Source organism: Modicisalibacter sp. 'Wilcox' (genome assembly GCF_010993675.1).
Classification (GTDB): domain Bacteria; phylum Pseudomonadota; class Gammaproteobacteria; order Pseudomonadales; family Halomonadaceae; genus Modicisalibacter; species Modicisalibacter tunisiensis.
Genome location: NZ_WNXF01000002.1, coordinates 1 through 227,738, shown reverse-complemented (window position 1 = coordinate 227,738; position 227,738 = coordinate 1). Strand labels below are relative to the sequence as shown.

Here is a 227,738-nt window from a genome sequence, read left to right as displayed (position 1 = left end):
GCGAGCGACCTTCTGTTCCTGACCGGCGACGGCCTGGCGTGGCTGATCGTCGCCCGAGTGGTGTCCGGCGTCTCGGCGGGCATCTTCACCGGCACGGCCACGGTGGCGGTGATCGAGCTGGCGCCCGAGGCGCGCAAGCGCCAGGCGACCCTCCTCGCCACCGCCGTGAACATGGGCGGCCTGGGGCTGGGGCCGGTGTGTGCCGGGCTGCTCGGCGAATATGCGCCGGGGCCGCTGCTGCTGCCCTACGGTGCGCACCTGGGGCTGCTGCTGCTGGGCGCGCTGGCGGTGCTGCGCGCTCCCGAGACCGTGACCCGCGCGGCGCATCCCGACCTGAGCTGGCAGCGGCCGAGCGTGCCGCCGGCAGTGCGCGGCTTGTTCCTGCCGGCGGCGACGGCGGGCTTCGCCGGCTTTGCGGTGCTGGGCTTCTTCACCGCCACGGCGCCGGCCTTCATGAAAGGCGTGCTGGGCCAGGACAACCTGGCGCTGATCGGGCTGGTCGCCGGGGTGGTGTTCTTCGCCTCGACGCTGGGGCAGTGGCTGCAGGAGCGCCTGCCGCAGGCGCGTCGCCTGCCGCTGGGCTGCGCGGTGGTGGTGCTCGGCGCCCTGCTGGTCGGCACCGGCATCGCCCGGGCCTCGCTGGCGACGTTTCTGGCCGGGGCACTGATCGCCGGTTTCGGCCAGGGCGTCGGCTTTCGCGCCGGGCTCGGCGCGGTCGCCACGGCCAGCCCGGCCGACCGGCGCGGCGCGGTGACCTCGACCTTCTTCGTCGTCGCCTACGTGGCGCTGTCGATCCCCGTGGTGGGCATCGGCCTGGTGTCGCGCCTGGTCGGCCTGGCGCCCACCGGCGTGGGCTTTTCGGTGCTGGTGGCGCTGCTCTCGGCGGCGGCGCTAGGGCTGCTGCGCCGTCCCATCATGCAGGAGGGCTGATTGGTAGAGGCGGCTTAGCGAAACCGCAGTAGCTCCTGGTGATATGTCGATCCCCGCGGGTGCGGGGAAGCCGGTCGGCCTGGCGGGGGCGGGCGCGCTTGAGGGGTCGATCCCCGCGGGTGCGGGGAAGCCAAGATATGCCATCAACACCCAGCGCTACCGATGGGTCGATCCCCGCGGGTGCGGGGAAGCCGCGCTATACCGCAAGGGCGACGCGCTAGAGACGGGTCGATCCCCGCGGGTGCGGGGAAGCCCTTCGCGAGGCGCGCAAGCAGGCCAAGACACCGGGTCGATCCCCGCGGGTGCGGGGAAGTCGCGAGATCCATGACGGGCACCTCCGGTGGCGGGGGTCGATCCCCGCGGGTGCGGGGAAGCCGGCGCTGGAGAACGGGACAGACTGGAGGGGAAAGGTCGATCCCCGCGGGTGCGGGGAAGCCCGCTTCTGCCGGATACGGCTGCCAATGGTCTGGGGTCGATCCCCGCGGGTGCGGGGAAGCCAAGTACGTCAGCAAGAACGTCAACGGCCAGCAGGGTCGATCCCCGCGGGTGCGGGGAAGCCTCGCAAAGTAGGGAGAGGATATGGAACTGGCAAGGTCGATCCCCGCGGGTGCGGGGAAGCCCCGATTCCAACGGCAGAGATGCGCAAAGCCATGGGTCGATCCCCGCGGGTGCGGGGAAGCCTAGATGCTGCCGGCGGCGCGGCGGTCGTCCTGGGGTCGATCCCCGCGGGTGCGGGGAAGCCTCCCAGGTCTTGTCCCAGCCATCGCGCTGCCAGGGTCGATCCCCGCGGGTGCGGGGAAGCCATCAGTAGAGCCTCCCGGCTATTGCGAGCCGCGGGTCGATCCCCGCGGGTGCGGGGAAGCCGCATCGACGTGGGAATTTGCCAGCGATGCAGCGGGTCGATCCCCGCGGGTGCGGGGAAGCCTCGCTGAAGTCGATGATCGCCGCCTCGCGCTCGGGTCGATCCCCGCGGGTGCGGGGAAGCCGGGTGCTGCAGGCCGGCACGCGCACCTACACCGGGTCGATCCCCGCGGGTGCGGGGAAGCCCGCAGGCCCAGGTCGTAGTGCATGATGCCCTGGGGTCGATCCCCGCGGGTGCGGGGAAGCCCTCAACGAGCTGGTCGAGGCCCGCTACGCGCTGGGTCGATCCCCGCGGGTGCGGGGAAGCCTCGTGCCACTCGCGGTATACGTCACCTCGGCCGGGTCGATCCCCGCGGGTGCGGGGAAGCCCGGCGGGCGATACCATCCAGTACGATCTCTCCGGGTCGATCCCCGCGGGTGCGGGGAAGCCGAGGCTCCCGGCCTTGGTCTGGTTGGGTGTGAGGGTCGATCCCCGCGGGTGCGGGGAAGCCCAGGGCGAGAAGGAGCTGTCGCTAATCGAGCAGGGTCGATCCCCGCGGGTGCGGGGAAGCCTCGGGGTTGTTGCCGAGCGCTGCCGCCAGCTCGGGTCGATCCCCGCGGGTGCGGGGAAGCCCTATCGCTGATCGACGGGCAAGTGGACCTCGTGGGTCGATCCCCGCGGGTGCGGGGAAGCCTCCGCACCCGGTTTGGTAGTGCCACCGTCACCGGGTCGATCCCCGCGGGTGCGGGGAAGCCTCCGCACCCGGTTTGGTAGCGCCACCGTCACCGGGTCGATCCCCGCGGGTGCGGGGAAGCCAATGCCGGCTGCCGGTCACGCAGGGCCCGCTCGGGTCGATCCCCGCGGGTGCGGGGAAGCCTCGACCTCGGCGATGGTGCCCAGGCGGATCAGGGGTCGATCCCCGCGGGTGCGGGGAAGCCGCCAGCGTGTCACCGATGCTCGCCATGGGCGAGGGTCGATCCCCGCGGGTGCGGGGAAGCCGTCTGCTTGGCCAGCTCCTGGAGTCGGTCCGAGGGTCGATCCCCGCGGGTGCGGGGAAGCCGTCAGTGCGGTGTTGGGGCTACTGACTTGCTCGGGTCGATCCCCGCGGGTGCGGGGAAGCCGCCGAGCAAGACGAGCGCTTGGCTGCCTACCTGGGTCGATCCCCGCGGGTGCGGGGAAGCCCTCGTCGACACCGATGGCCCGGTCCCTGATGCGGGTCGATCCCCGCGGGTGCGGGGAAGCCGACAGCAGGGATACAGCCAGGATGCGCTGGGCGGGTCGATCCCCGCGGGTGCGGGGAAGCCATCTACGACGAGGAGACGGTCGGGGCTGATCGGGGTCGATCCCCGCGGGTGCGGGGAAGCCGAGGCGCTGCTGGAAGATTGCGAGGACGACGAGGGTCGATCCCCGCGGGTGCGGGGAAGCCGCGTCCAGCCCACAGCCTTGAGAGTCGTTTTAGGGTCGATCCCCGCGGGTGCGGGGAAGCCGAGCGCATCGAGCAGCGGATAGATGACATGGCGGGTCGATCCCCGCGGGTGCGGGGAAGCCCCAATCTGATACTTAGCCATAACTACTCCTGGGGGTCGATCCCCGCGGGTGCGGGGAAGCCTCATCCAGACCGAAGCAACTAGCGGGCTATTTGGGTCGATCCCCGCGGGTGCGGGGAAGCCGATTCGACGAGGTCACGCAGCCCGGCCACGCTGGGTCGATCCCCGCGGGTGCGGGGAAGCCGCGCTGGCTGGCGACGGCCATCTCCCGGTTGAGGGTCGATCCCCGCGGGTGCGGGGAAGCCTCAAGGGTCGCAAGGGCCGCATGGAGGGCGGGGGGTCGATCCCCGCGGGTGCGGGGAAGCCGCGCGGAGCGATACAGCGGGTGAATGAGACAGGGGTCGATCCCCGCGGGTGCGGGGAAGCCGATCAGGCGATCAGCGAGAAGAACCTGAATGAGGGTCGATCCCCGCGGGTGCGGGGAAGCCATCGGCAGCGCCGCCGGGGTCTGCTCGGCGTAGGGTCGATCCCCGCGGGTGCGGGGAAGCCGCGCTGAAGTTCCACCTCACCAACATCGCCAAGGGTCGATCCCCGCGGGTGCGGGGAAGCCACCCTCATGCCTTCCTGCTTCTCTTTCCAGTAGGGTCGATCCCCGCGGGTGCGGGGAAGCCTTCTGGACTGATTCCATGCGCTCCCGTTTCCAGGGTCGATCCCCGCGGGTGCGGGGAAGCCATTCACCGCCGGGAAATCGTACTCGGCATGGAGGGTCGATCCCCGCGGGTGCGGGGAAGCCTACTGCCGCTGCTCGGGGGGCATATCCAACGTGGGTCGATCCCCGCGGGTGCGGGGAAGCCGCATCGACCCGCGTATTCACCGCCGGGAAATCGGGTCGATCCCCGCGGGTGCGGGGAAGCCCGACATCCTCCGAGAGGGGACGCCAGTATGAAGGGTCGATCCCCGCGGGTGCGGGGAAGCCCCCGTGGCGGCGGTCGCCGCCCTGATGCTGGAGGGTCGATCCCCGCGGGTGCGGGGAAGCCCATTACTAAGGGGCCTTGTTTACCGACATTCGGGGTCGATCCCCGCGGGTGCGGGGAAGCCGCAGTTGGTCACGCTTGGCGGCCAATTCTTCGGGTCGATCCCCGCGGGTGCGGGGAAGCCCAGATTCAGATCGACGACGGCTCGCCGACCGCGGGTCGATCCCCGCGGGTGCGGGGAAGCCCCGCCCAGCAGTACCACGGAATTGTCGATGCCGGGTCGATCCCCGCGGGTGCGGGGAAGCCGTCGGCGGGGCGCTGCTGGACACCATCAACAAGGGTCGATCCCCGCGGGTGCGGGGAAGCCTCGGGCCGGGTGGACCTGCCCACCTTCGAGTGGGGTCGATCCCCGCGGGTGCGGGGAAGCCTCACTCACTCTCCGTCTTGCGAGGACGCCCTCGGGTCGATCCCCGCGGGTGCGGGGAAGCCGACATGCTGTGGGACCGGCTGGTGTCCCGCTGGGGTCGATCCCCGCGGGTGCGGGGAAGCCAGGTCTTCAACCTGCGCGCCTACCGACAACTCGGGTCGATCCCCGCGGGTGCGGGGAAGCCCCGGTAGAGGAAAAGGATCGTGTCGGCGTCCTGGGTCGATCCCCGCGGGTGCGGGGAAGCCGCAGCAGTCGATTGGGACAGCGTCCCTGTCCAGGGTCGATCCCCGCGGGTGCGGGGAAGCCGAGCCAACATTCCGCGCATCCACCATCGCCGAGGGTCGATCCCCGCGGGTGCGGGGAAGCCTCGCCGGTGTCATCGGCACGCGTTCGGACAAGGGGTCGATCCCCGCGGGTGCGGGGAAGCCAGGTGTGACAGCATGGCTATTTCCTTCTGCTGGGGTCGATCCCCGCGGGTGCGGGGAAGCCCCGGCGGCGGCACCTACTGGGGCGACATGCTGGGGTCGATCCCCGCGGGTGCGGGGAAGCCGGCTTCGCGCACGGCTTCGTGACTCCAGGCATGGGTCGATCCCCGCGGGTGCGGGGAAGCCCGCCAGCCAGCCGTATCCCAGCGCCGCCACGAGGGTCGATCCCCGCGGGTGCGGGGAAGCCGTAATACTCGAACGCGGTGTCCTTGCGGTTTGGGGTCGATCCCCGCGGGTGCGGGGAAGCCAAGGCGATCACGCGCATCGCGGGTGGCAGCCTGGGTCGATCCCCGCGGGTGCGGGGAAGCCATGACGTCCATCTGGTCGATCTCGACCAGACGCGGTCGATCCCCGCGGGTGCGGGGAAGCCGACATGAGTTCGGCGTCGATGGAGGAGGCCGAGGGTCGATCCCCGCGGGTGCGGGGAAGCCCCAGTCGGCGGCGAGAACGGCTACCCGCCGGAGGGTCGATCCCCGCGGGTGCGGGGAAGCCTCGGCGAGGATGGCGGCAGCCTCCGGCTCGGGGGGTCGATCCCCGCGGGTGCGGGGAAGCCGAATACCAGCGGGCAAAAGTGCAGCGCGGGAAGGGTCGATCCCCGCGGGTGCGGGGAAGCCCGCTCGGCATCGCGGATCTCGATATCTCCAGTGGGTCGATCCCCGCGGGTGCGGGGAAGCCCCGCACCCCGAGCCGCGACCACCTGCTGGACGGGGTCGATCCCCGCGGGTGCGGGGAAGCCCGGATCCGCATACCCGAGCCTGATCCGGACGAGGGTCGATCCCCGCGGGTGCGGGGAAGCCCGCCTCGCACAGGGCTTCGGCGTGGCTCTCGTGGGTCGATCCCCGCGGGTGCGGGGAAGCCTGGGCCGACTCCGAGCACGACACGATCAACGCGGGTCGATCCCCGCGGGTGCGGGGAAGCCGCCTTCATCGACGGCGGCCAGATCAAGAGCGGGGGTCGATCCCCGCGGGTGCGGGGAAGCCGACCTGGTCGCCGACAGCATGCGTCTGTGCGAGGGTCGATCCCCGCGGGTGCGGGGAAGCCTCGGTGGTCATCTTGCGCAGCTGCTCGTTGAACGGTCGATCCCCGCGGGTGCGGGGAAGCCGCACTCCCCAAGAAGCTCAAGGACCTCAACCTGGGTCGATCCCCGCGGGTGCGGGGAAGCCTCGACCGCCGCCCCTACGTCACGATCTGTCCTGGGTCGATCCCCGCGGGTGCGGGGAAGCCGCGTCTTCGAGGTCCTGCGGGGTCGGCGCCTCGGGTCGATCCCCGCGGGTGCGGGGAAGCCACAGCAGGTTTGATGGGTGGCGGCTATGGCCAGGGTCGATCCCCGCGGGTGCGGGGAAGCCGTGCTGCCGACCATCGAGTGGCTGCGCGATCGCGGTCGATCCCCGCGGGTGCGGGGAAGCCCCTTCGGCAATGTCACCTATATCGACAGCCAGGGGTCGATCCCCGCGGGTGCGGGGAAGCCTGGTCGAGGATGGCACTACCTACAACTTCACCGGGTCGATCCCCGCGGGTGCGGGGAAGCCGACGCCCTGGCCGACGGCGAGACGCTGGTGTGGGGTCGATCCCCGCGGGTGCGGGGAAGCCCGTCGAAACAAGGCCGGCGCATCGTGCCGCAGGGGTCGATCCCCGCGGGTGCGGGGAAGCCGGTGGCACGCTGCGCTACCTGCACGTCTCCGAGGGTCGATCCCCGCGGGTGCGGGGAAGCCCAGTGGGTTGGTGCGAACCCCGACGACGTGGTGGGTCGATCCCCGCGGGTGCGGGGAAGCCTTCACGCTGGGCGATGGCACCAATAGCTACAAGGGTCGATCCCCGCGGGTGCGGGGAAGCCGAAGGGGCGGCACCCTTTCGGCTCCCCGCGTAGGGTCGATCCCCGCGGGTGCGGGGAAGCCGCCACGCCAAGCCGGACCTTGCCGAGCGGAGAGGGTCGATCCCCGCGGGTGCGGGGAAGCCCTGGGCGGCGTAGCGGTAGATCAGCGCGATCAGGGTCGATCCCCGCGGGTGCGGGGAAGCCAACGCCTCGCGCAACGAAGTTGCGCATGAGTGGGGTCGATCCCCGCGGGTGCGGGGAAGCCTACAACCTAGGTGTTGACAGGAAACAACCGGAGGGTCGATCCCCGCGGGTGCGGGGAAGCCATCCAGCGGAGCGACAACCACCCGGACATGGAGGGTCGATCCCCGCGGGTGCGGGGAAGCCGGGGCGAGCATCGATCTGACGCTGGGAGACACGGGTCGATCCCCGCGGGTGCGGGGAAGCCAGGTACAGGGCGCCCAGGCCGGCACCGGACCCGGGTCGATCCCCGCGGGTGCGGGGAAGCCGCGGTCCAGTCCGTCTCGGCGAGGTCCCAGCTGGGTCGATCCCCGCGGGTGCGGGGAAGCCGACGACTACCACACCGGCTGGACGACCAACCTGGGTCGATCCCCGCGGGTGCGGGGAAGCCCTGCTCGCGCAGTTGGAGGTTCTCGTCGCAAAGGGTCGATCCCCGCGGGTGCGGGGAAGCCGTACGCCTGCCGGATTCGCTCGACCCGGATCCGGGTCGATCCCCGCGGGTGCGGGGAAGCCGCCCAGCAGATGGCCGACCTCAGCAACCTGGAGGGTCGATCCCCGCGGGTGCGGGGAAGCCGGCCAGCGTGAAATAGTCGGCGTGGGTGCGCAGGGTCGATCCCCGCGGGTGCGGGGAAGCCTCTATAGGAAAAGTATTTGATTTTGCTGAGTTGTTAAAGAGCCGGAGTCCTCAGTCCTGCTCTGGTGGTGAGGAAAGGTGGCGCCGAACCAGCAGGATACTTTCGTGTTCGACAATATCTTTTGGGGGTTCGCCAAGCGTTTTCAGGCCCATGGCGCCTGGCGCATTGGCATCGGCCCAGCACATGGTGATGGAGCCCCGGCCCAGTTGTTGGTGCCAGTCGCTCAGCACGTTCCAGATCCGTTCCCTGACGCCTTTGGTCATGCGCGGATTGGCATAGACGCCAGGCGAGAGTTCCAGCATTGCCGACCCCAGAAAGCCGCGATAGCGGGCTTCGACATCGCGTGTGACGATGACGCAAAGTGGCATGTCAGGAGGTCTGCTTCACGGGTGAGTCCTGAGTGTCTTCCGGGGCATCGTTGTCGGTCAGTACCGTCTTGATGGCGTCGATCATCGAGGGAATGACCGCCTGGCGGCGGAATATCTCGGCGGCACGACGGCGCACCAGGCGATCAATGGTGTCCGGGCGCTGCTCGGCGTCCTTGGCGGCACCGAAGGCGATATCCAGTACCAGGTCATGGCGCCGTAGGTCGGCGATGTCGAGAACGAAGCTCTGGCCGGAGTCCTCGTGGATGAAACCCAATTGAGGGATCGTGCCTGTCACAGCAACGGCGATGGCGGCGGCTGCCTGCATGGTGACGGCCGCGTGATTCAGCGCCTGATTGGGTAGGTCGGTTGCGTTGGGGTTGGCGCGATCATAGCGCCTGCCGCGCCAGGCGATACCGTAGCGCTCGGCGGCCAGGGCATAGGCTTTCTTGATGCGCGTGCCTTCCATGCCGCGCAGCACCTCGATATCGCGCGTTCGCACGATGGTGTCGAAGCGCAGGGCGTACATGCGACGGGCGACTGCCAGCCGCTTGCCCTTGGCCGCCCAGAGTTCGGTCTGGCGGCGGGCGAGTGCCGAGGTGTCCGGGCCCAGCGGGGGCATGGTGTACAAGCGCACCCCTTCGACGCCAACCGCACACAGCACGCAGCCGTGACGCCCCAGCAAGCGCAGCGCGTCGTGGGAGACCGATGAGCCAGGGCCGAGCAGCACCGCGGAGATGGTTTGATGGGGGAGCTGATAGTCTCCGGCAGGCAGCGTGCCGCCTGCGGTCACGAAGCGTAGGCAGCCATCCTCGACTTCCAGCCGGCCACGGTCCAGCCAGGCCAGCCCATGGCGGTCGGCGTGCGGGATACGCGCAGTGTCGAGTCCAAGGCGGCCGACCAGCATCGCTGTTCAGTCTCCTGTCGCGGCTTTTGGCGGGCTCAACAGGAGCATGCCGTAGCCGTAGGCGCGGTGACGACCGATCCCTCGGGTGAGCAGATCGGCAAAGCGTTGCGTATCGGTAATGGAGAGCGTGCCGTGCATGACGATATCGCAGGCTTCCCGTGCTTTGCCGCCACGTGCCGCCATGACCCGCTGAGCACTGACCAGTCGTGCTTCTTCGAGGTCAGCGGCGTCTCCCAGACGCTTGGCCAGCCAGACCCGATAGACCGCCTCGCGACTACGGCCCTGGTGCATCATCGTGTCCCGCTGTGGATGTCTCAGGGCCTCTGCCAAGAAGGCATCGATTTCTGCTCCCTTGGGGAAGCCGTGATGACGGTTGCCGGTTCGATCGGACGGTGCCTCGATGGCGGAAGAGAGCCTGACGGTGGGGCGCAGGCGGACGTCGAAACCGATACGTTGGCCGGCTCGCCAGGCATTCGGCATGGTCTTGGTTTCGAGTGCCTGGAGCGACAGGGCGGTCATCACTTCCGGCGTGGCGGCGATGGTGGCGGTTTCCACGAGTTCTGCGCTGTCATGCCGGGTATAGGCGTAAAGCCGGCCCTGGCGCTGCCGCGGGGCTACCCGCAGGCGAAAGGGCTGCAGGACGCCAGCACCAAAGGTTTCTCCGAGCAGGTGGTGTAACGCAGCCCCTTCGTCGAAGTGTTGCCGCCGCCCGCCCGTCCAGCCGCGTTCTCCCGCAATGCGTGCCAGCTCGGCAAGATCGACCGGCAATCGTATGAGTTGCAGCGTCACGAGACCCCCTGTTTCAGTCGCCCTTCGTGAACGGTGCGCGACCCACCGTGCAGGCCGGTACGCCAGTGGCGCATATCGGCGACTTCATGACTGCGCACGCCCACTGGGCCTTCTCCCTCGGGCCAGAAGGCACGCGCTGCTTTGCCACCGGCCACCTGTTCGAGTGCCGCGTGGGCGGTCGCCGCCTCGATGAAATCGTGCTCGGTTGCCGTCACCAGCGGTCTTGAGGGCAGGCAGGCCTTGCGGCCGAGAAAGAGGGGCCTTGCCGGGCGCAGCAGGGCGTCCCGAAGCGTGTCGAGTGACGGTTCCTGTGCGGCTGGCGTGAGCGTCAGTACCGCAACCAGTTCGGCATCCGCGAGGAAGTCACGCTGTCTGCGATGTGGCGCACTGTATGAGTTACCACCTCGGCCTTCGGGCGCTCCTCGGGTCGTCCACCCTTGGTCGCTCTTGCTCAACTGGGCATTCTGGGTGTCGGTGAGTATATCCCCGTCGCGCAGCAGGGCGGCAGCGCAGATCAGACGGTCCTGGAGCGCCTGATGGGCGGCGCGTTCGGACCAGTCCAGCCCCAGCGCGTTGGCCAGCAGGCCGGTGAGCATCGAACGGCCGGGCCAGCGCCAGGTGGGGCCGACCTGGTCCACGGCCACCGCGCCGAAGGCCATGAGCGGTGCGGCGAGTTCGAGCCTGAGCCAGCGCCGGCTCATGACAACCGCCCGGGCAGCGTGCCGGCCCATTCGGCCAGCTCCTTCAGGGTGCTACGCTGGGCACCGTCGACCGGTGTATCGTGCAGCGAGAGGAAGCGACGTTCTTCGCCGGTGGCGTAAGCCGCGTCGATGGCTGCCAGATGCTTGACGAGAGCGCTGCTGGCGCTAGCAGGGTCGGACGCCACCGGGCGTTGGAAGGCCTCGGCCAACGAGCGTGGCTGGCGGTCGCCGGCCTCGGCCAGCATGAAGGAGGCGCGGCTATAGGGGGCGGTGGAGCCGAGCTTGGCACCGGGTGAAACTTCGGCGATCAGATGGATCAGGTTATGCAGTACCGGGCCTGCCAGGTCGTCGGCGGCCAGTCCCAGATTGCGCTTCAAACCGTCCAGATCGACGACGACATAGCCATAGTAGAGACCCGAGGTCAGCTCGGTCTCCTGAATGGTGTCGGCACCGGGCGCGTCCTCGGCCAGGTCGTCGACGGCGGTAAAGTAGTCGCTTTCGCTCTCTTCGCCATGGACCGTGAAGGCGTGGGCTACGTGCACCGGTGCGGTGATGTTGGCTTCGGGGTCGGAGGTGACCATGCGCCCGAACAGCGCGCCGGTCAGGCCGCCGGGTAGGCTCGTCGCTTCCCGCATCACCTTGATGTTTTTCTGGAAATCTTTCTTCCAGCCGGCGGCCAGCGTAGCGGCTTGCGCGGCATCGCCGTTGGCTTCCTGTGCCAGCCGCCGGGCTTCGGCGGAAAGCCAGGCAAGCTCACGCTCTCCCAGCAGTAGTGTCTGGCGCGCACTCTTCGCGGTGCCCTTGTCGCCATAGACGGCTTTCTGGAACTCGGGCTCGAGCTTGTCGATAACGGCCTCGGGGGCCTCCAGGTCGCCGAAGACTTTGCGGCTGACCAGCTCCCGCGAGCGAAACGCCAGACTGGCACCATCGATGGCGCTGAGTGCATGAGGGTCTTCGGCGATGCGCCAGTGGCGTTTCAGACACTGCGAGCTGATGCGGGTGCGGATCACCCCGCCGTAAGGCAGGCGCTTGGCCAGGCCGCTGTCATCGCGATTGAGCAGTGCTGCCGGGTAAGTGGTGAGGGTGTGGATCTGCAGAAAGCGCGGATTATTCATCGCCGGGTCCCTTCTCGATGGGCGTGTTGCCTGACAGGCGCTCGGCACGGTCAAGACGTTGGTAATAGGGGGCCGCAAGGCGCTGCGGATCGGCATCCACGAAGCGCCAGGCAAGATCGCCGACATCGACACCCTGCCCGGGCTCGCGACTGGCGGCGAGCATGCGCACGGCGCGCAGCAGGAGTACCTGGCGCTGCTGGCCGCGTGCGGCCAGCAGCCGAGCAAACCGCGGCTCACTGAGAAGCGGACGCGCGTCGCCTTCGGTGGGCCACGACGCCTGACCGCCGTCGCAGAGTGCCGTGCCCAGCTTTCGCTCGGGGTCGTGAAGTTCGCCGCGCTCTTCCGGCGGCCCTTTCGGTGTCAGTAGGGCGAGCGCTTGAACGATGGGCGACCAGCTATCGCGGCGCTGCTCCAGCACCGGGTGACGCGCGGCCAGGCGCCAGTAAGCGGGCACGACGGCTGCGGAATCCAGGCGGCGCAGTGCGCTCATTTCGCCGCTGCCAAAGGTTTTCATCATGCCGGCAATAGCGAGCGCGACGCTGTGCGGGGCGTCTTCCGCGAGCGCGGCTGGCTGTTGGGTGGGTGTCTCCATACTGACGCTCCGGTTAGATGAGTTCGCCCTGGCGCAGTTTGCCGTTCAGGCAGCGCTCGGCGCGTACGCGGGCGCGGGCGCTCCACACGCTGGCGCAGGGGATGGCTTCAAAGGCGCGGGCCAACTCACAGCGTGATGTTTCCACCAGCTGGGCACGAAATGCTTGGCAAGCGGTGTCCTCGGTCTCCGGGTCAGCACGATCCCAGAGATAGTCGAAGAAGAGGGTATCGGCGGCGGCATCCAGGCGGTGCCGGGCAGCGCTGGCTCGGCGACGTTCATCGCGGCCGACCGCGTCGGGGTCGCCATCGGCGGCATACAGTGCCACGGCCTCGCGCAGTGCCGCGTCGGCAGTAGCGATTTCGCTCATCTGACGCTCGGCTGCCGCACTGAGACTGTGGCTTTGCTGGCCGAACAAGCCTCTTGCAACCGCTTTTTGGGGCAACGGCAAGAGCCGTGAGCGAAGGCCATAGGTCGCTGAATTGCCTCTGGCGAGCGCTTCGGTCAGTAGCAGCATTCGATCCGCCGATTCCTTGGGCTGCAGACGGGCGGCCAATGGCAAGACCCAGTTGCCTGAGAGCAGAAGATCGACAAGGCGGCGATAGTCGAAACGACCTTCGCTGATGGTCAGTGCCTTGGGCGCTTTGGTGTCGACGGAGACCGGCGCCCAGGGGTCGCCGAGCACGCCCCTGAAGGCGCTGGCATCGACGCGCGCGCTTCGCGAACCGGCACGCTCTGCCCGCAGTGTGCCATTGGCGGTCCGCAGGAGCCGGATACGACGGCAGACCTCGATCGCCAATGTATCCAGCTCGGTGGCGGCGAGTGACTGGTTCTCCGGCCAGGGGTGACACCAGAGCAGCGCCGCCTTGCCGGGCGTCATCGGCCCGGGGGCGTCGCGATGGGCAAGGCAGAGCGACACATCCCGTCGCCACCAGGCAGCGGGATCCGGTGTATTGTCTTCCTTGGCCGGTATCAGACCCATGAAGGCGCGGCTGGAGGAGCCGCCGTTCATGCGTGCAATGCCGTAATTGGCGCTGCCACCATAGCCTTCCATGGTTTGCAGACTGATCAGCGCGAAAACCCAGTCCTCGGCATCGGCGGATAGCGCGATCTCTCGTTTGAGGTCGTGGTTCTTCGAGGTGATGAGAAGGTCGAGTGCATCCGGGGTGGCCACCGGCGACCACTTCAGTCCGCCGGGGTCGGGTGGCTGAAGAAAAGCAGGCACGTTGCGGTCTTCTGCCACCAGTTGCCAGGGGGCATCGCCCTCGATGCCGGTATCGGCATGGGAAAGCCCGCGCAGCAGTGTGGTCCAGTCGGCAGCGCTTCCCGGTAGTTCCTGGCGTCCGCCGCGGTCGAGCGCCAGTGCCGCCAGCTGTACGCTGAACATGTGCCAGGCCGTGCGTTGATGGGCGCGCAGGCGTGCAAGACACGTGACCCTGCCTTCGGCCAGCCCGGCGAAAAGCTCGGGCAGCGAGAGCTTTCGGCCGTCATCGACGCTGAACAGCGGGTCGGTCAATAGGTTGGTCTGGAGCGTGGTATCGCCTTGTGCGTCGGTCATCTTGCCCACACCCTCCCTCCGCAATGCCTAGCTCTGAAGCACGTTGCGTGTTGTCTAATGTTTCTTAGGTTACCTTCTTTAACACTGCCAGCGTGAAACGGTCAACCCGAGTCATCCTTATGGGCGAGTGTGTTCATATCGGTCAGGCATCAGCTTTTAATGCTCCCTTATTGGCGGTTTTAGTCCGGCACGGTCATAAGTGAAGTGCCGTTCGCCGACGTTGATGGTTAGGCCGTTATTCGTGGTCGTGACGCTGATCATCTCTTCCCCGCTCAGGCCTTTGCACCAGTGGGCCGGCGGCGCCAGACGGCTCACCGGCAGGCCGAATGCCCCGAGCGTGTCAGGTGGCAGTTCCCAGAGCGGGCCGAGCGCGCCCAGTCGCGTCTGTACCGTCTCGTCCGCGTCGGGAAAGCGTTCCGGAAAGGGTGCCGTGCGTTGTAGCACCAGCATGCGGGCGTGCTGATCTTCAGCGAGCGTCGTCGCGACGACCGCCTGGGTATACGTTTGCCAGCCCATCTCGACATCGATCGCGTCCAGCGCTTCGGGGTGGGTGGCCAGTTCCACGAGTTCGCGATTATGTTCTGGGATGCACCAGCATTCGCGGGTTTCCGCCAGCCGCCTTGTGGCCTCGATGATACGCAGATCCATATAGATCCCGCACAGTACGCCCTGGCTCTGCCAGGCGCCTAGACCGTTCTCGAAGTGCTGATTGCGAGCCAGCGCATCCAGGCCACTCTCCGGGCAGAGAATATGCACCACGGGTTGCTCGAATCCCGCAGGCCGGGGTCGCTCATGGCGATGAAGGCGGCCAATGCGCTGGAGCAGAACATCCATCGGGCAGAGGTCGGTCATCAGGATGTCCGCGTCGATATCCAATGACTGTTCGAGCGTTTGAGTTCCCACCGCGATGACTGGCCGCGCCGGCGCGCCTTTGCCGAAGGCTCGCTCCACGGCGGCATCGAGGCGGCGTCGATCCTCTGCCGCGAAGCGGCTGTGGTGTAGCGCCGGCTGACCTTCTACCTGGAGACAGAGTTGCGGCGCGACGTCGCAGATGGCCTGCCAGGTGGCGACAGCCTGATCCACGGTGTTGCGAATCACCAGCACGCGGGCGCCACTGTGTGCCGCCTCGAGTGCGAGGCGGGCGCAGCGTGACGGGTCCATGGTCGGCTCGAGTCGTGGTCTCACCGTTTTTACACCGGCACTGTTGGCGCCCTCGGCTTGCAGTGGCTCGTCACTGCCCGAGTGCCAGAGCGCCGGATAGGCACTGTGTCTTGCCTGTTCCAGCCCAGGCAGCGATTGGCTGAGCCATTCAGCGCGCTCCACCGACCCCAGGGTCGCCGACATCAGCAGTGCCTGGCCGCCCAGCGCCATGTGGTCGCGGACGAGGGTGCGCGCGATGCGGTTCATGTAGGTATCCGAGGCATGGACCTCGTCGATGACCAGCAGGCTGCGTGACAGTGCCGCCCCGCGTAGATGGGCGTGTTTGGCCTGAAGGCCGGCGATCAGCACCTGGTCGATGGTACCCACCGCCACCGGCGCGGCGAGAAAGCGGGTGGCGTGTTCCGCTGCCCAGTGCTCCCGTCCGTCGTCCCAGCGAACCTCGAAGCCGGGCAGTCGCACGCCTTCGGCTTCACCCGCCTGAAGCTGGCCGGGCACGGCGAGAATCGTTTCAGGGCCGCCGATCCGTCGCATGATGCACTCGACGCGCTTGAACAGCTGCCAGGCGGCGGCTCGAGTCGGCACCGCGAAATAGAGCGCATCGACGCTACCGGCTGAGCGTAACCGGGCAAAGTGCCAGAGCGCGGCCTCGGTTTTTCCCGACCCGGTTTCGGCCTCCAGAATGGCCAGCGCGGTGGTCGTGGGCAGTTCTCCGATCAGCGCTTGTACGCCGTGGGGCCGGTGGAAGCCGGTCAAGGCTTCAAAATCCGGGGGCGTATCCGGCCAGGCGGTATCGGTCATGCCTACCCGGCGCAGGGCAGTTATCGCCCGTTTCCGGGCGCGCGCGGCGTAGCCGTCGATATCGAGCGTCAACTCATGCGAGAAGGCGCGTTCGTCCGAGCCGATCCAGTCGGCCAGTGCCAGCAAGCCGGCGAAAAGGTGGATGAGCGGTGGCCGGGTCAGGGCCTCGGGATCCCCCCAGGCGGCATCGCCAAACCAGGCGTGTAGCGCTTCGCCCATATGATTCTCTTCGGCGCACCAGTCGTAACCCGCTACCGATGGCCAATTGGCCGAGTTTTCCAGTTGGGTCGGACGACCGTGATGGGCAAATAGCGCGCGAAACCACGCCAGCCCATCTTCCAGAGGAATCAGGGGTTGCAGCAGTTCATGGGCAGCCCCGTCCATGGCCTCGCCGCGCTTGTGCAGGCCATCCAGCCAGCGCCAACCCTCGGCAAGGTGGCTGCGCAGATCACGCCGACGGTTCTGGGGCCACGCTTTCGCCTGAAAGCGTGGCGAGAGCTTGCCAATGTCGTGCAGAAAGGCGAAGGCCGCCAGCCATTGGCACTCGGCCTGGGTCAGTGCTCGGCCGGCGGCACGCGCCAGGCGTACGGCGATGACCGGATGCTGAACGAGCTGCTCCAGCACGGCAGCCACATCCATGCTGTGATGGGCCAAGTGGTGAGAGGGTAGGCCATCAGCGTTTGTTTTCCCCCAAGCGGGATCATTCGCGGAAGTCATGACTCGAGATGCCTTTTCGAGACCATTGAGTGAGATGCCTCTGGTCATGCAGTTGATGAGTAGGTGAGAACCAATAGGTACGAGCATGCGATACCCGACACTTTATCCACGAAAATGTTTATTGACAGGTATAGCGTTTGGACCGGTTGCTGCACCGTCTTGCCCTACCGGTGTACCGAGCACCGCCGGGCTTACGACTCTTGGCTCTGATAAGATACGAGCCCCTTCGCTCACGCCTGCCAGGAGTTTCCGATGACCGCATCCCCCTCCACCCTGCGCATCCGCCGCCCCGACGACTGGCACCTGCACCTGCGTGACGGCGACCTGATGGCCGCGGTGCTGCCCCACACCAGCGCCGTCTACGCCCGGGCCATCGTCATGCCCAACCTGGCGCCGCCGGTGACCACCCTGGAGGCGGCCGAGGCCTATCGCCGGCGCATCCTCGACGCCCTGCCGGCCGGCCATGACTTCACCCCGCTGATGACCTGCTATCTCAACGAGAGCGTCACCGCGCAGACGCTGGAGGAGGGCCATGCCCGGGGACTGTTGACCGCCGCCAAGCTCTACCCGGCCAACGCCACCACCAACTCGGCTCACGGGGTGCGCGACGTCAAGGCGATCTACCCGCTGTTCGAGACCATGCAGCGCATCGGCATGCCGCTGCTGATCCACGGCGAGGTGACCGACGCCGCGGTGGACATCTTCGACCGCGAGAAGGTGTTCATCGATACGGTGATGGAGGACATCCGCCGCCAGTTCCCCGCCCTCAAGGTGGTTTTCGAGCACATCACCACCGCCGAGGCCGCCCAGTACGTGCTCGAGGGCAGCGAAACCCTGGCGGCGACGGTCACCCCCCAGCATCTGGCCCACAACCGCAACGACATGCTGGTCGGCGGCATCCGCCCGCACCTCTACTGCCTGCCGATCCTCAAGCGCGGCAGCCACCAGCAGGCGCTGCGCGACGCCGTGGCCAGCGGCCATCCGCGCTTCTTCCTGGGCACCGACTCGGCCCCGCACCTGGCCCACACCAAGGAGACCGCCTGCGGCTGCGCCGGGGTGTTCAACGTGCCCCATGCGCTGGAGGTCTACGCCACGGTGTTCGAGGCGATCGGCGCGCTCGCGCACTTCGAGGCCTTCTGCGCGGAGAACGGGCCGCGCTTCTACGGCCTGCCGCTCAACGAGGGCACGCTCGAGCTCGAGCGCCGGCCATGCGACGTGCCGGAGACGATCGCCTGCGGCGAGGAGCACCTGGTGCCGTTCCGGGCCGGCGAGACGCTGCCCTGGCGGCTGCGGCGGGACTGAGGCGGCGACCATCGGCCACCCCGGCATCCTCGACGCTCGGGGTGGCCGGGGGCATGGCAAGGCACTATGATAGTTCGTTAGCTATTCATGTGTCTGGGGAACAATTTGCCATGCCCACTACCCGTAGCTCATCCCGCGAACGCTTCGGCGCCCAGCTCGGCCAGGTGGCCCGGCTGTGGCGTGCCGAGATCGACCGGCGCCTGGCGCCCTACGGCCTGACCGAGTCGCGCTGGCGCATCCTCTGGCAGCTGTCCCGCGCCCGCGAGCCGCTGACCCAGAAGGCGCTGGCCGCGGCGGTCAACGTCCAGGGGCCGACCCTGGTGCGTTCCCTGGACACCCTGGAGAGCGAGGGCCTGATCGAGCGCCGGACGGTGCCCGGCGATCGGCGCATCAAGGTGGTCGAACTGACCGTGCGCGCGACGCCGATCCTCGAGCGCATCCAGACGGTGGTGACCGGCGTGCGCGCCGAGCTCTTCGACGATATCGACCCGGCGGCCCTGGATACCTGCCTCGACGTGCTCGAGCGTCTCGCCGTGCGCCTGGGGGCCGACGAACCGGCCTCGGCGGAGCGCGGGGCGTGAGCGCCAAAGCGCCTCCCGAGACGCCCCGGCCGGTGCGGCGACCCTGGCGCCTGGCCGTCATCGTGGCGCTGGTGCTGGGCGTGGCGGGGGCGGGCGGCGGCTGGCTCTATCGGCAGCTGACCCACGTCAACGTCATCGATGCCCGGGTCGCCGCCGACATGGTGGTGCTGGGCAGCCAGGTGGCCGGGCGGGTGACCGGCGTCAGGGTGATCGCCGGCGACACGGCCGGCCAGGGGCAGGTGCTGGTGACGCTCGACGAGCGCCGCAACCGGCTGCGTGTCGAGGAGCTCGACGCCCGCCTCCAGGCGCTGGTCGCCGAGCGTGACGAGACTCGCGCGCGGCTCACCATGGTCGACCATCAGACCGGCAGCGCCATCGAGGCCCGGCAGGCCGAAATCGATGCCGCCCGCTCGGCGCTGAGCTCGGCACAGGCGCAGCGCGATCTGGCGCGCCTCGACGACCGGCGCGCCGCCAGGCTGGTCGGGCAGGGCGCGGTCAACCAGGCCCGGGCCGACAAGACGCGCACGGCGCTGGCGACCGCCCGGGAGGCGGTGAAGAGCGCCCGGGCCCGGTTGCACAACGCCGAGGCGGCCCTCGCCGAGGCGCGTGCCGATCGCGAGCAGCTCGGCGTGCTCAGGCGCCGGCTGGCGGGCCTCGAGGCCCAGGCCCATGCCCTGCGCGCGCAGCGCGACCAGGCGCGACTGGATCTCGACGACCGCACCCTGAGCATGCCCTTCGACGGCGTCGTCGACCGGGTCTTCGTCGATCCCGGCGAGTACGTCAGCGTCGGCCAGCGGCTGGCGATGGTGCACGACCCGCAGGCGGTGCGGGTCGAGGCCAACGTCAAGGAGACCGCCATCCGCCACTTCGCGCCGGGCCAGGCGGTGACGGTGCACGTGGATGCGCTGCCCGAGCGGACCTTCACCGGGACCGTCGAGCGGGTGGGGCAGGCCGCGACCAGCGAGTTCGCCCTGCTGCCCAGCCCCAACCCCAGCGGCAACTTCACCAAGATCACCCAGCGCCTGCCGCTGCGGGTCAGCGTGGCCCAGCGCGACGGGCTGCTCAAGCCGGGGATGATGGCCGAGCTGGAGGCCCGCCCCGGTGGCTGAGGCGGCGCGTCCCGACAGCATCGACGCTCTGTTCGCGCGCTACGGCCCGGCCTACCGCTACTGGGTGACCCTGACGGCGATGATGGGCACCATCTCCACGGTGCTCACCGCCACCATCATCAACGTCGCGCTGCCCGACATCATGGGCGCCTTCGGCATGGGCCAGGACACCGCGCAGCTGCTGTCCACCGGCTTCCTGGCGGCGATGACCGGCACCATGCTGCTCAACGCCTGGCTGGTGGACGCGGTGGGCCAGCGCGCCACCTACCTGATCGCCATGGGCGTGTTCAGTGCCGCCTCGATCCTCGGCGGGCTGGCCACCAGCGAGACCCTGCTGATCACCGCGCGGCTGTTGCAGGGGGCGGCGGCGGGCATCCTGCAGCCGCTGGCGATGCAGGTGATCTTCCAGGTCTTCCCGCCCGAGCGGCGTGGTTCGGCCATGGGGGTCTACGGCATCGGCGTGGTGCTGGCACCGGCGCTTGGGCCGACCCTGGGCGGCATCCTGGTCGACAGCTTCAGCTGGCGCTACGTGTTCTTCATCGCCCTGCCGTTCAGCCTGCTGGGGCCCTTTCTGGGCCTGCTGTTCATGCCGGGGCGCGCCCATGACGGCCCGGTCCGGCGCTTCGACTGGCTCGGCTTCGCGCTGCTCACGGTATTTCTGGTGACCCTGCTCGACGGCTTGTCCAGCGGCCAGCGCGAGGGCTGGCGCTCGGACGCCATCCTCGTCGAGTTCAGCGTGGCCATCGTGACCTTCATCGCCTTCGTGGCCTGGGAACTGAAGACCGCGACCCCGCTGCTCAACCTCGGCCTGTTCTCGCGCCGGGTGTTCTCGAGCGCGGCGGTGGTGGCGTTCATCTTCGGCGCCGGCATCTACGGATCCACCTACCTCATTCCGCTGTTCGTGCAGACCATCCAGGGCTACACGCCGACCCGCTCGGGGCTGCTGCTGATGCCGGCCGGCTTCGTGCTGGCGCTGGTCTTCCCGCTCGCCGGGCGCGCCACCGACCGCACGCCGCCGCCGCTGACCATGAGCCTGGGGCTGGCCATCTTCGCGCTGTCGTGTTTCCTGATGACCGCCGCCGACACCGACACGCCGTTCTGGACCTTCGCCGGCTGGATCGTGGTCGGGCGCATCGGCCTGGGGCTGGTGCTGCCCAGCCTCAACGCCGGCGCCCTGGCGGCCCTGCCGCCGGTCCTGCTGGGGCAGGGCAGCGGGGCGATCAACTTCGTGCGCCAGCTGGGCGGCGCGTTCGGCGTCAACGGGCTGTCGCTGCTGCTGAGTCACAGTACCCAGCGCTACGCCCAGGCCTTCACCGCCGCCCAGGACGGCACCCACACCGCCACGACGGCCTTCCTGCAGGCGAGCACGTCGCTGCTGGCCCAGAGCGGGCTGGCCGAGCCGGAACGCCAGGCCGTCGCCGGGCGCTATCTCGACCAGGTGATCGCCCTGCAGAGCCAGATGATGGGCTTTCGCGAGAGCTTCTTGAGCGTGGCGCTGCTGTTCCTGGCGGCGCTGCTACCGACGCTGCTGATGGCGCGCATCTCCCGGTGAGGCCGCCGTCCCGACTCGATGACGTCCGGATCTTATACGTAAGTCGCATTTCTGGAACAATGGCGCGCTTGTCAGCGCCGGGCCGCCATCGGCCCGCCGCACACCGCACCATCGCACAGGGAGAGTCCTCATGACGCAGGCCGCCATTGCGCCGGTCACCCGCCCGCGCCTCGCTGAGTTCGCCCTGGCGCTGGGCGGATTCGGCATCGGTACCGGAGAGTTCGTGATCATGGGACTGGTGAGCCGGGTGGCGAATGACCTGCAGGTGCCGGTACCCGATGTCGGCTACGCCATCAGCAGCTATGCGCTGGGCGTGGTGGTCGGGGCACCGCTGATCTCCGCGCTGGCGGCGCGGCTGCCGCGGCGGGCCCTGCTGATCGCGCTGATGCTGGTGTTCGCCATCGGCAACATCGCCAGCGCCTTCGCGCCCGGCTTCGGGGCCTTCGTGCTGCTGCGCTTTCTCGCCGGGCTGCCCCACGGCGCCTATTTCGGCGTCGCCGCGCTGGTCGCGGCGGCGGCGGTGCCCATCGATGAACGGGCCCGGGCGGTGAGCCGGGTGATGCTGGGGCTGACCACGGCGATCCTGGTCGGTGCGCCGCTGGGCACCTGGGCGGGCAATCTGCTCGGCTGGCAGGTCGCCTTCGCCGGCGTGGGCGGTATCGCCCTGCTCACCGCGCTGCTGATCCGGCTGTGGGTCCCGGCGTCGCCGGCCGACCCGCAGGCCAGTCCGAAACGCGAGCTCGGCGCGCTGCTCAAGCAGCGTGTGCTGTTCACGCTGGGCATCGCCGGCATCGGCTTCGGCGGCATGTTCGCGGTGTTCAGCTACGTCATGCCGACCCTGACCCGGCAGGCCGGCATGAGCGAGGCGCTGGGGCCGCTGGTGCTGGTGGTGTTCGGCGTCGGCACCATCCTCGGCAACCTGGTCGGTGCGCGTGCCGCCGACCGCAACCTGATGCGGGCGATTCCCGGCATCCTGCTCTGGTGCCTGGCCGTGCAGGGGCTGTTCTACGTGGCCGCCAACAGCGTGGCCTGGGGGCTGCTGTTCGTCGGCCTGGTGGGCACCAGCATGGCGCTGGGGCCGACCCTGCAGACGCGGCTGATGGATGTCGCCGAGGATGCCCAGACCATGGCCGCCTCGCTCAACCATGCCGCCTTCAACGGCGCCAACGCGCTGGGTGCCTGGCTGGCCGGCGTGACCGTCAAGCAGGGCTTCGCCTGGTCCTCGACCGGGCTGGTCGGGGCCGCGCTGGCTGCGGGCGGGCTCCTGATCTTCGCCCTGGGGCTGTGGGCGGAGCGGAGAGTGGCCGGCAATGCGTCACCGGGCCGCACCTGAGGGAAAGGGGCCTGGCGTATAATCCGTCCCGACCGGAGGGACGCCTCCGCCTTCGCCGACATCAAGAGTTCGGGAGACATCCATGCAGAATCTGATCGTGTCGTGCCTCGTCATGGTGGTCTCGGCGATTCTGGTCGCGGGCAGCTACCTGCTGTCGGAAGACCGGCTCGACGAGCGCGTCGCCGGGCATATCGCCGACACCCTGGGTACCGACCAGACCGTCGCGGTGACCATCGACAAGAAGGTCAACAACGATTACGGCGTCTGCGGGCGCTACACGCTGCCGTCTGGAGAGGGCCGCGCCTTCTTCTACAACGAGGTCAACGGCCACATGGCCCTGAAGAAGGACACCGAGCGCTACCGGATCAACTGCCTCGATACCTGAAGACAGCCGGCCTAGCCGGGCTCCAGTGACAGGCCTCACGCCGGCTGGCGGGCGGCCTCCTTCAGCGGCTGCCAGGCCAGCAGCCAGCCCAGGGTCACCATGGCCGCCATCAGCGCCAGGATGGTGACGAACGCCACGCCGGCGTCCAGCAGTACCCCGAAGAAGGCCGGGGCCAGGCCGGAGGCGAACACCATGCCGGCCGAGAACACCGAACGCAGCTTCGCCAGGTTGTCGCTGCCCCAGAGCTGGATGAGCAGGCTGGTGACGGTGGGCTCCTGCATGCCGGTGACCAGCCCGGAGAGCAGCATGTAGGCGAGGATGCCGTAGCCGTTCTCCAGGGCGATGGCGACGAGCAGCCCGGCGACGAGCGGCAGCAGGTAGACCCGCCCCATGAGCGAGGCCCCGAGCCGGTCGACGAGACGCCCGGCGATCAGCGAGCCGATGACGCGCCCGGAGGCCGCCAGCGCGAAGCCGAGCGCAAAGACCGCGGGACTGGCGCCGAACTCGGCGGTCAATTCGCTCTGGAAGACGAAGATGCCCGTGTTGACGATGGCGATCGACAGCATCATCAGGCTCAGCCGCCAGAAGCGGGTGTCCATCAGGGGGCGGGGCGAGTGGGCGCTCGCTCGCGGCGCGTCGCGGGGCGTTGCGGGGGCCGTCGCGGGCCCGACAGGCGCCCGGGCGAGCAGGGGCAGCCAGACCACCAGCAGGATGCCGAGCAGCGTCCAGAGCAGTTCCCGCCAGCTGATCAGCTGCAGGGCGCCGGTGGTGATCGACGGCAGCACGGCCTCGCCGACAGGCATGGCCAGCGTCACCAGGGCCAGGGCGCTGCCGCGTGCCTCGGGCACCTGCTTGGCGACGGTCGTCGTGCCGAGGTGCGTGAACAGCCCCTGACCGCAGAAGCGGATCAGCCCCAGCCCCGCCAGGGCCGCGCCCAGCCAGGGTGACAGGGTCAACAGCAGGATGCCGAGGCTCATGCCCAGCACCACGAAGACGGCAAAGCGGCGCGGCGCAATCCAGTCGAGCATGGGGCCGATGAAGAAGATCAGAAACCCCGAGGTCAGCGTGAGCAGCGAATAGGCGATGCCGAACTCCCCGCTGCTCAGGGAAAAGGCCTCGGCAATCGCGGGCTGAAAATAGCCGACCAGGAAGGTCTGGCCCAGGTTGCCCGAGAAGATCGCGATGAAGCCGAAGGCCAGTATTGCCGGGTACTGCCGAATCACGTCCCTGTAGTTCATGCGGCGGATGCATCCTCCTGTCGGCGCCCCTGGCGGAGATGCCGGGCGTTGTCGTGGCGGGTACAGGAGGCCAGATTAGCATTTCCCGGAATGGCCCGAAGGGGCGCTCAGTTCCGATCGCTTTTCCGGAATGCATCGCGTGAAAACGCTCCCCGAGCGGGTGAAACAGGGGAGATCAGTCCTTCTTGACCGGACCGGCGAGGTAGACGTCGTCCGTGACGGGCTCCATCCACTCGACCGGAGAGCCATTCTGGGCTTCCTGGATGGCGACGTGCTGCATCGCCGTCTTGTCGGTCGCACCGTGCCAGTGGCGGCGCCCACAGTTGCACCAGATCAGGTCGCCGGGACGGATCTCGGTCTTCGGGCCGCCCTCGCACTGGGTCCAGCCCACGCCGTCGGTGACCAGCAGGATCTGGCCAACCGGATGCGTGTGCCAGTTGGTGCGCCCACCCGGTTCGAAATTGACGACGGCAACGCCCACTCGCGACGGCTCCGGGGCATTGAAGACCCGGTCGATGCGAACATTGCCGGTGAAATAGTCGCTGGGCCCCTGGATGGCGTCGGTGGAACCGGCGCGCTGGACCCGCATGTCCTCTGACGGTGTGTGGGTCTCGCTCATGGCAACCTCCTGTGAGGGTTCCGTTTCATGACTTCAGTGAAACGGTAGCAGACGGCGATTGAGTGCAGTATATGTAAAATCCTGAATGCAGAATGAAGTGAGGCTTCACAATGACAGGGCCCCGGCTGGACGATCTCGCGGTCTTCGTGACGGTGGGGCGCGAGGGCAACTTCACCCGCGCCGCCGCGCATCTCGGTGTCTCGCCCTCGGCGGTGAGCCAGACGCTGCGCGGGCTGGAGGAGCGCCTCGGGGTCAGGCTGCTCACGCGCACCACGCGTCGCGTCACACGCACCGAGGCGGGCGAGAAACTGCTGCGGGAGTTGGCCCCGCTGCTGGATGCCATCGAGGCGCAGGTGGCGGCCGTGAGCGAGCTGCGGGAACGACCGGCGGGCACGGTGCGCATCACGGCGGACGAGTACGCGGCCCGCCATGTCCTGTGGCCGAAACTCCGGCCGTTGCTGGCCGCCTACCCCGAGCTCACCATCGAACTGACCACCGACTACGGGCTGACGGACATCGTCGCCGAACGCTTCGATGCCGGCGTGCGCCTGGGCGGCACCATCGCCGCCGACATGATCGCCGTGCCGATCGGGCCTCGCATGCGCCTGGTCACCGTGGCCGCCCCCGACTACCTGGCACGGCACGGTGCCCCCCGGACCCCGGCGGCGTTGACCGCGCATCGCTGCATCAACCTGCGCCTGCCGACCCATGGCGGGCTCTATGCCTGGGAGTTCGGCAGCGGCGAGCAGGAGTTCCGGGTCCGCGTCAGCGGGCCGCTGATCATGAACAGTGTCCTGCAGATCCTCGAGGCGTGTCTCGATGGCGCGGGGCTGGCGCAGCTGCCCGACGGGCTGGTGCAGACACACCTGGATGACGGCACGTTGCGGGAGGTCCTGGCCGAGTGGTCCGAGCCCTTCGCGGGCTATCACCTCTACTACCCCAACCGCCGCCAGCAGACCGCGGCCTTCCGGGTCGTGCTGGAGACGCTGCGCTCGCCCGGCGAGTGACCGGAGCCGGTTCGAGGGCAACGGTCGACGGGAGACATTGACGCGGATCAAGGCCTTGCGACAGCGATCGGGCAGCATGGACGGGAACGGGGCGCGGTCCGGCGGCGTGGTGACACGGGAACCCTGAATCGGCGAGCGACCCCCGTCCCTCTATCATCAGCAGGAGAGAGATCGCATGCGCATGCAGGGGAAGAGCGTCATCGTCACTGGCGGGGCCAGCGGCATCGGACTGGCGAGCGTGGAACGCTGCCTCGAGGAGGGGGCCAGCGTGGTCATCGCCGATATCGCGGGCAGCGATGGCGAGGCCCGGGCGGCGGCGCTGGATGACAAGCACGCCGGGCGCTGCCTGTTCAAGGCGTGTGACGTCACGGACTCCGCTCAGGTCGACCGGCTGTTCGAGGACACGGTGGCCGAGCTCGGCAGCGTGGATGCCGTGTTCAACAACGCCGGCATCGGCGGCATCTGCCCGACCGATGAACTGAGCGACGAGGAATACCTGCGGATCATCGACATCAACCTCAACGGTGTCTTCCGGGTGGCCCGGGCCGCATTGCGCGTGATGTATCGCCAGGGCAGCGGAAGCATCGTCAACTGCGCTTCCATCCTCGGCGTGTTCGGCCAGTCCCAGACCGCGGCCTACACCGCCGCCAAGGGCGGCGTGGTCAACCTGACCCGCACCCTGGCGCTCGAGGCCGCGCCGAAGGGCGTGCGGGTCAACGCCATCGGCCCGGGCTATATCGACACGCCGCTGCTCGCGGACCTGGATGACGAGCTGCTCCAGGGGTTGATCCGCCTGCATCCCCTCGGCCGCCTGGGACGCCCGCAGGAGGTCGCCAACGCCTTCCTGTTCCTGGCCGGCGACGAGGCCAGCTTCACCACCGGCACCACCCTGATGGTCGACGGGGGCTTCACCGCCGGCAAGTCGTGACGCGTCCCGCGGATACGCGAAAGCCGGCCAGGGCATGTCGGGTGCCCTGGCCGGCTTCCCGTTATTCAGAAAACATGTCGAAGACCAGGCTTCTCAGCCAGCGGGTTCCCGGGTCCTGATGAAAGCGGCGATGCCAGAAGAGATTGATGGGGATTTCCTCGAAAAGTAGAGGGTGTTCGCGTAGTTCCAGTCCGAGCCGATCCCGGGTCGCCCTGGCCAGCTTGTCCGTCACGGTCACCACCAGGTCGCTCTCGCTGATGATGTACGGGACGGCCGCGAAGTGGGGGAGCTTCAATCTCACGGGGCGCTCGATGCCGGCCCGGGCCAGCTGCTCTTCCACGATGCCGTGCCCGGTGTCCTTGGCGACGACCACCGCGTGCCGGGCGGCCATGAACGCCTCGACCCCGAAGTGCCCCCGGGCGAGGGGATGGCCACGACGCAGCAGGCAGACATAGCGCTGCGTGAATATCTCTGCTGATAGAAGCCGGCGCCCAGCTGAGGAATCAGCCCGATCGCCAGGTCGACATGGCCGTCCTCCATCTCCCGCTTCAGGTCGTCACTGTGACTGCGCACCGTGCTCAAGGCGACGCCGGGGGCTTCTCGGGAGAGGCGCTCGAGCAGGCGGGGCAGGAAGATGATCTCGCCGATATCGGTCATGGCGATCGTGAACGTGCGCCGGCTCGACTGCGGTGCGAAGTCGTCCGGACGGTTGAGGGTTTCCTGGAGAAGCGCCAGGGCCTCGGCAATGGAGGGGTGCAGGTCGGAGGCCAGGGGCGTGGGCATCAGCCCCCTGGAGGTGCGCTCGAAGAGTTCATCGCCGAATACTGTCCGCAGCCGCTTGAGCGCGTGGCTGATCGCGGGCTGAGTAATGCCCAGGCGCCGGGCGACGCGCTGGGTGTTCTGCTCCTGATAGAGAAGATCGAACACGACCAGCAGGTTCATGTCGATTTCCGAAAGCTTGATCATGGGGTTCCCGTCTTCCTGAGGCGCTTGCCCCCTTGTCGGCATGGGACAAAGGTCGCGTATCGAGGCGCGGGGTGATAGGCAAGCCTTTGATTCCCTTGTTTATCAACGCCATTTATAGCGTGTATTCCGGGCGCTGTGTGGTGGCAGCCGGGTCTGGTTTATAACGTCAGGGGCATCGCAACCCCTGACAGGTAGCTCGACATGTCACACGAAGCCTCACGCAAGCGTCTTTCCATCGGTATCGTCGGTGGTGGCATCGGCGGCGTGGCCCTTGCCGTGGCCCTCTCGCGGGACCCGGGTCTCGACGTCTCGCTCTTCGAAGCGGCACCGCAGTTCTCCGAGATCGGTGCCGGGGTGTCCTTCGGGCCCAACGCGGTGCAGGCCATCCGGCTCCTCGGACTCGAAGACCCCTACCGCCGTATTGCCGACTCTTCCCCGGCTCCCTTCGAGGATGTCTGGTTCGAGTGGCGTCGCGGCCGCGATGATGCCTATCTTACCGCTAGCCTGGCGCCGGGATGTGGCCAGTCCTCGGTTCATCGGGCCGACTTCCTGGACGCGATCGTGGCCAACCTGCCCGGCGGGATCGCGCAGTTCGGGAAACGCTGCATCGACGTGCAGCAGGACGAACGGGGGGCGACGGCGCACTTCGACGACGGCACCCGCTTCACCGGGGATATCCTGATCGGCTTCGACGGGATCAAGTCCGCGGTGCGCAAGCATGTGCTGCCCCCGGCTCACTACGGGGAGCTCGAGCCTTTCTGGAGCGGTACCTATGCCTATCGCGGCATGATACCCGTCCGGCAGCTGGAAGCGGCCATGGAGGACCGGGGCGTCAACCCGCGCCTCGCCGTGGTGCCGCAGATGTACCTGGGCTATGACCGCCACATCCTGACGTTCCCGGTCAAGCAGTCCGAGCTGATCAATGTGGTGGCCTTCCTGACCGATCGCGCCACGCCGACCCCCAGGCTGGCCGAGGGGGAGGCCTGGGTAAACGCCGTGACCCAGGCGGAACTGCTGGCTGTCTTCGACGGCTGGGGCGCGGCTTCCCGGGCGATCCTTGCCTGCATTCCCGAGCCGACGCGGTGGGCACTGCATGAGCTGCCGGCATTGCCCCGCTATCACCGCGATCGGGTGCTGATCGTGGGCGATGCGGCGCACGCCATGCTGCCTCACCAGGGCGCGGGCGCGGGTCAGGCCCTGGAAGACGCCTACGTGCTCGCCAGCCTGCTCACCGATGACGCCTGTACCCGGCATAGCGCGCCACAGGTGCTGGCGGCCTTCGCGGCGGTCCGTCATGCGCGAACCTGTCAGGTGCAGCGCACCTCCCATGAGGCCGGCGATCTCTACGAATACCGCATGCCCGGCATCGGCGATGACGGGGCGCGTCTCGCCGCCGAGCTGGAAACCCGTTTCGACTGGCTCTGGAACCATGACCCGCACGACGACGTCGCCGCGGCCAGGACCCACCTGGGCTGGGAACCCGTCTCGAACCCTGCCTTGGCCTGATGGCTGCCGGGAGGCAGGGCCGGGTCGGGGCGAGGCGGTTCAGCGGACCCCGGCCCGGTAGCTGTCGGGAAGAGGGCGAGGCCAGGCAGGCAGCGGTGAACCACCCCGACTTTCTCGGAGACCCGCTGGTTTGGGTCAGGCCGCCTTCTTGGCCTGACCTTGCTGCTGTACTGCCGACGTTTCTGGCTCATGATCAGGGCCTTCTGGTCGGTCTGATCAGAGCTTAGGCACTGTCTGAAAAGTCGACGAGCGAAGGTCAGACAAGGCAAAAATCAGCGAATAAGCGGAGTTTACGGGGTGTAAATGAGCATTTTGATCGGACTCGCGCCCGAGCTTATTTTTAACGCAGTATGGCCGAGCGCAGACAGTTTTCAGACAATGCCTAGGCGCCTGGTCCGAATTTCGGGGACCACTTCAGCCTCGTCTCACTCGGCACAATCGATACATTTCAGTACGGTCGGATCCCATTCCAGACGCTTGGCCGCGATCCACTCACCGCATACCAGGCATTCCCCGAAAGCCCCCCGGTCAAGGCGTTCCAGTGCAGCCTCGATTCTGAGAAGCGTCTGCTGCCTGCGGCCTTCTTCGGCCTTGGCCATGGCCTGCCCCTGCAAGGCGTCCATGCGGGAAAGCCGGCCGACCGCGGTCTGATCGAGTTCCACCGTTGTGCGAGAACTCTTGCTTTCCTCGCTCTGCTCCACCATTTCGGAACGCCGGCGTTTGAGTTGCTCCCTGATAGTGTCAGGGTCGATTTCGGGATGGTTCAAAATGCCACCTCACTGTTGTCGCACGCTATTTTTCAGGCAGCCCGGCCCACAGGATGGAGTCTAGGATAATGTGGCGTATCCGGGTGGCATCATGTCGTTTCCATGACCAGATGATGGCGAAGATAGCGGAACTCATCGGTGACACGAGCGACGATCGGGGTCGAAAGATAGTGAGCCACCCGGTCGGCGACATGCGAGATCAGCGCTGGATCGCTCAGTGACGTCGACCAGTCCTCACCACACGCCAGCGCGTCGCGCTCGCGACGATGCAAATTCCACCACTTGGCGCACCAGGTGATCGACCACAGCCACATGGCTCGGCGGGTAGCCAGCAGGGCCGCATCATCGGTCAACGGGTTGTCCGCCCCGAGCCGGGACTGCCATTGGCGATAGAAACGGACCACGGTCTCGGGGTCGAGCACCGCGTGGCTCGCCGGGTCCCAGGTGGTGGATGTGTACAGTGTGGCGTGGGCCAGGTCGAAGCCGGGATGACTGTAGCGGCATTTTTCCAGGTCCACCAGGACGGCCTTGCCTCGGGGCGTGATCAAGAAATTGCCGGGATGCGCGTCGAAGCTGATCAGGCAACGATGGGCGTCGATGCTTGCGGCCGGAACACTGTCGCCGTCCAGCGAGGCGAGCGTCGCATCGATGTGGCGCCGGGCCTCGGCGTCAAGCAGCTCGGGGGGTAGCGCATCGAGGTAGCCTGCCTGCGCCAGGACTTCCTCACGCATGGCCTGCCAGGGCGAGGGCGCACTGGCCAGCGGCGGGCGCGCCGTGGAGGCGGGCAGGGGCAGCCGGTGAATGGCGGCCAGTGCCTTGGCAATGCCGGGCAGATCCTCGGGGAGTCGCGCGGTACGTCCCGGGATGGCGGTGACCAGCAGGCCGCCGCGGGGCAGTGTCGCGTCGATGGGCAGTCGCCCGTGAAGCGCTGGGGTGTGGCCACTGGTGCTGGCGCGTCGATAGCAGGTCGCCTGGAAGTCCAGGTTGGCCTCGACGTCGAGTTGCATCTGGCTCTGCTTGGGCAGGCGTGCCACCCAGTCCATACCATTGCGGCGCGTGATCCAGATGTGTCCGTGGGCGAGCCCGGTATCGGGCATTGGCTGCAGGTCGACGATGTTCTCGTCGAGGCCGGCGAGATGCACGCGCAGTGCGTCGAGCTGCATGGCGAGGGGGGTGTCGGTCGTCGTCATGGGGCGGGTCCGGTTGAGCAACGGCGGCGCTTCAACAGAGGCGGCCCCGCTGGCTCGCCCGCCGGAAGCCGCTGTCGGGAAGCACATGTTCAGCGTTGCGTGGCGTCCTCGGCGATGCGTGCGAAGATGGCATCGAGTTCACGCGCCTTGTCGGCGAGCGCGGCGGCTCGCTCGTCGTTATCGAGATCGGCGACATAGGGCGCGAAGATCGCACTGGGCGTCTTCCACGACAATGTCGCCGTGGCGTCGTCGTTTTCGGTGACGTAAAAGCGGATCGGCGCCTCGATCATCGCCGGCACGCTCAGCCGCAGTATCTCGACGGCAAGATCGTTGCGGAAAACGCCGACGACCCGGTTACCGGGAATTTTCACGCCGCGCTGGGCGGCAACCTGGGTGGGCCCGACGTCGGTCACGATGCCCATGTCGTTGTCGGTAACCGCGCGCTTCAGCCGGTTCAGCAATGTGGTGTAGCTCTGCTGCGTGGGGATGACCTGCCAGCCGTCCGCCGGCCATCGCGTCTGCGCCATGCCGGTCGACGCCACCATCATGAGCATCAGGCCAAGGGCCCAGGGAAGGATTCTGTCAGGGATGGCTTTCATGACGGCACCTCTTGTGGTTGGCGTGGCGGGAATGCGCGTTGCCAGTGACGTAACGTCGAAGGGTGGACGCCGAACGTGTTCGCCACCTCGACATCTTGAGTGTCGGCAAGTAGCGCGATGATTGCCATGTGATGGATGGCGTGACTGGTCAGGAAGGCCAGTTCGCGCTCGAGACTGGAAGGCAGCAGCGAACGCTGCCCGCCGACATGATAGGCGAAGTGGACGCGTCGCGTCGCTGTCGGCTGCCCGCCGAGTCGAGAGAGTCTGTTTGCCAGGTTCTGTAACTGTTCAAGGGCGCACTCGGGGCGCTGTTCCACATCGGGATCGCGCTGGCGGCGCTCGTAGTCGACGGTAGGCGCTGGCGCTACTCCCTCCTGAGCCAGCAGGGCTTCATAGTGATCGAGGATATGGCGAACATGCTTGCCAATGGTGTGCCGGGCATCGGCGCCATGGAGCGCGGTGTATTGGGCGGACGTGAGACGGCTCACGAAGCCTGTCAGCTGATCCAGTGTGTCGCATGCCTCGTCGATTAATGCGGCCAGCACGGGCTTGATCATGGCAAGACTCTCCTGATGGGAAATGTGGACAGGGCCGGCGCGTGGAAGGAAGGCCCTCCACGCGCCTTGCTCAAGCGGCTTCAGCTTCAGGAGCTTTCTCCACTCTCGGCTTCTCCCTCACCTTCTCCTTCTCCTTCGGCTTCCGCCTCGCCCTCGGCGCTGGCCATTAACGGAGCGGCGCTCTGGGCGATTGTGTAACTCGCGACATCGGTCGTGTTGTCTGCCATCGCCTGGGCGGCGAAGGGACCGGACAGCAGGAGCAGCATGGGGGTCGTGTAGATGACCCGGCGGCTCAGGCGTCCCATCAGGCAGTGACGCTTGTGTTCATGGGATGTCATGATTGCACTCCTTTCCAACGGTGAATGACGGTGCTGAACACCGTCGACGAGAGGCCGTGACGACATGTCAATTGGCCTCGGGACTGGCTTCGGCCTCGGGACTGGCTTCGGCCTCGGGACTGGCTTCGGCCTCGGGACTGGCTTCGGCCCCGGGACTGGCTTCGGCCTCGGGACTGGCTTCGGCCGACGCGAACATGTAATACCCCGAGGGTGTGGCAACGTCGGAATAGATCGCGTACAAGGCCGACGCGCCGACCACGACGGCAAGCGCCGGGACGCTGTAGGCGATGCCTCGTGACAGGGTATCGAGCAAGGTTCGGTGCGAATTCTGGGTCATGGGTAAACCTCCGTGGCGAGCCGCAGACGCGGTAGCTTGCGAGATCAGGTGTGATTGCCCCTGGCCATCAGATACAAGGCGATCAGCGTGAGCGTGACCTGGAACATCATGCCGCCGAGCGGATGACTGGCCGTGGCCATGAAGTGCCACTGGCCCCAGTGTTCCATGACGATCGCGCCCAGCAGGATCGGTATTGCAAACAGCGCGCCGAGTCGCGTCGCGGCGTCTCCCATGCGGCCGGCCAGGAGGCCGCCGAGCAGAATCAGCATGCCGGTGGCTATCTCGCCCAGTGCCACGACCAGGGCAATAAGCCATGGCAGATCCATGATCCGGGCGAAGCCCTGGATGCCGCTGCCCGCAAACTTGTCGGCCCCGGTGTACAAGAAGACGCTCGCCATGGCCGCGCGCAGCAGCCAATGCGCCCAGGGCGCCTGCGGGAGGGACCGCGGGGACGTCAGTGCCGATTTCATCATGGGTCGGTTCTCCTTGTGGTGATGACGTGGCGCCGTTCACGAAGCGCCGGCATGAAGGGAGTCAATTCCCGCTCGGCAAGGCATGATGCGTACCGTTTTCCAGGCGCGCTCTCGCCGGTTCGGGAGAGTCGCCGGGCAATGAGAATCTCGGCAGTGCCGTGAGCCATTCGAGCAGGACGGCAACGTCGTGGCCGTCGGGAGGCGATGTATCGGCATGCCGAGCGGCCGGCAGCAATGCCGCGAGGAGCGCCAACGGGGTTGGCCGCGCGGTGTCGTCGTCCCATGTCGCGACCCCGGTGATGCGCAGGTCGCACGACGGGTAGGCCGAGGGCGTGATGAGCCGCCCGCCGGGCAGGGTCAAGGGGAGCGCCAGCACGCTGGCCTGGCTGGGCCCCTGGCGGTGCCAGGCGATGCCTCGTATCAGGCAATAGCCGAGCGGTTCGGCCATGGCGAGCAGTGGTTGCCAGTCATCGCCGGCCACGGGCACGAGAATGGCCGCCTCGGGCGCGTCACGGTGGACCAGAAGCGCGGCGTCAATCATCAGCTGGCCCTCGGCGAGCGCGCGTCGTCCGAGTTCGTCGATCAGGCGCGGGCCGAGCTCGGCGAGGCCGAGGTGAGAGGCCACCAGGTCCGCGTCGATCATCAGGCGGTAGCCGCCGGTCTCCTGGATCAGTTCGAGTTGCGGCAATGTCGCGACCTGGCCGGGCTCCCACGCGGTGAGGGCGCCGACCAGCCGCTCTCGTGCCGGCAAGCTCCGGGTATGCAGGGCCCAACTGCGTCCTGCGATGGAAAGGCCGATCGGTGCCGGGGGCGGCGTGTGAGTCCGCGTTGGGTGGTCACGCTCGGGTGACGCGAGAGGCGCGCTGTCGTGTGTCGGCGCCTGGCGCAGCAGACCCTGGCGGCACCACGCTTCCAGGCACTGCCAGACGTGGCGCTCCAGTGCGTTCCGGTCGGGCGCTGGCTGATCGACCTGGCTGGCCTGATGCAGATGAGCGACGATGCCGCTCGGTGTCTCGCCCTCGCCGGCCAGCAGCCAGATCAGAGCGGCACTGTCATTGAGCGAGAGCAGGCCGCCGCGATGGGGGGCGTAGAGTGCCAGGCGGTCGTTGTCGATCAACTCGGTGACATCGCCGCGCTGCAGGTAAGGCTCGGCCGGTACTTGCGCATCGAACGTGCTGGCCAGTCGCCAATCCAGCAGGCCGGGCAGGGTGAAGAACGCCAGGTGGTCGGCAGGCGCGCTACCAGGATAGAGGCACAGGAAGTCCCCGGCCCGTGACAGCTCGCGCTGGGCGTCGTCGCGCAGGGCCTGGGGCGAATCGTCGCTGGCCCCCGGGGTCTCCCGGCCATCGATGTCCACCAGCGCGACCAGGTCCTCGACCAGGCGCCGCTTGATGGCTTCCTCCGCCGGGCCGCCGCTGTCCGGACCGGCGCAGACCCCCAGCGAGGGACTCAGGTTGCACTCGAGGATCCAGGGTTTGAGATTGGCGTCGATCAGGCAATCGATACCCAGCAGCTCGTAGCCGCCGCGGCTATCGATACCGTCGTCGGCGCAGCGCTGGCGAAAGCTATCCAGGGCCGCGATCACGGTGAGCGTCAGCCGGTCGTGGAGACGCTCGAACAGGGCCTCGTCATCGTGTCCCTGTTCGCGCAGCCACGCGCGATAGCGATCCAGGTCGATGAACTCGACGGGCACCTCGGCGTCCGTGTTGCGGGCGTTGATATCGGGGTTGGTGAGGTGGCTGTAGGGGTTGGCCTTGTCGTCCCGGTCATAAAGGCCGGAAGCGAGCTTGGCGAATCCCTGGCGATACACGTAAAGACGCAGGGGGGCGAGAGAGGCCAGCAGGACATAAAGCCGCAAGACATACTTGTGTCCGCGAATGGTGTGTGGGTCGTCGAGATACTCCTGGACCAGCCAGTTCGATTGGCGGGGCGCGTCGGCGGCATCCTCAAGCAGGCGAATGCCCTTGCCCTTGGAGGCATTGGCGGGCTTGAGAATCCAGCACTGGCCGGGGTCGGCCAGTGCCGCATCCTGCAGGGCATGGTAATCATCGGGCATGAGATAGGCTCGCGGGAAGAAGTCGAGCCGTGCTACCTGTGAGGACTGGGAGCCGAAGCGCTCTTCCATCCGGTCGCGCAGCGTCGCCAGCGATTGATAAAGGCGGCTTTTCAGCGTCAGTGCATTGTTGCCGGGGAGATGATTGAGCTTGCAGGTCGGCGAGAGCTTGCGGAATTGCTCCGGGTCGGGCATGCCCGTGAACCAGCCGGCCTGCCAGTGCTCGGCGTCGCCGGCGACCCAGCCCCGTGCCTCGAGAGCCTCTCGGAAGAATCGGTCCTGCTCGTCGGCGCGCTTGCCACCCAGCCAGTAACGAGGCGCCCGAGACGATGGCATGGTCATGTTCTTACCCCTGCTCGGCGTTGTGAGATGTTGTGATATGCCTTTGAGTCGGGGGGGGGCGGGGATCCTTACACGCCGTTGAAAAAGCTTCGCTGGCCGGCGGGGTAGCGGGGTGTTGCGGATGAATCCCGGGTGGTGACTGGCCATGTAAGGAATACTGGCCAGCGACGACCAACGGATAGTCGATCAGGGAGAGTGGCATGAATTATTCGCGAGGTTTGCTGGTAGCGGCACTGGTGCTGTTGCCAACGGCGGGCCAGGCCTATGAGCTGTCCGACTGGACGTCCGTGACCGAGGCCGCCCGGGGGCAGACCGTCTACTGGAACGCCTGGGGTGGCGACCCGCGTACCAATACCTATATCGATTGGGTGGCCGAGCAGGTCGGCGAGCGATATGCCATCGATCTCGTGCATGTCAAGGTCAGCGATACCGCCGAGGCGGTGACCCGTGTGGTGGCCGAGAAGGCGGCCGGAAATAAGGACCACGGCGCGGTCGATCTGATCTGGCTCAACGGCGAGAACTTCGCCGCCATGAAGAACAATGATCTGCTCTATGGCCCCTGGGCCGAGCAGCTGCCCAATTTTTCACTGACCGCGCCCGAGCAGAATCCCGAAGTGCGCGAGGATTTCACCCTGCCGGTCGAGGGCTATGAAGCGCCCTGGGGCCGCGCGCAGATCACCTTCTATTACGACAGTGCGCGTGTCGACGAGCCGCCGCGCAGCATTCCCGCGCTGCTCGACTGGGCCCAGGCGCATCCCGGACGCTTCACCTACCCCCAGCCGCCGGCCTTTCTGGGCACGACTTTCCTCAAGCAGGCGCTGCTGGCGTTGACCGACCAGCCCGAGGCGCTCTACGCGCCGGTCGACGAGGCCGATTTCGACGCCGTCACTGCGCCGCTCTGGCGATACCTGGACCGCTTGCATCCCGCCTTGTGGCGCGAGGGCAAGCGCTTTCCCACCGGCGGTCCCCAGATGCGCCAACTCATGGGCGATGGGGCGTTGAGTCTGGCGTTCACCTTCACGCCCTCGGCGCCTGCCGCCGCGGTGCTCGATTATCAGCTGCCGCCGACCACGCGCAGTTATATTCTCGACGACGGCACGCTGGGCAACGTGCATTTCGTCGCCATCCCCTTCAATGCCCAGCACAAGGCCGGCGCGTTGACGGTCGCCAACTTCCTGCTATCGCCCGAGGCCCAGGCCCGCAAGCAGGATCTCTCGTTGTGGGGCGATGCCACGGTGCTGGACATGTCGCGCCTGAGCCCCGAGCAGCGTGAGGCGTTCGTACGCGATGGCCGGGCCGCCGAGAGTCTGCCGCCGCCCTCCCTGGGCGAGACGCTGCGCGAACCTCATCCCACCTGGATCGAGCCGCTCGAGAAGGCCTGGCGGCAGCGTTACGGCGCGCAATGAGCACGGCCGTTGCCTATCGGCTCGTCGTCGGTGTCCTGCCCTGGCTGACCATTGCCTTGCTCAGCGTGCCGGTGGTCGCCGGCGTGCTGGGCGCGCTGGCGCCGGCCTTCGGCTGGCTGCCGGTACTCGGTGGAGAACGCCTGACCCTGGTGCCCTGGCGGCAGCTCTTCGCGGTGCCGGGCCTCGTCGACATGGCACGACTCAGCCTGGTGACGGGGTTGGCCAGTGCGGCGCTGTCGCTGGGTCTGGTGGTGCTGTTTCTGGGCAGTTTCCTGCACACGCCGCTGTATCGTCGCGTTCAGCGCTGGTTGTCGCCGCTGCTGGCGGTACCCCACGCGGCGGCGGCGATCGGCCTGGCGTTCCTGCTGGCCCCGTCGGGGTGGGTGGCACGAGGCCTGTCCCCATGGGTGACCGGTTGGCAATATCCTCCGGATTTTGCGTTTCCCGGTGACGCCTGGGGGCTGTCGCTCATTTTGGGCCTGGTCATCAAGGAAGTGCCCTTCCTGCTGCTGATGAGCCTGGCGGCCCTGGTGCAGTGCCAGGCTCGCGAGCGCCTGACCGTGGCGCGAACCCTGGGGTATCGTCCGCTGACGGCCTTTCTCAAGGGTGTCATGCCCGGGCTCTACCCCTTGTTGCGGTTGCCCCTCTACGCGGTGGTCGCCTTTGCCACCTCGACGGTGGACGTGGCCATGATCCTGGGGCCCACGACACCGCCACCGCTTGCGGTGTCGGTGGTCGGCTGGCTCAACGATCCCGCTCTGTCGATGCGCTTCATGGCTTCGGCGGGGGCGATGCTGCAACTGCTGCTGACGCTGACGGCGTTGTTGATCTGGTGGACGCTGGAACGGTTGGTGGCGCGCGTCAGCCGGGGCTGGTGCCGGGACGGGCGGCGCCAATGCGGCGACCGCTGGCTGGCCGGCATCGCCTGGCTGGCCATGCGCACCGTGCTGGGCCTGATGATGGCCGCTTTGGCCGGGCTGGCGCTGTGGTCGGTGGCCGGGTATTGGCCGTTCCCGGCGTTCCTGCCGTGGCCGCCGACCGCGCACAACTGGTTGAACGCGGCCGATGATCTGGTCGCCCCGGTGTGGCAAACGCTCGGCGTCGCGCTCGCCGCGACTCTGGTGTCCGTGGTGCTGGTACTGGGCGCGTTGGAGGCGGAGACCCAGCGCCGCCGGCCGATGCGGCCCTGGGCGCAACTGATTCTTTACCTCCCGCTGCTGGTGCCCTCGGTGGCGTTTCTGTTCGGGCTGGTCATGATGCAGGCGCAAGTCGGTGTTCGGCCCGGTCTGGGCGCGGTCATCATCGGGCATGCGGTGTTCGTGCTGCCTTACGTTTTCTTGTCGCTGGCGGAAAGCCATCGACGCCTGGACCCGCGCTGGAGCCAGCAGGCACGTAGCCTCGGCGCCGGTCCCTGGCGGGTCTTCTGGCATGTGCGCCTGCCGTTGTTGCTGACGCCAGTGCTGACCGCGGCGGCGGTGGGCTTCGCGGTGAGCGTTGGCCAGTACCTGCCCACCATTCTGCTGGGCGCCGGGCGCGTGGTCACGGTGACCACCGAGGCGGTGAGCCTGGCGAGCGGGGGAGACCGTCGGCTGACGGCCATTTACGCCCTGCTGCAACTGTTGCTGCCGGCGATTGGTTTCATGCTGGCGATGCTGGTGCCGCGTTATGTGTTTCGACGGCGGCGCGATCTGCTGCCAGGCACCGACTGATGAAAGGATGCATGCCATGGCGTCATTGAGGCTCGACGACATCGTCATTCACCAGGGCCAGCACCGCCTGCTGAGCCTGGACACCACGGTCGCCCCCGGTGAGGTGCTCACCGTCATGGGGCCCTCCGGCGTCGGCAAGTCCACCTTGCTGGCGTTCATTGCGGGTTTTTTGAGCCCGACTTTCCAGGCGCAAGGGCGCGTGCTGCTCGATGAGACGCGTATCGATACGCTGCCCGCCGAGCAACGTCATGTGGGGCTTCTCTTTCAGGATCCGCTGTTGTTTCCGCATCTCGACGTGGCCGGCAACCTAGCCTTCGGCATGGTGCGTGAAGGCACGCGTCGGCAACGCCGTGAGCGCATTCATGAGGCCCTAGCGTCGGTGGGGCTGGAGGCATTCGCGGGACGCGATCCGGCGACGCTCTCCGGCGGTCAGAAGGCGCGGGTCGCCCTGCTGCGGGTGCTGTTGTCGCAGCCGCGCGCGATCCTGCTCGACGAGCCGTTCTCCAAGCTGGATGCCGAGCGGCGCGGTGAGATCCGCCATTGGGTCTTCGAGCGCGTGCGCGAACACCGCCTGCCCACGCTGATGGTGACCCACGACGAGGCCGACGCCCAGGCGGCGGGAGGACGCATCATCACCCTCGATGCCGAGCAGTGAAGCTACAATTGAAAAAGAAATCGCCCAGCGAATGAAGCGCCGGGCGAGGATGCAGATTTCTTCTCAGTATTTTGGAATTACTTAACCTTCAGTCTTGGAGATGCACATCGATCCGGTTGTAGAACGTCTTCGAAAGATGCGTCCGCGTGAAAAATGTCTGCGGTGGTTCAGGCATCGGGAAAGGCAGCCCGGTCAACAGTAATGATGTCGGTATACCGTCGGGATCTGTACGCAATGCCTCGAGACGCGCGAAATCGATCAAAAAGCGGGGCGGTTGTGTCACCGTGTCGTGGAGCCGTTTCAAGGCATGGGAACGGCTGGGAATATCGACAGACTCCTCACCACCATGCTTGACAGGGTACAACTGAGCAAAAAGCGTCCCTGCCGCATCCCGGCCGAATTTAACTGGCTCGTCGATGATGCGCACCTGAGTGCCGTTAGGCACGCGTGTGGCAAGGTACTCTATATCTCTTGGCAGCATACGAATACAACCGTGAGAGACACGCATCCCGACGCCTCGTGGCTGATTGGTGCCATGAATCAGATAACCGGGGATATCGAGCATCATGGCGTATTCACCCAAGGGATTGTCAGGGCCGGGTGGCACGACACGCGGTAGCTTCTTACCGTCTTCAGCACGCTCTTTGATGATGCTTTCCGGTGGATACCAGGCGGGGTTCTTGATCGTCATGGTGACGGTCGTCTTGCCCAGCGGGGTTTGCCATCCCTGACGGCCAATCCCGATGGGAAAGGTCTCGACACGGGGTATTTCGCCCTCTTCCACGGGTGGATAGTAATACAGCCGTAACTCGGCAAGATTGATCACGATCCCCTTATGAGGCCCCGGGGGGAGAATGAAACGAGTGGGAACCCTCACCTCGGTGCCTTTACCGGGCACCCAGGCATCGACATTGGGGTTGGCCCGTTGCATGGCTTCGAAGCCGACGCCGTGGCGCAATCCGATATCGATCAACGTATCCTTGGCAGCGGCTTCGACGATCTTGACGCGGCCGATGATATCGCTCGATGCGGGGAGCCGATAAAGTCCCTGCGACCGACTACCAGACGTTTCCTGAGCCTGTGCCCAGCCGGGCAGTGCCAACACCATCAGTATTAGCATCATCCGCCCTACTCGCGGTCTCATTCGCATCGATATTATCTCCATGGGGTACACAACGTATTGAACGATTACCGGGAAACACAATTCAAGTTAGCGGGCTCATAAAAATTCAGATTGGCTTTAATATATCATTCAAAACTTTTCATTCCACCGCTTGCGAAGCCAGATCCATAGCAACCTCAACAAGATCGGCAGCAGCGTAATACTACTGATCAAAGCTATCGCAACCATCCCTCCTCTAGAGCCTGTGGTGATCAAGACTTCTCCGAACATGGTGATTAAATATGCCGTTGGTACCACACCAGCCAAGGTGGCCAACAGAAAGCGCCAGAACGCAAGCGGCGTAAGCCCTGCTGCGTAGCTGATGGCGTCAAATGAAAGAAACGGTATCAAACGCGATGCAAAAACGATGAACATCAATCCAGCTTGGGAGCGCTCCTTTCCCAACCAGCTCATTAGAGGGCGTATACGCGGCCAGCCTTGAAGCACCTCATACCCCAGTTGACGTGCAACACAAAAAGCAATCAAGGCACCAAGCTCGGCACCGATGACGATATAAATTGTCCCCCAGATAGAGCCGTAAGTTGCGCCAGCCACCATGGCAATAGGACCACTGGGGATCGGGCTCATGACAATAGCGACCATCATCAAGCCAATAATGATGATGGGCCCCCAGTGGCCCAGTTGAACAACCCACTCACGCAACGCCTGCTTATTGGTTATGATGGACAGTATTCCGAACTCCATCAGCAACAAATAAATTACGATCAGGCCGCTCAGAATAGCAATGCCCCGTATCAATCTGAACGTCATATCAGGCTTGCTTGCCATATTCGTCTCATGTCGTATATCGAGGCCTCGGTCAGTCAATGAGAGTGGTGCTTCACACATCTCCATTTTTTATTGTACCGATGTGCATGTCTCACTGCATTCTGCTAGGCAAGGCGCATCATTAGAGTAACGAGCCAAGGTCCAAGCTGACCGTTGGATAGGCGGGCACCATGGCCTTCAGACTACAGACTAGCTGCCTTCAGGCCCAGCTTGATCGCCCGCCCGAACATGTTAATCAACTCAGCGTATTCGGAAACGAGCATATGGGCACCCAATATCTCATTAGATTGATTGTCGATGAGGATCTTGACCGCTGCACAGTACTTGCCAACACGCAGGTTGTAATACCAGCCGCCGGTATCGGTGTAATTGACACGCACGTCATAGCCTGCCGCCTTGGCCTCCAATTCGAGCATTCCCACCCGAGCAAGTGGCGCATAGGTTCGACCGTTACAGGTTAACGGCCCACACCCGCCACCGCATCGAAGAATATTGTCGGCCGCTGCCAGAGCGAGTTGACGAAAATCGCGGTTACGCTGGTGGCCATGGCGACCATCGCCCAGACAGGATAGATCAGGCCAGTAGCGGCCAGCGGGATGCCGATGCCATTGAATAAAAATGCGAGTCCCACGTTCTGCAGCATTTTGCGATAGCCCCAACGGCTGATGTCTATTGCCGTCACCACGGCGTCCACCCGGCTGTTGAGAATGATAATGTCGGCGGCGTCAATGGCAATGTCGGTGCCGCCACCCATGGCAATACCCACGTCCGCCTGCATCAGGGCGGGGGCATCGTTGATGCCGTCGCCGACCATGGCGACCCGCTGGCTTCGCTGCATCGTACGCAGTCGGTCCGCCTTCTGTTCGGGCAACACGCCGGCATGTACTTCATCGATACCGGCCTGTTGGGCGATATGGTGGGCGGTGCGCTCGTTATCGCCAGTCAACAGGGCGGTGCGGATACCCATCGACTGTAACCTGGCCACCGTGTCGGCGGCGTCGGGGCGCAGGGCGTCACCGAGTGCGATGGTGCCCAACAAAGATCCGTCGCGGGCCACAACAATCACCGTATGGCCCTGGGCTTCGTCCGATTCCACGGCATCGCCAACGGATGTCATTTCCACGCCGGCCGCTTCAGCAAAACGGGGGCTGCCCACCAGTACCTGTTTGCCATCCACCTGCGCGGTGACACCACGGCCGGATTCGGCCTGAAAATCGGCGATCTCGGGGAAGTCTATATTCCGTTCAAGTGCCGTTTCAACAACGGCCCGCCCCAATGGGTGCTCGGAGGCCACTTCGACGGCTGCAGCCAGCGCCAGCAGCGCATCGTCGTTGCCATCCACGCTGTACAGAGAGCGTACAGCGGGGCGCCCCTCGGTAAGGGTGCCGGTCTTGTCGAATACCACCTTGTTCACTTTGCGCAGGGCCTGAAACGCCTCGCCGGTGCGCATCAGTACGCCCTGGTCCGCGGCTTCCCCGGCACCACGCACGATGGACAGAGGTGCGGAGATGCCTACCGCGCAGGGGTAACCCATGACCAGCACGGTCAAGGCGGCGAACACGGCCCGCTCCAGTGCCGGCTCGCCTCCGATCAGGAGCGGGCCGACAGACCAGAAGCCAAAGGCGAGGGCCGATATGATCAACACGGCCGGCGTGTAGATCCGCAACACACGATCTACCAGGTGCAGCAACCCCGGCTTGAGTGCGCGTGCGTCCTCGATGCTGCTGATCACTTGCTGGAGAAAGCTTTCGTTGCCGATTGCCGTTACGCGTACAAGAAGGGTGCCGGAGCCATTGATGGCGCCACCCACGAAGGTATCCCCGGTCGCCTTCTCCACCGGCAACGGCTCGCCCGTGATCAGGGATTCATCCACGGCCGAGCCGCCTTCGACCACCTCGCCGTCCAGGGGGATGCGTTCTCCGGGCCGAATCCGTACCCGCATGCCAACCTCAACCTGGTCCGCAAGCATGTCGCGCTCACCGTCCTCGGTAACGACACGCGCCGTCTCCGGCTGCAAGTCAAGCAAACGCTTGACCGACTGCGAACTGCGAGTCTTGACGATCAGCGATAACCATTCAGAGAACAGGTGATAGGTCAGCACCATGACCGAGACGGCGAAAAACGCCGCAGTGGGGTAGCTTTCGGGAGATGCGATCAGACCGATGGCACCGCCGGTCAGCCCGGCGAAGGCGCCGATTTCCACCAGTACGTGCTGGTTGAGGATACCACGGCGCAATGCCTGGAAGGCCATGTTCAGCATTTGCCGTGCCACACCAAACACCATAATCAGCGCCAGTGCGCCAACCACCAGTGGTTCATAGCCAGCCAGCACGTCGCCGGTGCGCAGTGCGAGAAACCCCAAGCCACCCGCCGCCAATAAGCCACTGCTAGTGAGCGCGGCGGTCATGCCCTGGCCGCGCAGCACCGCAAAGCCAAACAGGACCAGGCTGACGTAAACCAGCGCGGAAAGCCCCAGGGTCCAGGCAGAGGTAAAATCGACAATCAATCCGACCGCTGCCAGGCTCATGGCCAGGGCGACAACAAACCGATTGCGCTCGACAGCCAGCGCCCGTTCCTGGCGCTCGAACGGTTCCACCTTGCGCGGGTCGCTCAGGGTATAGCCAACCTGCTGCAAGGTACCCATCAGGGCCTCGGCGCTGTTCTCCCGGGCGTCGAACTCCACCAGTGCCTGTTCGTGGGTCAGGCTCACCGCGACCCGACGCACGCCGGATTTCTTGCCCAGCGCGCTTTCAATCGTGCCCGTACACAGCGAGCAGTGCAGTCCACCGATATGAGCCTTGACCCGCTGAATGTCGGGGTCCCCCGTGGATTCCAGACTCCAGGGCCGGGTGTCTTCGTCGGCTGTCGTGGCTGCCGTATTCATGACGCATCCCCTTGATAAAATGAGGTCATGTTTCAAGGGTAGGCCCCGTACCAAGATACGGAGTCAAGTGGCCGAGAAATATCAAACGGATCACGTCGGGAAGGGCGCTAAATCAGGGAGGACGTACCTCGTCTTTGGGCCTAAGCCAGCGCCAGCCAGAAGGTCCAGAGGCCCAGCACGACCATTATGGCGCCGGTCAAGCGGGGCATCCGCCCCGCGAGCCGCGTGAGGTGTTCCAGCCAGCGATGGCCGCGGGCGGTAAAAACAATGAACAACAGAGGTGCGGAAAATGCCAGCCCGAACACCATCAGGGTCGACGCGCCAAAGATAACTGCACCATCCGTTGCACCCCGGGCAGCGGCGTCGCCGAGCAGCACCGCAAGCAGAGGAGCGGCACAGGCGGGAACATTCAAGCCAAACACCACGCCTAAACCGGGACCACCGGGAATGCGGTTGATGCGTGGCAGAAAACGGTTCACCAGTTCAATAAACCAGGAGGTGCCACCCCCCAGGTAAAGCACCCCAACCACCACATAAATACTCCCGAGCAGAACCCAGAGGCTTTGCTGCAACCCGGTGAAGGCGGCGCCAACGAAGACGGCAACCACGCCAAGCACGGCCATTAAAGAGGCCCGCATCAGGGCAAAAAGCAGTGTGTGAGCAACCTTCATCCGCTGTGACAAGTCTTCGAGGTAGCGGATGAACAACAAGTGACTGCCCACGGAACAGGGCTCAATGAAGGCCAGTAACCCAAGGCCGGCGGCCAGAGGCAAGGCAACTGAAAATTCCAAGGTTTACTCTGTTGTCTTCACGATGTTTGCAGAATAGCCCGCACCGCGCACGGCCAATGCAAGTTGCTCGTCCGAAATCCGTGATTCGTCAACCGCCACCCTCGCTTCACCGCTTTCATGGGAGACGGAACACCCCTTGACCCCTGTTTGCTGCTCGAGAACATGACGGACAATTTCCTCGCACCCATTGCAGTGCATACCACCGATTGAAAGCCTGACTGTCTGCATGCTTATCTCCTCACTCATTGTCGGTCTGCTGGCAGGCCCTGCGTTCTGCTCCAGCGCATCAAATATGGAACAGCACTGCAACGGACCCTGCCCGGGACAACGGTCCACAAGTGCCGCGAGGCCCTGGCGGATTCGCCGTAACTGGTCAATTTTCTGGTCTACATCGTGCAGTTTTGTCATCGCCCGTTGCCGTACATCACCTGCACCAGCCTGGTCGCTGCCGGCATCACGCAGCGCAAGCAGCTCAGCGATCTCACGCAGGGAAAAACCCAACTCTTGTGCGCGGCGAATAAAGTGCAGCCGCCGCACCGTCGCCCCTGAGTAAATGCGGTAACCACCTTCCCCGGGGCGTGGTGGCTGTTCAATGAGTTTGCGCCGTTCGTAAAACCGAATCGTCTCAACCCCGACGCCCACCACGTCAGCCACTTTACCAATCGTCATGTCAGTCATGGCGGCACCTTCGCGATTCCTGAGCTCAGATTAACTCCCGTACTGTGGTACGGGGTCAAGGTTCTCCCCATGCGTTTCTCAACCTGCGCAGCAGGACAATTGTCTTACATCCTTGGTAAAGGTCTGTGCACAAAGCTTGAGGCCTTCGACCATGGTCAGGTAAGGAAACAACTCGTCGCCGATGTCCTGCACTGTCATGCCTGCCCGTAGCGCCATCACCGCTGTTTGAATCAGCTCACCGGCCTCACCTGCCACGGCCTGTACGCCCAGCAACCGTCCCGTCTCGCGTTCGGCCACTATTTTGATAAAGCCATGGGTGTCGAAATTGACCAGCGCACGCGGCACGTTCTCAAGTTCCAGCACACGGGTATCCACGTTGAAACCTTGCTCAAGCGCCTCGGCTTCCGTCAGGCCAGCGGTGGCAACCTGTGGGTCAGTAAACATCACCCCCGGCATGGCACTGAGATCCAGGGTGGCCTCGCCTCCTGTCATGTTCACGGCCGCCCGACTGCCCCCGGCAGCGGCGACATAGACAAATTGCGGCTGATCGGTACAGTCACCGGCGGCATAGACACCGGGAACCGTGGTTTGCAGATGCTCATCCACCTGGACTGCGCCACGGGAGGTTTCCACGCCGATGCCCGCCAGGTTCAGAGCTTCGGTATTGGGTGTCCGGCCGGTGGCCACCAGCAGTTGATCCGCTCGCAATGAGCCCGAATTGGTGTCGACGGTGAACTCATTGTCGCTATAGTCCACGCGGCTAGCCTGGGTCTGCCTGAGAACCTTGATACCCTCTCGCTTGAACGCTGCCTCTATGGCGTCACCGATGGCGGGGTCCTCACTGGAAAGCATCCGGCTGCGGGCCAGCACGGTGACCTCGCTACCCAGCCTGGCGAAGGCCTGGGCTAACTCTAGGGCAACGAAACCGGCACCGATCACAATCAGCCGTTCGGGTACTGTATCCAGTACTAATGCACTGGTGGAGGTCCGGTACGGCGTATCGGCCAGCCCCGGTATCGGCGGCTCTGCTGGGCGGGCGCCAGTGCCAATAAAGGCGCGGTCGAAGTGAACAGTCTGCTCACCGCCGTCGTTCAGCCTGACCGTCAGATTATGACCATCGACAAACCGGGCCTCACCTTTCAGGACGGTGATGGCTGTGTGGTCGCGCAGTATGCTTTCGTACTTGTTGTCGCGCAGTTCCTCGACACGTGCCTGCTGTTGCTGAACCAGTTTCGCCCGGTCCACCTTTGGAGCCTGCTGCGCGCTTACCCCCTCGTCAAAGGGACTTTCCTTGCGCAGATGCGCGATATGGGCAGCGCGGATCATGATCTTCGAAGGGACACAGCCGGTGTTAACGCAGGTGCCGCCGATAGTGCCGCGTTCGATCAGGGTAATGCGGGCGCCGCGCTCGACCGCTTTCAGGGCGGCCGCCATGGCTGCGCCGCCGCTGCCAATGACGGCGATATGCAGGTTGTTGTCATTACTCATTCGGAGAACTCCTTGAATCTGTAGAGGCTTTCTCACAGTAAGCGTCGTATTGCTTTTTGCGCCATACGGCATAGGCGGTCAGACCAATGAATAAGGCCAGGGCTGGAAGCAGCACGTAGTCGAGATAACCGGTCAGGGCTGCCAGACCCACAGTGCTCAGCAGAATCACCAGGATCGGCGTGAAGCAGCACAACGCCACCAGGACGGTGCCGATCATGCTTACGCGTAGCAGAGCTTTGGGATTTTTCATTGTTACGTACCGTTCGTGTCCGAGAATGCGGGTTTGGGGCAACATCAGTGTCGGTGATGGTCTGGATCAATGCGTCCATGATCCTTTCTGAGCTAAGCTTAGTTCCGTAGTCAGCTACGGAGTCAAGACAGATGAAGGATGAATCACATTCACTGACCATCGGTAAGTTGGCTAAAGCGGCCAATGTGCATATCGAGACCATCCGCTATTATCAACGGCGCGGCTTGCTACCGGAGCCTCAGCGTCCCCCGGGTAGTATCCGGCGGTATGGCAATGCCGATATCGACCGGTTGACGTTCGTGAAAACGGCGCAGCAGTTGGGCTTTAGTCTCGACGAAATCGGCGACCTTCTGCGACTGGATGATGGCGCTCACTGTCAGGAAGCCAGCACGCTCGCAGAACACAAGTTGCGTGACGTGCGTGAAAAGATCGACGGGCTGGCACGAATCGAGAAGGTACTGAACGACTTGGTCACTCGCTGTCATGCCCATCAAGGGGACATCTGCTGTCCGCTCATCGCCTCATTGCATGAGGGATTCGAGTCAAACGATTCGCAATGAATGCCTTTCATGACGCTTCTAAAAGCATCTCGCTTCCCCAATTGATAACCTTGGGGCCATCGCTGGCGGTAAATTATTTATCTTGCTGTAAGTTTTCTTGTCCGAGAAACGACCTAGCCACAAAAGCTCTCACAACATTGTCTACACCCACAGTCGCCGCGATAGTTATCGGTATTTTTCGCGACGCAATTTAAGGTGGCCGTAGTCTCAGTCTGCTCCGGATGAGATTTTTATTGCTTGCTATGCCGCGTCGCCCGCCGGAGGTGAGTCGATGAACAGCCTGCTATATGGATTGGGACGCTTGTTGGCGGCTTACCTCAATCAACCTATACATAGGCATTATTCTCAGCCGCCGGCTGATGTCACGGTGTTGGGCGAGCTGCTAAAGCCCGCCGATATCTTATTGGTGGACGGCGATCGTCGTATCAGCACGGCGATCAAGTATCTGACGCAATCGACCTGGTCGCATGCCGCGATATACATCGGCCGCCTGCCGTTGACGGGAGGAGGCTTCGATCAGCCTGCGTTCGTCGAAGCAGATGTCGAAAATGGTGTTCACGTCGTGGGGCTCGATAGCTTCGCAGGCTTGCAGTTGCGTCTATGCCGGCCCATAGGTCTGACCGAAGAAGACGCCACGCGGGTGGTGGATCACGTTTGCGCACGTATCGGCAACCGCTATGACCTCAAGAATATCTTCGATCTCGTCCGTTACCTGCTTCCCACCCCGCCGGTGCCCACCGCATGGCGGCGACGCATGCTGGCGCTCGGCAGCGGCGATCCTACTCGCGCGATTTGTTCCTCGTTGATCGCGGAAGCTTTCCAATCCGTGCGCTTTCCGATTTTGCCGGTGATCGAATTGCTGCCGGGCCTTTCCCGCGATTGTGTCGGCTGCGTCCGAGAGCAATGGCACATTCGTCACCATAGCCTGTTCGCACCACGGGACTTCGATGTCTCTCCCTACTTCGCCATCATAAAACCCAACATGTTCAATAGCTTCGACTATCGCAACCTGCCATGGGACTCCATGGGGGCAGTGAAAACATCGTCTCCTCGAAACTCTGAAAGCCTCCAATGAGGTTGTTAATACCTCCCAAGGCCATTGAAAAATTCTTGGGGATATCCCGATGTGATAGTCAAAAATAGCTAGATGGTAATAAAAAGAGAGTAAGTAATCACGTCGTATGGCGACAAATAGATGAGACCACAAAGACACCTCATCAGGAGGGCATTGCCATGAGATCCTTACTATCAAAGTCCATCGCTATCGCGGCCATCTCACTGGCCTCGTTTCCGTCACTCGCCATGGACAGTGTGGCAGTAGAGCGGTTCCAATCACAAAATCAAACGCCCTTGAGTTTAGGCCACGAAGACGCTAGTGGTACTGGTCTGAAAAAAGTGGCAGAAGCAAGCAGCGAAAGTCATAAAGAAGGTCTACGTAAAGTCGAGACGAGACATAACGACAGCTTGCCTCGAAACGTAGGTAATCAGAGCGGTGCCACCGATAAATAATATCGGTATTAATGGATAGTGTTTTTTATGTTGGCTTTAGAGAGCGGAGATCGTCCGCTCTTTTTTTAGACTTCTATGTTGATCGATAATTTTTCCCGTGACTGCCAGGCAGGCGGTATACCTCATCACAGAGGCCAACAAGAGGGAAGTATGTATACAACGACAGCCAGGTATACTTCATCCGTCGGCGCTATACATGGGGGCATTGTTAACCAGGACGAAGCGGAAGTGGTCTCTCCGGGCTTAACGAATGTCTTTATGGTTGCTTTGATAATTATCGGTTCATATCGTGCTAGATACGGTTTGACGCTTGATTCTCAGGTTTTGGAAAAACCGCGAAAATCTTGTAAGGTTTGTCAGCAATAACCGACAAAACTGACGAGGCATAGTCGATCAACGATTCGCGCATGTTTTTTGTATAACAACGTTGTTACAGGAGTCCTGGTTAATGAAGGAATTTCGGAGTGGTTTGCTGATGATGCGTTTAAGTGTATTCACGGTACTATTGATGTGGACGCTCGACAAATTTTTGAATCCTACTCATGGCAGCAATGTTTTAGACAAATTTTTCGGTGTTTCCGGCGTCGAAACTGTTTTTGTGGTTTCAATCGGGGTGCTGGAGATGGCGGTTATTCTACTATTTGTTAGTGGTGTTTTTAAGCGCTTCAGTTATGGAGTGGTTTTTCTGATCCATGGTGTTTCTACTATAGCCACTTTGCCAGCTCTGATAATTGAGCCATTTGGAAATTTATTGTTTTTTGCAGGGTTGCCGATGCTGGCAGCTTGTTACACTCTCTATCGATTACGTGCTTACGATACATTGCTGGTATTGGGTAAGCACTCGGCGTAATCTCGCGCCTAAAGCTTGTGTAAAGAGCCGCATGGGCAGGTCATATCAGCATAGCGCAGACGTTCCGAGTTTTCCAATATGCCTTAATTGGTGCCATCGAGGCCCGAATTCAAAGAGGGAGAGATGCAGCTTATGACTAAATATTATAGTCATATTTCAAAAAAGAATGATTCGTTTTAGGTCAGCCACGACTCTTATTGATGACCACTAGCTGGGCGGGGCCCAACGAGTGGATATTATGAATCTCAACGCCATATAGAAGGTAATACCATGAAAAAGCTCAGCAGAAACTGGATGGCCGCCTCTTTCATCGCTACGGCGATCTCCTTGGGAGGAGTCGGTACGGCTATGGCGGAAACGACAAGTCACTTTGTGAAAATTCAGTCGCAACAATCGTTTGGCAAAACCGTCGATGCTTTGAAATCCTCGATCAAAGATAATCAAATGATGGTGATGGGCACTAGCAATCAGGCCAAAGTTCTTTCTATGACAGGGCTTGACCTCAAGGGAGGCCAGAGCTTCCTGGTCGGTAATCCCCAGGTTGGTAAGAAAGCATTTTCCATGAATCCGGCTGTCGGGGTTGAGTTGCCTATCCGCATCTACGTCTGGGGCACGAATGATGGTTCCTATATGGGATATTATCAACCATCATCGCAATTGATTGCTATCTCCCCAAAACTTGAAAAAATGGGAAAAAAGCTCGACAAGAAATTGGCCAACATTACCGACCAGGCGGCCAACTGAATATTTTTGTAGTGCTAACATGGTCATTGCAATGATTGTTGATATTCGACTTACTTTAATGGCCAAGTTTTCACCATGAAAGCTCGAAAAACAAGCTTGCCAACCATCCTGGTGCGATGAACAAGCTTATATATGGCTCGCCATTGACTTATGGTTAATCGGCGAGCCATGAAGAGCTCATCACCAGTTAGCGCTTAATTTAAAAATACTTCGTCTTTCTCCCTGGGTGACTCCATGTTAAAAATGCTTGAAATGACGTTTGGGGAAGCGGTTGCGGTTTTTTTAGCAATAATGTCGGCAAGCGTTTCACCATTAGCCTTTACGATATCAACTGGAACCAATTATTCGCTTAATTTTTTAGCCTTATATGCAGTGCTTCCTTCGGTTGTTCTTTTCTTTCTACTTATTCCGATAAGCCTGTCTTTTAACTGGAAGTGGCTAAGCTCTGCTCTGCTCTGGAGCATTGTTGCAGGTGTGGCGGGTACACTGGTTATGGAGGTCGTTCGTGCGACAGGATTTAGGATTTTTGGCGGCATGCCGGGGTCATTGCCTATGCTAATGGGAGTGCTGATGACGGATCGCATCATGCATGGTCCCAATATTATATCGAATATGATTGGTTGGGGAGATCACTTCTTCAATGGCATCGGATTCGCTGCTCTGTATTTGATTTTGCTGGGGCGCGTTCGTTGGTGGTGGGGTGTGCTATATGCACTGGTTATCGCTACCGTATTCATGCTTAGCCCGGTCATGAATATTATTGGTGCTGGATATTTTGGACAGGACTTTGCACCTGTGCGCTTCCCACTGACGGTTTACATGGCTCACTTGGTATATGGCATTGCAGTGGGGGTGGTGGCCTGGCGTGCTCCCGGCATTCCTGCAGGTATAGTACCTATGTTATACCAAAAGGTGGCCATGCTGAAAGACAGACACACTGGCTAATAATATGGCTGTCGGTCGTGAAGAGCCTCATTGCTTTTCAGGATGAAATCCGTCGAATCGGCGACTGGCGTACAGCGCCACCTCATTTGTAAGGATGTTGGGTAAGGTGCGACCAAGGTGGAAATACTCCGGTTGTCAAAAACGGATATGTTCATCGAGGACCCAACCATGATAAGCGATTCGACTTTGCTGGAAAGAGCCCGGCGAGGGGACGAGCAAGCTATTCATCAAATTATGACAATCTACCGTACTGACGTCCGTCGCATGGCTTTCTCTGAGTGTGATAATCCTTCTGATGCGGAAGATGCCGCACAGGAGTCATTGCTCGTGATGCATCGACGGATAGGAACATTGCGTACACTACAGGCATTTCCTAGCTGGATTTTCATCATCATTCGGCATGAGTGCCGTCGCTTGATGCGAAGACAGCGGCGTTGGGGAGAGCAGGATGAAGTCTCCGAGTCGGGCGAAGTCGCGGTGCATGACTCGTCTGCCATGAACCTGGATGTTGCCTCTGCCATTGCCGACCTCAATGCACTGGATCGACAGCTGGTCATTCATTGTCATATCGAAAGGTGCCGGGTTGATGAGTCCGCCATTAAGCTTGGACTCTCTACCGCAGCCGCCAAGAGTCGTCTACAGCGCGCCCGGCAAGTACTGCGGCGTTACCTCCATGATTATTCGAGCTAAGCTGTACAATGATCATCTATAGGTTAACCAGCAACGGATACGGTTGATGAATAAAGTGAGTGTGTCCATGAAGCGAGCGCAGCTAAGCACTCTTAGAGTGGTGATCACCACAGGCCTGCTCATCGGCGCGCAGAACACCTGGGCCGCCGAGATCGCGTTTTCCGCTCAGGAAATGGCCGCCTGGGGGACGCGTGCCTTCGAGGGACAGACACGTTACACGGTGGTTCGTGACAATGGCGTCGAGGTGCTCGAGGCGAACGCGCGGGGTCAGGCGTCCGCCAAGTACCTGGAGCGCGAGGTCGACCTGAGCGAGACCCCTTACCTGCACTGGTGCTGGAAGGTGAATACGCGTTATGCGGGACTCGAGGAACGCACCCAGGCCGGCGACGACTATCCCGCCCGACTCTACGTGGCGCGCAAGACGGGCCTGCTGCCGTGGCAGGTGCAATCGGTGAACTACGTATGGTCCTCCAATCAGGCCGTCGGGGCACGCTGGCCGAATGCCTTCACCGACCGGGCGATGCTGCTGGCCCTTCAGGGGGAGCAGTCAGCGGTCGGCGAATGGCGGGCGGAAGTGCGCGACGTGAGCGCCGATTACCAGGCGCTGTTCGGCGAGGCCGCCAGCGAGATCGACGGCGTGGCGCTGATGAGCGATGGCGACAACGCGGGCGGCGACGCCACCGCCTGGTATTACGGCGTCGGCTTCTCCGACTCGCCGACGCCCCCGAATTGCCCAGGGTGAACCAGAGGAGAGAGCAGCATGCTGACAATGATACGGCGGTTGTTGGGGGATAAAGACATGCCTGAGCGGTCTCCACAAGCCCAGGAAGAGGCCGATCGCGAAGCACGCAAGCTGGCCCTCTACCATTTCGAGGGATGCCCTTTCTGCTGGAAGGTCAGGCGTGCCCTGACCACATTGCGTATCGACATCACGATGCATGACATCCAAAAGGATCCCGCTGCCAGAGCGCAATTGGTGGCCGGCGGTGGCAAACAGACCGTGCCGTGCCTGCGGATCGACGAAGGCGGGACGACCACCTGGCTTTATGAGTCCAGCGATATCGTCGAGCATTTGAAGAATCGATTTGCCGTGTCACCGTCCGCATGAGCGAGGTCATGGCACAAGAAAGCCCGGCAACGCCATGGTTGAGCGTGGTCGTGCCGGTGTTGAATGAAGCCGAGACGATCCAGGCCTGCCTGACCGCCTTGTTGCCGTTGTGGGTCTGCGGTGTCGAAATCGTGGTCGTCGACGGCGGCAGCGACGACGACACCGTCGCCCTGGCGCGTCCTCTGGCGAATCGGGTATTGGTCAGTGAACGCGGCCGGGCCCGGCAGATGAATCACGGCGGTCGGGAGAGTCGTGGCGACTGCCTGGTCTTCGTGCATGCCGATACGCGCCTGCCGCGTCGCGCCGATCTGCTGATCGACTGGGCACTGAAGGGCCCGGCGTGTTGGGGGCGCTTCGACGTCGAGATCGAGCGCGGATTCGCGCTGGCGGGGTTGGTGGGCTGGAGCATGAATCGGCGCTCGCGTCTCTCCGGCATCGCCACGGGCGACCAGGCGATCTTCATGACCCGCGAAGCGTTCGGGATCGTCGGCGGTTTCCCCGACCAGCCGCTGATGGAAGACATCGAAATCAGTCGGCGCCTGCGTCGTCTGTCCGCGCCGGCTTGCCTCGCCCCGCGGGTGACCACGTCCGCGCGGCGCTGGCAGCAGCAGGGCCCGTTACGCACCATCGTCACGATGTGGTGGCTGCGCCTGCGCTACTGGTGCGGTGTATCGCCCTGGGCCCTGGCGGGGGAGTACACCGATGTCCGCTGACGCGATGATCTCCGGCGCTGAGGTGACGCTGCTGGTGTTCGCCAAGGCGCCGATCCCCGGCAAGGTCAAGACCCGGCTGATGCCGGCACTCGATGCCGAGCAGGCGCGCGATGTGCATGTCGCACTGCTCGAACGCACGCTCAAGGTGGCCTGCCAGGCCTTTCCGGCCACACGGGTACAGCTATGGGCGGGGCTGGCGCCGAGCCATCCGCTGCTCGAAGCGCTGGCGGCGGGACACGGCATCGCGCTCCACGCCCAGTCGTCGGGGGATCTTGGACAGCGGATGCACAACGCCTTGTCCGCCCAGCGCGGCCCGGCGCTGCTGATCGGCAGCGACTGTCCCGTGCTGACGCCGGCGCTATTGGCGCGCTGTGCCCGGGCGTTGGACGCCCACGATCTGGTGATGCTGCCCGCCGAGGACGGCGGTTATGCATTGATCGGGGGCTATCGGCTCTCCGCCCGGCTGTTCACGGACATGGCCTGGGGCGGCAGCGAGGTGGCGGCACAGACGCTCGCAAGGGCACGAGAACTGGGCCTTCGCGTGGCCTGCCCCGGTACGGTGTGGGACCTCGACACCCCGCGCGATCTCGAGCGCTGGCGCAAGTTGGACGCTGCGACATGAATGTTGGCCTGGGCAGGTGGCCGATAACGTGTTTTATTGCCATGATGAGTGATTTCCATCGAAGAGGAAAGGCATCATGGCAGCAAGGTCTGATTCATCGTGCAACAAGGGACCTCCCACTGAGCGTCAGCATCGTCTGGCGGCGATACGGCCGCGGCTACTTGCTTTCGCGCGTATGCAATTGCGTGATGCCTCCGAGGCGGACGATGTCGTGCAGGAAGCCTTGATCACCGCCGTCGAGAAGGATGCACACTTTGCAGGCAGATCCGGTTACGAAACCTGGGTCTTCGGCATTCTGAAAAATAAGATCCTCGATGCACTGCGGGCCCAGAAGCGTCGCGGAAAATGGCAGCCTTGGGAAGATGACGGCGTCGAGGCGGCCGCAGAAAATCAGTTTCAGGCAACGGGGAGATGGCAGGAGTTGGCGCGCCCCAGTTCCTGGGGCGATCCCGAGAGCACGCTTGCCAGCGAGCGGTTCTGGCAGGTATTCGATAGTTGCATGATCGCGTTGCCCGAGAATATCGCCCGAATCTTCACTATGCGCGAGCTCATGGGGCTTTCCACGCGTCAGATCTGCGAGGAGGCCGGTATCAAGGAAAACAACTGCTGGGTCATCCTGCATCGCGGTCGCCTGTTGTTGCGCGCGTGTCTGGAAAAGGGCTGGCTGTCGGAGGCCGACTCATGAAAATGCTGATGTGCCGTGAGGCCACACGCCTCATGTCGAAACGTCTGGATGTGCCGTTGGGCATTCAGGAAAAAATGACGCTGAAATTTCACCTGGCCATGTGCGGGGCCTGCAAGCAATGCAATAAGCAGTTTCAACTGATGCACGACGCGGGACGCGTCCTGGAACATCAGACCACGGCGATGCCCTTCGATGTGGGTGGCGATTCGCGATGACACACCGCGAAACACGAGAAGACGTTGCCCAGGATCCCCTGACTGCACTCCTGAAACCCATCTTCATGGGGAGTGATTTTTACCATGTCGCCAAGCAATGCGGCGATTGGCTGCTGTCGCATGAACATGCCGTCGCCCCGAGCTTTCATCTGGTGACCGAGGGGCAGTGTCGTCTTACCTGGCATGACGGAGGCGAGGAGCATCTGCAGGCTGATGATCTGGCGTTTTTTCCCGGTGATGCACCACACCAACTGACACCCCAGGGCGTGTCTACCGACACGCCGACGCAGGTGTTACCGCTACGCAGTTCACGACCCGGCGTAGGGTTGATCTGCGGCCATTTTCGCTTCGTGCACGATGTTCCTCCGGCCTGGTTCGGTGCGTTGCCGCGTATCGTGCGTATTCCCCGACAGGCGCGTGGGCAAACGTTTCAACATGCGGTCGAGGCCTTTGCCGAGGAGTTGTCTAACGGCGATGCACCCGGACACGCCCCGGTGACGAATGCCTTGGCCAATGCCCTGTTGATCTTGATGCTGCGCCACTGTCTGGAGACGCGGCTGCTCGATCAGCGTCATTTGATGGCGTTTCTGGACACACCGGTTAGCCGGGCACTCAAGCTGTTGCATGAAGACCCGCGACGCAACTGGACGCTGCACGAACTGGCCCTTGCCGTGGGGCTTTCCCGTTCGAGTTTCAGTGAACGTTTCCATCGCGTCGTGGGGATGACTGTGGTGCGCTATCAAGGACGTCTGCGCATGATATTGGCGGACCAGGCCCTCGCCAACGGCGAGAGCATCGTGGGAGCTATGCTGGCCAGCGGCTATCGCTCGGAATCCACCTTTCGCAAGGCCTACAAGCGGATCAGAGGCGTGCCGCCCTCACGTCTCAAAACGCACGCTACGGAGTGACCACCTCGCTGACCTGCAACACCGGTTCCACATTGGTGAAGCTAGGAACATCGGCCATGAGTGTTTGGCCAACGGCATCAAAAGCCGACTCGAAAGCCTCCGCCGAATCAAATCCCAGATGAGCAATTAAGTGGTAGGGAGACGTGGCATCGGTACCACGATGAATCCTCGCATAACGCAGGCCGTGTTCCCCTAGACGGTTTTCCACCATGGGGACATGGTTTTCCAGATAATAACGATCATCGAAGGTAAGGTCATTCTGGTTCGGGTAGGCAACCATGACATCGATCATTGTGGTCTCCAGATAGTTAACTGATGAAAGAAGTGAAAGAGGAAGGAATAAGAGACATCCTGTGAGGCGCTTTTTTGGGCTATGCCCGCTGCGAAGTACTGGCCAGTTTCTTGAACGTTACGCCAAGTACGATGCCCCAGATCCAATGCAATATCAGCGTCATGACTGGCGCCATCGGACCTATGTGGATGCCAAAGAGGCCGGCCCCCGACATGGGCATGGGGATTAGCATCATCAATAACCATGCGCCGGTTGCAAAAATGATGCCCTTTGCAACAAAAGACTTCGCAGGAATGAAAGATACCAATAGGCTAAATAGCCCACCCCACAATACAGTGCCAATAACGAAGTGCATGATCCAGCCCAGTATGGGAGTTGCAGGTAGTCCTAATCGAGAGTGCATCATCTGCACCAGCATATGGATTGGATCCAGGTTCGGCATCAATCCCATGCTGGCTTTCATTACCATGATGGCCGACAAGACGACGGTTGCAACGAAACCGGCTACCAACCCATGTTTCAAACCACTCATGACAAAATTCCTTCATTTTTTGCTGATGTCATCATGCCGAAGCATGAAAGCTGTCAAGAATGCATTTTGCATTCATAGGCTTGGTCGTCGAGCGACACGAAACCTTACACGCTGCTATTCGACGAGCCCGGTGACGTATCAGCCATCAGTTGCTGGCTCAGCACCGTGAGTGAGTCGGCGTGCCAGTCGGGCTCGAAGAGTTGTGTGTCGATCACTTTTCCGGGGCGAGCGATGAACCCGGTCCTATATCCCGCGCTGGCGGCGCCGATAAGGTCCCAGCCATGAGCCGCGATCATGGCCAACTCACGCGGTGATACTTGCCAGTGATCGGCAACATATTGGTACGCGTTTGGGCTTGGCTTGTAGGTCTCTACGGAATCGACGCTTAGCACGACGTCGAAAAGGTCTCGCAATCCGGCGTTTTCCAACTGACACTGCACGGCGTCGAGGGTGCCGTTGGTCAGAGCGGTCAATTGATAGCCTGCAGCGCGAAGCTTGGTGAGAGCAGGCGCCGCATCGGGATGTGGCGGCAAGGTGATCAGCATATCAGTAAGCTGACGCTGATGGTCGTCGCTAATGTCGACACCATGACGCAAACCGGTTTGTCGCAAGGCACTTTTCGCGAGCAGCCCGAAGGGAAGGTAGCGACCGGCAAGGGTGGTCGTCATCCATGCCTCTTCCAGGGTCAGGAACCACTCGCCGCGCACGGCCGCATTGCCAAATATCTTCTCGAAAAGCGGCGTCAATGCTGCGGTATCGAGCAGCGTCTCATTGATATCGAATACCAGGATCATGTGTATTTTCCGCTGTCAGGTAAAGGACCCCATCACTCAAGCATGCATGGCCGTGATTCGCAGCGATTGCGGCTTGATGATGTACGCTGCGACATGAATTGGAGACGTGGCGTAGCATTCTTTGTGCCCGAGGGGGACTACCCTAGTGGCTGACATACATCATCACGAGGATGAGCTACATGACGGACTTCACACTGCATACGGTCGACAGTGCACCCCAAGAAGCCAAGGATCGCCTGGAAAGCACGCAAAAACAGATGGGGTTTTTGCCCAACCTGTTCGCCAAGATGGCGGAGGCTCCGGCACTTCTGGAGGCCTATCAGACACTGGATGGCATCTACTCACGGACCAGTCTGACGGCGGCTCAGCAGCAGGTTGCGCTACTCGCCATCAGCTCCGTCAACGGTTGCAGTTTCTGCGTGGCCGCCCATACCGGCGGCGCAAAAGCCGCCAAGGTGCCGGAGAGCGACATCGAGAAGCTGCGCGACCTGCAAAACCCCGATGACCCGAAACTCAACGCCGTGTCGCGCTTCGCCAAGCATCTCGTCGAGGCACGGGGCTGGGCCGAGGACGCCGAGGTGAAGGCGTTTCTGGAGGCCGGATTCGAAAAACAGCAGGTACTCGAACTGGTCCTCGCCGTCAGTCTCAAGACGCTGTCCAACTACACCAATCATATCGCAGGCACACCGCTTAACGACGAGTTGAAGTCGCTGGAATGGCAGGATCCGCGTACCTGAGGGATGTGAACGTGAACGCACGATGTTAGCGGTTGTGTAAGAAAAAGCGGGCGATATACCGGAACCGGTATATCGCCTTTTTCATGGCGATCATGGCAACCACGTGTAAGGATCAGGGGGCGGGCACGACTCAATCCCTGAACGCGTCGCCACGCTGGGCCACTGCATGGAGCTGGCGAGCCGGCGCGCGGGTATCGTGTCACCGGTAACGTCGATACCTGCCGATCACCGTAGAAACAAGGGGGATGGATTGAAACATTATCGCGTGGTAATTCTGGGCGTAGTCCTGGTGGCAATCATTGCCTTCTTCGCGGGGGGCTTCGACGATTACCTGACGCTCGAGTCCATCAAGTCGCTACAAGGTCGGTTCGATCAATGGTTCGCCGAGTCTCCCTGGCTGGTCGCCGGTGGCTTCTTTCTCGTCTACGTGCTGATCGCCGCGCTCTCGCTGCCCGGTGCTACGCTGCTGACGCTGCTGGGTGGGGCATTGTTCGGCCTGGGCTGGGGGTTCTTGATCATCTCCTTCGCCAGCACGATCGGCGCCACTCTGGCGTTTCTAGTCTCCCGTACGCTGTTCAGGGAAACCGTGGAGCGTCGCTTTTCTCGATATCTGGACACGATCAATAAAGGTATCGAGCGTGATGGCGCGCTGTATCTATTCAGCCTGCGACTGGTGCCGGTTTTCCCGTTTTTCGTCATCAATCTGGTGATGGGTCTGACCCGACTGCGTACCTCGGTGTTCTATGTCGCCAGCCAGATCGGCATGATTCCGGGCACGCTGGTCTACGTGAACGCCGGCCAGCAACTCGGCGAGCTGCAATCGCTGGGTGGCGTCGTGTCGCCGTCGCTGCTGTTCTCCTTCGCCCTGCTGGGCGTCTTCCCGCTGATCGCACGTTGGGTCGTCGACGGGCTGCAACGCCGCAAGCGCTATCGGGGGTATACCAAGCCGCGGCACTTCGATGTCGACATCCTGGTGATCGGCGGCGGCTCGGCGGGACTCGTGACCAGCTACATCGCCAGTGCGGTGCGGGCCAAGGTCGCGCTCGTCGAACGCGACGCCATGGGGGGCGACTGTCTCAATACCGGCTGCGTGCCCTCCAAGGCGCTGATTCGCGCCGCGCGGGCCGCCCAGAACGTGCGTGACGCCGAGCAGCTGGGTGTGCACGCAGGGGCGCCGCGTATCGACTTCGGCGAGGTCATGGGCCATGTGCGGCGTGTCATCGAGGAAGTGGCACCCCATGACAGCGAGGAACGCTATACCGGACTGGGCGTCGAGGTGAAACGCGGCACGGCGCGACTGCTGTCACCGTGGACGGTGGATGTCGACGGCCAGCCGCTGACGGCTCGGCATATCGTCATCGCCACCGGGGCCACGCCCAAGGTGCCGCCGATTCCGGGCATCGAGCAGGTTGACGTACTGACTTCCGAGAACCTGTGGACGCTGACCGAGCAGCCGCGCCGCCTGGTGGTGCTGGGCGGTGGCGCAATCGGCTGCGAGCTCGGCCAGAGCTTCGCCCGCCTGGGTAGCCAGGTCACGCTGGTCGAGGGCGCCGAGCAGCTGCTGGGGCGCGAGGATGACGACGTCGGCGAACTCGTCGCCGGCCTGCTCGCCGAGGAAGGCCTCGAGGTCATGACCGGCACCCGGGCGCTGTCGGTGACGGTCGAGAATGGCGAGAGCCAGCTCCTCGTCGAGGCGGCCGACGGTCGTCAGACGCGCATCCCCTTCGACCGCCTGCTGGTCAGCGTCGGTCGTCAGGCCAACGTCGAAGGGCTCGGACTGGAAGCGCTGGGAATCGCCACCCGCGACAACGGGACCCTGGAGGTCAACGAGCAGCTACAGACCAAACTGCCCAATATCTGGGCCTGCGGCGACGTCGCCGGCCCTTACCAGTTGACCCACGCCGCCGCACACCAAGCCTGGCACGTCGCCGTCAACGCCTTGTTCGGCGAGTTCAAGCACTTCAAGGTCGACTACCGCATCATGCCTGCGGTGACGTATCTGCAACCCGAAGTGGCCCGCGTGGGGCTCAACGAGCGCGAGGCCAGGGGCCAGGGCATCGCCTACGAGGTCACCCGCTACGAGATGGCCGAGAGCGACCGGGCCATCGCCGAGCGCGCCACCACCGGCTTCGTCAAGATCCTCACCGTGCCCGGCAAGGACCGCATCCTCGGTGCCACCCTGGTCGGCGAAAACGCCGGTGAGTGGCTGGCGGAATTGACGCAGGCCATGAAGCACAACATCGGGCTCAACAAGTTGCTCGGCACGATTCATCCCTATCCGACCCTGTCGGAAGCCGTCAAGGGCACCGCCGGCGTGTGGAAGAACGCCCACAAGCCCGAGCGGGTGCTTGGTTGGCTAGCATGTTATTTCCGGTGGCGACGTGGAGGGCGTGATTGACGTTGTCATCGCACTCATTCATTGAGGCCGCCATGTGATTCCTTGGATACTGGTGGACATCACTCGATGTTTTGGATCTGCTCGCGCATCTGCTCGATCAGCACCTTCAGCTCCACCGCACAGCGGGTGCTCTCGGCGACCACGGCCTTGGAGGAGAGGGTGTTGGCCTCGCGGTTGAGTTCCTGCATCAGGAAATCCAGGCGCCGGCCGATCGGGCCCTTCTGGCCGAGCTGGCGCTCGACCTCGGTGACGTGGGTCTCGAGGCGGTCGAGTTCCTCGTCGACGTCGGCCTTCTGGGCGAGCAGGGCGACCTCGGCCTCGAGCCGCTGGGGGTCGAGCTCGGCCTCGAGGGCGTCCAGGCGTTCGGTGAGCTGGGTGCGCTGGCGCTCGAGGATCGAGGGCATCAGGCGGCGCACCTCGGCGACCTGCACGCGCACGGCGTCGAGCCGCTGCTGGATGAGCTCGGCCAGCCGGGCGCCTTCGCGGGCGCGGCCGTCGATCAGGTCGTCGAGGGCAGTGTCGAACAGCGCCCGGGCGGCCTGCTTGACGGTGTCCAGGTCGATGCCGCGGGCATCGACCACGCCGGGGTGGTCGAGCAGGGCGAGGGCATCGGGCAGCGGGGCGTCGGGCAGTTCGGCGCGTACCTCGTGCAGGGCGCGGGCGAGCTCGGCCAGGCGCTCGCGATTGACGCTCAGCGTCTCGCCGCCGGTGGCCGGGTCGAAGCGCAGGCTGCACTCCACCTTGCCGCGGGCCAGTCGCCGGCGCAGCGCCTCGCGGAAGGCGGGCTCCAGGTCGCGCAGGGTGTCCGGCAGGCGGAAGTGCGGCTCCAGGTAGCGCTGGTTCACCGAACGCAGTTCCAGTTGCAGGCTGCCCCAGTCGGCGTCCCGGGTCTGCCGGGAAAAGGCGGTCATGCTGTACGCCATGCAAGCTCCTTGGCTGTTCGTCGCGAGAAAGGCCTGCGGCCAGTGTAACGAATCCGCGCCGGGGTGACGCGAACGTGTAGAATGTCGCCCCATCCGGGGCCACCCGGCAAGACTTCGATTCCAGCGATCCTGACGAGAGGTGATATGCACTCAGGTCCTATCCGTCCCAGTGGGCGCCAGCCCGAACAGACCCGCGAGATTCAGCTGATCCGTGACTATACCCGGCATGCCGAAGGGTCGGTGCTGGTGGCCTTCGGCGACACCCAGGTGCTGTGCAACGCCAGCGTCGAGGCCGGTGTGCCGCGCTGGCTGCGTGGCAAGGGCCAGGGCTGGGTGACGGCCGAATACGGCATGCTGCCGCGGGCCACCCATACGCGTGGCGCGCGCGAGGCGGCGCGCGGCAAGCAGGGCGGGCGCACCCTGGAGATCCAGCGGCTGATCGGCCGAGCGCTGCGTGCCTCGGTCAATCTCAAGAAACTCGGCGAGTTCACCATCACCGTCGACTGCGACGTCATCCAGGCCGATGGCGGCACCCGCACCGCCTCGATCACCGGCGGCTGCGTGGCGCTGGTGGATGCCATCCGCCACCTGCAGCGCGAGAAGCTGATCAAGGGCGACCCGTTCAAGCAACTGGTCAGCTCGGTGTCGGTAGGGGTCTACAAGGGCACGCCGGTGGTCGATCTCGACTATCCGGAAGACAGCGCCGCGGACACCGACATGAACGTGGTGATGACCGAAGGCGGCGGGCTGATCGAGGTGCAGGGCACCGCCGAGGCGGCGGCGTTCTCGCGGGCCGAGCTCGATACCATGCTCGACCTGGCCGAGGGCGCCGGTGCCGAGCTGTTCGCCCGTCAGCGCGAGGCGCTGGGCATCCGTGCCTGAGGCCGGAGCCTGAAGCAGCGACGCCGGCCCGAGGGCCGGCGTCAGTCAGGCGCGACGAAGGGCAAGGGCTTACAGCTTGAGGTCGTACTCCACGATCAGCGGGGCGTACTCCGAGAAGGTGGCGTCGCGGTCGATCCAGGCGTCGACCACGTGGCGGCGAAACTCGGGGCCGACCACCTGATAGTCGATGCGCCAGCCTTCCTGGCGGGTGCGCGGCACGTCCTGGTCGAGCCTGGGCCACCAGGTGTACTCGCCGGCGTTGCGGTTGACCTCGCGGAAGGTGTCGATGAAGCCGGTGGGCCCGAACACCTGGTCCATCCAGGCGCGCTCTTCCGGCTTGAAGCCGGGCGTGGTCTGGTTGTCCGCCCAGTTGGCGAGGTCGACGGTCTTGTGGGCGATGTGCCAGGTGCCGCAGATGATGTACTCGCGGCGCTTGCGGGCCATCTTGGCCAGATATTCCTGGTACTGGGCCATGAACGACTGCTTGGCGGCGTAGTCGCTGCCGTCGGGCATCAGGAAGCTGGCGATGCTGAAGCGGTCGTAGTCGGCCTGCAGGAAGCGCGCCTCGTTGTCGCACTCCGGGAAGCCCAGGCCGTACATGATCGCCTTGGGGATCTTGCGGCAGTACAGCCCGACGCCCGAGAAGCCGTCCTGCTCGGCATCGAGGAAGTACCCTTCATACCCTTCCGGGTAGAGGATGCGGTCGTCGAGTTCGAAGCTCTTGGTCTTCAGGTTCTGCACGCAGACGACGTCGGCATCCTGGTTCTCCAGCCAGTCGAGGAAGCCTCGCTCGACGGCGGCCTGAATTCCGTTGACGTTGATGCTGGCGATTTTCATACATGGTCCCTTTTTCGTCGCGCGTGTATGATACCTGAGCTTTCGACGTTTGGGTAAATGACTCGAGCCAATCATTCGGATAAGGGGAGCATCACGCCGTGGCCGCCCAGTTGCAGGATTATCAGCGCGACTTCATCGCCTTCGCCATCGAGCAGGGCGTGCTCAAGTTCGGTGAGTTCACCCTCAAGTCCGGCCGTGTCAGCCCCTACTTCTTCAATGCCGGCCTGTTCAGAAGCGGGGCCGCGCTGGCGCGCCTGGGACGCTGCTACGCCCAGGCCATCGCCGACAGCGGCATCACCGCCGATGTGCTCTTCGGCCCCGCCTACAAGGGCATCCCGCTGGGCGCCACCACCGCCGTGGCGCTGGCCGACCATCACGACCGTGACCTGCCCTTCGCCTTCAACCGCAAGGAGGCCAAGGACCACGGCGAGGGTGGCCTGATCGTCGGTGCCGAGCTCGTCGGGCGCATCCTGATCATCGACGACGTGATCACCGCCGGCACCGCGATCGGCGAGGTGATGCAGCTGATCGATGCCGCCGGCGCCGAGCCCGCCGGCGTGGTGATCGCGCTGGACCGCCAGGAGCGGGGGCAAGGCGAGAAGAGCGCCATCCAGGAGGTCGAGGCCCGCTACGGCATGCCGGTGGTCAGCATCGTCACCCTCGATGACGTGCTGGCCTATCTCGAGAGCCACGCCGGTGACGCGCTCAAGCCCCATGCCGAGGCGATCCGCGCCTACCGGGAACGCTACGGGGTCGTCGCGGACTGAGCCAACGGAAACGCCGTTTGATAATCGCTAATGTTATGCCATAGTGAAGGCGTTGTCAGGCCGTTACGCGAGGCTTTGCCCATGAAACCGTTGTTCGTTGCCAGCCTGGCCACCGCCGGCCTGGCGCTCAGTCAGTCGGCGCTGGCGCTCAGCATTTCCGCCAATGCCGGTCCCGACGCCGCCGGTGTCGAGGCCAGCCAGACGATCTTCCCCACCCTGCGGGCCGGCGTCGGCTATCTCAGGTCGGACGACAGCGGTGCCGATGCCGACATCTACTCCGGCTCGCTGATGTTCACGCCCTTCGTGCCGGGGATCGACGTTTCCGTGGGCGCCCGCTACCAGTACCAGAACACGGCCTTCGGCGATGGCGGCGGCCTGGGGCTGGGCGGTTCGCTGTTCGTGCCCACGCCGATCCCGTTGACCTCGGTCGGCGGCTACGGCTTCTACACGCCGGACGGCCTCACCCACGGCGACATCGACCGCAGCTACGAGTACGGGGCCCAGGCGCGGGTCGAGCTCGTCTCGCACACCTACGCCTATGGCGGGTACCGCTACTACCGCACCGATTTCGACGACGGCGGCGACCATACCCTGGACAGCGGGCCGGTGATCGGCGTCAGTGTAGGGTTCTAGCCGCCCCGTCCTTTCCGTTCGACGAATCGGCGTCTCTTTCGGGGCGCCGATTGCGTATCATGGCGCGGTCGCCGTCACCCAGGTTTCTGTTCCGCGCATGCTCGATATCGTCCTCTACGAACCCGAGATTCCGCCCAATACCGGCAACCTGATCCGGTTGTGCGCCAATACCGGCTTTCGCCTGCACCTGATCGAGCCGCTGGGCTTCACGCTCGACGACAAGCGCTTGCGTCGCGCCGGGCTCGATTACCACGAGTGGGCAAGGGTGCGGGTGCATGCCGACTGGCCGACGTTCCTGCGCGAGGTGGCGCCCGAGCGGGTGTTCGCCGTTTCCACGCGCGGTCGCACCGGCTACCATGAGCCGGCCTATCGGCCAGGCGATGCCTTGGTGTTCGGCCCGGAGACCCGCGGCCTGCCGCAGGCAATGCTCGATGATCTGCCGCCGGCGCAGCGGCTGCGCATCCCCATGTTGCCCGATAGTCGCAGCCTCAATCTGTCCAACGCCGCGGCGGTACTGGTCTACGAAGCCTGGCGCCAGTTGGGATTCGGTGGCGCCGGGCTGCCGGGGGCCGGCCTGCCGGACGCCACGGAATCCGCAACGTCCGCCGAGATTTCCCGTTCCGTCAACGAGCCCATGGCCGGCGATGCCGGCGACGAGTGATTCATGTCGATCCAACAGCGACTCGCCAAGCTCAACCCGCGTCAGCAGGACGCGGTGCGCTATATCGACGGCCCCTGCCTGGTGCTGGCCGGCGCCGGCTCGGGCAAGACCAGCGTAATCACCACCAAGATCGCCTACCTGGTCCAGGAGTGCGGCATGAGCGCGCGCAAGATCGCCGCGGTGACCTTCACCAACAAGGCCGCCCGCGAGATGAAGGAGCGCGTCGGCCAGTTGCTCCAAGGCCGCGAGGGCCACGGCCTGACGGTGTCGACCTTCCACACCCTGGGGCTCAACATCATCCGCGGCGAGCTCAAGACGCTGGGTTACAAGCCGGGTTTCTCGCTGTTCGACCCCGAGGACGCCAAGGCGCTGCTGCGCGACCTGATGCAGAAGGACGCCCAGATCGACGCCGAGCAGATCAACCGCGTGCAGCAGCAGATCTCCACCTGGAAGAACGACCTGGTGCTGCCCGGTCAGGCCATGTCCCACGCCGCCGATGACGACGAGCAGTTTGCCGCCCGGGTCTACGAGGCCTACAACCGCCACCTCAAGGCCTACAATGCGGTCGACTTCGACGACCTGATCCTGTTGCCGGTGGTGCTGCTCTCGAGCGACACCGAGGCCCTGGCCCGCTGGCGGCGCAAGATTCACTACATGCTGGTCGACGAGTACCAGGACACCAACATCAGCCAGTATCAGCTGGTGCGGCTGCTGATGGCCGAGCGTGCCACCTTCACCGTGGTCGGCGACGACGACCAGTCGATCTACGCCTGGCGCGGGGCGCGCCCCGAGAACCTGGTGACCCTGGGCGAGGACTTCCCGCGCCTGAAGGTGATCAAGCTTGAGCAGAACTACCGTTCCACCGGGATCATCCTGCGGGCCGCCAACACGCTGATCAGTAACAACCCGCACGTCTACGAGAAGGCCCTGTGGTCGGACAAGGGCATCGGCGCGCCGGTCCGCATCGTCGTCAATCGCCACGAGGAGGCCGAGGCCGAGCGGGTGGCCAGCGAGATCCTCACCCGGCGCATCAAGGAATCGGCCGCCTGGCGCGACTTCGCGGTGCTCTACCGCGGCAACTTCCAGGCCCGGCTGCTCGAGCTCAAGCTGCAGCACTACCAGGTGCCCTACAAGCTCTCCGGGGGCACGTCCTTCTTCTCGCGCAACGAGATCAAGGACGCCATGGCCTACCTGCGGCTGCTGATCAACCCGGGCGACGACAACGCCTTCCTGCGCATCGTCAACGTGCCGCGCCGCGAGATCGGCCCCGGCACGCTGGAGAAGCTCGCCAACTATGCTAACGACCAGGCCACCGGACGCGGCATCTCGCTGTTCGCCGCCTGCCACGAGCTGGGCCTCGAGCAGGTACTGCCGACCCGCGCCGTCGAGCGACTGGGGCGTTTCACCCACTTCATCGACGGCGTGCGCCGGCGCATGGACCAGGGCGACGCCATCAGCGCGCTGCGCGAGATGTTCCGCGACATGGACTACGAGGCCTGGCTGCATCAGAACGCCAGCGCGCCGACCGTCGCCGAGCGGCGCATGGCCAACGTCTGGACGCTGCTCGACCAGCTCGAGAAATCCATGGAACGCGAGGAGGGCGAGGAGACCGACGACGTCGAGTCGGCGATCTCGCGGCTGGTGCTGCGCGACATCCTCGAGCAGCAGGCCGAGGAGGACGATTCCGACCGTGTCCAGCTGCTCACCCTGCATGCCGCCAAGGGCCTCGAGTTTCCCCACGTCTACGTGATGGGCCTCGAGGAGGAGCTGCTGCCCCACCGCAACGCCATCGAGGCCGGCACCATCGAGGAGGAGCGCCGCCTGGCCTACGTCGGCATCACCCGCGCCCGCCAGACCCTGACCCTGACGCTGGCGCGCCAGCGCAAGGCCTACGGCGAACTGATGGACTGCACGCCGAGCCGCTTCCTCGACGAGCTGCCCGAGGCCGACCTCGACTGGGAGGGCCGCGCCGACAAGGAAGACCCCGAGAAGAAGCAGGCCCGCGGCAAGGATGCCATCGCCGGGCTGCGTTCGCTGCTGGGGTGAGCGTCAGGCCGGGGCGCGAGGGGGCTTGTCAGGCAGCCAGCTGCGCCTCGGCGAAGTCGACCAGATTCTGGTAATCGCGCCGGCGAATGATGGTCTCGACGATCTCGGCATCCAGGTTCAGATAGTCGTGGACCAGAGCATTGCGCAGGCCGATGACCTTGTTCCAGGGGATGCCGCTGTCGTCATGGCCCAGGCTCTTCAGCTTGGAGAAGGTCTGGCGGGCGTCGCTGGGTACCACGACGCCCAGCGACTTCAAGCGTTGCTTGGCAATGCCGATGCAGGCTTCGGTCAGCAGCTGCAGGTTGCGCTCCGCCGCCCGATAGAGCAGGGCGTTCAGGCCGTCGGGAGCCGTGGCGGCCTGATGCAGCAGCGCCAGTTCCTCGGCCAGGGTCGCCAGGTGTTCCCGCATGGCATTGATGTATTCGGTTTCCACGTGATGGGTGCTCGTTGCCTCAGGCGTAGTGCTGCTGATGATACTGGTGATCGATTTCCCACATCGAGGTGATGCGTTGTTCTTCCCGAATCAGCCTCAGCTTGTCGCTGGCGAGCAGTACCCGGCCGGTGCGGATGATCGCATGCGCCAGCGGAAGCGGTGCCAGGTTGATATCCACGATGGAGAGCTGGTCTTCCGCAAGGCCCAGTTCGTCCTGCCAGGTCTGGGCCAGCAGCTGGGGGCGGAGACGGCGTTCCAGAGCGTCCTTCTCGAAGTGGTGAAAGGCCACGGCGAGGTCGTAGTCGCTGTCGGCGCCGGCGGTCCCCTTGGCGCGTGAGCCATAGAGCCAGAGTACGGCGATGTCGTCGTCCCGGGTCGCCAGTTCGGCGAGGCGCTGCAGGATATCTGTCGGATCGGCCATCGTTGCTCCTCTGGCAGGTCGGTGCCGGTATCTGGCGATAGTCTAGCAAGTCAGCCCCCGTCTCGATTCCCTTTTCTCCGGGCCAGCGGCGCCATCGTCTGTCGCGATCTGCCCGTTGCGCGAGGACTGCCTCACTCGTAACGGGTGTCGGAAAGGTCCGCGTAGCGGCCGGTGAAGGGCTTGGGCCGCGGAAAGGCCAGGTCGCCGTGCTTGCTGGTCTGCAGCCCCAGGCCGACCAGTGCCTCGGCCAGCTTGACCGCGGCGGTGACGCCCTCGATCACCGGCAGGCCCACAGCGTCGCTGATGCGTGCGGTGAGGTCGGCCATGCCGCCACAGCCCAGCACGATGGCGCCGATGTTGTCGGCGTCGCGGGCGCGGCGGCACTCGGCGACGATCCGCTCGAAGGCGGCGTCGCCGTTGTCCTCCAGGTCGAGCACCGGGATCTCCGCGGCGCGCACTCGCCGGCAGTGCCCAGCGAAGCCGTAGCTGGCCAGCAGGTGCTCGGCGATGATGCCGGTGCGCCCCAGGGTAGTGACGATCGAGAAGCGCGTGCTGACCAGGGTCGCCATGTGAAAGGCGGCCTCGGCAATGCCGATCACCGGGGCCCGGGTCAGTTCGCGGGCGGCCAGCAGCCCCGGGTCGCCGAAGCAGGCGATGATGTAGGCATCGGCGCCTTCGGCCTCGCCGCGACGGATCTCCTCGGTGACGCCCACGGCACTGATCGCCTCGTCGAAGTGGCTTTCGATGGACACCGGGCCGCTGTCGGGATTGACCGCGGTAATGCGGGTGCCGGGCGCGGCGATGCGCTCGGCGGCCTCGCCGATGGTGGCCGTCATGCCGGCGGTGGTGTTGGGGTTGATGACACGCAGATCCATCGGCTCGCCTCGCAGTGGTGGCTGTCTTTCCGGGTCAAGATAAACAACTCGCCGGGGCACAGGAACAACATGTCTTGATTTTTTGTATACAAAAAGTGATGATCCAGTGTCATGTCGCTATTGTCGCCGTGCCGCGATGGTGCATGGCCAAGGCGGCGCCTGCGACATTCGAGGGGGTTGCGCGATCAGTGCGGACAACCTAGCTTTTAATTGTATACATTGGTGAGCCGTGTCAGGCTGGCGAAGCTGTGCTCTCCGGCCGTGCGGCCATCGCGAACAACAATCGCGAACAACAAAAGGACCCCGGGAATGATGACACCACGCGACTCCGACTACCCTCGTGACCTGATCGGCTACGGCCGCACGCCGCCGCAGGCCGACTGGCCCGGCCGGGCGCGCATCGCCGTGCAGTTCGTGCTCAATTACGAGGAGGGCGGCGAGAACTGCGTGCTGCACGGGGACGAGGGGTCCGAGCAGTTTCTCTCCGAGATCATCGGCGCCGAGTCCTACCCGGATCGCCACCTGAGCATGGAGTCGATCTACGAGTACGGTTCCCGGGCCGGTGTCTGGCGCATCCTGCGCGAGTTCGAGCGCCGCGGCCTGCCGTTGACGGTGTTCGGCGTGGCGATGGCGCTCGAACGCAACCCCGAGGTGGCGCACGCCTTCAAGGAACTGGGCCACGAGATCGCCTGCCACGGCTACCGCTGGATCCACTACCAGAACGTGCCGGAGCGCATCGAGCGCGAGCACATGAAGCGCGCCATCGAGATCTTCCAGTCGCTCTACGGCGAGAAGCCGCTGGGCTGGTATACCGGCCGCGACAGCCCCAACACCCGGCGACTGGTGCTCGACGAGGGCTCGTTCCTCTACGACAGCGACTACTACGGCGACGACCTGCCGTTCTGGACCCGTGAGGCCGACAGCCAGGGCAAGCTCCACGACCACCTGATCGTGCCCTATACCCTCGACAGCAACGACATGCGCTTCGCCGCGCCGCAGGGCTTCAACACCGCGGAGCACTTCTTCACCTACCTGCGCGACGCCTTCGACGTGCTATATGCCGAGGGCGAGGACACGCCGAAGATGCTCTCGGTGGGCATGCACTGCCGGCTGCTGGGGCGCCCCGGCCGCTTCCGTGCCCTGCAGCGCTTCCTCGACCACATCGAGGCCCATGATCGGGTCTGGGTGACCCGCCGCGTGGATATCGCCCGCCACTGGGCCGAGCATCATCCGGCTCCGGCGCGCTAAGCCCGGGCTTATTGCAGGATGCCGTATCTAGCGAGGCTGATCCGTCGACAGCCTGTCTCCGGCGCCTCTCGCTTGAGAGGATCCCAACACTTTCAGGACACACCATGCACCAACGTTCCTACTACTCGCCCAAGGGCGGGCTGCCGCCCCAGACCCAGCTGCTCTCGGACCGCGCGGTATTCACCGAAGCCTATGCGGTGATCCCCAAGGGCGTGCTGCGCGACATCGTTGCCAGCTACCTGCCGTTCTGGGACAACACCCGGCTTTGGGTGCTGTCGCGCCCGCTGTCCGGCTTCGCCGAGACCTTCTCCCAGTACATCATGGAGGTCGGCCCTGGCGGCGGCAGCGATCGGCCGGAGCTCGACCCGGGCGCCGAGGGCGTGCTGTTCGTGGTCGAGGGCGAGCTGACCCTTACCCTGGCCGGCGAACGCCACATCCTGACGCCGGGCGGCTACGCCTTCATCCCGCCGGGCTGCGACTGGCAGGTGCGCAATGCGGCCGACAGCGAGGTGCGCTTCCACTGGATCCGCAAGGCCTACGAGTTCGTCGAGGGGCTTGGCGTGCCGGAGCCCTTCGTGGTCAACGAGGTCGACGTCGAGCCGACGCCGATGCCTGACACCGACGGCAAGTGGACGACCACGCGCTTCGTCGACCCGGCCGACCTGCGCCACGACATGCACGTCAACATCGTCAACTTCCAGCCCGGCGGGGTGATCCCCTTCGACGAGACCCACGTCATGGAACACGGCCTGTACGTGCTCGAGGGCAAGGCCGTCTACCACCTCAACCAGGACTGGGTCGAGGTCGAGGCCGGCGACTACATGTGGCTGCGCGCCTTCTGCCCGCAGTCCTGCTACGCCGGCGGCCCGGGGCCGTTCCGATATCTGTTGTACAAGGACGTCAATCGCCACCCGAAGCTGCGTCTGGACAGCCGCTGATAGAGCGCCAGCCTGAGGGGCGCCGGGGGCAGGCGGGGAAGGAGGTCCGATGCCACGGATGGCATCGGTAGCGCCCAAGGAAGGGTTCACAGCGCCTCCTTGATGGTCCGACACTTCGGAGCCTGCTGCCGGGTCAGCCCCGGTGTGCAGGCCGGCTGGAGAATGAATCCGAGGAAGCCAATATGCTGGAACTCAAGGCCGAGCTGCTGACGCCGGAGGCGTTCGCCCCGTTCGGCGACGTCATCGACACCCGCGTCAGCGACTCCTTTCCGATCAACGCCGGGCGTACCCGGCGCTACCATGACCTGGCCCGGGTCGAGACTCTCGGCGAGGCGCCGCGGACGCTGATCAGCATCTTCGTCAGCCAGCCGGTCGAGGTGCCACTGTCGATCGACTTCCTGGAGCGCCACCCGCTGGGCAGCCAGGCCTTCATGCCGCTGCACGAGGAACGCTTCCTGGTCGTCGTGGCGCCGCCGGGCGAGATGATCGACCCCGGCGAGGTGCGCGCCTTCGTCACCGACGGCCGCCAGGGCGTCAACTACCGGGCCGGGACCTGGCACGCCATCCAGGCGGTGCTCGACCGCGAGGGCGAGTTCCTGGTCGTCGATCGCGGCGGTCAGGGCCACAACTGCGACGAGCACCCGCTGGCGGCCCGTATTCGGCTCGCCTGAAAAATATCGGAAATTAATTCCGTAAAACTATCGGCGGCCCGGGTCGTCGATCCCCCACTTCCTGCCACACCTTTCCTGCACGCCGGCCAATGCCGGCGTTTTTTTGCTGCAGTGCAACCGTGAGTCCTGGGTCGGGCACCGTGCCGGTGGTGCCGCGGGCGAGGTTTTCGTTGCCAGAATTTTTTAATGGAAAATATTTCCAAAAATATTGACAGCTCGGGCGGGCCAGCCTAACTTGGCAGCAACAACAACGATTCGAACCGCTCAGGAGGATCCGCCCGTGACCAGGATGACCGCAGCAGAAGCCGCCGTTCACGTGCTCAGGAAGGAAGGCGTCGACGTCGCCTTCGGCCTGCCCGGCGCCGCCATCAACCCCTTCTACGCCGCCCTGCGCAAGGTCGGCGGCGTGGACCACGTGCTCGCCCGCCACGTCGAGGGCGCCTCGCACATGGCCGAGGGCTACACCCGCGCCCGGGCCGGCAACATCGGCGTGTGCATCGGCACCTCCGGTCCGGCGGGAACCGACATGATCACCGGGCTGTACTCGGCCAGTGCCGATTCCATCCCCATCCTGTGCATCACCGGGCAGGCGCCCAGCGACAAGCTGCACAAGGAAGACTTCCAGGCGGTGGACATCAAGGCCATCGCCGGGCCGGTCACCAAGTGGGCGATCACCGTGCTCGAGCCGGCCCAGGTGCCGCGCGCCTTCCAGCAGGCCTTCCAGCTGATGCGCAGTTCACGGCCCGGCCCGGTGCTGATCGATCTGCCGATCAACGTGCAGATGGCCGAGATCGAGTTCGACCCCGACACCTACGAGCCGCTGCCGGCCTACAAGCCGACCGCCAGCCGCGCCCAGATCGAGAAGGCGCTGGCCATGCTCAACGCTGCCGAGCGCCCGCTGCTGGTGGCCGGGGGCGGCATCATCAACGCCGACGCCGCCGACAAGCTGGTCGAGTTCGCCGAGCTCACCGGGGTGCCGGTCATCCCCACCCTGATGGGCTGGGGCACGATTCCCGACGATCACCCGCTGATGGCCGGCATGGCCGGGCTGCAGACCTCGCACCGCTACGGCAACGCGACGCTGCTGGCCTCGGACTTCGTGATGGGCATCGGCAATCGCTGGGCCAACCGCCATACCGGCGACGTGGCCAGCTACACCGAGGGGCGGACCTTCGTCCACGTCGACATCGAGCCGACCCAGATCGGCCGCATCTTCGGTCCGGACTACGGCATCGTCTCCGATGCCGGGGCCGCGCTGGAGCTGTTCATCGAGGTCGCCCGCGACCTCAAGGCGGCCGGCCATCTCAAGGACCGCAGTGCCTGGGCCGAGACCTGCCGCGAGCGCAAGCGCACGCTGCTGCGCAAGACCCACTTCGACGAGGTGCCGGTCAAGCCGCAGCGCGTCTACGAGGAGATGAACCGCGCCTTCGGCAGGAACACCCGTTACGTCAGCACCATCGGCCTGTCGCAGATCGCCGGGGCGCAGTTTCTGCATGTGTACAAGCCGCGTCACTGGATCAACTGCGGCCAGGCCGGCCCGCTGGGCTGGACGATCCCCGCCGCGCTGGGGGTGTGTCGCGCCGATCCGGACGCCGAGGTCGTGGCGCTGTCGGGGGACTATGATTTCCAGTTCATGGTCGAGGAACTGGCGGTGGGCGCGCAGTTCAACCTGCCCTACATCCACGTGCTGGTGAACAATTCCTACCTGGGGCTGATCCGCCAGGCGCAGCGCAACTTCGACATGGACTACTGCGTGCAGCTGGCGTTCGAGAACATCAACTGCCCCGAGATCAACGGCTACGGCGTCGACCATGTCTCGGTGGTCGAGGGGCTGGGCTGCAAGGCGATCCGCGTCACCGAGCCCGGACGCATCGGCGCGGCCTTCGCCGAGGCCCGCGAGCTGATGCAACGGCACCGGGTGCCGGTGGTGGTCGAGGTGATCCTCGAGCGGGTCACCAACATCGCCATGAGCGGCAAGGGGCTGGCCGACGTCAACGAGTTCGAGGCGCTGGCCGAGACCGCCGAGGAGGCGCCGACGTCGATTGCGTCGCTGATGTGATAGAGCCCTGACTCGAGGAGGGGCGCCGGGGACAGGCCTGAAGAGGGTCCGATTCCAGGGAGGGAATCGGTAGCGCCCAGGGAGGGGTTCACAGCGCCCTCGTCCAGGCCTCTCACCGGATCAGCCCCGAGACACAATGTACGATCCAAAGGAATCCGATATGCCCAGATTCGCCGCCAACCTCAGCATGCTGTTCACCGAGGAGGACTTCCTCGACCGCTTCAAGGCCGCCGCGGACGCCGGCTTCAAGGGCGTCGAGTACCTCTTCCCCTACGACTACCCGGCCGCCGACATCAGGCAGCGGCTCGACGACTTTGGGCTGACCCAGGTGCTGTTCAACCTGCCGGCCGGCGACTGGGCCGCCGGCGAGCGCGGCATCGCCTGCCACCCGGATCGGGTCGAGGAGTTCCGCGCCGGTGTCGACCGGGCGATCGACTACGCTAAGGTGCTGGGCAACACTCAGGTCAACTGCCTGGCGGGTATCCAGCCCGAGGGCGTCAGCGATGCCGAGGCCCGCCGCACCCTGGTGGAGAACCTGCGCTTCGCCGCCGACAGGCTCGCCGACGCCGGTATCCTGCTGATCGCCGAACCGATCAACACCCGCGACATCCCGGGCTTCTTCCTCAACCGCACCGAGCAGGCCCTGGCGCTGTTCGACGAGGTGGGAAGCGACAACCTCAAGCTGCAGTACGACATCTATCATATGCAGATCATGGAGGGGGACCTGGCGCCGACCATCGAGAAGCACCTCGATCGCATCGCCCACGTGCAGCTGGCCGACAACCCGGGCCGCCACGAGCCGGGCACCGGCGAGATCAACTACCCGTTCCTGTTCGCCCACCTCGACCGGTTGGGCTACGACGGCTGGATCGGTTGCGAGTACAAGCCCAAGGCAGGTACTCAGGAGGGACTAGGCTGGCTCGATACGGTGCGAGGCTAAGAAGTTTATGGCTGTCGGATGAGCTGTTCCGGCGTCAAGACGACGCGAGGGCGCTATGAACCCCTCCCTGGGCGCTACCTGCGCCATCCATGGCGCAGGACCCTCGCTCTGTCTTGCCCCCGGCGCTCATCCTTTGTGGGTCCTGAGCGACGTGCCCTGTAAGTGACAAACACTCATATCTCAACGTCAGCAAATCACAAGACAGGAGAACAATCATGAGCAAGATTGGTTTTATCGGCCTGGGCATCATGGGCCGTCCCATGGCGGGCCATCTGATCGACGCCGGCCACCAGCTGGTCACCGTCAAGCGCAACAAGCCGCTGGCCGGCGAACTGGCCGACAAGGGTATGCAGGAGCTGGCCGACCCCAAGGCGGTCGCCGAGGCCTCCGAGGTGATCATCACCATGGTGCCGGACACCCCCGACGTCGAGCAGGTGCTGTTCGGCGAGGGCGGGGTGATCGAGGGGCTCAAGCCCGGCACCCTGGTCATCGACATGAGCTCGATCGCCCCGCTGGCGACCCAGGACTTCGCCCGGCGTATACATGAGGCCGGCGGCGAGTACGTCGACGCCCCGGTCTCCGGCGGCGAGGGCGGCGCGATCAACGCTGCGCTGACGATCATGGTCGGCGCCACCCAGGAGGGCTTCGCCCGCGCCGAGCCGCTGCTCGAGATCATGGGCAAGACCATCACCCACATCGGCGGCCACGGCGCCGGGCAGACCTGCAAGGTGGCCAACCAGATCGTCGTCGCCCTGACCATCGAGGCGGTCTCCGAGGGCCTGCTGTTCGCCTCGAAGGCCGGTGCCGACGTCGCCAAGGTGCGCGAGTCGCTGCTCGGCGGCCTGGCCCAGTCGAAGATCCTCGACGTCCACGGCGAGCGCATGATCCAGCGCACCTTCGACCCGGGCTTCAAGATCAAGCTGCACCAGAAGGATCTCAACCTGGCACTGGAAGGCGCACGCAGCCTCAACCTGGCGCTGCCCGGCACCGCCAACGCCCAGCAGCTGTTCCAGGCCTGCGTCGCCCACGACGGCGCCGACTGGGATCACGCCGGCATGGTCCGGGCCCTCGAGGCGCTGGCCAACCACGCGATCGAGTGATCCGCGCGGGCTCATTGCTCGCGCTCCCTTCCCTGGCGTCCCCGCCGCCGGCCTCTCGACACGCCGGCAGGGCGGGGCTTTTTTCACCGAATGCGCACCCGCCGGGCCCTGGCGCCCGGCGGCCCCGGTCGACGCCTTCCGCATCGACCGGCAGCGACGCAATGCCCCCCGAGGAGGTCCGGCATGACGGCGTTCACCCCCTTCGCCGACGAGGCGGCGACCCGCACCTGGCTGACCCGGCTGGCCGAGACGGCCATCGACGCCGTTCATCCCGCCAGCCTGTTGCCCGACCGACTGCCCGATCCGCCGTGCGGGCGTACCGTGGTGGTCGGCGCCGGCAAGGCCGCGGCGGCGATGGCCCGGGCTCTCGAGCGTGCCTGGCAGGCCCGTGCCCGGGACGCCGGACGCGATGACCCGCTGGACGGGCTGGTGGTCACCCGCCACGGGCATGGCGAGGCCTGCCGGCGCATCGAGGTGCTCGAGGCCTCGCACCCCATGCCCGACGCGCTCGGCGAGCAGGCCGCCGAGCGCATGCTCGCCGCGGTGGGCGAGCTCGGCGAGGACGACCTGGTGATCGCGCTGATCTCCGGCGGCGGCTCGGCGCTGATGACCCGGCCGGCGCCCGGGCTGACCCTGCGCCAGAAGCAGGCGCTCAACCGCGAGCTGCTGAGAAGCGGCGCGCCGATCCGCGAGATCAACACCGTGCGTCGCCACCTCTCGGCGATCAAGGGCGGGCGGCTCGCCGCGGCGGCGCATCCGGCGCGGGTGGTCACCTACCTGATCTCCGACGTGCCCGGCGACGTGCCCTCGCTGGTCGCCTCCGGTCCCACCCTGCCCGACGACTCCACGCCCGCCGACGCCCTGGCGGTCCTCGAGCGGCGCGGCATTACCGTGCCCGACAGCGTGCGCCGCCATCTGGTCAGCGACCGCAGCGCGCCGCGCCGCGACGACCCCGGCTTCGCCCGCGACGAAACCGTGGTGCTGGCGCGGGCTGCCGACGCCCTGGCCGCCGCCCGCGAGCGTGCCGCGCGCAGCGGCCTGGACGTACGCGTGCTGGGCGACGACCTCGAGGGCGAGGCCCGTGACCTGGGCCGGGCCCAGGCGATGCTGGCGCTCAAGGCCCAGGGCGAGTGCCGTCGTCCGCTGCTGATCCTATCCGGCGGCGAGACCAGCGTCACCGTCCGCGGCGAGGGCCGCGGTGGGCGCAACGTCGAGTACCTGCTGGGGGTGTTCGACACCCTCAAGGGCGCCGAGGGCATTTACGCCCTGGCCATCGACACCGACGGCATCGACGGCTCCGAGGACAACGCCGGGGCGGTGATCAGCCCCGACCATTGGCAGCGCGCCTGCGAGGCCAGGCTATCGCCGGCCGACTACCTGGCGCGCAACGATGCCTACCGCTTCTTCGCCGCGCTCGAGGCGCTGATCGTCACCGGGCCGACGCGCACCAACGTCAACGACTTCCGCGCCCTCCTGGTGATGCCGCGCCGGGACGGGGACGGTGTGAGGGAGGATGGGATGGGGGGTGCCTTGTGATGAGTCTCCGCGAAGCCCGCCGCCACGCGCCCATCCGTCGCACCAAGATCGTCGCCACCCTGGGCCCCGCCAGCGACCGTGCAGGCGTGCTCGATGCGATGATCACCGCCGGTGTCGACGTGGTGCGCCTCAACTTCTCCCACGGTAGCCCCGAGGACCATCGCCGCCGCCTGACCGCGGTGCGCGAGGCCGCCGAGCGCCACGGTCGCACCGTGGCCGCGCTGGGCGACCTGCAGGGGCCCAAGATCCGCATCGCGCGCTTCGCCGAGGGCGCGGTGACCCTCGAGATCGGCCAGCCCTTCGTGCTCGACGTCTCGCTCGACCGTGACGCCGGCGACGCCAGCCGGGTCGGCTGCGACTACCAGCAGCTCGCCGGGGACGTCGCCCCGGGCGATGTGCTGCTGCTCGACGACGGCCGCCTCGAGCTCGAGGTGGAACGGGTCGAACCGCCGAGGGTGCACACCCGGGTGCGGGTCGGCGGCAAGCTCTCCAACAACAAGGGCATCAACAAGCAGGGCGGCGGGCTGTCCGCCGCGGCGCTCACCGACAAGGACCGCGAGGACCTGCAGACCGCCATCGACATCGGCGTGGACTATCTGGCGGTGTCCTTCCCGCGCTCGGCGGCCGACATGCAGCTCGCCCGCGAGCTGCTCGGCGAGGCGGGGGCCGAGATCGGCCTGGTGGCCAAGATCGAGCGCGCCGAGGCGGTGGCCGACGACGCGACGCTGGACGGCATCATCTGCGCCAGCGAGGCGGTGATGGTGGCCCGCGGCGATCTCGGCGTGGAGATCGGCGACGCCCAGCTGATCGGCGTGCAGAAGCGCCTGATCCAGCGCGCGCGCACGCTCAACCGCGCGGTGATCACCGCCACCCAGATGATGGAGTCGATGATCGAGTCGCCGCTGCCCACCCGCGCCGAGGTGTTCGACGTCGCCAACGCCGTGCTCGACGGCACCGATGCGGTGATGCTCTCCGCCGAGACCGCCGCCGGCGACTACCCGGTGGAGACCATCGAGGCGATGGACCGGCTGTGCCTGGGCGCCGAGCGCGAGCGCAGCGCCCAGGAGTCCAAGCACCGCATCCACGAGGGCTTCTCGCGGATCGACGAGACCGTGGCCCTGTCCGCCATGTACGCCGCCAACCACCTCTCCGGCGTGGCGGCGATCGCCTGCATGACCTCGACCGGCTACACGCCGCTGATCGCCTCGCGGATCCGCTCGGGGCTGCCGATCGTCGGCCTCGCCCACAGCCCCATCGCCCAGCGGCGCATGGCGCTGTATCGCGGCGTGGTCTCGCTGCCCTTCGACACCACCGACATCCCCGCCGAGGCCCTCGATGCCCGCGCCCTCCAGTTGCTGCGCGAGCGCGGTATCGCCGAGTCCGGCGACCACGTGATCCTCACCCGCGGCGATCACGTGAACGCCCACGGTGGCACCAACACGGTGAAGGTGCGGGTCATGGCGCCGTGATGCCGCGGACCGGCGCTCCGGTCCGGGTGTTGCGAAAGGCCGGGTGGCTGTCTAGGATGTACCGATCAGTACATTTTCAGGCAGCAACTGCCAGGGAGTCAGCGAATCCATGACCACCTCGACCTATTCGCAACTGTTCAGCCCGGTGCGTCTCAAGGGGCGTGAGCTTACCAACCGCGCCGTCCTGGCGCCCATGACGCGGGTCAGTGGTACCGCCGAAGGGCACGCCACGGCGGCGATGCGTGACTACTACCGCGATTTCGCCGCGGGCGGCTTCGCCACGCTGATCACCGAAGGCATCTATACCGACGAGGCGTACAGCCAGGGGTATCTCGGTCAGCCAGGCCTGGCCAACGACGCCCAGCGCGACAGCTGGCGGCCGGTGGTGGAGGCGGTGCACGACCAGGGCGGGGTGTTCATCGCCCAGCTGATGCATGGCGGCGCCCAGACCCAGGGCAACCGTTTCCGTGACGATACCGCCGGGCCCTCCGCCGTGGCGCCGAAGGGCGAGCAGCTCGGCTTCTATGGCGGCCAGGGGCCGTACCGCGTGCCGCGGGAGATGAGCGAAGCGGACATCGAGGCGGTCATCGCCGGCTTCGTCGATGCGGCCCGGCGCGCCCGCGAGGCCGGCTTCGACGGGGTCGAGCTGCACGCCGCCAATGGCTATCTGCTCGACCAGTTCCTCTCCACCGGCTTCAACCGGCGCCGCGATCGCTGGGGTGGCAGCGTCGAAGGGCGCCTGGCCCTGCCCCGTGCGGTCATCCGGGCGGTCCGCGACGCGGTCGGCGAGGATTTCCTGGTCGGCATCCGCCTCTCCCAGGTGAAGGTGACCGATCCGGACTACCGCTGGGCAGGTCTGGACGAGGCCGATGCCCTGCTGCGGGGCGTGGCCGAGGAGGCCCTGGATTACGTGCATCTTTCCGATATCGAAGCGCGGGCGCCCGCTTTCGAGGGCACCGAGCAGAGCCTGGCGGCCCTGGCGCGGGAACGTGTCGGCGTGCCGGTCATCGCCAACGGCAACCTCGGCGACCCGGCGGTGGCGGAAGCGGTGCTGGCCGCCGGCGAGGCGGACCTGGTGGCGGTCGGCAAGCTGGCGCTGGCCAACCGTGACTGGCCGCGGCGCGTGCGCGAGGGCCTGCCGCTGACGGCGATGGATTTTGCTATGCTGGCCCCGCACGCCAATCTGGCCAACGAAGCGCAATGGCGAGAACGCAATGGAGTCTCCCCAAACCACACCGACACCCGGGAAACCGCCGCTCCGGCGTAAGGGCGAACAGACCCGGCGTCGCATCGTCGACGCCGCCGCCGAGCTGTTCCATGCGCGCGGCGTCGACGGCACCGGCCTGGACGCCATCCTGCGCCGGGCCGGTGCCGGCAAGAGCCAGTTCTACCAGCACTTTCGCAACAAGGATGCGCTGGTCGAGGCGGTGCTGGGCGACTTCGAGGCACGCCTCGAGGCGTCCATGACACCGCTGCGCGGGGAGATCGCCACCCTGGCGGATCTGGAGCGCTGGCTGCTCGGCTTCATCGAGGAGCTGGAGGCGTTGCACTGCCGACGTGGCTGCCCCGCGGGGACCATCGTGGCCGGCCTTCACGAGAGCGAGGACGGCTATCGCGAGGCCGTGAAGACCTGTTTCGCCGGGATCGAGTCGGCGCTGACGCCGGTCATCGCCGACCTGCAGGCGCGGGGCGAGATCGCCGCCACGGCGCCGCCCGCATCGCTGGCGGCCTTCGTCATAGCCCTGCAGCAGGGCGCGGCGACCCTGACCAAGGCGCAGGGCGAGGCCGCGCCCGCGCGCGAGGCGATCCGTCAGGCCGTGGCGCTGCTGCGGGGTGGTGCCCCGCCCTGAGTTCAGGAGCCGGCGGCGCCGGTTCCCTCCTGACCTTCCCCGGCCTTTCCGGCCGCCCTACAGCCCCAGCTTGCCGCGCAGGGTCGAGAGGTCCTCGGCCAGCACGGTCACCGGACCGACCAGGGCGCGGCGGTCCTTGTCGCTGACCTTCTCGTAGCTGACGAAGCCCGCCTCGGGGTCGTCCGCCGCCAGCCGGTAATGGGCGAGCGTCGCCTCGACGGCGGCGAAGTTGTCCTCGACGCGCCGGACGAACGCCGGGTCTTCCTCGGCGATCAGCGGCCTGAACAGCGCGAAGATCTTCTGCGAACCGTCCACGTTGCCCTGGAAGTCCCACAGATCGGTGTGGCTGTAGCGATCCTCCTCGCCGCTGACCTTGGTCGCGGCCACTTCCTCCATCAGTGCCGCGGCGCCACCGACCACCCTGGCGGGCGGGAAGGTCAGGCCCTGGACGCGGGATTCCAGGTCCTGAACGTCGCTCATCAGGCGCTTGGCATAGGGGGCGAGCCCGTCGGTGGTCTGCCGCTTGAACAGGCCGTACTCGAGGCGATGGAAACCGGTGAAGTCGGGATCGTCGACGCCCTTCTCGTAGTCGTCCTCGCGGGCATCGATGCTGGCGTCGAGGTCGGCGAACAGTTCGGCGACCGGCTCGATGCGCTCGTAGTAGACGCGGGTCGGCGCGTACAGCGACCGGGCGCGCTCGAGGTCGCCGGCCTCGATGGCCCGGGTGAAGTCGCGGGCGTGGCCGACGAAGGCGTCGAGGTTGTCGAGCACGTAGAGCTTGTAGTCGGCGACCGGCTCGACCAGCGCCTCGGGCTCGACATCCGCCCGGGCGGGGGCCTGCAGGGCCATGAGGCCGAAGGCGGCAGCGGCAATCAGCAGCGAACGGGATGACATGCAATGACTCCTTGGTCGGGGGTGGGGTTGTGGATCGGCATCAGGTCGCGGTCGCCTCGAGCAGCGCGCGGCCCAGGTAGTCGGTTGTGTCGACGACGCCCGGCAGGGTGAAGAAGTAGCCCCCGCCGACCGGCTGGATGTACTCCTCCAGCGGCTCGCCGTTGAGGCGGTTCTGCACGGTGATGAAGCCCGCCTGCAGATCCGCCTGGTAGACGATGAACAGCAGGCCCATGTCGAACTGGCCGTTGGCCTCGACGCCGTTGGAGTAGTTGAAGGGCCGGCGCAGGATGCGATGTTTCTCGAAGCCTGGCGTGCGGGGGTTGGCCAGACGGATATGGGCGTCGAGCGGGGTGATCCTGCCCTCGGGATCGGCGGCGTAGTCGGGCGTGTCGTGTTCCTGCGCGCCGTCCAGCGGCGCGCCGCTGGCCTTGTGGCGGCCGAACACGGCTTCCTGCTCGGCCAGCGGGGTGCGATCCCAGCGCTCCACGTAGTTGCGGATGATGCGCACCACCTGATAGCTGCCGCCCCGGGTCCAGGCCGGCTCCTCGGGGTCGTCGCCGGTCCAGATCAGCGCGTCCATCAGCGTCGCGTCGTCGGTGTCCGGGTTGGCGGTGCCGTCGCGAAAGCCCAGGTAGTTGCGCGCGCTGGGCGTCGGGCCGTTATCGCGGGGTGGCACCACCGGGACCGTGCCCTCCTGCTTCCAGCGCACCATCAGCAGCCCCGGGGTGTGCTTGATGAGATCGCGCAGGGCGTGAAGGGTGGTGTCGTGGGTGTTGGCGCAGATCTGCAGCGACAGGTCGCCGTGGCAGCGCTCCGGCTCCAGGGCATCGTTGGGGAAGCCGGTCATGCGCTGCAGGTGACGCGGCCGGGCGTCGGCCAGGCCGAAGCGCGTATCGAACAGCGAGGCGCCGAGCGAGACGGTGACGGTCAACCCGTCCGGGGCGATGGTCGGCCCGAGGATGCCGGAGTCCGCCGGCGGGTAGGCGGGGTCGCGCTCGGGGTAGGTACCGCCTTCGGTCAGGAAGGCGATGCGCTCGGTGAGGGTGCGCAGCAGGCGTTCGAGCCCGGTGCGGTTGCGGGCCAGTACGTCGCAGGCGACCACCATGCCGGCCGCCGGTCGCGGGGTGAGAATGCCCTGCTGGTGGCGGCCGTGGAAGGGGTAGGCCTGCGCCGTGGTGGTGCTGACCGGGGCACCGGTGACGGCATGATCATCGGCGGCCCGGGCCGGCCGTCCCAGGCCGCCGGCGGCGACACCGGCGCCGGCCGCGCCGAGCCCCTGCAGGAAGCGGCGGCGGTCCAGCGTGAACGGGCAGCGTGAAGGGGTGTCGGGTTGGTCACTCATGGCGGAAAACCGTGGTAGTGCAAGGAGGAAGCATCAGCCGTTCAGGGCCAGCGCGGGGTTGAGTCGCTGCAGGATGTCGGCCAGCGCCCGGGTGTCCGCCACCAGGGCGTCGCGGTCGGCGCCGTCGCCGGCCGTGGCGCTATCGGGCAGGGCTGTCTGGAGCGTGTCGAGTGCGTCGTGCAGCCGCTGGCGCAGCTGCGGGGCACGGCGCTCGAGCAGCGGATCGAGCAGCGAAACGATCTTGTCGGCGCCCTGGGTCAGGCCGCGCAGGTCGCGCCGCTCGCGGGCCTCCAGCGCCGGCCGGTCCCCGGCCGGGTCGGCGTTGTGGTCGAGCCAGACCTGCAGGGCCCGGGCGCTGCCGTCGGCCAGCTGGGCCGGGGGAATCGACGCCTGGCGCAGGCGCGTCGTCAGGGTGCGGGCGTCCTCGACCAGCTGCGCGGCGACCGGTGCCAGGCCCTCGGTGCGGCCGGCCGTGAACAGGCCGTGGGCCAGGCGATGGAAGCCGACGAACTGCGGGTCGTTCTCGCGGCGCGCGAAGTCGTCGGCGCGGGCGTTGAGGCGCTGATCCAGGTCGCTGAACAGCCCGGTGGCCATCGCCAGGCGCTGGTCGATCAGCCGCGCCCGGCGGTAGGCGGCCCGTGCCGCGTCGAGATCCCCGGCGGCAATGGCCTGGTGCAGGGTGTCGGCGGCGTCGGTCAGCCGGCGGCCCTGCAGGGTGAGATAGACTTTGTACTCGGCCAGGGCACCGATGAAGTCCTGGCGCGACAGGCGGGCCACCGGCGCCGCGTCGTCATTGGCGGTGACGTGCAGCGTGCCGCGCGGATTGCTCAGCAGGCCGCAGGTCATGGTGTAGTCGCCGGGCGCGAGGCGGGCGGTCAGCGGCTGGTGCAGGCCGGGGGCGATGTTCTCGCGCTCCTCGAGCACCATCACCCCGTCGAGAATCTCCCACTCGATGGCACGCTCGGAGTCGTTGACGATGGTGAAGGTGGTGTCGCCGGCGGGCACGCTGAGCGTCTCGGGCCGGCAGCCCTCGGCGGTTACGACCAGCCGGGTGCCGGCGTCGGGGCTGCCACGGCCGTCCAGCGACAGGGCGAACAGCCCCAGCGCGGCCAGCATCGCCGCGGCGGCGGCCGGCACGCCCAGCCTGAGCAGACGCGATGACGGGGGGGTAGATTGACTCATGGTGGCTCTCCGGTCAGCGGGCATCGGCCGGCGGGGTGGCGGCCCGCGCCGGGGCGGGGCGGAAGAAGGCCAGCAGGGTGATCAGCAGGTAGCCCACATAGACCACGGCCTCGCCGAGCGTGGGGGCGGGCTGGTAGCCGAACACGCCCGAGAACACCGCGCCCAGCGGCGAGTCCAGCGGCAGGCGCCCGCCCAGATCGAAGAGCACCTGCTGGGCGTGGTTCCACAGCCCGGCCTCGTGCAGGGCGCGCACGGCGCCGGCAAGCAGGCCGGCGGCCACCAGCAGGATGAACAGCCCGGTCAGGCGGAAGAAGTGCGCCAGGTTGAGCCGCAGGCTGCCGCGGTAGATGGCCAGGCCCACCGCCACCGAGGCGAGGATGCCCAGCAGGGCGCCCAGCGGTGCGGCGGCGCCGGCACTCTGCTGGAACACCGCGAGCAGGAAGAACACCGATTCCAGGCCCTCGCGGGCGACGGCGAGAAACACCATGCCGATCAGCGCCAGGCTGTGGCCCCGGCCGCTGGCGAAGGCATCGTCGAGGGCGCCGGTCAGCGCCTGGCGCATGCCCCGGGCGGCGCGACGCATCCAGAAGACCATCCAGGTCAGCACACCCACGGCGACCAGGCCGACGAAGGCCTCGAACAGCTCCTGCTCGCGCCGGGGAAACTCGGCACTGGCGAACTGCAGGCCGGCGCCGACAAGCAGCGCCAGCGTGGTGGCCAGAAGGATGCCGACCCACACGGCGGGCATCCAGGCGCCGCGGCCGGTCTGCTTGAGATAGCTGGCGATGATGCCGACGATCAGGGCGGCTTCGAGCCCTTCGCGCAGCATGATGAGAAAGGGAACGAGCATGTCGGTGTCCTGGCGAGACGAGGTAAGAGGACGCATTATCGATAACGAATGAGATTCGTTATCGAATGCAAAGGTTACTCCTTCCTCTGGGGCGGCGGCAAGTCGCCCGGGATGGCAGAATGTCGCGAGGCGCACCAACAGATGCTCGAGGGAGGCAGCGATGACGGAAACAGCGAATGCGGGAGAGGTGCCCGGCGACAAGGGCCTGCCCGAGACCGGAAGCGACCTGCTGGCGGACGTGAGCCTGCCGGCGGCGGTGATCCACGAGCCGGCGCTGGCCCACAACCTGGCGTGGATGCAGCGCTTTACCGAGGCCCACGGCGCGTATCTCGCGCCCCACGGCAAGACCACCATGGCGCCGGCGCTGTTCCAGCGCCAGCTCGACGCCGGTGCCTGGGGCATCACCCTGGCCACCGCGCCGCAGTGCCGGGCGGCCTTCGCCGCCGGCGTGACACGCCTGCTGATGGCCAACCAGCTCGTCGGCCGGGCCAACCTGACGATCGTCGCCGAGCTGCTGGCCGCCGGTGCCGAATTCTGCTGCGTGGTCGACGGCGCGGACAACGTCGGCGAGCTGGGGGCCTTCTTCGCCGACCGGGGGCAGACCCTCGACGTGCTGATCGAGCTGGGCGTGCCCGGCGGGCGCACCGGCTGTCGCAGCGTGGAACAGGTCGAGGCACTGGCGCGCCGGATCGCGGCCGAGCCGGCGCTGCGCCTGATCGGCCTGGAGGGCTACGAAGGCGTGGTGCAGGCGGCCGATCCGGTCTCGGCGGTGCGCGACTATGCCGCGCGGCTGGTCGAGGCGGCACGGCGGCTCGATCGGGCGGGGCACTTGCCGGTCGAGGCGCCGATCATCACCGCGGCGGGGTCGGCCTGGTACGACCTGGTGGCCGAGGTCTTCGAGGCGTCCGGGATTACCTCGCGCTTCACGCCGGTCCTGCGCCCCGGCTGCTACGTGGTCCATGATCACGGCATCTACCGCGAGGCCCAGCAGGGCGTGCTGGCGCGTCGCCCGGCCCTGCACGAGGGCCTGCGCCCGGCGCTGGAGGTCTTCGCCCAGATCCAGTCGCTGCCCGAGCCGGGGCTGGCGATCGCCGCGCTCGGCAAGCGCGATATCGGCGCCGATACCCTGCCGGTGCCGCTGCGACGCTTCCGCGAGGGCGGGCGTGCCGATCAGCCGCTGGACGTGACGGGCTGGCGGGTGACCCGGCTGATGGACCAGCACGCCTTCCTGGCGCTGCCGGCGGAGGCGGGCGACGTGCGCGTAGGCGACGTGCGCGTCGGCGACATCGTGGCCTTCGGCGCCTCGCACCCCTGCCTGACCTTCGACAAGTGGCGCCGAGTGCTGCGTGTCGACGCTCACCTCGCGGTGCAGGAGGTGATGGCGACGTCCTTCTGACGCGCCGACGGCCCGGGGCGGGCCGCGACGCCATGGAGTCGCCCGGGCTCAGCGGGCGGCCGGCCAGTGGAACATGCCTGCCTTCTTGCGGAGGATGGTGGCGACGATGGGGGGCTCGCTGGGCCGGCCCGCCAGGCCGTAGCAGACGTGCAGCGGCAGCAGGTGCTCCTCCCGGGGATGGCAGAAGCGGGCATGGGGGGCGCGCTCCCAGTGGACCAGCCGCTCGGTACGCTGGGCTTCGGTGAGCCCCGTGTCGCAGCAGGTCGCCTCGAGCCACGCCTCGAAGGCCAGGTTGCGGGCCTCGATCTCCGGGGTGCTGGGCCCGAAGAACGCCTTCATGTTGTGGAAGGAGAACCCGGAGCCGATCACCAGCAGGTTCGGGACGTCCAGCGCCTGCAGGGCCCGGCCGATGGCCAGGTGCGTCCTGGCGTCCAGGCTGTCGACCAGCGACAGCTGCACGCAGGGGATGTCCGCCTGCGGGTACATCAGCTTGAGGGGCACGAACAGCCCGTGGTCGAAGCCGCGCCGGTCGTCGAGCCGGGCCGCTATCCCGGCCTGCTCCAGCGCCTGGTGGACCTGTTGCGCCAGTGCCGGTTCGCCGGGGCAGGGGTAGGTGATCTCGTAGGACTCGGGCGGGAAGCCGTAGTAGTCGTAGATCAGCTCGGGGTTGGCCCCCGAGGTGATCGTCGGCACCGACGCCTCCCAGTGGGCGCTGATGACCAGGATGGCGGAGGGTCGGCGCAGCCGGCCGGCGAGCTCGGTGAGCCGCTCCACCATCTCGCGGTGGTCCGGGTCGCCCAGCAGCGGCATCGGGCCGCCGCCATGGGACAGGAAAAGCACATCGGTCGTGGGGGTCATGGCGTTGGCTCCTTCAGGGGAACGCGTTCGGCACGCGTCACTGGACGGTCGCCGCGTGCCGTCCGGCCCCGGCATCCGCGAGGCGCGAGGCCAGCAGGCCGTCCAGCGAGAAGCGTCCCGCGCCCTGGATGGCCAGGGCCAGCATGACCACGAACAGGCTCAGGGCGTACTCGAAGCCGTTGTTGGCGATGAACAGGCCATTGCCGATATGCACCGAGACGATGGCCACCAGCATGGTGAAGGCCACCACCAGCGCCGCCGGACGGGCCAGCAGGCCCAGCACCAGCGCCAGCCCGCCGAAGAACTCGGCACTGCCGGCCAGCAGCGCCATCAGGTGGCCCGGCGCCAGGCCGATGCTGGCCAGCCACTGGCCGGTGCCTTCCAGCCCGTAGCCACCGAACCAGCCGAACAGTTTCTGTGACCCGTGGGCGGCCAGGATCAGCCCCACCGGAACCCGCAGGACCAGCGCGGCCAGGCCGGCGCGGGTGTGCACCAGGTTGTGTGCGAATCGAGAGTTCATGGTCGTCACCTTGATTCTTTCTCTACGAATGTAGCCCGAGGGCCCTTCCCTCGGGGGAGGATGGCGCCACTTTACTGTTGCCGGGAAAAGAGAATAAGAGGGCAGTCATTGGCTGTTTAGCAATGTTGCGTTGATAATATGGGTGCCCCCGCCCTCTGGAGCGATCGATGGACCGTCTCGATGCCATGCGTACCTTCGTCACGGTGGTGAGCGAAGGCAGCTTCACCAAGGCCGCCGAGCGACTGGCGATGTCCCCGCAGCTGGTCAGCAAGTACGTCTCCCGGCTCGAGCAGCACCTGGGGGTGCGCCTGCTCAACCGCACCACGCGCAGGATCCACCTCACCGAAGCCGGCGCCAGCTATCACCAGCGCGCCCAGCAGGTGCTCAGCGACATCGACGACATGGAACACCAGCTCGGCGACCTGCAGACCCAGGCCCGGGGCCGGTTGCGGATCAGCGCGCCGGTGTCGTTCGCCATTCGCCACCTGGCGCCCCTGCTGAGTGACTTCCAGCGCGCGCATCCTGCCGTCGGCATCGACCTGCAGCTGAACGATCGCAAGGTCGACATCGTCGAGGAAGGCTTCGATATCGCCCTGCGGATCGGCCACCTGAAGAGCTCCTCGCTGATCGCCAAGCGGATCGCGCCGGTGCGTCTGGTGCTGTGCGCCTCGCCCGAGTACCTGGCACGGCACGGCACGCCGCGGTGCCCGGAAGACCTCAAGGCGCATCGCCACCTGCGTTACAGCTACATGGAGCCGGAGGCCGGCGAGTCGGTCTTCCGGTGGCTGCCGGGTCGCGGCCAGCCCGCCGACGGGGACCTGGTCAGCAACAACGGTGACGTGCTGGTCGAGGCGGCCATCGCCGGCGCCGGCATCGCCCTGCAGCCCACCTTCATCGCCGGCGCCGCGATCCGCGCCGGGAGCCTGAAGGTCCTCATGCCGGAGCACGAGCCCGAGCCGATGTCGCTCTATGCGGTATACGTCCACCGCCAGCTGCTGGCGAGCAAGGTGCGCTGTTTCGTCGATTTCCTGGAGGGGGCCTTCGGCGACCCGCCCTACTGGGACTGACCAGGGCTGGCGGCCGCGCCACCGACGACACCGGCCCGCATGGCGGCATTGCCGCCCTGCTCGGCGAGGTGGCGCGAGACGGCATCCTCGGGCGTGCCGGTCAGCCCGCGGAACATGCCCATCGAGCCGATCAGCGCTGACGACTCGTAGGGCACGAACACCCGCTCCCCCTGGGCCGCCATGTCGGGAAGGGTCTTGATGTAGGACTGGCCGAGCAGGTAGCTGACCACCGTACGCTTGTGCTCTTCTCCCTCGCCGAGAGACTCCAGCACCAGCTTGATGGATTCGCGTTCCCCCTCGGCACGCAGGATGGCCGACTCCTTGTCGCCTTCGGCATTCAGAATCGCCGACTGGCGCTCCCCTTCTGCCCGGGCAATCGCCGCCTGCTTGTTGCCCTCGGCCTCGGTGACGGTCGCGCGACGCTTGCGCTCGGCCGCCATCTGGAGCCGCATGGCTTCCTCGACTTCCTCGGGCATGCTGATGTCCTGAACCTCGACGCGAGTGATCTTTACCCCCCACTTTGAAGCCGGTTCCTCCATCGCGGACTGGATCTGGTCGTTCACTTCCGACCGGCTCTCGAACAGCTTGTCGAGCTCCATCTTGCCGACGACACTGCGCAGCGTTGTCTTGGCCAGGACCTCTACCGCCTGGACGACGTTCTCGACCTCATACACCGCATTCTTCGGGTCGATGATCTGGTAGTAGAGGGCGCCATTGATCCTCACCGTGACATTATCCGTCGTCACCACTGGCTGGCCCGGGAAGTCCATGACGGTCTCCCGGCGATCGATGCGCGTTTCTTGGCGGCTGACGGCGGTGTAGTCGTCGCCCCGCTTCTCGTAGCGGATCATCGTGATGGCTCGCGGCTGCTCGATGAACGGGATAATGACGTTGATTCCGCTCTCGATGACACGGTGAAACGAACCCAGCCGCTCGATGACCATCACTTCCGACTGGCGCACAATGACCAGCCCCTTGACGATGACGAGAATGCCGATCAGGACAATGATCAGCGCCAGCACGGTGGCCGGAGAAAACAGCAGCGCATCAGCCATGGGAGGCTCCTTCTTCAGGGTGGTTTTCCAGGTGCACGATGGCGGTGGCTCCCTCGAAATGATCGAGGATGACGGGCGTGCCGTCCGGCAGGGCCATTTCCCCGCTGCCGGCCACCCGCAGTCGATAGAGATCGCCCTTGATCTTGATGACGGTGGCCTGGTCGAAATCGCGTGTCAGGGTCTTGAACCGCTGACCGGATTCCTGGCCACTGCCGGTGTTGCCGTACCTCATCCCCCTGGGGGAAAAGTGCGGCTGGAGCTTCCAGACGGCGAGTGGCGCCAGCACGCCCGAGAAGATGCCCATCGCCAGCAACTGCATGCTGTACGAGGCATCCAGGGCCGCCACGCCGGCCGTGAGCAGGGCCGCGGCCCCCAGCGCCAGCATGACGACACCGCCTGTCAGCAGTTCGGATAGCCCCAGCAGCAGGGCGATCAGGACCCATACCACCGGGGGACTCCAGCTCATCATCGTGTCTTGCCTCCTTGTCACTGTAGGGGGCCGGGTACCCGGCTCAGGGTGTCGATCGGACTCGAGCCGCCAGATCGGCGAGGTTCACCAGGGTCAGCTTGCCGTCGCGGAGGAAAGCTCCGGTATCGGCGTAGAAGACGTTGCCCAGCCAGCGGGGCTCGGGGACGGGGGTGTGCCCCACCACGACGGCATCAATGCCGCCGACAGGCGTGATGTCGCCCTCCCTGATGCGGGACCGACTCCAGATAGTCGGCTCCAGGAGCGATTCGGGGCTTTCCCGCAACCCGTTCCAGTTCCGGGGTGGCTCGGCATGACAGATGCCGATGCGCTTGCCATCGACCCCCACCTCCCGACCGAGCGGCAGGTAACGGGCGGCCTCCTCCAGCCGGATTTTCACCTCGCGGGCATTCTCGCCGTGAATCCAGCCGCCCCCGTTCGTCTGCCAGAGATCCCAGTCGTGCCGAGTCCCCTGGTCGCCGAGCGCCGTCAGCGCCAGCCATTCGTGGTTGCCGAGCACGCAATGGCAGAACGGCTCGAATACCAGTGACAGGCAATCGAACGAGCGAGCGCCTCGGTCGATCAGGTCGCCGACACAGAACAGCCGGTCCCGCCGACGATCGAAGTCCACGGCTCGCAGCGCGTCCTGCAGGGCGTCGTACTGGCCGTGGATGTCGCCCACCACGAAGTCGCGCCCCTCGGTATTTTCTTCATGGACGACAAACGCGGGGTCGGCCTTCAGTCCGGGCGTATACAGCCCGGCGAGCTGGCGGAGTTGGTCCGCAACAGCCGCCCGGACCGGGGAATCCTCCTCATTGTCCTTGTCGATCACATCGGCAAGGGTGTCCAGCGAGTGATAACCGTCCGGCAGCAGGTGCCCGTGCACGTCGGCAGTGGCCGATAGAAAGCTCAGGGTCTCGCGGTCCACGCTGAGCCTGGGGTCGACCACCACCCTGGCCTGGCCGTCACGAACCTCGATGGTGAGCATGCCTGCACCCTCCGTTGCGAACGCTGATCGGGGCTGCACCCCGACCACGCCGATTGTCACGATACCCGCGCGAGACGCGTCCTCGGGGAGCGCTTCGAGGGTCGCTCTCCGGCTCTCGTTGAGCCTGCGGGCCTTGCCCAGCTTGCTGCCGGCCTTCTCGCCGATAATGAGCCAATCGGTGCTGGCGCCGATAGCACTTTGCGCCACATCCGTGGCGCCCGACTGGAGGCGGTGGGGCCGGCGCGCTAGGCTGGGCGCGACCGCGCCGGGACAGCGCCGGCCTCGCTCGCCGACTTTGTAAACATCCTCTGACAGGGAATCGTCATGCCACATCGCCCCTTCATCCGCGCGCTCGGGCTGGGCGCCTGCGGCCTGGGCCTCGCGCCATGCGTCGCGGTGGCCGTGGAAAGCCGTTCTGCCACCCAGCCTGACACGGATGTCATCACCGTCACTGCTCCGCGTCTGGCGCGCGAGCTCTACGCCACCCCCGCCGCCGTGTCGGTGATCGACCGTGAGGCGATCGCCCGGGGCCAGCAGCGCGTGCGCCTCGACGAGTCGCTGGCCAGCGTGCCGGGCCTGTACCTGCAGAACCGCTACAATTTCGCCCAGGGCGAGCGCGTGTCGATCCGCGGCTTCGGTGCACGCACGCCCTGGGGCGTACGGGGTGTCACCGTGGTCGTCGACGGCATCCCCTATACCCTGCCGGACGGCCAGGCCCAGCTCGATGCCATCGATCTCGACAGCGCCGAGACCATCGAGGTGATCCGTGGCCCGGCGGCGGTCCAGTACGGCAACGCTGCCGGCGGGGTGATCGACGTCACCACCGCCAGCGGCGAGAGCGACCCGGGCAGCGCGATCCGCGTCGAGACGGGCAGCGACGGCTATCGCAAGCTGTCGGTGCAGAATGGCGGCGTCGAGGGGCCCTGGTCGCATCACGTCAGCGCCTCGGCGATGGACTACGACGGCTATCGCGAGCACAGCGCCGCCCGCAAATATCTGCTCAACGCCAAGTTGAGTCGCGAGCTGGGCGACGACCGCCGGCTCACGGCGATCCTCAACCTGCTCGACAGTCCCTTCGCCGAGGACCCCGGCGGCAAGACGCTCGAATCCGTGGCCGACGATCGCTTCGCCGCCATGGATACGCGGGGTTACTACGACTACTCGCCGGTCGATATCGACTCGGGGCAGGCGGTCGACCAGCAGGTCATCGGCCTGCAGTACGAGGACCTCTCCGCCGGGCCGGGGGCACTCACCCTCAAGGGGTTCTACCTGCATCGCGACTATCAGCAGCAACTGGCCTTCGCCGGGGGCGACCGTGACGTCACGGACGTGCAGAACTACATCGCCTACGATCGCGACTACTACGGCGGCAGCGCCGAGTATCGGCAGTCGCTGACGCTCGCCGGGCGGCCGTTTCGCTACATGGCCGGGGTCGACGTGGCCCGTCAGGTGGATGGCCGCCACAGCGACGACGTGCTGATCGACGGCGAGCATGTGCGCCGCTCCCGGGACGAGACCCAGACGGCGACCTCCGTGGGTCTCTTTGCCCAGGGCGACCTGGACCTGACCGAGCGCTGGACGCTGTCGCTGGGCACGCGCTACGACCGGGTGCGTTTCGACATCGACGATCACCACCTCAGCGATGGCGACGACAGCGGCGATCGGACCTTCGGCCAGTGGAGCGGCAGCGCGGGGCTGAGCTTCCAGTACCTGCCCGATCATCAGTTCTACCTGGCGACCGGCACCGCCTACGAGACGCCGACCTTCTCGGAGTTCGCTACCCCCGACGGCGGCGGCTTCAACCCGGCTATCGAGCCGCAGACGGCATGGAATCGCGAAGTCGGGCTGCGTGGTACCTTCGACAACGGGCTGGAGTATGACGTCGCGGTGTTCTCGACCCGGGTCAGGGATTCCCTGGTGGCCTACGAGAACGCCGCCGGCAAGAGCTACTACCGCAACGCCGGCAAGAGCACCCGCGAGGGCATCGAGACCCAACTGGGCTGGCAGTTCACCCCGAGCTGGCGAGTCGACAGCGCCCTGACCCTGGCGAGCTACGCGTTCGACGACTACCGCGTCGACGGGCAGGATTTTGATGGCAACCGCATCCCCGGCGTGCCGGAGCGGACCTGGGTCAATCGGCTGTCATGGCAGGGATTCGACCGGCGCTTCGCCACCCTGGAGACCCGCTACATCGGCTCGATGGTCGCCGATGACGCCAACGACGAGACGGTCGACGCCGTCTGGCTGGTCAACCTGCGCGCCGGCGACGGCTGGCGCCTGGGCGGCGACACCGTGCTCGAGGCCTATGCCGGGGTGCGCAACCTGTTCGATCGCGAGCACTACGCCAACGTGATCATCAACGCCAGCCATGAGCGCTACTACGACCCGGCGCCGGGGCGCACGGTGTATGCCGGGGTGGGGGTCGAATTCTGAGGGGCAATGAAAAACGCCCCCGGCTTGAGCCGGGGGCGTGGGGCCGACCTCGAGACCGGGCTTACGCCTCGTAGTTGGTCTCGGAGTAGAGCACGCGGGTGCGCAGGGTGTGGTCGACCTGCTTGAGCGCCTCGAGGGCCTTGGCGCCGTAGGCCTTGTCGACGTCGATCACCACGTAGCCGACCTTCTCGTTGGTCTGCAGGAACTGGCCGGAGATGTTGATATCGTTCTCCGAGAGCACGCGGTTGATCTCGGACATCACGCCCGGCACGTTCTCGTGGATGTGCAGCAGGCGGTGCTTGTCCGGGTGGGCCGGCAGCGCCACCTCGGGGAAGTTGACCGAGGTGATGGTGGTGCCGTTGTCGGAGTAGGTAATCAGCTTCTCGGAGACCTCGACGCCGATGTTCTCCTGCGCCTCGAGGGTGGAGCCGCCGATGTGCGGGGTGAGGATCACGTTGGCCAGGCCGCGCAGCGGCGAGACGAACTCCTCGTCGTTGCTCTTCGGCTCGCTGGGGAAGACGTCGACCGCCGCGCCCAGCAGCTTGCCGGCCTTGATCGCCTCGGCCAGGTCCTCGATGACCACGGTGGAGCCGCGCGAGGCGTTGATGAAGATGCTGCCCGGCTTCATCAGCGCGAACTGTTCCTTGGTGATCATCCAGCGGGTCGAGGGCACGTCCGGCACGTGCAGGGTGACCACGTCGGCACGGGCCAGCAGCTCTTCCAGGCTGCCCACCTGTCGGGCGTTGCCCATCGCCAGCTTGGTGACGACGTCGTAGTAGATGACGTCCAGGCCCACCGACTCGGCGAGCACCGAGAGCTGGGCGCCGATGCTGCCGTAGCCGATGATGCCCAGTGTCTTGCCGCGGGCCTCGTGGGAATTCTTCGCCGACTTCAGCCAGCCGCCCTCGTGAGCGCGCGTGCTCTTCTCGGGAATGCCGCGCAGCAGCATGATGGTCTCGGCCAGCACCAGCTCGGCCACCGAGCGGGTGTTGGAGTAGGGCGCGTTGAACACCGGGATGCCGCGGGCCAGTGCGGCGTTCAGGTCGACCTGGTTGGTGCCGATGCAGAAGCAGCCCACCGCGGTGAGCTTCTCGGCGGCGGCGAAGACCCGCTCGTTGAGCTGAGTCCGCGAGCGAATGCCGATGAAGTGCACGTCGCGGATCTTCTCGATCAGCGTCTCTTCATCCAGCGAGGTGGAGAGGTGCTCGATGTTGGTGTAACCGGCGTTCAGGAAGTTATCCACCGCGGACTGGTGAATGCCCTCGAGCAGCAGGATCTTGATCTTGCTCTTGTCCAGGGACGTCTTGGCCATTGTCGATTCAACCCTTTCGTCGACTGACGACGCGAATTGGCGTCGGGAATGTGGAGTCTGTTGGCGGCGTTTCGAGCGGCAACGGCCCGTGGCGGGTACGAAAAGGTGAGGGCCGAGCCAGGCATGGGACAGCGCAACAGGGGGCACATGGTACCACACCGGCCTGTCGCCGGAATGAAAACGCTGCGTGTCCGGCATGAGCGAAATCGAAGTGGTGCCGGCGTGGCCGGGGCAGACGCACCCCGGGGATGAGCGTGTATACTGTGCGCCCAGACCCTGATACTGCGGCGCCGCCTGGCCGGGCGGCCCGTGTCGATGAGCGAGACGCGTCATGGCAGACCAGGAAACCGCAGCGCCCGGCGCTGACGAGGCAACCCCCGACGACTTTGCCGGTACCCTCGACCGGCTCGAGCAGCTGGTGGCTCGGCTGGAAGCCGGCGAGCTGTCGCTGGAGGCGTCGCTGGCGGCGTTCGAGCAGGGCGTGCGCCTGACGCGCGAGGCCCAGCAGCGTCTCGACGCCGCCGAGTTGCAGGTGCGCGCCCTGATGGAACAGCCCGACGGCTCCCTCGCGGACGCGCCCTTCGGCGCCACCGACGCCTCGCCGGAGGATGGCCATGCTCGCTGACGCACCGCAGGGGACGCAGCGCCTGGATGCCGATCGCGAGCGCATCAACGCGCGCCTGGAGGCACTGTTCGCCGGCCGCGTCGCTCCTGCCGAGCGGCTCGACGCGGCGATGCGTCACGGCGTGATCGGCAACGGCAAGCGACTGCGCGCGATCCTGGTGTATGCCACCGGACGCGCGCTGGGTGCCGAGATGGGTGCCCTCGACCCGGCGGCGCTGGCCATCGAGCTGGTCCATGCCTACTCGCTGGTCCACGACGACCTGCCGGCGATGGACGACGACGACCTGCGCCGCGGCCAGCCCACGGTGCACAAGGCGTTCGACGAGGCCAGCGCGATCCTCGCCGGCGACGCCCTGCAGACGCTGGCCTTCGAGGTGCTGGCCGAGGCCGCGCATCCCCGCACGGCGGCGCTGGTGGGCACCCTGGCCCGCGCCGCCGGCCGCGCCGGCATGGCCGGTGGGCAGGCGCTGGACCTCTACGCCGTCGGTCACCGGCTGGATGCCGAGGCGCTGGCGACCATGCACCGTTACAAGACCGGTGCGCTGATCCGCGCGGCGGTGCGCATGGGCGGGCTCGTGGCGGTGCCCGAGGCCGACCCGCGACTGGCGGCACTGGACCGCTACGCGGCGGCGGTCGGCCTGGCCTTCCAGATCCAGGACGACATCCTCGATGTGGTCGGCGACACCGGCACCCTGGGCAAGGCCGCGGGCGCCGATGCGGCCCGCGACAAGCCGACCTATCCGGCGTTGCTGGGCCTCGAGGGCGCCCGTGCCCGCGCCGGAGCCCTGCGCGACGAGGCGCTGGCGGCGCTGGCGGTGCTCGGCGAGGCCGGCGAGCCGCTGGCGGATCTGGCCCGCTACATGATCGAGCGCGACTACTGAGCCAGCATGGTATCGATGACGACTCCACCGAACCGCCGAGACCCGCGCCGTTCAGCCTCCCTCAAGGTGTCCGGGCGACCCGGGGTTGTGGGTCTGTCCATCGAGCCGTGCCTCAACCGACAGAAGACTAGCCCATGAAGCTGTTCGACGAGATTCCGGTCGAGCGCCCGGCCACGCCGCTGCTCGACACCATCGACACGCCCGCCGACCTGCGCGAGCTGCGCCATTCGCAGCTTTCGCAGCTGGCCGACGAGCTGCGGGCCTTCCTGCTCTACAGCGTGGGCTGCACCGGCGGCCACTTCGGCGCCGGGCTGGGCGTGGTCGAGCTGACCATCGCCCTCCACCACTGCCTGGAAACGCCCCACGACCGGCTGGTGTGGGACGTCGGCCATCAGGCCTATCCGCACAAGATCCTCACCGGCCGCCGCGAGCGGATGGCGACCATCCGCCAGCTGCACGGCCTGGCGGCGTTCCCCAAGCGCGACGAGTCGGAATACGACACCTTCGGCGTCGGCCACTCCAGCACCTCGATCAGCGCCGCCCTGGGCATGGCGCTGGCCGCCCGCACGAAAGGCGAGCAGCGCCGCGTGTGCGCGGTGATCGGCGACGGCGCGCTGTCGGCGGGCATGGCCTTCGAGGCGCTGGCCCATGCCGGGCACGTCGATGCCAACCTGCTGGTGGTGCTCAACGACAACGAGATGTCGATCTCCGAGAACGTCGGCGGCATGGCCAGCTACCTGGCGCAGATCTTCGCCAGCAAGACCTACCTCAATGTCCGCGAGGGCGGCAAGAAGGTGCTCTCGCGGCTGCCCGGCGCGCTGGAGCTGGCGCGGCGCACCGAGGAGCACATGAAGGGCATGGTCAGCCCGGCGACGCTGTTCGAGGAGATGGGCTTCAACTACATCGGCCCCATCGACGGCCACGACCTCAATACCCTGGTGAACACGCTGGGCAACCTGCGCGATCTCGACGGCCCGCAGTTCCTGCATATCAAGACCCGCAAGGGCAAGGGCTTCCGGCCGGCGGAGGCCGACCCGATCGGCTATCACGCCATCACCAAGCTGGAGAGGGAGCCCGCGCCGCCGCCCAGGGTCGAGACCCAGGCGCCCGAGAGCCAGGGCGCCGAGCTTCCGGCCGCCAAGCCGCGCAAGTACTGCAACGTGTTCGGCGACTGGCTGTGCGACATGGCCGCCGCCGACGAGCGCCTGATCGGCATCACCCCGGCGATGCGCGAGGGCTCCGATCTGGTGCGCTTCTCCAAGGAATACCCCGGGCGCTACTACGACGTGGCGATTGCCGAGCAGCACGCCGTGACGCTCGCCGCGGGCATGGCCTGCGAGGCCATGAAGCCGGTGGTGGCGATCTACTCGACCTTCCTGCAGCGCGGTTACGATCAGCTGATCCACGATGTGGCGGTGCAGAAGCTCGACGTCACCTTCGCCATCGACCGCGCCGGCCTGGTCGGCGAGGACGGCCCGACCCACCATGGCGCGCTGGATCTCTCCTACCTGCGCTGCGTGCCGGAGCTGGTGGTCATGGCGCCGGCCGACGAGGCCGAGTGCCGGGCCATGCTCAGCGCCGCCTATCACCATCCCGGGCCGGCGGCGGTGCGCTATCCGCGCGGCAAGGGGCCGGGCACGCCGATTCCCGAGCACCTCGAGCCGCTGCCCATCGGCCGTGCCGAGATGCGCCGCGAGGGCGCCGGCGACATCGCCCTGCTGGCCTTCGGCAGCATGAACGGCCCCGCCGGCGAGGTCGCCGAGCGGCTCGACGCCACGCACCTCAACATGCGCACGGTCAAGCCGCTCGACCGCGAGGCGGTGCTGGCCGCGGCGCGCGGGCACCGGCTGCTCGTCACCCTGGAGGAGAACGCGGTGGCCGGCGGCGCCGGCAGCGGGGTGAACGAGCTGCTGGCCGAGGCGGGCGAGCACGTGGCGGTGCTCAACCTGGGGCTGCCCGACGCCTTCATCGAGCACGGCAAGCCGGCCGAACTGCTCGCCGACTGCGGGCTCGACGCCGACGGCATCGAGGCGGCGATTCGCCGGCGCCTGGCGGCCCGACCTTCCGACGACTGACACGAGGATCGCATGCTGACCTTAATACTGATCGGGGCGTTGCTGGGCCTGTGGATCGGCGGCCCCCTGGGGCTGCTGATCGGCGGCGGGATCGGCTACTGGATCGCGCGGCGCTGGCGGCGCAGTGCGCTGGGGCGTCTGGCCGGGGCCCGGGCGCAGTTTCTCGAATCGACCTTCGCGGTGATGGGCTGCCTGTGCAAGGCCGACGGCCGGGTCTCCGAGGACGAGCTGGAGGCCTCGCGGCGGATCTGGGACCAGCTGCGGCTCGACGAGAGCCAGCGCGCCCGGGCGCGGGCCGACTTCAACCGCGGCAAGGCGGCGGACTTCGACCTGGACGCCGAGCTGGCGCGGCTGCGGCCGATCGTCGGCCAGCAGAGTGCCCTGCGTCAGGTGTTCCTGCAGATCCAGCTTGCCGCGATCGCCGCCGACGGGCGTCTCGACCCCGCCGAGCACGAGATGCTGGTGCGCGTGGCCCGCGGGCTGGGCTGCAACGAGAGCGAGGTCGCCCAGATCGAGGCGCTGCTGCGCGGCGCGACCGCCGGTGATACGGGGCCGGGCGGCGCGCCTTCCGCGCAGGCGCTGGAGGATGCCTACCGGGTACTGGGCGTCGATTCCCGGGCCAGCGATACCGAGATCAAGCGTGCCTATCGCAAGCTGATGAGCGAGAACCATCCCGACAAGCTGGCCGCCAAGGGCCTGCCCGAAAGCATGCGCGAGATGGCCGAGAAGCGCACCCGCGAGATCACCCACGCCTATGACCTGATCAAGCAGGCCCGCGCCGAAGCGGCCTGACTACGCCTTCTTGAACGCCCCCTCCCTGAACGAACCTTCTCTGAACGCGCCTTCCGCGAACGCGGACCCGGCGGAGAGAGCGCCGGGGCCGTCTTGCCGGGCATCGCGCAGGGCCCGGGCCCACCATTGCAAACGGGGGAGCAGCCGCGCCAGCCGCCGATCCTCGCCCAGCGGCGCATAGAGCTTGCCGCGTGCCCCCAGCCGCTCCCAGGCATCGATGAAATCCACGTTCTCGCCCAGCGGAATCGCCTGACGGTCGACGAGCCACGGGCGCAGCCGCTCGATGGCCGCGCGGCCGCCGTTCCTGCCGCCGTAGGTGAGAAAGCCCACCGGCCGGGCATGCCAGGCCTCGGCGGGAGTGGCGAACAGCGCTGCCAGGTCGGCGGTGCCGGTCACCGGCTGATCCGGCAGGATGACCAGGAAGGCATCGGTCCGGTGCAGCCGGCGGTTGGCGTCGGCCTCCCACGGCGCCGGGAGGACGAACTCGGCGACCAGGTCGGCGTGCCCGGCCAGCCGACGCTGTGCCCAGTCGGCGACGCGACGCGAGAAGCGCCGGTGACAGGTGCTGCCCGGGAGCAGGGCCAGGGAGAGCGGCGGTGCGGTCATGACGTGGCTCCTTTGACGGTAACGGGGTCTAGGAGCTCAAGTTAACTTGAGGTCAAGGCCATGGCACGACGGGTCGATCCGCACAAGCAGGCGCTGTCGGTCGGGGACGTGGCGGCGCGCAGCGGGGTGGCGGTGTCCACGCTGCATTTCTACGAGGAAAAGGGGCTGATTCACGCCTGGCGCAACGCCGCCAACCAGCGGCGCTATTCGCGCGATGTGCTGCGTCGGGTGGCGGTCATCAGGATCGCCCAGCGTACCGGGGTGCCGCTGGCCGAGATCGGTGCGGCCCTGAACACGCTGCCCACCGGGCGCACGCCCACCGCCGAGGACTGGCACCATCTGTCGGCCGGCTGGCGCGACGCGCTGCAGGCGCGCATCGACGCCCTGGTCAGGCTGCGCGACCAGCTGGATGGCTGCATCGGCTGCGGCTGCCTGTCGCTGGCGTGCTGCCCGCTGCGCAACCCCGAGGACGTGCTGGGCGAGACGGACTCGGGGGCGTGCCGCCTGGCGCCCTGACCGATGCTCAGCCGGAGGGGCCGAGCACCGCGGTGTAGACCGCGAAGTAGTGGCAGGCGCTGCCGCCCAGCACGAACAGGTGCCAGATGGCGTGGTGGAAGGGGATGGCGCGCACCGCGTAGAACAGCACGCCCACCGTGTAGGTGATGCCGCCGGCCACCAGCAGGCCGAGGCTGGTGTCGGACAGCGAGGCACCCATCTCGCCGGAGGCCACCACGATCAGCCAGCCCATCAGCAGGTAGACGGCGACCCGCCAGCCGCCGAAGCGCTGCGGCCAGAGCAGCTTCAGGGTGATGCCGCCCACGGCCAGCGTCCAGATCACCACCAGCAGCGCCCAGCCCAGCGGACCGCGCAGGTTGACCAGCAGGAAGGGCGTGTAGGTACCGGCGATCAGCGCATAGATGGCGCAGTGGTCGGCGATCTTGAAGGCCCGCTTGAGGCGCGGGTGGCGAAAGCCGTGGTAGAGCGTCGAGATCGTGTAGAGGCCGACCAGGGTGGTGCCGTAGAGGCTCACGCCGACGATCTTCCAGGGGTCGACGTGCGCCGCCAGGCTGGCCAGCACGATCAGCACCACCATGCCGGCGAGGCTCAGTGCCGCACCGAGGCCATGGCTGAGGCTGTGCAGCCACTCCTCGAGGCGAGTATAGGCGGTTTCCGGAGTGTTCATCAGCACCTCCCGCGGTTCGGCCGGGGGCGCGGGCGAGCCCCTACGGCTTGCGTTCGATGTCCACGTCGTCGGCCGGCGTGAAGTCGTCCAGGGCCATCAGGTGGCCGAGCTTGCCGGCCTTGGTCGACAGGTAATGCTCGTTGTGCGGGTTGCGACCCGTGGTCAGCGCCAGGCGTTCGCTCACGGTGACGCCGTCCCGGGTCAGGGCGTCGACCTTGCGCGGATTGTTGGTCATCAGCTTGAGCGAGGACACGCCCAGGTGCTCGAGCATGGGCACGCACAGATCGTAGCGGCGCAGGTCGGCGCCGAAGCCCAGATGTTCGTTGGCCTCCACCGTATCATAGCCCTGATCCTGCAGATGGTAGGCGCGGATCTTGTTGAGCAGGCCGATGCCGCGCCCTTCCTGGCGCAGGTAGAGCAGCACGCCGCGGCCCTCGGCGGCGATGCGCTTGAGAGCCTCCTGGAGCTGATAGCCGCAGTCGCAGCGCATCGAGAACAGGGCGTCCCCGGTCAGGCATTCCGAGTGCACGCGGCCCAGCACCGGCTCGCCGGTCGCCACATCGCCGAGCGTCAGGGCGACGTGATCCTTGCCGGTAGCCTCGTCCTCGAAGCCGTGCATGGTAAAGGTGGCCCAGGGGGTGGGGAGCCTGGAGGCGGCGATGAAGCGAATCGTCACGGTAACCCTCACTGCGGACCGGCGGGGCACCAGCGCCCGGCCGATGAAGACGCCCATGATAGCAGGATCGCCGGGCGAGCTCATCCGGTGCGGTGGGGCACAGGGCCGCATGGCTCCCCCTGCGGCGTGCATCCGTTACAATGAGCCAAATCCGCCAGCAGCGAGAGCCCCATGGAACTCAAGAACGATCGCCTATTGCGCGCCCTGGCGCGCCAGCCGGTGGACCGCACCCCGGTGTGGATGATGCGCCAGGCCGGACGCTACCTGCCCGAGTATCGCCGGGTGCGCGGCGAGGCGGGTAGCTTCATGGACCTGTGCCGGGACACCGACCGGGCCTGCGAGGTGACGCTGCAGCCGCTCGAGCGCTATCCGCTGGACGCGGCGATCCTGTTCTCCGACATCCTGACCATCCCCGACGCCATGGGGCTGGGGCTGTACTTCGAGACCGGCGAGGGGCCCAAGTTCAGAAAGCCGGTGCGCAGCCAGGCCGAGGTCGAGGCGCTGCGCCTGCCCGACGCCGAGCGCGACCTGGACTACGTGATGAACGCGGTGAGCACGATCCGTCGCGAGCTCAACGGGCGGGTACCGCTGATCGGTTTCTCGGGCAGCCCCTGGACGCTCGCCACCTACATGGTCGAGGGCGGCTCGAGCAAGGACTTCCGCCACGTCAAGGGCATGCTCTACGGCAACCCGGAAGCGATGCACCAGCTGCTCGACCTGCTGGCCCATGCCGTGACCGACTACCTCAACGCCCAGATCCGGGCCGGCGCTCAGGTGGTGCAGATCTTCGACACCTGGGGCGGCGCCCTGTCGACCCCGGCCTACCTGGAATTCTCGCTGCGTTACATGGAGCAGATCGTCGCCGGGCTGATTCGCGAGCACGACGGGCGCCGCGTGCCGGTGATCCTGTTCACCAAGAACGGCGGGCAGTGGCTCGAGCACATCGCCTCGACCGGCGCCGACGGCCTGGGGCTCGACTGGACCACCGAGCTGTCCGACGCCCGTTCCCGGGTCGGCCACCGGGTCGCCCTGCAGGGCAATCTCGACCCCAGCGTGCTGTTCGCCCGGCCGGCGGCGATCCGCGCCGAGGTGGCGCGCATCCTCGACAGCTACGGCCTCGGTGCCGGGCATGTCTTCAACCTGGGGCACGGCATCAGCCAGCACACCGACCCGCAGCGGGTCAGCGACTTCCTCGAGGCACTCCACGAGCTGAGCCCCGCCTATCATCCGCAGGACTGAGGGCGTGGCGAGGCGCACCGTCTGGGGGCTGGCCGCGCTGAGCGTCACTGCGGCCATCGCCTGGGGCAGCCTGGCCCCGGCCGATGCGCTGCCCCCGGACCTGCCGTGGGACAAGCTCAACCACCTGGCGGCCTACGCCGGGCTGGCCGGGGCGCTGGGCCTGGCCGGCTGGCGATTGCCGGTCGCCGGCACCGCCGCCGTTCTCTATGGCGTGCTCATCGAACTGGCCCAGCTCGGCGTGCCCGGCCGGGCCGGCGGCGACCCGCTGGATATCCTCGCCAACACCCTGGGTGTGCTGCTCGCCTGTGGCGGCTTGCTGGCCTGGCGCCGGCGGCCCGTGTCCCGAGGCCGGTCCTGAGACCTTTCCTCACCCCTCACCCCTGCAGCAGATACAGGCACAGCGACAGCGTGAGCAGCGAACCGAGCGTCGTCAGCAGGATGGTGCGCGAGACCACCGCGGCCTCGCGCTGGTAGAACTCCGCCAGCATGAACGGCCCCGTGCCGGTGGGCAGGGCGCTCATCAGCAGCGCCGACTGCGCCCAGAGCGGCGGCAGGGCGAAGACGTGGTAGGCCAGCACCCAGGTGATCAGCGGATGGGCGACCAGCTTGAGGCCGACCAGCCCCAGGGTGCCCTGGGCCGTGCCGGGCTGGCGGCGGGCCAGGAACAGCCCCAGCGAGACCAGCGCAGCGGGGGTGGTGGCGTCGCCGAGCAGACGCAGGAAGGTGTCGGCGGCGTGGGGCAGCGACAGGCCACCGATCGCCCACAGGGCGCCGAGGATCGGCGAGACCACCAGCGGGTTGCGAGCCAGCGCCCTGCCCACCTTGAGGCCGGCGCGGGCCGCGGAGCGTTCGCTCTGCAGCCCCACCTCGATGCACACCACGGCCAGGCCGAACAGCACGCAGGCCACGAACAGCGTGGCGATCAGCGCCGGCTCCAGGCCGGGGTCGCCCAGCACCAGCAGGCTCAGCGGGATGCCCACGTAACCGGTGTTGGCGTAGGCGGCGCCCAGGGCGTCGATGCTGGCATCCACCAGATGGCGTGTCGCGCGCCGCCGGTAGACGAGGGTCAGGGCGAAGATGGCCAGTGTGCCGATGGCGACCACGGCGATGAACTCGGGGTGCCAGACCTCCGCCCAGGTCGCCGTGGCCGTGGCGCGAAACAGCAGTGCCGGCAGGCACAGCCAGACGACGAAGCGGTTGAGCTCCGAGGCGGCGGTCTCGCCCAGCCGCTCGGTGCGGCGGCACACGTAGCCCACCAGGATCAGCCCGAAGATGGGCAGGATGACATTGACGACCGACGACATTGGCGCAGCTTCCCCATCGTGTTGCGTGGCGCCACCCTGGCGGGCAGGGCGGTGCCGCCCGACGGGGCCGGTGCGGCGCGAGGTGTTCCGTCGGCTGGCAGAAAGCTTTCTAGCCTAAGGGGGTTTGCTCACGTCGTCCATGTCGGCGGGGAGAAGCGCCGCTGCGAGCGTCTCAGCCTCCGGCCGCCCTGGGCGAGTCATCGTCGGCGCCGTGCAGGCGTGTTTTGAGCGAGGGCTCGCGGCGGGTGACGCGGGGCTCGCCCACCGCCTCGGCCGGGGCGACCGGCGAGACGGCGTTGACCCAGCGCTGCTCGGGGTCGTGAACCGCCGGGCGGCGGTCGATCGCCCGGGTCATCACCGCGCCGGGGCCGTGCGGGTCGCTCAGGCGGTGCGGCAGCATCAGCAGTTCGGCGAGCAGGCGCACACCGACGCTGGCCAGCAGCCAGAGGCTGACGGCCATCACCCAGCTCGGCCAGCCCGCCACCCAGCCGTTCCGGCTCAGGGCCGGGGCGTGGAGCGCCAGCCAGCCCAGCGCGGTGACGAGCAGGGCCAGCTGGGCCGTGACATGACAGAGCACCAGGGTGCGTCGCGGCAGGGGGCGGCGCAGCAGCAGGAAGTCGCGCATCGTGGATCTCTCTCCTTGGTCATCGCGTCTTGCAGGGCGCCCCGGGACGCCGGGACGGGCGACGCGGTCGCGGTCCGGCAGTCCCTGCCGGTTAGTTGATACTAACACCGCGGCCGTGTCGGCGCGAAATCCCACGATGGGCGACGACGATTCACTCCCGGTGCGGCGATTCCTCCTGTTCCTGCGGGTCGCGTCCGCTGCCGGCGCGCCGGGGCGGCAGGTCGGCGCCCTCCTCGGGGTCGGGGCGCGAGCCCTCCGCGGGGCCCGGCGACGCCTCCGCCGCCTGCAGCTCGCCGGTGAAGGCCTTGAGCCCCTCCAGCAGCGGCCCCAGCGAGTGCCACAGCGCCTCGTCGTGGAGCAGGTCCTTGACGCCCAGCACGCCGGGCGCCGGATAGGCCTCGCGGGCCTCCTCGCGAGAGGCGGCGCTGATGCCCCGGGCGGCGGCGTCGAGCCAGCGCTGCAGGTCCTCCGGCGGCACCCGGCCGAGCGTGCGCAGCAGCAGGAAGAGGTTGGCGCCGCCACGCACGCCGCCCTCGCTGTCGAGCTGCCCGGCGATCAGCCGCGAGGTCTCCGGCAGCGACTCGAGGACGTCGTTGAGCAGGCGGAAGACCTGGCGGCGGTGAAGGTTGTCGATCAGCCGCTCGAGTTCGTCGTGGGCGTCGGGCGCCGTCTTGCCGCCGAAGGCGCCGGCGGGGACGCGGTCGGGCTTGATTGCCTGGGCCATCAGAATCGCTCCGGGTCGGTGGATGCCTGGGGCGGGCGATGGTAGTCGCTGCGCGCCCACTTGCGCTCGACGCCGATGTCGTGGATCGGGATGCGCTGGCCGTTGCGATGGTTGTTGCGCGGCAGCGGCGAGGGGCCGTCGACCTGGAGCACGTCCATCTTCACGGCGATCTCCTTGTAGGCCGGGGTCTCCACGGCGACATCGGCGTGGTCGCCGGTCAGCCGATTGACGTTGCCTTCGCGGGTGTGCAGCGGCACGTAGAGGCCGTGGCCGGTGACGCGCTCGGTGACCAGCACGTTCAGCTCGATCTCGCCGCGTCGCGAGGCCAGCCGCACCCGGCTGCCGGTCTCGACGCCGCGCTCGCGGGCCAGTTCGGGGCTGACCTCGACGAAGACCTCCGAGAGCTTGTCGTTGATCCTTCCTGCGCCGGTCAGGTTGCCCTCGTGGAAGTGCTCGAGCACGCGGCCGTTGTTGAGGTGCAGGTCGTACTCGTCGTCGATGCGCTCGGGCGAGTCGCGCCACTCGACCGGATGGAAGCGCGCCATGCCGTCGTCGAAGTGGAACTCGAGGTCCTCGTAGAGGCGGGGCGTGTCGGTGCCGTCGGCGGCCACCGGCCACTGCAGCGACTTCCAGCCTTCCAGCCGCTCGTAGCTGACCCCGGCGAACAGCGGGCTGAGGCTGGCCACCTCGTCCATGATCTCGGACGGGTGGGCGTAGTGCCAGGGATGCCCCAGACGGCGACCCAGGTCGGCGAGAATCGCCCAGTCGGGGCGCGCGTCGCCGAGCGGTTCCATGACCTGGTAGAGGCGCTGGATGCGTCGCTCGGTATTGACGAAGGTGCCCTCCTTCTCGACGCTCGGCGCCGCCGGCAGCACCACGTCGGCGTACTCGGCGGTGCGCGAGAAGAAGATGTCCTGCACCACCATGAAGTCCAGCCGGCCGAAGTTCTCGCGCACGTGATTGGCGTTGGCGTCGACCAGCGCGCTCTCCTCGCCGATGATGTACATCGCCTTGAGCTTGCCTTCGCTGACCGCGTTGATCATCGAGTGGTTGTTGAAGCCGGCCTTCTCCGGCAGCCGGTCGACGCCCCAGCCGCGGCGCCAATGCTCGCGGGCCTCGGGGTCCTCCACCGACTGATAGCCGGGGAAGATATTGCACAGCGAGCCGAAGTCGCTGGCGCCCTGGACGTTGTTGTGACCGCGCATCGGGTAGCCGCCGGTGCCGGGGCGGCCGTAGTTGCCGGTGACCAGCAGCAGGTTGGAGATCGCCGTGCTGGTGTCGGAGCCGTAGGTGTGCTGGGTCACGCCCATCGCCCACATGCCGCAGACCCGCTCGGCGCGGCCGATGCGCTCGGCGGCCTCGATGATCGCTTCCTCGCTGAGCCGGGTGATCTCGGCAGCGTAGGCGACGGTGAAGGGCTCCAGCGAGCGGCGGTATTCCTCGAAGCCGTGGACGTGGGCATCGATGAACTCGCGATCGGCATAGCCGTTGTCGATCAGGTAGCGGGTCACCGCGCACAGCCACACCAGGTCGGTGCTGTTGCGCGGTTGCAGGAACAGGTCGGCGCGTTCGGCCATCTCGTGGCGGCGCACGTCGGCGACGATGTGCTGCTGGCCGTTGTGCTTCTGGGCGTGCTTGAGCGACGAGGCGATCACCGGATGGTTCTCGGCGGTGTTGGTGCCGACCATCAGGATCAGGTCGGCCATCTCCAGATCGCTGATGCTGCCAGAGTCGCCGCCGTAGCCCACGGTGCGGAACAGCCCGGTGGTGGCCGGGTTCTGACAGTAGCGCGAGCAGTTGTCGACGTTGTTGGTGCCGATCACCGCTCGGGCCAGCTTCTGGGTCAGGTAGGACTCCTCGTTGGTGCACTTGCTCGAGGCGACGAAGGCCAGGGCGTCGGGGCCGTGGGCGTCGCGTACCTCGCCGAGCCGGCGGGCCACCAGGTCGAGCGCCTCGTCCCAGTCCGCCTCGCGGAAGTGGTCGCCTTCGCGGATCAGCGGCCGGGTCAGGCGTTTCTCGCTGTTGACGAAGTCCCAGCCGAACTTGCCCTTGATGCAGGTCTTCACGCCGTTGGCCGGGCCGTGCTCGGTGGGCTGGATCTTGAGGATCTCGCGCCCGTGGGTCCACATCTCGAACGAGCAGCCCACGCCGCAGTAGGTGCAGACGGTCTTGGTGCGCTGGATATCGGCGTGGCGCTGGGTGCTGTCGAGTTCCGAGAGCGTGAAGATCGGCCCGAAACCGGTGGTCGGCTCGACGCCCTTGATGGCGTTGGTGAGCGGGCGCTTGATGTCCCACGGCATCGCCGTCAGCGGCCCGGCCCGGCCGAGCATGTCGTTCTCCATCAGGGCGTTGCACGGGCAGACGGTGACGCACTGGCCGCAGGACACGCAGCTCGACTCGTCGGCGACCTCGCCGCCGTCCCACAGCACGCGGGGATGATCGCGCTCCCAGTCGATGGTCAGCGTCTCGTTGACCTCGAGGTTCTGGCAGGCCTCGACGCAGCGCCCGCAGAGGATGCACTGGTCGGGATCGTAGGTGTAGAAGGGGTGCGAGGTGTCCTTCTCGTAGGGCTTGGGTTCGTAGGGGTAGCGCTGGCCGGGTACGCGCATGTCGCGCACCGTGTTGTGCACCTCGCAGTTGCCGTTGTTGTTCTCGCACACCGAGCAGTACAGCTCGTGGCGAGCGATCACCCGGTCGATCCCCTCGTGGCGGGCCTCGTCGGCCTCGCGCGGGGCCAGCTCGATGGCCAGGCCCTCCTCGGCCTGCAGGGTGCAGCCGCGGGTCAGGCCGTCGTCGGTCTTCACCCAGCAGGTGTCGCAGGTTTCCAGTGGGCCGAGTTGCGGGTGATAGCAGAGGTGGGGCAGGTCGATCCGGTGACGTTCCAGGCAAGCAATCAAGGGCTCGCCCGGGGTGGCCTCGAGAGGCTGGCCGTCGACATGGATCGTGCAGCGCGCCTCCGTTTGCGCCTCGTCGTGCATGGTGGTTGCTCCCGTCCAGAGAGACACGGTCGGGCCGGTCGTCGGTTTCCGGCCGCGTATCGTTATCGGAATCCATTCAGCCTTTCAGTAAAGAGGCTCGCGGGCGGGCTCGCCATAGGGGAAAACCCCGGGTCGAGCGACTAGGCTTTGTCTGAAAACTGGCTGCGCTCGATCATGCTGCGTTAAAAATCAGCTCAAAATACTCATTTACACCTCGTAAACTCCGCTTTTTCGCTGATTTTTGCCTTGCCTGATCGTCGCTCGCCGACTTTTCGGACAAACCCTAGGCTGAACGGACGCCGACTGTGTCGGCGTCGTGCCATGGACGGGACACCGAGGAACTGCCATGCCAATCACCCCCACGGTTCACCTCGTCGAGAGCGGCCTGGCGCCGCTGGCGCTGCCCGAGGCGTGGGCGCGTCGGCTGCCCTGGCCGCTGCGGCGCCATGCCAGCGGCCGCGACTTCCTGAACGCCTGGCACCCCGGAGCGGACGAGGCCGCCTGCCTGGTCTGCGAGCTGCGCCTGCCCACCATGACCGGCCTCGAGCTGCAGCGCCGCCTGGCGGCGCGGGACGCCGAGACACCGCCGATACTGCTGCTGGCCGGGCGCGACGATGCCGTGCTCGGGCTCGAGGCGATGCGCGCCGGCGCGGCGGATGTGCTGCTGCGGCCCGTCGATGGCGAGCGGCTGCGCGAGCGGGTCTGCCGGATGGTGTCGCACCACCTGGCGCGTCGTCGCTCGCGGCATCGCCGGCGTGTCATGCGCGAGCGCCTGGCGCGCCTGACGCCCCGCGAGCGCGAGGTGCTCGCGCATGTCGTCGACGGCGCCACCAGCAAGGCGATCGCCGCGAAGCTCGGCATCAGCCCCAAGACGGTCGAGCTGCACCGTGCGCACATCATGGCCAAGTTCGAGGTGGGCTCGCTGGCGGCCCTGGTGCGCGGCTGGATGCTCTGCGAGACGCCGTGAAGGCGCCGTCGCCGCCGGAAGCGCGCATCGACGTTGCTTGGCGTATCGCTATCGCCCATCCTGAAGGGGAAGCCGCCCGGGAGGGGCGGCGTGCCCGTTCAGTCGCCGTTCCGGACATCGGAGCGGCGTGTCATCGACGCTGAGCCAGCGGTTATCACGGAACAAGGAGACTCCATGAGCACCACCTACATCATCGCCACCGACGCGGCCCGCGCCCGGGTCTTCGCCCACGCCGCCGGCGTGATGCGCGAAGTCGAGGATCTGGTCCACCCCGAGAGCCGCGAGCATATCGGCGACCTGCGCACCGGCGGCAAGGGCGAGTCCGGCGGCGGCGCCCACCTGCGCCAGACCGGCAACGCCGACGCCACCCTGGAGAAGCACGCCATGTTCTTCGCCAAGGAAGTGGCCCATTACCTCAAGCAGGCGCGTTCGCAGGGCAAGGCGGACCACTTCGTGATCATCGCCGAGCCGCGCTTCCTCGGCCAGCTGCGCGACAAGCTCGATGACGCGACGCGCAAGCTGGTGGTCAAGGAGCTCGACAAGGACCTGTCCAAGGCGACCAAGGAGCAGATTGCCGAGACGCTGGGCAAGCCCTACGCCTGACGCTCGCCGTCTTCCAGCCTTAGCCTTTCCGCCGCCGGCCCTCGGGCCGGCGGTGTCGTTGCCGGGAATGCCCGGTGCGGTTCTCGACTCAAGTTGCCGGGGAAGCTGCCGATAGCCGGGAAGGGCCCATGCCGCCCACGAGCGATAACAAGAACGACCCCGACACTTCCGGCCTGAGCGAGACTTCCGATGTCCTCCCTGAAACGACGCCTGCAGGTGGCCTGCGTGGCCATCATCGCCGTCGCCATGCTGGCGGCCGGCGCGGTGAGCTACTTCACCATCCGTGCCCACTACGAAACCACCCTCGACGACAACCTCTCCACCCTGGTCGACGGCAGCCGCGACACCATCGAGACTTGGATCGCCGATCGGCGCGCCATGATCGAGGCGGCCCGCCAGCCGGTGACCGGCGACGCCATGCAGGCGGCGCTGGTCCAGCTGGCCGAGGCCGGCGGCTTCGAGATGACCTACGTGGGGACCCCGGGCGGCCGCTTCGTCTCGTCCAACGGCTGGCAGCCGCCGGCCAAGTACGACCACCGCGAACGCGGCTGGTACAAGGCGGCCAAGGCCGCCGGCCACACCATCGTCTCCAAGCCCTACATCGACGCCAGCAGCGGCAAGCCGATCGTGACCTTTGCCACGCCGGTCGAGCGCGATGGCACGCTGTGGGGCGTGATCGGCGGTGACGTGATGATCGACAAGATCGTCGACACCGTCTCGGCGATCCGGCCGACCCCCGACAGCTTCGCCTTCCTGAGTACCGGCGATACCCTGATCGCCCACCCCGACACCTCGCTGACGCTCAAGCCGCTCTCCACCCTGAGTCAGTCGCTCGACGGCGCGCTGCTGGACCGATTGGCCGCGGGGGACGGCTGGCAGGCGGTGAACGTCGGCGGCCGTACCAAGCGGCTGGCGGTGACGCCGATCGCCGGCACCGACTGGCGGCTGGGCGTCGCGCTCGACCAGGCCCAGGCCACCGCCGGGCTGCAGGCTGTCCTGAAAACGCTGCTGATCACCCTGGTCATCGCCACCGGGGCTGCGGCGGTACTGCTGGGGCTGTGGCTCAAGCGCATGCTCGCCGGGCTCGAGCGAGTGCGTGACGCCCTCGAGGACATCGCCTCGGGCAGCGGTGACCTGACCCGGCGCCTGCCGGCCCAGGGGCGCGACGAGGTGGCACGCATCGCCGATGGCTTCAACCGCTTCGTCGACAAGCTCGAGCACGTGCTGATCGACGTGCGCGACAGCAGCGACTCGGTGAGCACCGCCTCTTCCGAGATCGCCCACGGCAGCCAGGATCTCTCGGCCCGTACCGAGTCGGCGGCGTCGAGCATCCAGGAAACCTCGGCATCGATGGAAGAGCTCGCCGGTACCGTCGAGCACACCGCCGACTCGGCACGCCAGGCGGATCAGCTGGCCGCCTCGGCGGCGGACGTCGCCTCGCGGGGCGGCGAGGCGATGGACGAGGTGGTGCAGACCATGGATGACATCGAGGCCTCGTCGCGGCAGATCGCCGAGATCGTCACGCTGATGGACGGCATCGCCTTCCAGACCAACCTGCTGGCGCTCAACGCCTCGGTGGAGGCGGCGCGGGCCGGCGAGCAGGGCCGCGGCTTCGCGGTGGTGGCCGGCGAGGTGCGCCAGCTGGCCAGCCGCAGCGCCGACGCCTCGCGCCAGATCAAGACACTGGTCGACGCCTCCGCCGCCAAGACCCGCAGCGGCACCGAGCGGGTCCGCGCCGCGGGGGCGACCATGGAGGAGATCGTCGACAGCGTGAAGCGGGTCACCGACGTGCTCGGCGAGATCAACGCCGCGACCCGCGAGCAGAGCCAGGGCATCGGCCAGGTCAACCAGGCGGTGGCCGACCTGGATCAGGCGACCCAGCAGAACGCGGCGATGGTCGAGCAGACCGCCACCGCGGCTGCCGAGCTCCAGGCCCAGGCGCGGCGGCTGGCCGCGGTCGTGGGCGGCTTCACGCTGAGCACCCGATCCCGCGAGGCGCTGCCGGGCGTCGGATCCACGGCGTCCTCGTCACCGGCGCCGCGGGCACTGACCGAGACGGTCTGAGGCGACAGCGGGCGGGTCGCGCCGGCGGCCCGCCCCGGTTCAGCCGAGCAGCTGCGGATTGGCCTGCCAGACGTGCCAGGTCAGCGCCGTGGCCAGCGTGACCCAGGCCAGGTAGGGCAGCAGCAGCGCGCCCGCCGGCCGGCTCGCCCGCCAGAAGGTGACCAGCGTCGCCGCGATCAGCCCCCACAGGACGAGGGTGCCGACGAAGGCGGCGGCCCCCAGGTGCCAGACGAAGAACAGCCAGCTCCACAAGGCGTTGACCGCCAGCTGGATCAGGAACAGCGTCAGCGCGCCGCGCGCGTCGCGAAACCCGGCCTGGCGCCACACCAGCCAGGCGGCGATGGCCATCAGTGCATAGAGGGTCGTCCATACCGGGCCGAAGGCCGCGGCGGGGGGCGCCCAGGCCGGCTGCGCGAGACGGGCGTAGAAGGTGGCGGCATTCACCGAGGCGATCGCGCCGATGCCGGCGGCGGCGAAGCACACCGCGAACCAGCCGAGGAGTCCGGCGCCCTGGCGGCGCCGCGAAGGTGCGGGCATGAGTCCTCCGTGTCCAAGTCTAACGAACAATTAGTATAGTAATTGTTAAAGTTCCTGGCAGTCCTGCCGATTCTTCTTCTCTGTGTATCCGTATCCCACTCATCCGGCTCGTGCATCCTTCCGGGATGGCGAGGGAGAACATGACTCATGCGCAACCTGTCAGTGAAGCAAGGCCTCTTCATGGCCTTCGGCCTGATGGCCCTGATGATCGTCCTGATCGGCGGGCTCGGCTATTACGCCCATGACGTGAGCAGCCGCGGCCTGCACGAGCTGGCCGAGATCAACGTCGAACAGGTCAACACCCTCAACCGCACCCAGGTCAATCTGGCCCAGGGGCAGACCCGGCTGGTCAAGTTCGAGAATTTCCAGCAGCGCGGCAACGAGGCCGAGGCGCAGGCCTGGCTCGAGAAGGCACAGAGCTCCTTCGGCCAGGCGACGGCCCGCTTCGCCCAGTTCGAGCAGGTGGACCTGCCGGCGGGCAGCGAGCGGCAGTCCTACGTGAAGGCGATCACCGAGGCCTACCAGCAGGCGGTCAGTGCGCCCTTCCTCAAGGCACTCGACGCCGGTGACGTGCAGGCGCTGCTCGCCAACGATGATGCCTTCCTCGAGAGCTATGGCCGGTTCGCCGACGCCGTCGATGCCTTCGTTCATTATGCCGAACAGCGTGGCAATACCCTGATCGCCGAGGATGCGAGCTTCGCCGGCCTGGCCAACATGCTGGGGCTGGTGCTGATGGGCCTGGCGGTCGTGCTGTTCGCGGCGGTCATGGTGGCCGTCAAGCGCTGGTTGCTGGAGCCCCTGGACGCCGCGGTGGCGCACTGCGAACGCATCGCCGAAGGCGATCTGACCAGTGACATCCGTAGCCGGCGCGACAACGAGATCGGACAGCTCTACACGGCGATGGCGACCATGCAGGCCGGGCTGCGGGAGCTGGTCGGCACCCTCAAGGCCAGCAGCGACACCGTGGCCACCGGCGCCGCGGAGATCGCCGCCGGCAGCGAGGACCTGTCGTCGCGTACCGAGCAGCAGGCCTCGGCACTGCAGGAGACCGCCTCGAGCATGGAGCAGATCGCCTCGACGGTGCGCCAGAACACCGAGACCGCCGAGCAGGCCAACAACCTGTCGAGCACGGCCGCCGACCAGGCCGAGAGCGGCGCCGGCGAGGTCGAGCAGACCGTGGCCCTGATGCAGGAGATCGAGTCGAGTTCGAAGCAGATCGGCGAGATCATCGAGGTCATCGACTCGATCGCCTTCCAGACCAACATCCTGGCGCTCAATGCCTCGGTCGAGGCGGCCCGCGCCGGCGAGCACGGCCGTGGCTTCGCCGTGGTGGCCAGCGAGGTGCGTACCCTGGCGACCCGCACCGCCGAGTCGTCGCGGGAGATTCGTGGCATGATCGAGCAGATCTCGCGGACGATCACCTCCGGCTCCGCCCAGGCCGGTCGCAGCGGGGAAAAGATCCACGAGGTGGTGGCCTCGATTCGCCGCGTCGCCGAGCTGATCGACGAACTGGCGATGTCCGCTCGCGAGCAGAAGGCCGGGGTCGAGCAGGTCGGTGCGGCGGTCACCCAGATGGACTCGGTGACCCAGCAGAATGCCTCGCTGGTGGAGGAGACCAGTGCCGCGGCCGGTTCGCTGCGTGGCGAATCGCAACGCCTGGCGGAAATGATCGCGCGCTTCCGCCTGGAGGGCGGCACGCCGGCCCGGGCCTTGCCGAGCGCGGCCGCCGACGGGACCCGCCGGGCGACACCGGTGAGCCAGGACGCCCCGGCTCCCCGGCGCCGTCAGACGGTAGCGGACACCGGCAGCGATGAGCCGGAGTGGAGCGAGTTCTAGGGGGCTAGCGATCGCTGGCGTCGTCCGCCGTCAGGCGTCGCGGCGCCAGCCAGGTGTCGGCGAAGGTGGCGGCGGGGGATGGCCGCCCCATCAGGAAGCCCTGGATCAGGTCGATTTGGTAGGGCTTGAGCCGCTCGAGCTGCTCGGCGGTTTCCACGCCCTCGGCGACCACCGTCAGGCCCAGTTCGCTGGCCAGCCCTGTCACCGCGCCGAGGATGGCGCGGCTGCTGCGGGTGCCGTCGTTGAGGCGGCGGATGAAGGTGCGGTCGACCTTGAGCTCGTTGAACGGCAGGTCCTGCAGGTAGCTGAGCGACGAGTAGCCGGTGCCGAAGTCGTCGATGGCGGTGAAGCAGCCCAGCGACTGCAGGCCCCGGAGTATGGCGGCCGCCGCCTGCGACTGGTCGAGCAGGCAGCTCTCGGTCAGCTCGAAGCCTACCAGTCTGGCGGGCAGGTCGTGATGGGCGAGGCGCCGGCCGACCCACTTGGCCAGCCCGCTCTGCCAGAACTGGCGGGGCGAGAGGTTGATCGCCACCGGAACCGGGTCGAGCCCCGCCTGGAGCCAGGCGCGCAGCTGGCCCATGATGACGTCGATGAGCTGTTCGCCCAGGGGCAGGATCAGCCCCGAGCTCTCGGCCAGCGGAATGAAGTCGCCGGGCGAGATCATCCCCAGGGTCGGATGCTGCCAGCGCAGCAGCGCCTCGGCCCCGCGGATCTGGCCGCTGTCGCGGTCGAACAGGGGCTGGTAGTGGACCACCAGGCCGTCACCGGTCTCGGCGGTGTTGCGCAGTGCGGTTTCCAGGGTCAGCCGCTGGCTGTCCTGGGCATGCATGTCGGCGCGATACAGGCGGTAGGTGTTGCGGCCCTCCTGCTTGGCACGGTACATCGCCGCGTCGGCATGGTGCACCAGGGACTCGGCATCGTCGCCGTCGGTAGGGTAGAGGCTGATGCCCACGCTGCAGCCGATGCGGAACTGGCGGCCGCCGAGCGTGAAGGGTGAACTGATGGTGTCGATCAGCCGTCGTGCCACCCGTGCGGCCTCCGCGGGCGAGCGGACCTCGGGCAGCAGGGCGATGAACTCGTCACCGCCCAGCCGCGCCAGGCTGTCATCCTCGCGCAGCTCTGCCGACAGACGCCGGGCGACCTGCACCAGCAGCTCGTCGCCCAGGGCATGGCCGAGGCTGTCGTTGACCTGCTTGAAGTGATCGAGGTCGATGAAGACCACCGCCAGGGGCTGGCCCTGGCGGTGGGCGTGACGGATCGCCAGGGAGAGCCGGTCCTCCAGCAGGCGCCGGTTGGGGAGCTGGGTCAGGGCGTCGTAGTAGGCCAGCCGGCGAACGCGCTCCTCGTTCTCGCGCAGGTGGGTGATGTCGTTGAACAGTGCCGCGAAGTTGGTGATCTCGCCCTGCTCGTCGCGCATCGCGGTGATGGTCAGCAGCTCCAGATAGAGCTGGCCGCTCTTGCGCCGGTTCCAGATCTCGCCTCGCCAGAAGCCCCGGGTCTGCAGGGCCTCCCACATCTGCCGGTAGAATTCGGCGTCGTGGCGCCCCGAGGACAGCATGGCCGGGGTGCGACCGACCGCCTCCTCGAGGGTGTAGCCGGTCATGTGGGTGAAGGCCGGGTTGACGAACTCGATGCGGGTCCGGGCGTCGGTGATGATGATGCCCTCCAGCGACGAGTCGATGACCCGTTCGGCCAGCTGCAGGTGCTTGCGCGACTGGGCCAGGGCATGATCGCGCTGTTCCAGGGCCTGGCGCAGGTCATCGAGATAGAGCTGCTCGGCGCCGGCCAGCATGTCCTCGAAGCCCAGCAGGCCGATCACGGCCCCGGCCTCGTCGAGCACCGCGAGATGACGCACATGGTGGTCGATCAGCAGGTCGCGGGCATGGATCAGCACGTCGTCGCGACGCACCGTCAGCAACGGCTGGCTGGCCAGCTCGCCGACGGGAGTGGCACCGGGGTGGCGGGCGATGAAACGCACCAGGTCACGCTCGGTGAGAATGCCCAGGTCCGCGCCGCAGCGCACGATCACCGCGTCGCTGCCCTGGCGGCGCATGGTCTCGGCGGTCTCGGTGAGCGAGGCGTCGTGGGCCACCACCTGCGCGACGGGGCGCATCGCCGCGTTCACGTCGCGCAGCTTCAAATAGGGCTCGATGCCCTGGCGCAGCACCACGTCGGTCCGCGAGACGATCCCCAGCGGCTTGTCGGCCGCATCGACGACCAGCACGTGGTGATGGTCGTCGTTCTTGAAGCGTACCGCGGCCTCGCCGATCGGCGTGTCGGGCGAGAGGGTGACCAGCGACGGGTTCATCACCGTGGCGATGGGGCGGGTCAGGGAGCCGGGATCGGCGAAGTCGACCCGCAGGCTGTCGTGCTCGGTCCAGATGCCGACCACCCGGTCGTCCTCGACCACCAGCATCGAACTGCAGCGACGCTCGGCCATCCTCGCGGCCGCCGTGCGCAGGGGCGTGGCCGGGGAACAGGTGAGCAGGCCGGTCTGCATGATGTGCGCGATGGGCAGGTTGTGCGGCATGGTCGTCTCACGGAAGGTCGGATACGGGATGGCGCCCAGCATATAGGAGTGCCTTGTCAAGGCAAGTTTGCCTCGGCAAACCATTGATTTTTTTCGTGCCTCCGGGGAGCTGTGTCAGTTCTGTTGCAGTTTGCACGGCACTCGGCTTGACGACGCACTTCGGTAGGTAGCAATCTATCAGTGTGTTGCGGCAAAAAGTCGCAGCTCGCACACCACCGAAGGAGGGTGTCATGAAGGTACTCAATCGCCTTTTCTCCATGCTGGCCGCCGTGGTCGTCTCCGCCATGCTGCCGTTCACCGTCGTCACCGAGAGCGAGGCGAACGCGTTCCAGGATGTCCACGGCACGTCCGGCGTGACCACCAGCATCGCCGGCAAGGAAAGCGACGGCGGCGAGGCCCGCTGAATCCCGACCTGATCCTCAGGCCCCGTCGGCCCGCCCCGGCCGGTCACGCAGCAGGGCGAGCAGTTCGCGCTCCAGCGTGAAGACGTGGGGGTCGTCGACACCCAGCTCGCGCAGTGCCTCGGCCAGCTTCAGGAGATAGTCCCGGTTGGCGCCGCTGGGTCCGTGCGACGCGGCGATCCGCCGCGCGATCTCGGACTCGGGCGCCGGGCCGGCAAAGGCCGCGTTGTCCTCGCCGGCGATATACACCACGCCGGTGTCCTGCCCGCCATCCGCGAACGTCAATTCCGTGATCACGCGCAGATAGCCATTCTTCTCGCGCACGTCCAGCGGCGCGAACACGTCCGGCGTGATGCGGTAGGCCATGCCGTGGCAGACGGCGCCTGCCTCGGCGACCAGGGTCGCCACCCGACCCGGCGCCTCGGGCGTGCCGCGATGATCGTGCGATGCCTGCCAGAAGCGTCGCGTCCAGCCGCGAATCGACGCCGGGCGCCGCTCCCGGTAGGGAAACCCCGCCTTCCAGATCAACGACCCGTAGCCGAACAGCCACACCGAGTCGTGCTGGTCGAAGTGGGTCATGCGGCGATTGAGCGCGGTGGTGTCGAGGGTCATCGGCCTGGCATCTCCGGTGGTTCGAGGGATAGGACGGGGTGTCGTTTTACCAACTCCTGGCAGCGCTTGCACCATCGCGGTGCGTAGCCCGTTCGGCTATGCTCGAAGGCCGGCCGAACGGCCGGTCCGTTTCCTGTCGATGGCCGCGACGCACTCGCGGCCATCGCTCGTCGTGGAGGTCGAGATGTCATCGTCGCTGCTGGGTATCCTGATCATGTGTGCCGGCGTCTTGTGTCTGGCGCTGGGCGACGCGGTGTCCAAGTGGCTGGGCGGTACCTACGACCCGATTCAGATCATCTTCTTCCGCACCCTGGTCTCGTTGCCGCTGATCGCCCTGCTGGCCCGCTGGCGCGGCGGCTGGGCGGCCCTCAGGACGCGCCGGCCGGGCGTGCACCTGCTGCGCGGGCTGATCTTCACCGGCACCATGTTCTGCTTCGTCACCGGGCTGACCCTGCTGCCGCTGGCCGAGACCACGGCGATCGCCTTCGCCGCGCCGCTGTTCGTGACCCTGCTGTCGGGGCCGCTGCTCAATGAGCGCGTCGCGGCGGTGCCGTTCGCCGCCTCGCTGGTGGGCTTCGCCGGTGTGCTGATCGTGGTGCGTCCCGGCGCGGCCGGCTTCCAGTGGGGCGCGCTGATCGTCATCGGGGCAGCGGTCTGCTATGCGCTGATGATGATCACCGCGCGGCGCTACGGCGGCAAGGAACGGCTGTGGGCCATGGTCTTCTACGCCACCCTGGTGCCGCTGGTGGTCAGCGCCCTGCTGCTGCCCGGCGTGTGGCGCACCCCCCAGGGCCTGCACTGGCTGGGATTCGTCGGCTCGGGGGTGCTGGGCATGGGCGCGGTGTCGTTCATCACCCTGGCGTTTCGCTATGCCCCGGCCGCGCTGGCCGCGCCCTTCGACTACACGGCGATGGTCTGGGCGGTGCTGCTGGGCTGGTGGCTGTGGGGCGAGGTGCCGGACGTGTGGGTGTTCGTCGGCGCCGGGGTGATCATCGCCAGCGGCCTGGCGATCGCCCTTCACGAGCGGCGGGTGGCGGTCAAGGCCCGGCCCAGCAGTACCTGATGGATAGATGTCAGGAGAATAAAAAGATAAGCAACGATTCCTTAAAAGCATGAAGGATGGGCGCTAGGCTGGAAGCAGTTTTCCCGCTTCCCAAGGACAGGAAGGTGTCATGTCCCGCACGGCGCTCGATGCCACCAACAGCCCGCTGACCGATGCCCAGGCCGCCGACGCCAACCGGCTGATCCAGGCCCTGTCGGGCGATCAGCGGACCTGGCTGAGCGGCTACCTCGCCGGGCTGCAGGCGGCCTCCGGCGAGGGTGCCGAGCCCCGCGAGCATGCCGCCGAGCCTCACACCCTGACCATCCTCTACGGGTCCGAGACCGGCAATGCCGAGGGCGTCGCCGAACGGCTCGGCGAGGCGGCACTGGCCCGCGAGCTGCCGGCGCGGGTGGTCGACATGGCCGACTACAAGCCCCGCGAGCTGCGCGATGAACACCTGCTGCTGGTGGTCACCGCCACCCACGGCGAGGGCGATCCGCCCGATCCGGCGCTGGACTTCCACGAGTTTCTGCACGGCCGCAAGGCCCCCCGGCTCGAGGGCACGCGCTTCGCGGTGCTGGCGCTGGGCGATTCCAGCTACGAGCACTTCTGCCAGACCGGACGCGATATCGATGCCCGTCTCGAGGCGCTGGGCGGCGAGCGGCTGCTCGAGCGCGTCGACTGCGACGTCGATTTCGAGGAGGCCGCCGAGGCCTGGCGCCGGAACGTGCTCGACGCCGCCGCGGCACACGTCATCGAGGCGCCTGCCGCGGCCGTCGCCGCACCGGCCCAGCCCGCGGTCACCTATGATCGCCAGACCCCCTTCCACGCCGAGGTACTGGAGAACCAGATCCTCAACGGCCGTGGCTCGGAGAAGGCCACTCACCACATCGAGCTGTCGCTGGAAGGTTCGGGGCTCGACTACCAGCCCGGTGACATCCTCTGCCTGATGCCGCGCAATCGCGAGGCGGTGGCCGGCGAGCTGCTCGAGGCGCTGCGCCTCGACCCCGACCAGACCGTGGCCAGTCACAGCGGCGAGCGGACCCTGGCCCAGGCGCTGCGCGACGACTACGAGATCACCACCCTGACCCCGGCGTTCATCGAGGCCTACGCCGAGCTCGCCGAGGCCGAGGCGCTCAAGGCGCTGCTTGCCGAGGGCAAGCGCGGCGAGCTGATGGACTACCTGCACGGGCGACACGTCATCGACGTGCTCGAGGAACACCCCCTCGAGGGCGGTGTCGACGCCGAGACGCTGCTGGGCATGATGCGCCGCCTCCAGCCGCGCGAGTACTCGATCGCCTCGAGTCACCTCGCCAACCCCGGCGAGGTCCACGTCACCGTCGCCGCGGTGCGCTACGAGAGCCTCGGCCGCGCGCGCCACGGCGTGGCCTCGACCTTCCTCGCCGAGCAGGCCGAACCCGGCGAGACGGTGCCGGTCTACCTGCGTCGCAACAAGCACTTCCGGCTGCCCGAGGATCCCGACACGGCGACCGTGATGATCGGTCCGGGCACCGGGGTGGCGCCGTTTCGCGCCTTTCTCCAGGAGCGCGAGGTGGCCGGCGCCGGCGGTGCCAACTGGCTGTTCTTCGGCAATCCGCACTTTCGCACCGACTTTCTCTACCAGACCGAGTGGCAGCGCTGGCTCAAGGAGGGCGTGCTCGATCGCATGGACGTGGCCTTCTCGCGCGACGGAGCGCACAAGGTCTACGTCCAGGATCGCCTGCGCGAGCGCGGCGCCGAGCTCTTCCGCTGGCTCGAGGACGGCGCCCATCTCTATGTCTGCGGCGACGCCGAGCGCATGGCGCCGGACGTCCATGCCGCGCTGGTCGAGATCGTCGCCGAACACGGCGGGCGCAGCGCCGAACAGGCCGGCGAGTATCTCAAGCAATTACAACGCGACAAGCGCTATCAACGAGACGTTTACTAAGGGAGCCCGGCCCCGACGACCGGCACTCCCGCCCTGAAAGGAGAGTCGCATGGCGGACTCACGGACCCGTGACATCACCGCGCCGCTGGAGGCCAAGCACCCCAACGAGCGGCTCAAGCTCGACAGCCGCTACCTGCGCGGGACCATCGAGGCGAGCCTGGCCGACCCGATCACCGGGGCGCTGGCCGCCGACGACACCCAGCTGACCAAGTTCCACGGCTTCTACCAGCAGGACGACCGCGACCTGCGCGACGAGCGGCGCCACCAGAAACTCGAGCCGGCCTACCAGATGATGATTCGTCTGCGCCTGCCGGGCGGCACCTGCACGGCCGAGCAATGGCTGGCGCTCGACGACCTGGCCCGGCGCTACGGCGACGGCGGGCTGCGTCTGACCACCCGCCAGACCTTCCAGTACCACGGCGTGCTCAAGCGCGACATCAAGGCCGCGCTGCAGGGCATCGACGCCGCGCTGCTGGACACCCTGGCCGCCTGCGGCGACGTCAACCGCACGGTGATGGCGGCGGTCAATCCGCACCAGTCGCGCGTCCACGCCGCGGTGCAGCGCTGCGCCCGCGAGGTCAGCGACCACCTGGCGCCGCGTACCCACGCCTATCGCGAGATCTGGCTCGACGGCGAGCGCGTCGATCCGGACGCCGACGAGGAGCCGCTCTACGGGCCCACCTACCTGCCGCGCAAGTTCAAGATCGGCTTCGCCGTGCCGCCGGTCAACGACATCGACGTCTACAGCCAGGACATCGGCCTGATCGCCGCCGTCGAGGAAGGGGAACTGGTCGGCTTCACGGTGTGCGTCGGCGGCGGGCTGGGGCGCACCGAGAACGAACCGGCGACCTTCCCGCGGCTCGCCGACCCGATCGGCTTCTGCCGCCCCGGACAGGTGAACGCGCTCGCCGAGACCATCGTCGCGATCCAGCGCGACTACGGCGATCGCGTCGACCGCAAGCACGCGCGGATGAAGTACACCATCGACGACCGCGGCGTCGACTGGTTCCGCGAGGAACTCGAGCGTCGCCTGGGCTGGTCGCTCGAGCCCGCCCGCGAGGTGCATTTCGAGCACAACGGCGACCGCTACGGCTGGGTCGCGGGCGACGACGGCCGCTGGCACTACACGCTGTTCATCGAGAACGGGCGCATCCGCGACTGGGAGGATTACCCGCTGATGAGCGGGCTGCGGGCGATCGCCGAGGTCCACGGCGGCGAGTTTCAGCTGACCCCCAACCAGAACCTGACCATCGCCGCCATAGAACCGGGCGAGCGCGACGCGATCCAGCGGCTGATCGCCGACTACGGCCTGGAGCGGGCGGAACGCATGGGCCAGCTGCGGCGCAACGCCATGGCCTGCGTGGCGCTGCCCACCTGCGGGCTGGCGATGGCCGAGAGCGAGCGCTACCTGCCGTCACTGATCGACGCACTCGAGCGCCGCGCCGCCGACGCCGGCATCGCCGACACGCCGATCGTGGTGCGCATGACCGGCTGCCCCAACGGCTGCGCACGGCCCTACCTGGCCGAGATCGGCTTCACCGGGCGCGGCCCGGGCAAGTACAACCTGTATCTCGGCGGCGGCTTCCATGGCCAGCGGCTCAACAGGCTCTACCGCGCCAACATCGGCGAGGCCGAGATCCTCAAGATTCTCGACGGCCTGTTCCGCCATTACGCCGCCGAGCGCCAGGCGGGCGAGGCGTTCGGCGACTTCACCATTCGGACCGGCTACGTCGCGGCAGTGACCGCCGGGCGGCATTTCCATGACTAGCTGTGTAAACCCACCAGGTTGTTCACGGAAAGGACCAACCGGTTAACCGGAGGGGGCATTCAGGCTGGTCGGCCCGCCGGAGTCTTCTGTGGGAGGGGATTCATCCCCGACTGTGGAGCCCGGTGGCCGACCCATCGCGACTGAAGTCGCTCCCACAACGACGGTGGCCATGCTGACTGGCCTGATTGAGGGTCTTGTGGGAGGGGATTGATCCCCGACAGCGGTGGCCCGGTGGCGGATTCATCGCGACTGAAGTCGCTCCCACGGCCAGGCTCCGGATGAACAACCTACCGAGAGATCATAACTAGCCATGCCCCCACCGGCGGGTGCGGTCAGCAGGGATCAGGCGCGGATGTAGGCCCAGCCGTCGGCCTGGCATTCGGCCAGGAAGACCACGGCGGCCTCGACCTCCTCGAGCCCGGCGGGGTTGTCGAGTCCCTGGGCGGCGAGCGTGTTGCGGCACAGGCGCAGCCGGTCGTCGCTGCCCGGGTCGGGCTCGGCCAGGGCGGCGGGGACCGCGGCACCGTTGGCGACGATCAGCACCTCGGCGCCGGGGCGCGACGTGACCAGATTGCGGGCGTTGCGCCGCGCCCGGGCCAGGCTGTCGGCGGTGGGCGCGTGAAGCAGGACGCGAAGCGGGCTCATGACGGGGTTTCCTCGTGGGTGGCGGCAACGCCGATATGCCGTTCCAGGCGCTGCACGTGGTCTCGGAAGCCGGCCTGGCCACGACGCTGATCGAGCGGCAGGTCGACGGTGACGATGTCGCGGACGCCGGCCGGGGTGTGCTCGTCGGGCCTGGCCAGGACCACGACGCGATCGGCGAGCAGCACCGCTTCCTCGATATCGTGGGTGACGAAGACGATCGCCGCGTCGCTGCGCCGGCGCAGTTCGGCGAGCTCGCCCTGCAGGCGCTGGCGGGTCAGGGCGTCGAGTGCCGAGAACGGCTCGTCCATGAACAGCACCCGCGGTTTCACCGCCAGCGCCCGGGCGATGCCCACCCGCTGCTGCTGGCCGCCCGAAAGGGTGCGCGGCCAGCGCTCGGCCAGCGGGGCCAGGCCGACCAGTTCCAGCGGCGCCATGGCCCGGGCGCGACGCTCGGCCCGCGACAGGCCGAGCCCCTCGAGACCCAGTTCGACGTTGGCGCGCACCCGCCGCCAGGGGAACAGCCGTGGCGCCTGGAAGACCATCGACCAGGGGCGGGTGGCCGGCTCGTCGGTGGTGCTCAGCGCCACCTCGCCGTGCTGCGGCGTGAGCAGCCCGGCCAGGGCGCGCAGCAGGGTCGACTTGCCGACCCCCGAGGCGCCGACCACGGCGACGAACTCGCGCGGGGACACGTCCAGGTCGACGCCGTCGAGCACCACGTCGCCGGCGAAGCCCAGGCGCACGCCGCGTGCCGAGAGCACCGGGGCGTCGGCGGCGGGGCGCGAGGATCTCAGTTCTGCCACCGCAGGGCCCTCCGCTGGATGCTCATGAACAGGAAGTCGAACAGCGCATAGAGCGCGGCGATGGTCAGCATGTAGACCACCACCACGTCGGTGGCGAGCAGCCCCGAGGCCTCCATCATGCGCTGGCCGATGCCGGGGATGCCGAACAGCTCGGCGGCGACCACGGTCATCCAGCCCTGGCCGAGGCCGGCGCGCAGGCCACCGAGGATGCCCGGCGCGGCCGCCGGCAGGCTGATCTTGGCCAGCCGCGCGGTAAAGCGACCCTGGCCGAAGGCCTGGGCGACCTCGTAGTAGCCGTCGTCGACGGCGCGTACCGCACTGTAGCTGGTGAAGTAGTTGATCCAGAACACGCCGATGCTGATGATGAACGCCGCGGCGGTCTCGGTGACGCCGAACCAGATGATCGCGAAGGGGATCCACGCCAGCGGCGGGATCGGCCGCAGCAGCCGCGCCAGCCAGCTGTGGGCGGCGTCGAAGGTGGGCACCAGCGCCGCGGCGACCCCCACCGCGATGCCCAGCAGCGAGCCGATCGCCAGCCCCACGCTGTAGTGCGACAGGCTGGCCAGCACCACCTCGAGCCAGATGCCGTCGTGGATCTCGGCCCACAGCACGGCGGGGATCGACGACGGCAGCGGGACCAGGTTGCCCGGCAGCCAGCCCAGCCGCAGGGCGAGTTCCCACAGCGCCACCAGGCCGACGAGGCTGGCGGCGCTGATCAGGGTGCGTCGATGGCGCGCCAGGCGCTTCATGGCGTCTTGCTCTCCCCGGCCGTCACGGCGTCATAGATCGAGGTGTCGAACAGGGCGTCGACGTCCACCGGCTTCTTCAGGGTGCCGATATGCTTCTGGAAGTCGGCCATGGTGCGGGTGGCGTCGACGATGGCGTGCGGGTCGGCCAGGTAGTTGGACGACGGCGAGGCCAGCGCGGTCCTGACGGTGTCCTCGCTGATCAGCCGCTTGCCGACGAAGTCGCGCACATAGGGCGCGGCCTGGTCGGGATGTTCCTGGAGCATTTGGGTGGCGCGCACGTGCAGGGCGACCAGCTTCTTGATGGCCTCGGGATGTTCCTTCATCGCCGCTTCACGCACCGCCAGTACCGCGCCGGGCTGGTTGGGCAGCATGTCGCTGCCGCGGGCGACGACCTTGGCATCGGGGTCGCGGCCCTGGACGACGCTGAGGATCGGCTCGAGGGTCGAGGCGGCATCCACCGCGCCGGCGAGCAGCGACTGCTGGACCCGTGACGCGCCCATGGTGACGATGTCGACCGCGTCGGGGTCCACGCCGACCTGCTCCTGCAGCCAGTAGCGCAACACGGTGTAGGGCACCGAGCCGCTGGGGAAGGTGGCGATCTTGGGCTTGCGGCCGTGCTCCTCGGTAAAGCGGGCGATGGCGGTGGCCGCGTCGTTGCCGTCGAAGGCATCGGCGAAGTCACCGCGGGCGACCAGGCCGATCTGCTCCTGGATGCTGGAGGCCACCACCTTGAGCGGCACGCCGTTGGCGCGCGCGACCATCGCCGGGCCGATGCCGAAGTTCATCACGTCGAGCTTGCCCGAGGCCAGCGCCTGGACCATCGCCGGGCCGCTGGAGAAACGCGTCAGCTTGAGGTCGAGCCCCGCCTCGTCGGTCCAGCCCGCGCCCTCCATCACGAACAGCTGAGCCACCGGCAGGATCGGCATGTAGCCGACCTCGAGGGTGGTCCTGTCATCCTGGGCGAGGGCGGCACTCGGCAGCAGGGCGGTCAGCGCGAGCGCGCCGACCCACTGGAACAGTCGTCGCATGAGCGGTCTCCGGGCGGTGGTTGTCAGGCCCGAAACTATAGCGACTCGTCGCCCGCGAAGAAATTTCTGCCTCTATGATCTTGGAATAACCATATTCCCCGGTGCTCGGGCGAGGTCGGGACGGGCCCGGTGAGCGACGTCGTGGCCGCTCAGGCGCCGGCGTTTTCGCGGTCGCTGTCGCCGGTGTCGGGCCCGGGGGCGGGCGTTTCCGCCGCCTCCGTCTTGCCGGACGCCAGGGCCTCGATGCGATCGCGGTACTGGCGATAGGCATCGCTGTCGCTCGCGGTCCCGTTCAGGTTGTGAAACAGGTCGGTCAGGCGGGTGAAGGTGGCGCGGATGGCCGCCTTGTCGGCGAAGGGCCCGTGCATCGCCACCACCTGGTCGAGCAGCTCGAGCATCGCCTTCTGGCGTGCCAGCGGCGTCGAGACGTCGACCGGGTCGAAGGCGTCCTGCTGCAGGTAGACGCGATCGACCAGCGCCGCCTGCTGGTGGGTCAGGAAGTCCGCGTCGCTGATGCCCTCCTCGCCGGTGACCTGCATCATCCGCTGGATGTCGTCGCCGTCGCGCAGCAGTTGCTGCAGGCGCTCGACGCGGTGGCGCCAGTCGGCGCCCAGCTCGCGGCGGAACCAGGGATCGAGCTGGTCACGGTAGCGCGACCAGGAGATCAGCGGGTCGACCGCCGGGTAGAAGCGCCGGTAGGCGCGGTCGTAGCTCAGTCCCAGGAAGGTCTTGACGGTGTTGAGGGTGCCCTGGGTGACCGGCTCCTCGAAGTTGCCCCCGGCCGGCGAGACGGTGCCGATCAGCGTCAGGCTGCCGGTGTCGCCGGCCGGCGTCTGGACCACCCCGGCGCGCTCGTAGAGCTGGCGGATCGATGACTCCAGGTAGGCGGGGAAGGCCTCCTCGCCGGGGATCTCCTCGAGGCGCCCCGAGGTCTCGCGCATCGCCTGCGCCCAGCGCGAGGTGGAGTCGGCGATCAGCAGCACGTCGTAGCCCATCTGGCGGTAGTACTCGCCGAGGGTGATGCCGGTGTGGATCGACGCCTCGCGGGCGGCCACCGGCATCGACGAGGTATTGCAGATGATGATCGTGCGGTCCATCAGGGTGCCGCCGGTGCGCGGATCGGCCAGCTGGGGGAAGGTGTTGATCGTCTCGACCACCTCGCCGGCCCGCTCGCCGCAGGCGACGACGATCACGATGTCGACGTCGGAGTAGCGCGAGATCAGGTTCTGCAGCACCGTCTTGCCGGCGCCGAACGGCCCGGGGATACAGGCGGTGCCGCCCTTGGCGATCGGGAAGAAGGTGTCGATCAGGCGCAGGGAGGTGGTCAGCGGCGTGTCGGGGTAGGTGCGCTGCGTGCGGCCGCCGGCCTGCAGGCTCGCGGTGAGCGGCCGGCGCACCGGCCAGCGCTGGGTCAGCGTCACCGGATGCTCGCGGCCCTTCTCGTCGCGCAGCCGGGCGATCACCGCGTCGAGGTTGACGCTGCCGGCCTGGACCCAGGACACCGTGAAGCGCCCTGCCCAGCCGAAGGGCACGAAGATGCGGTGGGCGAAGCGCCCTTCCTGGACGCTGCCCAGCACATCGCCGGCGACCACCCGGTCGCCGCTGCGCACCGTCGCCTCGAACGACCAGCGTTGCTGACGGTCCAGCGCCGGCACGTCGAGGCCGCGCTGCAGGAAGCGCCCGCCGATCGCCTCGAGTCGCGGCAGCGGGTTCTGCAGGCCGTCGTAGACCTGGCCGAGCAGCCCCGGGCCGAGCGTCACCGCCAGCTGTTCGCCGCTCTGGATCACCGGATCGCCGATCCCGACCCCGGCGGTGTCCTCGTAGACCTGGGCGTCGGCCTCGGCGCCGCGCACCCGCAGTACCTCGGCCTCGAGGCGGGTGCGCTCCATGCCCGGGTCGGGCGGCAGGCAGAGGTGGACCACCTCGTTCTTGACCCAGCGGCCGGCCTCGGGATCGTCGAGCCGCAGGGTGACCACGTCGTCGTTGATGGCGATCACGTGGGCGGTGGCGTCCGGGGTGTCGGGGGCGGTAGGGGTCATGAGTCGGCCTCGAGGGATGCGTCCAGATCGGGGATGGCGTCGAGCAGCGCCCGGAAGCGTTCGCCGGCCCGGCGTTCGTCGCGCTGGCAGCCGCGCTCGACCAGCGACCAGCGCAGCAGGTAGTGGACCACCGCCGCGAGCCCGTAGGGCGGCTCGGGGCGCCGGCGGTCGAGATACTGCCAGGCCAGCTCCAGCAGGGCCTGCTCGGTCGCCGCGGCGTCGCCGGCCTGGATCAGTGGCGCCAGGGACTCCAGCCAGGGATGGTGGCGGGCCAGGGCGAAGGTCGGATGCGTCCAGTGCTCGCGCAGCGCACGGCCCACCCGCGGCGCCTCGCCGAGCACGCCGGGATCGGCCTGGCCGTCGCGGCGGGCGCGCAGGGCGGCGGTGAGTACCTTCAGGCTCAGCCACCAGTGCAGCCACTCGCGCAGCGGCGGCGAGTCGAGTTCGGCGAGCACCCGGGCGGCGTCGCGCAGCAGCGTATCGGCAGCCGGCGGCGGGTCGGCGCGCGACGGCCGGACCAGCGCCTCGATGCGCGCGATCCGGGCCCGGTCGCCGGGCGTGAGCATGGCCAGGCGCTGTTCGAGGCGGACCCGCGAGATCGGCGGGCGCTCCCAGTGGAAGGGGCGGCGCAGCGCCGGCAGGGCGCACAGCAGGGTGACGTAGCGGTAGGCGTCGTCGGCCACGGCGGGCTCCCGGTCAGGCGATCACGCCCTCGAGCAGCGCCCGGAAGCGCGGCTGGAGGTGGCGCAGCAGCAACCCGGCGATCGCCCGGTCGCTGAGATCGACATGGATGTGGCCGTCGTCGAGCACGAAGCGCACCCCGGCCTCGACGGCGTCGTCGCCCCTGAGCACGATGCCGCGCTCGAGCATCTCGCGGGCGACCCGGGCGAGCAGCGCCGGCAGGGCGCCCTCGTGCAGGGCCTCGGGGTTCTCGCGCAGCTCGTCGATGCCCACCACCCGCGAGGGCAGCAGCCCCTCGCCGCGGGCGTCCTCGGGCAGCGGCGCGCGGCGTGCCGCTTCCTGGATCAGCCGGGCGAGCAGTTCCGGGTCGTCGAGGGTGTCGTGGATCAGCGTCTCCAGCTCGCCGGCGAACTGCTGGCTGAAGGTGTCGCGGGCGGTCAGGCACAGGTCGCGATAGGCCAGGGTCAAGGCCTGGCGGCCGGACTCGCGCAGTCGCTCGGCCTCTTCCTCGGCCTCGCGGGTCAGCCGCGCGGCCTCCTCGCGGGCCTGGTCGACCAGCCAGGCGGCGCGCTGCTCGGCCTCCTCGACCAGCCGGGTGGCCTCCTGCCGGCCGGCCTCGACGCCCTGCTCGCGCAGGGTGTCGAGCAGTGCCTGGATGCCGTGGCTGTCGGGCTGTGACGGTGTGCTCATGACGCGCTCCTCACTGCGGCAGGGCGCCGCTCAGCACCAGGGCGAAGACGAAGGTGAACACCGCGAAGCCCTCGACGATCGCCGCCGGGGCCAGCGACAGGCCGAACACCTCGGGCTTGTTCTTGACGGTGTCGATGGCGCTGACCAGCGAGCGCCCCTGGTAGACGCCGTTGAACAGCAGCGCCACGCCCGACAGCACCCCGATCGCCGCCAGGCCCGGGGCGTTGGTCAGGGTCACGCCGCGATTGAGCGAGAACATGATGACGATGCCCAGGATCGCCTGGGTCGATGGCATCGCCGCCAGGCCGATGTACTTGCCGTAGCCGCTCTCGACGTCGAGCATCGCCCCCGCCGCCGCCTGGCCTGCCAGGGTGCAGCCGATCGAGCTGCCGATGGTGCCCAGCGCCACCGGGGCATAGATGCCGAGCCAGCCGAGCACCAGTATCACTTGATCCACGTCGATTCCTCCTTATTGGCGAATGCCTGATAGGGGCGCCCTTCGCCCTTGATGCCCCAGCGCAGGAACTCGATGAGATTCAGGCGCAGGCCGTGGACGACCCCACCCATCAGTGCCAGCGCGAAGTTGAGGGCATGGCCGAGCAGCAGCACCACCAGGAACAGCAGCGGGCCGGCGCCGGCCGCGGCATGGCCCGCGTCGACGGCGAGCTGATTGAAGGTGACCGCCAGCGAGGCGCTCGACAGCCCCAGGGCGAACAGGCGCATGTAGCTCAGTGCGTTGCCGAAGGCCTGCGACAGCCCGCCCAGCGAGATCAGGCCGCCGACCAGGCGCTGGGCGGCGTGACGCCAGCCGTCGAACGGCGTCGCCCGCGAGAACAGCAGCACCAGCAGGGCGCCGCCGGCCATCAGTGTCAGCCAGGGCAGTCGCGGCGTCGGCAGCGCACCCTGGGTGACCCGCCACAGGGCGAAGCCGCCGCCCAGCAGCAGGATCCAGCCGAGGTTGCCCAGTGCCAGCCGCCGTGGCCGGGCATACCAGGCGGCCAGCGCATTGGCGGCGATCAGGTGCAGCACGCCGATGGCGATCGACAGGGTCATCATGGCGCCGAAGTCGTCGATCGACAGCCACTGCAGGGCGGCGAGCGGGGAGCCCGGCGGCGGGGCGAGGCCGAAGTAGCTGCCCAGCAGGATGCCGTAGAGCAGCGCGCCGCCGCTCATCGCCAGGCCCATGCTGCCCAGGCGGCGGCCGATGACGCTGCGCTTCCAGCGCCGCCGGGCCAGCCACACCAGGGCGCCGAAGGCCAGTGCGTAGCCGGCGTCGGCGAGGATGATGGCGAAGAACAGCACGAACGACACGTAGACCATCGCCGAGGGATCGGCGCTGCGATAGCCGGGCAGCTGGAAGAACTTTACCGCCTCCTCGCCGCCGGCCAGCCACTCGGGGTTGTCGAGCAGCACCGGCGGTTCCTCGTCGGGGCGCGGCGCTCGCGCGTGCAGCGCCACATCGCCGTCGCGGCACAGCGTCTTCAGCGTCGCCATCGCGCGGCGCGGTACCCAGGCGTCGAGCACGAACAGCGGAGCGTCGTCGTCGCCCTCGCGCATTACCCGGCCCAGCTCGGCGTCGTCGGCGGCGCGGGCCAGCCGGTCGGCGAGGCTGGCGATCCAGCGGGTCAGCACGTAGCGCTCGGCATCGAGTTCCTCGAGCTCGCCGTGGGCGGCCTGCTCGAGGGCGCGGATATCGGTCAGCGAGCGGCCGCCGGTGTGCGAACGGGCGAACGGCACCTGCTCGGGGGTCGGCTCGTCGGCGGCGATCACCGCCAGGTAGAGGTTGCGGTGGTCGCGGTTGACGATCGCCCAGGGCAGTTCGATGGCATCGATCGCCTCGCGGCGGCCGAGCGGTACCAGGTAGAGCCACAGGCGGCGGCCGCCGAGCTCCTCGAGCGGCGGGAAGCGGAACTCGCCCCAGGGGGCCAGGGCGCGGCGGTGGCGGCGCAGCAGCGTCAGGCGGTCGACGACATCCTCGCGGCGGCGGCGGTTGGTGTGAATGGTCTCGAGCAGCGCCGCCAGCTCGGGCACCTCGGCGGGGCGCTGCAGGCGGCGGCGCAGCGGGCTGTCGAGCAGGTAGTCGAGGGCCGCGCGCAGCTCGAGGTGCTCGCGACGGTCCTCCTCGACCGGCGCGCCGCGCATGATCACGTGGGCGACGCCCAGCGCCTGCAGGCGACGCAGGATCTCGCGCTTGCGCTCGGCCAGGCCGATCAGGGTCACCCGCTGCATGGGGGCGATGCTCATCGCATGGCCCCCTGCCCGCCGGCGGCGAGCTTGCGCTTGGCCAGCTTGGCGCGGACCACCGCGGCGCGCTCCTGGTCGGCCAGATACAGCTCGATGCGCGCGATGGCCTTCTCGAGGCGCGGGATCATCACCTTGGAGAACAGGTTGACGCGCTGGGTGACGGTGCGCACGGCGTCGTCGAGGCGGGCCAGCCGGCGGGTCTCGATGCGCGTCTCGACCTCGAGGCGCAGGCGGGTCTCGAGGCGCTCGACCAGAGTGTCGATCCAGTGCGGCTGGGCCAGCCGGTCGTAGGGCCTGCGCTCCAGGGTCAGCTCGGCCAGCGTCGGCAGGCTCACGCCGACGCGATTCTCGCGGCCCAGGCGCAGCGTGGCCACGCGCACCAGGCCCTCCAGCGGCACGTCGGTATCGGCGAGCATCGGCAGCTCGTGGCCCACCGTGGCCTGCTGGCGCTCGGCGCGCTCGCGCAGGGTCGCCAGGCGCTCGGCGCTCTGCTGGCGCTGGATCAGCAGGGTGCGCTGCTTCATCTCCAGCGCCGGCAGGTAGCGGCGATAGAGCGTACGCTGGCGCTCAAGACGACTCAGGGAGCTCTTGTTGAGGGCGGGTGTCTGCATGCTCGGGCCAGTAGGTTTCCTTGAGGGACTGCTTGATCACCACCTCGTCGGGCGTGAAGCACTCGGCGAGCAGCGTCCAGCAGGCATCCAGCGCCGCCTCCAGCGGCTGGCGCACGTCGAGGCGCATGAAGCGCTCGCGGAAGGCGGCGGCGAAGCGCATCAGGCGGCGGTCGTGATCCGACAGATCGAAGGCCATCGCCTGCTTCTGCTCGGCCTCCGTGCCCTCGGCGTAATAGCGGATCATGGTGTTCATCAGCGCGCCGTGATCCTCGCGGGTCTGCTTGCCGATCACGTGCTGCTTGAGCCGCGAGAGCGAGCCGAACGGGTCGAGCATGCCGTCGTGGAGGTAGAACTGCCCCTCGGTGATGTAGCCGGTGTTGTCGGGGACCGGGTGGGTGACGTCGTTGCCCGGCATGGTGGTCACCGAGAGGATGGTCACCGAGCCGGCGCCGCGGAAGTCGCAGGCCTTCTCGTAGCGGCGCGCCAGCTGCGAGTAGAGATCGCCCATGTAGCCGCGGTTGGAGGGGATGTGTTCCATGGCGATGCCGATCTCCTTCAGGGCATCGGCGAAGGCGGTCATGTCGGTCATCAGCACCAGCACCCGCTTGCCCTCCTCGACCGCCAGGTGCTCGGCCACCGCCAGCGCCAGGTCGGGGATCAGGGTGCGCTCGACCACCGGGTCGGAGGCCAGGTTGGCGAACATCACGGTGCGCGACAGCACGCCGGCATCCTCGAAGGCCTGCCGGAAGGTGTGGAAGTCGTCGAAGATCAGCCCCAGCCCGGCGAACACCACCACGTCGGCATCGGCCTGGATGCCGATGCGCGCCAGCAGGGCGTTGTAGGGCTCGCCGGGCACCGAGAAGATGGGGATCTTCTGGCTCTCCACCAGGCAGTTGAAGACGTCGATCATGGGGATGTCGGTACGGATCATGCGCGAGGCGAGGATCCGCGACATGGGATTGACGGTGGGCCCGGCGATGGCGATGCGGCGATCGTCGGCCAGCCTCGGGCCGCCGTCGATCGGACGGCCGGCACCGTCGAAGACCCGGCCGTAGATGTTCTCGGAGTAGATGGCGCGCAGCATCTCGCCGAGAAAGCGGATGCCGGCGCGGCTGGACAGGCCCTTTGTGCCGGCGAACACCTGCAGCGAGGCACTGTCGTGGGCCAGACGCACCACCTGGGCCAGCGAGAAGGGGCGGCCGTCCTGCTCGATCAGCGCCAGCTCGCGGTTGCGCGGCATCAGCCCCATGCGCCGGGCGGCGGCCACGTCGATCTCGACGATGTCGCCGACGATCGCGGTGATGCCCTGAAACGAGGTGACGGTTTCCGCCATGCGACGCCTCCTTCGGCGGCTCGGGCCGCCCCGGTTGACGAGGGTGGGCCGCGGCGCGCCCGGCACCGTCGTGGACCCGGGTCCAGCATACTGCGCTGCAGCGTAATCCCCAATCGTCGCGGATTCGCCGTCGCGAGCGGAAGGGGTTCATTTATCCGTCTGATTTTTCAGGGTTGCTTGCCGTGATTCAGGTGGGCGGCAAGGATTCGCTGCTGTCACTCAGCCCCATAAAACGCGCGAGTCTTGATATGGATCAAGCGTGGCAGGGCGGCGGGTCGAGGAAAGCGCTCAGGGGGAGCGGCGGGAGCAACGAGGTCCCGGCCGAGCGGCCGGGACCGAGGGATCACTTGTCGAGCTTGACCATGCGCAGGTAGGGCTTCTTCTCGTCCCAGCCCTGCGGGAAGCGCTGCTTGGCCTCCTCGTTGGACAGCGCCGGCACGATGATGCAGTCGTCGCCCTTGTTCCAGTTGACCGGCGTGGCGACCTTCTCGTTGTCGGTGAGCTGCAGGCTGTCGAGCACCCGCAGGATCTCCGCGAAGTTGCGGCCGGTGCTGGCCGGGTAGGTGATGGTCAGGCGGACCTTCTTGTCGGGGTCGATGATGAACACGCTACGCACCGTCAGGGTGTCGTTGGCGTTGGGGTGGATCATGTCGTAGAGGTCGCTGACCTTGCGGTCGGCGTCGGCGAGCAGCGGGAAGTTCAGGGCGTGGCCCTGGGTCTCCTGGATGTCGCCGGCCCACGCCTTGTGGTCCTCGAGCGGATCCACCGACAGGCCGATGGCCTTGGCGTTGCGCTTCTCGAATTCCGGCTTGAGTCGCGACACCTCGCCCAGCTCGGTGGTGCAGACCGGGGTGAAGTCCTTGGGATGCGAGAAGAGGATGACCCAGTTGTCGCCGGCCCACTCATGGAAATGGATGGTGCCTTCGGTACTTTCCTGGGTGAAATCCGGAGCGGTATCACCGAGATGCAGTGCCATGTCGAACCTCCTTGGTTGGGAGCGATGAGAAACATCGTGACTCGCTACTATGACATCGGGGGCGTGGCCGGGGGAAACAACCCCTCGGACCAAGAAAAGCGCCGCAAGACATAAGTCTCGGCGTCAGGGCGCCGGCCCCGCCGCACCGAGAAAGCGCGTCTGCCAGTAGTCGAGCGTCAGCGCCGTGGTGGTCACCTCGCGGCCGCGGCCCGGCGCATGGATCATCCGACCGTCGCCCAGATAGATGCCGACGTGGGTGGCGCGCGCCCCCGAGCCGAAGAATAGCAGGTCGCCGGGGCGGACGACGTCACGGGCCGGCAGCGCCTCGAACTGCTGCTCGGCGGTGCGCGGCACCTGCAGGCCGGCGGCGCGATAGGTCATCTGCACCAGCCCCGAGCAGTCCACGCCCCGCCGCGAGGCGCCGCCCAGGACATAGGGCGTGCCCAGCGCCTGGCGGGCATTGGCGAGGATCATCGCCCGTTCGATGGATAACGGCGCCGCCTGTCCGCCGTCGAGGTCGGTCGTCTGCAGCCGCGGCCCGGCGCATCCGGCGAGGCCGAGCACGGCCAGCAGCAGGGTGAGCTGCATGATCGTGACCAGGGGCCGAGATGGCAGCACGCGGCATAGCGGGCGGATGGCGAGGCGCGTGGGCAGGAGGGCGCGATACGGCATGCGGCGGACTCCGACGGGCTTTTTCGAGGGCTTGCTCAAGGGCTTTTCGAATAAGCCTAGCCGGGGGAGCGACTTCAGTCGCGATGAATCCGCCCCCGGGCCGGCCTGGATTACCACCCTCCGATCAGCCGGGGCGGGGGCTGGAAGCCATCCGATAAGTATGTGTTATAGTCACCCCCTTAAAGAATAATGATGCGTTGAGGAGACAAGCATGAAGCTGCAAAACTCGGGTACTCACTGGCTTTGCGCCGTCCTGATGACCGGCACGCTCGGCGCCAGCAGCCTGGCATTCGCCCAGGCGGACGACCCCGTGACCTTCGCCGTGCCGCCCTGGCCGGGGGTGACCGTCAAGACGGCACTGGCCACGCAGCTGCTCGACACCCTGGGCTACTCCACCAAGCAGCAGCAGCTGGGTACCACCATCACCTACCAGGCGATGAACCAGAACGAGATCGACGTCTTTCTCGCCGGCTGGCTGCCCGCCCAGCAGAGCATGTACGACGCGGCGATGAAGAAGCAGACCCTCGTCGACCTGGGCAACAACGTCGACGGCGCGCGGATCGGCTTCGCGGTGCCCACCTATGTCTACGAGGCCGGGGTGACCTCCGCCGAGGACCTGAACAAGCCGGAGAACGCCGAGCGCTTCGGGCGTACCGTGTACTCCATCGAGGCCGGCACCGGGATGAGCGATCAGCTCAACGCGGGCGCCGACAAGAACCTCTACGGGCTGGGCGACTGGAAGCTGTCCGAGACCTCCACGCCGGGCATGCTGGGGGCCGCCAAGGCGGCCATGAACGAGCACCAGTGGATCGTCTTCGCCGGCTGGACGCCGCACTGGATGAACATCGAGTACGACATCACCTACCTGGACGACCCCAAGGACCTGTGGGGGCCGAATGGCGGGCGCAGTGACGTCAAGACCCTGGTGACCAAGGCGTTTGCCGACGCCAACCCCAACGTCACCCGGCTGCTCGACCAGCTGACGTTCACTGCCGATGACCAGAGCTCGATGATCCGCGGCTACGGCTACGAGGAAAAGCCCGCCGACAAGGTCGCCGTCGAGTGGATGCAGGCGCATCCGGCCAAGGTCAAGGCCTTCCTGGACGGCGTGACCACCGCCGACGGCCAGCCGGCCTGGCCGGCGGCCAAGGCGGCCTTCGACCTGGACGCCTGACCTCGAGAACCTGGACGCCTGACCTCGAGAAGAGGCATCGAGAGGCCATCGAGCCGGACACGACGAGGCCGCCCATCGGGCGGCCTCGTGCGTTGCGGGGGCGACGGTGTTACCGGAGCGCCGGGCCGCCGGGCCGCCGGGCCGCCGCTGTCGAGGATGAATCCCCTCCCACAGGCCCCTTCCGGGCCCGCACTGTCGGCGAACATCCTCGCGTTGCGAGGCGGTGTCCGCACCGAAGGCAAGAAGCCTAGATGCTGATCAGGCTCTCCCACCAGTGCCTCACCGTGGCCAGCCAGGGCGGTGCCTCGGCGCGCTGCCGACGGTCCTCGCCAAGGTAGATGGTGGCGGTGAGGCCCGCCGACAGCTTGGTGCCCGGGGGCACGTCGTCCAGGGCGATGCGCACCGGGATGCGCTGCGACAGGCGAACCCAGTCGAAGGAGGCGTTGACCACCGCCAGGCCGTTGCCCTGGCTGGCCAGGCTGTTGTCGGTGATGCCGCGGGCGTAGCTGGTCACATGGCCCCAGATCGGTGCCTGCCGGGAGAGCAGCTGGACGCGCGCCGTGTCGCCGATGTGGATGTCGACGAGCTTGGTTTCCTCGAAGTAGCCCTGGGCGTAGAAGCTGTGGGCATCGACCAGGGTCAGGGCGTCGGCACCGACGTCGACGTACTGGCCCGGACGCAACAGCAGGTTGGTCACGTAGCCGTCGACCGGCGCGCGCACGGTGGCGCGTTCGAGATCGAGGCGTGCCTTGCGCACCTTGACCCTGGCCTCGGCCACCGCGGCCTGGGCGGAGGCCAGGGTGAAGCGGGCGTTGTCCCGGTCCTCGCGCGAGGCGTACTGCTTGAGCCGCTGGCGACGGCTGTTGGCGGCGCGCGCCTCGTCGCGCTGCTGCTCGAGTCGCTGGAGATTGGCCTGGGCTTCGTCCAGCGCCAGCCGGTAGCGCCGGGTGTCGATGGTGAACAGCACGTCGCCGGCCTCGACCCGCTGGTTGTCGTGGACCTCGAGATCGTCGACCAGGCCGGCGACGTCGGTGCCCAGGTGGACGACGTCGGCGCGGATGCGGCCGTCCCGCGTCCAGGGGTCGTGCATGTAGTGGTTCCAGATCCGGGTCACGGCGGCCAGCGCCGCCAGCACCACGGCGACGGTCAGGAGCAGGCGCAGGCTCTTGCGGAGTCGTGGATCGAGTGTCATGGATCAGCCTCGCGTTGCGGGGTCGCCGATGGGCAGCGCCCCCGACAGGGTCAGCACCGCCCACAGCAGCAGGATGTAGAGGGCGACATCCAGCAGCAGCGGATGCCAGAACCAGTGATAGAGACGCAGCCGCGTCAGCAGCCGCTTGACCAGCAGGTAGAGCGCCAGGGCCAGCAGTACCGGCAGCGCCAGCGGCGGAACCAGAAAGCCCAGCAGCGACCATTCAGCGAGCATGGGGAAGGCCTCCCGGGGTGGCGCGTTCGGCGGGAGCCGAGGCGTCGGCCGTCTCGAGGCGCGCGCCCGGCGCGCTGCGCAGCAGGTGAGCCAGCATGCCCATCTCGCCGATGAGTGCCAGCGGCAACTGCGTCTGGTGATAGAGACGCGCCACCCACTGCTCCGCCTGTTCGGCCTGGCGGCGCCAGAAGGCGTCGTCGTGGCGATTGCGGGCGGCGGCCTGGCGGCCGATGTGTTCCAGCCAGACCTCGATCTCGGCACGAAACGGCGCGAGGTCGTCGCGCATCCGGCGCAGTCGCCAGCTGCACATCGCCAGGGCGTGCAGGTCGAGGGCCTCGCGCAGGCGCTCCTCGCTGCCGCCCAGCGCCACCAGGCGGCCGAGGCGGTCGTAGAGGCGGCTCTCCAGCCAGGGCCGTTCGGGCAGTGTCGACGCCGGGTTGCGCGTCAACCGCCACAGGCCGCGCCAGAACGCCGCCATCAGGGTGTCGATGCGCTCCGTCGGCGACGGCTGACGGAACAGCGAGTAGGTGAGCATGGCGGCCAGCGTGCCGATCACCGCGGCCAGACCGCCGTTGATGTAGCTCTGCGGCGTATAGCTGTAGGTGGTGTGCAGGTTGAGCAGGGTCATCATGGTGACCGCCCCCGACAGCCCCATCCCCGCCCAGCGCGGATAGGGCGTGAGCAGGGTGCCGAGGGTGATCGGCACGGCCAGGGCCAGGGCCAGCAGGAAGAAGCCGTTGATCAAGGGCAGCACCAGGAACAGCAGCACGCCGCCCAGCAGGACCGCCGAGATCGTGCCCCACAGGAACTGCCAGACCACCGCCGTGGGGTTGGGGGCCTTGGCGAACAGCATGCTGAACACGCCGAGCAGCATCTGCGCCAGGTAGCCGGAGTGCCAGCCGCTGTGGATCCAGAGCTGGCCGAGCAGCTCGAAGGCGACGAACACCCGCAGGGCGTTGTAGCGGGCCACACCGTGCTCGTTGTAGGTGGTGCGCGCCCGGGGCTGGCGCGGCAGGGTGTCGACCCGCCGGTGCTGCGGATCCTCCAGCGCATGGTGCAGGTGGCGAGCGTGGTGGAGCAGGGTGAGCACCTCGTCGAGCCGCTGGCGGACCAGCGTCGCCCGCACCCGGGTGCGCGGCGAGACGCGCTCGTCGCTCCAGTCGAGCTCCGGGAGCTCGGCCGCCGGCGCGCCATCGCCGCCGGGATGGCGCTGGAGCTCCCGGAGCAGGGGGTGGGCATCGTGATGCAGCCGCGCCAGCCAGCGCGGCCCATCGGGGCAGGCACGCAGGTAGGCGCAGGCCTCCTCGAGTTCGCGCAGGCCGGTAAGCAGCGCCAGGCCGTCGCTGGCGAAACGGTCCAGCGCCGGCACCACGTGGCGCCAGCGGCGGGCCTCCAGGCGGGCCAGTCCGCGCAGCGACTCGAAGCGCTGGTAGTGGCCGTGCAGGGCCTTGAAGCGGGCGTCCAGGGTGCCCTGCGGCGTGCCGTCGAGCACGGCCAGCGCCTCGCCGGCGGCATCGGCGATCAGCCGCGAGAGTACCCCGGGCAGGCCGTGGCTGCCGAAGCGCGGGGCGATGAGGATATGCATCAGCAGGCCGCAGCCGATGCCCAGCGAGGTCTCGGTGAAGCGGGCCAGCGCCGTCGTCCAGACACTCTCGACCCCGGTGCCGATCGCCGTCAGCGAGACCAGGGTGGCGGTGTAGCCGCTGAGCATCACCACATAGGAGAGGTAGGCGTCCTGCTCGAGGATCACCAGATACATGCACAGCGCCAGCCAGGCGCCGCCGAACAGCAGGTAGAGCATCGGCTGCTGGGCACACAGCACGATCAGCACCAGCCCGGCGATGGCGCCGAACAGGGTGCCGAACAGCCGGGCGATGCTGCGCCCGATGATGATGCCGATCGGCGGCGTGCCGCCGGTGAACATCACCGGCTGCAGGGTGACGATCATCACCGCCAGCACCGCCCAGGCGGGCTGCGACAGGTTCAGGCGCATCGACAGGAACAGCGCCAGCCAGGCGGCCAGCACGGTACGCAGCACCAGCAGCCAGTGGTCGAGGGGGATTCGTGACATAGCGGTCGGTCCGCCGGACCGGCGGACGGGTGTCCGGCAAGAGAGTGAAAGTACAAGGCTTAATGTTAGCATGCTAATGCTATAGCCGAATCACTCTCTCGTCCACCTCGCGGCGACCTCGTCACCTCGCGGCGACCCTCGGGAAAGCGGAAAAGCGGGGGGAGCGGGCGCGCCCGGCGACGGCCGGGCGCGGCGGGTCAGGCGCCGACGTTGCCCATCAGCGCCGGCTCGAGGATCTCGATCCAGTAGCCGTCCGGGTCCTTGACGAAGGCGACGTTCTTCATCTTGCCCTGTTCCGGGCGCTTGACGAACTCGACGCCGTTCTCGTCGAGCCACTGCACGGCGCTGCCGAGGTCGGGGACCGAGAAGCAGATGTGGCCGAAGCCCTGGGGCTCGCTGTTGCCGTCGTGGTAGGCGAAGTCGGCCTGGTCCTCGGTGCCCCAGTTGTGGGTCAGCTCCAGCAGGCCGCGCTGGTTGAAGGTCCAGATGGTGCGGTCGCAGGTCTGCTCGGGGACCTCGTCCTCCTCCTCGAGGCGTGCCAGGAAGTAGAGGGTGAACTGCATCTCCTCGAAGTCCAGCTTGCGCAGCACGCGCATGCCGAAGACCCGGCTGTAGAAGGCCAGCGAGCGCCGCGGATCCTTGACCCGCAGCATGGAGTGATTGAGCGTGAAGCCGGCGGTTTCCGGCGGCACGTGAGTCTCGACGCCGGGGTGTTCTTCGGTGAACAGGGTCATGGGAGCTCCTTGCACAAGAATCGAGGGGCGCCTGGTCGCCGGCGCCCCGGGGCCGTCCGCCTAGCCTGCCACGCCGCCCCGGTGCCGCCAAGCGCGGGGCTCAGTAGCCGGTCATCTCCAGGTAGCCGACGCCGTACGGGCTGCCGTCCCGGGTGTCCGTGACGCGCACCATGCCCTCCCAGTAGGCGAAGGTGGTGGCCATCCACTGGTCGGGATGCACCGCCGTGACGTGCACATCGAGTTCATGCGCGGGCACCTGCACGCGCCAGGCGGTGGGCAGCTCGCGACCGGCGACCGGCGAGCGAGCCAGCGGCGTCAGGTGCAGGGCGTCGCCGTCGAGCGGGGTGACGGCGCCGTCGGCGGCGATCCAGCTGCCCGAGAGGTAGTCGCCGCCCGCCTGCCCGGCGCCGCGCAGGCGAAACGCCATCAGCCTGGCGCCGTCGGCGAGATGCAGCGAGAACCAGTCCCAGCCCGACTGCCCCGGTCCCAGCAGCTGGCTGCTCCATTCGCGGTCCAGCCAGGCGCGGCCGCTCACCGCGTGTTCTTCGCCCTCCACCGTCAGCGTGCCGTCGATCCGGTAGAAGGGCTGGCTGTAGTAGATCGAGCCCTGGCCGTCGGCGGACTTGCGGCTGAAGCCGTGGTCGCCGTGGACCACCAGCGGGCCCTGGGCCGCGAGCGTCAGGCGGTAGGCGAAGTCGCCGCCGGCGGCGCGCACGGTGAGATTATCGAGGCCGGTGCCGGCGTCGTCGGGGGCGGCGAGTCGCCAGTCGTCCAGCCAGGCGGCGAAGGGCGCGGCGCTGACCCCCGCCTGCCCCTCGGCGTCGGCGAGGTTCATGCCTCGGGCAAAGCGCTCGGCGGCGCGGTGCCCGTCGGGCGTGGAAACGGCGGCATGGGCCATCCACAGCTGGCGGCTTGTCCAGGCCGAGTCGGGGGCCCCGTCGGTCGTGCCGGGCGGTGCCAGGGCCTGGCGGAACAGCGTCCACTGGATGCCGAACGGCCGGCCCGCGGCGTCCTCGAGGTTGGCGGTCAGGTACCACCACTCGATGCGGTAGTCGGGGTGCGCGCCATGATCGTCCGGAAAGGCCAGCCGATCGCCGGGGCGGGCCTGGGCGTAGCCCGCGGCGGCGCTGCCCAGGCCGGCATAGCCCGGGGCCGCGTCGCGTTCCGGCGGGTCCGCTCGCCAGAGGCCGACGGCCAGCAGGGCGACCAGCACACCGGCCAGCAGCGTCTTGAGGTGTTTCATGTCGCGGCGAACTCCTGCAGCAGCTGGCGGGGCGGCATCCGCCACAGCCGCCAGGCGGGCAGCAGCGCGGCCAGGCTGGCGACCAGCACCGCCAGCCCCAGGGTGACGAGCAGCTGCAGCGGGAACAGGTGCAGCGGCAGCCGCCAGCCGAAGGCGGCGACGTTGATCACCGCCACCAGCGCCCAGGCCAGGGCGATGCCCAGGGGCAGCGCCAGCAGGGCCGTGCCCAGCGCGGTGCCGGTGAGCTGCAAAAGCTGCACGCCGACCAGCCGCCGGCGCGACACGCCCAGCGCCCAGAGCGGCGCCAGCTGGGCGCGGCGGGTCCCGGCCTGGGCCAGCAGGGTGGTCAGCAGGGCCAGCGCGGCCACGCCGAGGGTCAGGGCATCCAGGGCGCGGGTGATGGTGAAGGTGCGCTCGAAGACCCGGGTCGCGTCCGCCTTCAGCGCCTGCTGGTCGATCACGGTCTCGGCCGTGGCGGGGCCGAAGCGGGTGGCGAGGCGCGCGACGAGGGCGTCGAGCCGCTGGCGGCGCGGCTCGGGGGCGTCGCGCAGCACCACGCCCAGGCTGCCGGGGGGGGCGGCGAAGGCGCGGGTCAGGCGTGCGACGGGCATGACGACCTCGGGGCGGGGATTGCCGTAGTCGGGGTAGATCGCGGCGATGGTCAGCCGGTGGCGGCGACCGTCGGCCGCGCGCAGCGTGAGGGTGTCGCCGGGGCGGCGACGGTAGCGGTTGGCCAGCTGCTCGTTGACGAACACCTCGCCCGCCGCGAGCGCCTGCCAGGCCGCGTCGCGCTCTGCCGCGGGCAGGCGCAGCGGCCAGTGCGCGCGCAGTACCGGCGCGGGGCGGATGCCGAACAGCGCCACCGGTTCAGGGGACGCCGCCGCGGCGTCGAGCAGGGTGGCCTCGGCGTGGCGGGCCGGCAGCAGCGTGGCGACCTCCGGCTGGTCGCTGAGCCAGGCCTGCAGGGCATCGTGGCGCTCGGCCTCCGGATGGATGTAGAGATCGGCGAGCAGGCGCTGGTCGAGCCAGTCGAGAAAGGTCAGGCGGAAGCCGCCGACCATGCTGCTCACCCCGAGGTTGGTGGCCAGCGCCAGCAGCAGGGCCATCATCGGCAGCTGCAGGCGCGGCAGCTGCAATTGCAGGTCGGCGAACGCCCAGGCCCACAGCGCCCGGCGGCGCACGAGCCGCGCCGCCAGCCGCCAGCCGCCGGCCAGCCAGGCGGGCAGCCACAGGGTCACGCCGAGCAGTGCCGCGGTGACCATCACGAAGCCGGCGACCAGCTGCCGGTCGCCGGTCAGCCACAGCCAGCCTCCGAGTCCCGCGGCCAGCACCAGCAGGGCGCCGCCCGCCCAGGCCTGGCGGCGCAGCAGGCCGCCCAGCCGGGCCCGCCAGGCCTGGGCGTGCCCCAGGGCCAGCACGTCGAGCCGCGCGACGCGCCACAGCAGGCCCGCGCCGGCGCTGGCCAGCCCGCCGAGGATGATGGCCACGCCGCCCAGCCAGAAGTGCCAGGGCAGTGCCAGGCGGGTGCCGACCTGGCTGTCGTAGAGCGCCGCCAGGCTGGCGGCGACATCCGGCAGCAGCAGCCGGGCCAGCAGCACGCCGCCGAGGATGCCCAGCCCGGCGCCCACCAGGCCCAGGGTCAGCAGCTCCAGTCCCAGGGCGGCGACCAGGGTGCGGCCCGGCACGCCGAGGGCGCGCAGCGTGCGCAGCAGGCCCAGGCGCTGTTCCAGCGCCAGTCCCAGGGCGGCATGCACGATGAACAGGCCGACCACCAGCGCCAGCAGCCCCATGGCGGTGAGGTTGAGGTGAAAGCTGTCGGCGAGCTGGCCCGGCGAGGCCAGCTGGCGGGCCGGGATGCGCATCAGGGCCTCGGGCAGCTCGGCGGGCGCATCGGGGGCGATCACCAGTCGGGTGGGGCCCGCCAGCCCCAGCAGCCGCTGGGCGACGCCGATGTCGGTGACCAGGGTGGCGGGCGGCAGGCCGGGGTCCACTTCCACCGGCGGCAGGCGCGGGTCGCGCCGGGCGGCGTCGGCCACGTCGGGGGCGGCGCGCAGGCGGTGCGGCGGCAGCAGCCAGTCGCGCAGCGAGGCGGCATCGCCGGTGCGGCGGGCCAGCGGCGAGGTCCCGGGCAGGGTCAGCGGGTCGATGCCCAGCAGGCGAAGCGGCGCTTCCCCGGCGGCGCTGCCTGCCAGGGTCAGCTCGCCCGCTACCAGCGGCGAGACCGCCATGCCGTCGCGGCGCAGGGCCGCATAGGTGGCCGGTGACAGCGGCGTGCCGTCACGGCGCTCGATGCGGTCGAGCCGGGTCTCGAACAGGGCCTCGGCCCGGGCGTAGCTGTCGCGGGCGGTGGCGTTGATGGCCTGCACGCTGCTCCACAGCGCGCCGGCCACCCACAGCCCCAGCAGCAGCATGGCCAGCTGGCCGGGATGGCGGCGGTAGTGGGACAGCAGGGTGGCCAGCGTCACGCCCACCACGCCGGCACGCCGGGCCGGACGGCGCCCGCTCATGGCTCGCCCGGCTCCAGGCGGCCGTAATGCAGGCGCAGGCAGCGGTCCAGCGGGGCGGCGACCCGCGCGCTGTGGGTGACCATCAGCAGCGCGCAGCGGCTCTCGTGAATCAGCTCGTGCAGCAGCGCGAGCACCCGGTCCGCGGCGGCTTCATCCAGGTTGCCGGTGGGTTCGTCGGCGAGCAGCAGGTCGGGGCGCGGCGCCAGCGCCCGGCCGATTGCCAGACGCTGCTGCTGGCCGCCGGAGAGCTGCTCGGGGTAGCGCTGCTCGAGCCCGGTCAGGCCCAGGCGCTCGAGCAGGTGGTCGGTCCAGTCGGGGTCCTCGCGATCGGCGAGACGGGCCTGCAGGGTCAGGTTGTCGATCACCGCCAGGCTGGGCACCAGGTGGAACTGCTGGAACACCAGCCCCAGGTGGCGACGGCGCAGGTCGGCGCGGGCGGGTTCGTCGAGCGCCGACAGCGCCCGCTCGTGGAAGTGGATCTCGCCGCGGTCGGGCACGTCGAGCCCCGCGGCCAGGTGCAACAGCGTCGACTTGCCGCTGCCCGACTCGCCCATCAGCGCCAGGCTTTCGCCGGGGGCCAGATGCAGGTCGATGCCGTCGAGGACGAACAGCGGCCCCTGGGGCGTCGGGTAGCTCTTGGCCACGTCGGTCAGTTGCAGCATCGCCGGGCTCTCCTGCGGGCATGTCCGAGCATATTAGCAAAGCCCGGGGGTGTTGGTCTTAGAGCCTGCTCCCTGCTCCCAAGCCTCTAGCTGTGATCTCTCGGTGCCGGAACCTGGCCGTGGGAGCGACTTCCGTCGCGATGAAGGCGCCACCGGGCCACCGTCATCGGGGATAAATCCCCTCCCACAACCCCCTAAAGCAGCCCCTCAGTCAGGCCGGCCGATCGGGACAGTGTGGTTGTGGGAGCGACTTCAGTCGCGATGAACTCGCCACCGGGCGCCGCCGTCGGGGATGAATCCCCTCCCACAAGCAGCCTCATTGTGACAGACCTCTCACTCCGCTCCGGCGAGGCCGTCATGAATGACCCGGGCGTTGTGGCGCATCATGCCCTCGTAGGTGGCGGCCTCGCCCTCGGCGGCCAGGGCGCCGGAATAGAGGGTGCCGGCCACGGGGATGCCGGTTTCCTCGGCGAGCTGGCGGATCAGCGCGGGGCTGGTGATGTTCTCGTAGAACAGCGCCGGGATGCGGTTGTGCTTGAGGAAGTCGATCAGACTGGCCATGTCGGCGGCGGCGGGCTCGGCGGCGGTGTTGAGCCCCACCGGGGAGAGAAAGCGCACGCCGTAGGCATCGGCGAAGTAGTCGAAGGCGTCGTGGCCGCTGACCACCACCCGCCTTGAGGCGGGAATGGCGTCGATCAGCCGGTGGATCTCGGCGTCCAGGCTGTCGAGGCGCGTCAGGTAGTCGTCGGCGCGACGGCGATAGGCGTCGGCGTGAGCCGGGTCGGCCGCGATCAGGCCGTCGCGGATGTTGGCCACGTACTGCTCGGCGCGGCCGACATCCAGCCAGGCGTGAGGGTCCAGGTCGCCGTGGTCATGGGTGGCGTGCTCGGCGTGCTCGGCGTGGTCGTCATGGCCGTCGCCCTCGGCGCCGTCCTCGCCGTGGTCGGCGCCGGTGAAGTGCAGTGGATCGATGCCGTCGGTGGCGACGACCTTGACGCCCCGGTAGCCGCTGGCGTCGAGCAGCCGGTTCATCCAGCCTTCCAGCTGCAGGCCGTTGAAGATCACCAGGTCGGCCCCGGCGATGCGGCGCACGTCCACCGGGCTGGGCGTATAGACGTGGCTGTCGCTGTCGGGGCCGACCAGGCTGGTCACCTCGACGTGCTCGCCGCCCACCTGCTCGGCCATGTCGGCCAGCACGCTGAAGCTGGCGACCACGTCGAGCGGTTCGGCGGCCTGGCTGGCGGTGGTGACGCCGGAAAGGCCGACGATCAGGCCGGCCAGCAGTGCATGACGCATGAGATTGTCTCCTTCGTGAGGGCTGCCGCCGGCATCGTCGGCTACGGGATGGGCGGCAGGTTTGCTACGATGGCGAGCGCCCACCGCAAGGACGTCTCGCCGTGCCGCATCTGTTCACCAACCGCCCCAAGCGCTCCGCCCTCAACCGCGACCGGCCCGAATGGCGTGCCGACTTTCGCTGGGAGACCGTGAACGCGATGCTCTACAAGCTGGGCGGGCTGCTGTTCATCGTCGGCAGTGTCTTCTTCTTTCCGCGCTTCCATCCCTACGAGGACGTCGGCGCCTGGGTCTTCTTCATCGGCTCGCTGCTCTACCTGGTGGTGACCGGCCACGACATGCTCGAGGTGCGCAAGTTCTGGCAGGGCAGTCGTCATCACGCCATGGGCAAGCGGCTCGAGATGATCGCCGCCTCCAGCTATCTCGGCGGCACCCTGCTGTTCACCGCCGGCAGCCTGTTCTTCCTCAGCTGGTGGGGCTGGCTCATCGCCGGCGCCTGGTGCTTCGTCATCGGCTCGGCGCTGTTCGTGCTCGGCGCCTGCGTCAACGTGCTGCAGGTGGTCCAGGCACCGTCGCTGCTGTCGCTGCAGATGACCAACCTCACCGCGGTCACCTTCGTCGTCGGCTCGGTGCTGTTCGTGGTCGCGTCCATTCCCTACCTGTGGACCTTCGACACCCACCACGACGCGCAGCGGCTGTTCACCTTCTTCGCCTGGCAGTACCTGGTCGGCAGCGTGCTGTTCTTCCTCGGCGGCGTGTTCAACTACTACCGGGCCTGCCTGATCATGCGCCGCCGTCGCGACGGCGAGGCCCGCCACGCCAGCGACGATGCGCTGCTCATCGCCTACCTGCACGGCGAGATCAGCGCGGCCGAGTTCCGCGCCGCCTGGCGTGCCGAGTCGCTGCCCGCCCGCGGCATGCCCTGAGCGGTCAGGCGCTCTCGTCGGCCGTGTCCAGCGGTGTCGCGCGCCGGCGCACGCGGGCCAGCAGGCTGTGGTAGCGGCCCAGCAGGGTCGACAGCAGATACACCCCGCCGGCCAGCAGGATGATGCTCGGCCCCGAGGGCAGGCCCAGGTGATACGACAGCAGCAGCCCGCCGGTGCTGGCGAACAGCGCGATCACCACGGCGACGGCCATCAGCCCTTCCAGGCGCTTCGACCAGAAGCGCGCAGCGGTGGCCGGCAGCATCATCAGCCCCACCGCCATCAGCGTGCCCAGGGTCTGGAAGCCGGCGGTCAGGTTGAGCACCACCAGCCCCAGGAACAGCCCCTGGATGAGGCCGCTGTGCACGCCCTGGCCGCGCAGGAACAGCGGGTCCAGGCACTCCACCACCAGCGCGCGGAAGGCCATCGCCATGACCAGCACGGTCACGCTGGCGACCCCGGCGATCAGCCACAGCGCCGTGGTGTTCACGGCCAGGATCGAGCCGAACAGCACATGGGTCAGGTCGACGCTGCTGCCGCCCAGCGACACCAGCATCACCCCGGCGGCCAGCGAGATCAGGTAGAAGCTGGCCATCGCCGCGTCCTCGCGATGGCCGGTGAGCTGCGACACGCTGCCCGCCAGCCCCGCCACCAGCAGCCCGGACAGGATGCCGCCGAGGCTCATCGCCGGCAGCGAGAAGCCGGCGAGCAGAAAGCCCAGCGCCACGCCCGGCAGGATGGCGTGCGCCATGGCGTCGCCGAGCAGGCTCATGCCGCGCAGCATCAGGAACACCCCCAGCGGCGGGGCGGCCAGCGACAGGGCCAGGCCGGCGACCAGCGCCCGCTTCATGAAGCCGTAGTCGGTCAGCGGGGAGACGAGCAGGGCCTGAAGGGTATCGATCATCGCGTTGCTCCGCGGGCGAGGTGCAGGGGCAGGGGCGCGGGGGCGGCCGCCATGCCGCCGGATTGCAGCAGCTCCTGCGGGTCGTGCCAGTGGCCGCGGCCCTCGGCCAGCAGCAGCACGCGATCGGCCAGCGCGGCGAGCTGGTCGCGGTCGTGGAGGACCACCACGATGGTGGTGCCGGCCCGGGCCATGTCGCGCAGCACCCCGGTAAGCACGGTGACGGTGTCGGCATCGACATTGGCGAAGGGCTCGTCGAGCAGCAGCAGCTCGGCCTCCTGCATCAGGGTGCGCCCCAGCAGGGCACGCTGGCGCTGCCCGCCGGAAAGCTCGCCCAGCGGCCGGTGGGCGAGCTGCGAGATGCCCAGGCGCTGCATGATCTCGCGGGCCTGGCGGTACTGGTCCGGCCGGTAGCCCCGGAGCGCGCCGCGGGTCGGCCAGCTGCCGGTCATCACCAGCTCCTCGACGCTCATCGGAAAGCTCAGGTCCAGCGCCAGCTGCTGGGGCAGCCAGGCGCGGCGTTCGCGGGGAATCGTGCACTCGATGCGACCGGCGATGGGCGGCAGCACGCCCATGATCGCCTGGATCAGCGTGCTCTTGCCCGCCCCGTTGGCGCCGATCAGCGCGGTGATGGCGGCGTCCGGGAAGGCCCCCGCGAGATGCTCGATCACCGTGCGCCCGCCCTGGGCCAGCGCCAGGTCGTGGAGTGCCAGCCGCGCCATCAGCCCAGCAGCCCCCCGGCCCAGGCCGCCGCCAGCCACAGCACCGCCAGCGGCACCAGGGCCATCAGCAGCCGGCGGCGGGCCGACAGCGACATCAGCGAGAAGTGACAGGGCCCGTCGGGGCGGTGGCGGTGTCGATGCGGCATGGCGGGGCTCGATCTCGGGAAAACGGCAAAAAGTTATAACATAACAAAACAGCGTGGCCAATCGTCCGCGACGGGTCGCCCCCGGGATCAGTAGCGAATCTGCATCCCCACCCGGTCGGGGGCGAGCGTCCAGGCGTACTGGTAGTCGAGATTCACGTCGCCCAGCGTCAGCCGGGCCGGCTGGAAGCGGTTGAGCGCCACCCCGGCCTGGCCCGGCTGGGTTCTCAGCTGGATCTCGCCGACCAGCATGCCGGTGGCGAAACTGATCGCGCCGTCGCGCGGGCGGTCGTCGCCGACGCCGATCGCCAGCCCGCCCAGGGTGTTGATGACCAGCGAACTCAGCCGCGCCCGCCAGGCCCGGCGCCGGCGTTCCTCGGCGGCGGTGGCACGCACCAGCGCGCGGGCCTCGGCCAGGTGGGCCGCGTCGCGGTGCTCGGCCAGCGTCTGCAGGCGCCGGTAGGCGGCCGGATGCGGCTGCGGGTCGGTGATCACCCCGGCTAGCGCCAGCGCCGACTTGACGCCGCCCACCCGGGCATCGAAGCGGTCATCGGCACTGTCGGCCTCGCTGGCCTGGTAGGCGTTGTCGGCCAGGCTGGCGGCGTAGACCCCGCCCCAGCCGTAGCGCCACAGCGTGGCCTGGTGGGCCCCGCCCTCGAGGGCGTCGAGATAGGCATTCCATTCGGCGTCGGCCGGGGCCGGCTGGGCCAGCGCCGGGATGGCGATGAGCCCCAGCATCCCGAGCGCGACGACCCGGGCGAAACAAGCAAGGCGGGACATGCGGACCCCCTGTCAGCGTGCATCCGAAACATGGCGGGCGTCCCGCCGCAACAAGCCTCTGGAGTATAGGGGATCGCGGGCCGGTACTGGTGTTGACAGGCGAGGGGGCTCCGCCTAGATTCTATCATAGTTAATGAGAATCATTATCAATTAAAGGCCGATGGAGAACGCCCATGAGCTATCGCATCCACAGCACCCTGCACGGTGCCAACCCCAGCCTGGAAATCCTCGACGCCAGCTCCGGCAGCGTGCGGCTGGCCTGGGAATACCCGCGCCAGCCATCCGGAGATCAAGCCGCCGACCCGGACCTGCTGGCCCTGGAGCGGGAACGCGCCGTGCATCAGCTGTTCTGCCGGCTGTTCCTGCTGACCACCGAGCAGTATCTCAAGGGCGAGCTCGACGACCGGCTGCCGGCCGGCGAGATGCCCTCGGTGACCGCTTGATCCCCGGCCGGGCTCAGCGCTCGAGCACGTAGTCTCCCGGAGCCTCGCCCAGCGGCGGATAGCCCGCGTCCGGCTCGCCCAGCGAGGGTGGCGCGACCCGGTCGCCGGAGTGCTGGCGCAGCCAGGCCTGCCATTCCGGCCACCACGAACCGGGACGTTCGGCGACCTGCTCGCGCCAGGTCTCGGCGCTGACCCGAGTGGCCGTGGCCGGCTTGTCGGCGACCTGGTAGACCCGGTGGTGATGGCCGGGTTCGCTCACCACCCCGGCGTTATGGCCGCCGCTGGTGAGCAGGAAGGTGACGTCGCCGCCGAGGTAGGACTGGTTGCGATAGACCGAGCGCCACGGCGAGATGTGATCCTTGCGGGTGGCGACGACGAAGCCGGGAACCCGGATGTCGCCGAGCAGCACCGGCTGGCCGTCGGCGCGATAGTGGCCGCGGGAGAGTGCGTTGTCGAGGTAGAGCCGGCGCAGGTACTGGGAGTGCATGCGATAGGGCATGCGGGTGCCGTCGGTGCTCCACGCCATCAGGTCGAAGGTCGGCTGGCGCTCGCCCATCAGGTACTCGCGCACCAGTCGCGACCAGATCAGGTCGTTGGACTGCAGCAGCTGGAAGGCGCCCTTCATCTGCCAGTCCTCCAGGTAGCCCTGCTCGCGCATGGTGTCCTCGAGGAAGTGCACCTGGCTGTCGTCGATGAACAGCTCCAGCTCGCCGGCCTCGGCGAAGTCGGTGAGGCTGGCGAGCAGGGTCAGGCTGGCCAGGCGCTCGTCGCCGTCGCGAGCCATGGCCGCCGCGGCGATCGACAGCAGGGTCCCGCCCAGGCAGTAGCCGACGGCATGGACCTTCTGCGAGGGCACGATGGTGTTGACGGCGTCGAGCGCCGCCATCACCCCGAGCCGGCGATAGTCCTCGAGGCCCAGGTCGCGCTCCGCCTCGCCGGGGTTCTTCCACGACACCATGAACACCGTGTGGCCCTGGTCGACCAGCCAGCGCACCAGCGAGTTCTCCGGCGACAGGTCGAGGATGTAGTACTTCATGATCCAGGCCGGCACGATCAGCAGCGGTTCGGCGTGGACCCGCTCGGTGGTCGGCCGGTACTGGATCAGCTCGATCAGTTGGTTGCGGTAGACCACCTGACCGGGGGTGACCGCCACCGCCTCGCCGGGAGTGTAGCGCTCGGCGCCGACCGGCGGGCGATGCGCGGCGAAGCGCGAGGCGTCCTCCCAGGCGTGCCGGGCGCCCTCCACCAGATTGCGCCCGCCCCGTTCGGCGGTGCGCGACAGTACCGCGGGGTTGGTCAGCGGGGTGTTGGCGGGCGAGAACAGGTCCAGCACCTGGCGGGTGATGAAGTTGGCCACCGCCTCGTGGTGCGACGTTACCCCCGGCACCCCGGACATGGCATCGTCCCACCACTTCTCGGTCAGCAGGAAGCCCTGGTGCAGCAGGTTGAAGGGCCAGTGCTGCCACTCCGGCTCGTCGAAGCGGTCGTCGCGCTCCGCCGGTTCGATGCAGTGCGCACAGTCGCTCGTGCCCCAGGCCCGGGACGCGTAGTCGGTCAGCCGGGCCGCGCCGTGTTGGGTCGCGAGGGCCAGCTGGGCCTGCTTGCCCGGCGACAGCAGCAGGTGGGTCCACCAGTCGCCGTAGGCCTGCAGGATCGACGCCGGCGAGAGGCCGGCGGTGAGCCGGGCGATGGCGGCATGGGTCTGCCGGTTCCAGGCCGTGAACGGGTCGTCGGTGGATAGCGGTTCAGGCGCCGTATCGGCCGTCTCGGTGTCGCCGGTGGCGGACGCGGATGCCGGTTCGTCGACGGCATCGGCGGTGGGGGCGAGCGGCCGTTGCCCGTAGTCCGGCGTGGGCTGTGCCCCGTCCCTGGCTGTCTGGGCTGACGTGGTCGAATCGTTCGTCGCCATGGCGGTCTCCCTGTCGCGTGCGCCGGCCCCGAGACCCGGCGGTGGGCGGCTCGGGCGCCAGCGGCGCCGTGCCGGCCTTCGCCTCGCCGGTCCCGCGGCCAGGTGTCGTGAATGAACCTCCCTTGATTGTCTTGCTGACGCACCTTTCAACCATAGTGGCTATGACGGGCGAGTGCAGGGGGGGGCGCCGGGGCCGGTCATTCCCGGGGGCGGGCAGGGAAACGCCTGGACGATAGTCATTCCGCTTCGCTGCACCGAAGCTTGTCGGAAGAGGCATTTTTGGCGTCGGTAGGATTCATGAAATTGACGATATACTTCTTTCTTATTTTTGGAGAAAAAGCCTTGGATTTCGGCGCCGATGTCTCTGGAATTCAATAGCCCACCGGCTGAACCAAGAACCCGTCATCGATTTCTGACAGGGGATGTAATCCCGGGATTACAGGTAGATCATCGAGATCAAGGCAGCCTGAAAAGTTGACTGGTTCTTTACCCTACTTCTGGAATGAGAACAGTGGTTCTGCTTTATTGGGTTTATCTTAATTCGGATTAACCCATATGTATTACCATCTGTACTGGGGCAAGGCCCGGCCTGACGGCGCAGGTGCGCAGTGCCACCTTCTGCCCTATCACAGTCTGGACGTGGCCGCCGTCGGCTGGTACCTGCTCGCCCCCGAGCGTCCCTTGACCCAGCGGCTGGCGGCCCGGCTCGATATGCCGCCCGAGGCGCTGCGGCGTTTCTTCGTCTTCCTGCTGGGGCTTCACGACCTCGGCAAGTTCGCTCGCGCCTTCCAGGGGCTGGCCCGGCCCGACGGTGTCGAGCTGGTTCCGCCGATCGAGCGACTGGCCTATACCGAACGGCATGACCGGCTGGGTGCCCTGGTGTGGCAATCGAATTGGATCGAGTGGTGGCAGGATGGCTTCCTGGGCACCGCAGAAAAACTGCCGCCGCGACGCGAGCGTCACCAGCTGGCTGATACGCTGCGAGCCTTGCTGGCGCCGATGTTCGGCCATCATGGCCAGCCGGTAGAGGCCGGCCAGTTGAATGCGGGCCAGTTTTTCGGTGAAGACGAACACGCGTCTGATATCGAAGCTGCGCGTCGGTTCGTGGCCGACTGGGTCGCACTGATCGAGCTCGATTGGCCGATCGACAAGCTGGTCTCTCCCCAGTGGCGGGAAGCCTTTCTGTCGGTGAGCTGGACGATTGCCGGCTGGGCCACCTTGAGCGACTGGCTGGGCTCCAACCGAGATCATTTCACTTACTGCCAGAATCCGATGCCGCTGGCCAAATACTGGCCCATGGCACTCGAGCGGGCCGAACGAGCGCTGGCCGAGACGGGATTTGCTCACCCTCCCGAGCCGATACCCTACGCCGGGCTGGCCAGCTGGTTCGGTGGCCAGTCTATCTCACCGACTCCGCTGCAGCGTGAGGCCGAGACCCTGATTCTCGGCGATGGTCCACAGCTCTTCGTGCTCGAAGACGTGACCGGTGCCGGCAAGACCGAGGCGGCCTGCATCCTCGCCCAGCGTCTGCTGGCAGCGGGCCACGGCGAAGGGCTCTATTTCGCATTGCCGACCATGGCAACCTCCAACGCCATGTACGAGCGTCTCGGCCATCTGCATCGGCATTTCTACGCCGAGGCGTCGCATCCCTCCTGCGTGCTGGCACATGGTGCCCGCGAGCTCAACGATACCTTCATGCAGGCCATCGCCGCCGAGCAGCCGGGAGATCGTGATTACGCCGCCGACGACATGACGGCCACCACACGCTGCAACCGCTGGCTGGCCGATTCCCGCAAGAAGTCGCTGCTGGCCGATGTGGGCGTCGGCACCATCGATCAGGCACTGATGGGGCTGCTGCCGTTTCGGCACCAGTCGCTGCGCCTCTATGGCCTGGCCCGCAAGGTGCTGATCGTCGACGAGGTGCACGCCTACGACCACTACATGCAGACCCTGCTCAACCAGCTGCTGGCCCATCATGCGCGTCAGGGCGGCAGCGCCATCCTGCTGACGGCCACCATGCCGCGCGCCATGCGCGAGGCGCTGGCCGCGGCATGGCGTGAAGGGTTGGGGCAGGCACCGGCCTCGCTGCAGAACGATGCATTCCCGCTGTTGACCCAGGTTGGCGACGGTCTGGAGCGCGAGACCCCGCTGGCCACACGCCCGGAAGTATCGCGTGAGGTCGGCATCGACTGGCTGACGTCCGAGGAGCAGGCGCTCGATGCCGTGATGGCGGCCGTCGAGGCGGGCGAGTGCGTCGCCTGGGTGCGCAACACCGTGGATGATGCCATTCGCGCCTTCGAGGCAATCCGCGAGCGCCACCCGGAGCCCGAGCGCTGCCTGCTGTTCCACAGCCGCTTCGCGATGGTCGATCGCCAGCACATCGAGTCGGACGTCATCGAGCGGCTGGGGAAAACTTCCACCCCCGGCCGGCGCCGTGGCCAGGTCTTGATCAGTACCCAGGTGTTCCAGGAATCCCTGGATTGCGATGTGGACCATATGATCAGCGATCTGGCGCCCATCGACCTGCTGATTCAGCGCGCCGGCCGCCTTCAGCGCCATGTGCGCGGCTCGCGTCGCGCGCCCGTCCTTTCTGTTCTGGCTCCCGAGTGGAATGAGACGCCGGATGCCCAGTGGCTCAAGCGTGCCCTGCCGGGCACACAGGCGGTCTATCGCGACACCTCCCTGCTCTGGCTGACTCAGCGCGTGCTGCGCGAACTGGGCGCGATCCGCATGCCCGACGAGGCGCGGGTGTTGATCGAGAGTGTCTATGGCCCGGTCGCCGATCGGGTGCCGGATGGCCTGCAGGAAGCACGATGGGAGCAGCGCGGCATGCAGGGCGTGGCCGTCTCGATGGCCAACTTCAACGCCCTGTCGCTCGAGCAGGGCTATCTTCGCCAGCTGGATATCGATCAGTGGCAGGAAGAGCTGGAGATCGGCACGCGGCTGGTCGACGAGCCGGCGCTCAACGTTGTGCTGCTCAAGCGTGATGCCGATGGCGCGCTGGTGCTGTGGGCGGAGGGCGAGCGTCATGCCGCCATGCTCAGCCAGGTGAAGCTGCGCCAGAGCCAGGCGGAGAAGCTAATGGACCTGCCGGCCGAGAGCCAGGCTCAGTGGGAAGTCCTTCAGGAACATTACAAGGCATTGCGCTTCACTCGACCCTGGCTGGTCGAGGCCGATTCCGTCTGTGCCTATGACGCCCGGTGGGGCGTGAGATTTACAACGAACACGGACAATAAATAGGGGGAATGGGTGTGAATCTGCTCAATGACCCATGGCTGCCCTTCCGCACCCGGGAAGGCACCATCGAATATCGGCCACCCACCGCAGTGGCTGATTCCGAGATCGTCGATCTCGCCCTGCCGCGAGCCGACTTCCAGGGCGCCGCCTACCAGTTCCTGATCGGCCTGCTGCAGACCGCGCTGCCGCCACAGGATCATGGCGACTGGCTGGATCGCTTTCTCGAGCCGCCCAGCGTCGCCGATCTGGAGGCCGCCTTCGCGCCTTTCAGCGATGCCTTCGAGTTGGACGGTGACGGCCCTCGCTTCATGCAGGATCTCGATCCTCTGGATGATGTGAAGGAGGCCACCGTCAGCGGCCTGCTCATTGACGCGCCTGGGGCGAATGGCATCAAGAACAACACCGACTTCTTCGTGAAACGTGGCCGTGTCGACGCGATGTGCGAGGACTGCGCGGCGATGGCCCTTTTCACCATGCAGATCAATGCCCCGGCCGGCGGCGCGGGCATTCGCGTCGGCCTGCGAGGCGGTGGGCCGCTGACCACGCTGGTGCTGCCGGACTCGGCCGATGCCGACCTGTGGTCTCGACTGTGGCTGAATGTGGTGACTCCCAAAGAGCTTGCCCGTGACGGGCGTGCATGGCAGTCGCCACGCATCGACGATGACTCCCTGTTCCTGTGGATGGCACCGACCCGGGTCAGCGACAAGAAGGGAACCGAGGTGCTGCCCGACGACATGCATCCGCTGCATCCCTACTGGTCGATGCCGCGACGCTTCCGGCTGCTGATCGAGGATGATCCGTGTCGTTGCGATATCTGCGGTCGTGACGCCGCTCGCACCGTGCGTCGCATTCGTGCCAAGAAGCAGGGCGCCAACTACGACGGCCCCTGGCTGCACCCGCTGACGCCCTATCGTCGTGATCCCAAGAAACCCAGCGAGCCGCCTCTTTCCACCAAGGGGCAGCCGGGTGGCCTGGGGTATCAGCACTGGTCGAACCTGGTGCTGCACGACGCCGATGGCAGCGGTGCGCTGCCCGCTTTGGTGGTAAAGGACTACGTCTCGCAGAAAGTGCGTCTGGTCGATGAGGAGCGTCGTGCCGGAGAGGACATGGCGGCGCTGCTCAGACATGCCCGATTGTGGGCCTTCGGCTATGACATGGACAACATGAAGCCCCGTGGCTGGTACAGCGTCGAGATGCCGCTGGTGGCGGTGCCACCCACCCAGCAGGAGCGGCTACGTGGCTGGGTTCAGCAATTCACCGACCTGGCTCGGCAGGTCGCCTGGATGGTACGCACCCAGGTCAAGAATGCCTGGTTCGAGCGCCCCTCCGATGCCAAGGGCGACATGAGCCATCTCGACCTCGCCTTCTACGATGCCACTCGCCATGCCTTCTTCCGTGCCCTGTTGGCGTTGCAGGACGCGCTGGAAGCCACGGAGGCCTCGCCGCAACTGCCTTCCGACGTGGCCGAGCGGTGGTATCGCACCCTCAAGCGCGAAGGGCTGGCGCTTTTCGAGGAGCAGGCGCTCAGCGGGGCACCGGAAGCGGCGGATCTGCGACGTGCCACCGCGGCTCGTCGTCAGCTTCAAGGCTTCCTGGCCGGACGCAGCAAGGGCAGCAAGGTCATTCGTCACTTTGCCGAGACCGGTGGTTTTGATTTGACCGCCCGGCCGGCCACTACCGAAGAGGGCATGTCATGAGCGAAACGGAGCCTGCATCCGTGGCGGAGGCTTCTCCGCGTGATCCCGAATATCTGTACGCCATCGATCGCCGGGAGGCCGATGCCCTGCGGCGTTGGTGGCAGCGGTTGACGTTGTCGGCCGAAGCGCTGAAGGCCCATACCGATGCGCCGTCCTGGCCCAAGGGCCTGCGGGCGACGCTGCGCCGCTGCGATACCGGCGAGGCGGCAATGCTCACGGAAGCGTTCCGCCATCTGTGGCACTGGCTGCCGGCCGAGGATGACGAACCCGCTTGGCGCCGCAGCCAGCGGCTTCAGGTCTGGTCCTGTGTTGCCCTGGTGGTGGCCGAGCTGCGTGAAGACACGCCCAGGATGCCGTTGGGCGCACGTCTCGGCCAGCAGAAGCGCGAGACGGGAAAACCGTACATGAGCGAGTTGCGCTTCCAACAGCTGATGACGTCACGCACCCCGGAGGAGCTGGTGCAGCGCCTGCGCCGCGCCCTGGCGCTGATCGACAAACGTGGCGTCAGCGTCGTCCATCTGGCCGACAACATCGCGCTGTGGTGGCGCGAATATCAGGGCAGTATCTCGCCAAAGCCGACAGAGCGGCTGGGCTTTATCTGGGCCAACGACTACTTCGGCGCTACAGCCGGCTATCGACAAGACAACCCGTGATCCGTCAACCACGTCAGGGAGTTAACCTCATGAGCCATTTCATCCAGCTACATCTGCTGACTGCCTACCCACCCGCCAACCTCAACCGTGACGACCTGGGGCGACCCAAGACCGCGATCATGGGCGGAGCCAAGCGTCTGCGGGTCTCGTCGCAGAGCCTCAAGCGGACCTGGCGGACCTCCGCCCTGTTCGAGGAGGCGGTGGGCCAGCACCGCGGCATGCGCACCAAGCGCGTGGGGGTCGAGGCCGCCAAGCGCCTTCAGGAAAAGGGTGTGAAAGAGAAAGATGCCCGTGCCTGGGCCACGGAGATCGCCAAGGTCTTCGGCGAGGTGGCCAAGGGCGAACTGGAGACCAGTCAGCTGGTGCATATCGGGCCGGAAGAGCAGGCGGCGGTCGACGCCCTGGTCGAAACGCTGGCCGGCGAGAATCGTGCGCCGACCAAGGAGGATCTCGACCTGCTGCGCCACAAGCCCTCGGCCGTGGATATCGCACTGTTCGGCCGCATGCTGGCGGCGTCGCCGGCCTTCAACGTCGAGGCCGCCTGCCAGGTCGCGCATGCCGTCACCGTGCATGCCGCCGAGGTCGAGGACGACTACTTCACGGCGGTGGACGACCTGAATACCGGCGACGAGCATCGCGGAGCGGCGCACGTCGGTGAGGCAGGCTTTGGCGCAGGACTGTTCTACAGCTACGTGTGCATTGACCGCCAGCAGCTAATCGAGAACCTCAATGGCGACGAAGCGTTGGCCGATCGCGCCATCGCGGCGCTGGCCGAGGCGGCCGTGAAGACCTCACCCAAGGGCAAGCAGAACAGCTTCGGTTCCCGCGCTCATGCCAGCTATGTACTCGCCGAGAAGGGCGATCAGCAGCCGCGTTCGCTGGCGCCGGCCTTCCTGCGCCCTGTGGCGGGCCAAGATCAGACGCTGGATGCCATCGCCCGACTGGAGCGCCAGACCCAGGCCTTCGATGAGGCCTATGGCGCTGGCGCCGATCAGCGCTTCGTCGTGGCGGCCGACCCCGACTACCGGGAGCCGCAGCTGTCAGGCGGGGTGCTCAAGGGCAGCCTGTCGGAGCTGGTCGAGTTCCTCAACCGGGACCACTGAAGGAGTCGTCATGACGGAGTATCTGGTCTTTCGACTCTATGCGCCGCTTGCCAGCTGGGGCGAGGCGGCGGTGGGGGAGTCGCGCCCCACCGCCACCTACCCCGGGCGCAGCGCCATCGTCGGGTTGCTGGGGGCAGCGCTGGGCGTTCGCCGCGACGATGACGAGGGGCAGCGGCGGCTGCGCGATAGCGTCGGTATCGCCATCAAGCAGCGGTCGCCGGGCAGCCTGCTGCGCGATTACCACACGGTGCAGGTGCCGGCATCGCAGTCCAGGGTGACCTACCGCACTCGACGGGACGAGTTGAATGCCCCGAGGAAGGTCATCAATACCATTCTTTCCAGCCGTGACTACCGCTGTGACGGACTCTGGACCGTCGCCGTCTGGCTGACACCACAGGCTGAGTTGACGCTCGAGGCGTTGGAACAGGCACTCAAGACGCCGCACTTCCCGCTCTATCTGGGACGCAAGGCCTGTCCGCCGGGGGCACCGCTCGCACCACGGCGCGAGGCGTTTTCTCGGCTGCGCGACGCGCTGGACGCCGACTTTCCGCCGCTGTGCGGCAGGAACGTCGAAGAGGAGCGCCGGGCGTTGAGGCTGCCGGATAACGTGCTCTACGCCTGGGAGGGTGAAGCAGCCTGTCTGGATGGCGATGCTCGAGGCGTGGAGTCCAGCGAGACCTGGGATGCCCCGCTCAATCGTAGCCGTTGGCAGTTCGGCCCGCGCACCGAATATCGCCGCGTGGTCCGGGCAAGGGAGGAGTACTGATGTATCTTTCTCGAGTGCGAGTCGACCTCAACGGCCTGTCCCGAGGGGCCTTGTTCGACATCATGGACGGCAGGGCCTATGCCGCTCATCAATTGCTGTGGCGACTGTTCCCTGAGTATCAGGGACCTCGGCCCTTCCTGTTTCGCCAGGAAATGGAGGAATCCGAAGAAGGGGGAGCGCCGCGAGGGCTCCCGCTGTTCTATGTGCTGTCCGATCGCGAGCCTGCCTCCAGCCCTGGCTTGCTTGAGGCTCAGTGCAAGCCATTTATCCCCGTGCTGGAAGTCGGGGAACGGCTGGCTTTTCGCCTGCGGGCGAATCCTACAGTGGCCAAGTCAGTATCAGGCAAGCGGGGACAGCGTGCCGACGTGCTGATGGCCGCCAAGTATCCCTTCGAGGCCGGTGGCGAGAGGAAAAGTCAGGCATGTGTCGAGGCGATGGATGCGGCCGCTCGCGAATGGCTGACAGAGCGTGCCGAGTCCTGGGGATTCCATTTGCCGGCCGAACCTGAAGTCGGTGCCTATCGTCAGCATGCCTTGCCGAAGGACAAGGGGCGTCCTATCCGCTTTTCCAGCGTCGACTATGAAGGCCTGATTGAGGTCACGGATCCTGGCCGGTTGATCGAGACCCTAGCGCAGGGTCTCGGGCGAGCCAAGGCCTTTGGCTGTGGCCTGATGCTGTTGCGTCGTCCCTGATCGATAGCGGGCAAGGAGTGCAAGATGGGGTTCATTCCGCTCAAGCCGATCCCCGAGAAGGATCGCATGTCGATGATCTTCATAGGCATGGGGCAGATCGATGTACGCGATGGTGCCTTTGTCGTCATCGACGAGGTCAACGGCGAGCGCATGCATATTCCCGTCGGTTCGGTTGCCTGCCTGCTTCTCGAGCCCGGTACTCGGGTCTCCCATGCTGCCGTGAAACTGGCAGCGGTGGTGGGAACATTGCTGATCTGGGTCGGTGATGCCGGTGTGCGGCTCTACAGCGCCGGCCAGCCGGGTGGGGCTCGCTCCGACAAGTTGCTCTATCAGGCGCAGTTGGCACTGGACGACTCGCTGCGCCTGAAGGTGGTTCGCAAGATGTTCGAGTTGCGATTCGGTGAGCCGCCACCCTCGAGACGCAGCGTCGATCAACTTCGGGGCATGGAAGGCGCCCGGGTTCGCAAGACCTATCAGCTGCTCGCCAAGCAATATGGGCTCAAATGGCAGGGACGTCGCTACGATCCGACGCGATGGGATGCATCAGACGTCGCGAATCAGTGCTTGTCTGCCGCGACGGCCTGTCTCTATGGCATCACCGAGGCAGCGGTTCTGGCGGCGGGGTATGCACCGGCGATCGGTTTCCTGCATACCGGGAAGCCGTTGAGCTTTGTCTACGATATCGCCGATATCGTCAAGTTCGAGACCGTGGTTCCGGCGGCCTTCCGTGTCGCGGCACGCAATCCGCCGATGCCGGAAAGGGAAGTGCGAATCGCCTGTCGAGATGCCTTCAAGCAGACACGGCTGTTACAGCGGCTGATACCGATGATCGAGGAGGTATTGGCAGCCGGCGAGATCGAGCCGCCGCCTCCCGCCCCGGAGGCGGTACCACCGGCAATCCCCGAGCCGGAATCGATAGGCGATAGTGGCCATCGGAGTAAATGATATGGCAATGCTTGTCGTCGTGACTGAAGCGGTTCCACCACGCCTGCGTGGTCGTCTCGCTGTCTGGCTGCTAGAGATTCGCGCCGGCGTCTACGTGGGCGATGTCAGCAAGCGGATTCGCGAAATGATCTGGGAGCAGATCGAAGCCCTGGCTGAAGAGGGCAATGTCGCCATGGCCTGGGCGAGCAATCATGAGTCCGGCTTCGAGTTCCAGACCTATGGTGATAACCGGCGTGTTCCTGTCGACCATGATGGTCTGCGCTTGGTGCGGTTTCTACCTCCTGAGCCAACTAGCTGATTTTTCAGGCTCTTTAACAATGCAGTCTGGTTAAAAAGTGATCAAAATCGCTGGTGGAAATTCCGCTGGCGATTTTCTTCATTATAAACAAGTGGCTACAATTAGTCCGATCCCCGCAGGCGCGGGGATAACCCCCTGCCGTCATCGACGCTATCCGTGAAATCATCCGATCCCCGCAGGCGCGGGGATAACCCGGCGGCTCTCGCTGATGGCGAGATTGACCCGCACCGATCCCCGCAGGCGCGGGGATAACCCGTGGCTGTCGACGTGGTGTGTGTTCCTTCGCAGCCGATCCCCGCAGGCGCGGGGATAACCCGGCGGGGCGATTGAGGGCGTGGAGCCGGATCAGCCGATCCCCGCAGGCGCGGGGATAACCCGCGACGATGTTCCACACCACGTTGAGCATGGCTCCGATCCCCGCAGGCGCGGGGATAACCCGCCTTTTTGAGGTATCCCCATGCGATTCACACGCCGATCCCCGCAGGCGCGGGGATAACCCGCTCGAAGACGCCTACAGCGAATACCGCCGAGTCCGATCCCCGCAGGCGCGGGGATAACCCGGGTCTCGCAGAGATCATCGTCCGAAAACATCGCCGATCCCCGCAGGCGCGGGGATAACCCGAAACAGCGACCGAGCCTGTATCGCCGCTGGAACCGATCCCCGCAGGCGCGGGGATAACCCGGGACCACCCAGCCATGCATGCCTCCAACGTGGCCGATCCCCGCAGGCGCGGGGATAACCCGTACGGGCTGTAGGACAGACAGAAAGCACGAAGCCGATCCCCGCAGGCGCGGGGATAACCCGTCGGTCGCCTCGGACTTCCAAGTGTCGAGGATCCGATCCCCGCAGGCGCGGGGATAACCCGCATTGCGTCGTGCCGATCCTTGGCGCTTACAGCCGATCCCCGCAGGCGCGGGGATAACCCGACGTGCAAGAAGGTGTGTGGCGCCGCACTGATCCGATCCCCGCAGGCGCGGGGATAACCCGGCACTACTCGACGCGCTTACCCATGCAGGGATCCGATCCCCGCAGGCGCGGGGATAACCCCGACACGCTGCTATCTGTAACCACCGCACTATTCCGATCCCCGCAGGCGCGGGGATAACCCGCGCAGCAGGTCTCGCGCCTTGTCCCACGGCAGCCGATCCCCGCAGGCGCGGGGATAACCCGCATCACGCAGAGTTCGATCTGCCCATGGAGGTCCGATCCCCGCAGGCGCGGGGATAACCCGCGTGGTGGCAACGTCGCTGACATCTACGAGCACCGATCCCCGCAGGCGCGGGGATAACCCGCCGCTGGTTTACGGCGAGGTGGCCAACGCCCACCGATCCCCGCAGGCGCGGGGATAACCCGGTGATGCGCCAGTGTATCGAGAGCGCCCTTGCCCGATCCCCGCAGGCGCGGGGATAACCCGATACACAACGAACCAGACCTGCAACGCCTCCACCGATCCCCGCAGGCGCGGGGATAACCCGATGGTGGGAAACATCGAAGTAAGCCGAGAAGCCCGATCCCCGCAGGCGCGGGGATAACCCGGACTATTCCGGAGTCACTGTCGAGTCATTCCGCCGATCCCCGCAGGCGCGGGGATAACCCGTCTGCGAATCAGCTAACCCTCTCCCCGGACGCCCGATCCCCGCAGGCGCGGGGATAACCCGTAGAACGTGCGCTGGCTGGGATCTTCCACCTGCCGATCCCCGCAGGCGCGGGGATAACCCGATAGCGGCGACGATCAGCCACTCGATCAGTTCCCGATCCCCGCAGGCGCGGGGATAACCCGTCGCCCTAACCACCCAGCCCCGGCACAGCCCGCCGATCCCCGCAGGCGCGGGGATAACCCGCGCTACAAACTGTTCATCAACGGAAAAATCAGCCGATCCCCGCAGGCGCGGGGATAACCCGTGATGAGCAGAATTCCGAATTATGAGCGCATTCCGATCCCCGCAGGCGCGGGGATAACCCGCAAGGTAGTAATGAGTGGCTTGACGCCAGGCGCCCGATCCCCGCAGGCGCGGGGATAACCCGCCGGCGCCGAGCTGGCCCGCATGTCTGCCGAGCCGATCCCCGCAGGCGCGGGGATAACCCGATGCGTCGGCCCTGGTCGTAGCTACGAAGCATCCGATCCCCGCAGGCGCGGGGATAACCCGCGAGTGACGTTTGTTCCGCAATGCGCCGCTGAGCCGATCCCCGCAGGCGCGGGGATAACCCGGCGCCATGACGATTCAGGAATACCTGGATGGTCCGATCCCCGCAGGCGCGGGGATAACCCGGGCGCCGGCTGGCACCTGATGAGCATGCACGACCGATCCCCGCAGGCGCGGGGATAACCCGGTCCAGTACCTCGCCCAGCGTCATTGTTGGCTCCGATCCCCGCAGGCGCGGGGATAACCCGTCGAGGTGCCAGCATGTCTGACGTGAAGTTTACCCGATCCCCGCAGGCGCGGGGATAACCCGCCTGATCCGTGGGAGGAGAAGCGCAGGCAGTGCCGATCCCCGCAGGCGCGGGGATAACCCGGGGTTGAGCAGGAAGGCGCGGCCGACCAGGGCCCGATCCCCGCAGGCGCGGGGATAACCCGGCGGCGGTGGCATTCTTGGCCAGGCCGTTGGTCCGATCCCCGCAGGCGCGGGGATAACCCGCTCAAGCAGATCAACAGCGAACGCCAGAAGGTCCGATCCCCGCAGGCGCGGGGATAACCCGAAACAGCGCGCCGAGAACCTCTTCACCGCCGCCCGATCCCCGCAGGCGCGGGGATAACCCGTGCAGCTCCGCGCCATTGTCGAGGATGATCGGCCGATCCCCGCAGGCGCGGGGATAACCCGGTCGGCTTCACCACCGCCGTGCGCTTCGCCGCCCGATCCCCGCAGGCGCGGGGATAACCCGGCCACCTGTGAAGGCAGCCTGTAGAATGCTTACCGATCCCCGCAGGCGCGGGGATAACCCGTCATAACGTTTCCTCCTTGATTAGTGTGTCTTCCGATCCCCGCAGGCGCGGGGATAACCCGTTTAAACAATGAGATTGAACGTCTTGAAAAATCCGATCCCCGCAGGCGCGGGGATAACCCGGCGGCGCTGGCGCTGCTGATCTGGGGCGGCAACCGATCCCCGCAGGCGCGGGGATAACCCGTCTTACTAATGTTCTCAAACGATTCTAGAGATCCGATCCCCGCAGGCGCGGGGATAACCCGCAACGTTATTCATTCTACTTATCCCTTCATGTCCGATCCCCGCAGGCGCGGGGATAACCCGATTTTCAGATACTTTATACCGGACTGTGTTATCCGATCCCCGCAGGCGCGGGGATAACCCGACTTGGCAAGAAAAGATTGAATGGGTAGAAGTCCGATCCCCGCAGGCGCGGGGATAACCCGGTGGCAGCGGCCATCATCGACCGTGCCGACCGCCGATCCCCGCAGGCGCGGGGATAACCCGGTCCTTGCGCACCAGCTCCTGGGCACCGGCGACCGATCCCCGCAGGCGCGGGGATAACCCGGCCAGCGCCAGCGCATCGGCGGCGGTCATCGGCCGATCCCCGCAGGCGCGGGGATAACCCGGTGCGCACCGATCGCGAGAGCCAGGCGCAGGTCCGATCCCCGCAGGCGCGGGGATAACCCGGCGCGGGCTCAGGCCCGCTGGTTCTGCCGGTCCCGATCCCCGCAGGCGCGGGGATAACCCGCCCGTGAGGCCTACGTCTCCAACCTGGTGGGACCGATCCCCGCAGGCGCGGGGATAACCCGTACGAGGCCAATCTCGACCTGATTGTCAGCCACCGATCCCCGCAGGCGCGGGGATAACCCGGGCGCCTCGTTCTTCAAGGCCTGCTACGAGGTCCGATCCCCGCAGGCGCGGGGATAACCCGTAGTCGACGGTGGCGAGATCCGGCGCCTCGATCCGATCCCCGCAGGCGCGGGGATAACCCGGGCGTCTTTGCTCGCGGCCTCGCCGAGATCGCCCGATCCCCGCAGGCGCGGGGATAACCCGGTGCCGAACAGCTGGGCCAGCTTCTGCCGCGCCCGATCCCCGCAGGCGCGGGGATAACCCGGCGCTCGAGTGGGGGCTGAACGCTCAGCAGGCCCGATCCCCGCAGGCGCGGGGATAACCCGCTCGGCGTTTGCGCGGTACTTGCCGGCCAGGCCCGATCCCCGCAGGCGCGGGGATAACCCGTCGCGGTTACTCGTGACGGGCAGCTGTGGCGCCCGATCCCCGCAGGCGCGGGGATAACCCGGCGCAGAGGCGATTCAGGCTTTCGACCACTTCCCGATCCCCGCAGGCGCGGGGATAACCCGCCTGCCGCCTGCGTCCTGAGCCGATGGGGCTGCCGATCCCCGCAGGCGCGGGGATAACCCGCCGACGGCCAAACCGTTTCGGCGCTGGGTGACCCGATCCCCGCAGGCGCGGGGATAACCCGTGGTGTCAGCCATGGTTTGCACCTCCCGCGTCCCCGATCCCCGCAGGCGCGGGGATAACCCGGCGTTGACCGCCGAGCACTCCGGGTTGTGAAACCGATCCCCGCAGGCGCGGGGATAACCCGATGCCGTTCTTCTCCATCCCGTTCTCGGTGGTCCGATCCCCGCAGGCGCGGGGATAACCCGCCGTCTTGGGATTGACGAACAGGTGGCGTTCACCGATCCCCGCAGGCGCGGGGATAACCCGGGACCGGATCAAACCGGCTCGGGCCTTGATACCCGATCCCCGCAGGCGCGGGGATAACCCGGCCCATCCCTTCCTCGGCCCGGCGCTGCGTGACCGATCCCCGCAGGCGCGGGGATAACCCGCGATAGTCGCTATCCGAGGCGTCAGTGGTGCCCCGATCCCCGCAGGCGCGGGGATAACCCGTCCTCGAGGAACCCATGAACAATCTCGGCGGCCCGATCCCCGCAGGCGCGGGGATAACCCGACCGCCTGATAGGCCACCGACCGCCCCAGCAGCCGATCCCCGCAGGCGCGGGGATAACCCGAGCTACCCCGGTGGCTTCCTGATGTTTGCCTGCCGATCCCCGCAGGCGCGGGGATAACCCGCCCTCGGCAGCCGCAGCGAGATCCGGCAGGACCCGATCCCCGCAGGCGCGGGGATAACCCGTACCAGTACTCGTCGGTGATCCGGTTGGCCTGCCGATCCCCGCAGGCGCGGGGATAACCCGTCGACCAGGTAACGGTCGGTGATGCGCTGCTGCCCGATCCCCGCAGGCGCGGGGATAACCCGGTGACATCGGCATCGGCAGCGAGCTGGTCGATCCGATCCCCGCAGGCGCGGGGATAACCCGAACTGGCTCGACAGGTTGCCGATCGGCAGGCCCCGATCCCCGCAGGCGCGGGGATAACCCGTTCCTGGAAGAGTCCGCGTACCGCGAGCTGCTCCGATCCCCGCAGGCGCGGGGATAACCCGGCGGCCCGGCCGTTCCGGGGGCACGCCAGCTACCGATCCCCGCAGGCGCGGGGATAACCCGCATCCGCCGGCACGGAGACGATGCTGATCTCGCCGATCCCCGCAGGCGCGGGGATAACCCGGCATGGCCTATCGAAATGCCAAACGTCTTCACCCGATCCCCGCAGGCGCGGGGATAACCCGGCGCTGGTGCACTCCAGGTCGACGGTCTTGGGCCGATCCCCGCAGGCGCGGGGATAACCCGCACGCGCGCCTCGCCCGAAGCGCACTACCGCCCCGATCCCCGCAGGCGCGGGGATAACCCGTCCAGCTCGCGCTGCGAGTAGTCCTTGGCCAGCCGATCCCCGCAGGCGCGGGGATAACCCGGGAGGCCGCGCCTCCGCCCGCCACAAGATAGTCCGATCCCCGCAGGCGCGGGGATAACCCGGAGGCAGGCGTCTACAAGGGGCGCGCGAAGGACCGATCCCCGCAGGCGCGGGGATAACCCGGGCACTTATCCCGGCTCGAGCACCGAGGCGCACCGATCCCCGCAGGCGCGGGGATAACCCGCTCGTCCTCGCTCGGAATCGCCCGCGTGCCAGCCGATCCCCGCAGGCGCGGGGATAACCCGCCTGGGTCCACGCCCTGGGGCACGTCCTCCTGCCGATCCCCGCAGGCGCGGGGATAACCCGCTGGATGCCGGCCGCGCCTTTGGCACTACCCGCCGATCCCCGCAGGCGCGGGGATAACCCGACACCGAGCCGGCGATGCGGGGCATGCTCACGCCGATCCCCGCAGGCGCGGGGATAACCCGCATACAATGGCAAGAATTGCATACATGTCTGCCCGATCCCCGCAGGCGCGGGGATAACCCGATGCGGCGTGACCACCTGGTACCACTCTCGCGCCGATCCCCGCAGGCGCGGGGATAACCCGGCACTCAACAGCGCATGGGAAGAGGTCGGCATCCGATCCCCGCAGGCGCGGGGATAACCCGCAAGTGCTCGAGCGCGTGCGCATCGCGGAAGGCCGATCCCCGCAGGCGCGGGGATAACCCGCTCCCGGAGCGCCGTGATGACTTCCGTGATGTCCGATCCCCGCAGGCGCGGGGATAACCCGCTTGTGCATCAGTTCGGCGGCTCGGTCCTCTGCCGATCCCCGCAGGCGCGGGGATAACCCGTCACCGGCCAGAAACACTGCCAACGCCAGGCACCGATCCCCGCAGGCGCGGGGATAACCCGGATGCCGACGCCCGGAAAACGGCCCGCAACAGCCGATCCCCGCAGGCGCGGGGATAACCCGATCCTCGGTCTCCCGCTCGAGGGCGGCGATGCCCGATCCCCGCAGGCGCGGGGATAACCCGGAGGGTAGCGGGGCGGCGCGCGAGATGCGAGGCCGATCCCCGCAGGCGCGGGGATAACCCGTAGGGCTGGATCAGCGACTGGGCCGAATATGGCCGATCCCCGCAGGCGCGGGGATAACCCGTTGGCTCGGCTCGAATATCGGCGAGTATCTGACCGATCCCCGCAGGCGCGGGGATAACCCGCCATCCACCGACTGGTACCAGGGCGGGCCGCTCCGATCCCCGCAGGCGCGGGGATAACCCGCGTATTCGTTCGGTGCCGAGCATGGCGTTCAGCCGATCCCCGCAGGCGCGGGGATAACCCGCTGATGCTGTATGCCGCTGTCGGCCTCGTCGGCCGATCCCCGCAGGCGCGGGGATAACCCGTATTGATGGCACTGAAATGTGTCATGCGAATTCCGATCCCCGCAGGCGCGGGGATAACCCGATGATCGACCCGCGCGGGTAAGTGGGCGCCATCCGATCCCCGCAGGCGCGGGGATAACCCGAGGTAGGCGCCCAGCAAGGCTGGCTTTTTCAGTCGATCCTCGCAGGTGCGGGGATAATCGTTTGCGTTCGCTGCCGCCCAGGCAGTTCAGAAAAACAGGAGGGCGAGTTCACGCTGACAAACCGCGTTCGCTGCCGCCCAGGCAGCCTGCTTATCCTTCCTTCTTCCCCGGCGGCTGAAAGGCCCGCTTGTCGTCGGGCAGGCGCACCATGTCGCCAAGCTCCAGATCGCCGAAGGACTTCATGCGTTCGCCGCTGTCGGGGTCGATCAGCGCGACCACCTCGCCGATGCTGGTGGCGTCGCGGTAGGCCTCGACGCGCACGCGCACGCTGACACCGCGATAGCGGCCGGTGAGGATGCTGCCGGGGTGGGGTTCACCGTAGTCGTTGGGGTCCTTGGCGTAATGCGCGCTGACGCTCTCGGCGCCGGGGGAATCCCATTCGATGTGCTTGTGCATGAAAATCTCCTGTTGCGGGGTGGAGTTACCGTCAGGGTAGCGCGCCAGGCGCGGCTCGCCCATGGGGGTGGCGGACATTCGGTCGTTAAGCCAGTGTTAAGACGAATGCGCTGTGCTGGGGTGGCGAATTGACGCTAACGCGTGGCCGTCCGGCGGCCATGCCTCGGTAACGGGAGGTACCCGATGTCGCTGGCCCATATTCATCCCATGCTGGTCCATTTTCCCATCGTGCTCTGGATGCTGGCCGTGGCCTGTCAGGGGCTGGTGGTGTTGCGCGGCGAGACGTTCGAGCGGCGACGCAGCTGGCAGAAGGCGTCGCTGTGGCTGCTGGTGCTGGGCACGCTCGGCGGGCTTGTCGCGGCCGGTTTCGGCGATGCGGCCTTCGATATCGCCCGGGAGAAGGGCTTCCCCACGGCGCCCATCGAGGCCCACGAGGAACTGGCGATGACCACGCTGACCGTGTTCGGGCTGCTCACCCTGGTCCAGGCGGTGATCTACTGGCGGCGGATCGCCCTCAACCGGGCGCTGTCCTGGGTCATGCCGCTGGCGGGCCTGGCAGGGGTCGTGCTGATGCTGATGACCGCGGATCGCGGCGGCGATCTGGTCTACGAGATCGGCGTCAACGTCGCGGCGGCACATCCCTGACGGCGTCTGCGCGCAGCCCCGGCCGACATGCCGGGGCTGGCTGACACGGACTCAGAAGCGGAAGCTGAGTCCGCCCATCACCACCACCGGATCGATCTCGACGTTGGCGTCGTAGTTCACGCCGCCGACGGTGGCGGTGGCGTCGCTGTTGATGTCGAGATACCAGGCGGCGGCGTTGAGCGCCCAGTGCTCGTCGATCAGCAGGTCGACGCCGACCTGGGCGGCGGCGCCCCAGGAATCGTCGAGGTTGAGCTTGCCGACATCGAGTGTCTCGTCGGAGAAGTGGGTGTAGTTGATGCCGGCGCCGAGATAGGGCTGCACGCGCGAGGTGGTGCCGCCCAGCGGGTAGTACTGCAGGGTCAGGGTCGGCGGCAGGTGCTTGGTGGAGGCGAGGTTGTCGCCGTTGAGCGCGATGTCGTGCTCGAAGGGCTGGGCGGCGAGCAGCTCGATACCCAGCTTGTCGGTGAAGCGGTAGCCGAGGGTGAAGGCGAAGGCGCTGTCGTCACCGACATCGACGTCGAGCCCCAGGTCGCTGAAGCGGCCGTTGTCGCCGGTGGGGTCGACCTTGGCGATGCCGAAGCGGGTGAACAGGTCGCCCTGGCCATAGGCGAGGGCGGAGGCGCTGGTCATCAGGCCGGCGGCGAGCAGGGCGGCGGAAAGCAGGGCGGGGGTGCGCATCTCGAAGTCTCCTGAGCAGAGGTGGATCATGGCCGCGCGAGGGGACGCGCCGCCGGGACAAGCTCCGCAACAATAGCCCTTCAATTTGTGTGGGTATTTGCGCTGGGACAAGTTCCGGGTCGGGTCGTGCGCCCGGCACTTGCGAAATTTGTTTCAGGTCAAGAAACGACGACCCCGCCGGGGCGAGGCACCGGCGGGGTCGTCGTGAGGCGGGTGGCGCTTACTTCTTGCGGGCGCGCTTGCGCTCGTTCTCGGTCAGCAGCTTCTTGCGCAGACGGATGTGGTTGGGCGTGATCTCGACGAGCTCGTCGTCGTCGATGAACTCGATCGCCTGCTCGAGGGTGAAGCGCACCGGCGGGGTCAGGACGATGTTCTCGTCGTTGCCGGAGGCGCGCATGTTGTCGAGCTTCTTGGCCTTGGTGGGGTTGACCACCATGTCGTCGGCGCGGTTGTTGATGCCCACCAGCATGCCTTCGTAGACCTCGGTGCCGTGCTCGATGATCAGCTTGCCGCGATCCTGCAGGGCGTAGAGGGCGTAGGCCAGCGCCTTGCCGGGCACCATCGAGACCAGCACGCCGTTGCGCCGTTCGATGGCGGCGTCGGGCTTGAGCGGGCCGTAGTGGTCGAAGCGGCTGGTGAGGATGCCGGTGCCCGAGGTCAGCGTCAGGAACTGGCCGCGGAAGCCGATCAGCCCGCGCGCGGGGATGATGAAGTCCAGCCGCACACGCCCCTTGCCGTCGGGGTTCATGTTGGTCATCTCGCCCTTGCGGTAGCCGAGCTCTTCCATCACCGCGCCCTGGTGCTGCTCCTCGCAGTCGATGATGACCTCTTCGTACGGCTCCTGCCGGACGCCGTCGATCTCCTTGATGATGACTTCCGGGCGGCCCACGGCCAGCTCGTAGCCTTCGCGACGCATGGTCTCGATCAGCACCGACAGGTGCAGCTCACCGCGCCCGGAGACGGTGAACTTCTCGGGCGACTCGCCCTGCTCGACGCGCAGCGCGACGTTGTGGATCAGCTCCTGCTCGAGGCGGTCGCGGATGTTGCGGCTGGTGACGAACTTGCCGTCCTTGCCGGCGAACGGCGAGTCGTTGACCTGGAAGGTCATCGACACGGTGGGTTCGTCGACGGTCAGCGGCGGCAGTGCCTCGACGGCGTTCGGGTCGCACAGCGTGTCGGAGATCGCCAGATCCTCGATGCCGGTGATGCAGATGATGTCGCCGGCTTCCGCCTGCTCGGTCTGCACCCGCTCGAGGCCCATGTGGGTCATCACCTGGCCGATCTTGCCACGGCGGCTCTTGCCCTCCTTGGTGAGCACCGTGACCTGCTGGTTGGGGCTGACGCTGCCGCGCTTGATGCGACCCAGGCCGATGACGCCGACGTAGCTCGAGTAGTCGAGCGCCGAGATCTGCATCTGGAAGGGGCCGTCGAGCTCGACCTTGGGCGGCTCGACGATGTCGATGATCGACTGGAACATCGGCGTCATGTCGTCGGCGAGGGCGTCCGGCTCGGGGCCAGCGATGCCGTTGAGCGCCGAGCAGTAGATGATCGGGAAGTCGAGCTGCTCGTCGGAGGCGCCGAGGTTGTCGAACAGGTCGAAGATCTGGTCGATCACCCAGTCGGGGCGAGCGCCGGGGCGGTCGATCTTGTTGACCACCACGATCGGCTTCAAGCCCTGGTCGAAGGCCTTCTGGGTGACGAAGCGGGTCTGCGGCATCGGGCCATCGACGGCGTCGACCAGCAGCAGCACCGAGTCGACCATCGACATCACGCGCTCCACCTCGCCGCCGAAGTCGGCGTGTCCCGGGGTGTCGACGATGTTGATGTGATAGACCTGGTCGTCGGGTGCCTGCCAGCGGATCGCCGTGTTCTTGGCCAGGATGGTGATGCCGCGTTCCTTTTCCTGGTCGTTGGAGTCCATGATGCGCTCCTGCCCCTCGGCCTTGCGGTCCAGGGTGCCGGACTGCTGGAGGAGCTTGTCGACCAGGGTGGTCTTGCCGTGGTCGACGTGAGCGATGATGGCTATGTTGCGAAGTTTCTCGATCACGACGGGATCCTGCAGGGAAAATAGGGGGCGCATTATAGTGGCTAGCCCCCGGCTACTGCCACCATTCGCCACGGCTTTCGACCACTTTGTCGCTGTCTTGACCCTCGTCAAGCCGTCGGGGCGGCCTTGTTTCTAGTCTGGAGAGGCACGGTTTCGAGACGACTCGCGAGGAGGTAGACGATGAAGGCATGGCTCTTGGGTGGCTTGCTGGCCGCATCGCTGGGCCTGGGTTCCGGCCTGGCGCTGGCTCACGGCAACGAGGACGGCCGGTTCGGTCATGGCGGCTATGGACCGGGCATGATGGGCGGCTACGGTGCCGGCATGGGCCCCGGGATGATGGGTGGCTACGGTGCCGGCATGGGGCCCGGCATGATGGGCGGCTACGGCGCCGGCATGGGCCCCGGCATGATGGGCGGCTATGGTCCCGGGATGATGGGCGGCTACGGCCCGGGCATGGGCCCCGGCATGATGGACGACGATGGCGATGACGCCGGCGGCTGGTATGGCCGCGGCATGGCGGGCGACCCGGCATGGCTGCAGGGGCCGCAGCGCGAGAAGCTGCGCCAGCTCCAGCGCGACTTCTACAAGGAACAGCAGCCGTTGATGGAACAGATGATGCAGCAGCGGCTGCGACTGCGTGAGCTGTCTCTGGACGACAAGGCGGACCCGGAACAGGCCGGCAAGGTCTATGCGGAGATCTTCCGCCTGCGGCGCCAGATGCAGGAGAACGCCCGTCAGCTGCACGAACAGCTCTACCAGATGATGGAGCAGGGCCAGCAGGACAAGTCGCCGTGAGTGTTCGGGCTCACAACTGTCCGAGCAGGTAGTCGAAGAGCCGGCCGGGGCTCTGCGCCAGCGGCTGGGTCAGCGGGATGCGGGGCAGGGCGAGCGGGTCGCTGCGCGGCGACAGCCAGCCGCCCTGCCCGGCCAGCGCCATGCTGACGCCGCACTGGCTGACCAGCCGCCGCAGGCGCGGCGAGGGCTGCCGGTCGGGGTAGGCGAAGACCGGCAGCGGCTCGCGGCATAACTGGGCGAGTTCCTTGCGCGCGCGCTTCACCTGGCCGCGGACGGCGTCATCGTCGAGGGGTTCCAGGTCGTTCAGGCCCACCCCGCGCCAGCCGAAGCGCACCAGGCCCTCGTGCTCCAGCCGACGGATGCTGAAGGGGTCGAGGTTGTGGGGCGCATGGCCCAGCTCGCCGTGCAGGTAGTCGGCCACCGCGGCGAGACGGCGCGGGTCCTGTCGCTCGAGCTGCGTCAGGTAGCGGGCCAGGGCGCGGCTGTAGGCAGTGTCGGGGGACGCGGGCGGCAGCGGCGGCAGCGGCAGGCCGGCGTCGGCCAGGGTGTCGTGGATGTGCCGGGCGCCGTGGCCTTCCCACAGGCCTTCGCCGATGGTCAGACGCCAGCAGCCCCGCGGATGGCGCAACCAGCCGGTGCTCAGGAACACGCTGGCGGGAATGGCGTAGTGCGCGAGCAGCGGCATGGCCACCTCGAGCGTGCTGCGCCAGCCGGCATCGAAGGTCAGGGCGATGCGCGCCTGCGGGTCATGATGGGGTTGCAGCGCGGTGCCCAGGCAGACCAGCCGGGCGATGTCGCTCAGGTTGATCAGCAGCCGCTCCAGGCTCTCTCGCCCCAGGCACCAGGGGGCACGATGCGGTAGCCGGGCCTCGGCATCGCTGGGCAGCACCCGGGGCAGCACGAGAATCGCACTGCGCCCCCACAGCGGTTCCGCCTGGCTGCGCCGCCAGTGACCGCGCAGGCGACAGGTCAGTTCCTGCGCCATATCCAGCCCGTTCATGGCCTTTTCCTCCCCGCGCGTCCGTCGCGCGCCACCTCCGTGTCTCGTCAGTCTATCGCACGGCAGGCGACGGTGCGGTTCACCCCGCCGCCGGCTGGCCGTCATCCGCCCGTCGTTGCAGCACGCTGGCGTGACAGGCGCGCAGGCGGGCCAGCAGATCGCGCTCGGCCGTGCCTTCCCGCTCCGGGTCGAAGCCGCCGACCCGTTCGAACCAGCTGTGGCGCATCGCCAGCAGCCGGATGCGTCCGCCGCCGGGCAGGCGCGACAGCCAGTGCATGGCGCGCCAGCCGTCGCTGACCAGGGCGACCACGTCCCACTGCGACGCGCCCAGCGCCTGGTCGACCAGGACCAGCCAGCCCGGCGGCGGGTCAGTCGCCGGGTCGAGAAACAGCAGGACGTCGGCCTGGCTGCGGTTGGCGGCGATGTTGAGGCGCTGGCCGCGGGGCAGGTCGGGCAGCAACAGCAGCCGGGCGCCATGGGTGTCGGCCAGCCGCTCGACCCGGCTGCGGGGCTTGTCGAGCAGCAGCCAGATCTCGTGGCGGGCGGGCGTCTGGTCGAAGTCTCGCGCGAGGCCGGCCAGGCAGCGCCCCAGCCGCGCGTAGCCGCGCCGGGCGTCGAGGATGACACTGTAGGAATGCATGATGGCGCCCCAGTGACGGTGCTGGCCGGGTTGCCGGGTTGCCATGTTGCCAGCCGCCCGCAGCACGGTGCCCGTGGCGCTCGGTCTCGGTGTCTCCAGCGTGCCCTGCCGTCCCGCGCGTTGTTTGTAATAAAGCGTAGCCAGTGGTTTCAGAAAGTATCAATGTGGCAGCCTGCTGATTTTGCACGCCTTCGTGGCTGATTTTTCCCTGTGCGCATGGCTGAGAAGACCCATCGGGGCGAGATGGTCGGGCCGCCGTGAGCGCATGCACCATTATGGTGCTTTAGCGGGGGCGTATGATCGTTCATGGTGCACGAGTGTGGCAAAAACGGGTGCATGCCATTCCGGTCTCGGCATTTGTGATCGCTTCTCGCCTCGGCAGGGGCGCGGTTTGTCGCAGAATTTCAAGGGGTTGGAGAGGGCTGGCCGGGGAGTGCGCCATCTTGGCACGGTGTCTGCATTTCATTTTTCAGAACGGCACGTCATGGGCAATCCTGATGCGGCGTGCTACAACGACGCTGGACACGCAAGCCATCGGCTCATTTGTGGAGGACATCATGTCTGAGAAGACACTCGCCCTGATCGAAGAACACGACGTCAAGTGGGTGGACCTGCGCTTCACCGACACCAAGGGCAAGGAGCAGCACGTCACGATTCCGGCCGGTGCCGTCGATGAAGAGTTCTTCGAGAACGGCCAGATGTTCGATGGCTCCTCCATCGAAGGCTGGAAGGGCATCAACGAGTCCGACATGATCCTGCGCCCGGAAGACGGTTCCGGCTTCCTCGATCCGTTCACCGAGGACGCCACCCTGGTGCTGCGCTGCGACATCATCGAGCCGGCCACCATGCAGGGCTACGAGCGCGATCCGCGTTCCATCGCCAAGCGCGCCGAGGCCTATCTGCAGTCCACCGGCCTGGGCGATACCGCCTTCTTCGGCCCGGAGCCGGAGTTCTTCATCTTCGACGAAGTGCACTGGAAGACCGATCTCCAGGGCGCGATGTACAAGATCACCTCCGAGGAAGGCGCCTGGGCCACCGATTCCACCAACGTGGAAGGCGGCAACCTGGGCCACCGCCCGCGGGTCAAGGGCGGCTACTTCCCGGTCCCGCCGGTGGACAGCTTCCACGACATCCGCAGCGCGATGTGCAACACCCTGGAGGCGATCGGCCAGTCGGTGGAGGTTCATCACCACGAGGTGTCCAACGCCGGCCAGAACGAGATCGGCGTGAAGTTCAACACCCTGGTCAAGAAGGCCGACGAGGTCCAGGAGCTCAAGTACGTGGTCCACAACGTGGCCCATGCCTACGGCAAGACCGCGACCTTCATGCCCAAGCCCATCGTCGGCGACAACGGCTCCGGCATGCACGTCCACCAGTCCTTTTGGAAGGACGGCAGCAACCAGTTCGCCGGTGACGAGTACGCCGGCCTGTCCGAGATGGCGCTGTACTACATCGGTGGCATCATCAAGCACGCACGGGCCCTGAACGCCTTCACCAACGCCTCCACCAACTCCTACAAGCGTCTGGTGCCGGGCTTCGAGGCGCCGGTCATGCTCGCCTACAGCGCGCGCAACCGCTCCGCGTCCATCCGTATCCCGTACACCGCCAGCCCCAAGGGCAAGCGCGTCGAGGCTCGCTTCCCCGACCCGACCGCCAACCCCTACCTGGCCTTCGCGGCGATGCTGATGGCGGGCATCGACGGCATCAAGAACAAGATCCATCCCGGCGACGCGATGGACAAGAACCTCTACGACCTGCCGCCGGAAGAGGGCAAGAAGGTGCCGACCGTGGCCAACAGCCTCGACCAGGCCCTGGAAGCCCTGGACAACGACCGGGCCTTCCTCACCGAAGGCGGCGTGTTCACCGACGACATGATCGATGCCTACATCGAGCTCAAGGAAGAAGACGTCCAGCGCCTGCGCATGGCGACGCACCCGGTGGAGTTCGACCTCTACTACAGCTGCTGATCCCGCGTCCCCGTCCGGCGCACTCGCGCGCCGGACGTGCCGCGACACGGAGCCCGCCAACCGGCGGGCTCTTTTTTTGCGTTACACTCGGACGGAACACGCGGCCGTGTCGCCACGCCATGGAGGAGGGCTCCCATGAACCGCTGCCTGTCGGCCATGCTGCCGGCCGTCTGCCTGGTTTTCAGCACCGTGCCGGGCGTCGCCTCGGCGGCCAGCGTCTATCGCACCACCGATGCCCAGGGCAACGTGGTCTTCACCGACCGGCCGGTGGAGCAGGGCGAGCGCGTCGAGCTGGAGCCGCTGAGCGTGCTGCCGTCCGCCCCCGTGCGCGAACCCGCGGCGCGTGACACCGGGCGCGACACGGCACGGCCACCGGCGGGTGCCGACACGCCGTTCATGCCCTACACCACCTTTCGCATCGCGCAGCCCGAGGATGGCGAGACGCTGCCCACCGGCGCCGCCGGCAATGTCCAGGTGGCGCTGGCCATCGAGCCCGCCCTGCGCCCGGATCACAAGGTGCGCCTGCTCGTCGACGGCCGGGTCAGCCAGTCGGCGCTGCACGCCCGGGTGTTCATGGTCACGGGGCTGGTGCGCGGCGAGCACACCCTGCAGGCGGAGCTGCTCGACGCCCGGGGGCAGGTGCGCCATCGCAGTGCACCGGTGACCCTCTACGTGCAGCGTGCCAGCGTCCACCTGCCCGCCAACCCCAACAATCCCGCCCGCTCGCCCTGAACGGCGGGTCGCTGCTTCTCCCGCTCGACACGCCGGTGTCGCCACCCCGGCGCAGCGCTGCACGCACAAATGCACCATAATGGTGCGTGAAAGGGCGCGCCACCGGCGTCCATCCCGCTGGCTGTCGGGCTGCCCGGCATGGCGCGCTTCTTGCAGTGCTTGTCGTGAGATGTCCCGACGGGGAGAGCGCCCATGTATCAACGCCTGCTGGAGAACCTGACCACCGCGGTCGTCTACCTGGACGATGCGCTGCGCGTGCGCTGGCTGAATCCCGCCGCCGAGGCGCTGCTGGCGGTCAGCGAGAGCCGGGTCCGGGGCACGCGCCTGGACTGCCTGGAGGGCGACGGCGGCGCCATCGCGGCGGTGCTGACCAAGGCGCTGGCGGCGCAGCACCCCTTCACCCAGCGCGAGGCCGTGCTGCTGCCCGCCGGCGGCGAGCCGGTCACGGTGGACTTCACGGCCACGCCGCTGTCGGACAATGAGCTGCTGCTCGAGATCGAGCCTCGCGACCGGCTGATGCGCATCTCCCGGGAGGAGGCGCTGATCACCCGTCAGGAGACCATCAAGGTGCTCTCGCGCGGGCTGGCTCACGAGATCAAGAATCCGCTGGGCGGCATCCGCGGCGCCGCCCAGCTGCTCGAGCGCGACCTGCCGGACCCGCAGCTGGCCGAGTTCACCCGGGTGATCGTCGAGGAGGCCGACCGCCTGCGCGACCTGGTCGACCGCATGCTCGGCCCCAATCGCCTCGTTGGCCACGAGCCGCTCAACATCCACAAGGTACTCGAGCGGGTGCGGGCACTGCTCGAGGCCGAGCATCCGCGGGTCGACTACGCGCGCGACTACGACCCCAGCCTGCCGGACCTGCACGGCGACGAGGCACAGCTGATCCAGGCGGTGCTCAACGTCGCCCGCAACGCCGTTCAGGCCCTGGAGGAAAGCGCCGTCGACGCACCGCGGCTGACGCTGCGCACCCGGGCCCGGCGCCAGTTCACCCTGGGCGCCGAGCGCCATCGGCTGGTCTGCGAGGTGGCGGTGATCGACAACGGCCCCGGGATTCCCCCCGCGCTCCAGGAGACGCTGTTCTACCCGATGGTCTCGGGCCGCGCCGAGGGCAGCGGGCTGGGGCTGTCGATCGCCCAGTCGATCCTGCATCAGCACCAGGGGCTGATCGAGTGCGACTCGCAGCCCGGGTGCACGGAGTTCCGCCTGCTGATTCCGCTGGCGTGTTCCGCGTGAGCCGGCCGCTACCCCATCGCGCCACCGGCGCGCCCCTCGTGACGTTCGCCGGAGGCGAACCCGCTGCTACCCGCTGGAGGGCTTTATGACCGACGCCGCTCGTATCGTCATCGTCGACGACGACCGTGCCATTCGCTGGGTGCTGGAGCGCGCCCTGGCCCAGCCCGACCTGGACGTGACCAGCTTCGACCGCGCCGACACGGCGCTGGAAAGCCTGCTGCGCCAGCCGCCGGACGTGCTGCTCACCGATATCCGCATGCCGGGGCTGGACGGCCTGGACCTGATGGCGCGGCTGCGCGAGGCCCATCCGGACCTGCCGGTGATCGTGATGACCGCGCACTCCGACCTGGACAGCGCGGTGGCCTCCTACCAGGGCGGGGCCTTCGAGTACCTGCCCAAGCCGTTCGACGTCGACGAGGCGCTGGCGCTGGTGCGCCGGGCGGTGGCCCACGCCCGCGAGCGTCAGGCGCCAGCCAGCGCGCCGGAGGGGCTGACCACCGAGATCATCGGCGAGGCGCCGGCCATGCAGGAGGTGTTCCGCGCCATCGGCCGGCTCTCGCAGTCGCACATCACCGTGCTGATCAACGGCGAGTCGGGGACCGGCAAGGAGCGGGTCGCCCAGGCGCTGCACCAGCACAGCCCGCGCCGGGCGCACCCGTTCATCGCCCTGAACATGGCGGCGATCCCCAAGGACCTGATGGAGTCCGAGCTGTTCGGCCACGAGAAGGGCGCCTTCACCGGGGCCACCGCCCAGCGCCGCGGGCGCTTCGAGCAGGCCGACGGCGGCACGCTGTTCCTCGACGAGATCGGCGACATGCCGCCCGACACCCAGACCCGCCTGCTGCGCGTGCTGGCCGACGGCGAGTTCTATCGCGTCGGCGGCCACACCCCGGTCAAGGTCGACGTGCGGATCATCGCCGCCACCCACCAGAACCTCGAGAAGCTGGTCGAGGACGGGCGCTTCCGCGAGGATCTGTTCCACCGCCTCAACGTGATCCGCGTGCACCTGCCGCGGCTCGCCGAGCGTCGCGAGGACATCCCGCGGCTGGCCCAGCACTTCCTCGCCGAGGCCGCCAGGGAGCTGGCCACCGAACCCAAGGTGCTGACCCGCGAGGCCGAGCAGCACCTCACCCGGCTGGCCTGGCCGGGCAACGTGCGTCAGCTCGAGAACACCTGCCGCTGGCTGACGGTGATGGCCTCGGGCCGCGAGGTGCTCGTCGACGACCTGCCGCCGGAGCTGCGCGACGTCGAGGGTGCCGAGGCCGCCGGTGGCGACTGGCGCGGCGCCTTCCGCGAGTGGGCCGACCGGGCGCTGGCCGCCGGCCACACCCACCTGCTGGAGGAGGCGGTGCCGGACTTCGAGCGCATCCTCATCGAGACCGCGCTCAAGCACACCGGCGGACGCAAGGGGGAAGCCGCCGAGCTGCTGGGCTGGGGGCGCAACACCCTGACCCGGAAATTGAAGGTGCTGCTGCCGGCGCTGGCCGAGGAGTGAACAGTGACGTCGTCGTCTCGGCCTGAGGAGTGAGGCAACGACTCGAGGGCCGGGGCGGCGCGACGCGGCGTAGTCGAGGGTTTCGGGCCTGTCACGAACGACCAAAGTCGCGCTTTTGCGACGCGGCTTGGCAAGGGTAGGCTCATATACCACCGGCAATCTGGTTTACGAGGTCACCCCTGCCATGGATCAGCCCCAGCCGATGCCATCGCGAGTGCACGTCACCGAAGTGGGCCTGCGCGATGGCCTGCAGAACGAAGCGCGGCACCTGAGTACCGAGGACAAGGTGGCGCTGGTGCGTGCGCTGGTGGCTGCCGGGGTGCGCGAGTTCGAGCTGACCTCCTTCGTCAGCCCGCGGGCGGTGCCCGCGCTGGCCGATGCCGCGGAGCTGGTGGCGGCGCTGGAGGATGTCCAGGGCGTGCACTGGTCGGCGCTGGTGCCCAACGTGCGCGGTGCCGAACGGGCGCTCGCCGCCGGTGTCGACTCGGTGGTGCTGTTCGTCTCGGCCTCGCAGACCCACAACGCCCGGAACGTCAATCGCGACATCGCCGCCTCGCTTGCCGGGTTCACGGAGATCGCGCGACTGCTCGACGGCAGCGGCGTCGAGCTGCGCGGTGCCATCGCCACGGCCTTCGGCTGTCCCTTCGAGGGCGATGTCGACGTCGCCGCGGTGGGCGACATCGCCCGCGCCTTCGTCGATCTCGGCGCGCGGCGCGTGTCGCTGGGCGACACCACCGGCATGGCGACGCCGCCGCTGGTCACGGAACGCATTCGCCACCTGCGCGAGGTGGCGCCCTCCCTGTCGCCGACCCTGCACTTCCACAATACCCGCGGCATCGGCCTGGCCAACGTGATGCAGGGGCTGTCGCTGGGCATCGCCCGTTACGAGAGTTCCATCGGCGGGCTGGGCGGCTGCCCCTTCGCGCCCGGGGCCACCGGCAATATCGCCAGCGAGGACCTGGTCTACCTGCTTACCGAGATGGGCATCGACACCGGCATCGATCTGCCGGCCCTGATCGAGGCGTCGGGGCTGGCCTCGCGGCTGATGGGCCGAGCGTTGCCCGCCCAGGTGTCCAGGGCCGGGCCACGGCTGTCACTCAGCGACGGCGACGCCGTCGCCACGGCCCGGGGGTAGGCAGGATGCAGGCATCGCCGACGACCGGCTCCCTCGAGGGCATCCGCGTCATCGACCTCACGCGGGTGATTTCCGGCCCCTTCTGTACCCAGATGCTCGGCGACCACGGCGCCGACGTGATCAAGATCGAGCCGCCGCAACACGGCGACGTGGTGCGCTCCCAGGGCAACAAGGTCCGGGGCTTCAGCTGGTACTTCGCCCAGTTCAATCGCAACAAGCGCTCGCTGACGCTGGACCTGCGCAGCGCGCGCGGCAAGGCGATCCTCTGGCGGCTGCTCGAGGATGCCGATGTGCTGGTCGAGAACTTTCGCCCCGGCGTGCTGGGCAGGATGGGGCTGGACGACGCCACGCTGCGCGAGCGTTTTCCGCGGCTGGTGGTGGGGCGCATCAACGGCTTCGGCTCCGAGGGGCCGTATCGCGACCGCCCGGCCTACGACTTCATCGCCCAGGCCATGAGCGGCTTCATGAGCGTCAACGGCCCGGCCGACGGCGAGCCCATGCGCGCCGCGCCGCCGCTCAGCGACATGGTCGCCAGCCAGAACCTGGCCTTCGGCATCTGTGCCGCGCTGGTGCGCCGTGAACGCACCGGCCAGGGCGACATCGTCGAGACCGCCCTGACCAACGGCCTGATCAGCATGATGGGCTATCTCGCCGCGGAGTATTTCGCCACCGACAAGGTGCCGGCGCGCACCGGCAACGACCATCCCATGGTCTATCCCTACGGCCTGTTCAAGGCCAGCGACGGCGCCGTGGCGATCGCGCCCAGCAACGATGCCATGGTCGAGCGGCTGCTGCGCGCGCTGGACTGCCTCGAGCTGCTCGACGACCCGCGCTTCGCCGACAACCGTCAGCGCATGGCGCATCGCGAGGCGCTGCGCGAACGGCTCAACGCGGTCATCGGCACGCGCCGCGTGGCGGAATGGATCGAGCACCTCAACGCGGCCGGGGTGCCCTGCGGGCGCGTCCACAGCCTGCGCGAGACCTTCGACGACCCCCAGGTCCAGGCCCAGCAGATGCGCCTGGAGCTCGATCAGGGCGAACACGGCCGGGTGCCTACCACCGGCTTCCCGGTGAAGATGAGCGAGGCGCCGGCCGCAATCTACCGTCATGTGCCGGCCCTGGGGGAACACACCCGCGAGATTCTGGCCGGGCTGGGGCTCGATGACGCGGCCATCCAGGCACTGCACGACGAGGGCGTGATCGGCACCCTCGACCTTCCAGCGACCCCGAGATGACACCGACACAAGGAACAACAACATGGCTATCTCTCCGCGATCCCTGCACACCGTCGCCGCCGCGGCCCTGCTGGGGCTGGGCCTGAGCGTCAGCACGCCGAGCCAGGCGCTGCCCATCAGCGAGTGCATCGCCCCGGCCGACCCGGGCGGCGGCTGGGACTTCACCTGCCGCAGCGTCGGCAAGCTGCTCTACGATCTCGACCTGGTCGACAACCCCGTGAAGGTGGTTAACATGCCCGGTGGGGTGGGCGCCGTGGCGTTTTCCAACGTCGCCGGCAAGCGCGCCGACGACAGCGACCTGATCGTGGCCACCAGCACCGTGGGGATCACCCAGATCGCCCAGGGGCGCTATCCCGGCGGCGTCGACACCATGCGCTGGCTGGGCATGCTGGGCACCGACGTGGGCGTGGTGCTGGTCGATGACGACAGCCCTTACCAGTCCCTCGACGGCCTGCTCGAGGCGATGGTCGACGATCCTTCGTCGGTGGTCATGGCCGGCTCCAGCGGGGTCGGCGGCTGGGACCATATCCGCGCGCTGATGCTCGCCGAGGCGGCGGGGCTGCCCGATGACCAGATCGGCAGCGTGCGCTGGGTGCAGTTCGATGGCGGCGGCCCCGCCGTGACCCAGATGATGGGCGGACACGTGGACGCCGTGTCCACGGACCTGGGCGAGATCGCGGGCTTCATCAAGTCGGGCGATGCCCGCGTGCTGGCCGTACTCGCCGACAAGCCGCTGGCGCCGCCCTTCGAGGATCTGCCGACGGCGGTGTCGCAGGGCTATGACGTGACCGGCTACAACTGGCGCGGCTTCTACACCGGCGGTGACGTCTCGGATGCCGACTACCAGTCGATGGTCGACACCCTGAAGACGCTCTACGATTCGCCGGAATGGAAGCAGGTCGCCGAACGCAACGGTCTGGTGCCGCTGTGGCGCGGTGGTGACGAGTTCAACACCTTCGTGCGTGACACGGCCGACAAGGTCGAAAGCATCTCCCGGGAGATCGGGGTCATCCAGTGACGGCAGAAGTGCCTTCGCCGTCGTCTCACGCCTCGGCCCTCGGCGATCGCATCGCCGGGGCCGTGCTCGTGCTGCTGGCGGTCGCGGCCTGGTGGCATGCCCGGACCTTCGTGACCGGCTTTCGTCAGGCGGTGGGGCCGGATGTGTTCCCGCGGCTGGTCTGCGTCCCCCTGGGGCTGCTGGCGCTGTACCTGCTGATTCGACCCGGCATCAATGCGCGCTGGCCCGGGCGGGCGGCGCTGCTGCGCCAGGCCGGGCTGCTGGTGCTGCTGGGCGGCTACGCCGCCTTTCTCGAGCCCTGGGGCTTTCTGCCGGCGACGCTGGTCGGCAGCGTGCTGCTGATGCGGCTGTTCGATGCCGCCTGGCGGCAGGCCCTGGTCAGCGGCGCGTCGCTGACTGTCATCCTCTACCTGCTGTTCGAGTTCGCGCTGGGCATTCCGCTGCCCGACATCCCCGGCCTCGGCCTCTGAGAGCGGACATGACATGGAGATTCTCGGCTTTCTGCTGCACGGGTTCGCGGTCGCCCTCGAGCCCCAGAACCTGCTTCTGGCCCTGATCGGCTGTGCCGTGGGCACGCTGATCGGGGCTCTGCCGGGGCTGGGGCCGGTCAACGGCGTGGCGCTGCTGATCCCGCTGGCGTTCAACTTCGGGCTGTCGCCCACCGCCGCGCTGATCCTGCTGGTCAGCGTCTACTACGGCACCATGTACGGCGGGCGCATCAGCTCGATCGTGCTCAACATCCCCGGCGACGAGCCGGCGATGATGACCACCCTCGACGGCTACCCGATGGCGCTCAAGGGGCGCGGCGGCGAGGCGCTGGGTCTGTCCGCCGTGGCCTCGTTCGTCGGCGCCACCGTGGCGACCATCGGTCTGACACTCTTCGCGCCGCTGCTGGTGGGGTTTGCCATCCGCTTCGGCCCCGCCGAGTACTTCGCGCTGTTCATGCTGGCCTTCGCCACCATCGGCGGCGTGACCAGCGGCAGCTTCACCAAGAGCCTGCTGGCCGCCTGCCTGGGCCTGCTGCTGGGCACCGTGGGGCTCGACCCGGCCAGCGGCGTGTCGCGCTACACCTTCGGCTGGTACGAGCTGTATGACGGCATCGACTTCATCGCCGCGCTGGTCGGGCTGTTCGCCATCTCGGAGTGCCTGCTCTTCCTCGAGGATCGCCACCAGACCACCGGCGCCAGCCGCGAGCTGGGCTCGGCGATCCCCGGCATGCGCCGCGCCGGGGCGTGCAAGGCGACCATCGCCCGCGGCTCGCTGATCGGCTTCATCGCCGGCGTGCTGCCGGGCGCCGGGGCCTCGCTGGGCAGCTTCCTCTCCTACACGCTGGAGAAGCGCTGGCTGGGGCGCCAGGGTGACTTCGGCAACGGCGACCCGCGCGGCGTGGCGGCCCCCGAGGCCGGCAACAATGCCGCCGCCGGCGGTGCGCTGATCCCCATGCTGTCGCTGGGCATTCCGGGCAGCGGGACGACGGCCATCCTGCTGGCGCTGCTGCTGTCCATGAACATCACGCCGGGGCCGCTGCTGTTCGATCAGCAGCCCGACATGGTGTGGGGGCTGGTGGCGGCGCTGTTCATCGGCAACGTCATGCTGCTGGTGCTGAACGTGCCGCTGGTCGGGCTGTTTGCCCGGGTGCTGCGCGCGCCCTCGTGGCTGCTGATGCCGGTGGTGATCCTGGTGGCGTTCGTGGGCGTCTACTCGCTCAACAACAGCCCCTTCGATCTCTACGTCATGCTGGCGTTCGGCGTGCTCGGCTATGGGCTGCGCAAGCTGCACATGCCGGCCGTGCCGGTGGTGCTGGGGCTGCTGCTGGGCGGGGAGATGGAGTTCAACCTGCGCCGTGCCCTGGCGATCTCCGGCGGCGACTGGAGCATCCTGGTCGGCAGCGGCATCTCGGTGGGCATCTATGCCTTCGCCGCCACCCTGATGGTGGCCGGGCTGGTCTACGCCTGGTGGATCAGGCGAACGCCCGAGGCGGGGTGACCGCCGGGCCTGCAAGTCAGGGGAAATCGAGGTTGGGGATGGCAAGGGGGCCTGGGAAAGGTTCATGGCGCCCCGGGCCGGCCCCGTTCGCAGACCTGTCGCCGTGTTAGCCCGAGTCGAGGCGGCGCTATGCCTTCAGGCTGGAAAGCATTCGCGCGAGACGTCAAGATGGGAGGATGGACCCCGCGATCGCGGGTATTGCAAGGACCACTCTCTAGGGAGGAGCGCAAGATCATGACGGATATCGCCAAGCTGCTGGGTGACGAGGCCGACAGCCTGCTCAACCACACCTGCCGGGGCTTCCCCCGGGATACCCTGCACCTGCCGGGACCGGACTTCATCGATCGGGTGATGACCGATACCGATCGCAGCCCGCACGTGCTGCGCAACCTCCAGTCGATCTTCAACCACGGACGGCTGGGCGGTACCGGCTACGTGAGCATCCTGCCGGTCGATCAGGGCATCGAGCACTCCGCGGGCGCCTCCTTCGCCCCCAACCCGCTCTACTTCGACCCGGCCAACATCATCGAGCTGGCGATCGAGGGCGGCTGCAACTGCGTGGCCTCGACGCTGGGGGTGCTGTCGTCGGTGGCGCGGCGCTACGCCCACAAGATCCCGATGATGCTCAAGCTCAATCACAACGAGACGCTGACCTACCCGGCGCTCTACGACCAGACGCTGTTCGCCCAGGTGGAGCAGGCGCATGCCATGGGCTGTGTGGCGGTCGGCGCGACCATCTACTTCGGCTCGCCGGAAAGCCGGCGCCAGATCGAGGAGATCAGCGAGGCCTTCGAACGCGCCCACGAGCTGGGCATGGTCACGGTGCTGTGGGCCTACCTGCGCAACCCGGCCTTCAAGAAGGACGGCACCGACTACCATGTCGCCTCGGACCTGACCGGCCAGGCGATCCATCTGGCGGCCACCCTCAAGGCGGACATCGTCAAGCAGAAGCTGGCCGAGACCAACGCCGGCTATCGGGCAGTGGGCTTCGGTCACACTCATGACAAGGTCTACGACGAGCTGACCTCCGAGAACCCCATCGACCTGGCGCGCTATCAGGTGGCCAACTGCTACATGGGGCGCATCGGCCTGATCAACTCGGGCGGCGGCTCCAAGGGCCATTCCGACCTGGGCGAGGCGGTGCGCACCGCGGTGATCAACAAGCGGGCCGGCGGCATGGGCCTGATCTCCGGTCGCAAGGCGTTTCAGAAGCCGATGAAGGAAGGCGTCGAGCTGCTCAATGCCATCCAGGACGTCTATCTGGCGAAGGACGTGACCGTGGCCTGACGCGCCCGCGGTTCATCAGTGGCCTGAAGCAGCGGGTCCGAAACGACAGGGGGCACGGCCGATGGCCGTGCCCCCTGTTGCTTTCTCGCCGCGTCCGGTGTCAGCGGCGACGCGCGGTCATTCCGCGAGCAGCGCCTCGACCTCGGCGACGACGTTGTCGACGGTGAAGCCGTAGTACTTGAACAGATCGCCCGCCGGGGCGGATTCGCCGAAGCTGTTCATGCCGATGATGCGCCCGTCCAGCCCCACGTACTTGTACCAGTAGGCGCGATGGCTGGCCTCGATGGCCACCCGCTTGCGCTGGGCCGGCGGCAGCACGCTGTCGCGGTAGCTCTGCGGCTGGGCGTCGAAGGTGTCGGTCGACGGCATCGACACCACACGGATCGCCTTGCCCCTGGCCTCCAGCTCATCGGCGGCCTGCATCGCCAGGTCGACCTCGGAGCCGGTGGCGATCAGCACCGCCTCGGCCGGGTCGTCGCTGTCCTTGAGCACGTAGCCGCCGCGCTGGATGTCGGCCAGCTGGTGCTTGTCGCGCTGCTGGGCGGCGAGATTCTGGCGCGAGAACACCAGCGCGGTGGGCGCGCCGCGGCGGTGCAGGGCGGAATGCCAGGCGGCGGCGGTCTCGGTGGCGTCGCACGGGCGCCAGGTCGAGAGATTGGGGGTCGAGCGCAGGGCGCTGAGCTGCTCGATCGGCTGGTGGGTGGGGCCGTCCTCGCCCAGGCCGATGGAGTCGTGGGTGAACACGTAGATTGCCTGGCGATTCATCAGCGCGGCCATGCGCACCGCGTTGTGCATGTACTCCATGAACGTCAGGAAGGTGGCGCCGTAGGGAATGAAGCCGCCGTGGGCGCTGATGCCGTTCATGATCGCGCCCATGGCGAACTCGCGGACCCCGTAGTGCAGGTAGTTGCCGTCGTGATGGTCACGATTGATGGCGCGGGCGCCCTTCCAGAAGGTCAGGTTGGACGGTGCCAGGTCGGCGCTGCCGCCGAGCAGTTCGGGCAGCTGCGGGCCGAGCGCGTTGAGACAGCCCAGCGAGGCCTTGCGGCTGGCCAGGGTCTCGGCCTTCTCCTGGGCGTCCTGGATGAGCTTCTCGCTGGACAGCGGGCTGGGCAGCTCGCCCTTGAGGCGCCGGCTGAGCTCCTTGGCGAGTTCCGGGTGCTCGGCCTGGTAGCGCTCGAAGCGGCTCTGCCAGTCCTGCTCGACGGCCGCGCCGCGCTCGGTGGCGTCCCAGGCGCCGTAGAGCGCCTCGGGCACGTGGAAGGGCGGATGCGGCCAGCCCAGCTGCTGACGCGCCGCGGCGATCTCGTCGTCGCCCAGCGGAGCGCCATGGCAGGACTCGGTGCCCTGCTTGTTGGGCGCGCCGAAGCCGATGACCGTCTTGCAGATGATCAGGCTGGGGCGGTCGTCGTGAGTGCGCGCCATCTCGATGGCCGCCTTGATCTCCTCGGGCTTGTGACCGTCGACGTTGGGCACCACATGCCAGCCGTAGGCCTCGAAGCGCTTGGCGGTGTCGTCGGTGAACCAGCCTTCGACCTCGCCGTCGATGGAGATGCCGTTGTCGTCGTAGAAGGCGATCAGCTTGCCCAGGCCCTGGGTGCCGGCCAGCGAGCAGGCCTCGTGGGAGATGCCCTCCATCAGGCAGCCGTCGCCCAGGAACACGTAGGTGTGATGGTCGACCACGGTGTGGCCGGGGCGGTTGAACTGTGCCGCCAGGGTGCGCTCGGCGATGGCCATGCCCACGGCATTGGCCAGGCCCTGGCCGAGCGGGCCGGTGGTGGTCTCCACGCCCGGGGTGTAGCCCAGCTCCGGGTGGCCCGGCGTGCGCGAGTGCAGCTGACGGAAGTTCTGCAGGTCCTGCAGGGTGACGTCGTAGCCGGACAGGTGAAGCAGCGAATAGAGCAGCATCGAGCCGTGACCGTTGGACAGCACGAAGCGGTCGCGGTCGGCCCAGTGCGGGTTGGCCGGATTGTGCTTGAGGTAATCGTTCCACAGCACCTCGGCGATGTCGGCCATGCCCATGGGGGCACCGGGGTGGCCTGACTTGGCCTTCTGCACGGCGTCCATGGACAGCGCGCGGATGGCATTCGCCAACTCGAAACGGGACGGCATTCTCTAGCTCCTCGCCTGCGGCAAATGGGCAGCGGTCGCGGCTGTGCGTGAGGGTCGGGTGGCCGCGTACCTCTTCCTGATTGGCTGGAGCGCGCCGCCGGGCGGGCGACGCGCGGAAATCAGCGCCGTATTGTCGCCGAGAAGCCGCCTGCCATCAAATCGCCACGGCCCGTGTGGCGGGGCTATCGACGTTCTTCAGGACGAGGGACCGGGAACAGGTCCTAGAGGGGGTTTTTGGCCATGGATGGCCAAAGTAGCGCCCATGGATGGGTTTATAGCGCCCCTCGTAGACCTGTTGCCGGTTCAGCCTGAGCATGCCGCTATCTGCGCTTGCCCCGGGCCCGCGTGGCGGGGCCTCGCTAGGCAGCCGGTCGGGCAGCGTGTAGACTCGGGACCCCCGGGCCCGGCGGTGTCGTCGCCGTGCCGGAAGGTCGCACGTTGCCGCCCTGTCGTCTCAGGGGCGTGACGCCGCAGCAAGTCACCCTTCATCATCTGACGCTAACGGACAGCCTAAGAGAGGGTCGAGCACGTCATGAGCGAATACTCCCTGTTCACATCCGAATCCGTGTCCGAAGGGCATCCGGACAAGATCGCCGACCAGATTTCCGACGCGGTGCTGGACGCCATCATCGCCCGCGACAAGCAGGCACGCGTGGCCTGCGAAACCATGGTCAAGACGGGGGTGGCGATCGTCGCCGGCGAGATCACCACCAGCGCCTGGGTCGACCTCGAGGACCTGGTGCGCAAGGTGATCCTGGACATCGGCTACGATTCCTCGGATGTCGGCTTCGACGGCGAGACCTGCGGTGTGCTCAACCTGATCGGCAAGCAGAGCGTGGACATCGCCCAGGGCGTCGACCGCACCAAGCCCGAGGATCAGGGCGCCGGGGACCAGGGGCTGATGTTCGGCTACGCGACCAACGAGACCGAGTCCTACATGCCGGCGCCGATCCACTACGCGCACCGGCTGGTCGAGCGTCAGTCGGAGCTGCGCAAGAACGGCATGCTGCCGTGGCTGCGCCCGGACGCCAAGAGCCAGGTGACCTTCCGCTACGGCGAGGACGGCAAGCCGGTGGCGGTGGACGCGGTGGTGCTCTCGACCCAGCATGACCCGGAGATCGACCAGGACGACCTGCGCAAGATGGTGCGCCGCGAGATCATCGAGCAGGTGCTGCCGGCCGAGTGGCTGACGTCGTCCACCAAGTACCACATCAACCCCACCGGCAAGTTCGTGATCGGCGGGCCGGTCGGCGACTGCGGGCTCACCGGGCGCAAGATCATCGTCGACACCTACGGCGGCATGGCGCGTCACGGCGGCGGCGCCTTCTCCGGCAAGGACCCCTCCAAGGTCGACCGCAGCGCCGCCTATGCCGGGCGCTACGTGGCCAAGAACGTGGTCGCCGCCGGGCTGGCCGACAAGTGCGAGATCCAGGTCTCCTACGCGATCGGGGTTCCCGAGCCGACCTCTGTGTCGATCAACACCTTCGGCACCGGCCGGATCAGCGACGACAGGATCATCGAGCTGGTGCGCGAGCACTTCGACCTGCGTCCCTACGCGATCACCCGCATGCTCGACCTGCAGCATCCCATGTATCAGCTGACCGCCTCCTACGGCCACTTCGGTCGCGAGCCGTTCGAGCACACCTATACCTGGACCGACGTCAACGGCGAGACCCAGCACGAGACCTTCACCGCCTTCCCGTGGGAGAAGCTCGACCGTGCCGAGGCGCTGCGCGCTGCCGCCGACCTCTGAGCCGGCGCCACCAGCGACCGCCTTCCCTCGATGCCCCGCCCCGTGCGGGGCATCTTGCGTCGGGCTGGCGCCGCAAGGGGAACCCATGCCATCATGCGATGTCGAACAGTGTTCGAGAAGGCCGTGCCTGCCCGGGCCCGGGACTCGCACTCGCGGTTTGGGGAAACGGGCAGGGGCCGTCTACGCTGAGAGAACAACAGGTCCATCAGGGAATGACAATGAAGGGTTCGTTTATCCACGGAATGAGGATTCGACCATGCTAGATCGCAAGATACCCTGGATTGCCGCGCTGGCTCTCTCCGCCGTGCTGCTGGCCGGCTGCGGCGACGACAGCGATGACGCGGCCGGTGACGGCGGCCAGTCGTCCACGGCCACCGAGACGTCGAGCACCGCGTCGTCCGGCTCGACGGAGGGTTCCGCCACCGGCACGAGCGAGGCATCGAGCACCTCGCAGAACAGCACTTCCTCGGAGACCGGCCAGACGGGTGACATGGCCGACTCCAGCGACAACATGGACATGCAGAGCGACTCGGGCGACAGCGCGAGTACCACCGGCGAGATGCAGAACGGCTCCGGCGGTGACGGCTCGACGACCCAGGAAACCGGTACCGGCGAGGCCGGCAGCGACGAGGAGGACACCACCCAGTAGGACGATGGACGCCTGACCGCCATCGTTGTCCTCCGGGGCGGCCATCACGGTCGCCCCGTTCTCTTTCAGTACCGACCCCCCTGCGGGGGGTGACTGCGTGCAGGCGACATGCGCGTAGGCGACGCGATTGCAAACCCGGCCATCCTGTAGTGAACTGCTGGCACGGTCGCGTGCCGTATCGGAGTCGTGAAGCTGCCGTCCGAGGGGCGCTGCAGCGCATGAGACCCATGCGCGAGGCTCGGACAGGCGGTCGTCAATCGCAACGGCGCCCATTCCCCCGGAATGGAGTAAGACGATGACAGCAATGGCCAACGCGCAATCCGCCACCCTGCCGGACCACCGGGTCGCCGACATCGACCTGGCCGAGTGGGGGCGTCGCGAGATTCGCATCGCCGAGACCGAAATGCCGGCGCTGATGAAGATCCGCGCCAAGTACCGCGATCAGCAGCCGCTGGCGGGCGCCCGTATCGCCGGCTGTATTCACATGACCATCCAGACCGCGGTGCTGATCGAGACGCTGATCGAGCTCGGCGCCAGCGTGCGCTGGTCCTCCTGCAACATCTTCTCCACCCAGGACCACGCCGCCGCGGCGATCGCCGCCGCCGGCATCCCGGTGTTCGCCTGGAAGAGCGAGACCGAGGAGGAGTTCTGGTGGTGCATCGAACAGACGGTGGAAGGCCCGGACGGCTGGACACCCAATCTGGTGCTCGACGACGGCGGCGACCTGACCGCCCTGCTGCACGACAAGCGCCCGGAACTGCTCGAGGCCATCCACGGCATTTCCGAGGAAACCACCACCGGCGTGCATCGCCTGCAGGAAATGCTGCGCGAGGGCACGCTCAGGGTGCCGGCAATCAACGTCAACGACGCCGTCACCAAGTCGAAGAACGACAACAAGTATGGCTGCCGCCACAGCCTCAACGATGCCATCAAGCGCGGGCTCGACCACCTGATGGCCGGCAAGCAGGCGCTGGTGGTCGGCTACGGCGACGTGGGCAAGGGCTCGGCGGCCTCGCTGCGCCAGGAAGGCATGATCGTCAAGGTCAGCGAGATCGACCCGATCTGTGCCATGCAGGCCTGCATGGACGGCTACGAGGTGGTCTCGCCCTACGTCGACGGCGTCAACAAGGGCGTCGAGAGCATCGACCGCGACCTGCTCGGCCGCATCGATCTGGTGGTGACCTGCACCGGCAACATCAACGCCTGCGATGCGCCGATGCTCAAGGCGCTCAAGAAGGGCGCGGTGGTGTGCAACATCGGCCATTTCGACAGCGAGATCGACACCGCCTACATGCGCCGCCAGTGGCACTGGGAAGAGGTCAAGCCGCAGGTCCACAAGATCTACCGTGACAGCGATCCGGACGACTACGACCCGACCAGCGACGACTATCTGATCCTGCTCTCCGAGGGGCGCCTGGTGAACCTGGGCAACGCCACTGGCCACCCGTCACGCATCATGGACGGCTCCTTCGCCAACCAGGTGCTGGCGCAGATCCACCTCTTCGAGCACAAGTTCGCCGAGCTCACCGACGACGCCAAGGCCGGCGGGCTGAGCGTCAGCGTGCTGCCCAAGGCGCTGGACGAGGAAGTGGCCCGCTACATGGTCGAGGGCTTCGGCGGCGTGGTCACGCGCATGACCGAGGACCAGGCCCGCTACACCGGGGTGGCGGTCGACGGCCCCTACAAGCCGGACGCCTACCGCTACTGAGCCCGCCCGACTTCGGGCGCTCAACCGACGCCGCCCCGTTCCCGGGGCGGCGTTTTCGTGGCCGGGCCACCAGGTCCCCTGGCCAGGAAACGTCGAGGACATCTCATGCTGGATCTCATTGCGATCGTGGTCTCGCTGACGGCGGCGCTGGCGTGGCTCAATCATCGCGTCGTCGGCCTGCCCAGCCCCATCGGGGTGATGGCCATCGCCCTGGTGCTGTCGGGGGCCCTGCAGGGCGCGGCCTGGCTGGGGCTGCCGGCCGTCCACGCCGAGGCCGAGGCCTGGCTGTCGCGGATCGACTTCACCCGGCTGCTGATGGACGGCATGCTCTCGCTGCTGCTGTTCGCCGGCGCCCTGCATGTCGATCTGGCGGCGCTGCGCCGCTACCGCTGGTCGATCGGCTTCCTGGCGACGCTGGGGGTGGCGGTCTCGACCCTGGCGATCGGCGCGGCGGCCAAGGGGCTGTGCACGCTGTTCGGCCTGGCGGTGCCGTGGCTCGCGTGCCTGGTGTTCGGGGCGCTGATCGCGCCGACCGACCCGATCGCCGTGCTGGGCATCCTGCGCCGGGCCGGGGCGCCGGAGGATCTGGAGCTGCGCATCGTCGGCGAGTCGCTGTTCAACGATGGCGTCGCGGTGGTGGTGTTCACGCTGCTGCTGGGTGGCCTCACCGGCGAGACCTCGCTGACGGCGGTCCACGCCGGCACGCTGTTTCTGCAGGAGGCCGGCGGCGGGGTGCTGCTGGGGCTGGGCATCGGCGGCCTTGCCTATGTGACGATGCGCGGCATCGACGAGTACCGCATCGAGGTGCTGATCTCGCTGGCGGTGGTGCTGGGCGGCTACGCCCTGGCCCGGCAGCTGCATGTCTCGGGGCCCATCGCCATGGTCGTCGCCGGCCTGCTGGTGGGCAACAAGGCGCGCCACAGCGCCATGTCGGCGACCACCCGCCGCTATCTGGATGCGTTCTGGGAGCTGGTCGACGAGATCCTCAATACCCTGCTGTTCGTGCTGATCGGCCTCGAGGTGCTGCTGATCCCCTTCGAGCCGGCCTACCTGTGGGTGGGCACCGGGTTGGTGGCGGCCGTCCTGGCGGTGCGCTTCGTCACCGTCGGGGTGCCGGTCATGCTGCTGCGCGAGCGTCTCGGCTTCCGCCGGGGGTCGACACGCATCCTCACCTGGGGCGGGCTGCGGGGCGGCATCTCGGTGGCCCTGGCGCTGGCCCTGCCGGAGGGAGAGGCGCGCGACCTGCTGCTGACCGTGACCTATCTGGTGGTGCTGTTCTCGATCCTCGTCCAGGGGCCGACCATCGGCCGCCTGGTCACCCGCCTGCTGGGGAAGGCGGACGCGTCACGCACGGCGCCTTGAGGGGCGCGCCCTACAGATCCTCCATCCGCTCGGCGTCGCGAACCAGGCGCATGGTCTCGTGCTCCTCGAGCGAGACCAGGTTGTCGATCAGCTCGTGGGCGGTGGGGGTATCGACCTGGTCGCGCAGGTAGCGGAACAGCTCGCCGATGTGCTCGTGCTCGGCCAGCACCTTGCGCATGATGGCGTCCGGCGCCAGCTCGCGGAAATCGCTCGCCTCGTGGCGCTCGGGGTGGCTCGGTGCATTCTCGAAGTATTCGTAGCACCAGGTGTGCAGGGCCGCCGGCGAGGCGTCGTGACGTGCCATTTCCAGCGTTTCGCTCAGTGTGCGTTCGTGCTTGGCCAGGTAGGCCAGCAGCATCTGCGCGCGCTCGTCGTTGACCTTGCCCAGGTCACGCTCGATCTGACCGGCCAGCCGCACATGGGTGCGCCGCGCCCACTCCAGGGCATCCTCCAGGGTTTCGACACGCATCGTGACCCTCCACTTCGACGAGATGACGATGCCTTCAGTATGGGCCAAGTCGGGGCGGCGAGCTTGATGCGCGTCAAGCTTGCGGATGGCGCACACCGGCTTGCCCTGTTGCCGGGCAAGGGGTCTACCTTGGGTAGGGTGCGTGTATCCCACTCATCATTGTCGTGGAAAGGAGTCCCGTCATGATCCCCGAATGGTTGACCCTGCTGGCCTGGATTTCCGTGCTGCTGGGCTTTGCCAGCGCCCTCTACGTGATCGCCGACCTGCGTCGGCATCCGCAGCACATGACCATCATGAACGTGGTCTGGCCGGCCTGCGCCCTGTTCGGCCACCTGCCGGTGCTCTACGCCTACCGCCAGTACGGGCGCCTGGCCGCCGACGAGATCGCCCATCCGGCCATGCAGAAGGGCGAGACGCCGCCCCACAAGCGCGACACGCCGTTCCCGGTGAAGGTCGCCAAGGGCACGCTGCATTGCGGCAGCGGCTGCTCGCTGGGCGACATCGTCGCAGAGTGGGCGGCCTTCCTGATGCCGACCATCGCCGTGTGGCTGGGCTGGAAGGGCATCTTCGCGGACAAGATCTTCGCCGTCTGGGTGCTCGACTACATCCTGGCCTTCCTGTTCGGCATCGCCTTCCAGTACTACTCGATCAAGCCGATGCAGGACCTGTCGCCGGGCAAGGCACTCGTCCAGGCGGTCAAGGCCGACACCCTGTCGCTGACCGCCTGGCAGGTGGGCATGTACGGCTTCATGGCCTTCGCGCATTTCTACCTCTTTGCGGTGGTCTTCGGCATGAAGCTTCACGTCGACACCATCCACTTCTGGTTCATGATGCAGATCGCCATGGGCTTCGGCTTCCTCACCGCCTACCCGGTCAACTGGTGGCTGATCCAGCGCGGCGTCAAGGAAGCCATGTAAGCCATGTAAGCGCCTCTCGCTATCCACCGCCATGGCACGGAAGGGCCCGCTCGTCGGGCCCTTTTTCGTGCCCGTTCCGCGGCTTTCGTTGACCGGGGTCATGAGGCGATCGCGATGGCCCGCTTTCTCGGGCGTCGCCGCTTGACCCTTGGGTAACCTGCAAGTCGTACGCTATTCACAGGATTCGGCCATGACGGTCGAGGGGCGGGCCATCGGGCCGGTCCGGGTGAGCGCGAGCGACAGGCGAGGAGGCAGCCATGTGGCATGACATGATGGGTTATATGAATGGTGCCGGCTGGGGGCACATGCTCTTCGGCGGCGCCATGATGGTGATCTTCTGGGGGCTGGTGATCGCGCTGATCGTGATGCTGGTCATGCGCCTTGCCGGTAGCCGCGCCCATGCGCATTCGGCACACAAGGATGCCATGGAGCTTCTGCGCGAACGCTATGCGCGCGGGGAGATCGACCGCCGGGAGTTCGAGGCGCGCAAGCGCGACCTGTCGGAGTGATGCCCCGCCACGCCGCTGACCGGCCGCGTGCCGGGACGGCGAGGTATCTACCGTTTTGCTTTTCCACCCAGGCAGGAGGTGGCCATGCCCCCGAAACACGACGCTGTTCACGCGGCACCGGAAACCACTCGGCCCCGCGAGGCCGCACCGCACACGCCGGCGCGTGCCGAGTCGGGCGGCTACACCTGCCCGATGCACCCCGAGGTGCAAAGCGATACTCCGGGCGACTGCCCGAAGTGCGGCATGGCCCTGGAGCCGGTAACGCCACAGGCGCCGGCCGCCCGCACCGAGTGGACCTGCCCGATGCATCCCGAGATCGTCCGTGACGAACCGGGGAGCTGCCCGAAGTGCGGCATGGCGCTGGAGCCGCGCCAGGTCACCGCCGAGGCCGAGAAGAATCCCGAGCTGGTCGACATGACCCGGCGGCTGTGGGTCGCCCTGGCGCTGGCGACGCCGGTGTTCGTGCTGGCGATGGGCCAGCATGTGCCCGGCCTGTCGCTGGAGGCCTGGATTCCGCACGGGGTGCGCATCTGGCTGGAACTGGCCCTGTCGACGCCGGTGGTGCTGTGGTGCGGCTGGCCGTTCTTCGTGCGCGGCTACCGCTCGGTGATCGGCTGGAATCCCAACATGTTCACCCTGATCGCTCTCGGCGTCGGGGTCGCCTATCTCTACAGCCTGGTCGCTACGCTGTTCCCGGCGCTCTTCCCGCCTTCCTTCCGCGACGCGACGGGGCAGGTGGGCGTCTACTTCGAGGCCGCCGCGGTGATCGTGACGCTGGTCCTGCTGGGCCAGGTCATGGAGCTGCGCGCGCGCAGCCAGACCAACAGCGCGATCAAGGCCCTGCTGGGCCTGGCGCCCAGGACCGCACGACGCATCGCCGACGATGGCAGCGAGGTGGACGTGCCGCTGGAGCAGATCCGGATCGGCGATCGGCTGCGCGTGCGCCCCGGCGAGAAGGTGCCGGTGGACGGCCGGGTCGTCGAGGGCAGCTCCGCGGTGGACGAGTCGATGATCACCGGCGAGCCCATCCCCGTCGAGAAGGCCGAGGGCGAGGCGGTCATCGGCGCGACCATCAACGGTACCGGCTCGCTGGTCATCGAGGCGCAACGAGTCGGCAGCGACACCCTGCTGTCGCAGATCGTGCAGATGGTCGCCGATGCCAGTCGCAGCCGGGCACCGATCCAGAACCTGGTGGACGTGGTCGCCGGCTATTTCGTGCCCACGGTGGTGCTGGCCGCCGTGGCGACCTTCGCGGTCTGGGCACTGTGGGGGCCCGAGCCGGCGATGGCCTACGCGCTGATCAACGCCGTGGCGGTGCTGATCATCGCCTGCCCCTGTGCGCTGGGGCTGGCCACGCCCATGTCGATCATGGTGGCCAGCGGCAAGGGCGCCTCGGCCGGGGTGCTGTTCAAGAACGCCGAGGCGATCCAGACCCTGCGCCAGGTCGACACCCTGATCGTCGACAAGACCGGCACCCTGACCGAAGGGCGCCCCCGGCTGCAGGACGTGGTTGCCAGTGAGGGCTTCGAGGAAGACGAGGTACTGCGCCTGGCCGCCACCCTGGAGCGTGGCAGCGAGCACCCGCTGGCGACGGCGATCGTCCAGGGGGCACAGGCACGCAATGTTACCCCTGAGCGCTACACCGACTTCGCCTCGGTGACCGGCCAGGGCGTCAAGGGCAAGGTCGGCGACCGTATCGTGGCGCTGGGCAACCGTGCGCTGATGGAGGCCGAGGGCATCGAGGCCGGGACGCTCGTCGAGTGTGCCGAGGCGCTGCGCGGCGAGGGCAAGACCGCGATGTTCGTCGCCATCGATGGCCGGGCGGCCGGCCTGGTCGCCGTCGCCGACCCGATCAAGGCGACGACCCGGGAGGCGATCGAGGCGCTGCATGGCGAGGGCATCCGAATCGTCATGCTGACCGGCGACAGCCGCACCACGGCGCAGGCGGTCGCGGGGCAGTTGGGCATCGACGAGGTGATCGCCGAGGTGCTGCCCGAGCAGAAGGCCGAGAAAGTCAAGGCGCTGCAAGCCGAAGGACGCTTCGTGGCCATGGCCGGCGACGGCATCAACGATGCCCCGGCGCTGGCCCAGGCCCAGGTCGGCATCGCCATGGGCACCGGTACCGACGTGGCCATGGAAAGTGCCGGCGTGACGCTGGTCAAGGGTGACCTGCGCGGCATCGTGCGCGCCCGCCGGCTCAGCCGCGCCACCCTGCGCAACATCAAGCAGAACCTGTTCTTCGCCTTCGTCTACAACAGCGTGGGCGTGCCGGTCGCCGCCGGTGTGCTCTATCCGGCCTTCGGCATCCTGCTGTCGCCGATCATCGCCGCGGCGGCGATGTCGTTCAGCTCGGTATCGGTGGTGGCCAATTCCCTGCGACTGCGTCACCAGACGATCTGAGCAGGATGCCTGTGTTTCCAAAGTCTTACCCAGTCGACAAGAGGAGGTTCTGCATGTCGGACAAGGAACGCCGCCTCGGTGTCTCCGGGGCCAACCTGGTGACCCGCAAGCTCAGGCTCAGGGCCTGCAGCGAGTCGGCCCTGCAGGCGGCCATCGGCGAGATCGACGCGCTGTTCGGTCTCGAGAGCGTCACCTACCTGCCGCGCAAGCGGCGGCTCGACGTGGCCTACGACGCGACGCGGCTGTGTCTCGATCACATCCGGGCGATCCTGTCGCGTCACGCCATCACGGTCAGCAATGGCTGGTGGGAGCGGGTCAGGGAGAACCACTACCGCTTCGTCGACCAGAACATCAAGGACAACGCCAGCCAGGAGCCCTGGAGCTGCCACTGATCCCGCCGATGGGTGGTGCGGCAGGCGGCATCGTCACCGAATCATCATCGGGGTGCCACCCAGGGGTCATCGACATCGCGGAACATGGGGCCGCGCTTGTCAGGAGGCCCTTCCATGAGCACCCCGTCCGAGATCGTCGACGCCTGCCGCACCCTGTTCATCTCCGATGTGCATCTCGGCACGCCGGACTGCCAGGCGGCACTGCTTAGCCGACTGCTGCGCCGCGTGCGTCCCGAGCGGCTGTATCTGGTCGGCGACGTGGTCGACCTGATCGCCATGCGTCGGCGGGCGGTGCTGCCGCCCGCCCAGCAGCAGCTGGTGGCGCGTATCCTGCGCCTGGCGCGCGGCGGCTGCGAGGTGATCTACATCCCCGGCAACCATGACGCGGCCTTCCGGCGCCTGAGCGGGCTGCGCATCCACAATGTGCGCATCGAGCGGCGCTGGATCCACGAGCTGGCCGACGGCCGGCGCTTCCTGGTCAGCCACGGCGACGAGTTCGATACCCACGTGCGCATCGCGCCCTGGCTGCTGGCGCTGGGCGACGGCATGCACCAGTTCGTGCTGCGCCTCAATCGCTGGTGCAACGGGGCGCGGCGCACCCTGGGGCTGCCCTACTGGTCGCTGGCCAGTGCCCTCAAGCGGCGGGTCGGCAGTGCCCGGCGCTACATCGCCCAGTTCGAGCAGGCCGCGCTGCATCAGGCCTGGCGCGAGGGGCTGGACGGCTACATCGGCGGGCATATCCACCAGGCCGGGTTCCGGGCGGGGTACGGTGTACTCTATGCCAACGACGGCGACTGGGTGGAGCACTGCACGGCGCTGGCCGAGCTGCCCGACGGCCGCCTGCGGCTGGTCGACTGGCAGGGGCGCACGCTGGCCACCGAGCCGCATGTGGTGCCGGCGCCGCCGCCCACGCCGGGGGTGCTGGTCAACGCCTGAGAGGCGATAGCCCCCTCTGGGAGGGCCGCATCTGTGGCACACTGGCGGGCCAGGTTCGAGAACGGGAGCCCCGGGTGGCCACCACCGTCCCGCTGGTCGAGGCACGCGACTACCCCGACCGCGTGCTGACCGATCGCCATGCATTCCACCAGCTGCTGCTGGGGCTCGACGGCCACGTCGAGCTCGAGGCGGCCGGGCGCGTCACGCGTGTCGCCCCCGGCGTGCTGGTGCCGGTGGCCGCCGGCGACGTTCATCATTATCTGGCCCCGGGCGATAACCGGGTGCTGGTGCTCGACCTGCCGGTGGCCTGGTGCCAGTCGCTGGCGCTGGAGGCGCTGGTCTCGCGGCCGGCACGGCGTCTGTCCCCGGCGCTGGCCAGCCAGGGGCGCCGTCTCGACGAGCAGGCGCCATCGGTGCTGGCCGGCTGGCTGCAGGCCGTGCTGGCCGCGGGCGGGCATGGCGTGGCGCCGCCCCGATTGCGCCTGCTGCGTCTGTTGCCGGCGATTCGCGCCGATCTTGCCTACCCCTGGCGCGTCGCCGAGATGGCGGCACGCTGTCATCTCGCCGAGGCGGCCTTCGCCCGCCAGTTCCGCGCCCTGACCGGGCAATCGCCGCATGTGTGGTTGACCGCACAGCGGCTCGCCCGTGCCCGGGAACGGCTGCTCGATGCCCGTGCCTCGCTGACCGAGATCGCCCTGGCCTGCGGCTTCGCCGACGCCGCGCACTTCTCGCGGGTCTTTCGCCGTCATGTCGGCTGCCCGCCCGGCGAATGGCGCCGGGCCCGGTCGGACTGTGCTCGGGGCTAGTTGTGTAATCCAGCGAGAGAAAGCAGCGCCTCGAGCCAGAGCGGGATCACCAGTGGCGCGGCCAGGGTGGTGAGCAGCACGGCGACGGCGCCCTTGGCGGGCGGGATGTCGAGCTCCATGGCGATGACCACCACATTGGCGGCCATCGGCACCACGCCCAGCAGCAGCAGGGCGGTGGCGAGGGTGGCATCGATGCCCAGCGTGGCCTGCAGCAGCCACACCGCCAGCAGGCTGAGCAGCGGCCACAGGCCAAAGCGCGCCAGCACGCAGGCGGCGATGAAGCGGGCGTCGACCGCGGCGAGCGTCACCCGTCCCAGGGTCATGCCGATGATCATCATGCCCAGCACGGTGTAGCTGGACTTGAAGTGGTCGAGGCCGTCGAGCAGCGCCGCGGGCAGCGGCACCGCCAGGGCGTTGACCAGCAGGGCGGCGGCGAAGGCGTAGAGCAGCGGCAGGCGGACGATGCGCGAGAGGCTCTCGCGCACCGAGAAGCGCCCCCGGGCGCTGAGGTAGAAGCCCACCGTGAACTCGTAGAGGGTGATGCCCAGCAGGCAGAACAGGTACTGGGCCACGCCCTCGGGCGGCAGCAGCACCAGCGCCAGCGGCAGGCCGAAGTAGCCGGTGTTGCCGGTGCCGGCGGAGAAGGCCAGCACCGCGGCCTCGGGTGGGGCGAACCAGGGCCGCGCCAGGCGGTGGACGGTCACGGCGATGAGGCTGGCCAGGCTGAACAGCGCCGCGGTCAGCAGCAGGTCGGCGGGGCCGGGGTCGCCCTCCACCAGGCCGCGGAAGAAGGTCAGCGGAGCGATCACGTAGATCAGCAGGGTGGCGATGGGGCGCGGGTCGATGCCGAGCCGCCGGGCGACGAGCCAGCCCAGGCCGACGAAGGCCAGCAGCATCCACAGCGGTTGGGTGAGGTCGGCCTGTGCGGTCATCGCGATCTCCTGGGCAAAAGCGCCATGATGCCCGCTCGCGGCGGCCGGCAACAGGTCAACAGGGCTATCGCAATCAAGCGTTGTCGCCAGGGGCTGACCCGGCGACAGGTCTTCAGGGGGGCGCTGTGGACCCCTCCGTGGGCGCTACCTACGCTACCTGACCGCCATGGATGGCGGAAATGCCGGAATGGAAAGGAACACTTTCCGGCCTTGGCGTAGGACCCCCTCTTCGACCTGTCCCCGGTGCCCCTTGCCAGGGGCAACGACGATTGCCTTGGACAGGTCAGGAATCGACAAGCCGGCCCCGCCGCGGGGCGGCATCATGGCACTTTCGTCATCCGTCATCCGTCATCCGTCATCCGTCATCCGTCATCCCGGGAGCCGCTGCCATGACCGCGCGTCACGAGCCGCCCGCTGCCGATCCCCGTGCCACGGCGATCGGCGCCACCACCGTGCTCAACTGGGCGCTGCTGGCCACGCTGACCCAGCTGGCCGGGCCGGTGCCGCCGTTTCTGCTCACTGCCCTGGCGTTCGCCATCGCCTTCGTCTGCTTCGCCGTCTGGCTGGGCGTGCGCGGGCAGTCGCCGATCGCGCCGCTGCGCCAGCCGCCGAGGGTCTGGGCGCTGGGTGTCGGCGGCCTGTTCGGCTATCACGCCCTGTACTTCGTCGCCCAGCAGAACGCGCCGCCCGCCAACGCCGGGCTGATCAGCTACCTGTGGCCGCTGCTGATCGTGATTTTCGTCGCCCTGCTGCCGGGCGAGCGGCTGCGCACCAACCATGTGGTCGGCGGTCTGCTGGGCTTCGCCGGTGCGGCGCTGCTGGTGGGCGGCGACGTGTCGGCGGCCGGCAGCGTGCTGGGCTATGCGGCGGCCTTCGCCTGCGCCTTTCTGTGGAGTGGCTATTCGGTGCTGTCGCGGGCCAATCGTGCGGTGCCGACCGCCGCGGTGGGCGGCTTCTGCCTGGTCACCGCATTGCTCGCCGCGCTCTGCCACGGGCTGCTCGAGCCGTCGCGCTGGCCGCAGGGGCTCGGCTGGCTGGGCGTGGTCGGCCTGGGGCTGGGGCCGGTGGGCAGTGCCTTCTTCACCTGGGACGTGGGCGTCAAGCACGGCAACCTGCGCCTGCTCGGGCTGCTGGCCTACTTCACGCCGCTGCTGTCGACCGTGGTGCTGATTCTTGCCGGCTATGCCGCGCCGACGCCGTGGCTGGCGCTGGCGGCGGGGCTGATCACCCTGGGCATGCTGGTGGGCAGCGGCTGGCTGGGGCGGCGGCGGATCGCTTGACCCTGTAGCCACTACAGGTGCGGTAATCAGGGTCCATTCAACGACGGGAGCCCTGCATGGCGCACGATCACGCCCACCATCACGGCCATGACCACGCTCATGACCACGACCACGCGCCCACCGTGACCGCCGACAGCGAGCGCCGGGTGCGCCTGGCGATGTGGCTGACCGCCGGCTTCATGCTGGCCGAGGTGATCGGCGGCTGGTGGTCCGGGTCGCTGGCGCTGCTGGCCGATGCCGGGCACATGGTCAGCGACGCCGCCTCGCTGGGGCTGGCGCTGTTCGCCTTCCGCCTCGGGCGTCGGGCGCCGGATGCCCGTCGCACCTTCGGCTACCAGCGCTTCCAGGTGCTGGCGGCCTTCGTCAACGGCCTGACGCTGCTGGCGATCGGCGTGGGTATCGTGATCGCCGCCATCAAGCGCTTCTATGCGCCGGTGGACGTCATGGCCGGAACCATGATGGGCGTCGCCGTGCTGGGGCTGCTGGTCAACCTCGGGGTGTTCGCCATCCTGCACGCCGGCGACCGCGACAACATCAACCTGCGCGGCGCGATTCTGCACGTGATGGGCGACCTGCTCGGCTCGGTGGCGGCGATCGTCGCCTCGCTGGTGATCCTGTTCACCGGCTGGGACGTCGCCGACCCGCTGCTGTCGCTGCTTGCCGCGGCGCTGATCCTGCGCGGGGCCTGGAAGATCGTCCGGCGCAGCGCCCATACCCTGCTCGAGGGCACCCCGGACGGGGTCGATATCGCCGAGATCCACGAGGCGCTGGCCTCGGTGGAGGGGGTCAGCGACGTCCACGACGTGCACCTCTGGGGGCTGACGCCCCAGGATCCGCTGCTCAGCCTGCACCTGGTGGTGGACGCCGAGGCGGACAACGATCGCGTGCTGCGCGAGGCCTATGCCCGGCTGCACGAGCGCTTCGGCATCCACCATGCCACGCTGCAGCTGGAGGGGCGGGCCTGCCTGACCGGCGGCGACTGCCAGACGCCGTCGCCGGCGTGATCATGACCCGTTCTCATGCTCGGTGCCGAGGGCGCCGCGGCAACATGACCGGGCTTCATGATCGACCTCGAAACTTTCATTGGTCGTCGGCGAACCCGGCGGGCACAATGCGGGCATTCTGCACGCATGGAAACGACAAGGGTTGACCGATGAGCGCACACGAGCATCCGCTGGGCATCAGCTTCGAATTCTTTCCCCCCAATACCGACGCCGGGCGGGAGAAGCTCATGGCCGCCCGGGATGCCCTGGCCGAGCGCAAGCCGCGCTTCTTCTCGGTGACCTACGGCGCCGGCGGCTCGACCCAGGCGCGGACCCACCACACGGTACAGCGCGTCCGCGAGTGCGGCATCAGCACCGCGCCGCACCTGTCGTGCATCGGCAGCGAGAAGGCCCAGGTGCGCGAGCTGCTCGAGCGCTATCGCGCCGACGGCATCGACAGCCTGGTGGCGCTGCGCGGTGACCTGCCCTCGGGCATGGGCGGGATCGGCGAGCTGCGCTACGCCAACGAGCTGGTCGAGTTCATCCGCGCCGAGACCGGCGATCACTTCGAGATCGCCGTGGCCGCCTACCCCGAGGCCCACCCCCAGGCGCCGAGTCTCGAGCATGACCTGCAGAACTTCGTGCGCAAGATGCAGGCCGGCGCCGACCTGGCGATCACCCAGTACTTCTTCAGTGCCGAGGCGTATTTCCACTTCGCCGAGCGGGCGCGGGCCCTCGGGGTGGAGAAGCCGATCGTGCCGGGCATCATGCCGATCACCAACTACACCAAGCTGGCGCGCTTCTCGGATGCCTGCGGGGCCGAGATCCCGCGCTGGATCCGCAAGCAGCTCGAGGCCTACGGCGACGACAGCGAGAGCATCCAGGCCTTCGGCGAGGAGGTGGTGTCCCGGCTGTGCCAGCGGCTGCTCGACGGCGGCGCGCCGGGACTGCACTTCTACACCCTCAATCAGGCCACACCGGCGCTGCGCATCCTCGACAACCTCGCCTGACGGTCGGTCGGCACCGGCGATTCACGGGCCCCACCCCTGCGGTGGGGCCTTTTCGTTTGTGGGTGTTCGTTTGCGGGGGTGAGGGCGCGGAGCGATAAAAGTGTGCGGGTTCCCGCACAAAAGGCTGAGCGAGCTGTGTGGATCTTCGCACGCCTGAGCCGTACCGCTGCGTGATGCCAGCAGCCGGTCTACATCCAGGCTGTTGTATTGCCGGATTTTTGTGGAACTGGCACGGCGATTGCCAAGGGGTTGGGCGACAGGTCGCCGCGGCGGCCCGACACGACAATCGCAACAATAGCCGCAAGGAGCCAATACAACATGCGCACGCTCAAGCTCGCTTCGCTGACCGCCCTCGCCGCCGGCGTGATGATGGCCGGCAGCGCCATGGCCGACCCGATCACCATCAAGTTCTCCCACGTGGTGGCACCGAACACCCCGAAGGGCCAGATGGCCGAGAAGTTCAAGGAGCTGGTCGAGGAGAGCTCGGTCGGCGATCAGGTCGACGTCGAGGTCTACCCCAACTCGCAGCTCTACGGCGACGACCAGGTGCTCGAGGCCATGCTGCTCGGCGACGTCCAGCTCGCCGCGCCGGCCCTGTCCAAGTTCCAGAAGTACACCAAGCAGCTCCAGGTCTTCGACCTGCCGTTCCTGTTCAAGGACATGGATGCCGTGGAGCGCTTCCAGAACAGCGAGACCGGCCAGAAGCTGCTGACCTCGCTGGAGCCCAAGGGCCTGATCGGTCTGGGTTACCTGCATAACGGCATGAAGCAGCTCTCCGCCTCCGAGCCGCTGCGCGTGCCTTCCGACGCCGCCGGCAAGAAGTTCCGCATCATGACCTCCGACGTGCTCGAGGCGCAGTTCGAGGCGGTCGATGCCGCGCCGCTGAAGAAGCCGTTCTCCGAGGTCTTCATGCTGCTGCAGACCGACGCCATCGACGGTCAGGAGAACACCTACTCCAACATCTACTCGCAGAAGTTCTACGAGGTGCAGCCCTACATCACCGAGTCCAACCACGGCCTGCTGGACTACATGGTGGTCTCCTCGGCGCGCTTCTGGAACGGCCTGCCCGACGACGTGCGCCCGGTGGTCGAGAAGGCGCTCGACCAGGCGATCGCCTACGGCAACGACATCGCCGCCCAGGAGAACCAGGAAGCCAAGCAGGCGATCATCGACTCCGGCAAGTCCGAGATCATCGACCTGACGCCGGAACAGCGTCAGCAGTGGGTCGACGCCATGAAGCCGGTATGGGACCAGTTCTCCGACGAGATCGGCCAGGACGTGATCGACGCCGCCCGGGCCGCCAACAACGAGGGCTGATCGGCCCGAGGTATCCGGCGACGGCGTCCCCCGGGGCGCCGTCGTTGTATCCATGAGGAAAGACCATGATTGTACGTTGGCTCAACAAGCTGGAAGAGGCGATCTTCTCGGCGCTGCTGGTGGCCATGGTGCTGCTGGTGGGCGTCGAGGTGTTCTATCGCTTCGTGCTGGCCGAGGGGATCAGCTGGGCGCAGGAGGCCTCGCTCTACCTGTCGGGCTGGTTCGTGCTGTTCGGCGTCTCCTGGGGGATCAAGCACGGCACCCACATCGGCGTCGACGTGCTGGTCAAGAAGCTGCCGCGCGGCGGACGCCGTATCGCCACCCTCGTCGGCCTGGCGGTCTGCCTGACCTACTGCGGTCTGCTGCTGGTGGGCAGCTACCAGTATCTGTCGCTGACCCGGATGATCGGCATCGAGCTGCAGGACATTCCCATCCCCAAGTGGCAGGCGACCCTGATCCTGCCGATCGGCCTGGGCCTGCTGGTGCTGCGCTTTCTCGAGCTCGGCTGGCGCGTGATCAAGGATGAGGCCGACGGCTTCGGCTTCTCCGACGAGGGCGAGGAGAGCCTGCGACTCGCCGAACAGGACGCCGCCGACGAGACCTCTGACAAGGAGGGCCGCCCGTGACCATCGCGACCCTGTTCATCCTGCTGTTCGGCGCCATCTTCCTGGGCATGCCGATCGCCTTCGCGCTGGGGTTCTCCAGCGTGACCACGATCCTGCTGTTCTCCAATGATTCGCTGGGCTCGATTGCCATCAAGCTGTTCGAGTCGGTATCGAACCACTACACGCTGCTGGCGATTCCCTTCTTCATCCTGTCGAGCGCCTTTCTCTCCACCGGCGGGGTGGCGCGGCGCCTGATCAACTTCGCCACCGATGCGGTGGGTCACGTCAAGGGTGGCCTGGCGATGGCCTCGGTGCTGGCCTGCATGCTGTTCGCCGCGGTCTCCGGTTCCTCGCCGGCCACGGTGGCGGCGATCGGCTCGATCGTCATCGCCGGCATGGTGCGCCAGGGCTATCCGGAATCCTATGCCGCCGGGGCGATCGCCAACGCCGGCACCCTGGGCATCCTGATTCCGCCGTCGATCGTCATGCTGGTCTACTCGGCGGCCACCGAGGTCTCGGCGGCCAAGATGTTCATGGCCGGCCTGATTCCCGGGCTGATGATGGGCTCGATCCTGATGCTGGCCATCTACATCTCGGCACGGCGCATGAAGCTGCCCGCCCAGCCGTTCCCGGGCTTCGGCGCGCTGCTGCGCTCCGGCGGCAAGGCCACGGCCGGGCTGCTGTTGATCCTGCTGGTGCTGGGCTCGATCTACGGCGGCGTGGCCAGCCCCACCGAGGCGGCGGCGATCGCCGCGATCTACGCCTGGCTGGTGGCGGTGATCGGCTACCGCGACATGGGCCCGCTCAAGGGCATCCCCTGGAAGCGGCCGGGCGAGAATCTGGCCGCGGCGGTCCTGCGCAACCTGTGGCAGACGCCGCTGGCGCTGGTCGGCTCGTTCGTCAACCGCGAGGTGCGCGGTGTGGTGCTGGATGGCGCCAAGGTGTCGATGATGCTGCTATTCATCATCGCCAACGCCATGCTCTTCGCCCATGTGCTGACCACCGAGCGCATTCCCCACCACATCGCCGAGGCGATCGTCTCCTGGGGGCTGCCGGCGTGGGGCTTCTTGATCGTCGTCAACCTGCTGCTGCTGGCGGCGGGCAACTTCATGGAGCCGTCGGCGATCCTGCTGATCATGGCGCCGATCCTGTTCCCGATCGCCACCCAGCTGGGCATCGACCCGATCCACCTGGGCATCATCATGGTGGTCAACATGGAGATCGGCATGCTCACGCCACCGGTGGGACTCAACCTGTTCGTCACCGCAGGGATCACCAACCGCTCGATCGGCTGGGTGATCAAGGCGGCGCTGCCGTGGCTGTGCCTGTTGTTGCTGTTCCTGATCGCCATCACCTACATCCCGGCGATCTCGCTGTGGCTGCCCAATCTGCTGTCGTGACCCCGATGGCCTGAAGACCAGGAGCCCCGCCCGCGTGCGGGGCTCCTGCGTTTGGCACTCTGGTACGATGCCGTACCCTCGACTAGCCTGAGATCGCACGCACGATCACGAACCGTGAGGGAGGCAGTCATGCGTTTGTCGCAATGGATGCTGGGTCTGGGGGCCGTTGCGCTGACGGCCGGGGCCCATGCCGCGACCACCGTCGAGATGCACGCCGTCTCGGCCGACGGCGTCGGCGAGTCGATCGGCACCATCAGCGTCGAGAAGACCCCCTGGGGGGTCAAGTTCACCCCCGACCTGAAGGGCCTGGAAACCGGCCTGCACGGCTTCCACCTGCACCAGAACCCCAGCTGCGAGCCGGCCGAGAAGGATGGCGAGAAGGTCGCCGCGGCGGCGGCGGGCGGCCACTTCGACCCCGATGCCACCGGCACCCACCAGGGGCCCTACGGCGAGGGGCATCTGGGCGACCTGCCGCTGCTCACGGTCGATGCCCAGGGCACCTCGACCACGCCGGTGCTGGCGCCGCGGCTGTCCATGGCCGACCTCGGGGGCCATGCGCTGGTGATCCACGCCGGTGGCGACAATTACAGCGACGATCCGCACCTCGGCGGCGGCGGCTCGCGGGTCGCCTGCGGGGTCATCGAGGCGGGCCAGTAGCCGGCCCGGCAGGAATCAGGGAAATCGGGGAAAGGAACCAGAAGGCCGGGCAGTAATGCCCGGCCTTTTCATGGTCCGACGAGTGGCGCGCGTCGGCCGTTCCGGCTCACCCACGCCTTGGTCAGCCCTTGCCCTTGGGGTCGAGGATGCGCACCGGGGTCACGCTGGTGTCGCGCTCCTCCTCGCGGGGCTGGTTGACCCGGGTGGTGAGCTCGGGCGCGGCCTCGTCCTCGATCGGCAGCTGCTCGAAGAAGTCGCAGGCCACGCAGTCCCGGTAGCGGATGCCGTGCTGCTCCCAGGTGCGGATCTTGTCCATGGCGGCGCAGCGCGGGCAGACCGCCCCGGCGATGAAGCGTTTCTGGATGGCCATGGGCCCTCCTCTGACGGGCCCCCGGCGAGCCGGGGGCGCGGGTGGATGATGGCGGGCGGCGTCAGGCGGCGCGGATGCCGCTGTGACGCAGCAGCGCGTCGACGCTGGGCTCGCGGCCGCGGAAGGCCTTGAACAGCTCCGCCGCGTCCCGCGAGCCGCCGGCCTCGAGGATATGGTAGCGGAAGCGCCCCCCGGTTTCGGGGTCGAAGATGCCGGCCTCCTCGAAGGCGCTGTAGGCGTCCGCCGACAGCACCTCCGCCCACTTGTAGCTGTAGTAGCCGGCCGCGTAGCCGCCGGCGAAGATGTGGCTGAAGCCGTTCTGGAAGCGGTTGAAGTCGACCCGCGGGACCACCGAGTAGCGATCGCGGACGTCGTCGAGCAGAGCCTGGACCTCGGCCGCCGTGGGTGCGCCGAGCTCGTGATGCAGGCGGAAGTCGAACAGCGAGAACTCCAGCTGGCGCAGCATGCCCATCGCCGACTGGAAGTTGCGCGCCGCCTGCAGCTTGTCGAGCAGCGTGTCGGGCAGGCGCTCGCCGGTGTCGACGTGGGCGGCGATCATGTCCAGCCCCTCGCGCTCCCAGCAGAAGTTCTCCATGAACTGGCTGGGCAGCTCGACCGCGTCCCAGGCCACGCCGTTGATGCCGGAGACGTCGGCGACGGTCTGCCGGGTCAGCATGTGGTGCAGGCCGTGGCCGAACTCGTGGAACAGCGTCAGTACCTCGTCGTGGGTCAGCAGCGCGGGCCGCTCGCCCACCGGCCGGGTGAAGTTGCAGGTCAGGTAGGCCACCGGCAGCTGCAGGCTGCCGTCCTCGCGCTCGCGACGCACCCGGCACTCGTCCATCCAGGCGCCGCCGCGCTTGCCCTCGCGGGCGTAGAGGTCCAGATAGAAGCCGGCGATCGGCGTGTCGCCGTCGTGAATCGTGTAGTAGCGCACGTCCGGGTGGTAGCGCGGGGCCGTCTCGTCCTCGACGAAGCGCAGGCCGTAGAGCCGCCCGGTGACGCGGAACAGCCCGTCGATCACCTGCGGCGCCGGGAAATAGGGGCGCAGCTGTTCCGGCGAGATTGCATAGCGCGCCTCGCGCAGCTTCTCGCTGGCGTAGCCGACATCCCACGGTTCGAGGCTCTCGAGGCCCAGCGACTCCCGGGCGAAGGCCTCGAGCTCGTTGAACTCCTCCTGCGCCTGGGGGTGGGCGCGCTCGGCGAGATCGGCGAGGAAGTCGAGCACCTGGCGCGGCGACTCGGCCATCTTGGTGGCCAGCGAATAGTCGGCATAGGTGGCGAAGCCCAGCAGCCCGGCCAGCTCCTGGCGCAGGGCGAGGATCTCCTCGATGACCGGCGCGTTGTCGAACTCGCCGGCGTTGGGGCCGACGTCCGAGGCGCGGGTGACGAAGGCGGTGTAGATCTCGCGGCGCAGCTCGCGGTCGTCGGCGTAGGAGATCACCGGGAAGAAGCTGGGGAAGTCGAGGGTGATGCGATAGCCGTCGACGCCCTTGGCCTCGGCGTTGGCCCTGAGGGTGTCCAGGGCGCTCTGCGGCAGGCCGTCGAGGGCGTCGGCATCGGTGACGTCCTTGTGCCAGGCCTGGGTGGCGTCGAGCACCTGGTTGGCGAAGGTGTTGGACAGCTCGGAGAGCCGGGCCTGGATCTCGCCGTAGCGCCGCTTGGCGTCGGCCGGCAGGTCGACGCCGGCGAGCCGGAAGTCGCGCAGGGTGTTGTCGACCGAGCGCTGCTGGGCGGCGTCGAGCTCGGCCCAGGGCGGCGAGTCCCTGAGGGACTGGTAGGCGCGGAACAGCCCCTCGTGCTGGCCCAGCCAGGTGCCGTATTCGGAGAGCCTGGCCAGGCAGGCCTGGTAGGCCTCGCGCAGCTCGGGGTTGTTCATCGTGCCGTTCAAGTGCGAGACCGGCGACCAGGCCTGGGACAGGCGGTCGTTGAGCGCTTCCAGGGGCGCGGCGAGGCTCTCCCAGGTGGGCGTCTCGCGCTCCGCCCGGGCGGCGAGCCGATCGATGGCGTCACGGTTCTCGTCGAGGATCCGCTCGATCGCCGGCACCACGTGTTCCGGCCGGATCTCGGCGAAGGGCGGCAGGGTGTGGGTCTCGAGCAAGGGGTTGCGGGACATGCGCGGTGGCCTCGTCTGCAAAAAGGGGAACTGCTTGTTAGATGCGGCCGCACCCGGCGGGTTTCAACGCCGCATCGACGATCGCCCGGGCGGCGCCATTCCCGTGCCGCGCCGCCCCTGCTAGGCTTGCGGCTTTCGAGCGCCGTCGGCACGGCAGGCCGCGCCGGCGCCCGTGGCGGGACAACAAGGGACACGAGCGATGAAAGAGACACTGGAGCGCTGGAGCAGCCGGCGTGCATTCATACTGGCGGTCACCGGCGCCGCGGTGGGACTGGGCAATATCTGGCGCTTCCCCTACATGACCGGCGAGAACGGCGGTTCGGCCTTCCTGCTGCTCTACATCGCCTTCGTGGTGCTGCTGGGGCTGCCGGTGATGATGGCCGAGATCCTGATCGGCCGCGCCGGACGACGCAGCCCCATGCAGTCGCTCGGCCACCTGGCGCGCGCCGCCGGGGCCTCGCCGCACTGGCGCTGGCTGGGCCTGTTCGGGGTCATCACGGTGTTCTTCATCCTGTCGTTCTACTCGGTGGTCTCCGGCTGGTCGATCGAGTACCTGGTGGAGTCGATCAACGGCAACTTCGCCGGCGGCACGCCGCAGGCGATCGGCGCCAACTTCAACGACTTCCTCGCCGACCCGCTGCGCATGACCTTCAACCACACCCTGTTCATGCTGCTCACCATGTCGGTGGTCGCCGCGGGCATCTCCGGCGGCCTCGAGAAGCTCAACAACCTGCTGATGCCGCTGCTCTACCTGCTGCTGGTCGTGCTGGCCGTCTATGCCACCACCACGCACGGCTTCGGCACGGCGATGGCCTGGCTGTTCACCCCCGACGCCTCGGCGATCACGCTGTCGGTGGTGCTCAACGCCATGGGGCACGCCTTCTTCACCCTGGCGGTGGGCGCCTGTGCGCTGATGGCCTACGGCGCCTACATGCCGGACCACCAGAGCCTGCCGCGGGCGGTGGCCGCGGTGGCGGTGCTCGATGTCCTGGTGGCGCTGCTGTCGGGCATCGCCATCTTCTCGGTGGTGTTCTCGCAGGGCCTGGACCCCGGCGAGGGGCCGGGGCTGATGTTCGTCACCCTGCCGATCGCCTTCGCCGAGCTGCCCGGCGGCTCGCTGTGGCTGGCGGTGTTCTTCCTGCTGCTGCTGCTGGCGACCTGGACCTCGTCGATCAATCTGGCCGAGCCGATGGTCGCCACCCTGCAGGGCGCCGGGCTCAAGCGCGGTCGCTCGGCGGCGCTGGTGGGCATCGCGGTGTGGGCGGTGGGGCTGCTGTCGGTGCTGTCGTTCTCGACCATGGCCGACGTGCACTGGATCGGCGAGATGAACTTCTTCGATCTGGTGACCACCGTGCCCACCGACGTCTTCCTGCCCGTGGGCGGGCTGCTGATCGCCGTCTTCGCCGCCTGGGTGATGTCCAGCGAGGCCGCCGAGCGCGCCCTCGACGCCGGGCCGGGCGGCTTTCGTACCTGGCGCGCCCTGGTGCGCTACGTTTCCATCCCGCTGGTGGTGGTGGTACTGCTGTCGGGGCTGTTCTGAATCTCGAGGAGGTGACGAATCATGAACCTGAGAACCTTTCGCGGCCACACGCCGCAGCTCGGCGAGCGCGTCTACATCGACCCGGACTGCGTGGTGCTGGGCGACGTGACGCTGGGCGATGACTGCTCGGTGTGGCCGATGGCGGTGGTGCGCGGCGACATGCACCGCATCCGCGTCGGCGCGCGAGTCAGCATCCAGGACGGCAGCGTGCTGCACATCACCCACGCCAGCGACTACAATCCCGGCGGCTATCCGCTGAGCATCGGTGACGACGTGACCATCGGCCACAAGGCGATCCTGCACGGCTGCACCGTGGGCAACCGGGTGCTGGTGGGCATGAACGCCACGATCATGGATGGCGCCGTGGTCGAGGACGAGGTGATCATCGCCGCCGGCGCGGTGGTCACGCCCGGCAAGCGCCTGGAGGGCGGGCATGTCTACGCCGGCAACCCGGCCCGGTCGTTGCGTCCCCTGAAGGACGCCGAGCGGCAGTTCTTCACCTATACCGCCGGCAACTACGTCAAGCTGAAGGACGAGTACCTCGCCGCGACCGACCCCGCCTGATAGGCTGGGCCCCCGGACGGCGGTCCGGGGGCCGGTTTCTCGCGGCAAGACTACCGTAGTGAGTATTTTCGTCAGGGGCTGATCCGTCGACAGGCCTGCGAGGGGGCGCTGTGAACCCTTCCGTGGGCGCTACCTACGCCATCCATGGCGTAGGACCCCCTCTTCGACCTGTCTCCGGCGCCCCTTGCCGGAGTCAACTGCGATTGCTCTGCTTCCCGCACCCAACTGATTGTTTTTCCGAGGTGCCGTGGGCGATAATCTGGATTTACATCCAGTCATTCGCAGGTGGCGGCGCGTGGCCGACTTCAAGACTCATTTCAGTGTGGCCGTGGCCGGTGGCGCGCTGCTGGCCGTCGGTGGCTGGCAGGCGTCGCTGTGGACGCCCCCCGAGGGCGCCTCACTGGCCGCGCTGACCGCCTTCGGCGGGATCCTGCCGGACATCGACTCCGACCACTCCCGGGCCATTCGGCTGATCTTCAACCTCTTCGCCCTGCTGGCGGTGGTCGCCGGCGCCTGCTGGCTGCAGGGGCGGGTCAGCCCGGCGATGCTGCTGGTCGGCTGCGGCGGGCTGTACGTCGCGGTGCGCTACGGCGCCGGGGCGATCTTCCGGCGCTTCAGCGTGCACCGCGGCATCTGGCACTCGCTGCTGGCGATGGGGCTGTGCGGGCTGACCACCACCGCGCTGAGCTATCAATGGCTCGCCCAGCCGGCCTGGCAGGCCTGGGCGCAGGGCGTGGCCCTGGTGGTGGGCGGCATCATCCACCTGCTGCTCGACGAGCTCTACAGCGTCGACCTGGTGGGCTCGCGGCTCAAGCGCTCCTTCGGCACGGCGATGAAGCTGTTCGACTATCGGGAGCCGGGCAACTCGATGGTCATGCTGCTGCTGGCGGCCGGGCTGGCGCCCTGGCTGCCGCCCTGGCAGACCCTGCTCGACCTGCTGGCCCACAGCACCCGGCTGTGGCAGTGAGCGTGCGGCAGTGAGCCCGCTCAGTCGGCGTCGGCGCCCGGGCGCTGGCGATAGTCCTCGGCGCGCAGGTCGTACTTCCTGAGCTTGTCGTAGAGGGTCTTGCGCGGCAGGCCCAGGTGCGCGCAGACGGTGCTGACCCGGCCGTGATGCGTGGCGAGCGCCTGACTGATCAGGCTCTTCTCGAACAGCTCGACCTGGCGGGGCAGGGTCAGCGCGGTGGCACCGCCGTCGTGGCCCTCCAGCAGGCGATCGAGCCGGTAATCGTCGGCCGCGCCCAGCAGCACGAAGCGCTCGGCGAGGTTGCGCAGCTCGCGCACGTTGCCCGGCCAGTCGTGGGCCATCAGCACCGAGACGCCGGCGGCGTCCAGCGGCGGTGCCTCGAGCCCGCTGCGATTGGCGGCGACCACCGCGAAATGCTGGAAGAGCAGCGGCACGTCCTCGCGGCGCTCGCGCAGCGGCGGGATCGGCAGGGTCACCACGTTGAGCCGGTAGTAGAGGTCCTCGCGGAATTCGCCGCGTTCGGCTGCCGCCCTGAGGTCCACCTTGGTGGCGGCGATCACCCGGATGTCCAGGGGCACGGCGCGATTCGAGCCCAGCCGCTCGATGCTGCGTTCCTGCAGCACGCGCAGCAGCTTGACCTGCAGCGACAGCGGCATCGACTCGATCTCGTCGAGGAACACGCTGCCGCCGCTGGCGTGCTCGAACTTGCCGATGCGCCGTTCCACCGCGCCGGTGAAGGCGCCCTTCTCGTGGCCGAACAGCTCGGATTCGATGATGTTCTCCGGCACCGCCCCGCAGTTGATGGCGACGAACGGCTGGCCGCCGCGCCGGCTGCGCTCGTGCAGCGAGCGCGCGACCAGGTCCTTGCCCACGCCCGTCTCGCCGAACAGCAGCACGTCGGTTTCCACCTGGCTGATGCGCTGGAGCATGGTGGTCAGGTGCTGCATGGCCGGGGTGCGGCCGACGATGCGGGGGCCGGGGGCGGCGCGCTGAGCCTCCAGTTCGGCCTTGAGGCGGCGGTTCTCGAGGCTCAGCCGGCGCTTTTCGACGGCGCGGCGCACCACGTCGGTGAGCCGCTCCCCGGCGAAGGGCTTCTCGAGGAAGTCCCAGGCGCCCTCGCGCATCGCCTCCACCGCCGTGGAGATGTCGCCGTGGCCGGTGATCAGGATCACCGGCAGGTCGGGATCGCGGCGGCGCACTTCGCGCAGCAGCGCCAGACCGTCCATGCCGGGCATGCGGATGTCGCTGACCACCACGCCGGGGAAGTCGGCCTCGAGCCGGGCCAGCGCGGACTCGGCGTCGCCGACCGCCTGCGGCTGATAGCCGGCCAGCTCCAGGGTCTGGCCGGCGGTGATGCGCAGGTGTTCCTCGTCGTCGACGATCAGCACCGGGGTGGCGTCCGACTCATGCATGGCGTTCCTCCTCGGGGGGCGGCTCGGCGGTGGCCGGCGCGGCACAGGCCGGCAGGGTGATGGTGAAGCAGGCGCCGCCGGACGCGACGTTGCCGGCGTCGAGCTGGCCGCCCAGGTCGTCGATGATGCGCGCCGAGATCGACAGCCCCAGGCCCAGCCCCTTGCCGGTGGCCTTGGTGGTGAAGAAGGGCTCGAAGACCCGGCCGAGGTGATCCTCGGCGATGCCCGGACCATTGTCGCGCACCTCGATGCGCACCGTCTCGCCGGGCCGGATGCGCAGCCACAGGTGCGGCTCGGGCGTCTCGCTCATCGCCTGCAGGGCGTTGCCGATCAGGTTGACCAGCACCTGCTCGAGGCGCACCAGGTCGGCATGCACCCAGACATCGCCGGGCGGCCAGTCACGGGTGATCGTCACCCCGGCATCGACCAGCCGCGAGCGGTACAGGCGCAGGGCGTAGCCGAAGCTCGCCTGCACGGAGACGGGGGCCAGGTTGTCGCCGCTTCTGCGCGAGAACTGCTTGAGCTGGGCGCTGATCTCGGCCATCCGTGCGGTGAGCTCGACGATCTGCTCGAGGTTGGCGTCGGCGGTCTCGTGGCGGCCGCGCTCGATGAAGGTCCGGGCATTCTCGGCGTAGGCGCGGATCGCCGCCAGCGGCTGATTGAGCTCGTGGTTGATGCCCGCCGCCATCTGGCCGAGGACCGCCAGCTTGGCGGCCTGGACCAGCTCGTCCTGGGTCTGGCGCAGACTGGCCTCGGCGCGCTTGCGCTCGTCGATCTCCGAGGACAGCCGCTGGTTGGAGGCCAGCAGGTCGCGGGTGCGCTCGGCGACTCGCTGCTCCAGCTGGTCGCGGGCGCGGGCCAGGGCGTGTTCCTGGGCCTTGCGTTCGCTGATGTCGAACACCGTGGCCAGCCAGCGCTGGCCGTGGGGGCTGACCAGCCGGCTGACGGTGAGTTCCAGGGGAATGCCGTCGCCGCCGGGGCGCAGGGCCAGCACCTCGGTGGCCGGCGACTGGCGGGCGTGGCGCAGGGCGGCGATGCTGCGCGCATCGGCCGGCGCGAGCAGCTCGGTGAGGTGGCGCCCCTCGACGCTCTGCGGCGTCTGGCCGAACAGCGCCTGGGCGGTGGGGTTGAGGTAGGTCAGGGCGGCATGCTCGTCGAGCACCAGCAGGCCGGCGCGGGTGCGGTCGATGATGCCGCGCACCCGGGCCTGCCCCTCGGCCAGGGCCCGACGCTCGCGACTGGCGAACAGCTCGCGCTCCCGGCGCAGGCGCCAGCGCTGCCAGCCGATGCCGCCGGCGAGGATCACCACGCCGTAGAGCCCGGCGGCCAGCATGCCGGCCTGCCACTGGGCGCTTTCCAGGGCGTGCAGCGGCTTGAGCATGCGCATCTGCCAGTTCAGGGCCGGCAGCTCGCGGGTCACCGAGAGGAAGCGCTCCCCCTCCAGCGGGCCGTCGGCAAAGGTCATCAGGCGCGAGCCGTCGCGGCGCCGGCCCAGGCGAGTCAGGTCCAGGAGCGGCAGGTGGGCGCCGTCGTAGCGGCGCGTGGCGTTCAGGCGCTCGCGCTCGCCGGCCTGCAGCGGACGCAGGCTGGCCAGGCGCAGCCCCGGCGAGCTGGCCATGAACACCACGCCGTGTTCGTCGCTGACCAGCAGTTCGCCGTTGAGGCTCGTCCAGTTGGCCTCCAGCGGCGCGACCAGCACCTTGACCACCAGCACCCCGGCGATATGCCCGCCCCGGGCATCGGTGACGCGCACCGGCGCCGAGAAGTAGTAGCCGCGCTCGCCGGATTGCGTGCCCAGGCCGTAGAAGCGCCCCATCCGCCCCTGCATGGCGTCGAGGAAGTAGGGGCGAAAGCCGTAGTTCTGGCCGACGAAGCTGTGCGGCAGGTTCCAGTTGCTGGCGGCGAGCGTGGTGCCGGTGGCGTCGAGCAGGTAGATGTCGGAGACATCGGCGATGCCGCGGAAGTCGTCGAACAGGCGGTTGAGGCGCATCACCGCCGCCGGATCGTCGGGGTGGGTGACGGCGTAGCGCACGGCCTCGCGGCTGGCCAGCAGGTGCGGCAGGTAGTCGTGGCGCGACAGGTAGGCGGAGACGCCGGCGGCGGACAGCCGCAGCTCGTTGCGACCCTCGGCGTACAGGGCATCGAGCGCTTCCTCGCGGGCCAGCAGCGAGACCTGCCAGACGCTCAGGGCCAGCCCCAGCGGGACCAGCAGCAGCAACAGTCGACGCCAGCGTCTGGGCAAGCGGGTGGCCTGCATGGGCGCTCCTCGGGCTCGTGGAATCAGTCGCCGCGTTCGGGCAGGGCCTGGGCGCGGCGCAGGGCACGCTGGGCGCGGGTCTCGGCGCGCTCCAGTTCGAGCAGCCCTTCCTCGACGAACACCAGGTGCTCGTGGGCCAGCAGGCGGGCGTCCTCCGGACGGCCCTCGAGGATGGCATCGAGCAGCGCGCGGTGCTGGGTCATCAGCTGCTCGCGGGAACCCGGCTTCTCGAACAGGTGCGCCAGGTTGGAGACGATGCTCTTCTCCAGCAGGTGGAAGATGCCGCGGATGGTATGCAGCAGCAGCACGTTGTGCCCTGCCTCGGCGATCGCCAGGTGGAAGGCGGCGTCGGCCTTGGCCTCGCGATTGGGGTCGTCCTGCAGCGCCGGCTCGGCGTAGCTGGCCTGGAGCTCCTCGAAGCGCCGGATCAGCAGTTCCTTATCGGCCGGGGTGGAGCGCAGGGCCGCGTAATAGGCGGCGATGCCTTCCAGGGCGTCGCGGAACTCGAGCAGGTCGAGATGGAACTCGCCGTGGCGCGAGAGCATCTCCAGCAGCGGGTCGCTGTAGCCGCTCTTGAGTTCCTCGCTGACGAAGGTGCCGCCGCCCTGACGGCTGCTCAGCAGGCCGCGGGCCGAGAGCTTCTGGATCGCCTCGCGCAGCGAGGGGCGCGACACGCCGAAGCGCTCGGCCAGTTCGCGTTCCGGCGGCAGTCGCTGGCCCGGCGCCAGGCTGCCCTCGAGGATCATCGACTCGAGGCGTTCGGTGATGACGTCGGCGATACGCGGTTGTCGGACCGGCTGATAGACCATGACGTGTTCTCGGGATACCGGGTGGCTGGGCCCGCCCTGTCGCGAGCGGTCGACAGATTGTGTCAAAGGCGTGACGGGGCGGCTAATGTCAAATTGGTTTTACCAATTCTAGCGAGATGCCGGGCGCTCGCAACCTCGCTGGAGACAGGGGATTTCAGTGGTATGACAACAAGTTGCCGTTGCCGCTCGGGCAGGCAATACCAAAGTCTAAAGCGTCGGACGGCGAGTTTGTTACGCTGGCGTTTGACTCTCGCCTAACCTTGCCCATAAGGTTCCCCAACATCAATTGTCAATTGGTTTTACCAATTAGAGCTCGGCGCCAGCGCGGCGCGGTGCCCGGGTCGCGACGCAACTGGCTCGAGGAGAGGACATGACGCCACTCAAGCAATACCCCCCCAGGCCGGACAAGGTGTACTTCTATGGCACCTGTCTGATCGATCTCTTCTATCCCGGCGCCGGGCTCGACGGCATCCGCCTGCTCGAGCGGGAGGGCATCGAGGTGGTGTTTCCCGACGACCAGACCTGTTGCGGCCAGCCGGCCTACACCTCCGGCTACCATGACGAGGCCCGGGCGGTGGCGGCCGCGCAGCTCGACCTGTTTCCCGAGCCGTGGCCGGTGATCGTGCCCTCCGGGTCGTGCGGCGGGATGATGCGTACCCATTACCCGCAGCTGTTCGCCGGCACCGGGCGCGAGGCGCAGGCCCGCGAGCTGGCCGGGCGGATCTTCGAGCTGACCGAGTTCCTGGTGCATGTCTGCCATGTGACGCTGACCGATCGCGGCGAGCCGCAGCGCGTGGCGATGCACACCTCGTGCAGTGCCCGACGCGAGATGGGGGTGGCCGACACCGGCCCGGCGCTGCTCGGCCAGCTCGAGCACGTGGAGCTGGTCGAGCAGGCGCGCGCGGCGGAGTGCTGCGGCTTCGGCGGGACCTTCGCGGTACGCCACCCGGAAGTCTCGGGGGCGATGGTCGACGACAAGACCCGCGCCATCGAGGAGGCCGGCGCCGAGCACTTCGTGACCTCGGACTGCGGCTGCCTGATGAACATCGACGGCCACCTCGAGCAGCAGCAGCGCCCGGTGCGTGGCGAACACATCGCCAGCTATCTGTGGAGGCGCACCTCATGAGCGTTCAGACCTATACCCCGGAGGCCTTCCATCGCCAGGCGCATGACGCGCTGGGCAACCCGCAGATCCGCAGCAATTTCCGGCGCGCCATGGACGGGCTGATGGACAAGCGGCGCAGTGTCTTCAGCGAATGGGACGTGGAAACGCTGCGCGAGTTGGGCGCCAACATTCGCCTGCGTGCGCTGTCGCGGCTGCCGGACCTGCTCGAGCAGCTCGAGGCCAACTGCCAGGCCAACGGCATTCGCGTGCATTGGGCCAGCGACGGCGACGAGGCCTGCCGGATCGTCCGCGAGATCTGTCAGGCGCGCGAGGCGAAGTCGGTCATCAAGGGCAAGTCGATGGTCTCTGAGGAGATGCACCTCAACGCGCATCTCGAGGAGGCGGGCATCGAGGCGCTGGAGTCGGACCTCGGCGAGTACCTCGTGCAGCTCAACGAGCAGACGCCCTCGCACATCATCATGCCGGCGATCCATCTCAACACCGACGAGATCTCGGACATCCTCCACGACAAGACCGGCACCGAGCGTACCCGCGACGTGGACGCCATGACCGCAGCGGCGCGGGCCCAGCTGCGCGAGCGCTTCATGGCCGCCGACGTGGGCATCTCGGGGGTCAACTTCGCGGTCGCCGAGACCGGCACGCTGTGCCTGGTCGAGAATGAGGGCAACGGCCGCATGACCACCACGGTGCCGCCGGTGCACATCGCGGTGACCGGTATCGAGAAGGTGGTCGAGCGCCTGCGCGACGTGCCGCCGCTCTATGCGCTGCTGACCCGCTCGGCGACCGGCCAGCCGGTGACCACCTACTTCAACATGATCTCCGGGCCGCGCCGGGCGGACGAGCATGATGGGCCCGAGGAGGTCCATCTGGTGCTGGTCGACAACGGGCGCTCGGCCATCTACCAGGACGACGAGCTGCTCGACACCCTGCGCTGCATCCGCTGCGGGGCGTGCATGAACCACTGCCCGGTCTACACCCGGGTGGGCGGGCATACCTACGGCACCACCTACCCGGGGCCGATCGGCAAGATCCTGATGCCGCACCTGATGGGGCTGGAGGCGACCCGCGACCTGCCCAGCGCGTCGAGCCTGTGCGGGGCCTGCGGCGAGGTCTGTCCGGTGAAGATTCCGATTCCCGACCTGCTGGTGCGGCTGCGCAAGGAGTCGGTCGGCGAGGGGCGCGGCAACGTGCCGGGAGCCGGGGTCAAGCGCAACCGCAAGGAGGTCTTCGCCTGGAAGAGCTGGCAGTGGCTGGCCACCCATCCCGGGGCCTGGCGGGCCGGTACCGGCATGGCCGGCAAGCTGCGCGGGCTGGCGCCGTCGACGCTGCGTCCCTGGACCGACTACCGCACCGTACCGAAGCCGGCATCGACCACGCTGCATGCGCTGGTCAAGCGCCATCGCCAGGACCACGACACCACCGGGGAGAGCGAGTCATGAGTGCCCGCGAGACCATTCTCAAGCGCCTGCGCGAACGTGCCGACGGGGCGCTGAGTGCGCCCGAGAGCGACTTCTCGGTGATGACCGGGCGCGGCTGGACGCCCGCCGAGCGGCTGGCGCGTTTCGAGTCGATGATCACCGCGGTGCACGGCGAGGTGCATCACGCCGCGCGGGGCGAATGGACGCAGGCCCTGGCCGCCGTCCTGCGCGACAAGGGCGTGACCCGACTCGGTGTGGGGCGCGAACACCCGGTCGCCGTCGAGGCGCGGGCGGCGCTGGCCGACGGCGGCGTGATGCTGGTCGATGCCGACCGTGATATTGCGGCCTGGAGTCGCGAGCAGTTCGAGACGCTGGAGGCCGGCCTGACCTCGACCCGGGGTGCCATCGCCGAGACCGGCAGCCTGTGGCTGTGGCCGACCCCCGACGAGCCGCGCCGGCTGAGCCTGGTGCCGCCGCTGCACATCGCCGTGCTGGACGCCGAGACCATCGAGGACACCTTCTTCGACGTGGTCGAGGCTCACGGCTGGGCGCAGGGCATGCCCACCAATGCGCTGCTGATCTCCGGGCCCAGCAAGACCGCGGACATCGAGCAGACGCTGGCCTACGGGGTCCACGGCCCTCGCGAACTGGTGGTGATCGTGCGCCATGCTGACGCCCCCGGGCAGGCGGACGCATGACGCCGGCCTATCGTGACCTGCTCGAGGCGCTGCGCGAAACGCTGCCCGACGAGCGCCTGATCCATGATCCGCTGCGCCTGCTGGCCTATGGTTCCGATGCCAGCTTCTACCGGCTGATTCCGCAGTTGGTGGTGCGCCCTCTCGACGAGGCGGAGCTGGGTGTCGTGATGCGCGCCTGCCGGGAGCGCGGGCTGCCGATGACGTTTCGCGCCGCGGGCACCTCGCTGTCCGGCCAGGCCGTCGGTGATTCGGTGCTGATCCAGCTCAACCAGGGCTGGCGCGAGTACGCGATTCTCGACGCGGGGCGGGCGATCCGTCTGCAGCCGGGGATCATCGGCGCCCGGGCCAACCAGCTGCTGGCGCCGTACGGGCGCAAGATCGGCCCCGACCCGGCGTCGATCGGCAGCTGCATGATCGGCGACATCGTTGCCAACAACGCCTCGGGCATGTGCTGCGGAACGGCGCAGAACAGCTATCGCACCCTGCGCGATCTGCGCGTGGTGCTGGCCGACGGCACCTGCCTGGATACCGCCGACCCGGACAGCGTGGCGGCCTTCAGGGATTCGCACGACAAGCTGCTCGACGAGCTGGAGCGGCTGGGGCGCGAGACGCGGGCCAATACGGCCCTCGCCGAGAAGATCCGTCACAAGTACCGGCTGAAGAACACCACCGGCTATGCGCTCAACAGCCTGGTCGACTACCGCGACGGCCTGGATATCCTGACGCACCTGATGATCGGCTCCGAGGGCACGCTGGGCTTCATCAGCGCCATCACCTACGACACCGTGCCCGACGAGCCCGAGAAGGCGGCGGCGCTGATCTTCTTCCCCGACATGGCGACCACCTGCCGGGCGACCATCGCGCTCAAGGCCACGCCGGTCTCGGCGGTGGAGCTGATGGACCGGGCGGCGCTGCGCTCGGTGGCCGACCAGCCCGGCATGCCGGAGGCGCTGGCGACCCTGCCCGAGGGGGCGGCGGCACTGCTCGTTGATGTGCGCGGCGACGATGCCGGGCAGCTGTCGGCACGCATCGAGGCGGTTCAGTCGGCCCTGCAGGGGGTGGCCACGCTGGAGCCGGTGGCCTTCACCCGCGATCCGGCGCAGTACGCCCTCTACTGGAAGATCCGCAAGGGGCTGTTTCCGGCGGTGGGGGCGGTACGCGAGGTCGGCACCACGGTGGTGATCGAGGACGTCGCCTTCCCGGTCGAGCGTCTCGACGAAGGCGTGCTGGCGCTCACCGAAGTGTTCCGCCGCCACGGCTACGCTCAGGCGATCCTCTTCGGTCATGCGCTGGAGGGCAACCTGCACTTCGTCTTCCCCCAGGGGTTCGAGAAGCCGGGCGAGACCGAGCGCTACCGGGCGCTGATGGAGGACGTGGCGCAGCTCGTGGCGGTCGAGTATGGCGGCTCGCTCAAGGCCGAACACGGTACCGGGCGCAACATGGCGCCCTTCGTCGAGCGCGAGTGGGGCACCGAGGCCTATGCCCTGATGTGGGCGATCAAGGCACTGTTCGACCCCGACAACCTGCTCAACCCCGAGGTGATCCTGAGTCGCAACCCGACCCTGCATCTGGAGAGCCTCAAGCCGCTGCCGGCCGCCGACCCGATTGTCGATACCTGTATCGAGTGCGGCTTCTGCGAGTCGGTGTGCCCGTCGCGGGCCCTGACGCTGACGCCGCGCCAGCGGATCGTCGTGCGTCGCGAGATGGCCCGGCTCGAGGTCCTGGGCGAGCAGGCCGACGCCGAGGCCCGCGAACGGCTGGCGACGTTGCGCGAGGGGTACGTCTACGACGGCATCGATACCTGCGCGGCCGATGGGCTGTGCGCGACCCAGTGCCCGGTAGGCATCAACACCGGCGATCTGGTGCGGGCGTGGCGGCACGATCACCAGGCCGGCAAGGCGGGGATGGCGCATCGCATCGGGGCCCATTTCGACGGCGTGACGCAGCTGGCCCGCGGCGTGCTCAAGGCCGCCGACACGACCCATGGCCTGCTGGGGACGTCGGCGATGACGCGACTCACCGGCACCCTGCGGCGGGCCAGCGGTCGGCGCCTGCCGCAGTGGCTGCCGACGCTGCCGGATGCGGCACCGGTGCGCGTGCTCGAGCGGCCGCGCCGCGCGAAGCCGGGGGCGCCCCGAGTGGTCTACCTGCCCTCGTGCGCGACCCGGGTGTTCGGTCGCTCGCGGGGGGATGACGAGACGCGCTCGGTAATGGAGGTGACGCTGTCACTGCTCGACAAGGCGGGCTTCGAGGTCATCCTGCCGGAATCGCTGGGCGGGCAGTGCTGCGGCATGGCATTTCAGTCCAAGGGGCAGTTCGCGGAAGCCGACCGCAAGGCGGGTGAGCTCAACGCCGTCCTGCTGGCCGCCAGCGAGAACGGCCGCTATCCGGTTCTCTGTGACACCAGCCCCTGCACGCTGCGCATGCAGGAAACCCTGGATGCGCGTCTCGCGCTGCACGAGCCGGTGGGCTTTGTGCACGACCAGGTGCTGCCGCGGCTTGCCATCACGCCCAAGAAGGCGCGTGTCGCCGTGCATGTCACCTGCTCGAGTACGCGCATGGGGCTGGCCGATACCTTCATCGCCCTGGCCCGGGCCTGTGCAGAGGACGTGGTAGTGCCGCCGGAAATCACCTGCTGCGGCTTTGCCGGTGACAAGGGCCTGCAGGTGCCGGAGCTCAATGCCTCGGCGCTGACGGGGTTGGCCGAGGCGGTCGCCGGCTGCGAGGTCGGTTACTCCAACTCGCGGACCTGCGAGATCGGCCTGGCGGCGCACGGCGGCATTCCCTATCGCTCGATCCTGTCGCTGGTCGATGAGGTTGGGCGCCCGCGGGAAGCGGCGGAAAGCGCGGCAAAATAGGACGTGTGGCGGGGTGATCGAATTTTTCGACCTTGGTCGCAAGAAAGGGCTTGCATCCCGCCGCTCTGATCCGTAAAGTACGCATCCGCTGCCGACGACGGGACACGTCACCGGCGGTATTGAGGAGAAGCAAGTGGTTGTTTCCTCGAGGGTTTTTGGAAGGTCGCGATGAAAATCGCCCTTGCCAAACCGCTTCGAGACGCCTAGAATGCTCTCCCACGATTCGGCAGGCCGGCGGCCGCCGCGGGATCGGTTGTCACCGATCGCCACGACGCCAAACGCCGCTTGACACGCCGGGCCGAATCGGTAGAATACAGCCTCTCTCGCAACGAGGCGCTCAACGAGCAACGGTTGCGACGCTCTTTAACAATTCGATCAGGTAATTCATGTGGGCGCTTGGCCGAGATAACGGTGACACGTCACCAAATATCAAGGCAAGCGACTCGTCAAGAGACGTTTGAACCTTGAGTCAGGTTTGGTTCCACCTTAGGAACTATCAGACTTTAAACTGAAGAGTTTGATCATGGCTCAGATTGAACGCTGGCGGCAGGCTTAACACATGCAAGTCGAGCGGAAAC

General features: G+C 67.6%; 202 protein-coding genes, 1 rRNA gene, 1 pseudogene, 2 CRISPR repeat arrays and 1 riboswitch (1 of these 207 running past the window's edge). Of the genes and pseudogenes, 110 read left to right on the top strand and 94 right to left on the bottom strand.

Annotated features, from left to right (window positions below; all coding sequences use genetic code 11):
• On the top strand, positions 1-930 hold the 3' portion of the coding sequence (locus G7A98_RS02975; protein WP_163647999.1) for an MFS transporter. Its footprint begins 258 nt before the window's first position; 930 of the gene's 1,188 nt are visible here — the last part of the coding sequence; its start codon lies beyond the left edge, outside the window; its stop codon occupies positions 928-930.
• 43 nt (positions 931-973) lie between these two features.
• Positions 974-7,832: direct repeats of the CRISPR family, unit length 29 nt; unit sequence GGGTCGATCCCCGCGGGTGCGGGGAAGCC.
• A gap of 50 nt (positions 7,833-7,882) precedes the next feature.
• Here the strand turns inward: G7A98_RS02975 and cas2e (G7A98_RS02970) are convergent.
• The 8 genes from cas2e (G7A98_RS02970) to cas3 (G7A98_RS02935) all read right to left on the bottom strand — a co-directional run bounded on the left by cas2e (G7A98_RS02970) (position 7,883) and on the right by cas3 (G7A98_RS02935) (position 16,532).
• Complete coding sequence (cas2e, locus tag G7A98_RS02970) at positions 7,883-8,200, bottom strand: type I-E CRISPR-associated endoribonuclease Cas2e (RefSeq protein WP_163647998.1); 318 nt, start codon at positions 8,198-8,200, stop codon at positions 7,883-7,885.
• Between the two features lies 1 nt (position 8,201).
• Complete coding sequence (gene cas1e, locus G7A98_RS02965) at positions 8,202-9,104, bottom strand: type I-E CRISPR-associated endonuclease Cas1e (protein WP_163647997.1); 903 nt, start codon at positions 9,102-9,104, stop codon at positions 8,202-8,204.
• A 6-nt stretch (positions 9,105-9,110) separates the two neighbouring features.
• Positions 9,111-9,893, bottom strand: coding sequence for a type I-E CRISPR-associated protein Cas6/Cse3/CasE (locus G7A98_RS02960; RefSeq protein WP_163647996.1), 783 nt, complete (start codon positions 9,891-9,893; stop codon positions 9,111-9,113).
• Complete coding sequence (gene cas5e, locus G7A98_RS02955; RefSeq protein ID WP_163647995.1) at positions 9,890-10,594, bottom strand: type I-E CRISPR-associated protein Cas5/CasD; 705 nt, start codon at positions 10,592-10,594, stop codon at positions 9,890-9,892. The genes G7A98_RS02960 and cas5e (G7A98_RS02955) overlap by 4 nt, the downstream gene beginning before the upstream one ends.
• On the bottom strand, positions 10,591-11,709 hold the full coding sequence (cas7e, locus tag G7A98_RS02950; RefSeq protein WP_163647994.1) for a type I-E CRISPR-associated protein Cas7/Cse4/CasC: 1,119 nt from the start codon (positions 11,707-11,709) through the stop codon (positions 10,591-10,593). Before cas7e (G7A98_RS02950) ends, cas5e (G7A98_RS02955) begins: the two co-directional genes overlap by 4 nt.
• Complete coding sequence (locus G7A98_RS02945) at positions 11,702-12,301, bottom strand: type I-E CRISPR-associated protein Cse2/CasB (protein ID WP_163647993.1); 600 nt, start codon at positions 12,299-12,301, stop codon at positions 11,702-11,704. Before G7A98_RS02945 ends, cas7e (G7A98_RS02950) begins: the two co-directional genes overlap by 8 nt.
• 13 nt (positions 12,302-12,314) lie before the next feature.
• Positions 12,315-13,856, bottom strand: coding sequence for a CRISPR-associated protein Cse1 (locus tag G7A98_RS02940; RefSeq protein WP_163647992.1), 1,542 nt, complete (start codon positions 13,854-13,856; stop codon positions 12,315-12,317).
• Between the two features lie 156 nt (positions 13,857-14,012).
• The gene (cas3, locus tag G7A98_RS02935; RefSeq protein ID WP_163647991.1) at positions 14,013-16,532 is read right to left on the bottom strand and encodes a CRISPR-associated helicase Cas3'; all 2,520 of its coding nucleotides are present in this window, start codon (positions 16,530-16,532) and stop codon (positions 14,013-14,015) included.
• 252 nt (positions 16,533-16,784) lie between these two features.
• Between cas3 (G7A98_RS02935) and pyrC the strand changes: the two genes are divergently transcribed.
• The 6 genes from pyrC to G7A98_RS02905 all read left to right on the top strand — a co-directional run bounded on the left by pyrC (position 16,785) and on the right by G7A98_RS02905 (position 22,794).
• On the top strand, positions 16,785-17,834 hold the full coding sequence (gene pyrC / locus G7A98_RS02930; RefSeq protein WP_163647990.1) for a dihydroorotase: 1,050 nt from the start codon (positions 16,785-16,787) through the stop codon (positions 17,832-17,834).
• A gap of 110 nt (positions 17,835-17,944) precedes the next feature.
• Positions 17,945-18,415 carry a MarR family transcriptional regulator gene (locus tag G7A98_RS02925; protein ID WP_163647989.1) on the top strand — a complete coding sequence of 157 codons (471 nt, stop codon included), beginning with the start codon at positions 17,945-17,947 and terminating at the stop codon, positions 18,413-18,415.
• The gene (locus tag G7A98_RS02920) at positions 18,412-19,524 is read left to right on the top strand and encodes an HlyD family secretion protein (protein ID WP_205596205.1); all 1,113 of its coding nucleotides are present in this window, start codon (positions 18,412-18,414) and stop codon (positions 19,522-19,524) included. The genes G7A98_RS02925 and G7A98_RS02920 overlap by 4 nt, the downstream gene beginning before the upstream one ends.
• Complete coding sequence (locus tag G7A98_RS02915; RefSeq protein WP_163647988.1) at positions 19,517-21,076, top strand: MDR family MFS transporter; 1,560 nt, start codon at positions 19,517-19,519, stop codon at positions 21,074-21,076. The genes G7A98_RS02920 and G7A98_RS02915 overlap by 8 nt, the downstream gene beginning before the upstream one ends.
• Before the next feature lie 130 nt (positions 21,077-21,206).
• Positions 21,207-22,409, top strand: a complete 1,203-nt coding sequence (locus G7A98_RS02910) for an MFS transporter (RefSeq protein ID WP_163647987.1) — start codon at positions 21,207-21,209, stop codon at positions 22,407-22,409.
• 82 nt (positions 22,410-22,491) lie between these two features.
• Complete coding sequence (locus G7A98_RS02905; protein WP_163647986.1) at positions 22,492-22,794, top strand: hypothetical protein; 303 nt, start codon at positions 22,492-22,494, stop codon at positions 22,792-22,794.
• A gap of 35 nt (positions 22,795-22,829) precedes the next feature.
• Here the strand turns inward: G7A98_RS02905 and G7A98_RS02900 are convergent, their stop codons facing one another.
• Both G7A98_RS02900 and G7A98_RS02895 read right to left on the bottom strand, forming a co-directional pair.
• A complete protein-coding gene (locus tag G7A98_RS02900; protein WP_163647985.1) occupies positions 22,830-24,032 on the bottom strand; it encodes an MFS transporter in 1,203 nt (400 codons plus the stop codon).
• A 175-nt stretch (positions 24,033-24,207) separates the two neighbouring features.
• Entirely contained in the window at positions 24,208-24,651 is a 444-nt protein-coding gene (locus G7A98_RS02895) for a cupin domain-containing protein (RefSeq protein WP_163647984.1), read from the bottom strand.
• A 110-nt stretch (positions 24,652-24,761) separates the two neighbouring features.
• On the opposite strand from G7A98_RS02895, the gene G7A98_RS02890 reads away from it, so the two are divergent.
• On the top strand, positions 24,762-25,658 hold the full coding sequence (locus tag G7A98_RS02890) for a LysR family transcriptional regulator (protein ID WP_163647983.1): 897 nt from the start codon (positions 24,762-24,764) through the stop codon (positions 25,656-25,658).
• 175 nt (positions 25,659-25,833) lie between these two features.
• Positions 25,834-26,586, top strand: a complete 753-nt coding sequence (locus G7A98_RS02885) for an SDR family NAD(P)-dependent oxidoreductase (RefSeq protein WP_163647982.1) — start codon at positions 25,834-25,836, stop codon at positions 26,584-26,586.
• Positions 26,587-26,647: 61 nt separating this feature from the next.
• Here the strand turns inward: G7A98_RS02885 and G7A98_RS02880 are convergent.
• Positions 26,648-27,528: pseudogene (locus G7A98_RS02880) on the bottom strand (LysR family transcriptional regulator).
• 225 nt (positions 27,529-27,753) lie between these two features.
• On the opposite strand from G7A98_RS02880, the gene salA reads away from it, so the two are divergent.
• Positions 27,754-29,058: a salicylate 1-monooxygenase gene (salA, locus tag G7A98_RS02875; protein ID WP_163647981.1), complete on the top strand. Its 1,305-nt coding sequence runs from the start codon at positions 27,754-27,756 to the stop codon at positions 29,056-29,058.
• 425 nt (positions 29,059-29,483) lie between these two features.
• Here salA and G7A98_RS02870 read toward each other — a convergent pair whose 3' ends face one another.
• The 8 genes from G7A98_RS02870 to G7A98_RS02835 form a co-directional block, all read right to left on the bottom strand.
• The gene (locus G7A98_RS02870; protein ID WP_163647980.1) at positions 29,484-29,825 is read right to left on the bottom strand and encodes a TraR/DksA C4-type zinc finger protein; all 342 of its coding nucleotides are present in this window, start codon (positions 29,823-29,825) and stop codon (positions 29,484-29,486) included.
• 89 nt (positions 29,826-29,914) lie between these two features.
• Positions 29,915-31,015 (bottom strand): phosphotransferase, encoded by a 1,101-nt coding sequence (locus tag G7A98_RS02865; protein WP_163647979.1) that lies wholly within the window; start codon positions 31,013-31,015, stop codon positions 29,915-29,917.
• 89 nt (positions 31,016-31,104) lie between these two features.
• A complete protein-coding gene (locus G7A98_RS02860) occupies positions 31,105-31,614 on the bottom strand; it encodes a DUF302 domain-containing protein (RefSeq protein WP_163647978.1) in 510 nt (169 codons plus the stop codon).
• A complete protein-coding gene (locus G7A98_RS02855) occupies positions 31,611-32,171 on the bottom strand; it encodes a DinB family protein (RefSeq protein WP_163647977.1) in 561 nt (186 codons plus the stop codon). The genes G7A98_RS02860 and G7A98_RS02855 overlap by 4 nt, the downstream gene beginning before the upstream one ends.
• Before the next feature lie 86 nt (positions 32,172-32,257).
• Positions 32,258-32,509: a hypothetical protein gene (locus G7A98_RS02850; RefSeq protein WP_163647976.1), complete on the bottom strand. Its 252-nt coding sequence runs from the start codon at positions 32,507-32,509 to the stop codon at positions 32,258-32,260.
• Between the two features lie 67 nt (positions 32,510-32,576).
• Complete coding sequence (locus tag G7A98_RS02845; RefSeq protein WP_163647975.1) at positions 32,577-32,846, bottom strand: hypothetical protein; 270 nt, start codon at positions 32,844-32,846, stop codon at positions 32,577-32,579.
• Between the two features lie 44 nt (positions 32,847-32,890).
• Entirely contained in the window at positions 32,891-33,319 is a 429-nt protein-coding gene (locus G7A98_RS02840) for a DoxX family membrane protein (RefSeq protein ID WP_163647974.1), read from the bottom strand.
• 61 nt (positions 33,320-33,380) lie between these two features.
• A complete protein-coding gene (locus G7A98_RS02835; protein WP_163647973.1) occupies positions 33,381-35,714 on the bottom strand; it encodes a PqqD family peptide modification chaperone in 2,334 nt (777 codons plus the stop codon).
• A 200-nt stretch (positions 35,715-35,914) separates the two neighbouring features.
• Here G7A98_RS02835 and G7A98_RS02830 point away from each other — a divergent pair, with 200 nt between their 5' ends.
• The 3 genes from G7A98_RS02830 to G7A98_RS02820 are packed head-to-tail and all read left to right on the top strand — an operon-like array spanning position 35,915 to position 39,484.
• The gene (locus G7A98_RS02830) at positions 35,915-37,120 is read left to right on the top strand and encodes an ABC transporter substrate-binding protein (RefSeq protein ID WP_163647972.1); all 1,206 of its coding nucleotides are present in this window, start codon (positions 35,915-35,917) and stop codon (positions 37,118-37,120) included.
• Complete coding sequence (locus tag G7A98_RS02825) at positions 37,117-38,829, top strand: ABC transporter permease subunit (RefSeq protein WP_163647971.1); 1,713 nt, start codon at positions 37,117-37,119, stop codon at positions 38,827-38,829. The genes G7A98_RS02830 and G7A98_RS02825 overlap by 4 nt, the downstream gene beginning before the upstream one ends.
• 16 nt (positions 38,830-38,845) lie before the next feature.
• Positions 38,846-39,484, top strand: coding sequence for an ATP-binding cassette domain-containing protein (locus tag G7A98_RS02820; protein WP_163647970.1), 639 nt, complete (start codon positions 38,846-38,848; stop codon positions 39,482-39,484).
• An 88-nt stretch (positions 39,485-39,572) separates the two neighbouring features.
• Here G7A98_RS02820 and G7A98_RS02815 read toward each other — a convergent pair whose 3' ends face one another.
• The 8 genes from G7A98_RS02815 to merF form a co-directional block, all read right to left on the bottom strand.
• Positions 39,573-40,607, bottom strand: coding sequence for a L,D-transpeptidase family protein (locus tag G7A98_RS02815; protein ID WP_240464660.1), 1,035 nt, complete (start codon positions 40,605-40,607; stop codon positions 39,573-39,575).
• 129 nt (positions 40,608-40,736) lie between these two features.
• Entirely contained in the window at positions 40,737-41,435 is a 699-nt protein-coding gene (locus G7A98_RS02810) for a TVP38/TMEM64 family protein (RefSeq protein WP_163647968.1), read from the bottom strand.
• Positions 41,436-41,617: 182 nt separating this feature from the next.
• Positions 41,618-41,857: a hypothetical protein gene (locus tag G7A98_RS02805; protein WP_276207467.1), complete on the bottom strand. Its 240-nt coding sequence runs from the start codon at positions 41,855-41,857 to the stop codon at positions 41,618-41,620.
• 35 nt (positions 41,858-41,892) lie between these two features.
• Complete coding sequence (locus G7A98_RS02800) at positions 41,893-44,319, bottom strand: cation-translocating P-type ATPase (RefSeq protein WP_163647967.1); 2,427 nt, start codon at positions 44,317-44,319, stop codon at positions 41,893-41,895.
• 140 nt (positions 44,320-44,459) lie between these two features.
• Positions 44,460-45,110, bottom strand: a complete 651-nt coding sequence (locus tag G7A98_RS02795) for a cytochrome c biogenesis protein CcdA (protein WP_163647966.1) — start codon at positions 45,108-45,110, stop codon at positions 44,460-44,462.
• 3 nt (positions 45,111-45,113) lie between these two features.
• Positions 45,114-45,788, bottom strand: a complete 675-nt coding sequence (locus G7A98_RS02790) for a MerR family DNA-binding protein (protein ID WP_205596203.1) — start codon at positions 45,786-45,788, stop codon at positions 45,114-45,116.
• Between the two features lie 78 nt (positions 45,789-45,866).
• Positions 45,867-47,276: a mercury(II) reductase gene (gene merA, locus G7A98_RS02785; RefSeq protein WP_163647965.1), complete on the bottom strand. Its 1,410-nt coding sequence runs from the start codon at positions 47,274-47,276 to the stop codon at positions 45,867-45,869.
• Entirely contained in the window at positions 47,269-47,526 is a 258-nt protein-coding gene (gene merF, locus G7A98_RS02780) for a mercury resistance system transport protein MerF (RefSeq protein WP_163647964.1), read from the bottom strand. Before merF ends, merA begins: the two co-directional genes overlap by 8 nt.
• A 131-nt stretch (positions 47,527-47,657) precedes the next feature.
• Between merF and merR the strand changes: the two genes are divergently transcribed.
• The 14 genes from merR (at position 47,658) to G7A98_RS02710 (ending at position 57,075) form a co-directional block, all read left to right on the top strand.
• The gene (gene merR, locus G7A98_RS02775) at positions 47,658-48,086 is read left to right on the top strand and encodes an Hg(II)-responsive transcriptional regulator (protein WP_163647963.1); all 429 of its coding nucleotides are present in this window, start codon (positions 47,658-47,660) and stop codon (positions 48,084-48,086) included.
• Between the two features lie 271 nt (positions 48,087-48,357).
• On the top strand, positions 48,358-49,161 hold the full coding sequence (locus tag G7A98_RS02770; RefSeq protein WP_163647962.1) for a YiiX/YebB-like N1pC/P60 family cysteine hydrolase: 804 nt from the start codon (positions 48,358-48,360) through the stop codon (positions 49,159-49,161).
• A gap of 158 nt (positions 49,162-49,319) precedes the next feature.
• Entirely contained in the window at positions 49,320-49,595 is a 276-nt protein-coding gene (locus tag G7A98_RS02765; protein ID WP_163647961.1) for a hypothetical protein, read from the top strand.
• 448 nt (positions 49,596-50,043) lie between these two features.
• Complete coding sequence (locus G7A98_RS02760) at positions 50,044-50,445, top strand: hypothetical protein (protein ID WP_163647960.1); 402 nt, start codon at positions 50,044-50,046, stop codon at positions 50,443-50,445.
• 270 nt (positions 50,446-50,715) lie between these two features.
• Positions 50,716-51,189 carry a DUF302 domain-containing protein gene (locus tag G7A98_RS02755; protein WP_163647959.1) on the top strand — a complete coding sequence of 158 codons (474 nt, stop codon included), beginning with the start codon at positions 50,716-50,718 and terminating at the stop codon, positions 51,187-51,189.
• Positions 51,190-51,423: 234 nt separating this feature from the next.
• Positions 51,424-52,134: a hypothetical protein gene (locus G7A98_RS02750; RefSeq protein ID WP_163647958.1), complete on the top strand. Its 711-nt coding sequence runs from the start codon at positions 51,424-51,426 to the stop codon at positions 52,132-52,134.
• Positions 52,135-52,302: 168 nt separating this feature from the next.
• Complete coding sequence (locus tag G7A98_RS02745) at positions 52,303-52,824, top strand: RNA polymerase sigma factor (RefSeq protein WP_163647957.1); 522 nt, start codon at positions 52,303-52,305, stop codon at positions 52,822-52,824.
• Positions 52,825-52,891: 67 nt separating this feature from the next.
• Positions 52,892-53,566, top strand: coding sequence for a DUF3047 domain-containing protein (locus G7A98_RS02740; RefSeq protein ID WP_240464659.1), 675 nt, complete (start codon positions 52,892-52,894; stop codon positions 53,564-53,566).
• An 18-nt stretch (positions 53,567-53,584) separates the two neighbouring features.
• Positions 53,585-53,932, top strand: coding sequence for a glutathione S-transferase N-terminal domain-containing protein (locus tag G7A98_RS02735; protein WP_163647956.1), 348 nt, complete (start codon positions 53,585-53,587; stop codon positions 53,930-53,932).
• A gap of 8 nt (positions 53,933-53,940) precedes the next feature.
• Positions 53,941-54,645: a TIGR04283 family arsenosugar biosynthesis glycosyltransferase gene (locus tag G7A98_RS02730; protein WP_240464658.1), complete on the top strand. Its 705-nt coding sequence runs from the start codon at positions 53,941-53,943 to the stop codon at positions 54,643-54,645.
• A complete protein-coding gene (locus G7A98_RS02725) occupies positions 54,635-55,267 on the top strand; it encodes a TIGR04282 family arsenosugar biosynthesis glycosyltransferase (protein ID WP_240464657.1) in 633 nt (210 codons plus the stop codon). The genes G7A98_RS02730 and G7A98_RS02725 overlap by 11 nt, the downstream gene beginning before the upstream one ends.
• Before the next feature lie 76 nt (positions 55,268-55,343).
• Positions 55,344-55,952: a sigma-70 family RNA polymerase sigma factor gene (locus G7A98_RS02720; RefSeq protein ID WP_163647954.1), complete on the top strand. Its 609-nt coding sequence runs from the start codon at positions 55,344-55,346 to the stop codon at positions 55,950-55,952.
• Positions 55,949-56,167 carry a zf-HC2 domain-containing protein gene (locus G7A98_RS02715; RefSeq protein WP_205596202.1) on the top strand — a complete coding sequence of 73 codons (219 nt, stop codon included), beginning with the start codon at positions 55,949-55,951 and terminating at the stop codon, positions 56,165-56,167. The genes G7A98_RS02720 and G7A98_RS02715 overlap by 4 nt, the downstream gene beginning before the upstream one ends.
• Positions 56,164-57,075, top strand: coding sequence for an AraC family transcriptional regulator (locus G7A98_RS02710; RefSeq protein WP_163647953.1), 912 nt, complete (start codon positions 56,164-56,166; stop codon positions 57,073-57,075). The genes G7A98_RS02715 and G7A98_RS02710 overlap by 4 nt, the downstream gene beginning before the upstream one ends.
• Here G7A98_RS02710 and G7A98_RS02705 read toward each other — a convergent pair.
• The 3 genes from G7A98_RS02705 to G7A98_RS02695 form a co-directional block, all read right to left on the bottom strand.
• The gene (locus G7A98_RS02705) at positions 57,065-57,367 is read right to left on the bottom strand and encodes an EthD family reductase (RefSeq protein ID WP_163647952.1); all 303 of its coding nucleotides are present in this window, start codon (positions 57,365-57,367) and stop codon (positions 57,065-57,067) included. The genes G7A98_RS02710 and G7A98_RS02705 overlap by 11 nt on opposite strands.
• Positions 57,368-57,446: 79 nt before the next feature.
• Positions 57,447-57,899 (bottom strand): DUF6789 family protein, encoded by a 453-nt coding sequence (locus G7A98_RS02700; protein WP_163647951.1) that lies wholly within the window; start codon positions 57,897-57,899, stop codon positions 57,447-57,449.
• Between the two features lie 104 nt (positions 57,900-58,003).
• Positions 58,004-58,693: a haloacid dehalogenase type II gene (locus G7A98_RS02695; RefSeq protein WP_163647950.1), complete on the bottom strand. Its 690-nt coding sequence runs from the start codon at positions 58,691-58,693 to the stop codon at positions 58,004-58,006.
• A gap of 179 nt (positions 58,694-58,872) precedes the next feature.
• On the opposite strand from G7A98_RS02695, the gene G7A98_RS02690 reads away from it, so the two are divergent.
• Both G7A98_RS02690 and G7A98_RS02685 read left to right on the top strand, forming a co-directional pair.
• On the top strand, positions 58,873-59,430 hold the full coding sequence (locus G7A98_RS02690; protein ID WP_163647949.1) for a carboxymuconolactone decarboxylase family protein: 558 nt from the start codon (positions 58,873-58,875) through the stop codon (positions 59,428-59,430).
• Between the two features lie 250 nt (positions 59,431-59,680).
• The gene (locus tag G7A98_RS02685) at positions 59,681-61,828 is read left to right on the top strand and encodes an FAD-dependent oxidoreductase (RefSeq protein WP_163647948.1); all 2,148 of its coding nucleotides are present in this window, start codon (positions 59,681-59,683) and stop codon (positions 61,826-61,828) included.
• A 59-nt stretch (positions 61,829-61,887) separates the two neighbouring features.
• Here the strand turns inward: G7A98_RS02685 and G7A98_RS02680 are convergent, their stop codons facing one another.
• Positions 61,888-62,751, bottom strand: a complete 864-nt coding sequence (locus tag G7A98_RS02680) for a YicC/YloC family endoribonuclease (RefSeq protein WP_163647947.1) — start codon at positions 62,749-62,751, stop codon at positions 61,888-61,890.
• A gap of 144 nt (positions 62,752-62,895) precedes the next feature.
• Between G7A98_RS02680 and rph the strand changes: the two genes are divergently transcribed.
• Complete coding sequence (gene rph, locus G7A98_RS02675) at positions 62,896-63,633, top strand: ribonuclease PH (protein ID WP_163647946.1); 738 nt, start codon at positions 62,896-62,898, stop codon at positions 63,631-63,633.
• 69 nt (positions 63,634-63,702) lie between these two features.
• Here rph and G7A98_RS02670 read toward each other — a convergent pair whose 3' ends face one another.
• Positions 63,703-64,470, bottom strand: coding sequence for an exodeoxyribonuclease III (locus G7A98_RS02670; RefSeq protein WP_163647945.1), 768 nt, complete (start codon positions 64,468-64,470; stop codon positions 63,703-63,705).
• Between the two features lie 98 nt (positions 64,471-64,568).
• On the opposite strand from G7A98_RS02670, the gene pyrE reads away from it, so the two are divergent.
• The 4 genes from pyrE to rep all read left to right on the top strand — a co-directional run bounded on the left by pyrE (position 64,569) and on the right by rep (position 68,577).
• Positions 64,569-65,237 (top strand): orotate phosphoribosyltransferase, encoded by a 669-nt coding sequence (pyrE, locus tag G7A98_RS02665; RefSeq protein ID WP_163647944.1) that lies wholly within the window; start codon positions 64,569-64,571, stop codon positions 65,235-65,237.
• Between the two features lie 81 nt (positions 65,238-65,318).
• Positions 65,319-65,870 (top strand): YfaZ family outer membrane protein, encoded by a 552-nt coding sequence (locus tag G7A98_RS02660; RefSeq protein WP_163647943.1) that lies wholly within the window; start codon positions 65,319-65,321, stop codon positions 65,868-65,870.
• A 97-nt stretch (positions 65,871-65,967) separates the two neighbouring features.
• Positions 65,968-66,531, top strand: a complete 564-nt coding sequence (gene trmL / locus G7A98_RS02655) for a tRNA (uridine(34)/cytosine(34)/5-carboxymethylaminomethyluridine(34)-2'-O)-methyltransferase TrmL (RefSeq protein ID WP_163647942.1) — start codon at positions 65,968-65,970, stop codon at positions 66,529-66,531.
• A gap of 3 nt (positions 66,532-66,534) precedes the next feature.
• A complete protein-coding gene (rep, locus tag G7A98_RS02650; protein WP_163647941.1) occupies positions 66,535-68,577 on the top strand; it encodes a DNA helicase Rep in 2,043 nt (680 codons plus the stop codon).
• Positions 68,578-68,605: 28 nt separating this feature from the next.
• Here the strand turns inward: rep and G7A98_RS02645 are convergent, their stop codons facing one another.
• The 3 genes from G7A98_RS02645 to G7A98_RS02635 form a co-directional block, all read right to left on the bottom strand.
• A complete protein-coding gene (locus G7A98_RS02645) occupies positions 68,606-69,010 on the bottom strand; it encodes a DUF86 domain-containing protein (protein WP_205596201.1) in 405 nt (134 codons plus the stop codon).
• A 19-nt stretch (positions 69,011-69,029) separates the two neighbouring features.
• The gene (locus tag G7A98_RS02640; RefSeq protein ID WP_163647940.1) at positions 69,030-69,431 is read right to left on the bottom strand and encodes a nucleotidyltransferase domain-containing protein; all 402 of its coding nucleotides are present in this window, start codon (positions 69,429-69,431) and stop codon (positions 69,030-69,032) included.
• 131 nt (positions 69,432-69,562) lie between these two features.
• A complete protein-coding gene (locus G7A98_RS02635; RefSeq protein ID WP_163647939.1) occupies positions 69,563-70,306 on the bottom strand; it encodes an aspartate/glutamate racemase family protein in 744 nt (247 codons plus the stop codon).
• Positions 70,307-70,615: 309 nt separating this feature from the next.
• Between G7A98_RS02635 and puuE the strand changes: the two genes are divergently transcribed.
• The 10 genes from puuE (at position 70,616) to G7A98_RS02585 (ending at position 82,117) form a co-directional block, all read left to right on the top strand.
• Complete coding sequence (puuE, locus tag G7A98_RS02630; RefSeq protein ID WP_163647938.1) at positions 70,616-71,554, top strand: allantoinase PuuE; 939 nt, start codon at positions 70,616-70,618, stop codon at positions 71,552-71,554.
• Positions 71,555-71,658: 104 nt separating this feature from the next.
• Positions 71,659-72,492 carry a bifunctional allantoicase/(S)-ureidoglycine aminohydrolase gene (locus G7A98_RS02625; RefSeq protein WP_163647937.1) on the top strand — a complete coding sequence of 278 codons (834 nt, stop codon included), beginning with the start codon at positions 71,659-71,661 and terminating at the stop codon, positions 72,490-72,492.
• Between the two features lie 182 nt (positions 72,493-72,674).
• A complete protein-coding gene (locus tag G7A98_RS02620; RefSeq protein ID WP_163647936.1) occupies positions 72,675-73,163 on the top strand; it encodes an ureidoglycolate lyase in 489 nt (162 codons plus the stop codon).
• 280 nt (positions 73,164-73,443) lie between these two features.
• On the top strand, positions 73,444-75,222 hold the full coding sequence (gene gcl, locus G7A98_RS02615; RefSeq protein WP_163647935.1) for a glyoxylate carboligase: 1,779 nt from the start codon (positions 73,444-73,446) through the stop codon (positions 75,220-75,222).
• 160 nt (positions 75,223-75,382) lie between these two features.
• Positions 75,383-76,162, top strand: coding sequence for a hydroxypyruvate isomerase (gene hyi, locus G7A98_RS02610; RefSeq protein WP_163647934.1), 780 nt, complete (start codon positions 75,383-75,385; stop codon positions 76,160-76,162).
• Between the two features lie 215 nt (positions 76,163-76,377).
• A complete protein-coding gene (locus tag G7A98_RS02605) occupies positions 76,378-77,262 on the top strand; it encodes a 2-hydroxy-3-oxopropionate reductase (RefSeq protein WP_163647933.1) in 885 nt (294 codons plus the stop codon).
• A gap of 183 nt (positions 77,263-77,445) precedes the next feature.
• The gene (locus G7A98_RS02600; protein WP_163647932.1) at positions 77,446-78,798 is read left to right on the top strand and encodes a glycerate kinase; all 1,353 of its coding nucleotides are present in this window, start codon (positions 77,446-77,448) and stop codon (positions 78,796-78,798) included.
• Positions 78,798-80,267: a pyruvate kinase gene (gene pyk, locus G7A98_RS02595; protein WP_163647931.1), complete on the top strand. Its 1,470-nt coding sequence runs from the start codon at positions 78,798-78,800 to the stop codon at positions 80,265-80,267. Before G7A98_RS02600 ends, pyk begins: the two co-directional genes overlap by 1 nt.
• 109 nt (positions 80,268-80,376) lie before the next feature.
• Complete coding sequence (locus G7A98_RS02590; protein ID WP_163647930.1) at positions 80,377-81,534, top strand: NADH:flavin oxidoreductase; 1,158 nt, start codon at positions 80,377-80,379, stop codon at positions 81,532-81,534.
• Positions 81,482-82,117, top strand: coding sequence for a TetR/AcrR family transcriptional regulator (locus tag G7A98_RS02585; protein WP_163647929.1), 636 nt, complete (start codon positions 81,482-81,484; stop codon positions 82,115-82,117). The genes G7A98_RS02590 and G7A98_RS02585 overlap by 53 nt, the downstream gene beginning before the upstream one ends.
• Before the next feature lie 57 nt (positions 82,118-82,174).
• Here G7A98_RS02585 and efeO (G7A98_RS02580) read toward each other — a convergent pair whose 3' ends face one another.
• The 4 genes from efeO (G7A98_RS02580) to efeU are packed head-to-tail and all read right to left on the bottom strand — an operon-like array spanning position 82,175 to position 86,385.
• Complete coding sequence (gene efeO / locus G7A98_RS02580; RefSeq protein WP_205596200.1) at positions 82,175-83,011, bottom strand: iron uptake system protein EfeO; 837 nt, start codon at positions 83,009-83,011, stop codon at positions 82,175-82,177.
• A 40-nt stretch (positions 83,012-83,051) separates the two neighbouring features.
• On the bottom strand, positions 83,052-84,353 hold the full coding sequence (gene efeB / locus G7A98_RS02575; RefSeq protein WP_163647928.1) for an iron uptake transporter deferrochelatase/peroxidase subunit: 1,302 nt from the start codon (positions 84,351-84,353) through the stop codon (positions 83,052-83,054).
• 33 nt (positions 84,354-84,386) lie between these two features.
• Positions 84,387-85,535: an iron uptake system protein EfeO gene (gene efeO, locus G7A98_RS02570; protein ID WP_205596199.1), complete on the bottom strand. Its 1,149-nt coding sequence runs from the start codon at positions 85,533-85,535 to the stop codon at positions 84,387-84,389.
• Between the two features lie 13 nt (positions 85,536-85,548).
• A complete protein-coding gene (gene efeU, locus G7A98_RS02565; RefSeq protein WP_163647926.1) occupies positions 85,549-86,385 on the bottom strand; it encodes an iron uptake transporter permease EfeU in 837 nt (278 codons plus the stop codon).
• A gap of 160 nt (positions 86,386-86,545) precedes the next feature.
• Here efeU and G7A98_RS02560 point away from each other — a divergent pair, with 160 nt between their 5' ends.
• The gene (locus G7A98_RS02560) at positions 86,546-87,781 is read left to right on the top strand and encodes an amino acid deaminase (protein ID WP_163647925.1); all 1,236 of its coding nucleotides are present in this window, start codon (positions 86,546-86,548) and stop codon (positions 87,779-87,781) included.
• A 48-nt stretch (positions 87,782-87,829) separates the two neighbouring features.
• On the opposite strand, the gene G7A98_RS02555 is transcribed toward G7A98_RS02560, so the two are convergent.
• A complete protein-coding gene (locus G7A98_RS02555; RefSeq protein WP_163647924.1) occupies positions 87,830-88,639 on the bottom strand; it encodes a class III extradiol ring-cleavage dioxygenase in 810 nt (269 codons plus the stop codon).
• A 37-nt stretch (positions 88,640-88,676) separates the two neighbouring features.
• Positions 88,677-89,159: a DoxX family protein gene (locus tag G7A98_RS02550; protein WP_163647923.1), complete on the bottom strand. Its 483-nt coding sequence runs from the start codon at positions 89,157-89,159 to the stop codon at positions 88,677-88,679.
• Between the two features lie 167 nt (positions 89,160-89,326).
• Here G7A98_RS02550 and G7A98_RS02545 point away from each other — a divergent pair, with 167 nt between their 5' ends.
• Positions 89,327-90,226: a LysR family transcriptional regulator gene (locus G7A98_RS02545; RefSeq protein ID WP_163647922.1), complete on the top strand. Its 900-nt coding sequence runs from the start codon at positions 89,327-89,329 to the stop codon at positions 90,224-90,226.
• Here G7A98_RS02545 and G7A98_RS02540 read toward each other — a convergent pair.
• From G7A98_RS02540 to G7A98_RS02530, 3 genes are read right to left on the bottom strand one after another with little or no spacing between them, the layout of a single operon-like run.
• Positions 90,214-91,281, bottom strand: a complete 1,068-nt coding sequence (locus G7A98_RS02540) for an SPFH domain-containing protein (protein WP_163647921.1) — start codon at positions 91,279-91,281, stop codon at positions 90,214-90,216. The genes G7A98_RS02545 and G7A98_RS02540 overlap by 13 nt on opposite strands.
• Positions 91,274-91,750, bottom strand: a complete 477-nt coding sequence (locus tag G7A98_RS02535; RefSeq protein ID WP_346427252.1) for a nodulation efficiency, NfeD-like protein — start codon at positions 91,748-91,750, stop codon at positions 91,274-91,276. The genes G7A98_RS02540 and G7A98_RS02535 overlap by 8 nt, the downstream gene beginning before the upstream one ends.
• Before the next feature lie 43 nt (positions 91,751-91,793).
• Positions 91,794-93,068: a metallophosphoesterase gene (locus G7A98_RS02530; RefSeq protein WP_240464656.1), complete on the bottom strand. Its 1,275-nt coding sequence runs from the start codon at positions 93,066-93,068 to the stop codon at positions 91,794-91,796.
• Here G7A98_RS02530 and G7A98_RS02525 point away from each other — a divergent pair.
• Complete coding sequence (locus G7A98_RS02525) at positions 93,060-95,168, top strand: TonB-dependent receptor (protein WP_163647920.1); 2,109 nt, start codon at positions 93,060-93,062, stop codon at positions 95,166-95,168. The genes G7A98_RS02530 and G7A98_RS02525 overlap by 9 nt on opposite strands.
• Positions 95,169-95,229: 61 nt before the next feature.
• Here G7A98_RS02525 and serA read toward each other — a convergent pair whose 3' ends face one another.
• Positions 95,230-96,480 (bottom strand): phosphoglycerate dehydrogenase, encoded by a 1,251-nt coding sequence (serA, locus tag G7A98_RS02520; protein WP_163647919.1) that lies wholly within the window; start codon positions 96,478-96,480, stop codon positions 95,230-95,232.
• A gap of 331 nt (positions 96,481-96,811) precedes the next feature.
• On the opposite strand from serA, the gene xseB reads away from it, so the two are divergent.
• The 4 genes from xseB to djlA all read left to right on the top strand — a co-directional run bounded on the left by xseB (position 96,812) and on the right by djlA (position 100,852).
• Positions 96,812-97,105 (top strand): exodeoxyribonuclease VII small subunit, encoded by a 294-nt coding sequence (gene xseB, locus G7A98_RS02515; protein WP_163647918.1) that lies wholly within the window; start codon positions 96,812-96,814, stop codon positions 97,103-97,105.
• Positions 97,095-97,985, top strand: coding sequence for a farnesyl diphosphate synthase (locus G7A98_RS02510; RefSeq protein ID WP_163647917.1), 891 nt, complete (start codon positions 97,095-97,097; stop codon positions 97,983-97,985). Before xseB ends, G7A98_RS02510 begins: the two co-directional genes overlap by 11 nt.
• A gap of 134 nt (positions 97,986-98,119) precedes the next feature.
• Positions 98,120-100,060 carry a 1-deoxy-D-xylulose-5-phosphate synthase gene (gene dxs / locus G7A98_RS02505; protein ID WP_163647916.1) on the top strand — a complete coding sequence of 647 codons (1,941 nt, stop codon included), beginning with the start codon at positions 98,120-98,122 and terminating at the stop codon, positions 100,058-100,060.
• Positions 100,061-100,072: 12 nt separating this feature from the next.
• Complete coding sequence (gene djlA / locus G7A98_RS02500; protein ID WP_163647915.1) at positions 100,073-100,852, top strand: co-chaperone DjlA; 780 nt, start codon at positions 100,073-100,075, stop codon at positions 100,850-100,852.
• Here djlA and G7A98_RS02495 read toward each other — a convergent pair whose 3' ends face one another.
• A complete protein-coding gene (locus G7A98_RS02495; protein WP_163647914.1) occupies positions 100,853-101,458 on the bottom strand; it encodes an NAD(P)H-dependent oxidoreductase in 606 nt (201 codons plus the stop codon).
• A gap of 60 nt (positions 101,459-101,518) precedes the next feature.
• Here G7A98_RS02495 and soxR point away from each other — a divergent pair, with 60 nt between their 5' ends.
• Positions 101,519-101,974 (top strand): redox-sensitive transcriptional activator SoxR, encoded by a 456-nt coding sequence (gene soxR, locus G7A98_RS02490; RefSeq protein ID WP_163647913.1) that lies wholly within the window; start codon positions 101,519-101,521, stop codon positions 101,972-101,974.
• Positions 101,975-101,981: 7 nt separating this feature from the next.
• Here the strand turns inward: soxR and G7A98_RS02485 are convergent, their stop codons facing one another.
• Together G7A98_RS02485 and ribA are read right to left on the bottom strand one after the other, a co-directional pair.
• Complete coding sequence (locus tag G7A98_RS02485) at positions 101,982-102,641, bottom strand: hemolysin III family protein (RefSeq protein WP_163647912.1); 660 nt, start codon at positions 102,639-102,641, stop codon at positions 101,982-101,984.
• Between the two features lie 40 nt (positions 102,642-102,681).
• Complete coding sequence (gene ribA, locus G7A98_RS02480) at positions 102,682-103,317, bottom strand: GTP cyclohydrolase II (protein ID WP_163647911.1); 636 nt, start codon at positions 103,315-103,317, stop codon at positions 102,682-102,684.
• A 171-nt stretch (positions 103,318-103,488) separates the two neighbouring features.
• Here ribA and hemE point away from each other — a divergent pair, with 171 nt between their 5' ends.
• Together hemE and G7A98_RS02470 are read left to right on the top strand one after the other, a co-directional pair.
• Positions 103,489-104,556 carry a uroporphyrinogen decarboxylase gene (gene hemE / locus G7A98_RS02475; protein ID WP_163647910.1) on the top strand — a complete coding sequence of 356 codons (1,068 nt, stop codon included), beginning with the start codon at positions 103,489-103,491 and terminating at the stop codon, positions 104,554-104,556.
• Between the two features lie 4 nt (positions 104,557-104,560).
• Positions 104,561-104,914 carry a VanZ family protein gene (locus tag G7A98_RS02470; protein ID WP_240464655.1) on the top strand — a complete coding sequence of 118 codons (354 nt, stop codon included), beginning with the start codon at positions 104,561-104,563 and terminating at the stop codon, positions 104,912-104,914.
• A 16-nt stretch (positions 104,915-104,930) separates the two neighbouring features.
• Here the strand turns inward: G7A98_RS02470 and G7A98_RS02465 are convergent, their stop codons facing one another.
• From G7A98_RS02465 to fdhF, 4 genes are all read right to left on the bottom strand, one after another.
• Positions 104,931-105,860, bottom strand: a complete 930-nt coding sequence (locus G7A98_RS02465; RefSeq protein WP_163647909.1) for an AEC family transporter — start codon at positions 105,858-105,860, stop codon at positions 104,931-104,933.
• A gap of 172 nt (positions 105,861-106,032) precedes the next feature.
• A complete protein-coding gene (locus tag G7A98_RS02460) occupies positions 106,033-106,485 on the bottom strand; it encodes a hypothetical protein (protein WP_163647908.1) in 453 nt (150 codons plus the stop codon).
• A 151-nt stretch (positions 106,486-106,636) separates the two neighbouring features.
• Positions 106,637-107,209: a DUF1641 domain-containing protein gene (locus G7A98_RS02455; protein ID WP_163647907.1), complete on the bottom strand. Its 573-nt coding sequence runs from the start codon at positions 107,207-107,209 to the stop codon at positions 106,637-106,639.
• Positions 107,209-110,187, bottom strand: coding sequence for a formate dehydrogenase subunit alpha (gene fdhF, locus G7A98_RS02450; protein ID WP_163647906.1), 2,979 nt, complete (start codon positions 110,185-110,187; stop codon positions 107,209-107,211). Before fdhF ends, G7A98_RS02455 begins: the two co-directional genes overlap by 1 nt.
• Positions 110,188-110,533: 346 nt before the next feature.
• On the opposite strand from fdhF, the gene G7A98_RS02445 reads away from it, so the two are divergent.
• From G7A98_RS02445 to G7A98_RS02435, 3 genes are all read left to right on the top strand, one after another.
• Positions 110,534-111,154 carry a LuxR C-terminal-related transcriptional regulator gene (locus G7A98_RS02445; protein ID WP_163647905.1) on the top strand — a complete coding sequence of 207 codons (621 nt, stop codon included), beginning with the start codon at positions 110,534-110,536 and terminating at the stop codon, positions 111,152-111,154.
• A gap of 174 nt (positions 111,155-111,328) precedes the next feature.
• A complete protein-coding gene (locus tag G7A98_RS02440) occupies positions 111,329-111,757 on the top strand; it encodes a host attachment protein (RefSeq protein WP_163647904.1) in 429 nt (142 codons plus the stop codon).
• Positions 111,758-111,946: 189 nt separating this feature from the next.
• Positions 111,947-113,821 carry a methyl-accepting chemotaxis protein gene (locus tag G7A98_RS02435; protein ID WP_163647903.1) on the top strand — a complete coding sequence of 625 codons (1,875 nt, stop codon included), beginning with the start codon at positions 111,947-111,949 and terminating at the stop codon, positions 113,819-113,821.
• Between the two features lie 39 nt (positions 113,822-113,860).
• On the opposite strand, the gene G7A98_RS02430 is transcribed toward G7A98_RS02435, so the two are convergent.
• Entirely contained in the window at positions 113,861-114,358 is a 498-nt protein-coding gene (locus G7A98_RS02430; RefSeq protein WP_163647902.1) for a TspO/MBR family protein, read from the bottom strand.
• Positions 114,359-114,505: 147 nt separating this feature from the next.
• Between G7A98_RS02430 and G7A98_RS02425 the strand changes: the two genes are divergently transcribed.
• Positions 114,506-116,194 carry a methyl-accepting chemotaxis protein gene (locus G7A98_RS02425; protein ID WP_163647901.1) on the top strand — a complete coding sequence of 563 codons (1,689 nt, stop codon included), beginning with the start codon at positions 114,506-114,508 and terminating at the stop codon, positions 116,192-116,194.
• 4 nt (positions 116,195-116,198) lie between these two features.
• Here G7A98_RS02425 and G7A98_RS02420 read toward each other — a convergent pair whose 3' ends face one another.
• Entirely contained in the window at positions 116,199-118,766 is a 2,568-nt protein-coding gene (locus G7A98_RS02420; protein ID WP_240464654.1) for an EAL domain-containing protein, read from the bottom strand.
• A gap of 188 nt (positions 118,767-118,954) precedes the next feature.
• On the opposite strand from G7A98_RS02420, the gene G7A98_RS02415 reads away from it, so the two are divergent.
• Positions 118,955-119,128 (top strand): hypothetical protein, encoded by a 174-nt coding sequence (locus tag G7A98_RS02415; protein WP_163647900.1) that lies wholly within the window; start codon positions 118,955-118,957, stop codon positions 119,126-119,128.
• A gap of 15 nt (positions 119,129-119,143) precedes the next feature.
• Here the strand turns inward: G7A98_RS02415 and G7A98_RS02410 are convergent, their stop codons facing one another.
• The gene (locus G7A98_RS02410; protein ID WP_163647899.1) at positions 119,144-119,737 is read right to left on the bottom strand and encodes a gamma-glutamylcyclotransferase; all 594 of its coding nucleotides are present in this window, start codon (positions 119,735-119,737) and stop codon (positions 119,144-119,146) included.
• Positions 119,738-119,921: 184 nt separating this feature from the next.
• Between G7A98_RS02410 and G7A98_RS02405 the strand changes: the two genes are divergently transcribed.
• The 3 genes from G7A98_RS02405 (at position 119,922) to G7A98_RS02395 (ending at position 124,474) form a co-directional block, all read left to right on the top strand.
• A complete protein-coding gene (locus tag G7A98_RS02405) occupies positions 119,922-120,800 on the top strand; it encodes a DMT family transporter (RefSeq protein ID WP_163647898.1) in 879 nt (292 codons plus the stop codon).
• 109 nt (positions 120,801-120,909) lie between these two features.
• Positions 120,910-122,706, top strand: a complete 1,797-nt coding sequence (locus tag G7A98_RS02400) for an assimilatory sulfite reductase (NADPH) flavoprotein subunit (protein ID WP_163647897.1) — start codon at positions 120,910-120,912, stop codon at positions 122,704-122,706.
• 49 nt (positions 122,707-122,755) lie between these two features.
• Positions 122,756-124,474, top strand: a complete 1,719-nt coding sequence (locus G7A98_RS02395) for an NADPH-dependent assimilatory sulfite reductase hemoprotein subunit (protein WP_163647896.1) — start codon at positions 122,756-122,758, stop codon at positions 124,472-124,474.
• Between the two features lie 342 nt (positions 124,475-124,816).
• On the opposite strand, the gene G7A98_RS02390 is transcribed toward G7A98_RS02395, so the two are convergent.
• The 13 genes from G7A98_RS02390 to G7A98_RS02330 all read right to left on the bottom strand — a co-directional run bounded on the left by G7A98_RS02390 (position 124,817) and on the right by G7A98_RS02330 (position 136,942).
• Positions 124,817-125,119: a hypothetical protein gene (locus tag G7A98_RS02390; protein ID WP_163647895.1), complete on the bottom strand. Its 303-nt coding sequence runs from the start codon at positions 125,117-125,119 to the stop codon at positions 124,817-124,819.
• Positions 125,116-125,919: an ABC transporter ATP-binding protein gene (locus G7A98_RS02385; RefSeq protein ID WP_240464653.1), complete on the bottom strand. Its 804-nt coding sequence runs from the start codon at positions 125,917-125,919 to the stop codon at positions 125,116-125,118. The genes G7A98_RS02390 and G7A98_RS02385 overlap by 4 nt, the downstream gene beginning before the upstream one ends.
• Positions 125,907-126,668, bottom strand: coding sequence for an ABC transporter permease (locus G7A98_RS02380; protein WP_163647894.1), 762 nt, complete (start codon positions 126,666-126,668; stop codon positions 125,907-125,909). The genes G7A98_RS02385 and G7A98_RS02380 overlap by 13 nt, the downstream gene beginning before the upstream one ends.
• Positions 126,665-127,696 (bottom strand): ABC transporter substrate-binding protein, encoded by a 1,032-nt coding sequence (locus tag G7A98_RS02375; RefSeq protein WP_163647893.1) that lies wholly within the window; start codon positions 127,694-127,696, stop codon positions 126,665-126,667. The genes G7A98_RS02380 and G7A98_RS02375 overlap by 4 nt, the downstream gene beginning before the upstream one ends.
• Positions 127,697-127,845: 149 nt before the next feature.
• The gene (locus G7A98_RS02370; protein ID WP_163647892.1) at positions 127,846-129,735 is read right to left on the bottom strand and encodes a V-type ATP synthase subunit A; all 1,890 of its coding nucleotides are present in this window, start codon (positions 129,733-129,735) and stop codon (positions 127,846-127,848) included.
• Positions 129,732-130,418: a DUF2764 family protein gene (locus G7A98_RS02365; protein ID WP_163647891.1), complete on the bottom strand. Its 687-nt coding sequence runs from the start codon at positions 130,416-130,418 to the stop codon at positions 129,732-129,734. The genes G7A98_RS02370 and G7A98_RS02365 overlap by 4 nt, the downstream gene beginning before the upstream one ends.
• A gap of 13 nt (positions 130,419-130,431) precedes the next feature.
• A complete protein-coding gene (locus G7A98_RS02360) occupies positions 130,432-131,106 on the bottom strand; it encodes a hypothetical protein (RefSeq protein WP_163647890.1) in 675 nt (224 codons plus the stop codon).
• Positions 131,107-131,116: 10 nt separating this feature from the next.
• Positions 131,117-131,563, bottom strand: a complete 447-nt coding sequence (locus G7A98_RS02355) for an ATP synthase subunit C (RefSeq protein WP_163647889.1) — start codon at positions 131,561-131,563, stop codon at positions 131,117-131,119.
• Positions 131,551-133,350 carry a V-type ATP synthase subunit I gene (locus G7A98_RS02350; protein WP_163647888.1) on the bottom strand — a complete coding sequence of 600 codons (1,800 nt, stop codon included), beginning with the start codon at positions 133,348-133,350 and terminating at the stop codon, positions 131,551-131,553. The genes G7A98_RS02355 and G7A98_RS02350 overlap by 13 nt, the downstream gene beginning before the upstream one ends.
• Entirely contained in the window at positions 133,347-133,961 is a 615-nt protein-coding gene (locus tag G7A98_RS02345) for a V-type ATP synthase subunit D (protein ID WP_163647887.1), read from the bottom strand. The genes G7A98_RS02350 and G7A98_RS02345 overlap by 4 nt, the downstream gene beginning before the upstream one ends.
• Complete coding sequence (locus G7A98_RS02340) at positions 133,918-135,294, bottom strand: V-type ATP synthase subunit B (protein ID WP_163647886.1); 1,377 nt, start codon at positions 135,292-135,294, stop codon at positions 133,918-133,920. The genes G7A98_RS02345 and G7A98_RS02340 overlap by 44 nt, the downstream gene beginning before the upstream one ends.
• A 343-nt stretch (positions 135,295-135,637) precedes the next feature.
• The gene (locus G7A98_RS02335) at positions 135,638-136,270 is read right to left on the bottom strand and encodes a peroxiredoxin (protein WP_163647885.1); all 633 of its coding nucleotides are present in this window, start codon (positions 136,268-136,270) and stop codon (positions 135,638-135,640) included.
• Positions 136,271-136,393: 123 nt separating this feature from the next.
• A complete protein-coding gene (locus G7A98_RS02330; RefSeq protein ID WP_163647884.1) occupies positions 136,394-136,942 on the bottom strand; it encodes a C40 family peptidase in 549 nt (182 codons plus the stop codon).
• Between the two features lie 211 nt (positions 136,943-137,153).
• Here G7A98_RS02330 and G7A98_RS02325 point away from each other — a divergent pair, with 211 nt between their 5' ends.
• Positions 137,154-138,116, top strand: a complete 963-nt coding sequence (locus tag G7A98_RS02325) for an ABC transporter substrate-binding protein (RefSeq protein WP_163647883.1) — start codon at positions 137,154-137,156, stop codon at positions 138,114-138,116.
• Between the two features lie 247 nt (positions 138,117-138,363).
• Here G7A98_RS02325 and G7A98_RS02320 read toward each other — a convergent pair whose 3' ends face one another.
• The 8 genes from G7A98_RS02320 to G7A98_RS02285 form a co-directional block, all read right to left on the bottom strand.
• Positions 138,364-139,308: an efflux RND transporter periplasmic adaptor subunit gene (locus G7A98_RS02320; RefSeq protein WP_163647882.1), complete on the bottom strand. Its 945-nt coding sequence runs from the start codon at positions 139,306-139,308 to the stop codon at positions 138,364-138,366.
• A 3-nt stretch (positions 139,309-139,311) separates the two neighbouring features.
• Positions 139,312-139,542, bottom strand: a complete 231-nt coding sequence (locus G7A98_RS02315; protein ID WP_163647881.1) for a DUF1656 domain-containing protein — start codon at positions 139,540-139,542, stop codon at positions 139,312-139,314.
• On the bottom strand, positions 139,532-141,613 hold the full coding sequence (locus tag G7A98_RS02310; RefSeq protein WP_163647880.1) for an FUSC family protein: 2,082 nt from the start codon (positions 141,611-141,613) through the stop codon (positions 139,532-139,534). Before G7A98_RS02310 ends, G7A98_RS02315 begins: the two co-directional genes overlap by 11 nt.
• Positions 141,614-141,810: 197 nt before the next feature.
• Complete coding sequence (gene gloA / locus G7A98_RS02305) at positions 141,811-142,347, bottom strand: lactoylglutathione lyase (protein WP_163647879.1); 537 nt, start codon at positions 142,345-142,347, stop codon at positions 141,811-141,813.
• 100 nt (positions 142,348-142,447) lie between these two features.
• Complete coding sequence (locus G7A98_RS02300) at positions 142,448-143,590, bottom strand: lipocalin-like domain-containing protein (protein ID WP_163647878.1); 1,143 nt, start codon at positions 143,588-143,590, stop codon at positions 142,448-142,450.
• Positions 143,587-146,097, bottom strand: a complete 2,511-nt coding sequence (locus tag G7A98_RS02295; protein WP_205596198.1) for an ABC transporter permease — start codon at positions 146,095-146,097, stop codon at positions 143,587-143,589. The genes G7A98_RS02300 and G7A98_RS02295 overlap by 4 nt, the downstream gene beginning before the upstream one ends.
• A complete protein-coding gene (locus G7A98_RS02290) occupies positions 146,094-146,759 on the bottom strand; it encodes an ABC transporter ATP-binding protein (protein ID WP_163647877.1) in 666 nt (221 codons plus the stop codon). Before G7A98_RS02290 ends, G7A98_RS02295 begins: the two co-directional genes overlap by 4 nt.
• Before the next feature lie 333 nt (positions 146,760-147,092).
• Positions 147,093-148,055 carry a zinc ABC transporter substrate-binding protein gene (locus tag G7A98_RS02285; RefSeq protein ID WP_163647876.1) on the bottom strand — a complete coding sequence of 321 codons (963 nt, stop codon included), beginning with the start codon at positions 148,053-148,055 and terminating at the stop codon, positions 147,093-147,095.
• Between the two features lie 101 nt (positions 148,056-148,156).
• Between G7A98_RS02285 and G7A98_RS02280 the strand changes: the two genes are divergently transcribed.
• A complete protein-coding gene (locus G7A98_RS02280; RefSeq protein ID WP_163647875.1) occupies positions 148,157-148,978 on the top strand; it encodes a YrhK family protein in 822 nt (273 codons plus the stop codon).
• Positions 148,979-148,982: 4 nt separating this feature from the next.
• On the opposite strand, the gene G7A98_RS02275 is transcribed toward G7A98_RS02280, so the two are convergent.
• The 4 genes from G7A98_RS02275 to G7A98_RS02260 all read right to left on the bottom strand — a co-directional run bounded on the left by G7A98_RS02275 (position 148,983) and on the right by G7A98_RS02260 (position 151,521).
• A complete protein-coding gene (locus tag G7A98_RS02275) occupies positions 148,983-149,879 on the bottom strand; it encodes a metal ABC transporter permease (protein WP_163647874.1) in 897 nt (298 codons plus the stop codon).
• Positions 149,876-150,598, bottom strand: a complete 723-nt coding sequence (locus tag G7A98_RS02270) for an ABC transporter ATP-binding protein (RefSeq protein ID WP_163647873.1) — start codon at positions 150,596-150,598, stop codon at positions 149,876-149,878. Before G7A98_RS02270 ends, G7A98_RS02275 begins: the two co-directional genes overlap by 4 nt.
• The gene (locus tag G7A98_RS02265; protein ID WP_163647872.1) at positions 150,598-150,744 is read right to left on the bottom strand and encodes a hypothetical protein; all 147 of its coding nucleotides are present in this window, start codon (positions 150,742-150,744) and stop codon (positions 150,598-150,600) included. Before G7A98_RS02265 ends, G7A98_RS02270 begins: the two co-directional genes overlap by 1 nt.
• Before the next feature lie 87 nt (positions 150,745-150,831).
• Complete coding sequence (locus tag G7A98_RS02260; RefSeq protein WP_240464652.1) at positions 150,832-151,521, bottom strand: hypothetical protein; 690 nt, start codon at positions 151,519-151,521, stop codon at positions 150,832-150,834.
• Positions 151,522-151,694: 173 nt separating this feature from the next.
• Here G7A98_RS02260 and G7A98_RS02255 point away from each other — a divergent pair, with 173 nt between their 5' ends.
• Positions 151,695-151,964: a hypothetical protein gene (locus G7A98_RS02255; RefSeq protein WP_163647871.1), complete on the top strand. Its 270-nt coding sequence runs from the start codon at positions 151,695-151,697 to the stop codon at positions 151,962-151,964.
• A 13-nt stretch (positions 151,965-151,977) separates the two neighbouring features.
• Here G7A98_RS02255 and G7A98_RS02250 read toward each other — a convergent pair whose 3' ends face one another.
• Positions 151,978-153,873: an alpha/beta fold hydrolase gene (locus tag G7A98_RS02250; protein WP_163647870.1), complete on the bottom strand. Its 1,896-nt coding sequence runs from the start codon at positions 153,871-153,873 to the stop codon at positions 151,978-151,980.
• 555 nt (positions 153,874-154,428) lie between these two features.
• Here G7A98_RS02250 and cas3 (G7A98_RS02245) point away from each other — a divergent pair.
• The 8 genes from cas3 (G7A98_RS02245) to cas2e (G7A98_RS02210) are packed head-to-tail and all read left to right on the top strand — an operon-like array spanning position 154,429 to position 163,264.
• Positions 154,429-157,113 carry a CRISPR-associated helicase Cas3' gene (gene cas3, locus G7A98_RS02245; protein WP_163647869.1) on the top strand — a complete coding sequence of 895 codons (2,685 nt, stop codon included), beginning with the start codon at positions 154,429-154,431 and terminating at the stop codon, positions 157,111-157,113.
• 5 nt (positions 157,114-157,118) lie between these two features.
• The gene (casA, locus tag G7A98_RS02240; RefSeq protein ID WP_240464651.1) at positions 157,119-158,807 is read left to right on the top strand and encodes a type I-E CRISPR-associated protein Cse1/CasA; all 1,689 of its coding nucleotides are present in this window, start codon (positions 157,119-157,121) and stop codon (positions 158,805-158,807) included.
• Positions 158,804-159,460, top strand: a complete 657-nt coding sequence (casB, locus tag G7A98_RS02235; RefSeq protein WP_163647867.1) for a type I-E CRISPR-associated protein Cse2/CasB — start codon at positions 158,804-158,806, stop codon at positions 159,458-159,460. The genes casA and casB overlap by 4 nt, the downstream gene beginning before the upstream one ends.
• A gap of 29 nt (positions 159,461-159,489) precedes the next feature.
• Positions 159,490-160,563, top strand: a complete 1,074-nt coding sequence (cas7e, locus tag G7A98_RS02230; protein WP_163647866.1) for a type I-E CRISPR-associated protein Cas7/Cse4/CasC — start codon at positions 159,490-159,492, stop codon at positions 160,561-160,563.
• A gap of 10 nt (positions 160,564-160,573) precedes the next feature.
• A complete protein-coding gene (gene cas5e / locus G7A98_RS02225; RefSeq protein ID WP_163647865.1) occupies positions 160,574-161,329 on the top strand; it encodes a type I-E CRISPR-associated protein Cas5/CasD in 756 nt (251 codons plus the stop codon).
• Positions 161,329-162,021, top strand: coding sequence for a type I-E CRISPR-associated protein Cas6/Cse3/CasE (cas6e, locus tag G7A98_RS02220; RefSeq protein ID WP_163647864.1), 693 nt, complete (start codon positions 161,329-161,331; stop codon positions 162,019-162,021). Before cas5e (G7A98_RS02225) ends, cas6e begins: the two co-directional genes overlap by 1 nt.
• A gap of 24 nt (positions 162,022-162,045) precedes the next feature.
• Positions 162,046-162,966, top strand: coding sequence for a type I-E CRISPR-associated endonuclease Cas1e (cas1e, locus tag G7A98_RS02215; RefSeq protein ID WP_163647863.1), 921 nt, complete (start codon positions 162,046-162,048; stop codon positions 162,964-162,966).
• Position 162,967: 1 nt separating this feature from the next.
• Positions 162,968-163,264 (top strand): type I-E CRISPR-associated endoribonuclease Cas2e, encoded by a 297-nt coding sequence (cas2e, locus tag G7A98_RS02210; protein WP_163647862.1) that lies wholly within the window; start codon positions 162,968-162,970, stop codon positions 163,262-163,264.
• 106 nt (positions 163,265-163,370) lie between these two features.
• Positions 163,371-170,540: a CRISPR direct-repeat array (repeat unit 29 nt; unit sequence CCGATCCCCGCAGGCGCGGGGATAACCCG).
• Positions 170,541-170,629: 89 nt separating this feature from the next.
• Here cas2e (G7A98_RS02210) and G7A98_RS02205 read toward each other — a convergent pair.
• The gene (locus G7A98_RS02205) at positions 170,630-170,935 is read right to left on the bottom strand and encodes a hypothetical protein (protein WP_163647861.1); all 306 of its coding nucleotides are present in this window, start codon (positions 170,933-170,935) and stop codon (positions 170,630-170,632) included.
• A 183-nt stretch (positions 170,936-171,118) separates the two neighbouring features.
• Between G7A98_RS02205 and G7A98_RS02200 the strand changes: the two genes are divergently transcribed.
• On the top strand, positions 171,119-171,580 hold the full coding sequence (locus G7A98_RS02200) for a DUF2231 domain-containing protein (protein ID WP_163647860.1): 462 nt from the start codon (positions 171,119-171,121) through the stop codon (positions 171,578-171,580).
• Positions 171,581-171,631: 51 nt separating this feature from the next.
• Here G7A98_RS02200 and G7A98_RS02195 read toward each other — a convergent pair whose 3' ends face one another.
• Both G7A98_RS02195 and typA read right to left on the bottom strand, forming a co-directional pair.
• Complete coding sequence (locus G7A98_RS02195) at positions 171,632-172,258, bottom strand: OmpW family outer membrane protein (RefSeq protein WP_163647859.1); 627 nt, start codon at positions 172,256-172,258, stop codon at positions 171,632-171,634.
• A 220-nt stretch (positions 172,259-172,478) separates the two neighbouring features.
• Positions 172,479-174,305, bottom strand: coding sequence for a translational GTPase TypA (gene typA / locus G7A98_RS02190; protein WP_163647858.1), 1,827 nt, complete (start codon positions 174,303-174,305; stop codon positions 172,479-172,481).
• Positions 174,306-174,485: 180 nt separating this feature from the next.
• On the opposite strand from typA, the gene G7A98_RS16575 reads away from it, so the two are divergent.
• Positions 174,486-175,100 carry a periplasmic heavy metal sensor gene (locus G7A98_RS16575; RefSeq protein WP_205596197.1) on the top strand — a complete coding sequence of 205 codons (615 nt, stop codon included), beginning with the start codon at positions 174,486-174,488 and terminating at the stop codon, positions 175,098-175,100.
• Between the two features lie 10 nt (positions 175,101-175,110).
• Here the strand turns inward: G7A98_RS16575 and G7A98_RS02180 are convergent, their stop codons facing one another.
• Both G7A98_RS02180 and G7A98_RS02175 read right to left on the bottom strand, forming a co-directional pair.
• A complete protein-coding gene (locus G7A98_RS02180) occupies positions 175,111-176,100 on the bottom strand; it encodes a polysaccharide deacetylase family protein (RefSeq protein WP_163647857.1) in 990 nt (329 codons plus the stop codon).
• 79 nt (positions 176,101-176,179) lie between these two features.
• Positions 176,180-176,785: a hypothetical protein gene (locus G7A98_RS02175; protein ID WP_163647856.1), complete on the bottom strand. Its 606-nt coding sequence runs from the start codon at positions 176,783-176,785 to the stop codon at positions 176,180-176,182.
• A 512-nt stretch (positions 176,786-177,297) separates the two neighbouring features.
• On the opposite strand from G7A98_RS02175, the gene glnA reads away from it, so the two are divergent.
• The 10 genes from glnA to G7A98_RS02125 all read left to right on the top strand — a co-directional run bounded on the left by glnA (position 177,298) and on the right by G7A98_RS02125 (position 188,831).
• A complete protein-coding gene (glnA, locus tag G7A98_RS02170; protein ID WP_163647855.1) occupies positions 177,298-178,707 on the top strand; it encodes a glutamate--ammonia ligase in 1,410 nt (469 codons plus the stop codon).
• Positions 178,708-178,842: 135 nt separating this feature from the next.
• Complete coding sequence (locus tag G7A98_RS02165; protein WP_163647854.1) at positions 178,843-179,439, top strand: DUF4124 domain-containing protein; 597 nt, start codon at positions 178,843-178,845, stop codon at positions 179,437-179,439.
• A gap of 192 nt (positions 179,440-179,631) precedes the next feature.
• On the top strand, positions 179,632-180,675 hold the full coding sequence (gene glnL / locus G7A98_RS02160) for a nitrogen regulation protein NR(II) (protein WP_163647853.1): 1,044 nt from the start codon (positions 179,632-179,634) through the stop codon (positions 180,673-180,675).
• Between the two features lie 85 nt (positions 180,676-180,760).
• Positions 180,761-182,170: a nitrogen regulation protein NR(I) gene (glnG, locus tag G7A98_RS02155; RefSeq protein ID WP_163647852.1), complete on the top strand. Its 1,410-nt coding sequence runs from the start codon at positions 180,761-180,763 to the stop codon at positions 182,168-182,170.
• 184 nt (positions 182,171-182,354) lie between these two features.
• Positions 182,355-183,305 (top strand): hydroxymethylglutaryl-CoA lyase, encoded by a 951-nt coding sequence (locus G7A98_RS02150; protein WP_163647851.1) that lies wholly within the window; start codon positions 182,355-182,357, stop codon positions 183,303-183,305.
• 5 nt (positions 183,306-183,310) lie between these two features.
• Positions 183,311-184,540 carry a CoA transferase gene (locus tag G7A98_RS02145; protein ID WP_163647850.1) on the top strand — a complete coding sequence of 410 codons (1,230 nt, stop codon included), beginning with the start codon at positions 183,311-183,313 and terminating at the stop codon, positions 184,538-184,540.
• Positions 184,541-184,562: 22 nt separating this feature from the next.
• Complete coding sequence (locus tag G7A98_RS02140; protein WP_163647849.1) at positions 184,563-185,558, top strand: tripartite tricarboxylate transporter substrate-binding protein; 996 nt, start codon at positions 184,563-184,565, stop codon at positions 185,556-185,558.
• A complete protein-coding gene (locus G7A98_RS02135; protein ID WP_163647848.1) occupies positions 185,555-186,028 on the top strand; it encodes a tripartite tricarboxylate transporter TctB family protein in 474 nt (157 codons plus the stop codon). The genes G7A98_RS02140 and G7A98_RS02135 overlap by 4 nt, the downstream gene beginning before the upstream one ends.
• A 13-nt stretch (positions 186,029-186,041) precedes the next feature.
• Positions 186,042-187,544, top strand: a complete 1,503-nt coding sequence (locus G7A98_RS02130) for a tripartite tricarboxylate transporter permease (protein WP_163647847.1) — start codon at positions 186,042-186,044, stop codon at positions 187,542-187,544.
• A gap of 234 nt (positions 187,545-187,778) precedes the next feature.
• Positions 187,779-188,831 (top strand): class I fructose-bisphosphate aldolase, encoded by a 1,053-nt coding sequence (locus tag G7A98_RS02125; protein ID WP_163647846.1) that lies wholly within the window; start codon positions 187,779-187,781, stop codon positions 188,829-188,831.
• Positions 188,832-188,948: 117 nt separating this feature from the next.
• Here the strand turns inward: G7A98_RS02125 and tkt are convergent, their stop codons facing one another.
• Positions 188,949-190,943 (bottom strand): transketolase, encoded by a 1,995-nt coding sequence (gene tkt, locus G7A98_RS02120; RefSeq protein WP_163647845.1) that lies wholly within the window; start codon positions 190,941-190,943, stop codon positions 188,949-188,951.
• A gap of 532 nt (positions 190,944-191,475) precedes the next feature.
• Here tkt and metK point away from each other — a divergent pair.
• The 4 genes from metK to G7A98_RS02100 all read left to right on the top strand — a co-directional run bounded on the left by metK (position 191,476) and on the right by G7A98_RS02100 (position 196,415).
• Entirely contained in the window at positions 191,476-192,696 is a 1,221-nt protein-coding gene (metK, locus tag G7A98_RS02115) for a methionine adenosyltransferase (RefSeq protein WP_163647844.1), read from the top strand.
• A gap of 256 nt (positions 192,697-192,952) precedes the next feature.
• Positions 192,953-193,345 carry a hypothetical protein gene (locus G7A98_RS02110; protein WP_163647843.1) on the top strand — a complete coding sequence of 131 codons (393 nt, stop codon included), beginning with the start codon at positions 192,953-192,955 and terminating at the stop codon, positions 193,343-193,345.
• A 195-nt stretch (positions 193,346-193,540) separates the two neighbouring features.
• A riboswitch (S-adenosyl-L-homocysteine riboswitch) is annotated at positions 193,541-193,623 on the top strand.
• 17 nt (positions 193,624-193,640) lie between these two features.
• On the top strand, positions 193,641-195,053 hold the full coding sequence (gene ahcY / locus G7A98_RS02105; RefSeq protein WP_205596196.1) for an adenosylhomocysteinase: 1,413 nt from the start codon (positions 193,641-193,643) through the stop codon (positions 195,051-195,053).
• A gap of 105 nt (positions 195,054-195,158) precedes the next feature.
• The gene (locus G7A98_RS02100) at positions 195,159-196,415 is read left to right on the top strand and encodes a sodium:proton antiporter (RefSeq protein ID WP_163647842.1); all 1,257 of its coding nucleotides are present in this window, start codon (positions 195,159-195,161) and stop codon (positions 196,413-196,415) included.
• A gap of 10 nt (positions 196,416-196,425) precedes the next feature.
• Here the strand turns inward: G7A98_RS02100 and G7A98_RS02095 are convergent, their stop codons facing one another.
• Positions 196,426-196,884 carry a hypothetical protein gene (locus G7A98_RS02095; RefSeq protein WP_163647841.1) on the bottom strand — a complete coding sequence of 153 codons (459 nt, stop codon included), beginning with the start codon at positions 196,882-196,884 and terminating at the stop codon, positions 196,426-196,428.
• Positions 196,885-197,066: 182 nt separating this feature from the next.
• Between G7A98_RS02095 and G7A98_RS02090 the strand changes: the two genes are divergently transcribed.
• From G7A98_RS02090 to G7A98_RS02065, 6 genes are all read left to right on the top strand, one after another.
• Complete coding sequence (locus G7A98_RS02090) at positions 197,067-197,801, top strand: DUF4396 domain-containing protein (protein WP_163647840.1); 735 nt, start codon at positions 197,067-197,069, stop codon at positions 197,799-197,801.
• A 257-nt stretch (positions 197,802-198,058) separates the two neighbouring features.
• Complete coding sequence (locus tag G7A98_RS02085; RefSeq protein WP_205596195.1) at positions 198,059-198,310, top strand: SHOCT domain-containing protein; 252 nt, start codon at positions 198,059-198,061, stop codon at positions 198,308-198,310.
• 84 nt (positions 198,311-198,394) lie between these two features.
• A complete protein-coding gene (locus tag G7A98_RS02080; RefSeq protein WP_276207465.1) occupies positions 198,395-200,710 on the top strand; it encodes a copper-translocating P-type ATPase in 2,316 nt (771 codons plus the stop codon).
• Positions 200,711-200,763: 53 nt separating this feature from the next.
• Complete coding sequence (locus G7A98_RS02075) at positions 200,764-201,102, top strand: cation transporter (RefSeq protein ID WP_163647839.1); 339 nt, start codon at positions 200,764-200,766, stop codon at positions 201,100-201,102.
• Between the two features lie 114 nt (positions 201,103-201,216).
• Positions 201,217-202,038, top strand: coding sequence for a UDP-2,3-diacylglucosamine diphosphatase (locus tag G7A98_RS02070; protein WP_163647838.1), 822 nt, complete (start codon positions 201,217-201,219; stop codon positions 202,036-202,038).
• A gap of 74 nt (positions 202,039-202,112) precedes the next feature.
• Complete coding sequence (locus G7A98_RS02065) at positions 202,113-202,844, top strand: AraC family transcriptional regulator (RefSeq protein WP_163647837.1); 732 nt, start codon at positions 202,113-202,115, stop codon at positions 202,842-202,844.
• Here the strand turns inward: G7A98_RS02065 and G7A98_RS02060 are convergent.
• Positions 202,841-203,776 (bottom strand): AEC family transporter, encoded by a 936-nt coding sequence (locus G7A98_RS02060; protein ID WP_163647836.1) that lies wholly within the window; start codon positions 203,774-203,776, stop codon positions 202,841-202,843. The genes G7A98_RS02065 and G7A98_RS02060 overlap by 4 nt on opposite strands.
• 389 nt (positions 203,777-204,165) lie before the next feature.
• Between G7A98_RS02060 and G7A98_RS02055 the strand changes: the two genes are divergently transcribed.
• The 7 genes from G7A98_RS02055 (at position 204,166) to sodC (ending at position 211,028) form a co-directional block, all read left to right on the top strand.
• Positions 204,166-205,056: an EamA family transporter gene (locus G7A98_RS02055; RefSeq protein WP_163647835.1), complete on the top strand. Its 891-nt coding sequence runs from the start codon at positions 204,166-204,168 to the stop codon at positions 205,054-205,056.
• Between the two features lie 56 nt (positions 205,057-205,112).
• Complete coding sequence (locus G7A98_RS02050; protein ID WP_163647834.1) at positions 205,113-206,060, top strand: cation diffusion facilitator family transporter; 948 nt, start codon at positions 205,113-205,115, stop codon at positions 206,058-206,060.
• A gap of 149 nt (positions 206,061-206,209) precedes the next feature.
• The gene (gene metF / locus G7A98_RS02045) at positions 206,210-207,049 is read left to right on the top strand and encodes a methylenetetrahydrofolate reductase [NAD(P)H] (protein ID WP_163647833.1); all 840 of its coding nucleotides are present in this window, start codon (positions 206,210-206,212) and stop codon (positions 207,047-207,049) included.
• Between the two features lie 318 nt (positions 207,050-207,367).
• Positions 207,368-208,366, top strand: a complete 999-nt coding sequence (locus tag G7A98_RS02040; protein WP_163647832.1) for a TRAP transporter substrate-binding protein — start codon at positions 207,368-207,370, stop codon at positions 208,364-208,366.
• Positions 208,367-208,431: 65 nt separating this feature from the next.
• On the top strand, positions 208,432-208,992 hold the full coding sequence (locus G7A98_RS02035; RefSeq protein ID WP_205596194.1) for a TRAP transporter small permease: 561 nt from the start codon (positions 208,432-208,434) through the stop codon (positions 208,990-208,992).
• A complete protein-coding gene (locus G7A98_RS02030) occupies positions 208,989-210,371 on the top strand; it encodes a TRAP transporter large permease subunit (RefSeq protein ID WP_163647831.1) in 1,383 nt (460 codons plus the stop codon). Before G7A98_RS02035 ends, G7A98_RS02030 begins: the two co-directional genes overlap by 4 nt.
• Positions 210,372-210,500: 129 nt before the next feature.
• The gene (gene sodC / locus G7A98_RS02025; protein ID WP_163647830.1) at positions 210,501-211,028 is read left to right on the top strand and encodes a superoxide dismutase family protein; all 528 of its coding nucleotides are present in this window, start codon (positions 210,501-210,503) and stop codon (positions 211,026-211,028) included.
• Between the two features lie 121 nt (positions 211,029-211,149).
• Here the strand turns inward: sodC and G7A98_RS02020 are convergent, their stop codons facing one another.
• Both G7A98_RS02020 and prlC read right to left on the bottom strand, forming a co-directional pair.
• Positions 211,150-211,398 (bottom strand): YheV family putative zinc ribbon protein, encoded by a 249-nt coding sequence (locus tag G7A98_RS02020; protein ID WP_163647829.1) that lies wholly within the window; start codon positions 211,396-211,398, stop codon positions 211,150-211,152.
• Positions 211,399-211,459: 61 nt separating this feature from the next.
• A complete protein-coding gene (gene prlC / locus G7A98_RS02015) occupies positions 211,460-213,511 on the bottom strand; it encodes an oligopeptidase A (RefSeq protein ID WP_163647828.1) in 2,052 nt (683 codons plus the stop codon).
• A 199-nt stretch (positions 213,512-213,710) separates the two neighbouring features.
• Between prlC and G7A98_RS02010 the strand changes: the two genes are divergently transcribed.
• The 3 genes from G7A98_RS02010 (at position 213,711) to G7A98_RS02000 (ending at position 216,582) form a co-directional block, all read left to right on the top strand.
• Positions 213,711-215,051, top strand: coding sequence for a sodium-dependent transporter (locus G7A98_RS02010; protein WP_163647827.1), 1,341 nt, complete (start codon positions 213,711-213,713; stop codon positions 215,049-215,051).
• Positions 215,052-215,072: 21 nt separating this feature from the next.
• Positions 215,073-215,615, top strand: coding sequence for a gamma carbonic anhydrase family protein (locus G7A98_RS02005; RefSeq protein ID WP_163647826.1), 543 nt, complete (start codon positions 215,073-215,075; stop codon positions 215,613-215,615).
• 295 nt (positions 215,616-215,910) lie between these two features.
• Positions 215,911-216,582 (top strand): metal-dependent hydrolase, encoded by a 672-nt coding sequence (locus G7A98_RS02000; protein WP_163647825.1) that lies wholly within the window; start codon positions 215,911-215,913, stop codon positions 216,580-216,582.
• Positions 216,583-216,602: 20 nt separating this feature from the next.
• Here the strand turns inward: G7A98_RS02000 and G7A98_RS01995 are convergent, their stop codons facing one another.
• The 3 genes from G7A98_RS01995 to G7A98_RS01985 are packed head-to-tail and all read right to left on the bottom strand — an operon-like array spanning position 216,603 to position 221,060.
• A complete protein-coding gene (locus G7A98_RS01995) occupies positions 216,603-217,994 on the bottom strand; it encodes a sigma-54 dependent transcriptional regulator (protein ID WP_163647824.1) in 1,392 nt (463 codons plus the stop codon).
• Entirely contained in the window at positions 217,987-220,251 is a 2,265-nt protein-coding gene (locus G7A98_RS01990) for an ATP-binding protein (RefSeq protein WP_205596193.1), read from the bottom strand. Before G7A98_RS01990 ends, G7A98_RS01995 begins: the two co-directional genes overlap by 8 nt.
• Before the next feature lie 23 nt (positions 220,252-220,274).
• Positions 220,275-221,060, bottom strand: coding sequence for a GntR family transcriptional regulator (locus tag G7A98_RS01985; protein WP_163647823.1), 786 nt, complete (start codon positions 221,058-221,060; stop codon positions 220,275-220,277).
• 370 nt (positions 221,061-221,430) lie between these two features.
• On the opposite strand from G7A98_RS01985, the gene G7A98_RS01980 reads away from it, so the two are divergent.
• The 5 genes from G7A98_RS01980 to G7A98_RS01960 form a co-directional block, all read left to right on the top strand.
• Positions 221,431-222,186, top strand: coding sequence for a (Fe-S)-binding protein (locus tag G7A98_RS01980; RefSeq protein ID WP_163647822.1), 756 nt, complete (start codon positions 221,431-221,433; stop codon positions 222,184-222,186).
• Positions 222,183-223,625, top strand: a complete 1,443-nt coding sequence (locus G7A98_RS01975; RefSeq protein WP_163647821.1) for a LutB/LldF family L-lactate oxidation iron-sulfur protein — start codon at positions 222,183-222,185, stop codon at positions 223,623-223,625. The genes G7A98_RS01980 and G7A98_RS01975 overlap by 4 nt, the downstream gene beginning before the upstream one ends.
• Complete coding sequence (locus tag G7A98_RS01970) at positions 223,622-224,302, top strand: lactate utilization protein (RefSeq protein ID WP_163647820.1); 681 nt, start codon at positions 223,622-223,624, stop codon at positions 224,300-224,302. Before G7A98_RS01975 ends, G7A98_RS01970 begins: the two co-directional genes overlap by 4 nt.
• Entirely contained in the window at positions 224,299-227,160 is a 2,862-nt protein-coding gene (locus G7A98_RS01965) for an FAD-binding and (Fe-S)-binding domain-containing protein (protein WP_163647819.1), read from the top strand. Before G7A98_RS01970 ends, G7A98_RS01965 begins: the two co-directional genes overlap by 4 nt.
• A gap of 505 nt (positions 227,161-227,665) precedes the next feature.
• Positions 227,666-227,738 (top strand): 16S ribosomal RNA (locus G7A98_RS01960); the annotation flags it as partial.

Bases quoted from the DNA above. Each gene is read 5' to 3' on its own strand.
- G7A98_RS02295 (WP_205596198.1), bottom strand. From the start codon at position 146,097: ATGAGCGGGCGCCGTCCGGCCCGGCGTGCCGGCGTGGTGGGCGTGACG.
- G7A98_RS02325 (WP_163647883.1), top strand. From the start codon at position 137,154: ATGAAGCTGCAAAACTCGGGTACTCACTGGCTTTGCGCCGTCCTGATG.
- glnL (WP_163647853.1), top strand. From the start codon at position 179,632: ATGTATCAACGCCTGCTGGAGAACCTGACCACCGCGGTCGTCTACCTG.
- G7A98_RS02545 (WP_163647922.1), top strand. From the start codon at position 89,327: ATGGACCGTCTCGATGCCATGCGTACCTTCGTCACGGTGGTGAGCGAA.
- G7A98_RS02530 (WP_240464656.1), bottom strand. From the start codon at position 93,068: ATGTGGCATGACGATTCCCTGTCAGAGGATGTTTACAAAGTCGGCGAG.
- cas5e (WP_163647995.1), bottom strand. From the start codon at position 10,594: ATGAGCCGGCGCTGGCTCAGGCTCGAACTCGCCGCACCGCTCATGGCC.
- G7A98_RS02510 (WP_163647917.1), top strand. From the start codon at position 97,095: ATGCTCGCTGACGCACCGCAGGGGACGCAGCGCCTGGATGCCGATCGC.
- G7A98_RS02660 (WP_163647943.1), top strand. From the start codon at position 65,319: ATGAAACCGTTGTTCGTTGCCAGCCTGGCCACCGCCGGCCTGGCGCTC.
- G7A98_RS02320 (WP_163647882.1), bottom strand. From the start codon at position 139,308: ATGACACTCGATCCACGACTCCGCAAGAGCCTGCGCCTGCTCCTGACC.
- G7A98_RS02360 (WP_163647890.1), bottom strand. From the start codon at position 131,106: ATGAGCACACCGTCACAGCCCGACAGCCACGGCATCCAGGCACTGCTC.
- G7A98_RS02770 (WP_163647962.1), top strand. From the start codon at position 48,358: ATGAACAGCCTGCTATATGGATTGGGACGCTTGTTGGCGGCTTACCTC.
- G7A98_RS02290 (WP_163647877.1), bottom strand. From the start codon at position 146,759: ATGCTGCAACTGACCGACGTGGCCAAGAGCTACCCGACGCCCCAGGGG.
- trmL (WP_163647942.1), top strand. From the start codon at position 65,968: ATGCTCGATATCGTCCTCTACGAACCCGAGATTCCGCCCAATACCGGC.
- cas2e (WP_163647998.1), bottom strand. From the start codon at position 8,200: ATGCCACTTTGCGTCATCGTCACACGCGATGTCGAAGCCCGCTATCGC.
- G7A98_RS02855 (WP_163647977.1), bottom strand. From the start codon at position 32,171: ATGATCAAGCCCGTGCTGGCCGCATTAATCGACGAGGCATGCGACACA.
- G7A98_RS02940 (WP_163647992.1), bottom strand. From the start codon at position 13,856: ATGACCGACGCACAAGGCGATACCACGCTCCAGACCAACCTATTGACC.
- serA (WP_163647919.1), bottom strand. From the start codon at position 96,480: ATGGCCAAGACGTCCCTGGACAAGAGCAAGATCAAGATCCTGCTGCTC.
- sodC (WP_163647830.1), top strand. From the start codon at position 210,501: ATGCGTTTGTCGCAATGGATGCTGGGTCTGGGGGCCGTTGCGCTGACG.
- G7A98_RS02140 (WP_163647849.1), top strand. From the start codon at position 184,563: ATGGCTATCTCTCCGCGATCCCTGCACACCGTCGCCGCCGCGGCCCTG.
- G7A98_RS02260 (WP_240464652.1), bottom strand. From the start codon at position 151,521: ATGTCCCGCCTTGCTTGTTTCGCCCGGGTCGTCGCGCTCGGGATGCTG.
- cas1e (WP_163647997.1), bottom strand. From the start codon at position 9,104: ATGCTGGTCGGCCGCCTTGGACTCGACACTGCGCGTATCCCGCACGCC.
- fdhF (WP_163647906.1), bottom strand. From the start codon at position 110,187: ATGCACGACGAGGCGCAAACGGAGGCGCGCTGCACGATCCATGTCGAC.
- G7A98_RS02560 (WP_163647925.1), top strand. From the start codon at position 86,546: ATGACGGAAACAGCGAATGCGGGAGAGGTGCCCGGCGACAAGGGCCTG.
- G7A98_RS02205 (WP_163647861.1), bottom strand. From the start codon at position 170,935: ATGCACAAGCACATCGAATGGGATTCCCCCGGCGCCGAGAGCGTCAGC.
- G7A98_RS02130 (WP_163647847.1), top strand. From the start codon at position 186,042: ATGGAGATTCTCGGCTTTCTGCTGCACGGGTTCGCGGTCGCCCTCGAG.
- G7A98_RS02390 (WP_163647895.1), bottom strand. From the start codon at position 125,119: ATGAGCCCGCTTCGCGTCCTGCTTCACGCGCCCACCGCCGACAGCCTG.
- merA (WP_163647965.1), bottom strand. From the start codon at position 47,276: ATGAGTAATGACAACAACCTGCATATCGCCGTCATTGGCAGCGGCGGC.
- G7A98_RS02725 (WP_240464657.1), top strand. From the start codon at position 54,635: ATGTCCGCTGACGCGATGATCTCCGGCGCTGAGGTGACGCTGCTGGTG.
- G7A98_RS02710 (WP_163647953.1), top strand. From the start codon at position 56,164: ATGACACACCGCGAAACACGAGAAGACGTTGCCCAGGATCCCCTGACT.
- G7A98_RS02195 (WP_163647859.1), bottom strand. From the start codon at position 172,258: ATGCGCACCCCCGCCCTGCTTTCCGCCGCCCTGCTCGCCGCCGGCCTG.
- G7A98_RS02900 (WP_163647985.1), bottom strand. From the start codon at position 24,032: ATGAACTACAGGGACGTGATTCGGCAGTACCCGGCAATACTGGCCTTC.
- G7A98_RS02865 (WP_163647979.1), bottom strand. From the start codon at position 31,015: ATGACGACGACCGACACCCCCCTCGCCATGCAGCTCGACGCACTGCGC.
- G7A98_RS02705 (WP_163647952.1), bottom strand. From the start codon at position 57,367: ATGATCGATGTCATGGTTGCCTACCCGAACCAGAATGACCTTACCTTC.
- G7A98_RS02425 (WP_163647901.1), top strand. From the start codon at position 114,506: ATGCGCAACCTGTCAGTGAAGCAAGGCCTCTTCATGGCCTTCGGCCTG.
- G7A98_RS02620 (WP_163647936.1), top strand. From the start codon at position 72,675: ATGCTGGAACTCAAGGCCGAGCTGCTGACGCCGGAGGCGTTCGCCCCG.
- G7A98_RS02090 (WP_163647840.1), top strand. From the start codon at position 197,067: ATGATCCCCGAATGGTTGACCCTGCTGGCCTGGATTTCCGTGCTGCTG.
- efeO (WP_205596200.1), bottom strand. From the start codon at position 83,011: ATGTCATCCCGTTCGCTGCTGATTGCCGCTGCCGCCTTCGGCCTCATG.
- G7A98_RS02810 (WP_163647968.1), bottom strand. From the start codon at position 41,435: ATGGCAAGCAAGCCTGATATGACGTTCAGATTGATACGGGGCATTGCT.
- G7A98_RS01965 (WP_163647819.1), top strand. From the start codon at position 224,299: ATGACGCCGGCCTATCGTGACCTGCTCGAGGCGCTGCGCGAAACGCTG.
- G7A98_RS02275 (WP_163647874.1), bottom strand. From the start codon at position 149,879: ATGATCGATACCCTTCAGGCCCTGCTCGTCTCCCCGCTGACCGACTAC.
- G7A98_RS02070 (WP_163647838.1), top strand. From the start codon at position 201,217: ATGAGCACCCCGTCCGAGATCGTCGACGCCTGCCGCACCCTGTTCATC.
- G7A98_RS02720 (WP_163647954.1), top strand. From the start codon at position 55,344: ATGGCAGCAAGGTCTGATTCATCGTGCAACAAGGGACCTCCCACTGAG.
- G7A98_RS02695 (WP_163647950.1), bottom strand. From the start codon at position 58,693: ATGATCCTGGTATTCGATATCAATGAGACGCTGCTCGATACCGCAGCA.
- G7A98_RS02910 (WP_163647987.1), top strand. From the start codon at position 21,207: ATGACGCAGGCCGCCATTGCGCCGGTCACCCGCCCGCGCCTCGCTGAG.
- djlA (WP_163647915.1), top strand. From the start codon at position 100,073: ATGCTGACCTTAATACTGATCGGGGCGTTGCTGGGCCTGTGGATCGGC.
- efeB (WP_163647928.1), bottom strand. From the start codon at position 84,353: ATGAGTGACCAACCCGACACCCCTTCACGCTGCCCGTTCACGCTGGAC.
- G7A98_RS02765 (WP_163647961.1), top strand. From the start codon at position 49,320: ATGAGATCCTTACTATCAAAGTCCATCGCTATCGCGGCCATCTCACTG.
- G7A98_RS02310 (WP_163647880.1), bottom strand. From the start codon at position 141,613: ATGTCACGAATCCCCCTCGACCACTGGCTGCTGGTGCTGCGTACCGTG.
- G7A98_RS02815 (WP_240464660.1), bottom strand. From the start codon at position 40,607: ATGATGCTAATACTGATGGTGTTGGCACTGCCCGGCTGGGCACAGGCT.
- G7A98_RS02270 (WP_163647873.1), bottom strand. From the start codon at position 150,598: ATGGCGCGGCTGGCACTCCACGACCTGGCGCTGGCCCAGGGCGGGCGC.
- G7A98_RS02835 (WP_163647973.1), bottom strand. From the start codon at position 35,714: ATGACCATGCCATCGTCTCGGGCGCCTCGTTACTGGCTGGGTGGCAAG.
- G7A98_RS01975 (WP_163647821.1), top strand. From the start codon at position 222,183: ATGAGCGTTCAGACCTATACCCCGGAGGCCTTCCATCGCCAGGCGCAT.
- G7A98_RS02460 (WP_163647908.1), bottom strand. From the start codon at position 106,485: ATGCGCGACTTCCTGCTGCTGCGCCGCCCCCTGCCGCGACGCACCCTG.
- G7A98_RS02375 (WP_163647893.1), bottom strand. From the start codon at position 127,696: ATGCGACGACTGTTCCAGTGGGTCGGCGCGCTCGCGCTGACCGCCCTG.
- G7A98_RS02420 (WP_240464654.1), bottom strand. From the start codon at position 118,766: ATGCTGGGCGCCATCCCGTATCCGACCTTCCGTGAGACGACCATGCCG.
- G7A98_RS02495 (WP_163647914.1), bottom strand. From the start codon at position 101,458: ATGACCGCACCGCCGCTCTCCCTGGCCCTGCTCCCGGGCAGCACCTGT.
- G7A98_RS02540 (WP_163647921.1), bottom strand. From the start codon at position 91,281: ATGGCTGATGCGCTGCTGTTTTCTCCGGCCACCGTGCTGGCGCTGATC.
- cas5e (WP_163647865.1), top strand. From the start codon at position 160,574: ATGACGGAGTATCTGGTCTTTCGACTCTATGCGCCGCTTGCCAGCTGG.
- G7A98_RS02040 (WP_163647832.1), top strand. From the start codon at position 207,368: ATGCGCACGCTCAAGCTCGCTTCGCTGACCGCCCTCGCCGCCGGCGTG.
- G7A98_RS02370 (WP_163647892.1), bottom strand. From the start codon at position 129,735: ATGACCCCTACCGCCCCCGACACCCCGGACGCCACCGCCCACGTGATC.
- merR (WP_163647963.1), top strand. From the start codon at position 47,658: ATGAAGGATGAATCACATTCACTGACCATCGGTAAGTTGGCTAAAGCG.
- casB (WP_163647867.1), top strand. From the start codon at position 158,804: ATGAGCGAAACGGAGCCTGCATCCGTGGCGGAGGCTTCTCCGCGTGAT.
- metK (WP_163647844.1), top strand. From the start codon at position 191,476: ATGAGCGAATACTCCCTGTTCACATCCGAATCCGTGTCCGAAGGGCAT.
- G7A98_RS02680 (WP_163647947.1), bottom strand. From the start codon at position 62,751: ATGGCGTACAGCATGACCGCCTTTTCCCGGCAGACCCGGGACGCCGAC.
- G7A98_RS02730 (WP_240464658.1), top strand. From the start codon at position 53,941: ATGGCACAAGAAAGCCCGGCAACGCCATGGTTGAGCGTGGTCGTGCCG.
- G7A98_RS02145 (WP_163647850.1), top strand. From the start codon at position 183,311: ATGCAGGCATCGCCGACGACCGGCTCCCTCGAGGGCATCCGCGTCATC.
- G7A98_RS02010 (WP_163647827.1), top strand. From the start codon at position 213,711: ATGAAAGAGACACTGGAGCGCTGGAGCAGCCGGCGTGCATTCATACTG.
- G7A98_RS02485 (WP_163647912.1), bottom strand. From the start codon at position 102,641: ATGAACACTCCGGAAACCGCCTATACTCGCCTCGAGGAGTGGCTGCAC.
- G7A98_RS02125 (WP_163647846.1), top strand. From the start codon at position 187,779: ATGACGGATATCGCCAAGCTGCTGGGTGACGAGGCCGACAGCCTGCTC.
- G7A98_RS02020 (WP_163647829.1), bottom strand. From the start codon at position 211,398: ATGGCCATCCAGAAACGCTTCATCGCCGGGGCGGTCTGCCCGCGCTGC.
- G7A98_RS02150 (WP_163647851.1), top strand. From the start codon at position 182,355: ATGGATCAGCCCCAGCCGATGCCATCGCGAGTGCACGTCACCGAAGTG.
- G7A98_RS01985 (WP_163647823.1), bottom strand. From the start codon at position 221,060: ATGGTCTATCAGCCGGTCCGACAACCGCGTATCGCCGACGTCATCACC.
- G7A98_RS01990 (WP_205596193.1), bottom strand. From the start codon at position 220,251: ATGCAGGCCACCCGCTTGCCCAGACGCTGGCGTCGACTGTTGCTGCTG.
- efeU (WP_163647926.1), bottom strand. From the start codon at position 86,385: ATGCTCGTTCCCTTTCTCATCATGCTGCGCGAAGGGCTCGAAGCCGCC.
- G7A98_RS02550 (WP_163647923.1), bottom strand. From the start codon at position 89,159: ATGAACTCTCGATTCGCACACAACCTGGTGCACACCCGCGCCGGCCTG.
- G7A98_RS02890 (WP_163647983.1), top strand. From the start codon at position 24,762: ATGACAGGGCCCCGGCTGGACGATCTCGCGGTCTTCGTGACGGTGGGG.
- G7A98_RS02525 (WP_163647920.1), top strand. From the start codon at position 93,060: ATGCCACATCGCCCCTTCATCCGCGCGCTCGGGCTGGGCGCCTGCGGC.
- hyi (WP_163647934.1), top strand. From the start codon at position 75,383: ATGCCCAGATTCGCCGCCAACCTCAGCATGCTGTTCACCGAGGAGGAC.
- G7A98_RS02590 (WP_163647930.1), top strand. From the start codon at position 80,377: ATGACCACCTCGACCTATTCGCAACTGTTCAGCCCGGTGCGTCTCAAG.
- G7A98_RS02755 (WP_163647959.1), top strand. From the start codon at position 50,716: ATGAAAAAGCTCAGCAGAAACTGGATGGCCGCCTCTTTCATCGCTACG.
- G7A98_RS02895 (WP_163647984.1), bottom strand. From the start codon at position 24,651: ATGAGCGAGACCCACACACCGTCAGAGGACATGCGGGTCCAGCGCGCC.
- G7A98_RS02840 (WP_163647974.1), bottom strand. From the start codon at position 33,319: ATGATGAAATCGGCACTGACGTCCCCGCGGTCCCTCCCGCAGGCGCCC.
- G7A98_RS02740 (WP_240464659.1), top strand. From the start codon at position 52,892: ATGAAGCGAGCGCAGCTAAGCACTCTTAGAGTGGTGATCACCACAGGC.
- G7A98_RS02455 (WP_163647907.1), bottom strand. From the start codon at position 107,209: ATGGCCCAGGCAATCAAGCCCGACCGCGTCCCCGCCGGCGCCTTCGGC.
- G7A98_RS02075 (WP_163647839.1), top strand. From the start codon at position 200,764: ATGTCGGACAAGGAACGCCGCCTCGGTGTCTCCGGGGCCAACCTGGTG.
- G7A98_RS02405 (WP_163647898.1), top strand. From the start codon at position 119,922: ATGTCATCGTCGCTGCTGGGTATCCTGATCATGTGTGCCGGCGTCTTG.
- G7A98_RS02905 (WP_163647986.1), top strand. From the start codon at position 22,492: ATGCAGAATCTGATCGTGTCGTGCCTCGTCATGGTGGTCTCGGCGATT.
- G7A98_RS02080 (WP_276207465.1), top strand. From the start codon at position 198,395: ATGCCCCCGAAACACGACGCTGTTCACGCGGCACCGGAAACCACTCGG.
- soxR (WP_163647913.1), top strand. From the start codon at position 101,519: ATGGCACGACGGGTCGATCCGCACAAGCAGGCGCTGTCGGTCGGGGAC.
- G7A98_RS02085 (WP_205596195.1), top strand. From the start codon at position 198,059: ATGTGGCATGACATGATGGGTTATATGAATGGTGCCGGCTGGGGGCAC.
- G7A98_RS02635 (WP_163647939.1), bottom strand. From the start codon at position 70,306: ATGGATCTGCGTGTCATCAACCCCAACACCACCGCCGGCATGACGGCC.
- cas6e (WP_163647864.1), top strand. From the start codon at position 161,329: ATGTATCTTTCTCGAGTGCGAGTCGACCTCAACGGCCTGTCCCGAGGG.
- casA (WP_240464651.1), top strand. From the start codon at position 157,119: ATGGGTGTGAATCTGCTCAATGACCCATGGCTGCCCTTCCGCACCCGG.
- G7A98_RS02315 (WP_163647881.1), bottom strand. From the start codon at position 139,542: ATGCTCGCTGAATGGTCGCTGCTGGGCTTTCTGGTTCCGCCGCTGGCG.
- glnG (WP_163647852.1), top strand. From the start codon at position 180,761: ATGACCGACGCCGCTCGTATCGTCATCGTCGACGACGACCGTGCCATT.
- G7A98_RS02690 (WP_163647949.1), top strand. From the start codon at position 58,873: ATGACGGACTTCACACTGCATACGGTCGACAGTGCACCCCAAGAAGCC.
- xseB (WP_163647918.1), top strand. From the start codon at position 96,812: ATGGCAGACCAGGAAACCGCAGCGCCCGGCGCTGACGAGGCAACCCCC.
- prlC (WP_163647828.1), bottom strand. From the start codon at position 213,511: ATGTCCCGCAACCCCTTGCTCGAGACCCACACCCTGCCGCCCTTCGCC.
- G7A98_RS02885 (WP_163647982.1), top strand. From the start codon at position 25,834: ATGCGCATGCAGGGGAAGAGCGTCATCGTCACTGGCGGGGCCAGCGGC.
- G7A98_RS02415 (WP_163647900.1), top strand. From the start codon at position 118,955: ATGAAGGTACTCAATCGCCTTTTCTCCATGCTGGCCGCCGTGGTCGTC.
- cas3 (WP_163647991.1), bottom strand. From the start codon at position 16,532: ATGACTTCCGCGAATGATCCCGCTTGGGGGAAAACAAACGCTGATGGC.
- G7A98_RS02060 (WP_163647836.1), bottom strand. From the start codon at position 203,776: ATGACCGCACAGGCCGACCTCACCCAACCGCTGTGGATGCTGCTGGCC.
- G7A98_RS02035 (WP_205596194.1), top strand. From the start codon at position 208,432: ATGATTGTACGTTGGCTCAACAAGCTGGAAGAGGCGATCTTCTCGGCG.
- merF (WP_163647964.1), bottom strand. From the start codon at position 47,526: ATGAAAAATCCCAAAGCTCTGCTACGCGTAAGCATGATCGGCACCGTC.
- G7A98_RS02095 (WP_163647841.1), bottom strand. From the start codon at position 196,884: ATGCGTGTCGAAACCCTGGAGGATGCCCTGGAGTGGGCGCGGCGCACC.
- G7A98_RS02055 (WP_163647835.1), top strand. From the start codon at position 204,166: ATGACCGCGCGTCACGAGCCGCCCGCTGCCGATCCCCGTGCCACGGCG.
- puuE (WP_163647938.1), top strand. From the start codon at position 70,616: ATGATGACACCACGCGACTCCGACTACCCTCGTGACCTGATCGGCTAC.
- cas7e (WP_163647994.1), bottom strand. From the start codon at position 11,709: ATGAATAATCCGCGCTTTCTGCAGATCCACACCCTCACCACTTACCCG.
- G7A98_RS02005 (WP_163647826.1), top strand. From the start codon at position 215,073: ATGAACCTGAGAACCTTTCGCGGCCACACGCCGCAGCTCGGCGAGCGC.
- G7A98_RS02860 (WP_163647978.1), bottom strand. From the start codon at position 31,614: ATGAAAGCCATCCCTGACAGAATCCTTCCCTGGGCCCTTGGCCTGATG.
- G7A98_RS16575 (WP_205596197.1), top strand. From the start codon at position 174,486: ATGAAGGCATGGCTCTTGGGTGGCTTGCTGGCCGCATCGCTGGGCCTG.
- G7A98_RS02265 (WP_163647872.1), bottom strand. From the start codon at position 150,744: ATGCCGCATCGACACCGCCACCGCCCCGACGGGCCCTGTCACTTCTCG.
- cas3 (WP_163647869.1), top strand. From the start codon at position 154,429: ATGTATTACCATCTGTACTGGGGCAAGGCCCGGCCTGACGGCGCAGGT.
- G7A98_RS02700 (WP_163647951.1), bottom strand. From the start codon at position 57,899: ATGAGTGGTTTGAAACATGGGTTGGTAGCCGGTTTCGTTGCAACCGTC.
- G7A98_RS02165 (WP_163647854.1), top strand. From the start codon at position 178,843: ATGAACCGCTGCCTGTCGGCCATGCTGCCGGCCGTCTGCCTGGTTTTC.
- pyk (WP_163647931.1), top strand. From the start codon at position 78,798: ATGAGTCTCCGCGAAGCCCGCCGCCACGCGCCCATCCGTCGCACCAAG.
- efeO (WP_205596199.1), bottom strand. From the start codon at position 85,535: ATGAGTCAATCTACCCCCCCGTCATCGCGTCTGCTCAGGCTGGGCGTG.
- G7A98_RS02175 (WP_163647856.1), bottom strand. From the start codon at position 176,785: ATGGCAACCCGGCAACCCGGCCAGCACCGTCACTGGGGCGCCATCATG.
- G7A98_RS02410 (WP_163647899.1), bottom strand. From the start codon at position 119,737: ATGACCCTCGACACCACCGCGCTCAATCGCCGCATGACCCACTTCGAC.
- G7A98_RS02640 (WP_163647940.1), bottom strand. From the start codon at position 69,431: ATGGCCGATCCGACAGATATCCTGCAGCGCCTCGCCGAACTGGCGACC.
- G7A98_RS02585 (WP_163647929.1), top strand. From the start codon at position 81,482: ATGGAGTCTCCCCAAACCACACCGACACCCGGGAAACCGCCGCTCCGG.
- G7A98_RS02110 (WP_163647843.1), top strand. From the start codon at position 192,953: ATGCTAGATCGCAAGATACCCTGGATTGCCGCGCTGGCTCTCTCCGCC.
- G7A98_RS02830 (WP_163647972.1), top strand. From the start codon at position 35,915: ATGAATTATTCGCGAGGTTTGCTGGTAGCGGCACTGGTGCTGTTGCCA.
- G7A98_RS02340 (WP_163647886.1), bottom strand. From the start codon at position 135,294: ATGGCGGAAACCGTCACCTCGTTTCAGGGCATCACCGCGATCGTCGGC.
- G7A98_RS02535 (WP_346427252.1), bottom strand. From the start codon at position 91,750: ATGATGAGCTGGAGTCCCCCGGTGGTATGGGTCCTGATCGCCCTGCTG.
- G7A98_RS02430 (WP_163647902.1), bottom strand. From the start codon at position 114,358: ATGCCCGCACCTTCGCGGCGCCGCCAGGGCGCCGGACTCCTCGGCTGG.
- G7A98_RS02380 (WP_163647894.1), bottom strand. From the start codon at position 126,668: ATGAAGCGCCTGGCGCGCCATCGACGCACCCTGATCAGCGCCGCCAGC.
- G7A98_RS02350 (WP_163647888.1), bottom strand. From the start codon at position 133,350: ATGAGCATCGCCCCCATGCAGCGGGTGACCCTGATCGGCCTGGCCGAG.
- cas7e (WP_163647866.1), top strand. From the start codon at position 159,490: ATGAGCCATTTCATCCAGCTACATCTGCTGACTGCCTACCCACCCGCC.
- G7A98_RS02825 (WP_163647971.1), top strand. From the start codon at position 37,117: ATGAGCACGGCCGTTGCCTATCGGCTCGTCGTCGGTGTCCTGCCCTGG.
- G7A98_RS02760 (WP_163647960.1), top strand. From the start codon at position 50,044: ATGAAGGAATTTCGGAGTGGTTTGCTGATGATGCGTTTAAGTGTATTC.
- G7A98_RS02820 (WP_163647970.1), top strand. From the start codon at position 38,846: ATGGCGTCATTGAGGCTCGACGACATCGTCATTCACCAGGGCCAGCAC.
- G7A98_RS02735 (WP_163647956.1), top strand. From the start codon at position 53,585: ATGCTGACAATGATACGGCGGTTGTTGGGGGATAAAGACATGCCTGAG.
- G7A98_RS02440 (WP_163647904.1), top strand. From the start codon at position 111,329: ATGAGCACCACCTACATCATCGCCACCGACGCGGCCCGCGCCCGGGTC.
- G7A98_RS02625 (WP_163647937.1), top strand. From the start codon at position 71,659: ATGCACCAACGTTCCTACTACTCGCCCAAGGGCGGGCTGCCGCCCCAG.
- cas1e (WP_163647863.1), top strand. From the start codon at position 162,046: ATGGGGTTCATTCCGCTCAAGCCGATCCCCGAGAAGGATCGCATGTCG.
- G7A98_RS02250 (WP_163647870.1), bottom strand. From the start codon at position 153,873: ATGGCGACGAACGATTCGACCACGTCAGCCCAGACAGCCAGGGACGGG.
- G7A98_RS02800 (WP_163647967.1), bottom strand. From the start codon at position 44,319: ATGAATACGGCAGCCACGACAGCCGACGAAGACACCCGGCCCTGGAGT.
- G7A98_RS02050 (WP_163647834.1), top strand. From the start codon at position 205,113: ATGGCGCACGATCACGCCCACCATCACGGCCATGACCACGCTCATGAC.
- G7A98_RS02715 (WP_205596202.1), top strand. From the start codon at position 55,949: ATGAAAATGCTGATGTGCCGTGAGGCCACACGCCTCATGTCGAAACGT.
- G7A98_RS02605 (WP_163647933.1), top strand. From the start codon at position 76,378: ATGAGCAAGATTGGTTTTATCGGCCTGGGCATCATGGGCCGTCCCATG.
- cas2e (WP_163647862.1), top strand. From the start codon at position 162,968: ATGGCAATGCTTGTCGTCGTGACTGAAGCGGTTCCACCACGCCTGCGT.
- G7A98_RS02345 (WP_163647887.1), bottom strand. From the start codon at position 133,961: ATGCAGACACCCGCCCTCAACAAGAGCTCCCTGAGTCGTCTTGAGCGC.
- metF (WP_163647833.1), top strand. From the start codon at position 206,210: ATGAGCGCACACGAGCATCCGCTGGGCATCAGCTTCGAATTCTTTCCC.
- G7A98_RS02395 (WP_163647896.1), top strand. From the start codon at position 122,756: ATGGCGGACTCACGGACCCGTGACATCACCGCGCCGCTGGAGGCCAAG.
- G7A98_RS02750 (WP_163647958.1), top strand. From the start codon at position 51,424: ATGTTAAAAATGCTTGAAATGACGTTTGGGGAAGCGGTTGCGGTTTTT.
- salA (WP_163647981.1), top strand. From the start codon at position 27,754: ATGTCACACGAAGCCTCACGCAAGCGTCTTTCCATCGGTATCGTCGGT.
- G7A98_RS02790 (WP_205596203.1), bottom strand. From the start codon at position 45,788: ATGACTGACATGACGATTGGTAAAGTGGCTGACGTGGTGGGCGTCGGG.
- G7A98_RS02330 (WP_163647884.1), bottom strand. From the start codon at position 136,942: ATGCCGTATCGCGCCCTCCTGCCCACGCGCCTCGCCATCCGCCCGCTA.
- G7A98_RS02745 (WP_163647957.1), top strand. From the start codon at position 52,303: ATGATAAGCGATTCGACTTTGCTGGAAAGAGCCCGGCGAGGGGACGAG.
- G7A98_RS02845 (WP_163647975.1), bottom strand. From the start codon at position 32,846: ATGACCCAGAATTCGCACCGAACCTTGCTCGATACCCTGTCACGAGGC.
- G7A98_RS02925 (WP_163647989.1), top strand. From the start codon at position 17,945: ATGCCCACTACCCGTAGCTCATCCCGCGAACGCTTCGGCGCCCAGCTC.
- G7A98_RS02255 (WP_163647871.1), top strand. From the start codon at position 151,695: ATGAGCTATCGCATCCACAGCACCCTGCACGGTGCCAACCCCAGCCTG.
- rph (WP_163647946.1), top strand. From the start codon at position 62,896: ATGCACTCAGGTCCTATCCGTCCCAGTGGGCGCCAGCCCGAACAGACC.
- G7A98_RS02945 (WP_163647993.1), bottom strand. From the start codon at position 12,301: ATGGAGACACCCACCCAACAGCCAGCCGCGCTCGCGGAAGACGCCCCG.
- G7A98_RS01995 (WP_163647824.1), bottom strand. From the start codon at position 217,994: ATGCATGAGTCGGACGCCACCCCGGTGCTGATCGTCGACGACGAGGAA.
- G7A98_RS02465 (WP_163647909.1), bottom strand. From the start codon at position 105,860: ATGTCGTCGGTCGTCAATGTCATCCTGCCCATCTTCGGGCTGATCCTG.
- G7A98_RS02180 (WP_163647857.1), bottom strand. From the start codon at position 176,100: ATGAACGGGCTGGATATGGCGCAGGAACTGACCTGTCGCCTGCGCGGT.
- rep (WP_163647941.1), top strand. From the start codon at position 66,535: ATGTCGATCCAACAGCGACTCGCCAAGCTCAACCCGCGTCAGCAGGAC.
- G7A98_RS02100 (WP_163647842.1), top strand. From the start codon at position 195,159: ATGCTGGATCTCATTGCGATCGTGGTCTCGCTGACGGCGGCGCTGGCG.
- G7A98_RS02300 (WP_163647878.1), bottom strand. From the start codon at position 143,590: ATGAAACACCTCAAGACGCTGCTGGCCGGTGTGCTGGTCGCCCTGCTG.
- G7A98_RS02285 (WP_163647876.1), bottom strand. From the start codon at position 148,055: ATGCGTCATGCACTGCTGGCCGGCCTGATCGTCGGCCTTTCCGGCGTC.
- ahcY (WP_205596196.1), top strand. From the start codon at position 193,641: ATGACAGCAATGGCCAACGCGCAATCCGCCACCCTGCCGGACCACCGG.
- G7A98_RS01980 (WP_163647822.1), top strand. From the start codon at position 221,431: ATGACGCCACTCAAGCAATACCCCCCCAGGCCGGACAAGGTGTACTTC.
- G7A98_RS02445 (WP_163647905.1), top strand. From the start codon at position 110,534: ATGCCAATCACCCCCACGGTTCACCTCGTCGAGAGCGGCCTGGCGCCG.
- G7A98_RS02200 (WP_163647860.1), top strand. From the start codon at position 171,119: ATGTCGCTGGCCCATATTCATCCCATGCTGGTCCATTTTCCCATCGTG.
- G7A98_RS02600 (WP_163647932.1), top strand. From the start codon at position 77,446: ATGACGGCGTTCACCCCCTTCGCCGACGAGGCGGCGACCCGCACCTGG.
- pyrC (WP_163647990.1), top strand. From the start codon at position 16,785: ATGACCGCATCCCCCTCCACCCTGCGCATCCGCCGCCCCGACGACTGG.
- G7A98_RS02400 (WP_163647897.1), top strand. From the start codon at position 120,910: ATGTCCCGCACGGCGCTCGATGCCACCAACAGCCCGCTGACCGATGCC.
- G7A98_RS02435 (WP_163647903.1), top strand. From the start codon at position 111,947: ATGTCCTCCCTGAAACGACGCCTGCAGGTGGCCTGCGTGGCCATCATC.
- hemE (WP_163647910.1), top strand. From the start codon at position 103,489: ATGGAACTCAAGAACGATCGCCTATTGCGCGCCCTGGCGCGCCAGCCG.
- G7A98_RS02335 (WP_163647885.1), bottom strand. From the start codon at position 136,270: ATGGCACTGCATCTCGGTGATACCGCTCCGGATTTCACCCAGGAAAGT.
- G7A98_RS02670 (WP_163647945.1), bottom strand. From the start codon at position 64,470: ATGAAAATCGCCAGCATCAACGTCAACGGAATTCAGGCCGCCGTCGAG.
- gloA (WP_163647879.1), bottom strand. From the start codon at position 142,347: ATGACCCTGTTCACCGAAGAACACCCCGGCGTCGAGACTCACGTGCCG.
- G7A98_RS01970 (WP_163647820.1), top strand. From the start codon at position 223,622: ATGAGTGCCCGCGAGACCATTCTCAAGCGCCTGCGCGAACGTGCCGAC.
- G7A98_RS02555 (WP_163647924.1), bottom strand. From the start codon at position 88,639: ATGACCCCCACGACCGATGTGCTTTTCCTGTCCCATGGCGGCGGCCCG.
- dxs (WP_163647916.1), top strand. From the start codon at position 98,120: ATGAAGCTGTTCGACGAGATTCCGGTCGAGCGCCCGGCCACGCCGCTG.
- G7A98_RS02850 (WP_163647976.1), bottom strand. From the start codon at position 32,509: ATGACATCCCATGAACACAAGCGTCACTGCCTGATGGGACGCCTGAGC.
- tkt (WP_163647845.1), bottom strand. From the start codon at position 190,943: ATGCCGTCCCGTTTCGAGTTGGCGAATGCCATCCGCGCGCTGTCCATG.
- glnA (WP_163647855.1), top strand. From the start codon at position 177,298: ATGTCTGAGAAGACACTCGCCCTGATCGAAGAACACGACGTCAAGTGG.